This window comes from Providencia sp. PROV073 (assembly GCF_033688125.1).
In the GTDB taxonomy this organism is placed as follows: Bacteria; Pseudomonadota; Gammaproteobacteria; order Enterobacterales; family Enterobacteriaceae; genus Providencia; species Providencia hangzhouensis.
In genome coordinates, this window is record NZ_CP096353.1 from 1211101 (window position 1) to 1441786 (window position 230686).

The 230686-nt window shown below is 39.9% G+C and carries 199 protein-coding genes, 1 tRNA gene and 1 pseudogene (2 of these 201 running past the window's edge); 125 read left to right on the forward strand and 76 right to left on the reverse strand.

Translation table 11 applies throughout. The features are described from left to right. From dgt to M1F17_RS05410, 8 genes are all read left to right on the forward strand, one after another. Nucleotides 1–79 carry the 3' portion of a dGTPase gene (gene dgt, locus M1F17_RS05375; protein WP_094960955.1) on the forward strand. The gene continues 1448 nt to the left of window position 1, outside the view, so 79 of the gene's 1527 nt are visible here — the last part of the coding sequence; its start codon lies beyond the left edge, outside the window; the stop codon is at nt 77–79. A gap of 175 nt (nt 80–254) precedes the next feature. After that, on the forward strand, nt 255–1586 hold the full coding sequence (gene rlmD, locus M1F17_RS05380; protein ID WP_094960956.1) for a 23S rRNA (uracil(1939)-C(5))-methyltransferase RlmD: 1332 nt from the start codon (nt 255–257) through the stop codon (nt 1584–1586). A 16-nt stretch (nt 1587–1602) separates the two neighbouring features. Next, on the forward strand, nt 1603–3834 hold the full coding sequence (gene relA, locus M1F17_RS05385) for a GTP diphosphokinase (protein ID WP_094960957.1): 2232 nt from the start codon (nt 1603–1605) through the stop codon (nt 3832–3834). Nucleotides 3835–4619: 785 nt separating this feature from the next. Beyond that, entirely contained in the window at nt 4620–5414 is a 795-nt protein-coding gene (mazG, locus tag M1F17_RS05390) for a nucleoside triphosphate pyrophosphohydrolase (protein WP_036958289.1), read from the forward strand. A 668-nt stretch (nt 5415–6082) separates the two neighbouring features. After that, on the forward strand, nt 6083–7720 hold the full coding sequence (gene pyrG / locus M1F17_RS05395; protein WP_004260455.1) for a glutamine hydrolyzing CTP synthase: 1638 nt from the start codon (nt 6083–6085) through the stop codon (nt 7718–7720). A 65-nt stretch (nt 7721–7785) separates the two neighbouring features. Beyond that, a complete protein-coding gene (gene eno, locus M1F17_RS05400; RefSeq protein WP_004260453.1) occupies nt 7786–9087 on the forward strand; it encodes a phosphopyruvate hydratase in 1302 nt (433 codons plus the stop codon). Nucleotides 9088–9299: 212 nt separating this feature from the next. Continuing rightward, nucleotides 9300–15188 (forward strand): TcdA/TcdB pore-forming domain-containing protein, encoded by a 5889-nt coding sequence (locus M1F17_RS05405; RefSeq protein WP_318837284.1) that lies wholly within the window; start codon nt 9300–9302, stop codon nt 15186–15188. A 398-nt stretch (nt 15189–15586) separates the two neighbouring features. Beyond that, nucleotides 15587–16972 carry an SLC13 family permease gene (locus M1F17_RS05410; RefSeq protein ID WP_004260445.1) on the forward strand — a complete coding sequence of 462 codons (1386 nt, stop codon included), beginning with the start codon at nt 15587–15589 and terminating at the stop codon, nt 16970–16972. A 73-nt stretch (nt 16973–17045) separates the two neighbouring features. Here the strand turns inward: M1F17_RS05410 and M1F17_RS05415 are convergent, their stop codons facing one another. Then, complete coding sequence (locus M1F17_RS05415; protein ID WP_136133984.1) at nt 17046–17981, reverse strand: filamentous hemagglutinin N-terminal domain-containing protein; 936 nt, start codon at nt 17979–17981, stop codon at nt 17046–17048. Nucleotides 17982–18237: 256 nt separating this feature from the next. On the opposite strand from M1F17_RS05415, the gene M1F17_RS05420 reads away from it, so the two are divergent. Beyond that, nucleotides 18238–24132: a TcdA/TcdB pore-forming domain-containing protein gene (locus M1F17_RS05420; protein WP_318837285.1), complete on the forward strand. Its 5895-nt coding sequence runs from the start codon at nt 18238–18240 to the stop codon at nt 24130–24132. Nucleotides 24133–24192: 60 nt separating this feature from the next. Here the strand turns inward: M1F17_RS05420 and M1F17_RS05425 are convergent, their stop codons facing one another. Further along, nucleotides 24193–27351 carry an efflux RND transporter permease subunit gene (locus M1F17_RS05425; RefSeq protein ID WP_318837286.1) on the reverse strand — a complete coding sequence of 1053 codons (3159 nt, stop codon included), beginning with the start codon at nt 27349–27351 and terminating at the stop codon, nt 24193–24195. 15 nt (nt 27352–27366) lie between these two features. Then, nucleotides 27367–28554: an efflux RND transporter periplasmic adaptor subunit gene (locus tag M1F17_RS05430; protein ID WP_318837287.1), complete on the reverse strand. Its 1188-nt coding sequence runs from the start codon at nt 28552–28554 to the stop codon at nt 27367–27369. Nucleotides 28555–28688: 134 nt separating this feature from the next. On the opposite strand from M1F17_RS05430, the gene acrR reads away from it, so the two are divergent. The 3 genes from acrR (at nt 28689) to mscK (ending at nt 33191) form a co-directional block, all read left to right on the forward strand. Next, nucleotides 28689–29339 (forward strand): multidrug efflux transporter transcriptional repressor AcrR, encoded by a 651-nt coding sequence (gene acrR / locus M1F17_RS05435; RefSeq protein WP_318837288.1) that lies wholly within the window; start codon nt 28689–28691, stop codon nt 29337–29339. Nucleotides 29340–29351: 12 nt separating this feature from the next. Continuing rightward, nucleotides 29352–29705, forward strand: a complete 354-nt coding sequence (locus M1F17_RS05440) for a DsrE/DsrF/TusD sulfur relay family protein (RefSeq protein WP_004913652.1) — start codon at nt 29352–29354, stop codon at nt 29703–29705. 108 nt (nt 29706–29813) lie between these two features. After that, nucleotides 29814–33191 carry a mechanosensitive channel MscK gene (gene mscK, locus M1F17_RS05445; RefSeq protein ID WP_206277545.1) on the forward strand — a complete coding sequence of 1126 codons (3378 nt, stop codon included), beginning with the start codon at nt 29814–29816 and terminating at the stop codon, nt 33189–33191. 5 nt (nt 33192–33196) lie between these two features. Here mscK and M1F17_RS05450 read toward each other — a convergent pair whose 3' ends face one another. Continuing rightward, entirely contained in the window at nt 33197–33373 is a 177-nt protein-coding gene (locus tag M1F17_RS05450) for a DUF2496 domain-containing protein (RefSeq protein WP_004260415.1), read from the reverse strand. Between the two features lie 18 nt (nt 33374–33391). After that, nucleotides 33392–33940 carry a primosomal replication protein PriC gene (priC, locus tag M1F17_RS05455; protein WP_110592248.1) on the reverse strand — a complete coding sequence of 183 codons (549 nt, stop codon included), beginning with the start codon at nt 33938–33940 and terminating at the stop codon, nt 33392–33394. A 142-nt stretch (nt 33941–34082) separates the two neighbouring features. On the opposite strand from priC, the gene apt reads away from it, so the two are divergent. From apt to M1F17_RS05500, 9 genes are all read left to right on the forward strand, one after another. Continuing rightward, nucleotides 34083–34634, forward strand: coding sequence for an adenine phosphoribosyltransferase (gene apt / locus M1F17_RS05460; protein ID WP_036958374.1), 552 nt, complete (start codon nt 34083–34085; stop codon nt 34632–34634). A 112-nt stretch (nt 34635–34746) separates the two neighbouring features. Then, nucleotides 34747–36690 (forward strand): DNA polymerase III subunit gamma/tau, encoded by a 1944-nt coding sequence (dnaX, locus tag M1F17_RS05465; protein ID WP_094960965.1) that lies wholly within the window; start codon nt 34747–34749, stop codon nt 36688–36690. A gap of 48 nt (nt 36691–36738) precedes the next feature. Next, complete coding sequence (locus tag M1F17_RS05470) at nt 36739–37068, forward strand: YbaB/EbfC family nucleoid-associated protein (RefSeq protein ID WP_004260403.1); 330 nt, start codon at nt 36739–36741, stop codon at nt 37066–37068. Beyond that, entirely contained in the window at nt 37068–37667 is a 600-nt protein-coding gene (gene recR, locus M1F17_RS05475) for a recombination mediator RecR (RefSeq protein WP_004260396.1), read from the forward strand. Before M1F17_RS05470 ends, recR begins: the two co-directional genes overlap by 1 nt. Before the next feature lie 362 nt (nt 37668–38029). After that, on the forward strand, nt 38030–39898 hold the full coding sequence (htpG, locus tag M1F17_RS05480) for a molecular chaperone HtpG (RefSeq protein ID WP_206277548.1): 1869 nt from the start codon (nt 38030–38032) through the stop codon (nt 39896–39898). A 192-nt stretch (nt 39899–40090) separates the two neighbouring features. Continuing rightward, the gene (gene adk, locus M1F17_RS05485) at nt 40091–40735 is read left to right on the forward strand and encodes an adenylate kinase (protein WP_004260386.1); all 645 of its coding nucleotides are present in this window, start codon (nt 40091–40093) and stop codon (nt 40733–40735) included. A 181-nt stretch (nt 40736–40916) separates the two neighbouring features. Next, entirely contained in the window at nt 40917–41882 is a 966-nt protein-coding gene (hemH, locus tag M1F17_RS05490) for a ferrochelatase (RefSeq protein ID WP_112307161.1), read from the forward strand. Nucleotides 41883–42005: 123 nt separating this feature from the next. Then, nucleotides 42006–43127: an LPS O-antigen length regulator Wzz(fepE) gene (gene wzz(fepE), locus M1F17_RS05495; protein ID WP_112307160.1), complete on the forward strand. Its 1122-nt coding sequence runs from the start codon at nt 42006–42008 to the stop codon at nt 43125–43127. Nucleotides 43128–43233: 106 nt separating this feature from the next. After that, entirely contained in the window at nt 43234–44547 is a 1314-nt protein-coding gene (locus M1F17_RS05500; protein WP_036958371.1) for an inosine/guanosine kinase, read from the forward strand. Nucleotides 44548–44887: 340 nt separating this feature from the next. Here M1F17_RS05500 and eutH read toward each other — a convergent pair whose 3' ends face one another. Both eutH and M1F17_RS05510 read right to left on the reverse strand, forming a co-directional pair. After that, nucleotides 44888–46138, reverse strand: a complete 1251-nt coding sequence (eutH, locus tag M1F17_RS05505; RefSeq protein ID WP_004260372.1) for an ethanolamine utilization protein EutH — start codon at nt 46136–46138, stop codon at nt 44888–44890. Nucleotides 46139–46160: 22 nt separating this feature from the next. Then, nucleotides 46161–47600, reverse strand: coding sequence for an FGGY family carbohydrate kinase (locus M1F17_RS05510; protein WP_004260369.1), 1440 nt, complete (start codon nt 47598–47600; stop codon nt 46161–46163). 241 nt (nt 47601–47841) lie between these two features. Here M1F17_RS05510 and M1F17_RS05515 point away from each other — a divergent pair, with 241 nt between their 5' ends. The 4 genes from M1F17_RS05515 to M1F17_RS05530 all read left to right on the forward strand — a co-directional run bounded on the left by M1F17_RS05515 (nt 47842) and on the right by M1F17_RS05530 (nt 51741). Then, entirely contained in the window at nt 47842–49242 is a 1401-nt protein-coding gene (locus M1F17_RS05515) for an NAD(P)/FAD-dependent oxidoreductase (RefSeq protein WP_318837289.1), read from the forward strand. Next, complete coding sequence (locus M1F17_RS05520) at nt 49239–50468, forward strand: NAD(P)/FAD-dependent oxidoreductase (protein ID WP_318837290.1); 1230 nt, start codon at nt 49239–49241, stop codon at nt 50466–50468. Before M1F17_RS05515 ends, M1F17_RS05520 begins: the two co-directional genes overlap by 4 nt. 35 nt (nt 50469–50503) lie before the next feature. Then, nucleotides 50504–51280, forward strand: a complete 777-nt coding sequence (locus M1F17_RS05525; protein ID WP_004260363.1) for a DeoR/GlpR family DNA-binding transcription regulator — start codon at nt 50504–50506, stop codon at nt 51278–51280. 110 nt (nt 51281–51390) lie between these two features. Next, nucleotides 51391–51741, forward strand: coding sequence for a DUF1937 family protein (locus M1F17_RS05530; RefSeq protein WP_036958284.1), 351 nt, complete (start codon nt 51391–51393; stop codon nt 51739–51741). Between the two features lie 108 nt (nt 51742–51849). On the opposite strand, the gene ybaL is transcribed toward M1F17_RS05530, so the two are convergent. Further along, complete coding sequence (ybaL, locus tag M1F17_RS05535; protein WP_094960970.1) at nt 51850–53598, reverse strand: YbaL family putative K(+) efflux transporter; 1749 nt, start codon at nt 53596–53598, stop codon at nt 51850–51852. Between the two features lie 286 nt (nt 53599–53884). Next, a complete protein-coding gene (locus M1F17_RS05540) occupies nt 53885–55108 on the reverse strand; it encodes an MFS transporter (RefSeq protein ID WP_004260347.1) in 1224 nt (407 codons plus the stop codon). A 258-nt stretch (nt 55109–55366) separates the two neighbouring features. Here M1F17_RS05540 and ushA point away from each other — a divergent pair, with 258 nt between their 5' ends. After that, a complete protein-coding gene (ushA, locus tag M1F17_RS05545) occupies nt 55367–57031 on the forward strand; it encodes a bifunctional UDP-sugar hydrolase/5'-nucleotidase UshA (RefSeq protein WP_004913593.1) in 1665 nt (554 codons plus the stop codon). Between the two features lie 56 nt (nt 57032–57087). Here ushA and M1F17_RS05550 read toward each other — a convergent pair whose 3' ends face one another. From M1F17_RS05550 to copA, 5 genes are all read right to left on the reverse strand, one after another. Beyond that, nucleotides 57088–57420, reverse strand: a complete 333-nt coding sequence (locus M1F17_RS05550; protein WP_094960972.1) for a hypothetical protein — start codon at nt 57418–57420, stop codon at nt 57088–57090. After that, on the reverse strand, nt 57392–57865 hold the full coding sequence (ybaK, locus tag M1F17_RS05555) for a Cys-tRNA(Pro)/Cys-tRNA(Cys) deacylase YbaK (protein ID WP_004260336.1): 474 nt from the start codon (nt 57863–57865) through the stop codon (nt 57392–57394). Before ybaK ends, M1F17_RS05550 begins: the two co-directional genes overlap by 29 nt. Nucleotides 57866–57886: 21 nt before the next feature. Further along, nucleotides 57887–58687, reverse strand: a complete 801-nt coding sequence (locus M1F17_RS05560; protein WP_144140458.1) for a TraB/GumN family protein — start codon at nt 58685–58687, stop codon at nt 57887–57889. A 147-nt stretch (nt 58688–58834) separates the two neighbouring features. Next, a complete protein-coding gene (locus tag M1F17_RS05565) occupies nt 58835–59416 on the reverse strand; it encodes an HdeD family acid-resistance protein (RefSeq protein WP_004260329.1) in 582 nt (193 codons plus the stop codon). Between the two features lie 184 nt (nt 59417–59600). After that, entirely contained in the window at nt 59601–62534 is a 2934-nt protein-coding gene (gene copA / locus M1F17_RS05570) for a copper-exporting P-type ATPase CopA (protein WP_166185425.1), read from the reverse strand. A gap of 119 nt (nt 62535–62653) precedes the next feature. Between copA and cueR the strand changes: the two genes are divergently transcribed. Continuing rightward, nucleotides 62654–63064 (forward strand): Cu(I)-responsive transcriptional regulator, encoded by a 411-nt coding sequence (gene cueR, locus M1F17_RS05575; protein ID WP_094960975.1) that lies wholly within the window; start codon nt 62654–62656, stop codon nt 63062–63064. Here cueR and M1F17_RS05580 read toward each other — a convergent pair. The 5 genes from M1F17_RS05580 to tesA all read right to left on the reverse strand — a co-directional run bounded on the left by M1F17_RS05580 (nt 63018) and on the right by tesA (nt 66908). Further along, nucleotides 63018–63497 carry an NfeD family protein gene (locus M1F17_RS05580; RefSeq protein ID WP_164455216.1) on the reverse strand — a complete coding sequence of 160 codons (480 nt, stop codon included), beginning with the start codon at nt 63495–63497 and terminating at the stop codon, nt 63018–63020. The genes cueR and M1F17_RS05580 overlap by 47 nt on opposite strands. Beyond that, nucleotides 63494–64438 carry an SPFH domain-containing protein gene (locus tag M1F17_RS05585; RefSeq protein WP_004260315.1) on the reverse strand — a complete coding sequence of 315 codons (945 nt, stop codon included), beginning with the start codon at nt 64436–64438 and terminating at the stop codon, nt 63494–63496. The genes M1F17_RS05580 and M1F17_RS05585 overlap by 4 nt, the downstream gene beginning before the upstream one ends. 13 nt (nt 64439–64451) lie before the next feature. Continuing rightward, nucleotides 64452–65309 carry a co-chaperone YbbN gene (locus M1F17_RS05590; RefSeq protein WP_094960978.1) on the reverse strand — a complete coding sequence of 286 codons (858 nt, stop codon included), beginning with the start codon at nt 65307–65309 and terminating at the stop codon, nt 64452–64454. 75 nt (nt 65310–65384) lie between these two features. Next, entirely contained in the window at nt 65385–66188 is an 804-nt protein-coding gene (locus M1F17_RS05595; protein ID WP_140171205.1) for an SDR family oxidoreductase, read from the reverse strand. A gap of 78 nt (nt 66189–66266) precedes the next feature. Continuing rightward, nucleotides 66267–66908: a multifunctional acyl-CoA thioesterase I/protease I/lysophospholipase L1 gene (tesA, locus tag M1F17_RS05600; protein ID WP_094960980.1), complete on the reverse strand. Its 642-nt coding sequence runs from the start codon at nt 66906–66908 to the stop codon at nt 66267–66269. Between tesA and ybbA the strand changes: the two genes are divergently transcribed. The 3 genes from ybbA to M1F17_RS05615 all read left to right on the forward strand — a co-directional run bounded on the left by ybbA (nt 66876) and on the right by M1F17_RS05615 (nt 71622). After that, nucleotides 66876–67562 carry a putative ABC transporter ATP-binding protein YbbA gene (ybbA, locus tag M1F17_RS05605; RefSeq protein WP_318837291.1) on the forward strand — a complete coding sequence of 229 codons (687 nt, stop codon included), beginning with the start codon at nt 66876–66878 and terminating at the stop codon, nt 67560–67562. The genes tesA and ybbA overlap by 33 nt on opposite strands. Continuing rightward, nucleotides 67559–70006, forward strand: a complete 2448-nt coding sequence (gene ybbP, locus M1F17_RS05610; RefSeq protein ID WP_164455218.1) for a putative ABC transporter permease subunit YbbP — start codon at nt 67559–67561, stop codon at nt 70004–70006. The genes ybbA and ybbP overlap by 4 nt, the downstream gene beginning before the upstream one ends. Before the next feature lie 245 nt (nt 70007–70251). After that, a complete protein-coding gene (locus M1F17_RS05615) occupies nt 70252–71622 on the forward strand; it encodes an esterase-like activity of phytase family protein (protein ID WP_164455221.1) in 1371 nt (456 codons plus the stop codon). Between the two features lie 126 nt (nt 71623–71748). Here the strand turns inward: M1F17_RS05615 and M1F17_RS05620 are convergent, their stop codons facing one another. From M1F17_RS05620 to ppiB, 5 genes are all read right to left on the reverse strand, one after another. Next, on the reverse strand, nt 71749–72987 hold the full coding sequence (locus tag M1F17_RS05620) for a CynX/NimT family MFS transporter (protein ID WP_094960983.1): 1239 nt from the start codon (nt 72985–72987) through the stop codon (nt 71749–71751). 116 nt (nt 72988–73103) lie between these two features. Further along, on the reverse strand, nt 73104–74186 hold the full coding sequence (purK, locus tag M1F17_RS05625; RefSeq protein ID WP_144140468.1) for a 5-(carboxyamino)imidazole ribonucleotide synthase: 1083 nt from the start codon (nt 74184–74186) through the stop codon (nt 73104–73106). Next, nucleotides 74186–74701, reverse strand: a complete 516-nt coding sequence (gene purE / locus M1F17_RS05630; protein ID WP_318837292.1) for a 5-(carboxyamino)imidazole ribonucleotide mutase — start codon at nt 74699–74701, stop codon at nt 74186–74188. Before purE ends, purK begins: the two co-directional genes overlap by 1 nt. 155 nt (nt 74702–74856) lie before the next feature. Next, nucleotides 74857–75582, reverse strand: a complete 726-nt coding sequence (gene lpxH, locus M1F17_RS05635; protein ID WP_164455225.1) for a UDP-2,3-diacylglucosamine diphosphatase — start codon at nt 75580–75582, stop codon at nt 74857–74859. 10 nt (nt 75583–75592) lie between these two features. Then, nucleotides 75593–76087 carry a peptidylprolyl isomerase B gene (ppiB, locus tag M1F17_RS05640; protein WP_004260260.1) on the reverse strand — a complete coding sequence of 165 codons (495 nt, stop codon included), beginning with the start codon at nt 76085–76087 and terminating at the stop codon, nt 75593–75595. A 266-nt stretch (nt 76088–76353) separates the two neighbouring features. Between ppiB and cysS the strand changes: the two genes are divergently transcribed. Further along, complete coding sequence (cysS, locus tag M1F17_RS05645; protein WP_094960986.1) at nt 76354–77742, forward strand: cysteine--tRNA ligase; 1389 nt, start codon at nt 76354–76356, stop codon at nt 77740–77742. A gap of 244 nt (nt 77743–77986) precedes the next feature. On the opposite strand, the gene fruA is transcribed toward cysS, so the two are convergent. The 5 genes from fruA to folD form a co-directional block, all read right to left on the reverse strand. Further along, nucleotides 77987–79681 (reverse strand): PTS fructose transporter subunit IIBC, encoded by a 1695-nt coding sequence (gene fruA / locus M1F17_RS05650; RefSeq protein ID WP_241098180.1) that lies wholly within the window; start codon nt 79679–79681, stop codon nt 77987–77989. A gap of 11 nt (nt 79682–79692) precedes the next feature. Further along, complete coding sequence (gene fruK, locus M1F17_RS05655; RefSeq protein WP_004260245.1) at nt 79693–80637, reverse strand: 1-phosphofructokinase; 945 nt, start codon at nt 80635–80637, stop codon at nt 79693–79695. Then, on the reverse strand, nt 80634–81794 hold the full coding sequence (gene fruB, locus M1F17_RS05660; protein ID WP_206277281.1) for a fused PTS fructose transporter subunit IIA/HPr protein: 1161 nt from the start codon (nt 81792–81794) through the stop codon (nt 80634–80636). Before fruB ends, fruK begins: the two co-directional genes overlap by 4 nt. Nucleotides 81795–82239: 445 nt before the next feature. Next, nucleotides 82240–82452 (reverse strand): ribosome-associated protein YbcJ, encoded by a 213-nt coding sequence (ybcJ, locus tag M1F17_RS05665; protein ID WP_094960990.1) that lies wholly within the window; start codon nt 82450–82452, stop codon nt 82240–82242. An 18-nt stretch (nt 82453–82470) separates the two neighbouring features. Next, complete coding sequence (gene folD, locus M1F17_RS05670; RefSeq protein ID WP_094960991.1) at nt 82471–83328, reverse strand: bifunctional methylenetetrahydrofolate dehydrogenase/methenyltetrahydrofolate cyclohydrolase FolD; 858 nt, start codon at nt 83326–83328, stop codon at nt 82471–82473. Between the two features lie 187 nt (nt 83329–83515). Between folD and M1F17_RS05675 the strand changes: the two genes are divergently transcribed. From M1F17_RS05675 to M1F17_RS05700, 6 genes are all read left to right on the forward strand, one after another. After that, a tRNA-Arg gene (locus M1F17_RS05675) sits at nt 83516–83592 on the forward strand. Between the two features lie 165 nt (nt 83593–83757). Then, on the forward strand, nt 83758–84969 hold the full coding sequence (locus tag M1F17_RS05680) for a tyrosine-type recombinase/integrase (protein ID WP_318837293.1): 1212 nt from the start codon (nt 83758–83760) through the stop codon (nt 84967–84969). A 213-nt stretch (nt 84970–85182) separates the two neighbouring features. After that, entirely contained in the window at nt 85183–86232 is a 1050-nt protein-coding gene (locus M1F17_RS05685) for a DUF6387 family protein (protein ID WP_318837294.1), read from the forward strand. A gap of 157 nt (nt 86233–86389) precedes the next feature. After that, nucleotides 86390–86608 (forward strand): helix-turn-helix transcriptional regulator, encoded by a 219-nt coding sequence (locus M1F17_RS05690; RefSeq protein WP_172767332.1) that lies wholly within the window; start codon nt 86390–86392, stop codon nt 86606–86608. Further along, nucleotides 86608–87003 (forward strand): hypothetical protein, encoded by a 396-nt coding sequence (locus M1F17_RS05695; protein ID WP_181488337.1) that lies wholly within the window; start codon nt 86608–86610, stop codon nt 87001–87003. The genes M1F17_RS05690 and M1F17_RS05695 overlap by 1 nt, the downstream gene beginning before the upstream one ends. A 12-nt stretch (nt 87004–87015) precedes the next feature. Further along, nucleotides 87016–87612, forward strand: coding sequence for a Bro-N domain-containing protein (locus M1F17_RS05700; RefSeq protein ID WP_181488336.1), 597 nt, complete (start codon nt 87016–87018; stop codon nt 87610–87612). 634 nt (nt 87613–88246) lie between these two features. On the opposite strand, the gene M1F17_RS05705 is transcribed toward M1F17_RS05700, so the two are convergent. Then, nucleotides 88247–88429, reverse strand: coding sequence for a YlcI/YnfO family protein (locus M1F17_RS05705; protein WP_071585900.1), 183 nt, complete (start codon nt 88427–88429; stop codon nt 88247–88249). Between the two features lie 142 nt (nt 88430–88571). Between M1F17_RS05705 and M1F17_RS05710 the strand changes: the two genes are divergently transcribed. The 21 genes from M1F17_RS05710 (at nt 88572) to M1F17_RS05810 (ending at nt 100682) form a co-directional block, all read left to right on the forward strand. Further along, nucleotides 88572–88796, forward strand: a complete 225-nt coding sequence (locus M1F17_RS05710; protein ID WP_105881216.1) for a host cell division inhibitor Icd-like protein — start codon at nt 88572–88574, stop codon at nt 88794–88796. Beyond that, nucleotides 88789–88962 carry a DUF4222 domain-containing protein gene (locus tag M1F17_RS05715; protein WP_004265088.1) on the forward strand — a complete coding sequence of 58 codons (174 nt, stop codon included), beginning with the start codon at nt 88789–88791 and terminating at the stop codon, nt 88960–88962. The genes M1F17_RS05710 and M1F17_RS05715 overlap by 8 nt, the downstream gene beginning before the upstream one ends. A 2-nt stretch (nt 88963–88964) precedes the next feature. Further along, nucleotides 88965–89159 (forward strand): hypothetical protein, encoded by a 195-nt coding sequence (locus tag M1F17_RS05720; protein ID WP_318837295.1) that lies wholly within the window; start codon nt 88965–88967, stop codon nt 89157–89159. After that, the gene (locus M1F17_RS05725) at nt 89156–89317 is read left to right on the forward strand and encodes a hypothetical protein (protein WP_004255433.1); all 162 of its coding nucleotides are present in this window, start codon (nt 89156–89158) and stop codon (nt 89315–89317) included. Before M1F17_RS05720 ends, M1F17_RS05725 begins: the two co-directional genes overlap by 4 nt. Continuing rightward, nucleotides 89314–89493: a hypothetical protein gene (locus M1F17_RS05730; RefSeq protein WP_318837296.1), complete on the forward strand. Its 180-nt coding sequence runs from the start codon at nt 89314–89316 to the stop codon at nt 89491–89493. Before M1F17_RS05725 ends, M1F17_RS05730 begins: the two co-directional genes overlap by 4 nt. Then, nucleotides 89490–89699 (forward strand): hypothetical protein, encoded by a 210-nt coding sequence (locus M1F17_RS05735; RefSeq protein WP_105880952.1) that lies wholly within the window; start codon nt 89490–89492, stop codon nt 89697–89699. Before M1F17_RS05730 ends, M1F17_RS05735 begins: the two co-directional genes overlap by 4 nt. Then, nucleotides 89696–90280: an ORF6N domain-containing protein gene (locus M1F17_RS05740; protein WP_181488334.1), complete on the forward strand. Its 585-nt coding sequence runs from the start codon at nt 89696–89698 to the stop codon at nt 90278–90280. Before M1F17_RS05735 ends, M1F17_RS05740 begins: the two co-directional genes overlap by 4 nt. Beyond that, on the forward strand, nt 90277–90450 hold the full coding sequence (locus M1F17_RS05745; RefSeq protein WP_318837297.1) for a hypothetical protein: 174 nt from the start codon (nt 90277–90279) through the stop codon (nt 90448–90450). Before M1F17_RS05740 ends, M1F17_RS05745 begins: the two co-directional genes overlap by 4 nt. Further along, nucleotides 90450–90644, forward strand: coding sequence for a hypothetical protein (locus tag M1F17_RS05750; protein WP_181488332.1), 195 nt, complete (start codon nt 90450–90452; stop codon nt 90642–90644). The genes M1F17_RS05745 and M1F17_RS05750 overlap by 1 nt, the downstream gene beginning before the upstream one ends. Beyond that, complete coding sequence (locus M1F17_RS05755) at nt 90644–91258, forward strand: hypothetical protein (protein WP_181488330.1); 615 nt, start codon at nt 90644–90646, stop codon at nt 91256–91258. The genes M1F17_RS05750 and M1F17_RS05755 overlap by 1 nt, the downstream gene beginning before the upstream one ends. A gap of 58 nt (nt 91259–91316) precedes the next feature. After that, nucleotides 91317–91691, forward strand: coding sequence for a hypothetical protein (locus M1F17_RS05760; RefSeq protein WP_004265397.1), 375 nt, complete (start codon nt 91317–91319; stop codon nt 91689–91691). Next, complete coding sequence (locus M1F17_RS05765) at nt 91678–94425, forward strand: DUF927 domain-containing protein (protein ID WP_209122266.1); 2748 nt, start codon at nt 91678–91680, stop codon at nt 94423–94425. The genes M1F17_RS05760 and M1F17_RS05765 overlap by 14 nt, the downstream gene beginning before the upstream one ends. Before the next feature lie 23 nt (nt 94426–94448). Continuing rightward, a complete protein-coding gene (locus M1F17_RS05770) occupies nt 94449–94586 on the forward strand; it encodes a hypothetical protein (RefSeq protein ID WP_165119736.1) in 138 nt (45 codons plus the stop codon). Between the two features lie 158 nt (nt 94587–94744). Continuing rightward, the gene (locus M1F17_RS05775) at nt 94745–95152 is read left to right on the forward strand and encodes a ProQ/FINO family protein (RefSeq protein ID WP_318837298.1); all 408 of its coding nucleotides are present in this window, start codon (nt 94745–94747) and stop codon (nt 95150–95152) included. Between the two features lie 12 nt (nt 95153–95164). After that, nucleotides 95165–95383, forward strand: a complete 219-nt coding sequence (locus tag M1F17_RS05780; RefSeq protein ID WP_137019060.1) for a tryptophan synthase subunit alpha — start codon at nt 95165–95167, stop codon at nt 95381–95383. A gap of 77 nt (nt 95384–95460) precedes the next feature. After that, nucleotides 95461–95994, forward strand: coding sequence for a hypothetical protein (locus M1F17_RS05785; RefSeq protein WP_004265659.1), 534 nt, complete (start codon nt 95461–95463; stop codon nt 95992–95994). Between the two features lie 183 nt (nt 95995–96177). After that, the gene (locus M1F17_RS05790; RefSeq protein ID WP_004255410.1) at nt 96178–96351 is read left to right on the forward strand and encodes a hypothetical protein; all 174 of its coding nucleotides are present in this window, start codon (nt 96178–96180) and stop codon (nt 96349–96351) included. Beyond that, nucleotides 96351–96689, forward strand: a complete 339-nt coding sequence (locus M1F17_RS05795) for a hypothetical protein (protein WP_004265374.1) — start codon at nt 96351–96353, stop codon at nt 96687–96689. Before M1F17_RS05790 ends, M1F17_RS05795 begins: the two co-directional genes overlap by 1 nt. Before the next feature lie 15 nt (nt 96690–96704). Next, nucleotides 96705–100037 carry a hypothetical protein gene (locus M1F17_RS05800; RefSeq protein WP_318837299.1) on the forward strand — a complete coding sequence of 1111 codons (3333 nt, stop codon included), beginning with the start codon at nt 96705–96707 and terminating at the stop codon, nt 100035–100037. A gap of 48 nt (nt 100038–100085) precedes the next feature. Then, nucleotides 100086–100451: an HK97 gp10 family phage protein gene (locus tag M1F17_RS05805; RefSeq protein WP_318837300.1), complete on the forward strand. Its 366-nt coding sequence runs from the start codon at nt 100086–100088 to the stop codon at nt 100449–100451. A gap of 39 nt (nt 100452–100490) precedes the next feature. Next, entirely contained in the window at nt 100491–100682 is a 192-nt protein-coding gene (locus M1F17_RS05810) for a hypothetical protein (RefSeq protein WP_004255159.1), read from the forward strand. A gap of 800 nt (nt 100683–101482) precedes the next feature. On the opposite strand, the gene M1F17_RS05815 is transcribed toward M1F17_RS05810, so the two are convergent. After that, the gene (locus tag M1F17_RS05815) at nt 101483–101902 is read right to left on the reverse strand and encodes a hypothetical protein (protein WP_226617217.1); all 420 of its coding nucleotides are present in this window, start codon (nt 101900–101902) and stop codon (nt 101483–101485) included. A 1116-nt stretch (nt 101903–103018) separates the two neighbouring features. Here M1F17_RS05815 and M1F17_RS05820 point away from each other — a divergent pair. The 3 genes from M1F17_RS05820 to M1F17_RS05830 all read left to right on the forward strand — a co-directional run bounded on the left by M1F17_RS05820 (nt 103019) and on the right by M1F17_RS05830 (nt 105230). Then, a complete protein-coding gene (locus M1F17_RS05820) occupies nt 103019–103207 on the forward strand; it encodes a hypothetical protein (RefSeq protein WP_181489816.1) in 189 nt (62 codons plus the stop codon). 475 nt (nt 103208–103682) lie between these two features. Next, nucleotides 103683–104255 carry a cytochrome b/b6 domain-containing protein gene (locus tag M1F17_RS05825; protein WP_102139341.1) on the forward strand — a complete coding sequence of 191 codons (573 nt, stop codon included), beginning with the start codon at nt 103683–103685 and terminating at the stop codon, nt 104253–104255. A 687-nt stretch (nt 104256–104942) separates the two neighbouring features. After that, entirely contained in the window at nt 104943–105230 is a 288-nt protein-coding gene (locus M1F17_RS05830) for a hypothetical protein (RefSeq protein WP_102139340.1), read from the forward strand. Nucleotides 105231–105758: 528 nt separating this feature from the next. Here M1F17_RS05830 and M1F17_RS05835 read toward each other — a convergent pair. After that, nucleotides 105759–106115 (reverse strand): annotated as a pseudogene (locus M1F17_RS05835) (tyrosine-type recombinase/integrase); the annotation flags it as partial. Then, complete coding sequence (locus tag M1F17_RS05840; protein ID WP_255456463.1) at nt 106051–106182, reverse strand: hypothetical protein; 132 nt, start codon at nt 106180–106182, stop codon at nt 106051–106053. The gene M1F17_RS05840 and the pseudogene M1F17_RS05835, both read right to left, overlap by 65 nt. On the opposite strand from M1F17_RS05840, the gene M1F17_RS05845 reads away from it, so the two are divergent. Continuing rightward, a complete protein-coding gene (locus tag M1F17_RS05845) occupies nt 106181–106585 on the forward strand; it encodes a hypothetical protein (protein WP_141240665.1) in 405 nt (134 codons plus the stop codon). The two genes, M1F17_RS05840 and M1F17_RS05845, sit on opposite strands and share 2 nt — an antisense overlap. Nucleotides 106586–106629: 44 nt before the next feature. On the opposite strand, the gene M1F17_RS05850 is transcribed toward M1F17_RS05845, so the two are convergent. Beyond that, entirely contained in the window at nt 106630–107010 is a 381-nt protein-coding gene (locus M1F17_RS05850) for a nitrogen fixation protein NifS (RefSeq protein ID WP_226617325.1), read from the reverse strand. Nucleotides 107011–108007: 997 nt separating this feature from the next. Between M1F17_RS05850 and M1F17_RS05855 the strand changes: the two genes are divergently transcribed. From M1F17_RS05855 to M1F17_RS05870, 4 genes are all read left to right on the forward strand, one after another. After that, the gene (locus M1F17_RS05855) at nt 108008–109165 is read left to right on the forward strand and encodes an ATP-grasp domain-containing protein (RefSeq protein ID WP_164455233.1); all 1158 of its coding nucleotides are present in this window, start codon (nt 108008–108010) and stop codon (nt 109163–109165) included. Nucleotides 109166–109183: 18 nt separating this feature from the next. Beyond that, the gene (locus M1F17_RS05860) at nt 109184–110560 is read left to right on the forward strand and encodes an MFS transporter (protein ID WP_094961286.1); all 1377 of its coding nucleotides are present in this window, start codon (nt 109184–109186) and stop codon (nt 110558–110560) included. A 4-nt stretch (nt 110561–110564) separates the two neighbouring features. Further along, nucleotides 110565–111836, forward strand: a complete 1272-nt coding sequence (locus tag M1F17_RS05865) for an ATP-grasp domain-containing protein (RefSeq protein ID WP_094961287.1) — start codon at nt 110565–110567, stop codon at nt 111834–111836. 253 nt (nt 111837–112089) lie between these two features. Beyond that, a complete protein-coding gene (locus tag M1F17_RS05870; protein WP_197701513.1) occupies nt 112090–113133 on the forward strand; it encodes a TauD/TfdA family dioxygenase in 1044 nt (347 codons plus the stop codon). A 512-nt stretch (nt 113134–113645) separates the two neighbouring features. On the opposite strand, the gene M1F17_RS05875 is transcribed toward M1F17_RS05870, so the two are convergent. After that, on the reverse strand, nt 113646–114149 hold the full coding sequence (locus tag M1F17_RS05875) for a fimbrial protein (RefSeq protein WP_094961288.1): 504 nt from the start codon (nt 114147–114149) through the stop codon (nt 113646–113648). A gap of 1292 nt (nt 114150–115441) precedes the next feature. Between M1F17_RS05875 and M1F17_RS05880 the strand changes: the two genes are divergently transcribed. The 3 genes from M1F17_RS05880 (at nt 115442) to arsC (ending at nt 117641) form a co-directional block, all read left to right on the forward strand. Then, the gene (locus tag M1F17_RS05880) at nt 115442–115774 is read left to right on the forward strand and encodes a metalloregulator ArsR/SmtB family transcription factor (RefSeq protein WP_004262433.1); all 333 of its coding nucleotides are present in this window, start codon (nt 115442–115444) and stop codon (nt 115772–115774) included. A 129-nt stretch (nt 115775–115903) separates the two neighbouring features. After that, nucleotides 115904–117193, forward strand: coding sequence for an arsenic transporter (locus tag M1F17_RS05885; RefSeq protein WP_094961289.1), 1290 nt, complete (start codon nt 115904–115906; stop codon nt 117191–117193). A gap of 10 nt (nt 117194–117203) precedes the next feature. Beyond that, entirely contained in the window at nt 117204–117641 is a 438-nt protein-coding gene (gene arsC / locus M1F17_RS05890; RefSeq protein ID WP_094961290.1) for a glutaredoxin-dependent arsenate reductase, read from the forward strand. A gap of 137 nt (nt 117642–117778) precedes the next feature. On the opposite strand, the gene M1F17_RS05895 is transcribed toward arsC, so the two are convergent. Together M1F17_RS05895 and M1F17_RS05900 are read right to left on the reverse strand one after the other, a co-directional pair. Further along, complete coding sequence (locus M1F17_RS05895; RefSeq protein WP_318837301.1) at nt 117779–121396, reverse strand: response regulator; 3618 nt, start codon at nt 121394–121396, stop codon at nt 117779–117781. A 7-nt stretch (nt 121397–121403) separates the two neighbouring features. Further along, the gene (locus M1F17_RS05900; protein ID WP_004262426.1) at nt 121404–122030 is read right to left on the reverse strand and encodes a response regulator; all 627 of its coding nucleotides are present in this window, start codon (nt 122028–122030) and stop codon (nt 121404–121406) included. A gap of 579 nt (nt 122031–122609) precedes the next feature. On the opposite strand from M1F17_RS05900, the gene M1F17_RS05905 reads away from it, so the two are divergent. The 10 genes from M1F17_RS05905 to M1F17_RS05950 all read left to right on the forward strand — a co-directional run bounded on the left by M1F17_RS05905 (nt 122610) and on the right by M1F17_RS05950 (nt 132017). Further along, a complete protein-coding gene (locus M1F17_RS05905) occupies nt 122610–123128 on the forward strand; it encodes a fimbrial protein (RefSeq protein WP_094961292.1) in 519 nt (172 codons plus the stop codon). Between the two features lie 59 nt (nt 123129–123187). Beyond that, a complete protein-coding gene (locus M1F17_RS05910) occupies nt 123188–123892 on the forward strand; it encodes a molecular chaperone (protein ID WP_141240667.1) in 705 nt (234 codons plus the stop codon). A 103-nt stretch (nt 123893–123995) separates the two neighbouring features. Beyond that, on the forward strand, nt 123996–126575 hold the full coding sequence (locus M1F17_RS05915; protein WP_318837302.1) for a fimbria/pilus outer membrane usher protein: 2580 nt from the start codon (nt 123996–123998) through the stop codon (nt 126573–126575). Nucleotides 126576–126588: 13 nt separating this feature from the next. Further along, nucleotides 126589–127698 carry a fimbrial protein gene (locus M1F17_RS05920; protein ID WP_094961295.1) on the forward strand — a complete coding sequence of 370 codons (1110 nt, stop codon included), beginning with the start codon at nt 126589–126591 and terminating at the stop codon, nt 127696–127698. A 20-nt stretch (nt 127699–127718) separates the two neighbouring features. Beyond that, nucleotides 127719–128282, forward strand: a complete 564-nt coding sequence (locus M1F17_RS05925) for a fimbrial protein (protein ID WP_318837303.1) — start codon at nt 127719–127721, stop codon at nt 128280–128282. A 58-nt stretch (nt 128283–128340) separates the two neighbouring features. Further along, nucleotides 128341–128883 (forward strand): fimbrial protein, encoded by a 543-nt coding sequence (locus tag M1F17_RS05930; protein ID WP_094961297.1) that lies wholly within the window; start codon nt 128341–128343, stop codon nt 128881–128883. A gap of 211 nt (nt 128884–129094) precedes the next feature. Beyond that, nucleotides 129095–129625: a fimbrial protein gene (locus tag M1F17_RS05935; protein WP_094961298.1), complete on the forward strand. Its 531-nt coding sequence runs from the start codon at nt 129095–129097 to the stop codon at nt 129623–129625. Nucleotides 129626–129655: 30 nt separating this feature from the next. Next, the gene (locus M1F17_RS05940) at nt 129656–130186 is read left to right on the forward strand and encodes a fimbrial protein (protein WP_004262411.1); all 531 of its coding nucleotides are present in this window, start codon (nt 129656–129658) and stop codon (nt 130184–130186) included. Between the two features lie 214 nt (nt 130187–130400). Further along, nucleotides 130401–130649 (forward strand): helix-turn-helix domain-containing protein, encoded by a 249-nt coding sequence (locus tag M1F17_RS05945; RefSeq protein WP_004262407.1) that lies wholly within the window; start codon nt 130401–130403, stop codon nt 130647–130649. A gap of 390 nt (nt 130650–131039) precedes the next feature. Beyond that, nucleotides 131040–132017 (forward strand): LysR substrate-binding domain-containing protein, encoded by a 978-nt coding sequence (locus tag M1F17_RS05950; protein ID WP_196731629.1) that lies wholly within the window; start codon nt 131040–131042, stop codon nt 132015–132017. Nucleotides 132018–132123: 106 nt separating this feature from the next. Here the strand turns inward: M1F17_RS05950 and M1F17_RS05955 are convergent, their stop codons facing one another. From M1F17_RS05955 to M1F17_RS05970, 4 genes are all read right to left on the reverse strand, one after another. Continuing rightward, nucleotides 132124–133302: a M20 metallopeptidase family protein gene (locus M1F17_RS05955; RefSeq protein ID WP_096863235.1), complete on the reverse strand. Its 1179-nt coding sequence runs from the start codon at nt 133300–133302 to the stop codon at nt 132124–132126. 581 nt (nt 133303–133883) lie between these two features. Further along, the gene (locus M1F17_RS05960) at nt 133884–135209 is read right to left on the reverse strand and encodes an amidohydrolase (protein WP_004262397.1); all 1326 of its coding nucleotides are present in this window, start codon (nt 135207–135209) and stop codon (nt 133884–133886) included. Between the two features lie 18 nt (nt 135210–135227). Beyond that, on the reverse strand, nt 135228–135704 hold the full coding sequence (locus tag M1F17_RS05965) for a hypothetical protein (RefSeq protein ID WP_094961301.1): 477 nt from the start codon (nt 135702–135704) through the stop codon (nt 135228–135230). Nucleotides 135705–135716: 12 nt separating this feature from the next. Next, nucleotides 135717–136505, reverse strand: coding sequence for a DUF3100 domain-containing protein (locus M1F17_RS05970; RefSeq protein WP_036958500.1), 789 nt, complete (start codon nt 136503–136505; stop codon nt 135717–135719). Nucleotides 136506–137315: 810 nt separating this feature from the next. On the opposite strand from M1F17_RS05970, the gene M1F17_RS05975 reads away from it, so the two are divergent. Continuing rightward, nucleotides 137316–137762, forward strand: a complete 447-nt coding sequence (locus tag M1F17_RS05975) for a GNAT family N-acetyltransferase (RefSeq protein ID WP_094961302.1) — start codon at nt 137316–137318, stop codon at nt 137760–137762. A gap of 77 nt (nt 137763–137839) precedes the next feature. On the opposite strand, the gene M1F17_RS05980 is transcribed toward M1F17_RS05975, so the two are convergent. The 3 genes from M1F17_RS05980 to M1F17_RS05990 all read right to left on the reverse strand — a co-directional run bounded on the left by M1F17_RS05980 (nt 137840) and on the right by M1F17_RS05990 (nt 143109). Beyond that, nucleotides 137840–140803: a TonB-dependent receptor plug domain-containing protein gene (locus M1F17_RS05980; protein ID WP_094961303.1), complete on the reverse strand. Its 2964-nt coding sequence runs from the start codon at nt 140801–140803 to the stop codon at nt 137840–137842. Nucleotides 140804–140828: 25 nt separating this feature from the next. Next, nucleotides 140829–142283, reverse strand: a complete 1455-nt coding sequence (locus tag M1F17_RS05985; RefSeq protein WP_318837304.1) for a porin family protein — start codon at nt 142281–142283, stop codon at nt 140829–140831. Nucleotides 142284–142362: 79 nt separating this feature from the next. Continuing rightward, nucleotides 142363–143109: a Slam-dependent surface lipoprotein gene (locus M1F17_RS05990; protein ID WP_094961304.1), complete on the reverse strand. Its 747-nt coding sequence runs from the start codon at nt 143107–143109 to the stop codon at nt 142363–142365. Nucleotides 143110–143591: 482 nt separating this feature from the next. Between M1F17_RS05990 and M1F17_RS05995 the strand changes: the two genes are divergently transcribed. Together M1F17_RS05995 and M1F17_RS06000 are read left to right on the forward strand one after the other, a co-directional pair. After that, entirely contained in the window at nt 143592–144215 is a 624-nt protein-coding gene (locus M1F17_RS05995) for an SDR family oxidoreductase (protein ID WP_036958498.1), read from the forward strand. A 140-nt stretch (nt 144216–144355) separates the two neighbouring features. Next, nucleotides 144356–144538 (forward strand): hypothetical protein, encoded by a 183-nt coding sequence (locus M1F17_RS06000; RefSeq protein WP_226617031.1) that lies wholly within the window; start codon nt 144356–144358, stop codon nt 144536–144538. 98 nt (nt 144539–144636) lie between these two features. Here the strand turns inward: M1F17_RS06000 and torD are convergent, their stop codons facing one another. From torD to torC, 3 genes are read right to left on the reverse strand one after another with little or no spacing between them, the layout of a single operon-like run. Continuing rightward, nucleotides 144637–145251, reverse strand: a complete 615-nt coding sequence (gene torD, locus M1F17_RS06005; protein WP_164455239.1) for a molecular chaperone TorD — start codon at nt 145249–145251, stop codon at nt 144637–144639. Next, a complete protein-coding gene (gene torA / locus M1F17_RS06010) occupies nt 145248–147794 on the reverse strand; it encodes a trimethylamine-N-oxide reductase TorA (protein ID WP_318837305.1) in 2547 nt (848 codons plus the stop codon). The genes torD and torA overlap by 4 nt, the downstream gene beginning before the upstream one ends. Next, complete coding sequence (gene torC / locus M1F17_RS06015) at nt 147784–148962, reverse strand: pentaheme c-type cytochrome TorC (protein WP_102140009.1); 1179 nt, start codon at nt 148960–148962, stop codon at nt 147784–147786. The genes torA and torC overlap by 11 nt, the downstream gene beginning before the upstream one ends. Before the next feature lie 136 nt (nt 148963–149098). Between torC and torR the strand changes: the two genes are divergently transcribed. Further along, on the forward strand, nt 149099–149800 hold the full coding sequence (gene torR, locus M1F17_RS06020) for a two-component system response regulator TorR (protein WP_004262356.1): 702 nt from the start codon (nt 149099–149101) through the stop codon (nt 149798–149800). On the opposite strand, the gene torT is transcribed toward torR, so the two are convergent. Further along, nucleotides 149773–150804 carry a TMAO reductase system periplasmic protein TorT gene (gene torT, locus M1F17_RS06025; RefSeq protein ID WP_318837306.1) on the reverse strand — a complete coding sequence of 344 codons (1032 nt, stop codon included), beginning with the start codon at nt 150802–150804 and terminating at the stop codon, nt 149773–149775. The genes torR and torT overlap by 28 nt on opposite strands. An 84-nt stretch (nt 150805–150888) precedes the next feature. On the opposite strand from torT, the gene torS reads away from it, so the two are divergent. Continuing rightward, on the forward strand, nt 150889–153642 hold the full coding sequence (torS, locus tag M1F17_RS06030) for a TMAO reductase system sensor histidine kinase/response regulator TorS (RefSeq protein WP_272674069.1): 2754 nt from the start codon (nt 150889–150891) through the stop codon (nt 153640–153642). A gap of 51 nt (nt 153643–153693) precedes the next feature. On the opposite strand, the gene cfa is transcribed toward torS, so the two are convergent. From cfa to M1F17_RS06050, 4 genes are all read right to left on the reverse strand, one after another. Beyond that, nucleotides 153694–154857: a cyclopropane fatty acyl phospholipid synthase gene (cfa, locus tag M1F17_RS06035; RefSeq protein WP_318837307.1), complete on the reverse strand. Its 1164-nt coding sequence runs from the start codon at nt 154855–154857 to the stop codon at nt 153694–153696. 471 nt (nt 154858–155328) lie between these two features. After that, nucleotides 155329–156621, reverse strand: coding sequence for a cytosine deaminase (locus M1F17_RS06040; protein WP_144140653.1), 1293 nt, complete (start codon nt 156619–156621; stop codon nt 155329–155331). Continuing rightward, complete coding sequence (gene codB, locus M1F17_RS06045; protein WP_004262339.1) at nt 156614–157861, reverse strand: cytosine permease; 1248 nt, start codon at nt 157859–157861, stop codon at nt 156614–156616. Before codB ends, M1F17_RS06040 begins: the two co-directional genes overlap by 8 nt. A gap of 161 nt (nt 157862–158022) precedes the next feature. Further along, nucleotides 158023–158907 carry a LysR family transcriptional regulator gene (locus M1F17_RS06050; protein ID WP_112307331.1) on the reverse strand — a complete coding sequence of 295 codons (885 nt, stop codon included), beginning with the start codon at nt 158905–158907 and terminating at the stop codon, nt 158023–158025. Between the two features lie 101 nt (nt 158908–159008). On the opposite strand from M1F17_RS06050, the gene M1F17_RS06055 reads away from it, so the two are divergent. Further along, complete coding sequence (locus M1F17_RS06055) at nt 159009–159452, forward strand: PACE efflux transporter (RefSeq protein WP_004262335.1); 444 nt, start codon at nt 159009–159011, stop codon at nt 159450–159452. Nucleotides 159453–159521: 69 nt separating this feature from the next. On the opposite strand, the gene dbpA is transcribed toward M1F17_RS06055, so the two are convergent. Next, the gene (gene dbpA / locus M1F17_RS06060; protein WP_144140651.1) at nt 159522–160895 is read right to left on the reverse strand and encodes an ATP-dependent RNA helicase DbpA; all 1374 of its coding nucleotides are present in this window, start codon (nt 160893–160895) and stop codon (nt 159522–159524) included. Between the two features lie 143 nt (nt 160896–161038). Between dbpA and M1F17_RS06065 the strand changes: the two genes are divergently transcribed. Next, nucleotides 161039–161527: a DUF7000 family protein gene (locus tag M1F17_RS06065; protein ID WP_094961316.1), complete on the forward strand. Its 489-nt coding sequence runs from the start codon at nt 161039–161041 to the stop codon at nt 161525–161527. Between the two features lie 77 nt (nt 161528–161604). On the opposite strand, the gene M1F17_RS06070 is transcribed toward M1F17_RS06065, so the two are convergent. Both M1F17_RS06070 and M1F17_RS06075 read right to left on the reverse strand, forming a co-directional pair. Continuing rightward, complete coding sequence (locus M1F17_RS06070) at nt 161605–163047, reverse strand: YfcC family protein (protein WP_226617030.1); 1443 nt, start codon at nt 163045–163047, stop codon at nt 161605–161607. Between the two features lie 23 nt (nt 163048–163070). Next, nucleotides 163071–164201, reverse strand: a complete 1131-nt coding sequence (locus tag M1F17_RS06075) for a M20 family metallopeptidase (protein WP_144140649.1) — start codon at nt 164199–164201, stop codon at nt 163071–163073. A gap of 1227 nt (nt 164202–165428) precedes the next feature. On the opposite strand from M1F17_RS06075, the gene M1F17_RS06080 reads away from it, so the two are divergent. The 3 genes from M1F17_RS06080 (at nt 165429) to M1F17_RS06090 (ending at nt 169392) form a co-directional block, all read left to right on the forward strand. Then, on the forward strand, nt 165429–166574 hold the full coding sequence (locus M1F17_RS06080) for a PLP-dependent aspartate aminotransferase family protein (protein ID WP_318837308.1): 1146 nt from the start codon (nt 165429–165431) through the stop codon (nt 166572–166574). A gap of 40 nt (nt 166575–166614) precedes the next feature. Further along, nucleotides 166615–168039, forward strand: a complete 1425-nt coding sequence (locus M1F17_RS06085) for a Na+/H+ antiporter NhaC family protein (RefSeq protein WP_094961319.1) — start codon at nt 166615–166617, stop codon at nt 168037–168039. A 246-nt stretch (nt 168040–168285) separates the two neighbouring features. Beyond that, nucleotides 168286–169392, forward strand: coding sequence for a trans-sulfuration enzyme family protein (locus M1F17_RS06090; protein ID WP_197739529.1), 1107 nt, complete (start codon nt 168286–168288; stop codon nt 169390–169392). A 144-nt stretch (nt 169393–169536) separates the two neighbouring features. On the opposite strand, the gene dmsD is transcribed toward M1F17_RS06090, so the two are convergent. The 6 genes from dmsD to M1F17_RS06120 all read right to left on the reverse strand — a co-directional run bounded on the left by dmsD (nt 169537) and on the right by M1F17_RS06120 (nt 176285). Continuing rightward, on the reverse strand, nt 169537–170154 hold the full coding sequence (gene dmsD, locus M1F17_RS06095) for a Tat proofreading chaperone DmsD (RefSeq protein ID WP_164455248.1): 618 nt from the start codon (nt 170152–170154) through the stop codon (nt 169537–169539). 123 nt (nt 170155–170277) lie between these two features. After that, a complete protein-coding gene (locus tag M1F17_RS06100; protein ID WP_094961322.1) occupies nt 170278–171135 on the reverse strand; it encodes a DmsC/YnfH family molybdoenzyme membrane anchor subunit in 858 nt (285 codons plus the stop codon). Between the two features lies 1 nt (nt 171136). Then, complete coding sequence (locus M1F17_RS06105; RefSeq protein WP_096863216.1) at nt 171137–171754, reverse strand: DMSO/selenate family reductase complex B subunit; 618 nt, start codon at nt 171752–171754, stop codon at nt 171137–171139. A gap of 10 nt (nt 171755–171764) precedes the next feature. Beyond that, the gene (gene ynfF / locus M1F17_RS06110) at nt 171765–174191 is read right to left on the reverse strand and encodes a selenate/tellurate reductase subunit YnfF (protein WP_180312498.1); all 2427 of its coding nucleotides are present in this window, start codon (nt 174189–174191) and stop codon (nt 171765–171767) included. 476 nt (nt 174192–174667) lie between these two features. Continuing rightward, on the reverse strand, nt 174668–175411 hold the full coding sequence (locus tag M1F17_RS06115; RefSeq protein WP_161595394.1) for an energy transducer TonB: 744 nt from the start codon (nt 175409–175411) through the stop codon (nt 174668–174670). A 403-nt stretch (nt 175412–175814) separates the two neighbouring features. Beyond that, on the reverse strand, nt 175815–176285 hold the full coding sequence (locus M1F17_RS06120; protein ID WP_004262274.1) for a multidrug/biocide efflux PACE transporter: 471 nt from the start codon (nt 176283–176285) through the stop codon (nt 175815–175817). A gap of 109 nt (nt 176286–176394) precedes the next feature. Between M1F17_RS06120 and M1F17_RS06125 the strand changes: the two genes are divergently transcribed. From M1F17_RS06125 to M1F17_RS06135, 3 genes are all read left to right on the forward strand, one after another. Beyond that, nucleotides 176395–177249, forward strand: a complete 855-nt coding sequence (locus M1F17_RS06125) for a LysR family transcriptional regulator (protein WP_004262273.1) — start codon at nt 176395–176397, stop codon at nt 177247–177249. A gap of 185 nt (nt 177250–177434) precedes the next feature. Continuing rightward, the gene (locus M1F17_RS06130) at nt 177435–177626 is read left to right on the forward strand and encodes a hypothetical protein (RefSeq protein WP_318837309.1); all 192 of its coding nucleotides are present in this window, start codon (nt 177435–177437) and stop codon (nt 177624–177626) included. Between the two features lie 253 nt (nt 177627–177879). Beyond that, nucleotides 177880–178359, forward strand: a complete 480-nt coding sequence (locus M1F17_RS06135) for a DUF4822 domain-containing protein (protein WP_004262272.1) — start codon at nt 177880–177882, stop codon at nt 178357–178359. 68 nt (nt 178360–178427) lie between these two features. On the opposite strand, the gene yegD is transcribed toward M1F17_RS06135, so the two are convergent. From yegD to nrfA, 8 genes are all read right to left on the reverse strand, one after another. After that, nucleotides 178428–179780 carry a molecular chaperone gene (yegD, locus tag M1F17_RS06140; RefSeq protein ID WP_004262271.1) on the reverse strand — a complete coding sequence of 451 codons (1353 nt, stop codon included), beginning with the start codon at nt 179778–179780 and terminating at the stop codon, nt 178428–178430. 322 nt (nt 179781–180102) lie between these two features. Further along, nucleotides 180103–180501: a hypothetical protein gene (locus tag M1F17_RS06145; protein ID WP_004262270.1), complete on the reverse strand. Its 399-nt coding sequence runs from the start codon at nt 180499–180501 to the stop codon at nt 180103–180105. 329 nt (nt 180502–180830) lie between these two features. Next, entirely contained in the window at nt 180831–181877 is a 1047-nt protein-coding gene (nrfF, locus tag M1F17_RS06150; protein ID WP_181488286.1) for a heme lyase NrfEFG subunit NrfF, read from the reverse strand. Then, nucleotides 181870–183744, reverse strand: coding sequence for a heme lyase CcmF/NrfE family subunit (locus tag M1F17_RS06155; protein ID WP_318837310.1), 1875 nt, complete (start codon nt 183742–183744; stop codon nt 181870–181872). The genes nrfF and M1F17_RS06155 overlap by 8 nt, the downstream gene beginning before the upstream one ends. A gap of 24 nt (nt 183745–183768) precedes the next feature. Continuing rightward, nucleotides 183769–184725 (reverse strand): cytochrome c nitrite reductase subunit NrfD, encoded by a 957-nt coding sequence (gene nrfD, locus M1F17_RS06160; protein WP_318837311.1) that lies wholly within the window; start codon nt 184723–184725, stop codon nt 183769–183771. Beyond that, the gene (gene nrfC, locus M1F17_RS06165; RefSeq protein WP_094961333.1) at nt 184722–185393 is read right to left on the reverse strand and encodes a cytochrome c nitrite reductase Fe-S protein; all 672 of its coding nucleotides are present in this window, start codon (nt 185391–185393) and stop codon (nt 184722–184724) included. The genes nrfD and nrfC overlap by 4 nt, the downstream gene beginning before the upstream one ends. After that, complete coding sequence (gene nrfB / locus M1F17_RS06170) at nt 185390–185959, reverse strand: cytochrome c nitrite reductase pentaheme subunit (protein WP_004262246.1); 570 nt, start codon at nt 185957–185959, stop codon at nt 185390–185392. The genes nrfC and nrfB overlap by 4 nt, the downstream gene beginning before the upstream one ends. Before the next feature lie 47 nt (nt 185960–186006). After that, nucleotides 186007–187440: an ammonia-forming nitrite reductase cytochrome c552 subunit gene (gene nrfA, locus M1F17_RS06175; protein WP_004262239.1), complete on the reverse strand. Its 1434-nt coding sequence runs from the start codon at nt 187438–187440 to the stop codon at nt 186007–186009. Nucleotides 187441–188246: 806 nt separating this feature from the next. On the opposite strand from nrfA, the gene napF reads away from it, so the two are divergent. From napF to M1F17_RS06255, 16 genes are all read left to right on the forward strand, one after another. Continuing rightward, on the forward strand, nt 188247–188738 hold the full coding sequence (gene napF, locus M1F17_RS06180) for a ferredoxin-type protein NapF (protein WP_004262238.1): 492 nt from the start codon (nt 188247–188249) through the stop codon (nt 188736–188738). After that, complete coding sequence (gene napD / locus M1F17_RS06185) at nt 188728–189006, forward strand: chaperone NapD (RefSeq protein WP_036958482.1); 279 nt, start codon at nt 188728–188730, stop codon at nt 189004–189006. Before napF ends, napD begins: the two co-directional genes overlap by 11 nt. Next, nucleotides 188987–191473, forward strand: a complete 2487-nt coding sequence (gene napA / locus M1F17_RS06190; RefSeq protein ID WP_318837312.1) for a nitrate reductase catalytic subunit NapA — start codon at nt 188987–188989, stop codon at nt 191471–191473. The genes napD and napA overlap by 20 nt, the downstream gene beginning before the upstream one ends. Nucleotides 191474–191479: 6 nt before the next feature. Beyond that, on the forward strand, nt 191480–192190 hold the full coding sequence (gene napG / locus M1F17_RS06195) for a ferredoxin-type protein NapG (protein WP_318837313.1): 711 nt from the start codon (nt 191480–191482) through the stop codon (nt 192188–192190). Continuing rightward, nucleotides 192177–193040 (forward strand): quinol dehydrogenase ferredoxin subunit NapH, encoded by an 864-nt coding sequence (napH, locus tag M1F17_RS06200; protein ID WP_094961334.1) that lies wholly within the window; start codon nt 192177–192179, stop codon nt 193038–193040. The genes napG and napH overlap by 14 nt, the downstream gene beginning before the upstream one ends. Continuing rightward, complete coding sequence (gene napB, locus M1F17_RS06205; RefSeq protein WP_094961335.1) at nt 193037–193486, forward strand: nitrate reductase cytochrome c-type subunit; 450 nt, start codon at nt 193037–193039, stop codon at nt 193484–193486. The genes napH and napB overlap by 4 nt, the downstream gene beginning before the upstream one ends. A gap of 9 nt (nt 193487–193495) precedes the next feature. Then, nucleotides 193496–194134: a cytochrome c-type protein NapC gene (napC, locus tag M1F17_RS06210; protein WP_094961336.1), complete on the forward strand. Its 639-nt coding sequence runs from the start codon at nt 193496–193498 to the stop codon at nt 194132–194134. A 197-nt stretch (nt 194135–194331) separates the two neighbouring features. Beyond that, nucleotides 194332–195072, forward strand: a complete 741-nt coding sequence (locus M1F17_RS06215; RefSeq protein ID WP_004262222.1) for a heme ABC transporter permease — start codon at nt 194332–194334, stop codon at nt 195070–195072. Then, complete coding sequence (gene ccmD, locus M1F17_RS06220; protein WP_004262214.1) at nt 195069–195281, forward strand: heme exporter protein CcmD; 213 nt, start codon at nt 195069–195071, stop codon at nt 195279–195281. Before M1F17_RS06215 ends, ccmD begins: the two co-directional genes overlap by 4 nt. After that, nucleotides 195278–195769 carry a cytochrome c maturation protein CcmE gene (ccmE, locus tag M1F17_RS06225; RefSeq protein WP_004913345.1) on the forward strand — a complete coding sequence of 164 codons (492 nt, stop codon included), beginning with the start codon at nt 195278–195280 and terminating at the stop codon, nt 195767–195769. Before ccmD ends, ccmE begins: the two co-directional genes overlap by 4 nt. Further along, a complete protein-coding gene (locus M1F17_RS06230) occupies nt 195766–197697 on the forward strand; it encodes a heme lyase CcmF/NrfE family subunit (protein ID WP_094961337.1) in 1932 nt (643 codons plus the stop codon). The genes ccmE and M1F17_RS06230 overlap by 4 nt, the downstream gene beginning before the upstream one ends. Next, nucleotides 197694–198251, forward strand: a complete 558-nt coding sequence (gene dsbE / locus M1F17_RS06235) for a thiol:disulfide interchange protein DsbE (protein ID WP_004262204.1) — start codon at nt 197694–197696, stop codon at nt 198249–198251. The genes M1F17_RS06230 and dsbE overlap by 4 nt, the downstream gene beginning before the upstream one ends. Beyond that, a complete protein-coding gene (locus tag M1F17_RS06240; RefSeq protein WP_144140951.1) occupies nt 198248–199318 on the forward strand; it encodes a cytochrome c-type biogenesis protein CcmH in 1071 nt (356 codons plus the stop codon). Before dsbE ends, M1F17_RS06240 begins: the two co-directional genes overlap by 4 nt. Nucleotides 199319–199473: 155 nt before the next feature. Then, nucleotides 199474–200217: a hypothetical protein gene (locus M1F17_RS06245; RefSeq protein WP_318837314.1), complete on the forward strand. Its 744-nt coding sequence runs from the start codon at nt 199474–199476 to the stop codon at nt 200215–200217. 237 nt (nt 200218–200454) lie between these two features. Next, nucleotides 200455–200880 (forward strand): DUF2946 domain-containing protein, encoded by a 426-nt coding sequence (locus M1F17_RS06250; RefSeq protein WP_112307320.1) that lies wholly within the window; start codon nt 200455–200457, stop codon nt 200878–200880. Nucleotides 200881–201062: 182 nt separating this feature from the next. Further along, complete coding sequence (locus M1F17_RS06255) at nt 201063–203096, forward strand: TonB-dependent copper receptor (RefSeq protein WP_144140955.1); 2034 nt, start codon at nt 201063–201065, stop codon at nt 203094–203096. Nucleotides 203097–203145: 49 nt separating this feature from the next. Here M1F17_RS06255 and M1F17_RS06260 read toward each other — a convergent pair whose 3' ends face one another. After that, nucleotides 203146–204030, reverse strand: coding sequence for a helix-turn-helix domain-containing protein (locus M1F17_RS06260; RefSeq protein WP_004262166.1), 885 nt, complete (start codon nt 204028–204030; stop codon nt 203146–203148). 899 nt (nt 204031–204929) lie between these two features. Here M1F17_RS06260 and M1F17_RS06265 point away from each other — a divergent pair. After that, nucleotides 204930–205088 carry a helix-turn-helix transcriptional regulator gene (locus tag M1F17_RS06265; RefSeq protein ID WP_318837315.1) on the forward strand — a complete coding sequence of 53 codons (159 nt, stop codon included), beginning with the start codon at nt 204930–204932 and terminating at the stop codon, nt 205086–205088. A gap of 206 nt (nt 205089–205294) precedes the next feature. On the opposite strand, the gene M1F17_RS06270 is transcribed toward M1F17_RS06265, so the two are convergent. Then, the gene (locus M1F17_RS06270) at nt 205295–206290 is read right to left on the reverse strand and encodes a hypothetical protein (protein ID WP_318837316.1); all 996 of its coding nucleotides are present in this window, start codon (nt 206288–206290) and stop codon (nt 205295–205297) included. A gap of 234 nt (nt 206291–206524) precedes the next feature. Further along, complete coding sequence (locus tag M1F17_RS06275; RefSeq protein WP_036958475.1) at nt 206525–207361, reverse strand: MurR/RpiR family transcriptional regulator; 837 nt, start codon at nt 207359–207361, stop codon at nt 206525–206527. 393 nt (nt 207362–207754) lie between these two features. Here M1F17_RS06275 and M1F17_RS06280 point away from each other — a divergent pair, with 393 nt between their 5' ends. From M1F17_RS06280 to iolB, 9 genes are all read left to right on the forward strand, one after another. Further along, on the forward strand, nt 207755–209266 hold the full coding sequence (locus tag M1F17_RS06280) for a CoA-acylating methylmalonate-semialdehyde dehydrogenase (protein ID WP_318837317.1): 1512 nt from the start codon (nt 207755–207757) through the stop codon (nt 209264–209266). Between the two features lie 12 nt (nt 209267–209278). Continuing rightward, nucleotides 209279–211216: a 3D-(3,5/4)-trihydroxycyclohexane-1,2-dione acylhydrolase (decyclizing) gene (gene iolD, locus M1F17_RS06285; RefSeq protein WP_318837318.1), complete on the forward strand. Its 1938-nt coding sequence runs from the start codon at nt 209279–209281 to the stop codon at nt 211214–211216. Nucleotides 211217–211796: 580 nt separating this feature from the next. Then, nucleotides 211797–212783, forward strand: coding sequence for an inositol 2-dehydrogenase (gene iolG / locus M1F17_RS06290; protein WP_144140963.1), 987 nt, complete (start codon nt 211797–211799; stop codon nt 212781–212783). 400 nt (nt 212784–213183) lie between these two features. Next, entirely contained in the window at nt 213184–214590 is a 1407-nt protein-coding gene (locus M1F17_RS06295; RefSeq protein WP_318837319.1) for a sugar porter family MFS transporter, read from the forward strand. 54 nt (nt 214591–214644) lie between these two features. Further along, nucleotides 214645–215073: a PTS sugar transporter subunit IIA gene (locus M1F17_RS06300; protein WP_004262128.1), complete on the forward strand. Its 429-nt coding sequence runs from the start codon at nt 214645–214647 to the stop codon at nt 215071–215073. A 315-nt stretch (nt 215074–215388) separates the two neighbouring features. After that, nucleotides 215389–216522 (forward strand): Gfo/Idh/MocA family protein, encoded by a 1134-nt coding sequence (locus M1F17_RS06305; RefSeq protein ID WP_094961343.1) that lies wholly within the window; start codon nt 215389–215391, stop codon nt 216520–216522. A gap of 25 nt (nt 216523–216547) precedes the next feature. Next, entirely contained in the window at nt 216548–218452 is a 1905-nt protein-coding gene (locus tag M1F17_RS06310) for a bifunctional 5-dehydro-2-deoxygluconokinase/5-dehydro-2-deoxyphosphogluconate aldolase (protein WP_110592175.1), read from the forward strand. 30 nt (nt 218453–218482) lie between these two features. Beyond that, nucleotides 218483–219376 (forward strand): myo-inosose-2 dehydratase, encoded by an 894-nt coding sequence (iolE, locus tag M1F17_RS06315; RefSeq protein ID WP_144140965.1) that lies wholly within the window; start codon nt 218483–218485, stop codon nt 219374–219376. A gap of 143 nt (nt 219377–219519) precedes the next feature. After that, complete coding sequence (gene iolB / locus M1F17_RS06320) at nt 219520–220350, forward strand: 5-deoxy-glucuronate isomerase (protein ID WP_004262120.1); 831 nt, start codon at nt 219520–219522, stop codon at nt 220348–220350. 78 nt (nt 220351–220428) lie between these two features. Here iolB and M1F17_RS06325 read toward each other — a convergent pair whose 3' ends face one another. Both M1F17_RS06325 and M1F17_RS06330 read right to left on the reverse strand, forming a co-directional pair. Then, nucleotides 220429–221070: an NAD(P)-dependent oxidoreductase gene (locus tag M1F17_RS06325; protein WP_004262119.1), complete on the reverse strand. Its 642-nt coding sequence runs from the start codon at nt 221068–221070 to the stop codon at nt 220429–220431. Nucleotides 221071–221209: 139 nt separating this feature from the next. After that, nucleotides 221210–222178, reverse strand: a complete 969-nt coding sequence (locus tag M1F17_RS06330; protein WP_004262118.1) for an FUSC family protein — start codon at nt 222176–222178, stop codon at nt 221210–221212. A 210-nt stretch (nt 222179–222388) separates the two neighbouring features. Here M1F17_RS06330 and M1F17_RS06335 point away from each other — a divergent pair, with 210 nt between their 5' ends. Next, entirely contained in the window at nt 222389–223009 is a 621-nt protein-coding gene (locus M1F17_RS06335; protein ID WP_004262117.1) for a malonate decarboxylase holo-ACP synthase, read from the forward strand. 142 nt (nt 223010–223151) lie between these two features. On the opposite strand, the gene M1F17_RS06340 is transcribed toward M1F17_RS06335, so the two are convergent. Beyond that, a complete protein-coding gene (locus M1F17_RS06340; RefSeq protein ID WP_004262116.1) occupies nt 223152–223781 on the reverse strand; it encodes a glutathione S-transferase family protein in 630 nt (209 codons plus the stop codon). Nucleotides 223782–224162: 381 nt separating this feature from the next. Between M1F17_RS06340 and M1F17_RS06345 the strand changes: the two genes are divergently transcribed. From M1F17_RS06345 to tehB, 5 genes are all read left to right on the forward strand, one after another. Beyond that, the gene (locus M1F17_RS06345; protein ID WP_164455272.1) at nt 224163–224720 is read left to right on the forward strand and encodes a cytochrome b; all 558 of its coding nucleotides are present in this window, start codon (nt 224163–224165) and stop codon (nt 224718–224720) included. A 13-nt stretch (nt 224721–224733) separates the two neighbouring features. Further along, on the forward strand, nt 224734–225312 hold the full coding sequence (locus tag M1F17_RS06350; protein WP_004262112.1) for a YceI family protein: 579 nt from the start codon (nt 224734–224736) through the stop codon (nt 225310–225312). Nucleotides 225313–225630: 318 nt separating this feature from the next. Further along, nucleotides 225631–226404: a hypothetical protein gene (locus M1F17_RS06355; protein WP_036958473.1), complete on the forward strand. Its 774-nt coding sequence runs from the start codon at nt 225631–225633 to the stop codon at nt 226402–226404. Nucleotides 226405–226578: 174 nt separating this feature from the next. Next, complete coding sequence (locus M1F17_RS06360) at nt 226579–227658, forward strand: linear amide C-N hydrolase (RefSeq protein WP_004262105.1); 1080 nt, start codon at nt 226579–226581, stop codon at nt 227656–227658. A gap of 121 nt (nt 227659–227779) precedes the next feature. Next, nucleotides 227780–228667 carry an SAM-dependent methyltransferase TehB gene (gene tehB, locus M1F17_RS06365; RefSeq protein WP_164455274.1) on the forward strand — a complete coding sequence of 296 codons (888 nt, stop codon included), beginning with the start codon at nt 227780–227782 and terminating at the stop codon, nt 228665–228667. Nucleotides 228668–228898: 231 nt separating this feature from the next. On the opposite strand, the gene clcA is transcribed toward tehB, so the two are convergent. Beyond that, nucleotides 228899–230296, reverse strand: a complete 1398-nt coding sequence (clcA, locus tag M1F17_RS06370) for a H(+)/Cl(-) exchange transporter ClcA (RefSeq protein WP_112307312.1) — start codon at nt 230294–230296, stop codon at nt 228899–228901. Between the two features lie 303 nt (nt 230297–230599). Here clcA and hcp point away from each other — a divergent pair, with 303 nt between their 5' ends. Beyond that, on the forward strand, nt 230600–230686 hold the 5' end (the start) of the coding sequence (gene hcp, locus M1F17_RS06375) for a hydroxylamine reductase (RefSeq protein ID WP_094961350.1). Its footprint extends 1566 nt past the window's final position; only the first 87 of its 1653 coding nucleotides appear in the window; the start codon lies at nt 230600–230602; its stop codon lies beyond the right edge, outside the window.

A 230686-nucleotide genomic window follows, 5' to 3' on the forward strand; every position in this document is an offset into this window, starting at 1 on the left:
TTTGATTCAAGACTATATTAGCGGTATGACAGACCACTATGCCTATGAAGAATATCGTAAATTTATGGTTAGTAACTAATATAATAATTGAATGGCATAATAAAAATGGAAAAGTAGTCAATCAAATGATAGGAAAAACAGGTATAATGGGACTGACCGTTTTTCTGGATTAATTAGCGAAAAAAACAACGCATTAAAATTGAAAACTCGGCAATCATGATTTTTATAACTTAATACTCTGTAGTGACTACTTTATGGCTCAATTTTACTCTCCTAATCGCCGTACCACTTCACGCCGTCAAATCACGGTTGTAGCTGATAGCCTCGATGCTGCAGGGCAAGGTGTTGCCCGTATCGAAGGAAAAACCATTTTTGTAACAGGTTTATTGCCTGGAGAAGAAGCACAAATTGAATTGACGGAAGAGAAGCGGCATTTTGCTAAAGGGAAGGTGACTAAACGCTTGAGCACGAGCCCACAAAGAGTAAAGCCTCGGTGCCGTTATTTTAATCAATGTGGGGGGTGCCAACAGCAACATGTTGACATTGCACTGCAAAGAGAAAGCAAAGCTCATGCTTTAGCTTACTTGATGCAGCGCGAAACATCGCTAGATATATCCGTTCCCACGGTGATTAGTGGTGAGCCATATGGTTACCGCCGTCGAGCTCGATTAGGTCTACAGTATCAGCCTAAAAGTAAAAATGTCGTTATGGGGTTTCGTCAATCTCAATCTAACACATTGGTTGATATAAAAAATTGTCCTATCTTGTCCCCTGATTTGGATATCTTACTAAAACCACTTTCTGAATGTATTAACCAGCTCAGTAATAAATCGAAACTGGGCCATGTAGAACTTATTCGTGCAGACAATTGTAAAATTGTATTGATTCGTTACTTAACCCCTTTTTCGTTATCAGATACCCAAAAGTTAAGCGATTTTGAAAATCAGCACGGAGTGTCTATCTGGTTAGCGGGTAATGATGAAAACTTACAGGCTCTGTCACCAAATTCGCCACAACCTGAATATCAAGTTGCAGGGGAAATACTAAAATTTAATCCGTTAAATTTTATTCAAGTGAATGGGCAAGTTAACCAGCAGATGGTAGAACAAGCTTTAGCATGGTTAGATCTAAACAGTGAAGATAGGGTATTAGATCTTTTTTGTGGAATGGGTAACTTTACATTGCCAATTGCACGGTTAGTGACATCTGTTGTGGGTGTTGAGGGTGTGGAAAATTTAGTCGAACAGGCACGAAACAATGCACAGCTCAATACTATTTGTAATGCGACATTCTATAATGAAAACTTAGAAGCCCAGATACACACACAACCTTGGGCAGTTCATGGCTTTAATAAAGTGTTATTAGACCCAGCTAGGGCTGGAGCTGCTGGTGTTATGGAACATTTAATTAAACTGATGCCAGAAAAAATTGTCTATGTTTCATGTAACCCCACAACATTGGCAAGAGATAGCAAAGCTTTACTCGATGGGGGCTATCAATTATTACAGTTGCGGATGCTAGATATGTTTCCGCAAACTAGCCATTTAGAGTCAATGGCGTTATTTATCCGTCGCCCAGAGGTTTAATAGGTAGGGAGAACATATGGTTGCAGTAAGAAGTGCGCATCTTACCCCAGCAGGTGAGTTTGCCCCAGAAAAGTGGGTTAACGGCCTGGGATTGAGCAATAAACAATCAGAAGAAAAGCTCATCCATACCTGGCAATATTGTCACGATAAATTAGCCGGACAAGAAATCGCCCCTCTGTTGCTGTGGCGCGGTATTGAAATGACCGAGATCCTATCGACATTAAGTATGGATATCGGCAGCTTACAAGCGGCTTTGCTTTTCCCCTTAGTGGAAGAAGGGAAGTTAGAAGAACAAGAAGTTATTGAGGAATTTGGCAAATCCATTCACGAACTTGTTAAAGGCGTGCTGGAAATGGATGCGATCCGCCAACTCAAAGCAACACAATCAAGCGAAACCAGCTCGACACAAGTCGATAATATTCGTCGTATGCTACTGTCAATGGTAGAGGATTTCCGCTGCGTTGTTATTAAGTTAGCGGAACGAATTGCTCATTTACGTGAAGTCAAAGATGCAACGGAAGATGAGCGCGTCTTAGCTGCAAAAGAGTGTTCAAATATTTATGCTCCTTTAGCAAATCGCCTAGGAATTGGGCAGTTAAAATGGGAGTTAGAAGACTTTTGTTTTCGTTATTTGCATCCCGATGAATATAAGAAAATTGCAAAGCTCCTCCATGAACGTCGTATTGACCGTGAAGAGTACATAGATACTTTCGTAACAACCTTACGTAAGTACATGTTAAAAGAGAATATTCAAGCAGATATCTATGGCCGACCTAAGCATATTTACAGTATTTGGCGTAAAATGCAGAAAAAATCATTGGCATTTGATGAACTGTTTGATGTGCGAGCGGTGCGTATTGTCGTTGAACGCTTGCAGGATTGTTATGCTGCATTAGGAATTGTTCATACCCATTTTCGCCACCTTCCTGATGAGTTTGATGACTATGTGGCGAATCCAAAGCCTAATGGTTATCAATCGATTCATACAGTAGTATTAGGGCCAAACGGCAAAACACTTGAAATTCAAATTCGTACCCGTCAAATGCATGAAGATGCAGAGCTGGGGGTTGCGGCGCATTGGAAATACAAAGAAGGCGCGACTGGTATTGGCAAAGGAAGTAGCTACGAAAACCGTATTGCGTGGTTACGTAAGCTGATTGCATGGCAAGAAGAAATGGCAGATTCTGGCGAAATGCTAGATGAAGTTCGTAGCCAAGTGTTTGATGACAGAGTGTATGTTTTTACCCCAAAAGGGGATGTGGTAGATTTGCCAGCAGGCTCGACGCCGCTTGATTTCGCTTATCACATTCACAGTGATGTCGGCCATCGTTGTATTGGTGCAAAAATAGGTGGGCGTATTGTTCCATTTAGCTATCAATTACAAATGGGTGACCAAATTGAAATTATCACTCAAAAGCACCCAAACCCAAGCCGTGACTGGTTAAATCCTAACTTAGGGTATGTAACAACCAGCCGTGGGCGAGCCAAAATCCAAAATTGGTTCCGTAAACAAGATAGAGACAAAAACATCCTCGCAGGGCGCCAAATTCTAGATAGCGAATTATCGCAGCTTGATATCAGCCTCCGAGAGGCCGAAAAACTGCTAATCGCGCGCTATAATGTTCACTCATTGGATGAAGTTTTAGCAGGAATTGGTGGTGGTGATATTCGTATCAACCAATTAGTGAATTTCCTGCAAAGCAAATTTAACAAAGCCACCGCAGAAGAAGAAGACCGCGCGGCAATGAAGACATTAGAAAGTAAGTCTTCACTCCCAAGAGCACCATCCCATGGTAGTGGTCGAGTGGTGGTTGAAGGGGTTGGTAACCTAATGCACCATATTGCACGTTGTTGCCAGCCAATTCCAGGGGATGAAATTGTCGGTTTTATCACGAAAGGACGAGGTATTTCTATTCACAGTGCGGATTGCGAACAATTAGCTGAGCTGCAAAGTCATGCGCCAGAACGTGTGATAGATGCAGTTTGGGGAGAAAACTATTCCAGTGGTTATTCTCTCGTGGTTAGAGTTGTCGCCAATGACCGTAGTGGTCTACTACGTGATATCACGACAATATTAGCTAATGAGAAGGTTAATGTGCTTGGCGTCAGTAGCCGCAGCGATGTGAAGCAGCAATTAGCAACGATAGATATGACAATTGAGCTGTATAATATTGAGGTGCTGAGCCGGGTGTTAGCAAAATTAAATCAGTTGCCGGATGTTATTGAGGCAAAACGCCATTCCCAGTGATTTTCTTCATATTTTGAGTTGTAGGGGTGTTGGCTACACTTAGCTACTCGGGTCACATACTTATGTATGCTCCCCGAGATATCTTCGCTTGCCGCCTACCTACATCTCAAACTATTTTGAAAATCAGTACTGTTATATTGTCAGTGGTTTTCTTCATATTTTGAACCGCAGCGTTGTTGGCTGCGCGCTCTCATCTTAGTCACATACCGATGTATGCTCCTACATTTTCTTCATATTTTGAGCCGCAGCGTTGTTGGCTGCGTGCTCTCACCTTAGTCACATACTGATGTATGCTCCTACATTTTCTTCATATTTTGAGTTGTAGGGGTGTTGGCTACACTTAGCTACTCGGGTCACATACTTATGTATGCTCCCCGAGATATCTTCGCTTGCCGCCTACCTACATCTCAAACTATTTTGAAAATCAGTACTGTCATATTGTCAGTGGTTTTCTTCATATTTTGAGTTGTAGCGTTGTTGGCTGCGCGCGCTCATCTTAGTCACATACTGATGTATGCTCCTACATTTTCTTCATATTTTGAGCCGCAGCGTTGTTGGCTGCGTGCTCTCACCTTAGTCACATACTGATGTATGCTCCTAGGGGCTCGTTTACTTGCCGCCTAGCTGCAATTCAAACTATTTTGAAAATAATTTTTTGCAAATGTTCAATAATCTTTTCTTTGTTTTTTCTTTTGTTGGGAAAAATTTGTTGAACAGGTGTCATTTCTGATAAGTTTGAGATAAAGATGACAATTAGAAACAAAAGAAAATCAAAGGTTAATACAATGAGTCAGGAAAAACCCGAAATCGAACGCTTATTATCCATTATGGCACAGCTGCGTGACCCACAAACAGGTTGCCCATGGGATAAAGTACAGACATTTAAAACTATTGCACCTTATACACTTGAGGAAACCTATGAAGTGCTTGATGCGATAGAACGTGAAGATTTTAACGACTTAAAAGGTGAGCTGGGCGACTTATTGTTCCAAGTGGTTTTCTATGCGCAAATGGCGAATGAAAAATCATTGTTTGATTTTAATGATATTTGCCAAGCAGTGAGCGATAAGCTTGAACATCGTCACCCACATATTTTTGATACAAATAACACATTGAGCAGCTCGGAAGTGATTGAGGGATGGGAAAAACGAAAAGCAAAAGAGCGAGCTGAAAAATCGCAGTTTTCTGTGCTAGATGATATCCCGAATTCGCTCCCAGCACTAATGAAAGCCTATAAAATTCAAAAGCGTTGTGCTTCGGTCGGTTTTGACTGGGATACGTTAGGCCCTGTTGTGGGTAAGGTTCATGAAGAACTTGAAGAGGTGATGGAAGAAGCCACACAGGTGGTTGTTGACCAAACTCACCTAGAAGAAGAAATCGGCGATTTATTGTTTGCCGTAGTGAATTTATCTCGCCATTTAGGTCATAAACCTGAAATAGCGTTGCAAAAAGCTTGCAACAAATTTGAAGGCCGTTTTCGTCAAATCGAAAAAAGCCTAGCGGAAAGTGGCAAAACGACAGAAAGTGCTACACTTGATGAGATGGAAGGGCTTTGGCAGCAGGTTAAGAGTCAAGAATAAAATGGTTCGTCATATTTCGCACTACAGCGTTGTTGGCTGCGTTCGGCTACTCAGGTCACATAACTGGTGTATGCTCCCTGAGATATCTTCTCTTGCCGTCTAGCTTTGCTCGTCATATTTCGCACTACAGCGTTGTTGGCTACGTTCGGCTACTCAGGTCACATACTTGTGTATGCTCCCTGAGATATCCTCTCTTGCCGCCTAGCTGTAGCACGAACTATCTAGAGCATTAATTATATATAGAACGAAGCATCTACAGAAAAATTCGATATGGTTGGTTTGTTCTAAAATCACCTCATGCAATGGCTCCAAACAAAGCTTCAAAAACAATATGTAGGTTGAAGTTTTCGAAGGTTAAATGTGGAGAGTTAGAGTAAATAGTTATTCAAAATCAAAGTTAGTGCAGAATCGCATTTTTTACACCATACAATGAGCTGAAAGGATTTAGCTTTTGTGTTTGAACTGTGTTAATCTATAAAAATAGATAAAGATGACTAATTTTGAAGCGATAAATATTTTTCGCTTTTAACTTGCTGATAATATTAGAGTATTGATGAAATTTAGCCTTATTATGCTTAGAACATTTGTAGCGAAATTAAGGTTCGGGTATACTGTTTTCCCGTCCTGTTATATCCATCATCTTTTAAACCTAAACTTTCAGGTTCAGCATGAAAACTAATTATATTTTTGTGACCGGCGGGGTCGTATCCTCACTGGGTAAAGGCATTGCCGCAGCCTCTTTGGCGGCTATACTCGAAGCCCGTGGACTCAATGTGACTATTATGAAACTGGATCCCTACATTAACGTAGATCCAGGCACTATGAGCCCAACCCAACACGGGGAAGTTTTCGTTACAGAAGACGGCGCTGAAACTGACTTAGATTTAGGTCACTATGAGCGTTTCATCCGTACTAAAATGACACGTCGTAATAACTTTACGACTGGGCGTGTTTACTCTGAAGTTCTGCGCAAAGAGCGCCGTGGCGACTATTTAGGCGCTACAATTCAAGTTATCCCTCATATCACTAATGAAATTAAAGACCGCATCATCCGTGGTGGTGAAGGCCATGACGTTGTTTTGGTTGAAGTTGGTGGTACAGTTGGTGATATCGAATCATTGCCATTCCTTGAAGCGATTCGTCAAATGGCAGCTGAAGTTGGCCGTGAACGCACATTATATTTGCACTTAACATTAGTGCCATACCTTGCAGCGGCTGGTGAAGTAAAAACTAAGCCAACTCAACATTCTGTGAAAGAATTACTGTCAATTGGTATTCAACCAGATGTGCTGATTTGTCGTTCAGACAGAGTGATCCCAGCAAATGAACGTGCAAAAATCGCATTGTTCTGTAATGTGCCAGAGAAAGCGGTTATTTCTCTCAAAGACGTTGATTCAATTTATAAAATCCCAGCCTTATTGAAATCACAAGGTTTGGATGAATACATCTGTAACCGTTTCCGCATTGATGCGCCAGAAGCTAATTTAGCTGAGTGGGAACAAGTTATTTACGAAGAAGCCAATCCCGCTGGTGAAGTCACTATTGGGATGGTGGGTAAATATGTTGAGTTACCAGATGCGTATAAATCTGTAATTGAAGCATTAAAACACGGTGGCTTGAAAAACCGTTTAACTGTGAACATCAAATTAATTGATTCACAAGATATTGAAACTCGAGGTGTTGAGTTACTAAAAGGTTTAGATGCTATTTTAGTACCAGGCGGCTTTGGCGAGCGTGGTGTTGAAGGGAAAATTCTGACCGCTCAATATGCACGTGAAAACAAGATCCCTTACTTAGGAATTTGTTTGGGTATGCAAGTCGCATTGATTGAATTTGCACGTAATGTTGCCAATATGGCAGATGCAAACTCAACAGAATTTAAAGCGGATTGTAAATTCCCTGTTGTTGCGCTGATTACTGAATGGCGCGACGAAGAGGGTAACCTTGAAGTACGTTCAGAAGAGAGCGATCTTGGTGGAACAATGCGTGTTGGTGGCCAACCATGTCATTTAGTGAATGGTAGCCTTGTACGTGAAATGTATGGTTCAGAAACTATCATTGAACGTCACCGCCACCGTTATGAGGTGAATAATTTACTACTGAAACGTATTGAAGATGCGGGCCTAAAAATTGCAGGTCGTTCAGTGGATAATAAGCTGGTGGAAATTATTGAAAACCCTAATCATCCATGGTTTGTGGCTTGTCAGTTCCACCCAGAGTTCACCTCTACACCAAGAGATGGTCATCCGTTGTTTGCAGGTTTTGTTAAAGCCGCTGGTAAGTACCAGAAAGGTGAGTTGAAATAAGATATGGGGAAGTCGGCGCAGGTGCACCAACTTCCCAAAATTTAACTTGTACTGAGGAAAACCTAATGTCCAAAATTGTTAAAGTGATCGGTCGTGAAATCATTGACTCTCGTGGTAACCCAACTGTAGAAGCTGAAGTTCATTTAGAAGGTGGCTTTGTTGGTTTAGCTGCAGCACCATCAGGTGCGTCAACAGGTTCTCGTGAAGCTCTGGAACTGCGTGACGGTGATAAAGCACGTTTCCTGGGTAAAGGTGTTCTGAAAGCAGTTGCTGCTGTTAATGGTCCAATCGCAGAAGCGCTGATCGGTAAAGATGCTAAAGACCAAGCTAACATCGATAAAATCATGATTGATCTCGATGGCACTGAGAACAAATCTAAATTTGGTGCAAACGCAATTCTCGCTGTATCTTTAGCAAATGCTAAAGCAGCAGCAGCGGCGAAAGGTATGCCTCTGTATGAGCACATTTCTGACTTGAATGGTACTCACGGTCAATACTCTATGCCTCTGCCGATGATGAATATCATCAATGGTGGTGAGCATGCTGATAACAACGTTGATATCCAAGAATTCATGATCCAGCCTGTTGGCGCACCAACGCTGAAAGAAGCTGTTCGTATGGGTTCTGAAATCTTCCATCACTTAGCAAAAGTACTGAAATCTAAAGGTATGAATACAGCTGTAGGTGATGAAGGTGGTTATGCGCCTAACTTAGAATCAAACGCAGCAGCATTAGCAGCAATTAAAGAAGCGGTTGAGCAAGCTGGTTATGTGTTAGGTAAAGACGTAACACTGGCGATGGACTGTGCAGCATCTGAGTTCTATAACGCAGAAACCGGTAATTATGAGCTGAAAGGTGAAGGAAAAACCTTCACTTCACAAGAGTTCACTCATTATTTAGAAGAACTGACTAAACAGTACCCAATCGTCTCTATCGAAGATGGTCTAAACGAGTCTGACTGGGATGGTTTCGCATACCAAACTAAAGTTCTTGGTGACAAAATCCAACTGGTTGGTGATGACCTGTTTGTAACTAATACTAAGATCCTAAAAGAAGGTATCGATAAAGGTATCGCTAACTCTATCCTGATCAAATTCAACCAAATCGGTTCTTTAACTGAAACTTTGGCTGCAATTAAAATGGCGAAAGATGCAGGCTATACAGCTGTTATCTCTCACCGCTCAGGTGAAACTGAAGATGCAACTATTGCAGATTTAGCAGTTGGTACAGCAGCAGGCCAAATCAAAACAGGTTCTATGAGCCGTTCTGACCGTGTTGCTAAATATAACCAATTGATTCGCATTGAAGAAGCATTAGGTAAAAATGCACCATTCAATGGCTTAAAAGAAGTTAAAGGCCAAGCATAATTATTTATTGCTTAGCAAGTTAATGAATAGGGAAGCTTAGGCTTCCCTTTTTTTTGGTTATTTATTGTATTAATACAATAAATATAATTGAATTCTTTTTATAAAATTCAATCCGAATTTGTTTTTTGATTATGGAAGTAAAGGAGATATTAATTTACAGTCATTATTCATTTTAAATAAATAATTAATTTTTATTAAAAGGAATGAATGCAATGACAATAAAAAAACATACAGAAGTAATTGAAAATATAAATGAAATTATCAATAAATATACGTTAGATACAAGCGGGTTAATTAACATTGGTTCAACGGCAGAAAAAGGAGATTTGACACTAACTAAATATGATAATTCACGATATAATATTAGTTATTATGATAGCGATCAGCCTGACCAGTTTCTAATTAAAAGCTATTTACTCAATAATAATAATTATGATGCAACGCATTTATATCCCTCCTATGTAGATATTCCTAAAAAACCATCAGATACGTTTCTCTTATTTACAGGTACTTTAAATAAAAATTCTATTATAGTTACCAATCATGATAAAGATCATTATCGAGTTTATAATGATTGCAGAATGAATAGTTCAATTTTATATGATGATGTTGTTATGTCTGCTGATTATCAAGATTATAAAATAAAAAATGGTACAAATGGTAATGCGACAGCATATATGCAGTTTGTAAATAATGATTGGCAATTAATCTTACAAAAACAAGAGGTTAAAGATTTTAAGGGTGAAAGGAAATCATTTGCAATAGAAGGGGAAAATAGAATATTAAAATATATTCCTAATAATAAAATGGATAGTATAAATAAAAATAAATTTGAAAACACTCGGAAAAATACACATGTCAAAATATTTTCTATAGCAAAGAAATTCAATTTCTTATATGTGGATGAGAAAGGTAATAATATATTTGAAACGGAACGAAAACTAGATAGCGCTAAAGCATGGCTTGAGTTTATTACATCTATAAGTATAAAAATAAATAATCATGTAAAAATGTTAAAAAGTTTCCAAGAGGTATGGCAGAAACAACTTCAGGAACTAAATGGGAAGATAAATAAAACAATAGATGATAAAGTTAAAATAAAATCTTTAACACGAAAATTAGCACAAAGTGATATTCAAATTAGTCTTTATCATAATCATTATAATAGAATACTATTTGAAGGGAACCAAATAGAAAGAAGTAAATTATGGTGGGAAATAAAAAAAAGTAAAGGCATGAACGCTGTTGTTAAAAATGAAGAACAATCAATATATGGTGGTATTAATGAATATAAACAGACAATCAATGAGCGATATGAAAATTTAGTTTTTGTTCATAAAAATTCGAATAAACCTTCATTTAGAAATAGTTTTAGTGAGGGAATGGACGGTTTTTCAGAAGTTAATATATCAGGATTAAAGAAGAATATGACGTCAATAGAACTGAAAAAATTATATTTGACTCAAGACCTTAGTCCTATAGAACGAGGGGCTTTATATCAAAGAATTAATAATGTAGGTCATGCCGAATATATAAAATATATTTTGAATGAAACAGGAAAAGTTAGTGAATTATTTTATTCATTAAACAGTCAAATTAATCGATTAATGCCACAAGATTTTTATTTAACCTTGATAGGGGATGATTCTCGAGGGCGTTGTTACCCTTTGGTTAGAGCTATGTCAGTTGCATTAGCAAAAGATGATCAAAAAGGCGCGGATACTTTATTTAATAAACTTTATATAGCATCAGCGAATCCTAAAGATAATGATTCAATATTAATAAAAACGGCATTGGAGCGATTACATTCGAATGTGGAAGCAATAGAGGCATCATTTTCTCATGGTAGAATTAATATCAAAGAGACACAGAGTTTATTAGAGGCGAAGCAAAAAACAATGATGTTTGCTATTAATAGCCAAAATCACTCGATGCTTATTGGTAAAACTATAAATGATAAAAAATCACACTACTATTTTTATGACCCTAACTTCGGTTTGTTTTCGTTTAATAATAGTAAAGAACTATTTTCAGCATTTAAAAAATTTATGGTAGATAACAAAATGGCTGATTTTTACTCAGCCTTTGGGAGCAATAAAGATCCGGTTTTTGAAGTGATTTCAATTATTACAGATGATATGTCGAGTGTTCCGGTGGGTAATGGGTTAAGTGTAACTCATTTAAGTGAGCCTATTTCATTGAGTTTAATTACTAAACGTGAAAGCAAAACTAGTAGTATCGTTAATAAACAACTTGCGATTCAAAGAGACATTCAATTGAAAGGAACATTGGCTATGTTAGAAGCCCAACAATGGGGATACCGTTTAGAAACTTCTTTAACTAATTTATCAATGAAGTACCAATTTAATAGAAAATGGGTGCCTATATTTTCCACACTGAAAGAGAATGAAAAAGGTAAATATAAACTTCAATTTATAGATTATGATGATCCTGAAAAAAGCCATTGGATTGAAATGGATGACCCGACAATTAAAGAGTTTAATCATTATTATGAAAAGCAAGTAGCATTATTTGGAGAAAGTTATTTTTTTGATGGGGAAAAATTAATTCCCCAAAAGAATATAGATAATAATAGTGAATATAATATCAATGAGCCATCGTTCGATGGATTAAATGCAGGAATAGCTATTCAGTCTTTGATGCTATGGTATTCAGATAAAAACCATAATAGAAACGGAATGAATAATGATAATTTTAACTTAGCATTAGCATTGAAAATACATAGTTATATTAATTATGGAATGATATTTCATGGAGCTCTGAATGATTTAGCTAAAATTGTAGGTATAATTCGTAGTGGGTTAAATGAAAATATTAGCTATGAAGCTAAAAATATTAGTCTGTTTTCTACTTCATTAGCTCAAACAGTAAATGAAGGTGTTACTGTTTTATTTAATGGTACCTTAGTCGGCTTTGATATATATGAATTGACCTATGCAAAAGATGAACCTCATAAGATTATATTTAGTACACAACTTGCTTTTGACTCTGCGAGTTTTGTCACAGGAGGACTCAGTTTAGGAACCGGTGCTTTAGGAGTAACGGAAGCTTCAGTATTTATGGGGGGAGCTGGGGTTATTTTTGCAGGGTTAAGTATTGGTTTCACTGGTTTGGCGCGTAATTATGCAGTGATAGGAGAAGATGCTAAATCGGTAGGTAGATATTTCTATCAGTTAGACCAAGCATATAAAAATAACGGATATGATTACTTACCTGATAAAAGTATTGTTCTTCCGCGCGCTGGTGCAGTTTTTAAAACAATAGATCTTAGAAATAACCAAATTGAATTTGATAGCCAGTATATCTATAGGACTAGCGCACATTCTGCAGGAGGCGGACGGAAAAATTATATTTTTTGGGCGGGTAATTTCCCTACAATGGTACATGACCGTCAACAGGCAATTAATATTCGTAAAGGTATCGGATATAACATGAGTAGCCGACAGTATGGCTATTTAGATGCACAAATAATTGCCTTACCTATCACGCCAAAATCGTATATTAAATATGATTACAATTTATGGCCAGGAGCAACAACACGTCATGATAGTGGGTTTGATGTTATTCGTCGTTTAGAAAACACAGATAAATTTGATTATGACTTTTATATATTTCCAAGTGAAAATACTATCACTCAGATATTCCATGAATATGTAGATACAGAAATAGAAATAAAATTAAATAATCAATATAGACATTTAGTTATTCCAAAAATACCCAGTGAGTGGCATGGGAAAATTAAATATTCGATAAAGGGTGATGGTGGAGTATATAAAATTAGTCCACAAATAGGTGCAGAAATAGAATTGATTGATGACTCAAATAAGTTATCGACTTCTCACTGGATAATTAGTGGAGGGTTATTAGGTAAAAATGACATTATTGTTAGTTCTGACCGTATAGATGTAGGTGGAGTAAAAATAAAAATAGACCAATCAGTATCAAAAAAAGATTTTTTATACATTAATAATAATAATGAAGTTTATAAAGTGGATTTTTTAAACTTAGATGTAAATTTAATTGGCGAAGATGGAAATAAGTGGGTCGGACATAATGAAGAGTTATCTAATCATTTAAATAAATTAAATGAACAACATAAAATTATGGGGCAGTACGTATTAATTGAAAATTATCAGTTTGGGAATGTTAATGTAGGCCGAGCATTTTATCAGGTTTCTACAGGGAGATATATTTTCACTGACTCATCGGAACAATATACTAAAAATGCTGATCTATTTTCTCCATTAGGGACGGGGGCATGTTTTTACTCAAAAGATAATAATATATTGTGGTTAGTTGATCAGGATAATAAAGTTCAATATACGTATATTATTAATAATAATGCTCAGCGGAATTTTGAATTAACTAAGTTATGGGTTAGTAATGAAAATATTTATTTCTCATGTCGTTATCCTAGTGAAGGAGTTCATGAAGTCGCAAATTATATGATAAATGGAAATGAAATTATATTAGTTAGTGTTTCTATTGATGAGCTGACTCATTATCAGTTATTTGAAGAAAAATCGGTCATACCTAAGGATATTTCAGATATGATTTTTGGTAAGTATTTATTGTTAATTGATAAAGTAAAAGATAAAAAAACAATATATAGTAAAAGTGTGAAGCTGGCTGATGTCATCCAAATATCAGGAATTGATAAAAATAATAATATATATCATTATTGGTTAAGAGAAAGAGACGGTGTTATCATAAGGCCAAATGTTACTTCATATAATCTTGCTCTCGATAACAAAGAATTATTTGAGCCTAAAGATTTAATGTTTGTTGGGTTTTTATTAAACAATGATGGGAAAGAAGTATTCTTTTTTTATAGTCATAAGGAAAAATCAATATATCGACAAGTTGGAGAAAACCCAAATTTCTTTCAAATAGAAAAGCAAGAAATCAAAAGGATAGAAACCGAAAATATTGAGAGTGTTATATTCAGTCAAAGTAAAATTTTAATTATTAGTAATAATGGCATTGTGAGTCAAATTAACGCTCAAGGTAATATTCAACCTGTGGCACTAAATCAAAAGTGGTTTGATTCACATTCAACAAGATGGTGGGAAGATTTTGGTCAATTAGAGTCAAATCAAGGAGTATATGCTTTACTTGGATTAAAAATGAGTGATAATCAAGCTATTATTCCTGCTTGGTATGAAAATAAAAGTATTGTTATTGCATATCAATTATCATCAAAGAATACATTGCAATATTTAGGAATAGACGAGTACCGTTCAGCAGCAATTATTTTTGATATGGAAAATAAAAAACTTTATTGGCAACCAATTGTAAATGAAGCTGCTTTAGTTAAAGCTTTTGATAAAAATAATTTAAAAAATACTTTATCACTACCTTCAATGTATGAGATATACCCAAATATTAAATTTGATATAGTTAAAAAATTAAAAAATGGATTGTTAATGTATACAACTAATGATGAGATTTTATATTACAGTAAGGGAGAGAATAATTCAGATAGTAATAAAGAGGAATTCTCATCATCTTTATTAATTAACGGTGGAAATTCAAGGGATATAATCAACCCACCAGTTATCAATAATGTAAAAAATATTATATTAAGTGCGGGAGACAAAGAAGATAGCTATGTTATTTCTAGAGCGGCGTGGCTACATTATCAAGCAATTATCATTGATAATAATGCGAGCGATCGTTTGACAGATACACTTGTTTTACCTGTTGACGATATGAACTCTCTAGCTGTGAATCGCCTAGGGGATGACCTTATTCTAACGGATATAAATACAAATAGCATACTTATTATTAGGCGGATATTTGCTACTAATGCTCAAGGATATGAACACCTTAAACTGCGATTTTTAAATTCTAACGGAGATATTAGGGTAAAAACTATTGTAGATAGTTATTTATTGACTGATGGGCTGATGGTTACTAATACACCGAATGAGTCTGATGAAGAAATACTGCTGTCTCATGACAATCAGTTAGCACAGCTTGCATCAATGACATCATCATTAAACCATCGTGAAAGCATGTCTAGACATCAGGATATAATACAGCCTTCGTTGGTTACTGCGCCTGTTTTAGTGGGATAAAGCAGGTATGAATTAGTTAAGCTAAGCTAGCCGGAGTTTAACTGGCTAGCTTAATTAGTTGTCTAGTTTCATTGGTTGATATTTTAATTTAAGTTTGTTTTTTATTCATCGATATCATTTATTTTGCTTTGGGTGGAATTAACTGCTGACTGGTGCGTTGGCGTATTAGCGCAATTGTTCTGTCAATTGAAACTGTTAATTTATGCGGTTATTTGCTTACAAAATAGAACATTTCTCGGTAGAGATATTAAAAATACAAAAAATTGCGCGGGGTAGATCGCACTTTTAGCTTATCCACATTTTCATCTCAATAAATTAACTCTATATTTCACAGCTTATAAATAATTATTAACAATATGCGCTAAAAATAAACTTGCTTCCAAAGCTATGGAGTAAACATGGACGCTTCAGAATCTTTAACACCATCAGTGAGCCCAACCCCCTCGAATAAACGGGGATGGATAATCTTAGCTGTTGATATCGTACTCTTAATTTTATTACTAAAATATTTACCATTTGATGATAAAGCAAATGCAGGTCTTGCAATGATGGTTTTCATCGGTGTGCTTTGGTTAACTGAAGCTATCCATGTCACCATTACTGCACTGTGTATTCCGATCTTGGCAGTAGGCTTAGGGCTGATGAATACAGGGGATGCATTGAAATCATTTGCAAATCCGATTATTTTCTTATTCTTCGGTGGCTTTGCATTAGCGACGGCTTTACATATCCAAGGCCTTGATAGGCTAATTGCAAATCGCTTACTAATGGCAGCTCGAGGGCGCTTATCAGTCGCGGTATTATTGCTGTTTGGTGTAACAGCGTTACTTTCTATGTGGATTAGTAACACAGCAACAGCTGCAATGATGCTACCACTAGTATTAGGTATACTGTCTAATCTCGATGTACGTCATGAACGTAATACTTTCGTGTTTGTACTATTAGGTGTTGCTTATAGTGCAAGTATCGGTGGTTTAGGCACGATTGTAGGTAGCCCTCCAAATGCGATTGCGGCTGCGGCTTTAGGTTTAGATTTCTTATCATGGATGAAATATGGTATTCCAATCATGGTGGTGTTACTACCAATGATGTTTGTATTGATGTACATGATGTTACGTCCAAACCTGAAACATCGTTTTCAAATTGAGTTAGAACATGTTGAGTGGAATGGCAAGCGTATTACAGCAATGACGATTTTCCTTTTAGCCGTAGTTTGTTGGATCACGAGTACGTTTATTAGTGATGCATTAGGTGGTGTAAAAGATTTAGATACAATCATTGCGATGAGTGCTGCGATTTTAATTGGTGTAACAGGTGTTGCTAGCTGGTCTCAAATTCAGAAAAATACCGAGTGGGGCGTATTGATGCTGTTTGGTGGTGGTTTAACACTCAGCGCAATTTTAAGTTCTTCTGGGGCAAGTAAGATCATGGCAGACTGGATGCAAATGACATTCGGTGAAAGCCACTGGTTTGTTATTATTCTAGCTGTTACTACCTTTATTATCATTTTGACTGAGTTTACCAGTAATACGGCGAGTGCAGCTTTATTAGTACCAATCTTTGCAACAGTTGCTGAAGCATTAGGTATGCCAGTCATTGTATTAACTATGATTATTGGGATTGGTGCATCCTGTGCGTTTATGTTGCCGGTTGCTACACCGCCAAATGCGATTGTGTTCGGTTCCGGTTATATTAGGCAAATTGAAATGGTACGTGTTGGTGCGGTATTAAACGTGGCTTGTATCCTTGTGATTTCATTGTTTGCTTGGTTTATCTGGATGTAACTTAGTATCAATTCATCTTAACTTAACGGCCTCTTTTTGAGGCCGTTATTTGTTGTTGTACGCTAAATTGAGATTATTGCGTTGTTTTAGCAATAAGAGCCTGTTGGTTTTTCCCTATTTTTATCACACCTGTATCAGAAAAAATAATGTCTGCATCTCCGCGCACAGAGAAACTCATCGTGTTTATAACTCCTTGAATATCTATCTTATTCTGTGGGCAAAGGAAATTATCTTTACAGTGATATTGGTGACTCTCAAGTACAATGTTACGACCTGTCAATTTAGTTTGCTCATCCATCTCTAAATGATTTCCTTGAATATAAGGAATGTCAGTTTTGAACTTTGTGCTGTACTTGACAATGCCTTCACTAGGAGAAAGGGTGCTATTACCAGATGCGCTGATATAATTTTGTATGGCAGAGTGGATATTAAGTGTATTTTGCAGCTTTATTTGGTCTGCAACGATATTTAATTTTGATAGTTGAATTGGAGTTCCTTGTTGCTGACTAATACTGATTTGGCTAGCAGGTTGAGTTGAAAACTTCAGTTGGTTATAGTCCTCCAATTTTTGGAGTTCAAGCTGGTTATCTTTCTCTTTGTTTTTAATGTATTTTTTTTCAAATTTACCGGCAATTAAGGAGAGGCTATTAATATTATCAACGGCACCGTCTTTCCATGAAATACCATTAGGATTTGCGATAACAAGGTTAGCGCGTTGCCCTTTTATTCCTAATATCCCTTGTAAGTTGCTTGTTTCAGTCCCTGTTACTTCTGCAAAAATAAGCTTTGCTGCCTTATTATTAAGCTTGGTATTACTGTTAATATCATTATTAAAAATTAAACCATCGTCATTAGATGAGAGACTTTCGAAGGTATTAAACGAGATGTTATTTTTGAGAGGGGCTTCTATATTAATGACTTTTGCTTTTGTGATATCAGGGGCCTCGGCTAATGATGTGGTATGAAATAAAGTACAACTTAGTAGAGTGAATGATATGGTTTTCTTCATTGGTATTAGCTCCTTGCTGTAAAAATCCTTTAATGATTAAAAGCATAATGTATTTAGTCGTTTTTTATAATAATCAAAAATTAGTTTGGCTTAATAAAATATGATACGTTAGCACTCAGGTAAAATCGGAAAATCGGAAAAATATGATGTAAATAATTGTTACACTATGTTTTTGGCCGTTTATAAGTTCCATTTTCCTTGCTAATAAATTACTACTTGTTATGTTTTAAAATTAAATATAAAGGGATTTAATAATATGTCTGGTGATAGCTATAGCTCTCTATTGAATCATGCCATTTATGTAATGGATAAAATAAATCTTGATAAAAATATTATGATGCTAGTTGAGGCGATTAAATATGAATATCGCCATGAAGGAAAATGGTCTCCAGATTTATTGAAAAAACATGATAAATTAAAGAAAGAAATAGAAAGAAAATCTTATTTTTTATATAACAATGATGTTCCTATTGGTATTGAAAAACTCAGTAATCAAGAAGAGTTGGAGTTTATTGGTTATATAAGAGATTTATCAACAGGAAATCATGATGTCGATATAAGAGTTCAAGGTAAAGAGGATATTGAATTATCTAACCTTGTTGATTCCGATTTATTAAGTTCACAAGCACTGCGTATTCTCCCTAAAAATTTAAAAAAAAGAATGAAACTTCGCTCTAGTATAAATGCTAGGTTAACTATAAATATACATAAAAAATATATTAATCGGCTGGCAAAATCTTTGGTGAAGTTATTTCATGAGCCGTCACCTCAGTGTATAGAACAAGCCAAAATTATGGGGCCTAGAAAATTTGGTATACAAACGGACCAAGCAGTTATTTACTTATCTGAATCGGGGCTTGAGCATGCAAAGGAAATTACCCAGCGACTTAATACATTAATTCCTTCTGATGCATTTATTGAACATACACCAGTTGGTATGCAAAAAATGGATACTGGTATTTCTTATTCGGAAACACCAAAAGGTCAGTCAACAAGCCATGGGCAAGCCAGGTCACAGGTCATTGCAGACACTATTACAGAAGCTTTATTAACAGATCGCCCAGTAAAACAAATCTTACCTAAAGTATTAAAAAAAGTAGGCTACGATACGAATAATCCTAGTTTAGTTGCGCAAGTTCAGCGTGATGGTCATTTAAAAAATAGTCTTTTTGACAGTATGATGCTTAAAAAGCATAGAATAAGCCAAGATATTCAGCGATTTGTTACGGATCCACTGTTATTTCCATGTATGTATGTTATTGATAAATTTAATAATAATATATTATCAGTAAAGGCGGAAATATTTAACTTTGAGAATGAGTTTACCGCCATTGAGTGCGGAGTATTAGCTCAGTATATAACCTCGAGAGAAAATTCAGGTTTTATTTATGATGTTTTAGATTTTACTTATAAATTTAATTCAATCTTTAGAGATAGCGGTTATATTGAAAAACGCCTCGCACCACAAGATTTTTATTTATATTTAATGGATGATAATTCAGGGGGGCGTTGTTACTCTTTAGTTAGGACAATGGCTGTTGCATTAGCCTTAGAGGGCAGTGAGGGTGCAAATAAATTGCTTAATAAGATGTTTTTAGCTGGGGCATCACCAACGGAGCCGAATTCAACTTTGTTACAAGCTGCGTTAAAAGAACTTCATGTAAATATAGAGGCGGCACACGCATCAACTATAATTGGCCAATTTGAGTTAAATGAAATAAAAGAAATTCTGATTAATGCTGAACAAGGAAATATTTATGCGCTAAATAGCAAAACACACTCGATGTTGTTAGGTAAAGTCAAAAATGGTAATGAAATTAATTATTATTTTTATGATCCAAACTTTGGTATTTATGCCTTTAATGATTCTGATAAGTTATTTTCAACTTTAAATAAGTTTTTATTTAAAAACAAGATGGCAGAGCAGTATGCGGTTTTAAATAGTAGTTTTGAATTGGTCTCTATTAATACGGGAAAAATGTCTGAAGTACAAATTGGTAGTGGTTTAACTGTTTCCGATTTGGTTTATTCAGATAATTTAATGGAATCTATTTCTCTACATAAGAAAATGGAGAGTATTCTAGAACATCAGTCTTTAATAGAAAAAGATAAGAAAATACAAACATCCTTAATTATTTTGGAGTCAGAAAAATGGGGGGAACGTCTTGAATACTCAATTAATGAAGTGTGCAAAAGTCATCAACTAGATGAAAAATGGTTACCTGTTTTTGAAAATGTTGAGAATTTGGAAGATGGCCGATATCGTATTCAATTTATACATCAAGGGATAGAGGAAAAGATATATTGGGCCGAAACGAAAGACACAACATTTATTGAGTTTAAAGAATATTTTCACAAGCAAATGGCTATGTTAAAGAGTCATTATTCTTTTAGTGATGGGGAGTTGCAATGTGAAAGAGATATTGAGGGTACAGAACATGTGGATGGCCTCAATATAGCGATGGGAATACAAGCAATCATTCAATGGTCGGAGAATAGAAATCGACAGTCAGTGGTTTCTTCTAGGCCAACATCTAATTTAGCAACAGCACTGCGTATTCATAGTTATATTAGCTATTCTATGATGGCCCATGGTGCTATCAATGATGCCGTGAAAACTGGAAAAATTGCATATTCATTATGGTGTGAAGGGAATGGAGTGGCGAAATCAGTAATGAATCGCTTTTCTTCGTCTCTAGTACGTACAGCGAATGAAGGGTTAGGGGTTATTTTCCAAGGAGCTATGGTTGGTTTCGATATTTATGAGTTAGCGAATGCACAAAATGAAACTCAGCGAGCTGTATTTGGTACTCAACTAGCTTTTGATTCATCATCATTAGGGTTAGGTATTGTAAGTACGGGAGCATCTCTACTTGGTGCGGAAACGGTGGCAGGTGTTGCAGGGCCATTAGCTGTACCACTTATGGGAATAGGTATTGGTATCACCGAACTGGTTAATATTAATGAAAGACACGCACAAAAAGCTGTTGCTGTAGGGGAAGAATTCGCGATTTATCAACGAGACTATCAAAATGCAGCGATAAGTTATGATGTAAAAAAAGGATTTTTGATACCAACACCCAATATTGTCATCGAGAAATTAGATTTCAAAAATGGCTATTTTGACCTTGGTAGCCAATATATATATCGAGGTGTGAAAAAAAAGTGGTATATAGAGCATTGCTGGTTGAATGATTTTCAATCAGGGCCAAGTGCTGAGATCGATAAATCACATGCAATTAATATTAGAGAAGCTGTTGGTGTTACTGAGTCAAGAGTATTCTTTAATGGAAATCAAACTGGGGTAGTTATATTACCAGTTGTACCTAGATCGTTCATTCGTTACAGATATAGCTCTCTTTTTGGTGGAACTTCTCGAGGGGATAATGGTTTTTCTATTTTGAGAGGAATGGAAGAACGCTATCAATTCTATTTTGATTTTTTTTATTGTGGCCTAGAGTATGTTATCACCACTTTAGAGCATGAATATGAAAATACTACCATTCATGTCAATCTAGATAGCCAAAATAGGCAAATAGCCGTTCCTAAAATGCCTATTCCATGGCAAGGGTATATTACGCACGCTGTCACTGGTAATGGTGGGGAATATCAAATTACAGTTAATTATGGTGCATCTCTTACGTTAATTGAGGGGGCTATGTATGGAAAACAATCTAGCTGGATAATTGATACGAGTTTAATAGAAAGTGATGGAAAAGAGCATGTTATTCAAATCATGGATGATCACATTAAAATTAGCGGCATTACTATCCATGTTGATACATCGGTGGCGGATAATTCGATTTTGCTGGTCAATGCTCAACATGAAGTATGTGAAATAGATTTTATTAATAAGACTGCAAAGGTTATTAATGTAGATGGTAGTCAATGGGTAAACAAAAGCCAGACAATTAAACAGCATCTTCATGATTTATCAATTAAAAATAAGCTTAACGGCCAGTATGTTGCCATCGATAATTATCAATATAACGGTTTAAACGTGGGACGTGCATTTTATGATGTTCAATATGATCGGATCATTTTTACTCACTCAAAAAATAAAGAAAATCATTCGGCACAACTAATAAAAATTAATGGGGATACAGCCTATTTTTATTCATCAGTGGAATCAGTAATTTGGCAGGTTGATATAAATACAGGTTCTTTACTGACTCAACTTAAAGCGAATATGGTTTTAGGTTTAGATGCAGAAATTATTAAAGTCACATTGGTTGATGACCAACTATATATAACATTAACAGAAAGAAGTACTGGTAGTACGGTTGAAAATACCTATAGGCTAATACAGGGTGATAAATTAGAGCTTGTGAGCGTTGTGAATAACAGATTATTACTCGATAACTTACATGACACACAAACATTATTATCACTTGAACAACGTAAGCAATTTAGTGGCCATGACTATTTAGCTCGTCGAAATATGAGTCCTGAATATCAAAAGACAATTACCATCAAACCCAGTATCGCGAATACAGTGATGATAGCGGGTGCTGATGAAAATGGTTTTTGGCATCATTACTGGCTACGCAATGAGAGTGGAACATTGGTTAAAGCCAATTTAGAAAGAAAAAATGTGAATGAACAGCTATTCTTGAATGAGTTTATTTCGATAAGTGAAGAAGATTTAAAATATATTGATCGTGAGCTCGCAAAAAATACTCCATTAGAGAAAGTTTGGCGAGAGAGGTTTCCTCTGTCTATTAACGATGGTAAAGAGGCGGTGTTTCAATTAAAGCGTTATAGAATTAAACCTACACTTGCAAAAATATTTGCAACAAGCCTGGGACGTTATAATCCGAGGTATGATTTATGGTATTGGTTTCCTCCTAAGGACTTGGAATTAATAGGAAGTTTATTAAAGGAAAATGGAAAGGAAGCCTTTTTCTTTTATAGCCGAAAAGAAGATACCATTTTTTATCAAAAAGGGTTAGGGCAAGATAATATTAATCCAAATAAGCCAAGTGCCGCCTTTCGTTTAAATTTGAGTGGAATAGAAAATGTCACGCACTGGCAAGGGGAGCTCCTTGTTATCCAAAAAGAAGGCTTTGTTAGGCAGCTGGGTGCGAATGGTAGTACACAATTAGTTGCCCTCAATAAAGACTGGTTTGCGAGAGAGCCTTTGAAATGGGAGCGTTTTGCTCAATTTTCCAATGAAAAGGACCCCATTGCATTGTTTGGATTAAAAGATACTAATGGGGAACGCATATTACCAGCATGGTATTTTAACGAGATGGTTGTTGTTGCGCCTTCATTTTCGTTAGAAAGTGAGTTACAAATTATCGATTTTGATCACGATAAACAATATGGCGTTATTTTTGATTCAAAATCAAAGAAGCTATATCGAATAAACGCGATTGGAGAGATGAAGTTTAACAATATTTTCGATAGTCAGGGTGTTCTTCGATTTCCCAATAAATTACCTAAGCATGTTGATTTATACCCTGAGCTTACTTTTAAGTCAGTGCAAAAAATAGCGGATGGCTTAATGCTGTTAACAGAAGAAAATGCAATTATTTATCATCCAACATCATCTCATGAACAATTAGGCTTATCATTAATTATTAAAGGAACACCGGAGGATGATGTCGTTATTCCTGCAGCATTAGGCGATGTTTCTGTTTTAATTCTTAATGGTGGTGAGGGCTCCGATACTTATCAGTTTAAAAAAGTAGATTGGCAGCGTTATCAAACGATTATTATTGATAATTATTCGGTAGACCGAATTGTTGATTTGCTTATCCTACCCATAAAAAACCAATTGAAGGAGATTTTTATTAATCGCCAAGGAGATGACTTGGTTATTACAGATTCAATAAATAATACATCTCTTTATATCCGTGGAATTTATGGTTTACAGGCTCACTCTTATCGTCATCTACAACTTAGAATTGATGGAACAGATCAACACATTGATGTGAGTTTATTAGCTGAACAAGCTTTGGCGAGTCACGGTTTAATGTCTTTATCAATGCATTTCAGAAGCTATTTTAATATCAATGATAAGATAGCTTTATTAGGGGAGTTGTTGAATCGAATAGATTTTACTCAGGAAGACTTTGAAATTCAAACTGCATCCAAAGAGCAGGATAAACCTCATTTCGCCATGTTATCTACAACAAGTCAGTATTAAATTAATATATAAAAAAAGAGCCACAACATGAGTGGCTCTTTTCGATTTATCGATCAGCAATTATTGTGCTGTTGGTGGATGGCTGTGTTCAACATCTTCTGATTTCTTCGAGAAACGGCGACGGATCACCACGAAGAATACAGGAACGAAGAAGATAGCCAATGAGGTTGCGGCAAACATTCCCCCAAGAACACCAGTACCTACTGAGTTCTGGGATGCAGAACCTGCACCGTTACTAAACACCAGTGGGATAACACCTAACATAAATGCTAAAGATGTCATCAGAATTGGTCGTAAACGCATTTTAACTGCATTAAGTGTTGCTTCGACTAACCCTTTACCTTCTTTTTCCATCAAGTCTTTGGCGAATTCAACAATCAAGATTGCGTTTTTCGCCGAGAGTCCAATGGTTGTTAAGAGGCCCACTTTAAAGTAAACGTCGTTGTCTAGACCACGAACACTGGTAAACAGTAACGCACCAATAATACCTAATGGAACGACTAACATAACTGAGAATGGAACTGACCAGCTTTCATAGAGAGCCGCCAAACACAGGAAGACCACTATCAAGGAGATTGCGTACAGAGCAGGGGCTTGGTTACCTGCTAAGCGTTCTTGATATGACATACCTGTCCACTCGTAACCAATTCCTTCAGGCAGGTTTTCAGTGGTGAGTTTTTCCATTAACAGCATCGCATCACCAGTACTTTTCCCTGGAGCTGCCTGACCTTGAATGTTCATCGCAGGGACACCGTTATAACGCTCTAAACGCGGTGAACCATACTTCCAAGGATCTTTGGATTCGTCCATAAAGGCAGAGAACGGAACCATTTTACCTTGGTTATTGCGAACATACAGGTTACTGATGTCAGAAGGTAACATACGGCTTTCTGCGTCACCTTGTACGTAAACTTTCTTCACACGACCACGGTCGATAAAGTCATTCACGTAGCTTCCACCAAACATAGAACTCAATGTTGCATTGATATCACTGATAGCGACACCTTGAGCCTGTGCTTTTTGTTGGTCAATATAAATACGGTATTGCGAGGTATCATCCTGACCATTTGGACGAACACCTTGAAGCATTTCTGGGTTCTGAGCAGCTAATCCAAGTAACTGGTTGCGGGCTTGCATCAGTTTATCATGCCCCAAGTTACCTTTATCGACTAACTCAAAGTCAAACCCGTCTGCGGTACCTAACTCAACAATCGCTGGTAGGTTAAAGGCGTAAATCAGTGCCTCTTGTTTTTGTGACAGTGCGATATTTGCACGTTGTACAATCGCATCAACGTGGTTTTCATCGCCTTTACGTTCGCTCCAATTTTTCAGAACGACGAAAGCGAGACCCATATTTTGACCTTGACCTGCGAAGCTAAAGCCCCCAACGGTAAAGACCGACTCAACGTTTTTGGCTTCTTCGGTATGGTAGTAGTTATTCACTTCATCCAATACCGCTTGGGTTTGTTCTTGCGTTGATCCTGGTGGTAATTGGATCATTGACAAGAATACCCCTTGGTCTTCCGCTGGTAAGAAAGAAGACGGTAAGCGGACGAACATGAACGCCATACCAACCACTAACAGCAGGTAAATCACTAAATAACGGCCCGTGCCGTTAAGCATACGGCTTACACTGTCGGTGTAGTGGTGTGCTTGTTTTTCAAATGTGCGGTTAAACCACCCAAAGAATCCTTTTTGGCTACCATGGCTGCCTTTTTCAATTGGCTTCAACATGGTGGCACACAGTGCTGGTGTTAAGATCATCGCAACCAGTACTGATAAGATCATGGAGGATACAATGGTAATTGAGAACTGACGGTAAATTGCCCCTGTAGAACCTCCAAAGAAGGCCATAGGAATAAATACCGCAGACAGCACCATTGCAATACCGACTAACGCACCTTGGATTTGACCCATTGATTTTTTGGTCGCTTCTTTTGGTGACAAGCCTTCTTCTTGCATAACACGCTCAACGTTCTCAACAACGACGATGGCGTCATCGACGAGAAGCCCGATGGCGAGTACCATCGCGAACATGGTCAAGGTGTTTATGGAATAACCAAATGCCGACAAGATAGCAAAGGTACCTAACAATACGACAGGTACTGCAATCGTTGGTATCAGTGTTGCACGGATGTTTTGTAGGAACAAATACATAACGACAACAACCAGCATGATTGCTTCTACTAACGTTTTAACCACTTCGTTAATTGAAATTTTAACGAATGGGGTCGTATCGTATGGATAAACAATCTCTAATCCTTGAGGGAAGAAAGGCTTCATTTCCTCAAGCGCAGCGCGGACGTTATTAGACGTATCTAATGCGTTCGCTCCGGTTGCCAGTTTAATACCGATACCTGCTGCAGGCTTACCATTAAAGCGGGCAATCGTACTATAGTTTTCAGCACCTAATTGGACATCAGCAACATCTTTAATACGCACTTGTGAACCATCCTGGTTTACACGTAATAGAATATTGCTAAATTCTTCAGGGCTATTTAAACGTGTCTGCGCAATGATAGAAACGTTTAAACGCTGGTTTGCTACAGACGGTGAACCACCGAGTTGCCCTGCTGCGACTTGGTTATTTTGTACCTTGATCGCATTAATGACATCCGTTGTGGTCATGTTGTACTTAACGAGTTGCTCTGGTTTTAACCAAATACGCATTGCATATTGGGTACCGAACAGTTGAGTTTCACCTACACCGTTAACTCGGCTAAGTGGGTCTTTAATATTTGACCCTACGTAGTCGGCAATATCGTATTGCCCCATTGAGCCATCGCTAGAAACGAAACCCGCAACCATTAAGAATGAACTAGTTGATTTATCGACACTAATACCTTGCTGCTGAACTTCTTGTGGCAACAATGGCATCGCCAGTTGCAATTTGTTTTGCACCTGTACTTGCGCGATATCACCATCAGTTCCTGCTTCAAATGTCAGCGTAATGCTAGCAGAACCTGATGAATCACTGCTCGATGACATATATACCAAGTTATCGATACCGTTCATGTTCTGTTCGATAACCTGCGTTACTGTATTTTGTACCGTCTCAGCATCCGCTCCCGGATAGTTAGCTGAAATAGAAACAGCCGGTGGCGCGATGGTCGGGTACTGCGAAACAGGTAACTGGATAATTGCCAACAGACCAGCAAGCATGGTGATAATTGCAATTACCCACGCAAAAATTGGTCTTTCTATAAAAAACTTAGGCATTAATCAGCCGCTCCCTTATTTAGACTTTTCTTCAGGTTTTGCCTGATTGTCTATGGATTGCGTTTCTAAGTTTGCTTCCTTAGGATTCACAACAATTCCTGGTTTGATTTTTTGTAAGCCGATGACAATGACACGATCACCTGCTTGTAGACCTTCAGTTACCAGCCATTTGTTGCCAACTGCTTGTCCTACTTTAACTTTTCTGACTTCAACTTTATTCTCTGCGCCAACAACCATGACTTGAGAAGTTCCTTGAGCCGTACGAGTCAAGCCTTGTTGTGGAACTAGAATCGCCTTTTCAATAACACCGTCTTCTAATACAGCACGAACAAACATACCTGGAAGTAACTCTTTGTTCGGGTTAGGGAACATGGCTCTCATGGTGATAGACCCTGTTGTTTCATCAACAGTGACATCAGAGAATTCCAGAACACCCTTTTGTGCGTATTCTTGACCGTTGTTGTTGATCAAACTGACAGGTGCTTTCCCTGATTCTCGCTGTACAGCGCCTTTCGCTATCTCATTTTTGAGACGTAAAAAATCGTCACTCGATTGTGTTACGTCAACATAGATAGGATCAAGTTGCTGAACACGCATTAATTCAGTGGCTTGTCCTGTAGATACTAAAGCCCCTTCAGTCACATTCGATTTACCGGTACGGCCGCTGATCGGTGCAGTTACTTTGGTATAATTCAGGTTGATACGTGCCGTTTCAACCGCAGCTTCAGCCGCTTTGACGGCAGCAAGTGCTTGTGCATAGGTTGAGGTTGCTTCGTCGTATTCCTGACGACTAATGTAATTAGTACCTAACAATGGTTTATAACGCTTCACCGTTAATGCAGCCAGATTCGCATTGGCTTGTGCTTTTGCAAGTTCCGCTTTTGCGCTGTCATAGGTTGCTTGGAATGGTGCTGGGTCAATTTGGTATAAAGATGTCCCTGCTTCTACGTCGCTACCTTCTTTATAGTTGCGTTTCAATATGATGCCACTAACCTGAGGGCGAACCTCGGCAACACGAAATGCGGATGTACGGCCTGGTAACTCGGTTTTGAGAGTCAGAGGTTCGGCTTTAAGCGTAACAATTCCTACTTCAGGCGCCGGGCGTTCTCCGCCACCTTGTTGTTCATCGTTACAACCAGATAAAGCCAAGCCACCTGAAAGAACTAACAGAGCCAGAGGTAACACCCCTCTGTTTTTTCGCATAAGTTAACCTCAATTAATCAATATGAGTTCAAAACAAAAATAAGAAAAATGGTAAACAATATGATTTATCACTATGCTATAGTACAAACATACACGAATGTATGTAAATCAGCTTTCGATAGAAACGGGTCACAATGGCACGAAAAACTAAACAACAGGCTGAAGAAACCCGTCAGGAAATATTAGATGCTGCCATCAAAACATTCTCTGAACGAGGAGTTTCTGCCACATCATTAGCCGATATTGCAAAAGCAGCGGGGGTTAACCGAGGTGCAATATATTGGCATTTCAAAAACAAAGTTGATCTTTTTTATCAAGCTTGTGAATTTGGTGATAACCAAATAGTACAAGCTGAAGAATATTATCGTTCTAAATATACCAATGATCCACTTTCAATACTAAGAGAATTATTAGTTTATATTTTGACTGATTTTATTGAAAGCCCTAAAAACCGCGCTTTGATGGAAATTTTCTTTTTGAAGTGTGAATTAGTTGGCGAAATGGCAGAGTTAGTTGATTTTAAACGCGCTAATTATGTCGCAAGTCAATGTCGAATAGTTGATAACTTGACTGCCTGTATTGATGCAGGTCAACTTCCTGCTGATCTTGATGTGGAATGTGCTGCGATTATGATCCGTTCATTAATGTCTGGTTTGTTAGAAAACTGGCTACTCCAATCAGAAAATTTTAATACTAATCAACATACAATTACATTGGTTGATACACTATTAGAAACACTAAAATGTAATACCGCAATCCGGTTAAAACCCATTCAAACTGAATAAGTGGAGTACAATATGACCTCTATTTTGATTATTGCTAATGGCGCACCTTACGGCAGTGAAACATTGTTCAACTCATTGCGATTAGCGATAACGTTAAAAGAGCAAGAGCCGCAGTTAGATTTAAAAATATTTCTGATGTCAGATGCTGTGACCGCAGGTTTGGCAGCTCAAAAGCCGAAAGAAGGCTATAATCTTCAACAAATGTTAGAGATTTTAACGGCACAAAATGTCCCCGTTAAATTATGTAAAACTTGTACAGATGCCCGAGGTGTAAGTGAGTTAACCCTTGCTGATGGTGTTGAGGTAGGCACGTTAGTCGAGCTTGCAAGCTGGACATTAACGGCAGATAAAGTATTAACTTTCTAACATTTTACGTAAAATGTGTTTAATTAGGTGAAAGTAAGTGTTGATAGGTGACTATCGGCACTTTGGTTTAATTAAACAATATTATTATTTGTATAAAGGAATGCCATTATGATGAAACAACAATGGAAGTGGCGGCAGTTAGTATCAATAACACTGTTTTTTTTCATCATATCTTTTTCTAGTTCAATTACGGCATTAACATCAAATAACTTACCTGATAAGAATGAAATAAAAAGTGCGCTCAACGCATTGAATAAAAAAAGTTCACTCAGTGAGGAAGATAAACTTGCTCTCGCTGATCTGGAAAAAACCTTAGATTTTTATAACGAGCTGGATAAACTCGAACAGCGAACGGCTGAACTGCAAAAAAAACTGAATAGCGCGAGTGAAGAATCGAAACAAGCAGCACAAGGTTTGTTGCAAATAAAAAATGAAAATGAGCAACGCACCGAAAATTTCCTACGAAAAATACAAGATAGTTCTCTTTCACAATTAGAAGCATTACAAGCCTCTTATTTAGAAAATCTGCAAACAGAACAAAATGACCTTGCAACCTATAGTAGTCAATTAATTGGCTTACAAACGCAGCCTGAAAGGGCGCAAGCGATGATGTTGGAAAATGCGAGGCGCTTACAAGAAATTCGCAATGAGCTAAATAGTTCATTGAATGAACCTGTGAATTTAAGACCTACTCAAATTACCATGCTGCAAGTTGAACAGTATTTATTGCAGCAACAAAATGAATATCAAAAACGTATTCTACAGGCTAACACTCAATTACAAGATGTGCTGCAAAAACAACGTGATTATACCGCAGCATATATTGAGCAATTGGAACACCATATTCAGCAAGTACAAAATGCGATTAGCCATCGCCGACTAAATGACTCCCAATCAACGGTACGCGAGGCGCTGAGTACTTCTGAAACCGATATTGAAGCGCAACAGAATCCCATTATTCAAAAAGAAATTGCGATTAATAATGCGCTCAGTGACCGTTTAATCGCAGTGACCGAAAATAGCAATAAACTGGTGCAAAATGGTATTCGAGTTAAAACATGGCTTGAAAGAGCGACGCAGTCCGAACGAAATTTAAAAGAGCAAATTAATGTATTACGCGGTAGTTTATTGCTCTCACGAATTTTATTTCAACAACAAATTGACTTGCCGCCAGACATTTTAACTAAAAATTTACCCACAACGATTGCTGATTTGCGGCTTGAGCAATTTGATATTAACCAACAGCGTGATGAGCTTTATCAACCTAATGATTATATTACTAAGTTGGAACAGCAATTTGAGGTAAAAACAGGGGATGAGCTGGCAAATAGCGCATTATTATCCGCTGAGGATAAATCTACGTTATTGAAACTATTGGAAGTACGTCGTGGGTTATTAGATGAACTCAACCAGCAGCTTGGCGGGCAAATTTCCCAAGCAATCAACTTGCAACTTGATCAAAACCAATTATTGAGTGTAGTGGGGTCTCTTGAAAATACCTTGGCGCAGCAAATATTTTGGGTGAATAGTAATAAACCGATGGATTTGGAATGGGTTAAAGGTTTTCCAGAAGCTGCGGCAGCACAGATTCATAATTTTGATTTTAGTTTATCGAATCGTAGTATTAAGCGTGGAGTGACGGCTTCATTATTGGTCGTTGTTCCACTGGTTTTAGTCGCATTGCTGTTTATTTGGTTTAATCGCAAAATTAGTAACCGACTGCAGGATATTGACCAACGGCTTTCCAGCTTACGTAATGACAGTGTATTAAGTACCCCGTTGGCACTGTTGTTAACATTAATGCAAACATTACCTATTTCACTGTTTTTACTGGCATTTGGCTATTGGTTTTTGAAAACAGGGAATGTACAAGGGCCATTCTTTTGGCAATTTTGCCAACAATTGGCGATATTTTGGGCATTATTTGAGCTGACTTTCCGAGTATTAAAACCACAAGGTATTGCACAAAAACACTTTGGTATCGAAAAAGAAAAAATATCCCAGACTCGACGCAGGATGATCAGGCTATCTATTCCTCTATTGCCACTCATTTTCTTTTCTACTTATGGTGTTAGCAACCCACTGAAAGTGTCTGAGGACGTGATTGGCCAGTTGATCGTGCTGGTTTCTCTTATTCTACTGTGCATCTTTACTATTCCATTTTGCAAACAAGTTTGGCAAGAGAAAGGGAGTCACTTAACGCGTAGTATCGTTGTGACATTGTTGACATTTTCGCCATTAATTTTAGTGGGCTTAATGATGGCGGGGTATTATTACACCACATTGCGCTTGGCAAACCGTTGGATAGACAGTTTATACCTATTACTCCTATGGTATATCACTTATAGCGCGTGTTTGAGAGGTTTAACACTGGTTGCTCGTAAATTAGCATATCAACGTGCTATAGAACGCCGTGCGATGTCGAAGCAAGAAGATGCAGAAAACGAGCCAATTAAAGAGCCACCAATGACTATTGAGCTGATTAGCCAGCAATCATTACGTCTCACAACAATGGTGTTGTTTATTATTTTCGCTTTGGCGTTTTATACGATTTGGTCTGATTTTATAACCATTTTCTCTTTCTTAGATAGCGTGAACTTATGGAGCTATACTGCCACATCGGCAGAAGGGGGAAATATCTTACAATTCGTGACGTTAGCGAATTTAATTTTAGCTCTTGTGATTATCATTGTGTCTTGGGTAATGACGCGAAACCTCCCTGGACTACTGGAAGTGTTGGTATTATCACGGTTAAAACTCCGTCAGGGCTCTACTTATGCGATCACGACAATATTAACTTATATTATTGTCGGGATTGGGGCGATCGCCTCATTAGGTATGATTGGCGTGACATGGAACAAATTGCAATGGTTGGCAGCAGCTTTAACCGTCGGGTTAGGGTTTGGTTTACAAGAAATTTTTGCTAACTTTGTTTCAGGGATCATTTTACTGTTTGAACGGCCGATCCGTATTGGCGACACCGTCACTATTGGGACCTATTCAGGAACAGTCAGTAAAATTCGCATTCGTGCGACAACCATCGTTGATTTTGATCGCAAAGAAGTGATCATTCCTAATAAGGCTTTTGTGACTGAACGGTTGATCAACTGGTCGCTATCGGACACCGTCACACGTATCACCATAGCGATCGGTGTGGCATATGGCTCTGATCTTGATAAAGTGAAACGCGTTTTATTGTCTGCGGCAACCAATAATAGCAAGGTAATGACTGAACCCGCTCCTAATGTCTATTTCACCAGTTTTGGTGCAAGCACGTTAGATCACGAATTACGTTTTTATGTACGGCAGATTGGTGACCGTGGCGTAACCAGCGATGAAGTGAACCGTGCGATAGACAAACTATGTCGAGAAAACGATATTGATATTGCATTCAATCAGTTAGAAGTGCATTTACACAATAGTAAAGGTGATGAAGTGCAAGAAGTGAAGCGAACACCTAAAGATAGTGATGATAAAACGCACTAAACTTATTAAGTTTCTTTGGTGCAGGCAGTTTTTGCTGCTTGCACTTGTTTTGCAATATAATCATTTTTCACGATTTCAAGTGCTTTGAGAACCACATCAGCTTCTATCTCAGACGTCTCTAATAAGTAGATTAAATCAACAGCAAGTTGGATTTCTTGTGGAGCATCCTTGAGTGAACTCATACTGATTCCTTCTAAGATTTAATCAAAATATTGATTTTCTTGATGTTCAATGGCTTTTTCAATACGCAAAAGTGCTTGGCGGCAACGGTACAAACGGCCTGCGAGTACAGCGAGTTCTTTTTGGCACTGGTGCTGCAAACGGTGGTCGGTTAGCTCACTTAAATGAAGTTCTTTTTCACTCACCATGGCCTGCAAGCGTCGTTCATAGTCTTGGTGTTGTGATAAACGTTCATATAAATCAACTTGTTCCTTTTTCTTAGTAAAATTTGATTCTTTTTCACGTAAAGCTTGTGTAGAGATCTCTCGTGAAATTGCCTGCATTTGATGGACGATTTTTTCAGTAAGAAAATTAACTTGCTCAGTGTGGTTTAACGTTACGCTATGGCACAATTGCTGGTACAAGGTCTGTAATTCATTTTGGCAATCCCCTAAACGGGTTGATTTGCGGCTAAACAATTGCATATCGAAACGTGAATGTGAAAACTCAAGGTCTTTTATGGGCTCCACTCGTGTTTTCAATTCATCAATTTGCTTTTTTAACGCATCCAAAAGAGCGGGAATTTTCATTTTTTGTTCTCATTAAATGTGAAAAATAGCGGAAAATTGATATTCAGCAACAAAACTGATGCCAAATTGACGGCTTCTTATTGCATTTTTATGGTACTTTACATAGATTCTACACTTTCGTGTTTACTACATGGCTTTTATTATGACCGCTAAAGAGCAACAACTGCAATTGATTAAAGAAAGTATCGCATCTATCCAAGATTATCCAATCGAAGGTGTGATCTTTCGTGACATTACGACTTTATTAAATAACCCTGCTGCATACCAAGCAACGATTGATATGTTAGTGGAACATTATCAAAATAAAGGCGTCACTAAAATTGTAGGAACTGAAGCGCGTGGTTTTCTATTCGGCGCTCCAGTTGCATTACGTTTAGGCGTAGGTTTTGTCCCTGTACGTAAAAAAGGGAAATTACCACGTGAAGTATTGAGCATGACTTACGACCTTGAATATGGCACGGATACACTTGAAATCCATAAAGATAGCATCAGCCCTGAAGATAATGTCTTAGTGGTTGATGACTTACTTGCCACAGGTGGTACAGTGGAAGCGACAGTTAAAATGATCAAACAACTCGGTGCTAATGTTGTTGATGCCGCATTTATCATCTGTTTACCTGACCTTGGCGGCGTTGAGCGCCTGCAAAAAGAAGGTGTTTCTTCTTATAGCCTTGTTGAATTCCCAGGCCACTAATCTTTATTTTCCCTCTATTTTTATCACAGTCTCGCTGTATAGGTTGAGGCTGTGGTAGCATGGTACTATGATTATATATATTCACGTACCATGTTAAATGACAGTGGAATCCATGAGCTATCAGGTACTTGCCCGTAAGTGGCGCCCCCAAAAATTTTCAGACGTTGTTGGCCAACAGCACGTTTTGACTGCACTCGCTAATGGGCTAACGCATCAGCGGCTTCATCACGCCTATCTTTTCTCCGGTACACGTGGTGTAGGAAAAACGACGATTGCTCGCCTATTTGCCAAAGGCCTTAATTGCGAAACAGGGATCACTGCATCACCTTGTGGTAAATGTGCCAACTGCCTTGAAATAGAACAAGGGCGATTTGTTGACTTAATTGAAATTGACGCGGCTTCCCGAACCAAAGTCGAAGATACTCGTGAATTATTAGACAACGTCCAATACGCGCCGGCACGTGGGCGCTTCAAAGTTTATTTAATTGACGAAGTACACATGTTGTCTCGTCATAGTTTCAATGCGTTATTAAAAACCCTTGAAGAACCGCCTGAACATGTGAAGTTTTTGTTGGCGACGACGGACCCGCAAAAACTCCCCGTGACCATTTTGTCTCGCTGTTTGCAATTCCACCTAAAAGCATTAGATGTCACGCAAATCAGTGAACAGCTTGAACTTATTCTGAATGCAGAAAATATTGAACATGACCAACGAGCTCGCCAGCTTATTGCAAGAGCGGCGGATGGCAGTTTACGTGATGCATTAAGCTTAACTGACCAAGCCATTGCGATGGGGCAAGGGAAAGTAACGGCTGATATAGTTAGCCAAATGCTAGGAACCCTTGATGATGAACAGCCATTAGCGATTATTGAAGCGTTAGTACGTGCCGATAGCATGGCGGTGATGGAGCAGGTGGAGCAAGCTGCCAGTCGCGGAGCGGATTGGGAGAACTTGCTGGTGGAAATTTTGTCGCAATTACACCGTATCGCGATGATCCAACTGCTTCCTGCTGAACAAGAAACAGACCCATCATCGACAGAAGGGCGGTTACGGCAGGTCGCAAGGGTAATTTCTCCTGCAGATCTCCAACTGTTTTACCAAACGTTATTAGTTGGAAGAAAAGAACTCCCCTATGCCCCTGAGCGGCGTATGGGGGTTGAAATGGCATTGTTACGTGCATTAGCTTTTCATCCGAAAAATGTGATTGCTGAAATTGAAGCTCCACCAAAAGTTATTACGCAGGCGGCTGTTCAATCGGCATCGCCTGCTGCACCAAATATGGTGCAAAGGGTGCCTCCTGTTCAAGCGCGAGCAGAAAATCTGCCAGACAATAGCCCAACGTTACAGTTATTGAAGGCTAGGCAGGCGCTACAATCTCCACAAAGTGAGGATCCTAGCCCAAAAAAGGCTAAACCGGTGATGCCTGAAAGGGCTAAGCCGGCGGCATCAGCACTGGAAAGGCTGGCCGCCGTGACCAGCAAACATCAACAAAATGTGGTAAATAAAGCGGCTCAGGCAGCAAAACCACAAAAACCAAAGCAGTACCAATGGAAGCCTCAAAATGAAGAGGCGATGGCACCAAAAGAGGCAATAACAACGCCAAGTGAAATCAAAGAGGCGTTGGAATATGAAAAAACGCCTGAATTAGCCGCTAAAATTATTGAGGAAGGGCGAATTCGTGATAGCTGGTCTGGGAAAATCGCAAAATTAAATATTCCCAAGCTGGTTGAACAATTAGCTTTGAATTCATATATAGAAGAATTAAGTGAGTCGCAAATTGTTTTACATTTGCGCTCGGCTCAGAAGCACCTCGATAAACCATCGGCACATAAAGCATTGGAAGAAGCTCTGAGCGAACTATATGGTCGTACTGTTGAACTGAAAATCGTTCATGATGATAATAGCGAGGTGAAAACCCCGCTAGAATGGCGACAGGCGATTTATGAAGAAAAACTGGCACAAGCGCGCCAGTCTATTATTGCGGATAAAACGATTCAAAAACTGCGCTCAATGTTTGATGCGCAATTAGATGAAGAGAGTATTCGCCCCGTTTAACGCTACAGTCTCATTGTTAAGCTGTAGCCTCAGTTGTGAGAGATAACTATGTTTGGTAAAGGTGGATTGGGTAACCTGATGAAACAGGCCCAGCAAATGCAAGATAAAATGCAAAAAGTTCAGGAAGAAATCGCTCAACTAGAAGCTACAGGCGAATCTGGTGCTGGCTTAGTTAAAGTGACGATTAACGGCTCACACAACTGCCGCCGTGTTGAAATTGACCCTAGCTTACTCGAAGACGACAAAGAAATGTTAGAAGACTTGATTGCTGCGGCATTTAATGATGCTGCACGTCGTATCGAAGAAACGCAGAAAGAAAAAATGGCAAGTGTTTCCAGTGGTATGCAATTACCACCAGGCTTTAAGATGCCATTCTAATGCAAACAAGTCCGCTTCTTGAATCTTTGATGGAAGCTCTGCGCTGTCTCCCAGGGGTTGGCCCCAAGTCAGCGCAGCGAATGGCTTTTCATCTTTTACAGCGTGACCGCAGTGGGGGAATGCGTTTAGCGCAATCGCTCACTCGTGCCATGTCTGAAATAGGTCACTGCCGTGATTGCAGAACATTTACAGAACAAGAGGTCTGTAATATCTGCGATAACCCTCGCCGCCAACAAAATGGTTTGATTTGTATTGTTGAAAGCCCAGCAGATATCTATGCAATAGAACAAACCGGGCAATTTTCCGGGCGTTATTTTGTGCTGATGGGGCATTTGTCACCACTTGATGGTATTGGCCCAATGGATATCGGTCTTGATAGACTAGAAGAGCGTTTGGCATCAGAGACTATCAATGAAGTGATTTTAGCAACCAACCCAACGGTTGAAGGTGAAGCAACAGCAAACTATATTGGCCAAATGTGCGCGCAATATGGGGTGGCTGCGAGCCGAATTGCACACGGGGTGCCTGTGGGGGGGGAGTTGGAAATGGTTGATGGAACCACACTTTCTCACTCGTTGGCGGGGCGCCAACGGCTCTAAAGTCCTCGTCATTCTTTGCGCCGTAGCGTTGTTGTCTTCATGCATCAACCCTAGTCACATACTTGTGTATGCTCCCAGGGATTAATGCATTCGACGCCTAGCTACGGCACAAATTATTTAGAGGATGATGGTGAGGTGCTGTTTTTAAAATTTAAAGGCAAACCCCTCAAAGCAAAACCCTTAATTCAAAAATATCCTTCAAGCAAAAGCATCGTAGTCTTCGGTCATTTCCTTTCATTCATATTAATTTAGCTTCTAATTTGTGGTTAGTGGTTGAATTCTATTTTTTCGCCCCCAATTAATCTGCATCGATAAGTCAAACCTATCCAATTAGATTGATGAAATAGAGGCGATTAATGAGTATGAAAGGACAGGAAACTCGTGGTTTCCAATCAGAAGTTAAACAACTCCTCCAATTAATGATCCACTCTCTTTATTCAAATAAAGAGATTTTCTTACGTGAATTGATCTCCAACGCATCAGATGCGGCGGATAAACTGCGTTTTCGTGCATTATCTAAACCAGAACTGTATGAAAACGATGGTGACCTGCACGTGCGTATTAGTGCCGATAAAGAAAAAGGTACATTGACCATCAGTGATAACGGTATCGGTATGAGCCGCGAAGAGGTGATTGAAAACCTCGGCACTATCGCGAAGTCAGGCACAAAAGCATTCTTAGAGTCATTAGGTAGTGACCAAGTTAAAGATAGCCAAATGATTGGTCAATTTGGTGTGGGCTTCTATTCTGCATTTATTGTGGCTGATAAAGTGACTGTACGTAGCCGCGCAGCTGGTGCCCCTGCCGATGAAGGTGTGTTCTGGGAATCTGCTGGTGAAGGTGAATACACCATCGCTGATATTGAAAAAGCGGAGCGCGGCACCGAAATCACTTTGCATTTGCGCGATGATGAAAAGGAATATCTGGATAACTGGCGCTTACGTTCAGTGATTAGCAAATATTCTGACCATATTGCTTTACCAGTTGAAATCGAAGAAAAAAATGAAGAAGACGGTACGGTAACTTGGGAAAAAATTAACCAAGCGAAAGCATTGTGGACTCGTAGCAAATCTGAAATTTCAGACGAAGAATACGCTGAATTCTATAAACATATTTCCCATGACTACGCAGACCCACTAACATGGTCACATAACCGTGTAGAAGGTAAGCAAGAGTATACGAGCTTGCTGTATGTGCCGTCTAAAGCGCCATTTGACCTATGGAATCGTGACCAACAGCACGGCTTGAAACTCTATGTTCAACGCGTATTTATTATGGATGACGCAGAACAGTTTATGCCTAATTACCTGCGTTTTATTCGTGGGGTGTTGGATTCCAATGATTTACCACTGAACGTGTCTCGTGAAATACTGCAAGACAGCGCATTAACTCGTAGTTTACGCAGCGCATTAACGAAACGTGTTCTGCAAATGCTTGAGAAACTGGCTAAATCTGACACAGAAAAATACCAAACCTTCTGGCAACAATTTGGCTTGGTGATGAAAGAAGGCCCTGCGGAAGATATGGCAAATAGTGAAACTATTGCTAAACTTCTGCGTTTTGCAACAACTCATACCGATAGCAGCGTACAGAATGTTTCTTTAGAAGATTATGTAAGCCGCATGGTTGAAGGCCAAGATAAAATTTATTACATCACTGCAGATAGCTATGCGGCGGCGAAAGGCAGCCCACACCTTGAGCTATTCCGTAAAAAAGGTATTGAAGTCCTACTGTTATCTGACCGTATTGACGAATGGATGATGAACTATCTGTCTGAATTCGACGGTAAACAGTTCCAATCCGTGAGCAAAGCAGACGAGTCATTAGATAAGCTAGCGGATGAAAACAAAGCGGAACAAGAGGAAGCGGATAAACAATTAGAGCCATTTGTTGAACGCGTTAAATCATTCCTTGGTGAGCGTGTTAAAGAAGTTAAACTCACACATCGCTTAACGGATACGCCTGCCATTGTTACGACAGATGCGGATGAAATGAGTACACAAATGGCAAAACTGTTTGCAGCAGCAGGGCAAGCCGCGCCAGAAGTAAAATATAACTTCGAATTGAACCCAACACATCCATTGGTGAAAAAAGCCGCAGAAGTGTCAGATGAATCTGTGTTTGCTGATTGGGTAGATGTATTGTTGGATCAAGCATTATTAGCAGAACGTGGTACATTGGAAGATCCAAACCTATTTATTCGTAAAATCAATGAATTACTTCTAAAGTAATTTAATTTGATATTTTCGATATTGAGCATAAACCGCGCTTTTGCTTGTGCTTTAGCGTGGTTTTTTTCTTTTGCGAAAAAAGATAAATGCGAAATCGTTTACGTGTGTTCTTGAGTAAAGCCGTATGCTAATGGTATGGTAGCTTGTTTTCTTTTCAAATTATAAAAATCTAAATAGCAAGGGGTTTACGCAATGCGTATCATTCTGCTTGGCGCTCCAGGCGCTGGTAAGGGCACTCAAGCTCAATTTATTATGGAAAAGTTTGGGATCCCTCAAATTTCAACAGGTGACATGTTACGTGCAGCTGTTAAATCAGGGAGCGAACTCGGCTTACAAGCTAAAGAGCTGATGGATAACGGTAAATTAGTTACTGATGAATTAGTTATCGCATTAGTTAAAGAGCGCATCAAACAAGATGACTGCCGCAATGGCTTCTTGTTGGATGGGTTCCCTCGTACAATCCCACAAGCGGACGCGATGAAAGAAGCGGGTATCACGGTTGATAACGTACTGGAATTTGATGTACCAGACGATATCATTGTTGAGCGTATCATTGGTCGTCGTGTACATGCGCCATCAGGCCGTGTTTACCACATCAACTTCAACCCACCAAAGGTTGAAGGCAAAGACGATGTAACAGGTGAAGAATTAACCATCCGTAAAGATGACCAAGAAGACACCGTGCGTAAGCGTCTGGTTGAATATCATGCATTAACTGCACCTTTAATTGCGTACTACCAAAATGAAGCTAAACAAGGTAATACCAAGTACTTCAAATTAGACGGTACTCGTAAAGTGGCAGAAGTTAGTGAAGAACTAGCAAAAATTTTAGGTTAATATTTGTACTTGCCATGCTTTGTGTTGCAGTAATCGTAACTGCAATTCGAATTATTTTAAGTATAAGGTATTATATGGAGGCAGCGATGATCGCTGCCTTTGTTTTTTATACCACTTGGTGACAAAAATCGTTAATTAACTGTGCTAAAGTTGGGAATAATTATCAATTAGGAGTTGTTTCATGTCAGAAAAAAAATACGGCATTTTGTTAGCTAACCTAGGAACCCCTGATGCCCCAACGACCTCAGCAGTGAAACGCTATTTAGCCGAATTTCTTAGCGATAAACGCGTTATAGATGTCCCCCGCTTGATTTGGAAGCCGATTTTACATGGGGCGATTTTACCTCTTCGTTCTTCTAAAGTAGCGAAGTTATACCAATCTATTTGGTTAGACGGGGGATCGCCATTACTGGTTTATTCTTTACGTCAAAAACAAAAATTAGCTGAGCTATTGCCTAATATTGCCGTAGAGATAGGTATGAGCTATGGTTCGCCTTCAATCAAAAGTGCGGTGGATAGCTTGCTAGACCAAGGCGTGACCGATTTAGTGGTTCTTCCACTGTATCCACAGTATTCTTGCACAACAACGGCTGCGGTTTATGATGCATTAACCAGAGCGTTTGAAAGTAGACGTACCATTCCAAGCGTGCAATTCATTCGTAGTTATGCGACACACCCTGCTTATATTCAAGCTTTAGTGGCTTCGATAGAAGAAAGCTTTGCTCTGCATGGTGAACCCGATAGGCTTATATTGTCGTTCCACGGTATTCCACAGCGTTATTGTGATACAGGTGATATCTACCAGCAGGAATGTGAAAAAACGGCAGAGGCGCTCCGTGAAGCGTTAAATTACCCAAGTGATAAAGTCATGCTGACCTATCAGTCACGCTTTGGACGTGAGCCTTGGTTGATGCCATATATGGATAAAACGATGCATGAATTACCCGCGCAAGGCGTAAAGTCAGTTCAGGTCATTTGTCCTGGTTTTTCAGTTGATTGCTTAGAAACATTAGAAGAAATTAGCGAGCAAAATAAAGAGTTTTTTATGAGTAGTGGTGGTAATAAATATAATTATATACCGGCATTAAATGATAATCCGAATAGCATTCATATGATTAATTCAATAATTCAAGATGTTCTAAAGTAATCAATTCAGTAAATTAATGCAGAAAAGTTTGTTTATCGATATATCAATAAGCTGATTATAGACTATAATCACTTATCTGAAATTATAAATGATTGAATAAATGTTATGTCTTTTGGAATTAATATGAGCAATAAGCAGCAGCCACCACAAGGTAATATAGAGCAGAAGTCACCTTCTGCTCATCAATTTCAAATACAGCAAAACGATGAAATTGATTTAATGGCCTTGTTTTCCATTTTGTTAAAACATAAATTTTTGATTCTTATATTTACGGTTGTTTGTATTGTGGTGAGTGTTGGTGTTGTAAAACTATTACCTCAAAAATGGAGCAGTACTGCTATTGTTATTCCTCCTGCATCTGAAGAGCTCAAAGAAGTTAACGCATTTAAAGCTCAACTGGATGTATTAGATATTCCTATTGATTTAAGTGCTCAACGTATTTTTAATGCATTTGTTGACCAGTATCGTTCGAAAGTTAATCAAGAAAGTTATATAAGAAGTACTGATTATTACCATAATCTGGCAGAGAAAATTGACCCGAAAGATGATGTTATTGCTCAACAAAGGCTAGTAAATTCAATCATTTCTAATGATATTAAAATTCAAGATCTCTCAAAAGAGAAAAACAGTACTTCAAATGATATTGTTTTGAGCTTTACTGCACCTTTGCCAACGGAAGCCCAAGATTTACTTGAAGGTTATATTCGCTATAGCGCATCGAAAGTAAGGCAACAGTTAAAAGTTGAAATCGACAATATGATTTCAGAGAAACTTATTTATGCCAGTGAATCACTAAAACGCGAAGTTAGCAAAATTCAAACTGAATACGATGTTAAGGTTGAAAGGCTTAAACGAGCCGTTGATATTGCAAAAGCAGCTGGAATTGAAAAGCCGATAGCCAGCGATTCTGTTGCTATCAATGATGACCCTGATTACCCTATTGCGTTAGGAACTGAAGCGTTAGAGAAAAAATTACTGATTGAAACCCAAAATCGTGATTTGGCATTGATGAGCGAAAATTTACAGAACCGTAAAATTTACCTTGATAATTTACAAGAAGTAACCGCTAAAGAATTAGATTTTACACCCGTTAAGTTTATTTTAACGCCAGACTTACCGTTGCATAAAGATTCACCAAAATCATCGTTAATTGTTGCATTAAGCGCAATACTCGGTTTAATTTTGAGCTGTGCATTTGTGTTAAGTCGGGAGCTTTATCGCGATTATAAATATCAAAATCAATAAAATAACTTCCAAATGACAAACAATGGGGCCAGTGCCTTCTTTGCAGGTGCTGGCTTTATTTTATCGTGCTAGAATAGGGCGATGTTCCATTGTTAATCTTCTAATTATGAAATTCCCCGGTCAACGCAAGTCAAAACACTATTTTCCTGTTAGTCTCAGAGATCCTTTATTACAGCCTTTAAAAGAAACATTGGCGGATGATGAGAATTGTAAGTCCTATATTGTTGGTATCGACCAAACATTAGTCGATATTGAAGCGAAAGTGGATGACGACTTCATTCAGCGCTATCAATTGAGTAAGGGGCATTCGCTGGTTATTGAAGACGATGTCGCCGAAGCTTTGTATAAAGAACTTACAGATAATGCCTTGATTACTCATGAGTTTGCAGGTGGAACGATTGGCAATACGCTGCACAACTATTCGGTTTTAGCCGATGACAGGTCAGTTTTATTGGGCACAATGTGCAATAGCATTCAAATTGGTAGCTATGCGTATCGCTATTTGTGTCACACCTCAAGTCGCATGGATTTGAATTTTCTACAAGGTGTGGATGGCCCTATCGGGCGCTGCTTTACCTTGATCACTGAAAATGGCGAGCGAACGTTTGCTATCAGCCCTGGCCATATGAATCGCTTGCACCCAAATAGCATTCCCGAGGACATTATTGCTGGGGCTTCTGCGTTGGTATTAACGGCTTATTTAGTCCGCTGTAAACCCGGAGAAACCATGCCTGATGCGACTATGCAGGCTATTGCATATGCGAAAAAGCACAATGTCCCCGTCGTGTTAACGCTCGGAACTAAATTTGTTATTGCTCAAGACCCTCAGTTTTGGCGTGATTTTTTAGCGGAACATATTTCAGTAGTTGCAATGAATGAAGACGAAGCGCAGGAACTGACAGGGCTGAGTGACCCATTACTTGCCTCTAATATGGCATTAGACTGGGTAGATTTAGTTTTATGTACGGCGGGCCCATCAGGCCTGTATATGGCAGGCTACACCGAAGACGCCTATAAACGTACGACGCAACATCCACTATTACCGGGGGCAATTGCAGAATTTAACTTGTACGAGTTTAGCCGAGCAATGCGCCAGCAAGATTGCCAAGTTCCATTACGAATTTTCTCTCATATCGAGCCTTATATGGGGGGACCTGAGAAAATAATGAACACAAATGGGGCGGGAGACGGGGCTTTATCGGCATTACTTCACGATATTACCGCCAATTCTTACCACCGTTCTAATGTGCCTAATTCCAGTAAACATGAGCGCCAATACTTAACGTATTCTTCTTTAGCTCAAGTATGTAAATATGCTAATCGTGTAAGTTATCAAGTATTAACTCAGCATTCGCCTCGTTTGACTCGTGGCTTACCTGAAAAAGAAGATAGCTTAGAAGAGTCTTATTGGGAACGTTAAAGCGAAATAATTCTCATTTTAATTAATGATATCGATTTTAAGGCACTTCAATATAATTGTTATTGAGGTGCCTTTCTTTTTGAACAATTATTTTGATGAATTGTTGTCACTAAATTTTATTAATTGAAGTAATTATTTACATTCAAATTATGTATCTATAAATAATGTAATGGTTAATGATGACTAATATAGATAACCATATAGTGAGTACAATATTAATAATTGATGAGAGTTTGAGTTAATTTCAGACTAATAAATAAAAGCCGTATGCTACTTTATGAGTATTCATATTTGGCATACAGCTAATTATCTTTAAATATATAAGTATGGTTAATGCTAATTAATGTTGTTTAGCAACAGCGAGTTCACTTTCTTCTTTAACTATTTCGGCTGCTTTTGCATCTTCAGCTTCATAACGCATCGCCTGCGGTACTGAGATTTTAATTGCAATAAATACCGCTAAGAAGCCACCTACCAACTTACCAAGTAAAATAGGTAAAACGAGAGTGGGTTGGAAGTTAGCGGTGAAAGCAAGATGGTCACCGATGGTTGCCTGTGCACAAACACCGAATGCGACACATAATACTTTATCCCTCGCACGCATTTCTTTGAATAAGTGATAAGTAGCAATAATGTTTGCCATAACCATAATAAATCCTAAAGAACCCGTATCGCTCAGCTTTAAACGGTTACTTAATGCACGTACTAAAGGCTTACAGTAGCGTTGGAACAGATAGCAAATTGGGAATGTCCCCGCTAACATAATACCGATATAGCCTGCAATTTCGATGGCGCGGAATAGCTCATTTTGGTCAGCAAATAGCGGGTCAAAGCCCCATGCGCCGAAAACTTTAGTGAATACACCAGTAAAGTGTTCAACAATGGAAAACGCTAAGACTAATTTGACGAATGCATCCATGATTTTACCGAAAATCAGGAAGCCGGTTACCATTAACATCGGGCGATATTTTAGCCCAGCAGCCAATAAGAAACAGAATACAAACAGCGGCATCAAGTATTGCAACATGGTAAAGAAATCTAAGGTTAATTGATGTGCTGCCGGTGAGTTCGTGGAAATAATATCCCTGACAGGAATATTATTGAATGTAATCAACAGAAGCGAAGCGAGTACGCCAAATGGTATTGAGATCAACCCAGCCATTGCACCAAGCGCAAGATACTTATGATCTTTGCGATTTAACATTGTTAACCCTACAGGGATCAGGTAAACAATGGTGGCACCCGAGGTATAACCGATCAGCATTGCCGTGATCCACATATCTCGATTAGTTGTCAAAGCATCAGCTAGCTGGTAACCGCCCATATCAACCGCAATAATCGATAAAGCTGCAATGGAGACGTCTGATCCGACTGAAGAAAAGACGGGACCAAGAATGTAAGAGATTAACTGTGAGAGCAGCGGCACTGCGGCCATGATCCCCGCTTGAGCAAGAAATACAGGGCCGATAGAAAAGATCCCGTTAACAAACTCTTTCCCAAGTTCACTGGTTGGTTTCACTATGGATGCGACTGCGCCAATGATGGCTCCGCACATGATCAAATAAATAATATAATTTCCGAATTCAGCCATGGTAGGGTTTCCTTTTATTATTTTAGTGTCTTAATTGGCGAGAACGGGCAATGATGTCGCGATATTGTTCCATCACACCTTGCATATTCGTTCCATCAGGATGTGTCACAGTAGCGTTGCGTCTTACCGCCATTTCGTGAGTGATCCCTATGCCTTTGCGAGCCAATAAGGCAGCGCCTAGTGCGGTTACTTCACGGTTTGCTGGTGCTTCAATGTCTTTTTGTAATAAATTAGCTAAAAATTGCTTAAAATATTGATTTGAAGAAAGCCCTCCATCGACTGAGATTGATTGGCCTAGCGGTGAAATTTTTTCCATTGCAAAAATAACTTCAGCGGAGCGTGCTGCTATACCTTCCAAGACAGACTGCATCATGTCTTTTTTGTCAGTATCCAATGAAAGCCCAGCCCAGAGACCTGCGGCACTGCGATCCCAGTATGGGCACCCTAAACCAGATAACGCTGGGACAAAGGCAAGACCACGCTTAATGGCGGATTCAGCCCTGAAATCACCCAGTTCATCGAATGAGTCAAACAAACCGATTTTGCGAGCCCAATTAATGGCAGATGCTGCGTTGTATACGCCACCATCTAAGCCAAAGACAGGGGGTTGGTTGGGAAACTTCCAACAGAGTGTCGGTAATAAACCACTGTTATGAGTTTGTGGAATATCGGTGCCAGTAAGTGCTTGCAAGAACGCGCCTGTACCGAAGGTGATTTTGGCATCGCCTTTTTCACGACAACCATGGCCGAATGTGCCAGCAAATTGGTCAACAATAATGGCGGTGACTGGGGTGAGGTGCCCATCAAGATTTATTGCGCCAAAGTCACCAATGTTGTCCTTAATTGGCGGTAAACAGTGGATGGGAACACCAAAAATGTCACATAGCTCTTGGTCCCACTCCAAGGTATGAATATTGAGTAATGAAGTTCGGGACGCTGAGTTATAGTCGGTGACAAATACGCCACATAAGCGGTCGAGGAAGAATGCATCCATCGTACCAATACGTAATTTATTTTTATCCGCTAATGTTTTCGCACCGACGACATTTTCAATAATCCAACCCATTTTGCTGGCGGAAAAATAAGGGTCTAGCGGTAAGCCTGACTTAGACTGTACCAGCGGCTCTAACCCTGCTTCCTTGAGCATTGAGATAGTTTTTTCTGTCCGTAAGTCTTGCCAAACAATAGCATTGTATAAAGGGCGCTTGCTGTCCGCATCCCACGCCACAATACTTTCGCCTTGATGGCAAAGTCCAATAGCATCAACCACCTCACAGCTATGTAAGCATTTAATGATATTGGCCAGTATTTCCTCTGGGTCATGTTCAACCCAACCACTATTCAATGTGATTTGTTTATGAGGAATGCTCATAGGGGAGTGATAATGGCCGCCTTCTTCAAAGACAACGACCCGGGTTCCCGTTGTTCCCTGATCGATAGCCGCATAACGTTGATTGAGCATCACAGTATTCCCAGTGTTATAAATGTTGTAAATAGGTCTGTTTTTTTGCTTACTATCGTTTAATCGGAAATAAAATCCACAAAAAACTCACAGTAAGTTTCACTAATGTGACAAAAATCACAATAAAGTAACAATGTGAGTAATTTTTTGGTTGTTGTTGTGCTTTGTGTTGTTTTAATTATTGTGATTGTGGGAATTATGTGGTTTTATGTGTGCAAGTTTTAAGTTAAGGATCTCAGCCATGGATATTAATAATAAAAAAATTTGGGATGTCATTGTCATCGGCGGTGGTGTCATTGGCTGTGCTGTGACACGTAAATTCACTCTGATGGGTGCCAACACGTTGTTACTTGAACGTGGAGGTGACATCCTTTCGGGAGCAAGCAAGGCAAATAGTGCGCTATTACATACAGGTTTTGACGCCACACCAGGGAGTCTAGAACTTGAGTGCATGCAAGAGGGGTATCGTGAATTCATTGAAATCAGAGAAAAAATGAATTTACCTCTTCTTGAAACAGGGGCATTAGTGGTTGCATGGAATGATGAGCAGCTTAGTAAATTGCCTGCGATAGTAGAGCAAGCACACACTAACAATGTATTAGATGTGGCAATTATTGATAAAGAAGAACTCTATCGCAGAGAACCTCATCTAGCACCGGGAGCACTCGCGGCTGTTTCTGTGCCAGGTGAAGCGGTTATTGACCCATGGAGTACACCACTTTCGTATTTAACCCAAGCGGTGAAACATGGGGCTGAATACCGTTTTCATTGTGAGGTAAGCGGTGGAGCACTCAATGATGGAATATGGCGATTAACCACATCAAAAGGTGAGTTTTCTGCCCGTTTAGTCATTAATTGTGCGGGAATTAATGGCGACATTGTTGAATTAATTTGCCACCCATCACCGTTCCAAATAAAGCCACGTAAAGGGCAGTTTCTCGTCTATGATAAAGCCGCAGCGGCGGATATCAATGCAATTATCCTACCTGTACCGACCGCTATCACAAAAGGCGTATTGTTATCAAAAACTATCTTCGGCAACCTTTTGCTTGGTCCAACAGCGGAAGAACAAGATGACCGCTGGAAAGCTGAGGTAAAACAGGAAGTCCTTGAGGACTTAATTGCCCAAGGTTCACGTATGCTACCTTCATTGCATAATTACAGTGTGACCGCAACCTATGCGGGGTTACGTCCTGCTACAGAAGAAAAATATTACCGCATTAATGATTACCCTGAAAAGCAGTGGATATGTGCGGGGGGAATTCGTTCAACAGGCTTAACTTCAGCTTTAGGGGTGGCTAGCTATCTTGGTAAATTGTATCAAGAAAACTTCACACCACTTTTTGAATTGTCACCGCCAGAAGCGCTAATTTGGCCAACCATGCCAATGATTTCTGAATATCACCAACGGGATTACCAATGCAAAAGCAATGGCGGTATTGTTTGCCATTGTGAATTAGTAACTCAGCGGGAGATTGAAGCCGCATTTGATTCGGATATTCCTCCTGAGTGTTTAGGCGCTTTACGCCGCAGAACACGAGTGATGATGGGGCGCTGTAATGGGTTTTATTGTAGTAGTCAGGTGGCTGAAATCATTAATGGTCGCTTTGACCACACACTGGCAGTGGAGGCCGTAAAATGAGTTTAAATTATGATGTGATCATCATTGGCTCTGGCCCTACTGGTGTTGCGGCAGCGCAGGCGTTACGCCGTCGTGGTGTTCAAAATATCGCTATTATTGAACGTGAAGCACAGACGGGAGGCGTTCCGCGTCACTGCCAGCACCCTACATTTGGCATATTAGCCTTTAAACGGCCGATGAAAGGCAATCAATTTGCAGAAAAAATTGTCAATCAACTGGGAAACACGCCAATTTTCACCCGTAGTACCGTGACTGCGTTACAACCTAATGGAAAATTAACCGTTTCAACGCCAGAAGGCCTTGTTGAAATGCAAGCTAAACGAGTATTGATAGCGACGGGGGTAAGAGAGACACCTCGACACCCGCGCTTAGTTTCAGGTTTGCGCCCTCAAGGGGTATTAACAGCCGGGGCATTACAGCAATTTGTTTATTTAAACGGTAAGAAGCCTTGCCGTAATCCAGTGATTGTAGGCAGTGAATTAGTGAGTTTTTCTGCACTATGGACACTAAAAAACGCCGGTGTTAAAGCCCAAGCGATGATTGAAAGTGGCGAGCGGATTTTAGCGTTTAAACCCGCGACTTTATTTGCCAAAGTGATGGGAACCCCCATTCATCTAAACAGTAAAATTACTGAAATTGGTGGCTTAGATCGTGTGGAATATGTGGTTGTTGAAACTAACGGTAAAAGCCACAAAATTATGTGTGATTCGGTCATTTTTACGGGGCAATTTGTCGGTGAAAATACGTTAATCCGTAAAAGCCATTTGGAGTTTGATGCGGCGACAGGAAAACCGGTAACAGACCAATATGGGCGTTGTTCAGATGCCAGTTACTATGCTGCTGGTAATATGTTGCATCCAGCCGATATGGGCGACCAATGCTATCAAGAAGGATTGGTGACAGGAGAGCGGATTGCTGACGATTTATTAGCGAATCATCATCAGCAGCAATTAAAAGTGGCCCAATGTATTCCTGTGCAGTATGACCCGAAAATTTGTTTTACTGTTCCAGCATGTATAGATATTGATGATTTATCGGTGCGACAGATTGATTTTAATATCAAAGTTACACAACCAGTAAGCGGAACCATCCGTGTTATGGCAGGGAATACTCTGTTATATGAAAAACGGCATCGCTGCTTACCAACCCGACGTATTTTACTGAAAAACATTGATTTAACAAAAATACAACGGGGAGCTACTGAAATTAGCATCACTGTTGTATAGTGCTGGAAAGTTAAATGGTTAAGAAGGATTAAACTATGTGTGAGGGACGTTCCTCAAAAGTACGTCATCAAACCATCATTGAGTTACTTTCTACTCAAGGGCAGGTTTACGTACAGGAGCTTGCTAAACATTTTAATGTCGCGCAAGAAACTATCCGTCGTGACCTTAGTAAACTTGAAACACAAAAGTTACTAAAAAAAGTCCATGGTGGAGCCGTAAACATTCAGTCAAAATTTGAACGTAATTTTACGGAAAGAGCCCAAGCCGCGGTTGATGAGAAAAAAGCGATTGCAGCGAAAGCCGCGGAACTGATTAAACCCGGAGACACATTGTTTATCGATTTTGGCACAACGACCTTTGAATTTAGCCAAAGAATCAAATTGATTGATAATTTAACGGTTATTACGAATTCGCCTTTATTGGCAAATACGTTACAAGAAAACGTAACTATCGAAACAATTTTGATTGGTGGGCAATTTAACGCCGCACAAAACGCATGTTTAGGCGCCATTGCGCTAAAAAATATTGCTGAGTTTTTTGCAGATTACGCAGTGATTGGGGCAGGGGCGATACATGCATTGCATGGTGTGATGGATCAGCACGTCGATGAAGCTGCAATCGCGCAAAAGATGATGGAAAACAGCGATAAATTAATGGTGTTAGCGGATGGAACAAAGGCTAATAAGCATGCGATTAATTTTGTGACGAGTTGGGACAATATTGATTATTTGGTGACAACCAGCAAAGAATTTAAATTACCTGAGAATAAAAAACATCCTAAAACGAAAATTATTGTTGCGGATGTTGAATAAGCTTTAATTTTTATCATTTAATTATAAACACTCCCTATGAAATATATTTAATTATTTTTCATAGGGTTACTTTACCCAAAATTTGATTAACGCCAATACTAGGAATGATTATGAGCCTCTATTTTATTGCTTGCCCTTATTCAGACCCCGATAGCAGTGTCGTAGAAATGCGCTTTGCTGAATGTACTAAATTTGCGGCAGAACTTGCGCTTAAAGGTATCGCTACTTATAGCCAAATCACGATGACCCATCCAATTAACCAATACTTGGCCTCACAGGGGCAAAAAGTCGCATGGTCTTCTATTGATATGGAATTTCTAAAGCGCTGTGATGGTTTAATTGTGCTGACATTGCCAGGCTGGGAAAAGAGCGGTGGTGTTGCAGCGGAAATTCAGTTTTTTAAAGACCAAGGGTTGCCGGTTTGGACAGGGGATGAGTTCAAAGTACAAATGGCAGAATAACGCTTATTTATAGTTATCTTGATGATCCATGACGTTTTATCGTCATGGATTTTTTGTGCACAAAAAAGCCGTAACCCAAAGGCTACGGCTTTAAAGATAGGGCGGTGTTTAGTGGCTAGGTTTTAGATATTCATCTAAGTTTTTGCCTTCAACTTTTTTATTGTCATTATCAATAAAATCATCGATTGAACAACCGAACTCTTCAACATCATTGCACATGAGAGTCGCCATGGATTTAGCAATCTCATGTTCACCAATAATGATATGGTCTGCTCCACGCTCTTTGATAAAGCTGACTTCATCATCATAATGGGCACGAACAATCACAGTGACATCTGGGTTCATTTCTTTTGCGGTTGCGACAATTTCACCGGCTTCATAACCATTAGGGATTGTTAAAAGCAATGTTTTGGCACATTCAATACGCGCAAGGCTAATGATATCTTTATTTGCACCATTGCCTAAAATTGCACTAAAGCCATTTTCAGCAAGTTCTTCAAACCGAGCGCGGGTATCTTCAACAACAACAACCGGAATTTCCCTTCTACGCAGTTTGTCTGCAAGCATACCACCTACTCGACCATAACCGACGATGATTGCGTGGCCGCAGATATCGACAGGAACTTGGGTTTCTTCTTCCAGAGTCTCTTCCAGCAGTTGTTCTTCGATTGTCTCGGTTTTCTCAAGGTACTTATCTAATAAGCTAAATAACACAGGATTTAGCATAATCGAGACAATTGCGCCTGCTAATACTAAGTTTTGTGCATCTTTATCCATGACGCCTAGGGTTAAACCCATACCGGCTAAGATAAAGGCAAACTCACCAATTTGTGCAAGACTAACAGAAATGGTTAATGCAGTTCGTCGTGAATGACCAAACATCCTAACAAGTACTAAGGCGGCTGCGGATTTACCAATAATGATAATGGCAAGAACGGCTAAAATCCCTAGCGGTTGCTCAATTAATACCACTGGGTCGAATAGCATCCCAACTGAGACAAAGAACAGGACGGCAAAGGCATCGCGTAATGGCAGCGTGTCTTGTGCAGCACGGTGGCTGAGCTCAGACTCATTTAATACCATCCCTGCGAAGAACGCACCGAGGGCAAATGAGGCATCGAAAATAGCCACAGCGGCATAGGCAATACCCAATGCAAGTGCTAGTACGGCAAGAGTAAACAGTTCACGAGAACCTGTTGATGCGGTACGTGATAAAATCCATGGGATAACTTTACGCCCCACGACAATCATAATAAATATGAATAGAACAACTTTACCTATTGTCCATGCAAGGCCTAACGTGAGTTCACTGAAGCTAGCGTCATCGGTGTTCATGATAGCCGCAGCAGCAGGCAGAAGAACAAGTGTTAAGACCATGGCGAGGTCTTCAACAATCAGCCAGCCTATAGCAATTTGCCCACGCTGACTTTCAATCAGTTGGCGTTCTTCTAAAGCACGTAGTAATACGACGGTACTGGCGGTTGATAAACACAGGCCGAATACAACACCTGTAAATATTCCCCAGCCAAATAACATGGACAGGCCAAGACCCAGTAAGGTTGCTACTGCGATTTGTGCAATGGCTCCAGGAATGGCGATAGCTTTAACAGCAAGTAAATCTTTTAATGAAAAATGTAGGCCTACCCCAAACATCAGTAAGATAACACCGATTTCAGCAAGTTCAGGCGCCAGTGCTGCATCAGCAACAAAGCCGGGGGTAAATGGGCCTGCGAGAACACCGGCCGCAAGATAGCCAACTAAAGGGGAAATTTTTAATCGCTGCGCGATCATACCTAACAAATATGCAAGGGCGAGACCACCAACAATGGTTGTGATTAAGGGCGTTGAATGCTCCATTTAGTCTCCTCTGGTGAATATAAAAATAGAAAGGTGGGTACATGCCGTTGACTTTTAAAATGAGGCCTTCATTTTAAAATGCAAATTGCATGTTTTTATATTCTAACTTTTTTTGAGATAAATTTCCTTAAAAAAATGAAATGTTTTTAAAAAAAAGACAGGTTAAAGGAGCTAAATCGTTACAAGCTGTGTGTTTGTGAGATTTTTATCTGAAATTAATCTGAATTATGGAAGGAAAGACCCATACTTATTTTTAGGTAAGTATGGGTAAAATAAGAAAATAAATCTATTTTTTGCCAATATTTGGCAGCAATACTGTAAAAATCCCAAGTAAGGGTAAGAAAGCACAATAATGATAAACTTGTTCAATACTGGTCTGGTCTGCGATATGGCCTAAAACGGCAGCGCCAACGCCCCCCATGCCGAATGCTAACCCAAAGAACAACCCTGATACCATGCCGGTTTTACCAGGGATCAGCTCTTGTGCGTAGACTAAAATAGCCGAAAATGCAGAGGCTAAAATCATACCAATAATTACGGTAAGCACCCCAGTCCAATAAAGAGATGCATAGGGTAAAATTAAGGTAAATGGCGCAACTCCAAGGATTGAGAACCAAATAACGTATTTACGTCCTATTTTGTCACCTATTGGCCCACCAATCATAGTACCTGCGGCAACGGCAAATAAGAAAACAAACAAATGAATCTGAGCATTTTGTACAGAAACACCGAACTTATCGATCAAATAAAAGGTGTAATAGCTACTGATACTTGCCAAATAGAAATATTTTGAAAAAATCAGAATTAACAGTACTGCCAAAGAGCCAATAATTGTTTTTCGTGGTAGGACTTTAACATTCCCTGCACTGATCGGCTTTTTACTTGCTGCGCGGTGTTGTTGTTTGTACCAGCTACTGACTTGCAACAAGATAACAATTGCAAGCAGAGCAGCGAGCGAGAACCAGCCAATATTGCCTTTTCCGTAGGGTTCAATAATTAGTGCTGCAAGTAGTGGCCCAAGGGAGGCGCCCAAGTTGCCTCCGACTTGGAAAAATGATTGTGCCAGACCATGACGCCCCCCTGAAGCCATACGAGCAACACGAGAAGATTCAGGATGGAAGACAGAAGAACCAGTTCCAACCAATGCGGCTGCAAGTAATATGGTCGGGAAGGTTTCTGCCATCGCTAACAAGATTAGCCCCGTTAGCGTGAAGCTCATTCCTATTGGCAAGGAATAAGGTTGTGGATGTTTGTCCGTATAGTAGCCAATAATCGGTTGCAACAGTGATGCGGTAATCTGATAAGTAAGGGTAATCATCCCGATTTGGGCAAAACTCAATGAGAAATCAGATTGTAATAAAGGATAAATGGCTAAGATCAGTGACTGGATCATGTCATTGAGTAAATGAGAAACACTGATCGCAGTTAGGATACTAAAGACCGTTTTCCCCGTTTTGTTTAATGGCTTTGACGGGCTTGGGTTGTTGGGGGTTGTGGTTTGCTCACTCATGTCATTATCAACTTTTTGTGTTACATAATTGTTATTAATATAACTGAAATACAATTTATTTAAATGAATAAATAAATTACGTGAATAACTAGTGCTCGTTAATTATTTGATGGCGATCTCATTTTTATGAAACGAATTTCTTATTCTGCAATAGGTATCAAATCCTGCTCATATTTTTATGCTATAAGACAGCAGGTAGTGACAAACTATAATCTAATATGACTGTATAAAAATTCCTATACCAGCAGGGAGAAATGTATGAAGTTTGCATTTAAGGCATGCGCATTAACGGTATCGTTAGCGTTAATACCCGCAACTATGGCAAATGCGTGGGAAAAAGACAAAACATACAATATTACCATTTTGCATACCAATGACCATCATGGCCACTTTTGGCACAACGACCACGGTGAATATGGTTTAGCAGCGCAAAAAACGGTAGTTGATGAAATTCGTGACGAAGTTGCTAAGCAAGGTGGCAGTGTTTTACTGCTCTCTGGTGGCGATATTAATACCGGTGTACCAGAGTCTGATTTACAAGATGCAGAACCTGATTTTAAAGGAATGAACTTAGTCGGTTATGATGCTATGGCATTAGGAAACCACGAGTTTGATAACCCACTTGAGACGCTGCGTCAGCAAGAAAAATGGGCAACCTTTCCGTTTTTATCCGCCAATATTTATCAAAGCAGTACAGGTAAACGCCTTTTCAAACCTTACCAAATCTTTGATAAACAAGGTGTAAAAATTGCGGTTATGGGTTTAACCACTGACGACACCGTGCGTATTGGTAACCCTGCCAACTTCCCTGATGTCGAATTCCGTGTGCCTGCGGACGAAGCCAAAAAAGTGGTTGAAGAGCTCCGTGCGACAGAAAAACCAGACATTATCATCGCCGCAACCCATATGGGGCATTATGATGATGGCAACCATGGTTCGAATGCCCCAGGCGATGTAGAAATGGCACGCAGCTTACCCGCTGGTTATTTAGATATGATAGTGGGTGGTCACTCACAAGACCCTGTTTGTATGTCTCAAGAAAAGAAAAACTACAAACAGGAAGACTATGTACCCGGTACACCGTGTGCGCCAGATAACCAAAATGGAACTTGGATTGTGCAAGCCCATGAATGGGGTAAATATGTTGGCCGTGCGGATTTTGAATTTAAAAACGGTAAGTTTACCCTGAAGCACTACCAGTTAATCCCAATTAACTTGAAGAAAAAAGTCACAAAAGAAGATGGGACTAGCGAGCGAGTTTACTATACGCAAGAAATTGCTCATAACCCTGACATGATGAAATTACTGACACCTTATCAAGAAAAAGGTGACAAGCAATTGAGTGTTAAAGTGGGCTCTGTTGAAGGTAAACTTGAAGGTGATCGCAGTAAAGTGCGTTTTGTGCAAACCAATATGGGGCATCTTCTGTTAGCTGCACAAAAAGAACGCGCAGGGGCTGATTTCGCGATTATGAGCGGTGGCGGTGTTCGTGATTCCATTGAAAGTGGCGATATCACTTATAAAGATGTGCTTAAGGTTCAACCGTTTGCCAATGAGTTAGTTTATGTGGACTTCAAAGGTGATGAAGTTATCCCATATCTGACTGCGGTTGCGAATATGAAACCAGATGCAGGCGCGTATGGTCAGTTCTACAATGTGAATTTAACCCTGAATAAAGATGGCACGATTAGTGATGTCAAAATTGATGGGAAGCCTGTTGACCCGGCCAAAACGTATCGTATGGCAACGTTGAATTTCAATGCAATTGGTGGGGACGGTTACCCGAAAATTGACAACCACCCTAATTACGTTAATACCGGCTTTGTCGATGCGGAAGTGCTCAAAGGGTATATTGAAAAACACTCCCCGCTGAAAGCGGCAGACTATGAGCCAAAAGGTGAAATTATTTATAATAATAAATAATTAAATCATTATTACCTTGAAAGCCTCACCGCTCGCGGTGGGGCTTTTTATCGTCATTATTTAGAGCAAAAAACATGAGCGACTAAATGAGGGCCTTCATAAATATCAAATGAATGATAATTTAATAAATATTCATGAGGCGCATGTTCAACAAGAAAGCGCACAGTTCCTCGGCTTATTTGTCGATTATGGCTATTGCGTAAATGAAACGCTAGCTGGAATATCACACTCCAAGATTCATCGGGTTTGAGGCTGAAACGAGCAACAGCACAGTAAGACCCAATTGCTGGCGGCTGTTGCCTACCACCTTCTTGAGCGGATAACCATTCAATCGTCGCTGTGATTGTCACGGGTTTAATATCATTTCCGTATTTCAGCAAAGGTTGCATTTAGCACTTTGGCGAGATCGGTAGGAGCAAGTTCAATATCTAGCCCACGTTTCCCACCTGAAACAAACATAGTGGCATATTGCTGAGCTTGGTCGTCAATTACTGTTGGTAAGCGCTTTTTTTGACCTAATGGGCTAATTCCCCCAAGCAAATATCCCGTTGTTTTTTGAGCGATTTGTGGGTCCGCCATTTCAACTTTTTTGACCTTAAACACTTTGGCAACCTGTTTTAAATCTAATTGCCCTGAAACAGGTGTTACGGCCACGGCTAACGTTTTTTGATCGCCATTGAGTGCGACTAACAAGGTTTTAAACACTTGCTTGGCATCTAACCCAAGTTTTTGTACTGCTTCATCACCAAAGTTACTTTCATTTGGGTCGTGGTCATAAGGATGTAAAGTGAAGGAAATTTTTTGTTTTTCGAGTAATTTAACGGCTGGGGTCATTTTGAGCCTTCTATTTATGACTTAGTTTCGCAAATATTCTACCAGACTATTTTCACCAAACAGGTGTAACGCACCAACAGCAACCACATAGTTACCATCAGGAAGTGACCTAAGTTGTTCGCTCCAATTCGCGTTTCGTTGCTTCATCAATACTTGGTAAATATCTTCGCTAAAGGTATTGGGTAAAGCGGTACGATTATTGGGTTGGTAGTCTAGCCACCAGCCTATCATCGTTTGTAGCGAGCGCGCGTTTTCACGCCAGTGTTTCAATGAGTCTTGTAATAACGCTAACCCATTATTAGGCAAAGAAAGCAGCAATTCAACTTGAGAGGCGGTTCCTTCTAGTTCAATAATTGGTTTGAGTTGTGATTGCGCATTACGGATAAGTTGGTAGTCAATACCGTAGTGGCCTCTAAGCCCGAGTTCTTGGGCTTGGGTTGCTTGCAAAATCAGGGCGATTTGCCATGAGGGTAAGGCATCAAAGCGTTCGGGGGATTGGTGGAGCTCTAAGCAATATTGTTGAAAAAGGTGATATTCATCAAGAGTGAGTCGTTGTTCGACAGGGAGAAGTTCGGTGGTATCGCTAGGAAATGGGGAGTGAGTTTCAGTGATATCCGCCTCAACGATCAAGGCATCTGCGAGATTAAGTTTATCTAATAATGTGGCAGACAAAGGAAACATATTTTCTGTTCCCATATGGATGCTACCCACAACGTGCAATTTAAGATTTTTTGATAGCCGAATATCAATGGCAGGGTAAGGGTAAGCCGGAGCGGTTTGCGTATGAAGCCAATTTTTTAAATTTTCGAACAGTTTACCCACGATTTCGTCCCTGTGTTATCTCTCATTTTATTAGGTTAAACAATCTAGCCGCAATTTGCGAATACTCATCGCTAATTGCGCATTTTTTAGCAGATTGATGACATCGTGGAGGCGAAAAAATGCCCCTGTCAAAGGGGCATGGTAGGGTTAATTATTTTTACTGATACCTTTAAATACACTGAGTAACGTGAACAAACTAAAGGAACTAAACACCATTTCGATACCAATTAGGGTTGTCAGTAAGGTAATTGATGTAATTGGGCCATTACCGATAAGTAAATAGGCAATAAAGAAATCTAACAGCCCAATGATGATTTGTAACCAGCCACCCGCTGAGCTAATTTGTTGGAAGCCGACGTACAGCCGAATGACCCCACCCACGATAAATAAAGCCGCCACTAAAATAGCCAAAGCTACCAAACTTTGTAACGGGTCTTTAATAAACGAGTAGCCGACAATGATATAGATAAGGCCAATAACAAAACCAAATAACCGAGACCAACCGGTATAGATCACGGTACTTAGAATGCTTACAATCGCGCCAACGCCCCCAATAATCAGGAGCACCCCAAGTACGGTACTAACGGCAATGCCTGAAATCATTGGGTTGATAATGCAAAAAATTCCACCAGCCAACAGTAAAATGGATAAGATCACCAAAAAGGTACGTTGCTTTTTAAACTCTTCGCCTGCAAGTTTGGCGAGTTTTTCACGATCAATATTAAGCATTTTGTACTCCAAATATTAAGTAACTAACTATTTATAAGTATAGGCTTAGCTTGATATTAATGACATAAAAAATAATGCGATTTTTACTTAGTAAGAAAATGAAGTGTTGTGGTGACAAGGTTTCGATATGAACAGCATTCATCATTAAAAAGGGAGGAACTCATGTTCCTCCCACTTTTGGGTATTATTTTTCAGGTTTAAAGCGTAATAAGCGGTTTGCGTTACTGACCACGGTAATGGATGATAAAGCCATTGCTGCGCCTGCAACGACAGGGTTAAGTAAAGTCCCGGTAATTGGGTATAAAATACCCGCGGCAATTGGGATACCTAAGGTATTGTAAACAAAGGCCCCAAATAAGTTTTGCTTCATATTACGCAGTGTTCCTTTCGAAATAGACACTGCATCGGCTACACCATGTAAGCTTTGGCGCATCAGGGTAATCGATGCAGTTTCAATAGCGATATCACTGCCGCCGCCCATCGCAATACCTACGTCAGCTCGGGCTAGAGCAGGGGCATCATTGATACCATCACCCACCATCGCAACTTTGTGGCCTTTAGCTTGTAAGGCTTCAATCGCGGCGGATTTACCGTCTGGCATGACGCCTGCTATTACCTCATCAATACCCGCTTCTTTGGCTATCGCATTGGCAGTTACTGGGTTATCCCCGGTTAACATGACTAATCGGAAACCTTGTTTATGTAACCGCGCCAGTGCGCTTATGCTATCTCCACGCAATGGGTCACGGATAGATAACAGTGCGGCAACTTTACCATCAACAGCCAGCAAAACAGGCGTTACGCCTTGAGTGGCTTGTTGGTGTAATGTTTCTTCAACGTCACGGGTATCAACATTATTTTGCGCTAACAGTTTTTGGTTACCTAACAAAATAGTTTGGCCGTTAATTATTGCACTAATACCTAACCCAGCTAAGGTTCTAAACTGCTCATTAGCGGGTAGTGTTAAGCCTTTTGCGCGATTTAAAACAGCGCGGGCAAGTGGGTGATTAGAGCCATTTTCTAATGAAGCGGCAAACTGTAAGGCGGTATCTTGTTCGAACCCATTAAACACGTGGATATCCGTAACTTGAGGCATGCCTTCAGTCAATGTACCTGTTTTATCAAATACTATGGTATCTAATTCACTGGCTTGCTGTAATGCATCTGCATCGCGTACTAACACGCCAAACTCAGCCGCTCGGCCCACGCCAGAAATAATCGACATTGGTGTTGCAAGGCCAAGCGCACAAGGGCACGCAATAATTAACACGGTTGTGGTGATAACGAGTGCGTAAGTAATCTGTGGTGCAGGCCCAACAAAGTACCAAATTGCACCTGAAATTAAGGCGATAGCTACTACAATCGGCACAAAGACGGCAGAAATACGGTCAGCAAGCTGGCCAATTTGTGGTTTACTACTTTGTGCTTGGCGAACAAGGTGAATAATTCGAGCTAAAGTCGTTTGGCTACCGACAGCCGCGGCACGAAATAGCACGGTACCATCTTGTACCACAGTACCTGCATGGACTTGATCTCCTTTGCTTTTTTGCTGTGGGATCGGCTCACCCGTGAGCATGGCTTCGTCTAACCAAACCTCGCCTTCGATAATTTCACCATCAACAGGGACACGGTCACCAGTTGCTAAGCGTAAAACCATCCCTTTTTTGACTTGCTCCAGTGGCATATCCACTTCGCCTTGCTCTGTGACAACACGGGCAGTTGGCGGTGTCAGGTCTAGCAAGCGTTCAAGGGCTTTTGATGAACGTTGGCGAGCTCGCTGTTCTAGGGCATGACCAAGGTTAATAAGACCGATGATCATGGCACTGGCTTCATAATAAAGGTGGCGAGCTTGGTCTGGGAATAACTCAGGCCAAATATTCACCACAATCGAATAAAGCCAAGCCGCTCCTGTTCCTAACGCAACTAAGGTATCCATAGTGGCGCTGCCATTTTTCAGGCTTTGCCATGCATTACGATAAAAGTGCCCCCCTGCAAATACCATTACCGCAAGGGTTAATGCACCTATGGTGAGCCAAATGGTATGGTTTTGCTCAGTCAGCACCATGTTATCGCCCATCATCCCCCATACCATCACAGGGATACCAAGGGCAAGAGCTAATGCCGATTGCCAGCGGAAGCGGCGCATATTGGCTTGCGCGACTTCTTGTTGGCGCTCACGGCGTTTGGCTTCATCTTGAATGATCTCCGCGCCATAGCCTGCTTTGACAACCGCGTCGATTAAATCATTTGGTTCAGCAGTTCCGGTGACTAAAGCACTGCGCTCTGCTAAGTTGACACGTGCATTTTCAACGCCCGGTACGCTATTTAAGGCTTTCTGGACTTTGTTGACACAACTGGCACAGGTCATGCCATCGAGCAGTAACTGTATGCTGTCATCCATTGGGCTAATTTCAGGCTGTTCACCTAAATCAGACTCTTGTGCCGGGATCTCACAGATTGCCGCTGAATCAGCTTCCGGCTGTTCAGTTGTGGTACTCAGCGGCTCAGTTTTTGGGTGAGATTCATTCTCAGTGGCTTGGTAGCCAGCGGCTTGAACCGCAGCAATTAAGGCGTCTACGGAGGCCGTACCACGAACAACAGCGGTTTGGGTATCGACAGTTGCGCTTTCAACACCATCAACCGCTTCTAGCGCCTGCTGTGTTTTAGCGGCACATTTCATGCAAGTTAGACCCGAAAGGGCTAAAGTGATCGCTTTTGTTTGAGCCAGTTCTGCATTGTAGCCAGCTTGTTGAACGGCAGCGATTAACGTTTGCGCATCCGCAGTGCCATATACCTTGGCGCTAGTCGTATCGACAACAGCAGTGGCGACACCGTCAACCTCTTCGAGTGCTTTTTGTGTTTTACCCGCACATTTCATACAATTGAGGCCAGAAAGTTGTAATTCGATATCTGGGGCTGTAGCCACTTCAGCTTCATAACCTGCGTCAACGATGGTTTTAATTAAATCAGCCACATTGGCATCACTTTCCATCACGGCATAATCGATAGTGACTTTTAAGTTAGTGACATCACCGCGCCCTTCGAGCGCTTTAGTGACTGAGCCGACACAGTGCATGCAGCTTAGCCCCTGTAATTTTAAAATAATCATGTTACTCATTTTGCAGCCTCCAAAACCCGTTTGATGTATTGGGTCTATAACTTTATCTACAATTAGGTCTATAATTCGACAATGAACAAAGGTTACACCTTCCAGCAAGGTTAAGGTCAAGAGGAATTATGAATATTAGTGAAATTGCCAAAAAAACGGGCCTAACTGCAAAAGCTATTCGTTTTTATGAAGACAAAGGGCTAATTACACCGCCTGAAAGAGGGGAAAATAGCTACCGTTATTATCAGGAGCGTCATTTAAACGAACTCGTATTGCTCAAACAGGCAAAAGATGTGGGTTTTACCTTGGATGAATGTGGCGAACTGTTAGGTTTATTTCGTAATCCAACCAGACATAGTGCGGATGTAAAAACGACAACGATAGCGAAGATAAATGAAATAGAGCAGACAATCGTTAAATTGTCTGCTATTCGAGATACATTACAAGAGCTCGTGGACGTATGCCCTGGGGATGATGGTGCGGATTGCCCAATTATTGACCACTTGGCGCGTGGGTGCTGTCATCATGCGAAGGCTTAACCTGCAAGGTGATGCCGTCTACTGCGATGACCACCACTTCTGTATTGGCACTTAATGGCGTGTCGCTATAGACACGCCAACTGCCATCCGCAAGGCGTACACGGCTAAAACCTTCTTCAGTATCTGACAACAAACGGCTTTTAACACCGATGAGTTGATGGCTAATTTGGTTGACGTTATCTGCCTTATTTTTTTGCCTATTCCTCAACCAGTTGCGCCATAACACAGCAGAGACAACGGTAAAAATGGCAAATAAAATCCCTTGCCACTCCCAACCGATAAATGGCAGTGCCCAAGCGATAACCCCAACAAGCACCGCAGCAATACCCGACCATAAAAGATAGCCTGCGGTACCAAGAAGTTCACCAATCAGCAATAGCCCACCAAGGCACAGCCAAAACCATGCGGGTTGAGCACTGATAAGCTCTATCATTCTTTTACCTGCTTTTTCATGGCACTGGTTTTCTTGCTTTCTCCGATTAGCTCAGTAATCCCACCAATTGCGCCCATTAAATTACTGGCTTCTAATGGCATCATGATGACTTTGCTGTTTTCGGCAGAACCAATACTGGTCAGTGCATCGGTGTATTTTTGCGCCACAAAGTAATTAATAGCCTGCATATCACCAGCGGCAATAGCTTCAGATACCATTTGTGTCGCTTTTGCTTCCGCTTCCGCGGCTCTTTCACGCGCTTCGGCTTGTAAAAATGCCGACTGGCGTTCCCCTTCGGCTTTGAGAATTTGTGACTGTTTTTCACCTTCAGCTTTTAAAATTGCCGCTTGTCGGATCCCCTCGGCCTCAAGAATATCGGCACGTTTAGTACGTTCAGCCTTCATCTGCGCATTCATCGCACTAATCAATTCTTTTGGTGGCTTCACGTCACGAATTTCGATACGGGTAATTTTGACACCCCAAGGGTTGGTTGCTTCATCCACCACGTGCAGCAAGCGGCTATTAATGGAATCACGTTGTGACAACATTTCGTCTAGTTCCATGGAGCCTAATACGGTACGAATATTCGTCATGGTTAAATTCAGTACCGAAAGCTCAAGGTTGCTAACCTCATAGGCTGCACGTACTGGGTCAACGACTTGGATAAAGCAGACGGCATCAATAGTGACGTTGGCATTATCGCGAGAAATAACTTCTTGAGATGGGATATCAAGGACTTGTTCCATCATATTGATGCGACGGCCAATTTTGTCCATAAATGGTACAATAATATGCAAGCCCGGTTGTAGCGTACGGGTATAGCGGCCGAAGCGCTCAACCGTCCATTGGAAGCCTTGCGGTACTGTTTTAACACAGGTAAAAACAATAACGACAGCGACAAAAATGATAATCGGTATTGCACCAAAGGCGAACAAGTCCATATTTAACCCTTAATTAGTAAAGTAATGAATATACTTGGCGACGGTATTTACTGGCAATTGCATCACCGGTTCCCATTGCCGACATAATATCCATCATGGTTTTTCTTACTGCGCCGTCACCCGCACCCAAGTCGGTACGTAAAAAGCCGAATAACATTTCCAGCGCTTCTTCGTTGCGGTTCACTTCATGAAGTTTTAGGGCTAATTGAACCGCTAACGTTGTATTTTGTGGATCTTGATTGAATTCATCTTGTAATTGCTGAATTTCAGGGGTGTCCGCAGCTTGCTTCAATAATTCAATTTGTGCGATTAAACCTTGGTAACGACTGTCTTTATCCTGTAATGGGACAGCTTCTAAAGTAGCTTGTGCGTCATCAACGAGATTTAAACCGATTTGTGTTTCTGCCAATAATAACGTGATGTCGCTATTTTTGGGGTTCAACTGATGCGCTTCTTTTAACAATGGCAGCGCTTCTTGTGTTTTACCTTCTGCAATTAATTCAGCAGCTTGTGCTGCTTTCATTTCTTCTGGGCTTGGCAGCACACGAGATAAAATTTCCAACACCACCTCTTCTGGTTGTGGTCCTTCAAAGCCATCAACAGGGCGGCCATTTTGTAATACATACACAGTAGGGATCGCTTTTAAGCCAAACTGGCTTGCGATCATTTGTTCTTCATCACAATTAACTTTAGCTAAAATAAATGACCCTGCGTAGTCGTTGGCAATTTTTTCCAACATGGTACCGAAATCTTGGCAATGAGGGCTACGCGGTGACCAAAAGTAAAACATGACAGGTAAGTTCATTGATTGTTCAATGACTTGGTGTAGGTTGGTTTCGTTAATATCAATTATCTGAGCGTTAGCAAACATAAGAAGTCTCTTTTGAATTTGTTATCAATAGAATTTGTGAGCAATAGTAATAAAGTGGGGCTGATTTTGCTTTTTTCAAGCTTTTTTCCCCTGATTTGCCAGTATTTTATCCATTATTTTGTCAGGTAAAATACGTTTTAAGATACGCACTGCGACGGTTAATAACGTGACAGAATAGCGAACTTTAGGGCGCGGGCTTTCTAACGCATGGATCAGTTTTTCTACCACATGTTCTGGTGTTAAGGTGAAACGTGAAGCAATACCTGGGTTTTTAACGGGTTTATCTTTTTGTGTTTGTTCAACATTTTGAGTAAAAGCCGTATGAATCGGGCCCGGTTCAATCAAACTCACTTTCACCCCTGTTCCTGCCAATTCTAAGCGTAGTGCATCGGACCAGGCTTCCAATGCGTATTTGCTGGCAGCATAAGCGCCACGTCCGGGAGTTGAAATAACGCCCATCACTGAACTAGTCTGGATAATTCGCCCTTCATGGTGCGCTAGCATTGCAGGTAATAGCAAAAAAGTTAACTGATGAACACCAAAAAAGTTAGTGGAAAACTGGGCTTCAAGTTGTTCGCGGCTGACGCTATTTAATGGGCCATACACCCCAAAACCAGCGTTGTTGAATAATCCGAAAAGGCGGTGATTACAGAGTGTTAACACCGTTTGAGCCGCGGTTTCTATGCTATCCTTATTATCGAGGTCAAGGGAGACAGTGTCATAACCTAGCTCTTTTAGGCGTAAAATATCGCTTTCTTTACGGCAGGCAACAATAACATGGTAGCCACGCTGCCGAAGTGTCTGTGCAGCACAAAAGCCAATACCGCTTGATGCTCCTGTGACCAGGACTGATTTTTTGTTTCGTGCCGATGTTTGCATAACTTTACCTTGGTTTCATGCAACTGAATCTATTTCGGGTATAAAAGAGCGTTTTAGTACCCTTGTTTAACGTCTGTTTTATTTGCTAGACGGTAAAATATGTTCGAAAAGCTGTTTTTCCATAAAATCAGCAATGGATGGCTGGGCTTCAACGGTAGGGTGAATACCATCTTGTTGTATCCATTCAGGCTTAGTTATCACGGTTTCCATATAAAACGGCAGTAATGGGATTTGATTACTTTGCGCCAATTTCGGATAGACTTTTTCGAAACTTGTCGTATAACGTTTTCCATAGTTAGGTGGAATGCGAATTTGCATTAAGAGCGGTTTCGCACCGGATTGCACGATTTGCTCGATAATCTGTTGTAAATTAGCTTCGAGCTGCTCAACTGGGAGACCTTGTAAGCCATCATTTGCACCTAATTCGATCAATACCCAGTTAGGTTTGTTTTGTTCGAGTAAAACGGAAAGGCGTTCTAACCCCTGTGCAGAGGTATTCCCACTAATACTACCGTTAACAATAGCAACGGGTGGGGAAAGTTTCTGCCAACGTTCGGCAAGCAAGGAGGCCCAAGCCTGCTCAGCCGGTAAACGGTAGCCTGCACTTAGGCTATCACCTAAGATTAATAGCTTAGTTGACGCAAGTGCGTGCCCACTTGCAGTCAGTAACAGGAGAAATACCAATATATGTCGGCGAATAATATTCTTGAAGTTCATCATCTCATTAAACGTGTTGGTCAAGGTGAACATGAACTGACTATATTGCAAGGTGTTGAGCTAATTGTCGAGTCCGGGCAAACAATTGCTTTAATTGGGGAGTCAGGTTCGGGGAAATCAACCTTGCTAGGGATTATTGCGGGGTTGGATGACGGTTCCAGTGGAACGGTTAATTTATTAGGTCAAGACCTCACTAAAATGGACGAAGAGCAGCGGGCACGCTTACGGGCACAAAGTGTCGGTTTTGTGTTCCAATCCTTTATGTTGATCCCAACCTTAAATGCCATTGAAAATGTACAACTTCCTTCTTTGTTACGTGGCGAATCTGAGTCTGAAAGTTATCAACACGCGGCGAGTTTACTGACGGATTTAGGCTTAAAAGATCGCCTAAAACATATGCCACCACAGTTGTCAGGGGGTGAGCAACAGCGTGTTGCACTTGCTCGTGCCTTTAATGGCCGCCCACAGATTTTATTTGCTGATGAACCAACGGGAAATCTCGATCGCCACACAGGGGATAAAATTGCAGATTTACTGTTTGATATGAATAAACAGCACGGGACGACCCTTATTTTAGTGACTCACGATAACGAGCTGGCTGCGCACTGCCAACGCCGTTTGCGCTTGGTCGATGGGCAGTTGAGGGAAGAAGCATGATTTGGCGTTGGTTTTGGCGTGAATGGAAAACCCCCTCGTTACTGATTGTTTGGCTTGCACTCACCCTTGCTGTTGCTTGTGTACTGGCTTTAGGGCGAATTAGCGATCGCATTGAAAATAGCATGAGTTACCAAAGCCGTGAGCTATTAGCGGGTGACTTAGTTTTACGATCTTCTCATCCAAGCGACCCAGCATGGTTACAAGAGGCCCAAAAAGAGGGTTTAACGTTAAGCCAACAAATATCATTTTCTACTATGGCTTATGCGACAGAAGATGAAGACGCTCGGCCACAACTGGTGTTAGTGAAAGCAGCGGATAAGGCATATCCATTATATGGCGAGCTCATCACAGAACCGGCTGGGTTAATCCCGACAAAAGGGGAGATACTAGTCGCACCACGGTTATTAGAATTATTGAACCTCAATGTAGGGGATAACATTGATATCGGAGATGCGACGCTAAAAGTTTCGGGTAAACTAATTCAAGAGCCTGACAGCGGTTTTAACCCGTTCCAGATTGCCCCAAGAGTATTGATAGCAATTGAAGATGCACCATTAACGGGAGCAATTCAATTAGGTAGCCGGTTAACTTATCGCGACATGTTTGCCGGCGATCGCCAGCTTATTGATGCATTTCAACAAAAATATGAGCAAGATCTGCGAAATGATCAACGTTGGTATACATTAAGCGAAGATAACGGCGCAGTAGGGAAAACGTTTCAACGTGCTCAACAATTTTTATTGTTGTCAGTTTTATTAACCCTGCTGCTAGCCATTGCTGCGGTCGTGGTTTCAATGACGCATTATTGCCGCAGCCGTCATCAACTAATCGCAGTATTAAAAACTCTAGGCGCAGGGCGTAGCGCATTACGTCAGTGGATTATTGGGCAGTGGTTAGTGATTTTAACCGCTGCGGCTTTACTCGGCTCATTATTAGGTTTGGCTTTTGAAGGCATTTTAATGCAAATCTTAGGGGCTATGTTGCCGAAGGAATTGCCGCCTGCGAGTTTGATGCCTTGGGTTTGGGCGATTGGTACATTATTTATTATTGCGATTATTGTTGGCAGCCGTCCCTATTACCAGCTGATGGCAACTCAGCCTTCTAGAGTATTACGTGAAGATGCCAAATCACCCGTTTGGCCGCTATATTACTATCTGCCGATTGTTATTTTAATTGTGGTTGGCGGCTTATTTGTGTTTGCTGGCGTTAACCCTCTGCTGTGGTCAATTTTGGCGGGTATTGTCGTGGTTGCCGTTCTACTTGCGCTGATTGGTTGGGTAGGCTTATGGGGGCTACGCCATATTAAGTTCCGTCAATTAAGCTTGCGTTTATCTGTTAGCCGTCTATTGCGCCAGCCGTTGCAAACCATCACACAAATGAGTGCTTTTTCGTTGTCATTTATGTTATTGGCGCTGCTGATTTTAGTGCGTGGTGATTTGCTTGACCGTTGGCAGCAGCAATTACCCGCAGATAGCCCGAATTATTTCTTGATTAATATGAACCAGTCACAGCTTGAGCCTGTTACCAAGCTATTAGCTGAGTTTGACGTGAAACCCACAGAGTTCAACCCTGTGGTGTTAGCGCGTTTAACCGATATTAATGACCAGTCAGCGATTGAGTGGGCGGATCAACGTGATCCAAATAATAATACGGTACGACGTGAATTGAGCTTAACTTGGCAATCTGATTTAGCGCCAGCCAATGTGGTTGATGAAGGGACATGGCCACCGAAAGCGGGAGAAGTCTCAATTGAACAAACGGTCGTTAAAGAACTCGGGTTGAAATTAGGCGATAAACTTACATTTAACGCAGGGGCTCAGGTCTTTAGTGCAACAGTCAGTAGTATTCGTACGGTTGATTGGGAAAGCCTGCGACCGAACTTCTATTTTATTTTCTCTGAAGAAAGTCTGTCTCAAATGCCGGCTACTTGGCTGAGCAGCTTCCACTATGAAGGTGATGGGCAGCTATTAACGCAACTTAGCCGCCATTATCCAACCATTAATGTGCTCGATACTGGTGCAATTATCACCCAAATTCAGCAAATTCTTCAGCAAGTGAGCCAAGCCTTAGAAGTGATGGTGGTATTGGTTATTTTCTGTGGCTTGTTACTGCTGTTGGCACAAATTCAAGTGGGAATGAGCCAGCGAGAGCGGGAGCTTGTGGTATACCGAACGTTAGGCGCCAGCAAAAAGTTAATGCGTAGAACATTATGGAGCGAATTTGCATTACTTGGCTTAATGGCAGGGCTTGCGGCGGCATTTGGGGCAGAAATTGCATTATGGTTGTTGCAAAGTAAAGTGTTTGACTTCCCTTGGCAGCCAGAATGGCGTATGTGGGTATTATTGCCTTTGTGCGCGGCAATTCTATTGTCTATTTGTGGTAGTTGGTTAGGACTGCGTTTATTAGGGACGGGGAGTCAGCACCGTCGTTTACCTAATAGTTAAATGCTCGTCATACTTCGAGTTGCATGGTCATTGACTGCGCTTAGATAGGTTGATCTACATGCAACTCGAGTTATTTAGAATATGGTGGTATTAGGGAAATACCTTAATACCACTATTTATTGAATATTCTAAAAACAACCTGTTTTTCAGTAAAATAACTGTCTCCAATCCTTCATAAAAGCTTCATTCATCGACGTTATGATTCCGCCATCAATTATTGATAGCCTTAAAATGGAAACATAACAATGCAGAATAACCATTCGATTAAACGTAAACTGGGCTCGTTATCTTTATTGGCTGGTTTAATTTCATTTAGCATCACCGGGTTTGCACAACAAGAAGTGCCAGCAACGTTAGCGGGTCACTCCATTCTTCCTGTTAATTCAACGGTTTCTTCCCCCGAAGGTGCACCTTCAGACATGCAAGTGAGCGGTAAATTTACCACTGGCGTTCGTGTTGATAGTTTGGGGAAAGTGGAAGGTAAATCCGCAGATCGCCCAACAGGAATGCATATTCCAATCAAAGGCCAGCCACGTCAAGGGCACTCGGGTATTAAACGTATGGCGGATGGCACTTACTGGGTTTTAACTGATAATGGATTCGGCAACAAAGCCAATTCTCCTGATTCGATGTTGTATGTCACTCAATATGATATTGATTTTCAATCAGGTAATACAACGCCATTAAAAACGGTTTTCTTCCATGACCCCGATAAAATTATCCCTTTTCATATTACGAATGAGAGCACAAAAGAACGCTATTTAACAGGCAGTGATTTTGACCCTGAAAGTTTTCAATTTGCGGGTGGTGCTCTATGGGTTGGCGATGAGTTCGGCCCTTACCTAATCAAAATGGATTTGGATGGCAAAGTATTAGCTTTATTTGAGACACAAGTAGATGGAAAGAAAGTCGTTTCTCCTGATCACTACCAAATCACAACACCGGGTAAACCCGCAGATAAAGTGAATTTCCAAGTCAACCGTTCAAAAGGTTTTGAGGGTATGGCGTCATCGCCAGACGGTTCTAAGCTCTACCCAATGCTAGAAGGGGCGATTTGGCTTGATGACAAACAAGATTATGAACATGTTGATGGCAAACGCGCAGCACGTATTCTTGAGTTTGATGTGAAAAAACAAAATTGGACAGGCAGAAGCTGGTTGTATGTCTTTGAAGACAATCAGAATGCCATTGGTGACTTTAACTTAATTGATGATACCCACGGCCTAATCATTGAGCGTGATAATGGTGAAGGTACCGCAGATAAAGCCTGCACGGCGGGAAGCAGTAATACTGAAAATTGCTTTAGTAATTTAGCTAAATTCAAGCGTGTTTATCGTATTGAATTTTCAGATAACAATATAGGCAAACCAGTAGATAAGCAGGCTTATATTGATTTAATGAATATCAAAGACCCGAACAATATGGCAAGAAAACCGCTTAATGACGGAGTGTTTACTTTCCCATTCTTCACTATTGAAAACGTGGATGTGGTTGATAGTGAACACATTATTGTTGGTAATGACAATAACTATCCGTTTTCATCTAGCCGTGAGCCAAATAAAGCGGATGATAATGAGTTTATCTTATTAAACGTCCCTGAGTTGTTAAAACCGTAATTGATTTTGCGCCACCATTTAATTTTTTCGGTGGCGCAAATAAGCAGTATGTTTTGATCTAATATCTGGTCTTAAGCTTGTTTTCCCTTTGGTTTTAATTTTCCCGAGCTAATCACTCGGGATTTTTTATTTGTGATTGAGGGCTGGGGGCTTCATCATCAAAGTAAGGAATAAAATAACCACAACGGGAGCCGCGATAACCAAAAAAGCAGGGGTGAAACTTCCTGTGAAATCTTTTATTGCACCCGCAATAAAAGGTGCTAAGCAGGCAACCGTTGAAATTAAATTTACGACAGAGAATAGTTCTAAGTATGGGCCTCGGCCGAAATAATTTGACAGTAAAACACTTGATGCCAAAAAGGTCATGCCGTAGCCAATACCAACGCATAACACAAATAAAATAAGCCAAAGCCATGAGGTGGCAATACTGAGGAAAATGACACCTAATACCATGATAATTAGGCTACCGATTAATAGTTTCTTCGGTTCTAACCATTCGCCTGCGGCTCCACCAATAAACCTTGAGAATGCATTCACAAATGCCATTGTGCTTAATAATGAAACCGCCACTGTCATGCCAAAGCCGCGCTCTTCAATATGGGCGACAGCAAAACTGTTAACGGTGATACCACACCATAAAAACGAGGTATAAGTCGCAGCAATCAAGTAGAACTGCCATGTACGTAGTGCTCTGCCGACCGTCCATACTTCTGCAGTGCGATAAATAGGTTTACTTGCGTCACTAACTTGTTTTTGCATTACCTTTTTTGCGTGCTCTTGCTCTTTTTTACCTTCTCGCAGCATAAAAATCGTGATTAACGTGACAATGCTAAGATAAACGGCACATAGAACCCAATGCATACGCCATGAGCCTAATTGGTTTGATGCGTAAAAGTAAATCCAAGGGCCTGCAACACCCCCCAAGCCCCCGATGGTGAAATATAACCCAAAGGCAAGGGATTGTTTTTCAAATAGCCGCGAAAGTACATAAGTCCCCGGAACCGTGGCGAGTAAGGTGAAACCAATACCAATCAATGCAGTACCTAAAAAATAGGTGCTGATGGCTTGTGTGGAATAAAGGCTATAAAAGCCAGCAACAAAGACACTGGTGCCTAGCAATAAAGTGGCTCGTACACCCACTTTGCGGATTAACAGAGACGGGAGAAAACTCGCTAGCCCGCAAGTTAAACCCAGTAGCGTAAAACCAAAACCAGCCTCACTCCAGCTCCATTTGAGCTCACTAATCATCTCAGGTAAAACCACGCCAAGAGAGGTAAAGGTTGTCGCGGTGGCTAAAAAATAAACCAGCCCTAACAGAATAAGAATGCACCACTGATAAAACGGACTAAAAGTCTGCGAGGACATATTGACTCCAGTAATGCCGCACACCTTAAATCAGGATATTTGTTTTCTGGATGACGGCGAAAATAGCATAATGCCCGAAAATAGTTTCGGGCATCGAATCGGGCTATTTTCCCTATTTATTGATGAGAGTACCAGTCTAATTTTGCATTTGCCCACTCAATGCCACTTTTGTACTCATTTGGCAAAAGTGGGATCAAAGCCGCCAGTGTGGCAGATAATTGGTGGCAGTCACGATGGGAAAGGTTTAAATGACCCACTTTTCGGGCAGGGCGTACCTCTTTTTCATACCAGTGAAGGTGAACGAGGGGTAAGCTCAGCCAGTCTATATTTACATCAGTGCCGATTAAATTGACCATCACGGCAGAGCTATATACCTCTGGAGATGGCATTGGCAGGTTTAAAATAGCACGTAGATGTAACTCAAACTGGCTAATGGATGCGCCATTTTGTGTCCAATGGCCGCTATTATGTACTCGAGGCGCAATTTCGTTAATCAGCAAGTTATTGCCCACGACAAAGCATTCCATTGCCATCACACCGATATAACCAAGTTCATCCATCACTGCGCTGAGCATGGCTTGAGCTTGTTCTTGCTGCGGATTAGTTGACTTAGGGAAGGCCACACTGGTACGCAAAATGCCTTCTTGGTGTAAATTATGGGTGATCGGGTAAAAAACGGATTCCCCCGCTGCATTTCGGGCACCAATGACAGACACTTCCGCGTCAAAAGGGATACCTTGTTCAACGATGCATTCACCATAAATTTCAGCAGGCAGGTCTTTTTCATCACCAGGGCGAACACGCCATTGACCTCGCCCGTCATAGCCACCAGTTCTGCGTTTTACAATGAGAAACTCACCGAGTGTGGCAAACAGCTCAGGCCATTGTTCAGGGGATTCTAATAATGCCCAAGGTGCAGTAGAAAGTTGTAAGCTATCAAATAAGCTTTTTTGTGGAAACCTATCGGCTAAACGTGGAAAAATATCACGGTTAATAAATGCATTATGGCGAGCTAATTCTTTTGTTAGCGGGGTTTCTGGCCAACGTTCAATTTCAGCGGTGATGACGCTTTGCTGATAAGGAACCGCTTCAGGTTCTGCATCAAGCCCTACAGGAAAAACAGCAATGCCTAATGGCTCACCCGCTTGACGCAGCATGCGGCCGAGTTGGCCATTACCAAGCACACAAACGGGTTTCATTATGCTTCCCTCGGGTCTGGGTTGTTTAGCACATCATTGGTTTGGGATTCTCGCCACGCTGAGAGGCGGTTGAAAATAGCAGTATCACTTATTGCTAATACTTGAGCGGCTAAAAGTGCTGCATTTGCGGCACCTGCTTTGCCGATGGCTAGTGTGCCTACAGGGATACCTTTAGGCATTTGCACGATAGAATATAAGCTGTCAACACCACTTAATGCAGCGCTTTGTACAGGAACACCAAAAACAGGGACTAATGTTTTAGCGGCGATCATTCCTGGTAAGTGAGCAGCACCACCAGCACCTGCAATAATCACATCAAACCCATTTTTTTTCGCATTTTCAGCAAAGGAAAATAATTTATCCGGGGTGCGATGTGCAGAGACGATTTCGACGTGAAAAGGGACTTGGAGTTCTGTTAATACATCAGCTGCGTGCTGCATTGTCGTCCAATCACTTTTCGAACCCATAACAATGGCGATTTTTGCCGCAGATTGAGCAGGAACTTGGGCAGTCATTTGGTGCTTTCCTGTATTGAAAAAAACATCACCCTGAGGTGGGAAATTGAATTGTCTCGATCATATCATGGTAAAGCAGCAAGGAAAACGTTTGCGTGATTAATAAGTGAGCAAACAGTTGTGGCGATATATTAAAAATGGTTCGTTAGGCAAAATTACTCGAAAGGAAAGAAAATCAGTTCAATACCTTGCTCGTTTATTACAAAGGCGGAACCTTCATAGTGCCAAGCACCTAATACACCCCGATAATGCAACTTGCCTCCAATATTTACTTCATGAATAGCAGGGCGGTGAGTATGACCATGGATCATCCATTGCGCTTGGTGCCTTTGTAATGCATCAATAACGGCTTGTGAATTGACGTCCATAATCGACTCGGCTTTCATGCTGCTTGCATACTGGCTATTTTGGCGCATTTTTTGCGCGATACGGCGACGCACAAAAAGAGGGAGTAACAAAAACAGCCGTTGAACCCAAGGGGTATGAACTTTTTTACGGTAATTTTGATAGGCAGCATCGTCAATGCATAATGTATCACCATGCAGAATTAAAATGCGCTTGCCGTAAAGTTCGAGCAATGTTTCCTGTGGGAGTATGGTCATGCCACACTGTTTCGCATAGCGTTGACCAATTAAAAAATCCCGATTTCCATGAATGAAATAGCAGGGAATTCCACGGTCAGTGAGTTGTTTGAGTTCGTTGGCAACTTGTTGATGTAGCGGATTGTCATCATCATCGCCCACCCAATAATTAAAAAAATCACCGAGAATATATAGGCTTTCGGCATGGATGGCTTGCTGTTGAATAAAATTAATAAAACCGGCGGTGATCGCCGGTTCATCTTCACTCAAATGCAAATCTGCAATGATGTAAGTGGACATGCGTTCAGGTTTACTCGCTGACAGTCACTTTTTCAATGATGACGTCTTCGCGTGGAACGTCTTGGTGGAACCCGCTGCGGCCAGTTGAAACACCTTTGATTTTGTCAACAACATCCATGCCTTCAACGACTTCAGCAAATACACAGTAGCCCCAGCCATCTGGACGCTCTGAACGGAAGTTCAAGAAGTCGTTGTCAACAACGTTGATAAAGAATTGTGCTGTTGCTGAATGAGGGTCGTTAGTACGAGCCATTGCCAAAGTACCACGGGTATTTTTTAAACCGTTGTTTGCTTCGTTTTTAATAGGCGCTTTAGTGTTTTTTTGTTCCATTCCTGGCTCAAAACCACCGCCTTGGATCATGAAACCATTAATAACACGATGGAAAATGGTATTATTGTAAAAACCTTCACGGCAGTAAGTTAAAAAGTTTTCGACTGTAACGGGTGCTTTATCGTCAAACGTTTTGATAACAATGTCACCGTGATTGGTATGAAATGTAACCATAATAGCTATCCTGAATAATTGTTTTTTGTGCGCTAACTTGCGAAAGCGTTGAGATCAGCACGTTTATATCACAGATAAAACCTGACTTGAAGCGGAAGGAAGCTTAGTCGGCCGTTTATAGCATAATAGATGTGTATTAAACCTAATCAATAAACTGAAAAGGAAGCGGGTAAACCCTTGCATTCTTAAGGTGATCGGGGTTCAATAACATGATATTTTATCGGTAGAAATCGATAATCATTTTTCAAATAAATGGAAAAGTTCAGATGCTACAAATTTTTAATACACTAAGTCGTCAAAAAGAAGAGTTTAAGCCCATCCACGCAGGGAAGATTGGGATGTATGTGTGTGGCATCACTATCTACGACTTGTGTCATATCGGCCACGGCCGTACATTTGTGGCATTTGATGCAATTAGCCGCTATTTACGTTATTTGGGTTACGACTTAAATTATGTACGCAACGTCACCGATATTGACGATAAAATCATCAAACGTGCAGCAGAAAATAATGAAAGCGTCGAAGCGCTAACAACGCGTATGTTGGCTGAAATGCACAAAGATTTCGATGCCTTAAATATTTTACGCCCTGATAGCGAACCACGAGCAACGCGTCATATTGGTGAAATTATTGAATTAACCCAAAGCTTGATAGAGCGTGGTCATGCTTATGTCGCTGCGAATGGCGATGTGATGTTTGAAGTCAAAACCGACCCGAATTATGGTCTGTTATCTCGCCAAGATTTAGAGCAGTTGCAAGCAGGTGCTCGCGTCGAGGTCGCTGATGTAAAACGTAATCCAATGGATTTCGTCTTGTGGAAAATGTCTAAAGAAGGCGAACCAAGTTGGGAATCCCCATGGGGTTTAGGTCGCCCAGGCTGGCACATTGAATGTTCGGCAATGAACAGTAAAACGTTAGGCAACCATTTTGATATTCACGGTGGCGGCTCTGATTTAATGTTCCCACACCATGAAAATGAAATTGCTCAATCTACCTGTGCTCATGATGGCCCTTACGTGAACTACTGGATGCACTCCGGTATGGTCATGGTAGACAGAGAGAAAATGTCTAAATCTCTCAATAACTTCTTTACTATTCGTGACGTACTTGAGTATTACGACGCAGAAACAGTGCGTTATTTTCTGTTATCAGGCCATTACCGCAGCCAATTAAACTACACAGAAGAAAATTTGAAGCAGGCACGTTCAGCACTTGAGCGTATGTACACTGCATTACGTGGTACAGATAAGTCAGCCGTACCTGCTGGTGGTGATGAATTTAAAGCACGTTTCATTGAAGCGATGAATGATGACTTTAATACACCTGAAGCCTATTCGGTATTATTTGATATGGTTCGTGAAGTTAACCGCCTGAAATCAGAAGATATGTCAGCAGCAAATGGTATGGCTGCACAATTGCGTGAGTTAGCAAGCGTACTGGGTTTATTAGAACAAGACCCTGAAGTCTTTTTAAAAGGCGGCGCACAAACTGAAGATGATGCGGAAGTGGCAAAAATCGAGGCATTAATTCAACAACGTCTAGATGCACGTAAGAATAAAGATTGGGCGCAAGCGGATGCGGCTCGTGATGAACTTACTGCCATGGGGATAGTGCTTGAAGATGGTGCATCTGGCACTACGTGGCGTCGCAAATAATACGCGTCATATTTCGCGCTGTGGCGGTGTTGCCATCACTTGGCTACTTGGGTCACATACTTTTGTATGCTCCCCAAGTTATCATTTTGAGTACTGATTGATTTAAAAATAAATTTTCATGTGTTCAAGCGGTTAGATATTGATATCTAACCGTTTTTGTTTTGGGGAGAGATAAAAGCCCCCCAGTTAAGGGGGGAAGTAAGACTACCAACAGGGACTAGGAATGGAACTTAAAGTTGTGTGATTAAGCGATACTCGCCATTTCTTGTTGAGCCTCTTTGGGCGTTGTTTTTTTGACAATGGCATAAAGCACACCTGAAACCACCGTACCAGCCACTATCGCGAATAAATACATCAATACATGATTAATAGCTCCGGGTATTAACAGCACAAATAAACCACCGTGAGGTGCCATTAGCTGAATACCAAAGTACATGGATAGCGCCCCTGTTATTGCGCCACCAATAATGCAAGTAGGAAGAACACGAATCGGGTCTTTGGCGGCAAATGGGATTGCACCTTCTGAAATAAAACATAAACCGAGAACAAAAGAGGCTTTACCTGCTTCGCGTTCAGCAGGTACAAATTTATGTCGTGCTAATAGTGTTGCAACACCCATTGCCAGCGGTGGCACCATCCCCGCTGCCATAATTGCCGCCATTGGTGCATAGGTTTGTGAACTTAATAGACCGACACCAAAGGCATATGCCGCTTTATTGACAGGGCCTCCCATATCCGTACACATCATCGCTCCTAAAATTGCGCCTAAGATCACCGCATTAGTCGTCCCCATGGTATTTAGCCAGTTAGTTAGCCAATCCATTAACCACGCTACAGGGTGACCAATAACATAGATCATGGCTAAACCCGTAAATAAAGTGGAAATGAGTGGCACGATTAAAATTGGTTTTAACGCTTCCATAGTTTGTGGCAATTTTAATCGGGTGCTAATAAAGTGAGCACTATAACCCGCAAGGAAACCGGAAATGATCCCGCCTAAGAAACCGGCGCCTAAAGTGGTTGCAAGTACCCCACCGACTAAACCTGGGGTTAAACCCGTTCTGTCGGCAATGGAATAGGCGATATAACCGGATAACACGGGGACCATTAAGGCAAGGGCAGTTTGCCCGCCAATGAGGCTAAGCGCCCAAGCCAGTGATCCTTCTACATTGGATGCATCTAAGCCAAATGCAAATGAAAGCGCAGTACATAATCCCCCAGCGACAACCATGGGGAGCATATATGATACCCCGGTAAGTAAGTGTTTATATACTCCGCGTTTTTCGTTGGATTGGCTTGATTGTGATGAATTTTTTCCATTTTGTGGTGTGAATATATTCGCTTCTTTTACTGCTCTATCCATTTCTTGTGCTGTTTTCTTCAATGCGGCACTGGTGGAGGTGCGGTACATGGGTTTCCCCGTAAACTTATCCACATTGACTTCGATATCAGCTGCGACAATGACTAAGTCAGCTTGTGCAATTTCTTCTGGCGTAATTTCATTCCCAACCCCGACAGAACCACGGGTTTCAACTTTGATATTCCAGCCGCGTTTTTTTGCTTCAGCTTCAAGTGCTTCTGCAGACATATAGGTGTGCGCAACCCCTGTAGGGCACGCTGTAACGGCTAATACAGAGTACGATTTCGTGTGCTGTGGCTCACTGATGTGTTGCTCACAAAGTGTGGCTTCGTTAATTGTTGATGTTAGGAATTCAGCAGGTTGCCTAACAGCGATATCGGGGTGACCGAAATAGATTTTTTTATCTGCACAATTAAAATTTTCAGGTAACTCGGTATCAAAACAAATCACAATATCTGCATCAGTAAGTTGTTCAGTGAAAGTGATATTTTGTAAGGTAGATACATTCTTTAAAGCATCGATGGCTAGCCAGCAAATAGCAGGGCCTTGCTGGTGGCTTGGAGCGATTAATATTTTCATGTTTTTCATCCTCATTCAGCCGTAAACGGTTGTAAGTCAACCTTTGTCATCATATGTGCAAGTTGCGCTCGGTCAGTGATACCGACATTGGGTTGAGAGACTGCAAGCGCGGAGATAGCGGTAGCTAAGCGTAGTGTGTGCTCACTTGTTTGCCTCATCATTAACCCATAAATTAATCCACCAACCATTGAATCCCCTGCGCCAACGGTACTAATAACGTCACATTCAGGTGGTTTAGCAAACCAAGCGCCTGATGAATTGACCCACATAGCGCCTTTTTCGCCTAAAGAAACTACTACATGCGCAATACCTTGTTGGCGAAGTTGATTCGCGGCATCAACGATATCTTGATGAGTTGGGAGCGGTTTGCCTGCCCAAATTTCAAGTTCACGATGATTAGGTTTTACTAACCAAGGAGAAGCTTTGAGCCCAGCGACAAAGGCTTCGCGGCTACTATCAAAAATGACACACATGCACTGTTCTCTAAGGCGTAACATCCATTGAGTAAAGTCTTTTAAATCAACTCCTTGAGGCAAGCTCCCACTGACGCAAATCATATCAAACTGACCTGCCCAGCTAAGTGAGTCGGTGACGAAACGTTGCCAGTCCGCTTTAGTGACACTGAAGCCTGAGAAGTTAAAATCGGTAACTTCGCCGGTGTGCTCTGTCAGTTTCACATTGATACGGGTGCGGCCTTCAACAACTTGAAAGCGGTTAGCAATTCCTGTTTCGCTGAAAGCTTTTTGGAAACCATCTTGGTTTTCTTTGCCCAAAAAACCACCAACAGTGACATCAATCCCTAAATTTTTAAGTACTTTGGCCACATTTATGCCTTTTCCAGCGGCATGAAGCCCAGCCGTTTTGACTAAATTCACATCACCTCGATGAATATCAGGTAATAGCCCAACCAAATCATAGGCGGGGTTCAAAGTGATAGTGGCGACTCTTCTGCTCATGCGATTTCTTCTCCAAGACCTGAATTAATTGCCTCACCGATGGTAACGATGGCTTTTTGTGCATCTGTGCCTTCTGCGTGAATTCGTAAACGGTGCCCACATTTAGCGCCCAAACTAACAATTTTCATTAAGCTACGGCCATTTACGGGAGTTGCAGTACCATCAAGATTACTGACGGTAATTGTGCTTTCGAATTGCTTAATGGTGGTAACTAACTGGGTGCTAGGGCGCGTATGTAACCCATGTGGATTAAGAATGGTGAAGTCCTGAGTGATTCCAGATGTACTCGTATCCGATGATCCGTTTTCTTCGTGTGAGTTTTCACTGCGCAATAAACCAATTAGGCTGTTAACGTTACCATCATCGGAAATTAGATTTACTTCTTTATTTTTCAATAAGTCATTAATTTTTAGTAAAAAAGACTCTATTTGATAGTTGGCATAAGAAAGGGTGATTAGGGCGTTGACCGGGTTATCTTGAAAGTTAAATGGATTTTTTACGGTCGCTATTGCAATTGCATTCTGAATATTTCCAATAGGGCTATCACTTAACCAAATACCTTGACCTAAATATGAAGGTGTTTGAGTGAGAACTTGGGTAATGAAGTCGGTGCTAACAGCTTGGGCGTTTTGTAGGTTAATAATATTCTGTATTTTTAATGTGTTTATATTATCAACACTGGCATTAACCGTGACCATAGAGTCATCAAGTTTCACCGGTTGAGTTTGGCGTTCACCCATTAGAAGTTGTTTTAAGGCTTCGGGGGTGTTTGCTTTGGCCATTGCATCCGCTGTGTGTTCATCACTGATTATATGGGTTAATTGACGAAGTAATTCGAGATGTTCGTTTGATTGAGCGGCAATGCCAATAACAATATAAGCAGTTTGGTTATCCCCCCAATCAATACCATCAGGGAATTGGAAAACAGCAAAACCTGTTTTCAACACTTGGTCTCGTGTCTCTGTTGTCCCGTGTGGGATAGCGATGCCATTTCCTAAAAAGGTAGGAGCTTGGGTTTCTCGGTTAAGCATCCCTTGCGCATAACCGCTTTTTGCATAGCCAGCATTTTCTAATGCTTTAGCGACTTGTTCTATTGCATTTTTTTTATCAGATGCAGCAGCTGCAAGGTGGATATCACTTATTGGTAAGTTAAACATAATTTCTCCTGATTATTATTTATAGACGGATCAGCCAGAAGACTTGCAAGCGGACCTGATTATTTGTTAATCATGTTATCGTTAACAAGATTAGCTGAATCGTTTAGTCTTGTCTATGCAGTTAAGGTGTGAAATACAAAAAATGAGATCTAAGTTAAATTTTTTAAGGGGTGATTTTCGCATTTTTTATCTGTTTTAAGTTAAAGCTGAAGTGGTTGCTGAAGATTTTTATTTATATAAAACAATAAATTAGATTTTCAATATATTTGATTGCTTAAATGCTTAATACAGTAAAAATGATTTAAAGAAAAAATTCTTCTAGAACTTCAAAATGGCTTTGTCAGTCTTGTAATAAATCAGAATATTTTGAATAAAAGGGAGGGGGAGTGCATTGTTGATTCTAGAAAGGAGGTAAGCTGAAGTTTTTCAGCTTACCTAATTGCATCTATTCTACAACTTTGATTTTTTCGCTGCCCATTGAAACGATTTTACCCGCTACAATTTTACAGCGCTTGCGTGTTTCGACCACGCCATCAACTTCAACTAAGCCATCTGCAATCATGGCTTTTGCCATTGCTCCGCTTTCAGCCCAGCCTTCAATTTTTAGCAAATCACACAGTTCGACGTGTGGGTGGCCATCTAAATTGAATATATCCATGATAACTCCAAAATTACATTAAATATCGTGGTACTCTTCACATGCCTGAAGGGTATTTTGAATTAAAGTTGCAACAGTCATTGGGCCAACACCACCAGGAACTGGGGTTATCCAAGCGGCGTTTTTCGCGGCTTCGTCAAAATCGACATCCCCCGTGACTTTGCCGCTCTCTAAACGATTAATACCGACATCGACCACAATCGCTCCAGGTTTAATCCATTCACCAGGAATAAAATTGGGTTTCCCCACAGCGACGATAACTAAATCAGCATGGCGAACATGGTGTTCTAAATCTTTGGTAAAGCGATGCGTTACTGTTGTGGTGCAACCTGCTAGCAGAAGCTCTAGGCTCATTGGACGACCAACAATGTTGGATGCGCCAATAATGACGGCGTTTAAACCATAAGTATTGATACCGCAACGCTCAAGTAGAGTAACAATCCCTTTGGGAGTACATGGACGAAGGCGTGGTGCACGTTGGCACAAGCGACCAACATTATAGGGATGAAAACCATCAACGTCTTTGTCTGGATGAATGCGCTCAATGACTTTGACGTTATCAATACCAGCAGGTAATGGTAATTGAACTAAAATTCCATCAATTTCAGGATCTTGGTTTAAATCATCAATTAGCTTGAGTAATTCAGCTTCTGTCGTTGTATCTGGTAAATCATAAGAACGTGAAATAAAACCGACTTCTTCACAAGCACGGCGTTTGCTGCCGACATAGATTTGTGAAGCTGGGTTAGCGCCGACTAAAATAACGGCAAGACCGGGAGCACGTTTTCCCTGTTCTAAACGTAATTGTACTTTTTGGGCAACTTCCTGCCTAATTGTCTGCGCAATCGTTTTCCCATCAATAATTTTTGCTAACATCTGTAACTTAATCCATATATGAGACACGGTAATGGCTCTATTTTGTCAGAAGTTAGCGCCCTTGTCAGTTCAAACTATTACATAAAATGAGCATATAGTTATTTTAGTAGCGAAAAGCCATTGACTCAGCGCTCAGCAACCGTATAATTCAACGCCATCAGCCAGATAGGCTGCCCGCATTATCAATGCGCCCTTAGCTCAGTTGGATAGAGCAACGGCCTTCTAAGCCGTAGGTCACAGGTTCGAATCCTGTAGGGCGTACCATTCTCAAGTATTTCAAAGTCTACAACAGTCCATAAAACCCTTATAAAATCAGCATTCGCAACAATCCACAGTATTCTAAGGTCTACTCTCGTCTATTGAAATCTACAACTATGTGGGGGCATAATTGGGGGCATTACCCCGTTCAATGAAAATCGGTGCCCCCAGATGAAGCTAACAGCCAGACAAGTAGACACTTCCAAGCCAAAAGAGAAAGCTTATAAACTTTCTGACGGTGGGGGCATGTATTTAGAGGTTGCTCCGAATGGCTCTAAGTATTGGCGTATGAAATATAGATATGCTGGTAAAGAGAAAAGGCTGGCTTTAGGTGTATATCCTTCAATATCACTCGCACAAGCTAGGGCTAAAAGAGAAGAAGCCAAGCGCATATTAGCGTTAGGTGATGATCCATCGTTGGTAAAGAAAGCCGAAAAGCGAGAAAAAGAGTCTCAGGTCAATAATAGCTTTGAGAAAATCACGCTTGAATGGCATGACTATAAAAAGCCGAATTGGTCGCAAGGTTATGCTGATGACTTATTAGAAGCCTTCCAGAAAGATATCTTCCCTTACATTGGTAAAGCTAGCATTACGGAAATTAAGCCGCTAGATATGCTAGAGGTGCTTAGAAAATTAGAAAAGCGTGGTGTGTTGGATAAGCTAAAGAAGATAAGACAGGCGTGTAACCAAGTATTCCGCTATGCAATTGTGACGGGGCGGGCAGAGTATAACCCTGCATCGGAATTAGCTGGCGCACTATCTACACCAAAAGCAAAACACTTCCCCCATTTAAACGTTAATGAGTTACCTGAGTTTTTACAGGCACTATCTGTATGTAGTGGGAGTAAGATCACTCAGATTGCGACAAAGCTATTAATGATAACAGGTGTTCGTACTATTGAGCTTAGGGCTGCTGAATGGACAGAAATTGATTTTGATAAAGCTATTTGGGAAATCCCAAAAGAGCGTATGAAAATGCGTCGCCCTCATATGGTCCCACTCTCTACGCAGGCGTTAGAGCTATTCAGAGAAATACAAACCTTGACAGGGCGGTTTAAGTATATCTTTCATGGCAGGAATGATGCTTCTAAGCCGATGAGTGAAGCGGCAATAAATCAGGTCATAAAGCGTATTGGCTATGATGGCAGAGCCACAGGCCACGGATTTAGGCATACAATGAGTACCATCCTACACGAACAAGGCTATAACACTGCATGGATTGAGACACAGCTAGCGCACGTTGATAAAAACTCTATTCGCGGAACGTATAATCATGCTCAATATATCGATGGCCGTAGAGAAATGCTTCAATGGTACGCTGATTACATGGGGGCATTAGAGAACGGGGATAATGTTGTCCACGGCAATTTTAAACGTGCTTAACCCACCAGCAACCACATACAGAACCAGACAGTAAAAGGTCTGGTTTTTTTGTGCCTAAAATAGTCATAACTGGACAAATAGACAGTAATTATAGACTGTAGTAGACTTGCATGTACTATAAAGAATAAAGCTATGTCTAGGCTGATCCCCGAAAACTAGTACACCTCTACTAGCTGGCATAGCTCCTACAGAATGAGGGCGTGAGGTGGCTGCATGCATTTACCACGAAGTAAAAAAGAATTTGAAGAACAAATGGAGGAAATAAGACTGAAATTATTAGAAAGTGATTCAGTCTTAAATAAGTTAAGAGAGTTATCATTTGGAATTAAAGATATCGAAAATGTCCTTGATATCAGAAAATATGATGAAATTACTAAGGATTTTCACCCAATTCAATTTTATTTAGCTTTTAAGAAAAGGTTGGATGTTTTTGATATGTTTTTTTCTGTTGAAATGATAAGAGAAGAAACATATGAGGAATACATTAGTGAGTATGTAGTTGACGAAGAAATTGAAGGGGATGCTCCTAGTTCGCGGCTAGCCTATGAAATAGAAAAAAATAATAGGATTAACATTGAATTACATGGTGCCTCAAAATTTTTACATGACTTAATTTATGGTGACGCAATATCAATAAGATCGGAAGATATAAAATATGGCTTTGGTTGGGAGAGTAAGTTACCTATAAGAATATTTGATATGAGTAACGTTGCCTTTATTAACCGTTATTGTGGATTTCTGGGTGGGATGACAAACCCAGAATATAACCAAATTATTTTCAAGGCGATAGAGAAAGATTCCTCTATGGAGGATGTTCATGCGCTTAGTTCGATTCCAAAGGGGTATGGGTGGCCTAATGAGATGTATTCATCAGAGAAAAAGATATGGGCTGAAATAGACCTAAATACCCCTGATGAAATATTAATCGATACATTTAAAAATTGGATATTTGAAGCAAGAAAAGTTTATGGTTCACTTGTTAACGTGGAAGTAGAAGAAAAAATAAAAAGCAGTATTAAAACATCCACTTTAAAAAAATGGTTATCAATGAGGGTTCTTGCGTATTTTGATTTTAAAATTTTATGTTTATTTTTTGATATTGTACCTACATTCAAAAACATTGGAGATGTCATTTTTTTTGATGAGTACAATGTAGACACGACCGAAAAAGCAAGAAAAACATTAGTTCCAATGGCAGAGGAAATACTAACGGACAAATATTTAGATAATTTAATACAGAAAATTACAGCGGAAACTATTTGAAATATTTTCTTACCGGAAAGTTTTATTATGCATTTTATACCGGTAAGAAATTGTTTTTTTCTCATCCCTTTTTAGTAAGTCAGATTAAATAGAAAATCCTTCTGAGATCTACGAGCGTCTACCAAGGCGTATAATTAACTAGATAACAGGAGGCATCATGCCAACAGTAACAACCTTAAAAGAAAACCTCATTCGCTTACCAGAAGTTATGCGTCGTACAGGCTATGGTAAAGCGTGGATTTATCGCCTCATTGAAGCAGGTCAATTCCCTAAATCAGTAAAAATCGGCACTCGTTCTATTGCTTTTGTTGAGTCAGAGGTCGATGAGTGGGTAGCAAATAAGATTGCTGAATCACGTACAGGCGAGGTGGCATAATGGAAAAGAAAAACCACCCGCTACAGGTGGCTTCTCAGGATAACGCGACAGCATCTATTCTATCAAAGAACCCACCCAAAAAACACCGTGCCCGTTTATATATGTTAGGTACTGGCATTAATGGATTTACAGAGAATGAAATATTAATTCATTGTCGCTTATCGTCAGCAAGGAACTACGCCTCGGAGTTAGAGCGCAAGTTGGATATTACACTGGATCGCATTGATGAGCCTAATCCTGATGGTATCGGGTCACACTACCGTTACCGCTTTAAGACGGCTCAGGATGCGCAGAAGGTTATCAATTTAATTAATGAACGCGCTGAACAAGGTAATTACCAGACGCTAGATAAAGTACACGTAAATAATATTTTAAGCCTCTACCCGACAAAATAACGGAATAAGAAAATGAAACTAAAAAATAACAGCTTAAATGCTGGTGGATTCGCTCACCCTAAATTCAGTGAAGAGCCTATTTTAAATATTAACTCAGATGATATTTCCGTTATTCGATTTGAGGGGGTAGAGGTACGGATAGTTAAAATTAATAATGATCCGTGGTTCGTTGCTAAAGATGTTTGTGACGCATTGGAAATATTAAACTCAAGTGATGCTTTAAAATCATTAGACTTGGACGAAAAAAATACTATAGCTTTAAACTATGGTATTCAGGGAAACCCTAACAGACAGGTTATAGCGGAGTCTGGTTTCTATAAACTAATTGCCCGTAGCCGCAAGGCAACCACTAAAGGCACATTCGCACATCGTTTTACTAATTGGGTATTCCGTGACGTTATCCCATCTATTCGTAAAACTGGCGCGTATGGTGTGCCATTCTCAGCGTTAAATGACTTCACTAAGCGTCAGCAACAATACCAAATCACAGCCTCAAAACATGGACGTGACCTGCAATCCTGTAAGCAAAAGAAAGCTGATTTACAGCGTGAAGAACGTGAATTATGGAAGAAGTACCAGCCTGATTTTCTTGATGGAGAAATCCACTAATGACGGCTATTAACTTACAAATGGTTAGTACACCCAAAGCGGTGTATCAAAGTTCAAATATTAATCAATTATCCCCAGAGTTGGGGAATATTGCCTACCAAGTGAATGATTCCCTACTGGCAGGTAAGGGGGTAAGTTTAATTTACTCCCTTAATAATACTGTAGCTTTAAACTACGGTATTACTGGCAATCAATCAGACAAACTTTCGTCTGGTTACTCGGCCAATATTTTGGCTCAGCAATCAGCTAAAACTTTAGCCGATGTATTAGCGAAAATTTATGCCAATCAATCACCCAAATTTACGGGAAATCAATCTGGGGAATATTTCTCAGGTCAATCAGCAAAACATTTTGCCAATCAATTAATCCTAACCACCGTTGGAGGATGGGATAACAGCGAGAACCTAAAACGTGGAGAATTTACACCATTTGCTAAAGGTGATTTTTCTCACCTTTCTAAAGAGGCGAATTATCCTCATTGGCAAGGTTTATCTGGGGGCACTACACAAGGCAGAATTGAGTTTTTGGAGTCCATAAAAAAGGGCAGCCAATCGGCTACCCTTGGAAACGTCGATATTAAATACCGAGCAAGTGAGAATATTAATATTAGCTTACTTCTCTGGTATGGCAAATATCAGTTTTTAGGCTTAACACCTAATCTTTCCAGCTCGTTACGACAGGCTGTCTTAACCCATGAACTAAATGGCTCATTACCAATAACTGAGTCTATTTGTTTGAGCAAATCATCATCAAATCGGATTGTTCTTCTTGTGCTGTTTGCACGGTCGTATGGTTTTTTGTCTTTTTCATCTTGCATTGGTTCGAACCACTATGATAGTTTATATGTATATGGTGCGAACCAGTATAAAGGTAAGTGCTATATAAAAACAATGCCCCGCAGTGGTGGAACACTAACGGGGCATCTAATCACCACCGATAACGAAGCTATCGAGGTAACTATGAGTAAGCATAACACACCCGTCACAGGGCGGACTAGTCTCACCCCTAACCAATCGTACAGATGGTTATTCCTCGCGTTAAACCGTAGCGATTACACCGCTAAACCTTGCCGTATTGTTGTTACAGCATCGAACGAGAACAGTGCAAGACTGATGCTTGTACGTGATTACATGCTGATATTCGCTGGTCGCTTACCTGCTATTGGAGGTAAACATCATGCGTAACCCTCAACCTAATGATTTCTACACTCACAAAAATAATGGCGAAACCGTCAAAGTTCTATCGGTTCAATTCAACCGTGTGACCTTTCAGAGAGACGGCTTTGATAGTCCTGTCATTGTTCCATTAAGCCAGTTCAGCAACGAATACACCTATGCAGGGAGGGCTTAATCATGGCAGATATCAATATTCATCAAGCCGCTGAAAAGGCGCGTCAGATTGAGTTAATTAACCTGCTCATTGAATCACACCCGCACCAGTTACAAGACAGTGAAATATCCACTTTGGCTTCTCTTATGGCGAAGTTATCAGGTGATGTTTGTGTATTTCTTCAAGAGGAAATTGTGGCACAGGAGGTGAAAGCATGAGTATTTCACGCCTATCTGACGCATTGAACAAAATCCAACGCCTAGCAGAAGCCGCTTTGTCTTTATCGAACCAACGTGATGAAGCAGAACTCAAAATTCAGCTAATTGAAATTATCAGCAAGACAGCAGAAGAAGCCGTATCTGAGGGGGAAGCATGAGCAAGCCTATTCCATTAGACAGAGCCGCATACAAAGCGCAGCAAAATAATTCATTGCTTGCCGTTATCTTGGAGCAAGTGAGTAGCGATTGTTCGCGTGAGTTAATCGACCTCGTTTCTATTGCGTATGACTTCAACACAGAAATATGCGAATCCCTCGAGGAGGCGACCAAATGAAAACAGTTAAATTAAAAGTTGGTCACTTATCTACCTTAGAAGAAGTCGAACATATTAACGAAGAACTCCAAGCGTTACTAATCCCACTGTTAACCGCTGTAGAGAATGAAGCTGATACCGATACGCATTTTCTTCTGAGAGCAGTTAACCGCCTTGTGTGTGCTCAGCAGAAAGAAATCACTAGGTTAGCGGAGGTGATGAAATGAGACAGGTCACTATCAATGCCACCAGCTTAAGCCCATTTATGTATCAAGGTAAGCGAGTTGTGACCTTTGCCATGATTGACGAGGTACACCAACGCCCGAAAGGTACAGCAAAGCGCACATTTAACACGCATAAAAAACACTTCATTGATGGGGTAGATTACTTTTTGCTCACTAAGTACGTAATACGTACCGAGTTGCCCGAACTAGAAATAGGCGGAAAAGCAAAAGAGCTAATGCTTATCACTGAATCAGGTTATTTGATGGTTGCCAAGCCATTTACTGATGATTTGTCGTGGCAGGTCCAACGCTCAATGGTTAACAGCTACTTTCGTTTGTCTGAGTTTCCCGAAATTAAACACATTCAAATACCCACGCTGGCGGAACTTGAAGCCATGCCAATTGGTGAGGCTCAGAACTTGATTAGCCGCTTAGAGGCTGACTCTTATCAAGGTCACGGTAGGCGCGGAAGTTATGCCATGAACCTACGTCGCAAGGAGAAGAAAGCACTTAAACCAATGGTAATGGCCATTGAACAAGCCTCACAGCTACACATTCAGGATATGGGGGATTATCGCTCATGAGAACGTTTCAAATCGCAGGATATGGCACAACACCAAAAGGCTTAACGCTAGGTATTAGCAAATGTGTGATATCAGCCACCCAGAAAGACGCTCAATCGCAAGTGATGCGAGAAGCGCAACGAGACGGTTTAACCAGTATTCGAATTAACTATGTGCGTGAGGTGAAGTAATGAATCAGGAACAGAAACGCGAAGTGGAAATGTTACTAGAGCCGCACAAAGCAAAAGTATTAATGCTAATTACTTTACTTTCTACGTGGCTGGAAGCTGAAGAGTGTGGCGAAACCAGAAACATGATCTGGGCGGTGTTGATTGTTGTTTATTCGATTAGGGATGAAATGAACGAAGCGGCAGGGAGCAAATAATGAGCTTATTTATCAAACGTAACGTTGCCAGTTTTGGCTATGGTGCCACAGGTGTATTGGTCGTTTATCGTGAGAATGATCAGCTTAACGAGGTGATTAGTTACGACGATGCGCTTAAATCCCTTGATGCTGGTGATTTTGACACGGATTTGCTCATGGGGTTTGAGCTTGTATTGGCAATCTCAAAAGGTGAACGAGAACGCTTGTTTAACCCAACATTAGAGCAAACGTTGATTTTATGCCGTTGGGTAGTGGCTGCGTCATTTGTTCAAGAGTTAAGAGATCAACATGGCGTTATTGAACTCGACAATGAGCGAGGCGGCAAAGATATTGCCACGCTGTATTACAGCGATAACGGTTCGGGGATATCGGTTTATCCATCGGGCGAACGTGCGTTGTTAACTACGCATATGGAGGACTTTGTTTGTGAGCAATACGGGCAGGAAATGGGGCGGCAGTTAGTTATCAGGGCTTACATGGACTTTATCAATATGCAGCCAGAAGTGGGAAATCGCCTCTCTGAAAAAGGGCGAAAGGGGCTAACTATCTTGCATGATGGCCTTATGAAAATCGCTCGTTCTAGTGAAGTTGGCACTATGCCAGTGTTTCACTGATAGGGGGGATCATGATTAATAATTTAACCCATTTACTGGCGAACAAAGGAGCATTTCAATGAGTAACATTATCCCATTTAAAACCAAAGCGAACTCGCTTGATGATGCGCTGAAAGCCTTTGCCTTTGCTGTATTTAAAAGCCGCCCGAATGACTTTGAGGAATGTTACACCTACACGGAAACATGCCAAGGCCGTACTAACAAACAACAAATTTCACCGATTGAGTACCTTTGTTTCTTAACTGAGGTTTGCTTTATTGAGCCGCTAATAGACCAGTTTGAGGAATACGAAACGGCCGCATTAGAAGCATTAACTAAAGCGGTAGATTGTGGGCGTCTTACTCTGGAAGGCGAGGCGTTATATCAATCTGTTTTAAGTGTGTCTCATGAAATGGCTGAACCAGCTGGAGGCGCAGAGAATGAAGCCGATTGATGTTATCCGTGATGTAAAGCTGAAAGCTAACGGCCAATGGCAAAACATATTATCTAACCTCGGGGCAGAAGTGCCCCTAAACACGCACACGGCTTGCCCTCACTGTGGCGGTAAAGACCGTTTTAGATTTGACGACAAAGACGGCAACGGCACATTTATTTGTAGTCAGTGCGGCTCGGGTGATGGGTTGGACTTAGTTCAGCGTGTTCTGGGTAGTAGCGTGACAGAAGCCGCGTATGAAGTGGCTGGCATGATTGGAATTGATACCCGTTCAGATAATCCACCAGCCTACCGTAGCCATGAGGTAAAAGCGCAACAGGACGCATTGAAAGCGCAGCAAGCCCAGAGCCAAGCTAACGAGCAGATAGAGAAGCATAAACGTTTTACAGCGCGATACAACCGCACTATTGCCAAAGCTAAACAGGGCGAGTCTGAGTATCTCAAGGCGAAAGGGTTTGATAGTACCACCGTGACTCTATTGTCTGATGGTTCGCTAATTATTCCATTGATAGACACTGACGGCACAATTACAGCCGCACAGACCATTAAACCCAATGGCGATAAACGGCTATTACTCGATAGTACGAAGAATGGCAGCTATTACCCTATCAATGAGCCTGTAAATGTTTCTACGGTGATTATCGCTGAAGGATTGGCAACCGCCATGACGTGCCAGTTAATTCAACCAGAAGCGCACACAGTAGCGGCAATTGATGCGGGTAACTTAATTCATGTGGCTAAGGTGATGCGGGCGAAGTACCCAGAGAGCAAGATTATCATTGCAGGTGACAACGATATTAAGCCAGACCAAGACAATACAGGGAAATTGGCTGCAGAAAGGGCAGCTAAGGCAGTCAATGGCATTACGGTTTTACCGCCTACCGATGATAAAGCCGATTGGGATGATTATCGCTTATCACACGGTATTGAGGCAGCAAGACAGGCATTTAATGCTCAAGTGGGTCAGCAGGAAGGTGAGGAAGTGAAAGAGGATAACGTGATCCAAATTGACGCGAAAAAGAAAGTTAGAACACACGATGATTTAGCCCCATTTTTTGATAAGCGTCACGGTGGTTTGTATTACATCGAACGCAAACAAAACAACACGACGGGCGAAATTGACGAAAAAGAAACATGGTTTTCGGATGAAATGGCAACGGTAGGCATTGGCTCTGATGGCAAAGACAGTTATTTAGTTATCCAAATGAAGCAAGAGGGCAGCAACCGCATAATTTATGAAGCCATTCCGAGGCGTGAATTAGGCTCACCTCAAGGATGGGGAAGATTGCGCTCCCGTGGCGTAAATATCACAACTAAGCGCGGTCAATTGGATTTACTGGCTAACTATCTTCAGCGAAAAGGAACGCGCGACGAATGGACGATCACACATACCGCTGGTTGGCATGATGGGGCATACGTGATGCCTGATGGTCATATTATTGGCACACCTAGCCGCCCTGTTGCTTTTTGTGGCGGAACGTCTGCCGTTGCGGGTTATATCGTCAGGGGAACCGCGGAAAGCTGGCGGAAGAATGTCGGTAATTTAATGAAAGGCAACCAATCCATGATTTTAGGTGGTTTAGTCGCGTTAGCTGCCCCTCTGAACTCATTATCGGGCGGTAGCTCGTTTGGCATTCACTTATTTGCTCAATCCTCAGCAGGGAAAACCACCACTGTAGAAGCTGCCTCAAGTATCTACGGTGTACCCGATGAACTGAAATTAACATGGGATGCGACGAAGTACGGGCTAACGATTGAAGCCGCTTCACGAAATGATGGGTTTATGCCGATTGATGAAATTGGACAGGGTAACGATGTGCGGCATGTCGCAGGAAGTGCCTACAGCCTATTCAATGGTACGGGGCGCATACAAGGCAATAAAGACGGTGGAAACAAAGCCGTTTTACGTTGGGCGATTGTGGCGTTATCAACGGGTGAGGAAGATTTTGAAACTTACCTCATTCGTAATGGCGTTACCCCCAAAGCAGGGCAATTAGTGCGGTTGGTTAGCGTGCCATTTACCGATACTGTTGAGTTTCACAGCCTTGATGATGGTGATTTGCATTCACGAGCAATAAAACGCGCATCAACGCAGCATTGCGGGGCAGTCGGTAGGGCATGGATTGAATATTTAGCCAACAATCAGGACATGGCCAACCAGAAAGTAACCTTCAAAGAAAACGAATGGTTATCGAGTTTACCCGAAGAAGCATCACCGCAGGTTAAACGAGTCGCTACCCGTTTTGCCATGTTGGACGCTACCGCAGAGCTAGCAACATCAATAACGGGTTGGGATATTGCCGAATGTAGCCGTTTTATTCGTAATAGCTTCAATGAGTGGCTGGAGAACTACGGCACAGGGAACCGCGAAAAATACCAAGTTGTTAAACGGGCAAGGGATTTCATTCAACGCTATGGATTGAATCGCTTTCAGCCATACACCTATGGCAAGCGTAACGGAGACCTAGACCGAACTTACGCAGGCAGGATAACAAACCTTGCGGGCTATTTGGTTTCTGGGCGCAGAGAGGACGGCAAGGACGAATATCACATTATCCCGTCAGTGTTCGAAGATGAAATACTCTCAGGCATCCAAAAGAAACTAGGGGCTGAAGCACTCGACGAGGCAGGTGTTTTAGTCAGACCAGAATCAGGGCGCGTAGACGGTAAAACTATCAGCATCAACGGTAGCCAGCAGCGATTTGTTGTCTTAATTGATAGTGAGGAAGAATAGCCAGCCAGAACAGAATCCTTGTGATGAATCAAAAACGCTGGGATAAGTGGGATAACGGGATAAGAACTAAAAAAGATAACAGTATTATTAAGTTAGGTTACTTCTATTTATCCCATGTTATCCCAAGCTATCCCAAAGGTAATGATAATAAATTGTTATAAATGTTAATTAAAAACCAAAGTTATCCCAAAAATAAAAAGTCTGGGATAAGAAAATAGGGTGTTTGGGATAAGTTAACCTGATGATATTAAATGTAAATAATCAACTTATCCCGTTATCCCAAAGAAAAATCGATTTTCGCCTATAGAGAGATATTTAAATGAGCACTCAAACACTGACACTAAAACGGAAAAATCCACCAGCGACGAACGCCCAAAAAAGCATACAGGCTAAAACGCCACAGGAAGCCCCACAGCAACCGAAGAAGAAACAACACCGTATCGACCGTATAGCGAAGCACTGGACGCTATTCAGTGAGCCAGAAGCAAAACCGCTAATGATTGGTATCAAGGAAGCCATGATTGCTGAGGTTAAAGAGAAAGGGCTGGATATCCCAGAGAGCCACATTAAACAGGGATTACGCTCATACATCAGCCGCAAGGCATATTTGAAAGCCCTTACTCTGGGCGGCAATCGGTTTGATACGCACGGACAACCTAACGGAGAGGTTACGCCAGAACAACAAAGCATAGCGGAGAAAAAACTGATAGAGTGGCTAAAGAAATGATACAGGAGCCTTATGAAAATTATTTACAGAAGCAAAGGTAATCAAGATGTAATTGAATTGGCTTATACAATTTTTGAGCTTGATAAAATTAAATATGCCATGCAAGCCGTCAGGCGTATCGCTGACGTTAATGTCAAAACTTCAGGATTTATTTTTAGACGCATGGTTATTACAGGTACGCCAGATCAAATCAAAATTGCTAGAAAGGCTCTGATTAGGCGTTACAGATAGTTATTAGTTGAACACCGCCAACGCATAAGCCGAGGCGGTTATGTATAATTGGCCTTATCAACTAAAAGGATCACCAAATGAAAAAAATCATGATAACGGCTTTATTGGCTTTGTTTCTATCGGGATGTGATAACAGTCCACCAGCACCCTACGGCTTTAAGTGGGGGCAGACTAAAGAAAGTGTTAAAGCATTAAATTTAAAAGATACAAACTGTAATTTTGAACACTCCTGTACTTTTCAAGAAACACCTGACGGACACGACGCAGCTATTTTGTTTACAACATTTCACGATAAGTTAGGGCTGTTCTATATATTTTATACTGAGAACTTCGATCAGAAAGCAACTACCAAAGATGAAGCATTTGAACTATATGAGCAAGCGGGAAATAAACTGGAAAAAGTATATGGCGAACCTGTAAATAAAACCCATATCATTAAAGATGAAAGTGATTTTTTTAATTGCTTAGCAAGCCAAGATTGTGGCGACGTTAATATGGATTTTGATAAAGATGGATACAAAGCAAACTTAAGAATGAGCGTATCAAATCAAGGGAAAACGCATCTAATTTATACTTTTAAAAGTCCTGTCTATAACTCACCGTTGAAATAGCAAGCATATAAATAGAACAGAAGCCGACCTTGAGTCGGTTTTTTTGTTGTCTTAATTTCAAGTAAATCAAGTTTAGTAGAAAATATTTCTACACTTATACTCTTTTGTAGCAATGTATTGTTGTTTGTTTTTTACTCTGGATTATAATTGTAGTGTATATAACTACAGGGTGGGTAAATAATCATGGATAAGCAAAAAAGAACCTTCAAGGCAGTGTCAATTGAAAGCGACATAGTAGATCGCGTTAAAAAATTTAAAGAAAAACAGGGTGAAAAAGATGTTTTCATTCAACGAGCGCCTATTAGCCAATTAATTCAAGGGCTATTAAGTGATGCCTTACAGCGTGAGGGGTTCTAATGGAAAAGTTACAACAGTTAGCGAGCACTATAGCCCAGATTTATGTTGATGGGCTAAAAGCGGAAACAGGAACAACATTAGTGACTTATAACGGCATTACAGGCGAAGTGATCCCTGAATTGCTGGCGGCAGGACTATTTGACAATGCGGTATCGAGTGTTAAGTCTCGCGGTGAGTCGTTCGACGTAGAAAGTAAAGCGTGTGATTTATTGCTTCCTTACCTAAACGTATTTACCAAGCCATATTCCATAACAGAACGATGTATTTGTGACATTGGTAAAATGGTGGGCTTTGCGCTGCGTGATGGTGATATTCGTGAGTTATCGACAACACATTAACTAGATGAGGTCATTATGTTTGAGATTGATGGGGTTGAAATCATCATTAAAGCCGACACTGAAGAAGTGCTTAAAGCAGGTAAAGAAGTTAGAGAAGCAAAGCGGAAAATGGCAGAAATGGGTAAACAGGCCGATGATACGTCGAAAGCCTTTTACCGTTTCGATAAAACAGCTATGGCCGTTTCCAGTGCGTTAAAAATGCCTGAAATTAACCGATTATCACGTCAAATGAGCGAGTTAACGGGGCAAATTGGCGCAGCGTCAGCCGCAACAGATAGAGCAACTAACGCGAATGCGCGTTTTACAGGGATAATTAGTAATGTCTCTGGGTTATTAGGTGCGGGGTATATTTCTAATATTGGCAGCGCGACCTCTTCACTCTTACAGCATACTCAAGGGGCAATTAATGCTACACAAGCCGAGGTTACACACACTCGCGCTATTCAAATGAAAGCACAGGCATTACAGGCCGCAGCCTCCCAAGAAGTGATTAACGCTAGAAATCTGACAATATCCGCACAAGCCGAGTTAAAAGCGGCTCAGGCAGCGTTAGAGCACGTTTATTCACTAGAAGCGGCTAATGATGCCAAGCAACGTGATTTAGAGTCACTGAGAGCACGACAGGCGGTACAGCTCAAGGATGCCGAAATAACCTATCAAATGGCAGCGAGTGAAGAAAATCTACAACGCGTCACCAAAGCCAGTAACGCCCTACATGCCACAGAAACCAAAATCAAAACGCATTTAGCCACAACAGGGAAAGAAATTGCGCGTGTTGAGGCTCAAGTTGCTAAAGCGAAAGAAGTTGAAGCCAACGCAACCCATAAATTAAATGCGGCATTAGCATTGGAGCAAAAAGCGAAAGCCACACTAGCGACCACAACGGACGCAGTGACCGCAGCCAATAACCGCGCAGCCCAAGCAGCTAAAACTCAGTCTATGGCTATGCAAGGGTTACGGGGCGCAGTTGGGTTATTAGGTGGCCCTACTGGTGTATTCTTTTTAGCTGCCGCAGGTGTTTACGCGCTGTATAACGCCATGAACGATGACACCGCAACTAAAGAGTTTAACGACAGGGTAGATCAGTGGATTGATAAAATTGACGAGCTGTCAGCAAAACAGGCGCGTGTTGTGGCTAACCGCTTAGGCGAGAAGATAGCGGAAACAACCACAGAACTAGACGGACAGAAAAAAAACCTATTAGACGTAAATGAGCAGTTACGCTACTACAGAGAAGAACTTGGTAGAATTGAGCAAGCGATTAAATCCCAAAAAGCTCAAGGTATGGAAGTTGGCACTCCATATGTGCGTGATGACTTTGTGAAGTTGATTGATGATCTTACTAAAAAACAGCAACAGTATGAGTTAGTTATATCAGAAGGTGAGCAAAATATTCGTCGCTGGACGGTATCACAAGGTAAAGCCGCTGATATTGCTAAGGTTAGAGCACAACAAACGGATGAGCTGGCCAGAGCCGATTTAATTTACCAACGCCAAGCTAAAGGCGTGATTGATGCTAACCAACAAGTAGCCCGATCACTGGAGTTAGGCAGCGAGGCAGCGGTTAAGAAAGAGCAGGCTATCAAAGAGCTAGAAAAGGCATTGATTGCTGACGGCTTTGTTAAAGACTCTGAAATATTTAAACAGAAAATCCAAGAGTTAACGGATGAGTTTGATAAAACGGTCAGTTTGAACCTTGCTAACTCTCTCACTGAGATTGAACAGCGTACCCAAGCCCTCACTATTGGCATGAAAGACGGTAAGCCGGCACTGGATGAATACAACGCCTCGTTGCTCCTTATGCAAATGGGATTACAACAAGGTTCAGCGGCCTACAATACCGAACTCCCGAAAGCTATTGAAGCCATACGTAAGTTACGTGAAGCCCAAGAAGCCGCGCTAAGCAGTAAATCAAAAGGCAATAAATCTGCTAAGGCTGCCAACCAAGCAAATGAAGCGATAAAACGTCAGAGTGAGCAATTGGCCACACTGAAAAAACGCTATGGATTACTGGAAAGTGGCGCAGCCGACGTTAACCGCGAAATGGCAATCTATGAAGCTGTTCAGCGACTCGGAGCACAGGCAACGGAGAAACAAAAAGCGGCTATCTCAAAAGAAGCAGCGGAACTGTTTGACCTCAATCAGCGCGTGAATGATTTTATTGCGGCTCAGGAAATAACCCCAGAATTAAAACTGGCGCATACCTTTGGTGAGGAAGTGAAAACCCTCAAGCGTTTGTTAGATGCGGGATTCATCAACAAGGAAGATTTTGAGCGCATGGGACGTGAGGCGATGGTGTCATTTAATCAGGGAATGACTGATATCAAAATCAATGCCTCAGTCAATTACATTGAGGAGAACCGCGCTAAATTTGACCCGATTCAGGCATTGGCTAATGAGCATACTCAGAAGTTGGCCATGATGAAAGAATACAAGGCGCAAGAGTTACAAATACTCAATGAAGCCTATGCAAAACAACAGATTAGCCATGACCAGTTCACCGCGTCTAAGGCGGCAACTGACGCACAATATCAGCTACTCAGAACCGCAGCAGAGAAAGAGTATCAACAGCAGCAGTTAGCGGCACAATGGGAGCTAATGAGGCAGCAGAACCTAGGCTATGAAATGTTGGCTTCAGCGGTTGATTCTCTGGCGGGTAATGTTTCAAACGTCATGACAGGGTTAATCACTGGCTCAATGGATGCGTCCGAGGCGTTGCGTTCGTTAGGTAATACGATGCTAAACAGTGTTGTAAATTCCATTGCTCAGGTTGGTGTGGAGATGCTTAAAAACTTCATACTTACTCAAACGATTGGTAAATCTGCGCAAGTCGCAAATGTACTGGCGGCTAAGGTGGGAGGCGCGGCAGCGTTGGCAGCTTGGACACCAGCGGCAATAGCGGCATCTATCGCAACGGGCGGAGCCGCATCAGGGACAGGATTATCAGCCTATCAAGGGGCGCAAGCATCAGGAATGGCTATGTCTGCGCTTAGTTTTGGTGGTGGGCGTGAGCATGGTGGGGTAGTTGATGCGAGTAAATACTATCGTGTCGGTGAAAATGGTAAGCCTGAGATATTCCAAGCGAGTACGGGCAAGCAATACATGATCCCTGGTGACAATGGGCGAGTTATATCAAACAAAGATTTACAGGGCGGCAGTCGATTACCTCCGATCATCAACGTATACCAGCAAGCCTCAGGCGCAACAGTTGATGTAACCGCAGAACGAGGATTAAACGAGCGTGACGTGGTTAATATCGTTGTCCGTAACATTATCGATGGACGCGAGATAAGCGGAGCAATGGCAACGCACCATAATGCCCCAAGGAAGGCGACAGGCTCTTTGTAATTATGTATAGGGCAGCAATCTGCCCTTTGGTTTTATTGGAGTACAGCAATGATAAAAGTAAAAGTTGTCAGTAAAAAAGGAAACGGTAGCTTTGACCGCTATGTTAGCCATGTTCAGCAAAGAGTGTCTTTAGCTATGCAACGGTTTCTTATCGATGCTGGAGCACAAGCCGCAGTCTATACGCCTATAGATACTTCAACATTGATTAATAGCCAATTTCGCACAGTTACCGTTAACGGCACACGAGTAACGGGGCGTATTGGTTATTCCGCCAGCTATGCCGCGTATGTGCATGACCCGAAAGTTAAGCAGAAGTTTAAACGCCCAACGGCTAAAAAAGAGTTCCTGAAAAAAGGTGTAGAGGAAACATTACCCAATTTAACTAAGTATATTCAGGAAGAATTGAAGCGTTAACTTTGATGATTTAGATACCAGTACGCGCGAGGGGAAAATATGCAGAAAACAATCAAAAAGAAAACTAACCGTTATTTTAATGATGTGCCTACAACGCGCCTAATCGTGACGTGTGAGCAGTCAGTCATTGATATGGTAGATATTCACATTAGAGCCGATAGAGTGACTAGGGGCAATCGTGCGGAGTTTGTGAGGCAAGCAATCATTGAGAAGCTACAGCGCGAACTTTGATGATTAACGGAGCAGTACGCGCACGCGTGAGACTGTAAATCTTTGACGATTTAGTGACACGTTAAGAATGATGATTTTCGGGCACGTTAGCAAAGGTAGTTAGATAGTTTTTACACATCGTAGAACGGGAGTTTTCGGACACGTTAGCGGTTAGTTTTCGGACATCGTAGCAAGAGTATTCGGAGTCCATAAATAAAGGGTTGAATTAGCGGCAAATATAGATATTAAATCTTAACAATTCTTAACGTTTTTCTAATGCCAAAATCTTAAGAAATCCTAAGATTATTACTGGTTGGATGCTAACATTTGATAACGTATTTCGGTCAATACCACCTCACGAAACCTCACGCATTAATCCTAACAAATCCTAACGTTTTAGACTGATTGAGATGGTAGCTAACATGCCGAGAAATAGATAATATTTAGTGAAATATCACACTGCGCATTAATGCCAAAATTGCGCACTAAAACTGCGCACAGAATTGCGAATTCGCAGTTTGAAAATTGCGAACAAAAGTGCGAATTTCGCAGTTGGCCATGAAGTGGGAATGTAGTATTAAAGCCGCTTTCTGTCTGGTTTTGTTCAATGATGACCTGTTATCAATTGTTATGGTTCATTGTTGAGAAATGTTAAGGTTGTTCGCAGTTTACTACTACATAAAACTACACGTTGAACTTAGTAAAACTTAGTAATCATTCGCAGTTTGATATGTATCGGAATGTATCGGTAAATTGCGCACTAGCTGCTAAGAAATGCTAAGGTTTAATGCGCAGTTGAATACCAAGTTTTACAGAGGTAATTAGCCGCTCAGTTTGCCAGTAATATCCTTGTGACGCTTCCACGCTGAATAAATATCCTTATCCCACGCTTTACCACCTTTAGTTTGATAACCAGCCTCATTAATTCGTTCTGCGATAATGCGCCCGTTATCTATACCCTCTGATAGCACCAAATTAACCACAGAAACGACAGCAGACTCATTATAGGTATACGGTGGGATATCTGCCTTACCAGCAATTAAAGATGCCACAGACGATTCTAGGCGTTCCACTAGCGATAACATACGAGCATCAGGATTACTGTCTGGGCGGTTTAACTTCTCTTTGATAGCAGAGACTATCCACGCTGTTTTATCACTGCCAGAGTTCGCTACAGCATCATTAAACAGGGCTTGTAGTTCAGCAGGTAGACGAAAGGCAATAAGATTAGATTTACTCATGATAATAGTCCGTTATTAATTCAGTGAGTGCTTATTATATCAGCGTATAACACTGTTATACAGATTAGAAAATGTAAAATTGCTGGTGGATTTAACGGATAAATCCATAACTTAAAGTTAGGGTAACTTACTGTAAAACAAGCAAAGCGTATTATTGTGCCTTGTAACTGACTGAATACATGGCAAAGCTCAAATTTGAGCACAGTCTAATTTTACCAATAGAATCAATCGGCTCATTTTTGAGCCTGCATTTATCAATAGAAACAGTGCTCTCAAAATAGAGGAGGGTTAACGATTGTGATTATGACCATAGTCGGAAAGGGTGACAGTTGAAATGCTACCCTTGATACTGAGGACGGCTTGAAATGAAGCTCTCATATCAAAACCACAAATTAGTGCCTTTAGCCAAAGTAGCTAAGTATTAGCCAGTACAGCTAACCACCCAAAAAAACACGGTGTAGTTATTTTGTTATCAAAAAGACTCACATTAATAACGTACCAAAATGGTACTGATATAAACCACGGTGGTACTATCGTGTTGCTATAGTGATTGCAAAGTATCCGTTTTGGTATCCACCGAAAAGGCTATATTTTACTGGATACTCTATCCGCTGTATGTTGACAATTGTTGACATCAGAACCAGACAAAACCTGACATGAGAACAAAGTAAATGTTGTTAATTGTTGTGGTCGAAAACTTGTCAAAACTTGTCATCACGCCAAACAAATTTATAAGCCCGTCCAAAATTAAATAGGTACGCAGTAGGTATGTGTTTAATTCTCGCGTTTCGCTATAATTAAATGAAATCATGATGTTGTGTAAAAGTACGCAGAATGGTACGCAGCAAAACAAGGGTAATAAGTTTGGACTAGTCTTGACGGATTTAACTTGGCCGCCACCATGAAACATAACCTATTGATTTTCCCGATACCGTCACTTTGGGTTTGCCATGAGATAGCGTATTTTAACCTGTGAGAGTGGTTGCCAGCTTGACTGTTGCCACTTTGGTTGCCAGCAAAACAGTAGTTTTATGCTAGTGGATTGATGGGCTTTGATTGTTCCAATTCAGCACAATCAAGGTATAGCGATAATCACAACACCTTTGAGGTATAGCCATGTTACAACGTGAAGCAATAGAAGCCGTTATGATGGAGTTAGCCCACCAGCAAGGACAATCACTCAACGGACGCGATAGGTTAGCGATTAGAACAGGTGTAGCGCAGACGATACAGGCTAAAGAGCGGCACAGGCGTAGAATGGCAGCACCTACCTACCAATGGACGAAGCCAGCACCAAAACGGTGATGCGAAGATAATCGCAATGGTCAAATATTAAGCGATGCAAGAAAAAGTGCGACGGTATACAGGCTATAGGTTGCCTTGAAATCAAGGGCACTTAAGGCGACTGAATAGGACTCCTTGATATTAAGGAGACATGAGGCTCTGAAATTGGAGGCTCGTCACTGGCTGGCAATATTCTAATAATGGCCGTGAGATAAAAGTAACCACTTTGGTAACCACCAAAAGTAACCACAATGCAAATAAGCATTGCGATACCCACAGGACAATTTTGTCCTCTGAATATTAATTTCATACTGATAATAAAAACATCTCATAACGATAAATGTAATCATCTTAAAAGGATGGTCGTAATTAATTGGTAGATGTGAACTATATTTCATATAAAATATTCTACGCTTAGGACTTAAAGCCATAAACAAGAGTGTTATAAGCTATTAAATTGTGTCTGTGAGAAATATTATAAAAAAGGTGAAGCATTGTGAGCATATTAAAATCGATTTGGGATTTTTTTGGGCTTTATCAGACTAAAAAAATAAGAATTTTACATGCGTTAATTCTACTTTTGGTAATATCACAAATCATTGTGAGTAATTGGATGACGGGAACTAAGTCAGTAGTTGTTCCGTTTTTTGACGAGACTTATTTATTCACTTGGATTCATATCGTTTCAGGTTTTGTGCTTTTTTTCTTAACGTTCTTTTTAGTCGTGTTATGTTTTAACCAGCGAGGGTTTAGATATTTTTATCCCTATCTCTGGGGGGACTTTAAGCAAATCAAAGAAGATATAAACTCTCTTTTAGCTAAAAAGCTACCAGACAGCTCACCTAAAGGGCTTGCCGCGACAGTTCAAGGGTTAGGGTTAGGTGCTTTATCAATTGTTATTTTGTCTGGTATTGCATGGTTTATTCTATGGTTACAGCAGTCACCACTTGCTTTAGAGGCTAGAAGTATTCATAAATCACTCACAATTTTAATTGAGATTTATATTTATGGTCACGGTGGTTTAGGGATTATTCATTTTATAATTTGGAAAAAAAGTAAAAATAAATAGGTTTGCTTGATACCTCATTGGCAATATGGGTGATTAGTCGCCCATATTCATTAAATGATATTTTGTTGCAATCTGTAGATGCTAATAAGTTACCGTGACGCAAATATGCGTTACCGAGTAAATCAATAGTTTATCTACTCTGAACATGAATAACCAAAGCTAAAATAACGGTCCTATTGCGGTCCGTATAATGTGATTGAACGGCAAGATTACGGCAAGGTTAGACGGGGATGTTGCGGGGAGGGTTAAGCCGATAACGGTAAGGTTACGGTAAGGAATCAGGGCGAGATTAGGGCGAGGTTTCCATAATGGTTTCCAGTGAAAACACACTTTAGGAAATGGAAACTAACACTAAGGTTACGCTAAGGTTTCAGGCGGTCAATTTGACCGTTAGTAATATAAACAATGTATTGTCACCCCTTACCATTGGTCACTGAAACGATGACCAATGAGCGTTAATCTGGTTTTGTGACAGAATTAAACGTTATCAATTAGTTATATTTTGATTCCGTCGATTTACGGAATTAAGCATAATCAATAGCTTATAGATACATACGGGATTATCCCGTATCATCATGGATAAATTAACGTTTAGATCACCCCTAGAAATTGGAATTATTACCCGACCTTCCAGAGTCCCAATAGCATTATATTTTAACCAATTGCTTATATTGTGATGGTATTAAGATGAATAAACCAGAAATGAGAAGCGTAAAATCAATAAGGATCACCACGTCAGGAACGGTAATAAAAGCCCCTGAGCGAGTTAAAACAGCGTCAGGTAAAGTTATGGCCACAATGACTATTCAGGCTGAGAGTGACAAGCGTAGCCCGTACCCATTAAAGATAGTGGCATTCGATATTAACGCGCTGGAGCTAATGACCTGTCAGAAAGGAAACAAAGTAACTGCTACAGGTCGTTATGAATGGTTTAATGGTTATCAGCTAACAGGGGCGCAGATAGTTACCTGTTAGTAAATGTTAGTATCAATAAGCCGATTTGAAATCGGGAAATCCAAAGAGGTTATTTCTCCTCTTTAAGCTAACCCAATATTATTAGACTAGCTAACAACTAAAACTCTTAAAGATATGTGGTTCAGCTAACCCGAAAATATCGGGGCAGTTCGAATAAGTCCACCAGCCTACCTATTCTATTTTGTACACCTCATATTGAGGTGCGCAAATAATCATTGCCGTCACTTGAAATCGCATTAGTGATAATCACTCATCCCGTTTGAAACAGAGGCAGTGAAAAACACGGGGAGGGTTATTTCTGGTTGGTGTTTCATTATCTGCAATAAAATTGCCATTGATGATATTTATGCAATGCTGGTGGCATTGGGAATACTGAAGCCTGAACCTCTTAATTTTTGAGTCACAAAATAAAAAGGGGGCATAATTGGGGGCATGACACGAAATTGAATGAATTTAATGCGTTTATAATCAGTGTATTATGTGTTTATATTGAATCCTGTAGGGCCATTAATTTTCAATCACTTACCATCATTTAAAATTCTCCACTTTTCCTAACTGGGATGTATTTGGGACGCAAGTACCGAAAATAGTGTCTATTGGCTTCGTGCGTTCAGTTAAATGATTAGGTGCTAAGTGGGCATATCTTCTCACCATGTCAACCGATTTCCAGCCGCCCATCTTTTGTAGAACTGAAAGCGGGACGCCAGACTGAATCAATCAATTCGCCCATGTATGCCGCAGATCATGAAAGCGGAAATTTTCTATTCCTGCTCTTTTGAGTGCGGATCTCCATGCTGTGTTAGAATCAACTCGCATTTTTCTAACGCTTGGCGTTAATGTTCCGTCTGGCCTCTTTTTGGATTTGGTGTGAACAAATAATCGCTTGCGGCTTGCTTGGCTTAACCATGAATCCATCTCGCATTGCACGGTTATATTTCTGATTTGTACGCATGATTAATCCTCACGTATCTTGCGATAGCGATTGTTATTTAGGTTCTGGTGTTGGTGCGACGAGTGAAACTAGAAGTTCTTGTTATAGTACACGCTCTAATTTCTGGGAACATGTGGCGTTTTACAACTACATACAAAGCATTGTTGAGGAGTCAGGACGAATTAGGCCAACGAATGAAATGTGGGAGGAGGCAGAAAAACCGTTTTTAGTCGTTGTAGAATCATTGAAGCCCGATGTAGTTATAGTGTTAGGCTCTATGTTAGGTGAATGGGTCCCTGCATTAAATGATAATGTTAAAGTGGCCTATTTGTATCACCCATCAAGTGGTTATTTTAATTATGAAGGCGTAATACCAGCCATTAAGAAAGCAATGAATGATGCTAAACGAGAAAGTAATTCTTAGTGCTTTTTGACACCAAAATCCTAAGAAATTCTATGCAAACTATCTCATTGTGTTTTATCTATTTCATTAATTCTCTTTAAAATACGAGTGATTACGTTATTGGCGTATTCCATTGAGCTAAGGTAGATAATATTATTTTTATCAAATCCCGTTCTGTTAAATTGAAACCTTAGACCAGGAGTGCAAATGAGCAGTTTTGCATTTTGAGAAATTAATTTTACTATGTTTGATTCTGTATTATCAGGGTAAACTTCCCAGTCTAAGTTAATTTTGTTTATCTTATTTTGTAGGGCTGAAACATAGTTATCAACTGTATTTCCATCGAGAAAGCGAGTAATAAAGCTAGAGCCACTAACCCATGGGAACGCTGTTCTTCCAAGTGTAGGGCTTCGGCTATAAATTAAATAAATTTTATTCTTTTCCATTTCGCTCCCTAAGATAAATTCATGTATGCAAATGATTATCATACTCATTAGTGTGGGTGTCAATTTTATTGTTACCGTCACTTGTTTAGTTTTAGTTACTTAGATATAGCTACGAGCTTATGACCTACCAGAAAGAAAACAATATAATCGCTACAGGTACTATGGATGGTTTAATGGTTATCACTTAACAGGAGTGCGGATAGTTACCTACTTTTAACTGACTCTCTTTAAGATGATCAGTTTAATTACTTCGAAATTACCGAGGCAATCTCAAATCTACCTATAAAATCATAGTTACTTGTACACTCAATTAAAGGGAAGTGGGCAGTGGCTTAACACCCAATGAATCAGAACGATTACATTGGGAAAACTCTAAAACGGTGACCAATTTTTGTTGATCACTACAGTATAAGTTGTGTAATTTGATTTGAATAGACCAATAATTGTCTACCTACATTATTGGCGATTAAGCACTTTCTCTGTCGCTCAAACAAAAGAATACCAAGAGACTCTTTTAGCTGTCTGACGCGAACTGTAATATTCGATTGAGCACACTCTATAATTTTAGTTACTCAAAGTGCGCTACCTTTACTAATAACCAGTTCAAATGTTTTAAGTAAAATAGAATTCATTAATATCAACACGCTTCATCAATATATTTGTTATGGATTTTGTATTCAATCAAATGATTATGTGTTAAAACACTTCATATCATAATAACGCTTTATTAAAGCAAATAACCCAACGCATTAAATGGTTAAATTACAATTAACTAGAAATTTAACTCCACTTACAATAACAAAATATAATAAAATATAACAAAATAAATTAATTATAAGTAAAATAATATTTGTTCATTCATGTTTTTTTAAATAATGTAAATGGCAAGAAGATAACAAACTAAAAAATTTCAAAAAATAAATCAAAAAATAAATCAAAAAATAAATCAAAAAATAAATCAAAAAATCATTCAATACCTATGAGCGAGAACACTATCATGACTATGAAGCAGCTTATTGTAATAGGTGCAAGAGATACAGGAACAAGTCTTACCTTAGTTAACCAAGCATTAATAAACCAATATTCAGTCGTAATTATTATCTCTGATAAAGAACTATTAAAAAATGTCTTTTCTCCGGAAGTAACCGTTGTATATTTAGAGAAAACACAAAAGACGTTTCTTAATTGGATAAACTCACACTGTGACTTAAGTAGCATCATGGTGACATGTGCCCACGAAAATTATGCGGTCATAGCAGCAAATATTTGTGCAGAACTTAACTTAAATGGTCCTAGTCCTGAAAAGATAAAATTAGCAACTTCTAAAGTTTTTCAGAAAAAAATCTTTAATCAACAACATAATAATGGGTTTACTGTTTCTATTGAAGAACCCGTTAATGAAGTGAAACTTTCAGGAAGTCTCAATACACTAAACTATCCATTGGTTATTAAGCCATGTAAGGGATCTGCAAGTTTAGGGGTGAAAAAATGCCATAGTAAATATGATGCCATTAAACATTTAAATGATTTATATGAAGATTATCATCAAGACCAAAAGATGATATTAACTCATGAAGTTATTATTGAACCTTATGTACAAGGTAGAGAATATTGTATTGAGTTTTTTGACGGTATTTGTGTTGGTGTTCTACAAAAGTTCAAACAAGATGGAGACGAATTTTTTGAGCGTGGCTATACATCAGAACTCAATCTAGAGCCTATCTATATCAAACCAGTCATTCAAAAGGTATCGGATATCATTAATAAATTAGGCCTTGATTGGGGGCCCGTGCATGTGGACAGTATCATTAATGAGCATGGTTATCATATTATAGAGATTAACCCTCGTATTGCAGGAAGTTTTATTTGCCAACTAGTTCATGATGCTTATCAATTCGATATTGTCACTGCATTACTGAATAAATTAAGTGATAAACCTTACTGCATCCCTGCAAAAATGCAGTTAAGTGCACTAGCTTATGTCAATTTTATCCTATTGTCTGATCCTATCACTTGGGAAATTACTGAGACAAGCCTATTAGAGAATGAACAAATCAACGTGATATGTGGTCAGCAATATTCACAAGAAAGAAATAGACGAGCATTTATTTATACCCTTTTAAAACATGATGGTAGAGCAAAGGATTTAACGTAAAACGAAGGGGCAATAAAAATGATTAAAAACGCTTTATATAATCCGAGTAGCATTGCAAAAACGTGTTTAACGACGAGTTTTGGATATGTCGTAGTACAGCTAGATATAACGATTGTCAATGTTGCCATGCCTAGTATTGGACAGACATACTCAGCTAACCTACATAGCTTACAATGGATCGCTGATGCTTATGTAGTAGTTTTTGCCGCTTTGCTTATCAGTGCTGGTGTGCTATGTGATAAATATGGTAGTCGAAAAATCTACTTTATTGGTCTTTTGTTATTCTTCATTTCCTCATTAGTTTGCGCATTCTCACCAACTATTCGGACACTTATTATCGCTCGTATTATACAAGGGGTAGCGGCAGCTTTGATTTTACCTGCTTCACTTTCACTTTTAGCATTATCAACATCTGAGAGCGATCACGCCAGAATAAAAGCCATCGGTTGGTGGAGTGCTATTGGCGGCTTTGTAAGTGCCACAGGTCCTTTTATTGGCGGTGTATTAATAGACCTGATTCATTGGCGAGCAATTTTCTTAATTAACATACCCATCTGTTTAGTTGGTTTATTACTAACACCTTATTTATTAGAAGAAAGTCCTCTACAAAAAAATAAAAGCCTCGATGTCAAAGGCCAGTTATATGCAATTGTTAGCGTTTTAAGCATCATTTGGGCAATGATTGAAGCAGGCAAAAGTCAGTGGAGCAATCCTCTTATTTATGTAAGCCTGTTTATTTCTATTTTTACCCTAATGTTGTTTATTCGGCAAGAAAAAAGAGTATCAAACCCTATGTTTCCTCTTGAGCTATTCAAAATTAGTAGATTATTTCCTGCTTTACTTGTCGGATTAGTCATTAATTTTGCTTTTTATGGTGTTATTTTTATTCTCAGCATCTATATGCAATATGTCAGGAAGTACTCTCCGACATTAACGGGACTTGCGTTAATGACCTTTGTGGTGATCATGTTTGCTAATTTGTTTAGTGCTTATTTAGCTAAAAAATTTGGTGAAAAAAATACAGTCATTCTAGGTTTAATAATTACCAGTCTTGCTTATCTATTAATTACATTGGTGATGGTATATGAAGGTTCATATCTTTTATTGGTATTGTCATTAATTTTAATGCCTATTGGTACAGGTATAGCATTACCAACATTACTTGCTCTGTTTATCTCATCAGTAAGTAAACAGATGGTTGGCACGGCTTCAGCCATTATTAATTCATTCAGACAACTTGGTAGTGCTTTGGGGATCGCAATCCTTGGCATGTTTATTGTGGGAAATACATCTACTATTAATCATGGAGCAATCACTGCTTTAGTGATCTCTGCTATTTTGATGTTAATGGTGGGGGTATTTTTTTATTTTTTCGTCCAACAAAGAAACAGGTAGCATAATGAATAACTCGATTATAATTATTATTGATGGGATATCAACTGCCGTAGGATATGCTCCCGCATTTAAATCTTACGGAATTGATTGCATTCATATTTACAGCTCAAAGACATTCAAAGATAAATTTAGTCATTTAATCAAAGCTGAAGACTATACTTTTGTTTTTGAATATGAAAATGATTTGTCTTTTTTACTAACACAATTGAAACAATTTCATATTTTAGCAGTATTATCTGGTGTTGAGTCAGGCTCTGAACTTAAAGATAAGTTAAGTGAAAGATTGGGACTACAATATCGTAACGACGCTAGCACAAGCGAAGCTAGATATCACAAATACATCATGACACAAACAGTCAATGAGCATGAATTGTTAGCACCAGAACAGTTTACCAGTACTAATAAAGATGAATTGTTGTACTGGATTAAAAATAGGAATGTATTTCCTATTATTTTAAAACCAACCAATAGTGCTGGTGTTACAGGTGTTTTTAGATGTAATTCATTGAAAGAAGCTGAACACTATATTGATACTATTAAAGACATGAAATCGTATTTTGGTGTTAGCAATAATATGATTGTTGCGCAGGAATGTTTGCAAGGGCAAGAGTACATTGTCGATGCTGTATCTTTGGATGGTATGCATAGAATTATCAATATTTGGGAAGTTTATAGGGAGGAAGGTTCCTCTCCTCTATTAGATGGCATGATTATTGTTGATCACTCTCAAGATAAATTCCAACCGATTATTAACTATGCAAAACAGGTTTTCGATGCGCTTGGTGTACGTAATGGCCCCAGCCATCTTGAACTCATGCAAACAGCAAAAGGGCCCTGTATTGTGGAGCTTAATGCAAGGTTACATGGGAGTTTAGATTTAAAGTTGTCTACGTTGGTGAATGGGTATGATCAGCTTCACTGCGTTGTTGAATCTATATTATGCCCCTATCATTTCAAGCATAATATCAACCAACCACCTATTTTCCACGGTTTTAGCGTACATCTATTAATAAGGTCGGCAAAGCAGGAATGTTTAACTTCATTAGATATTTGGGAACAATTCGCAAAGTTTAAGACTTATGTGGGCTGCAAAGTTAATTATCAAATTGGACAGCAGGTAAAAGTCACTCGCGATTTAACTACAGCGCTAGGGTCAGTGGCTCTTTATAGTGAAAGTTATGATGAGTTGTTGACTGATTGGAAAAGGATCAGAGTCTTAGAACATTTTACTGTTGAACATAGATCAAATTGGCAACACTCAAATATTTCTATTTAATCATATAGAAGGGAGATAAATATTAAAACACAAAACACGGTCAGAATTTTCATTTAACATTTACACAATTATTTTCAATAAAGAGATATAACTCTATTGACATATAAAATGCATTATTTATAAAAAATAATGTTTATTAATTATATATTAAAATAATATTTGTTATTGCGTTGTATTTTTTTTTCTGTTTTATATCGCAAAGAATATAAAGTAAAGCATCGATAAAATTAATAAAGCAACAAAAGAGGTAATTATGTATCAACAAAATGAAAAAATTATTCTATCTAGTCAAGAATCGGAAATAATCCGTAATGCGTTAAATGAGATTGAATATGACCCCAAAGGAGGCATGAACTATTTAAATAAATTAAAGCAAACTGCTTATAACATATTTCCTGAACGTGTTATTGTTGGTATTGAAAAAATGAAGCTTCTGACTGAAGAGGCTTATGGTTGTATTTCAATTGAAAATTTACCAATCGATAATGAAGTCACAGGAAGCCCTCTCTTCAAAGAAACAGGTAGTAGTTTTAAAGGAGGGACAATAAGTGAAAATGTATTGATTGCATTAAGTCTTATCGCTGGAGAACCTTATTCAATTTCTCATGAAGGTTTAGAGCTAGTCAATAATTTAACACCTCATCCAGATGCAACGAAAGAATATACTGGCTTAGGCTCAGAAGTAGAGCTTGATTTTCATATTGAAAATGCAGCACAAGCACACATGCCAGAGGGAGATACTTCCCCATTATTCTTAATGCTACTGGGTATTAGAACGGATATTGATAATGGCCCTTTCACGCGTATAGCGGATATGCGTAATGCATTGAAATTAATGTCAAAAGAAGATATTAAAGAACTCTATCAAAGCAACTATATCATTAAAGTACCGTATCGTTGGAGAGATGCAACAATTACCCCGAGGAGTAATACGGGATTAGTCCCCGTACTCTCAGGCCCTATCACTTGCCCACAAATAACAGCTGCTTTTTATCCAGATATGATGGTGACAGCGAATATCGCAGCAAAACAGGCCTTAGATAATCTTTATGAAGCTCTAAAAAAAGTATCATTTGGAGTTCAAATTACCCCTGGCCGATTGATTATTTTAAATAACCATTTTGTTTTACATTCAAGAGATCAATTTGAAGCCAAGTATGATAAGAATGGTCGAGCATACAGATGGGTACAGCGAGTTTTTGTAGCTCCAACACTCTGGAACTATAGGAATTATCAGCGTCTCCATGAGCGAGTATTCAATGCTAAAAATTTAATAAACAATGACTCTGCAGCATAAGTTTAAATTATTAATTTAAGCTACCCCTACTGGGGGTAGCTATAAAAAATAGGCCGAGTACTCCATAAAGACCTCTTAAATTATTTTGGCAAAATATGTTTAATGTTTCCAGTTTAAATTCAGATCCACTCACAGGGCATTGAACTCATAGTAAACCTCAATACCTCACTCTGTAGTCATTAGCGACTGTGCCACACTATTTAGCCATTAACTTCATCGACATAGATAGAAGAATCAAACAGTTATATTTGGGACGAGCTTCAAGCCAACTCCACCAAATTATAGTAAGAGCATCATAAACCCGTATTTTAATTGCCTAGCCCTAACAATAAGATCAACTCTCAACCTAAATTTTAGTGATCAACTAAAACGTGCAACAGAGGAAGCAGAAAGGGCAGAGCAGATAGATGAAAAATAATTATTAAAAAATATCCCCCTTAACTAAACACCAAGGGGGGTATTTAAAATTGTTTTTAGCACCCAGCTATATTTATTTGTTTATTTTAATAAACTTAAAAATGGGTTACATCTATTACGACAGCGACATTATAACTAAATGAACCAGTCTTCATTTCTTCATTGCCAGTTTTCATTAGTCCTGCTTTGAGTGCAAAAGTCATTGATCCCGGTTGAGGGAGTGCTGCTGCTCTTGGTTTAGTTATTCCGTTTAATTTCTCGCCCAGAGCATCTTCAATAAATACACCAATACTTGGATGAGTCGTCTTAAAGATATTATCAACTCCAGACACATTTTGCCCAGTAGCATAGACGCTCATTTTTGCTGGTGTATGACATTTTAAGACAATATTCAGTGGTTTTTTTTGAGATGTGTATTGAGTTTGTAGCAAGCTGTTGTAATCAAGCTCTCCGAAATGGATGCTTTCGGTGTTATTACTTTCTAATGAGCAGGGGGGAGTATCTATATTAAAGGTTCCATTAACATCGACCTGTAATTGTGTTGGTTTTGCGATTAAGTTACTTGCAAAAAATGCCGTTAGCAAAATAGATAGCTTCATTATGCGTTTCAAAGTGTTACCTCCAGTGTAATTGATAAATCCTAAGTTTAACTCTTGCTAACTGTACAGGGATGTATATGACTCGCATATTGACGGATGTACGTAATTATGAAGTTCTGTGATCTTCAATCTCAAAAGCTAATTTTAAAAAACAGGTTGAAAAGAAATCTGTATGGGAAACCGCAGTATAGACAGATAGAGCAACAATAAAAACTAATGCGCCAACTCAAGTAGTTGGCGCACTTTAAGCGTTAGTCAAACAGCGAGGATAGTTTTTTGTACCAAGAGTCTAGAATTTCGCGTTTTTTTCTTAAGTAATCATATCTATCATAGTATTTTTTAGACACTCCTGGCCTTTTATGGTTTTGTACCATATCCCTCATTTCTGAGCTTATCCCCATTTCCCTGCCAATGTTTTAAATGTCCGTTTTATATCCATTGGTATAAATTTTTTAAACGCATTACGCTTGCAAAACTTATTTAATTGTTTTACGTATTCTGATGTTAATAAATGGCTTTCTTGAGTGTCAGAAGGGAATAGAAAACTGGATGTCGGGTATAACAATTCCTGAATATTTAAAATATCGATATCAGGTTTGGTTAATGGTATTACATAATAGTCCTCTGTTTTTTAAATATGCGGAGGTACAGTCAATGTGTTATTTTTTATCACAATTATCACAATTATCACAATTATCACAATTATCACAATTATCACAATTATCACAATTATCACAATTATCACAATTATCACAATTATCACAATTATTAGCTACTATTTCCAATGGCCTCTTTGTCCAGCAGCGTAAACACAGAATAAAAATAGTCTGGCATAGTCGGGATTAATAGGATATTAATTGCTCGGTTTATTAAATAGTTATGAAAAACATGAGTAGGATTATTTCTGGTCAGTCTTTCATTATCTGCAATAAAAGCTTTAACTGATGATATTTTTGCAATGCTGGAGGCTTTGGGAAAACTGATGCCTAAACCTCTTAATTTTTGAGTCACAAAATAAAAAGGGGACATGGTACGAAATTGAATAAATTTAAGCTGTTTATAATCAATGTTATATGGATTTATATTGAATCCTGTAGGCCTTTAACCCTTCTTCGTTCAACTGACGTCTAGCTATATCAGTTTCTTAAATGTATTGATTATCATGGAAACGCGACTGTTCATCATGCGCCAGTCAGTTAGTGCAAAAAATCAAAATAGTTCATAAATAATATATGCGATTTGACGTATGTATTATTTATGTGTAATTTAAAGAAAAGATTGAAGAGGTACACATGGAACCATTACAACTGTTTAAAATTTTAGGTGACCAAACAAGGCTCGATATCGTGCTGCTTTTGAAAGCAGCTGGTGAACTGTGTGTGTGTGATATTTATACGGCTTTAAATCTATCGCAACCAAAGACATCTCGGCACTTAGCAATGCTAAGAGAGTCAGGTCTTCTGTTAGATTCAAAGCATGGCAAATGGGTTCACTATCGCTTATCTCCGGCATTACTACCATGGGTAAAAAGCATTATTGATGTCACCTATGCTACAGAGAAAAATAGAGTGTCAGGCTTACTTCAAAGTTTGAATGCAAAAGAGATAAATAATCATTGCTCTTAGTGATTTTTTAACTAAACGAATATGAAAATTCGTATATGTTGATTCAATAAGTATTAAATACATATAGTCGATAAGGCTTATTTTAGAGGAGTAAAAGGTGCACGAAAGCACCTTTTAAATGAGGTTGTTATGTTTATTGCCGCATTCAATTTTATTTTAACGATCACCTTTGTTATTTGGCAGCCCAAAGGACTGGGTATTGGCTGGAGTGCTACAGTCGGGGCTGTATTGGCACTGATCTTTGGTGTGATCAGTTTTCAAGATATCCCGATAGTTTGGAATATTGTGTGGAATGCCACTGCGACATTTGTTGCAGTAATTATTATTAGCCTACTTTTAGATGAAAGTGGTTTCTTCGAATGGGCGGCATTACATGTTGCTAAGTGGGGCGGGGGTAAAGGAAGATTACTATTCAGTTATATCGTGCTACTTGGTGCAACGGTGGCGGCTTTATTTGCCAACGATGGTGCAGCATTGATATTAACGCCCATTGTGATTGCGATGTTATTGGCACTTGGTTTCAACAAAGGTACGACATTGGCATTTGTTATGGCTGCTGGGTTTATCGCAGACACAGCGAGCTTGCCGCTGATTGTTTCGAACCTCGTGAATATCGTTTCTGCGGACTTCTTTAATATTGGATTTACGGAATATGCATCAATTATGGTGCCAGTGGATATTGCAGCAATTATCGCAACGCTCGTGACGTTGCATTGGTTTTTCCGTAAAGATATTCCTAAGCAATATGATGCCACTAAATTGAGTGCACCTGCTTTAGCTATTAAAGACATAACGACGTTTAAAGCAGGTTGGCTTGTATTAGTGTTATTACTTGTTGGTTTTTTTGTCTTAGAGCCTTTAGGTATTCCGATTAGTGCGATTGCCGCTATTGGCGCCTTAATTCTTTGGGTGATTGCGGCCAGAGGCCATACGATTAATACCAAAAAAGTATTACGTGGTGCGCCGTGGCAAATCGTCATTTTTTCCCTAGGTATGTATTTGGTTGTTTATGGTTTAAGAAATGCAGGGCTAACCGATTATCTTTCTGAAACGCTCAATTATCTTGCTGATAAAGGACTATGGGTAGCAACGCTAGGCACTGGATTTATTACGGCATTTTTATCATCCATAATGAATAACATGCCCACGGTATTAATTGGGGCTCTATCCATTGAAGGGAGTGAAGCGACAGGGTTAATTCAACAAGCGATGATTTACGCCAATGTGATTGGTGCAGATTTAGGTCCTAAAATTACGCCAATAGGGAGTTTGGCGACATTGTTATGGCTGCATGTTTTATCACAAAAGAACATGACCATTACATGGGGATATTATTTCAAAACAGGGATTATCATGACTATCCCTGTACTCATTATCACACTCGTTGCGTTAGTGCTTCGACTTTCACTGTTAAATTAAAGGTAACCCAATGAATGAGATTACCATCTACCATAACCCCAATTGCGGTACTTCGCGCAATACCCTAGCCATGATCCGTAATGGTGGGGTTGAGCCGACGATTATTTATTATCTAGAAACGCCACCAACTAAAGATGTGTTAATAAAACTTATTGCCGATATGAAAATTACGGTAAGGGCATTATTACGAAAAAATGTTGAGCCGTATGAGCAATTAAATTTAGAACAAGATAGCTATACTGATGACCAAATTATTGATTTTATGTTGCAATACCCAATATTGATTAATAGGCCAATTGTCGTCACGCCGTTAGGCGTAAAGTTGTGTCGGCCTTCTGAAGTTGTGTTAGATATTTTGCCTCAACCTCTTACAAGTGATTTCATCAAGGAAGATGGTCAAATAGTGATTAGTAATCACCATGTAAAACACAAAAAAGGATTAGGTTAATTAGTTTAAAATCTAAGAAAGTTGAGTGTTTTATCTATGTAATTAAATAAAACTTGTTCTAGGGAACACAATACAACTAACTATTATTCACGTTAGCTATCGGTTCCCTATTTTCTTGCTAATCATCTCATGGAAATCTAGCTCTGAAGTGGCATAGTGATATACATTTCAATAGCTTGATTTAAAGTTTTGATTGATCGCATTGTTTGGTTAAATTGTAATATTACTTCATCAGATGTATTACCAGTAAGGAAGTACTCTTCTAGTAATTTACATTCTAATGCGATTTTTTTAGCGCCAATAATTTGGCTAGAACCTTCTAAACGATGACAATAATGCGCTAAATTAAGCCAGTCTTGTTTTTCGAATAAGCGTTCTGCTTGTTGTATATCTTCTATATTTTCTTGAAGACTCGTTTGAAGTAATTTATTTAATAACTGTTGGTCATCCTGAGTCAACTGCATTAATGCATCTAAATTAATTAAACTATTTAACATTGGTGGAATGGGCTCTTCTGTATCTTCTTCTATTTGTTGAAGGGTGCAGCGTAATAGCAGGGCTTCAATCTGAGATAGACGTAAAGGTTTAAATAGGCAGTCATCCATACCCGCCTCTATACAGCGTTGGCGTTCTTCTTGCCTTGCATCTGCAGTTAATCCAATAATAATTAGAGTTTGGGGGGATATTTCCCGTAGTTGCCGAGTTAATTCTAACCCATCAATATCAGGCATATTACAATCGGTAATTACGATGTCTATTGCATTTTTCTTCCATAATTCGAGGGCTTGTTTCCCGCTCTTTGCTTCAGTGACATGATGACCAAATCTTGTTAATTGACGTACTAATAGCAGGCGATTTGCAGGATGGTCATCAACGGCAAGTATTCGTAAGCGTTTATTATTTTTTGTGGTCTTATAAAGTGTCGGAAGCGAAACTCTAGTGTTTTTACGATGCTTGACGGGGATATCTATTAAAAATTGAGTGCCATGCCCTAATTGGCTGTATAAGGTAATAGTCCCATTCATCATGGATATAAGTTGCTTACAAATAGCTAAGCCAAGACCTGTTCCTTTATGTTTACTGCTTGATTCAGCTTGGGTATAGGGGGAAAAAATCAATTCTTGTCTGTTCTCTTCAATTCCCATTCCTGTATCAGAAATAATGATCCTTAAAATATTTTGTTCATGGTTCTGTGGGAGATAATTAATGATAACTTCAATAGTTCCTTCTGAAGTAAACTTAATTGCGTTGTTAAGTAGATTGGAAATAACCTGACGTAGTCGAAAAACGTCAATATATATTTCATCAGGATGGATTGCATTAAGATGATAATGTAGAGAAATACCTTTTTGTTTAGCTAATCCTTCAAACAAACGGACAACGAGAGTTGCTAATTCATTACTTTTTACCCACTCAGGAACGAGTTCCAGTTTTCCTGATTCAATTTTTGCCATATCTAAAATATCGCCTATAAGTCCCATCAATGATAATGCGGACTCATACGGTATTTGAATTGATTCTGTTATATCATCTTGCTGATTTTTATTCGTGGCGGCTAATTCTAATAACCCAATAATTGCGCTGATATGGGTACGAATTTCATGGCTCATGATAGCAAGGAAATTGCTTTTTGTTTGGCTTGCATGTTCTGCGCGTTGGCGAGCACTAGAGAGCTCAATAAGGAGCTGTTCATGTTCAGTTATATCTTGCCAACTACATATAAGGCCAGAGATATTACCTTGATTGTCTCTATATGCGACGGCTTGATGCACTATGACCCTTTCACCCATTCTATTTTTTATTTGATAACGTTTAGGCGGAGAAACTAGACTATTAGGATCATCGAAAAGAGAATGCAATTCTTGATAAATTGTCGATAGCGGGTGTTGTTGCGATGTCAATGAAAGTTGTTTTATGTTTTCATTATCAGGGCTGAAAAAACTCTCCCATGCTGAATTACTATTTATTATCGTTCCGCTTTTATCAATGACATAAATAGGAACAGGAGTACCATTATAAAGAGTTTCTAAGAATATAGCCTGTTCTTGTAAGCGTTTTTGTGTATATTTTCTTAATCGAATTTCACGATGTAAATAATAATTCCATATTAAAGACGTAATAATAAGAATAGTGGCAATACAAGCTAATGTATAGAACTCGGTGCGGTATACTGTCCATGTATCCATTTTAACATCTGGTGAGCCTAGCCATTTATTAGTTAATACTGATATATCTCTCGGCGGAATAGATGCAATCGCTTTATCTAATATGCTATATAACTCAGGCTGGTCACGTCCTACGGCAAACGATATATAAGCTGTATCCTCGTTTAATTGTTCGCTGATTTTTAATCGACTACGAAAATATCGGTCAATCATATAGTGAGCGCTGATAAGATTCTCGATGGTACCATCTACTTTTCCTTCATTGACCATTTGCAAAGCAGTATAGGTATCTTTAGCTTCAACTAATTCCACTTGAGGATAGTTCTTTGTTAGCCAGTCGTGAATTGCATTGTCAGGGGTAATTGCAAGTTTTGCTGTCTGAGCAATTTTTTTGTGGGCTAATGGCGTGTCTCTAACAATTAAAACAAATGGGGGAAGAACATAAGGACGAGTAAATAGTAATTCTTTATCATTTTTTGAATTTTTTGTAATTGAAGCAATGAAATCCCCTTTATTTTTTTTCAATAAAGCAATCTCATCTTTTTCAGAGCTTGCTTCAATGACTTTAAAATTAATATTTGTTTTGAAATGGATGAGATTAAGTATATCTGCAGAAAGGCCATGAAATTGTTTTTGTGAGTCAAAAAATGTGAAGGGGGCATTTAGTGAATTAATGACGACCTTTAACTCGTTGTGTTGTTTTAGCCAATCTATTTCCTTTTGTGTGAATACCACAGATTGTTTTAGCGCCCATAAATCGGGTTTTGAACTCCAATGATGAAAAATAATATCATGCTGAGCTAATGATATTGAGCTTAAAATGATATCCACAGTACGCTTTAATTGCGCATTTTTAGGATGGAAGAGAAAGACTGGGCCAATATTTTCATTAGAGAAAATCTCAGCAGTGGATAATGTTGTTGCATAGTGGCGTTCAAGTAAAAAATTAGCCACGATCATTCTGCCTAGGAAGTAATCATTTTCACCAAATGCGACGGAAGATAACGCATTTTGCGGTAAAGGAAAACGTTCAATTTTAGCATCAGGAAAATATTTTTTGATCCATTCATTGCTTGGATAGCCTTGAACTGTAGCAATACGAGCACCATGAGGTATGGGATGCTTGTTGGACATTGCCGCTTTTCGTGAAATAAGTACAGGATAATCAGGGATATATGGAGCACTTTTGAGAAAACCATAGCTCTCGTTTCTTTGCCTTTTGCCATCATCAGCTAACATATCTATCTCGCCATTGAGCAGACCCTGTAATGCTATATCTCTATCTGGGTAGTAGATAATTTTGAAGCGCAAACCTAAGTTACGCATGATGGTCATGATGCTATCTGCAGAAATTCCTTTATAAATTCCTGGTTCTAATACTAAATCAAAGGGAGGGTTATTAGGAGCGTAGACACCAATCGCTAATTCTTGTTTTTCTCCTAGCCATCTCCAATCATAATCACTTAATTCAAATTTTGATGGGAGAATTTCAATTTGGCTATAAAGTCTGACTTCATAAGGTTGGAATGCAGAAAATGAGCAAGGAAACAGACCAATAAGCAAGCAAACTATTAGGATTAGGTTACGCATCAATATATTAATCCAAATTATTGCGTTGAATAAAGTCGTATAGCTCTGCAATATTATGAAGATCTAATTTAAGCATTAGTCGTCTTTTATAAGTGCTAACAGTTTTATCGCTGATGCGCATTTGTTGTGCAATGTTAATGCTTTTCATCCCTTTAGCCAGTAAATGTAAGACTTGTAGTTCTTTTGTGGAGAGCTCGGCGATTTTTTGTTTGTCATTAAGATGATTACTAGGGGAAGCATCCATTTTATTCAGATTAAGTGGAAAGTAGCCATATCCATTTCTAATCGCATGAATTGCGACATGTAGTTCCGTTAAGTTATTGCGTTTGCTAATAAAACCACTGGCACCGACACTTGCACAGCGACGAATGTAATGGTCATCATCCTTTGCAGATAACACAAGAAGCCCTCCCGTGTAGTTATTTTTACGCAATCGCTGCATGACATCAATCCCATTAAGTGATGGGATATCTATATCTATCATGATTAAGTCGGGAGAGAGAGTTTTAGCAAGTTGGATAGCTTCATGGCCATCAGCGGTTTCCCCTACAATGGTCATGTCATCTTTTTCTAATAGTATTCTTACAGCAAGCCGTGCTACTGGATGGTCATCGACTATCAGTACTGTTTTCATATTTTTCCCTTTCTGGCTAGTAAATTAAAGCGCGATGAACATAGGTGCAGGTGCCAAATGAAAAATTAATTGTTTTTTTTATTAGTTTAATGAGCGTTTGAATTTGCTGCAATGTATATTTTTGTAATATTTATCTGTCATAAATTTAATAATTAACTTACATAAATTGCTTTTTTGTCTTATTACATTTTATGGCTATTCCTCTCAAAATACACCTATGCACTGTGGCTGTGTTCAGATGTCTCTACTGTTTTATGGAAAATACAATAGAGCCTTCAATTCTTAATAATTAGATTAGCCTAAACTAAACCTAGGAGGTGAATGATATTATTTTAATAGATAATGACGATCATGGAAACTAACTTTACGAAACTATGTTTTTCTCTATTTCACTACATAGAGTGTATCTCGCCATTTCTATTTAACAGATTAATGGCATAAGGATTAATAAGTTAATGGATTAAACAGGTACCACAGACATTAATGGGAATTAATGTGGTAGTGATAACCATAATATATTAATAAATTAAATATTTTAACACTGGGTTATATATTGATTCAGTAAAAAAGGAATTAGAAATGAAAAAGATTATTGCTACTGCTATTTTTGCTGCGCTTTGTGTTGGTCAAGTTGCTAATGCTAAAGACGGTACAGTTAAATTCGTAGGTGATATCGTGACTGCACCATGTGAGGTAGCACAGAACTCTTGGGACCAAACTGTTCAAATGGCTCAAGTTAAAACAGCTACATTCGCAGATGCAGGAGCTAAATCAGCGGATAAGAAATTCCAAATCAGCTTGCTGAATTGTGATGTGGCTCAATTCAAGAATGTAGCTGTTTCATTCGCGGGCCAGGCTAACGGAGATGATGCAACACTTTTAGCACTTGATGGCGGCCAAGGTGCAGCTGAAAACGTTGGTGTGGCAATCTATGACGGTAAAGGTAAAAAATTAGCTTTAGGTACAGCGACTGCTGATACTGCATTACAAGTTGGTTCAAATACTCTTTATTTCTCTGCAGCTTATGTTTCTACTAAGAAAGATGTGAAAGCAGGTTCTGCTAATGCAACAGCAGACTTCAACCTGACATATAAATAATAGTGAATTTCCTTCAGGCCACTATGCCGGTGGCCTGCTTTTTGTTCGAAGGGGATGTAATGATTCTTAATAGCCTTTTTATTAATAAGTTAATACTCGTTTTTTTACTCATGTGTTTTAGTTTCTCTATTTATGCTGCTGGTGGTGTCGTTGTCGGTTCCACCCGTGTTGTATTTGATGGCTCAAAGAGAGAAGCTAATCTTAGTTTAAAGAATAATAATGATAAAAGTACTTATTTAATTCAGTCTTGGGTTGAAGATGCCTCAGGGAATAATAAGACTCCATTTATTATAACACCGCCACTTTTTAAATTAGACCCGGTTAAAGAAAATATGTTGCGTATTGTGCGTGCTGGTGGAAATTTACCTGAAGATCGCGAATCGGTTTATTATGTCAATGTAAAAGCTATTCCACCCGCTCCAGCTGAAGAAAGTGCTAATACTTTACAACTAGCAATTAAAACTAGAATGAAATTATTCTATAGACCTGCTGGTTTGAAAGGTAACCCAATGGATTCCTATAAGGCTCTGGTATGGAAAAAAGAGGGTGATAGCTTGCGTATAGTTAATAATACGCCTTTTTCTGTCACATTAAGTGAAGTGAAAGTTAATGGTAGTGAAATAGATAAAGTCGACCTTGTCCTGCCGATGAGCAGCACTATCTATAAACTGCCATCAAAAGTGAATATAGGTGCTCAGGTAGTGTTTACAACTATTAATGATTATGGCGGCACTTCTGAATTGCAAAAAGCAATACTTCAATAAACAAGCAAAATATTAAATAAAATAATAGCGTTTTAAAGCATTTTATTATTAATTTTTTATAGGAAATTTTTTGCGCAATATATTTATTAGAGGGAACGAGGGAATGAACAAAACACGATATAGAAAGAATTTTTTGGCCTTCTCTTGCATTACATTGGGAATATTTAGCGCCTATCCTGTTTTAGCCAAAGAATTGTTTAACTCTCAATTTTTAGAAAATATTAATAGTAATAGCGTTGCGGATTTTTCTTTATTATCAAAAGGTGATGTAGACCAATTACCTGGTGAGTATTTGGTTGATATTTATGTTAATGAACAATCAGTAGCGAAACAGAATATAAAATTCAGTACCAGAGAGAATAAAGCAAGCTATTCCTCTGATAGCGTAGCACTTGAGCCTTGTATTTCATATGAGCAACTACAAGCTTATGGTGTACGTGTTGAAGCTTTTCCACAGTTAGCACAATATGGAAAGGATCCAGTTCAATGCAAGCCATTCTCAGCTTTTGAGAAAATTATCCCTTATGCATCATCTCATTTTGATTTTAATCAGCAGAGATTGTATTTGAGCTTTCCACAAGCATCTTTGACCAATTTAGCAAAGGGAACGATTGACCCGTCAATGTGGGATGAAGGAATCCCTGCACTACTAACAAATTATAGCTTTACAGGGAGTAACTCGACGAACACAGGCAGTCATATTAGTGATAAGTCAAGTGATAGCTATTTTTTGAGTTTACGTTCTGGGCTTAACGTGGGGGCATGGCGCTTACGTAATTATTCAACATGGAACAGTAGCAATGGTAATAATAGCTGGAGAAATATTAATACCTATCTCCAGCGGTATATTGCTCAGTTGAAGTCGCAAATAATTATGGGGGATACCTATACACCTGGCGATATTTTCGACAGTGTACAGATTCGTGGTGCACAAATTGGTACCGATGATGACATGCTAGCAGACAGCCTGAAGGGCTATGCACCTGTGGTACGTGGGATTGCACGTACTAATGCGACGGTGACGATTAAGCAAAACGGATATACCGTTTACCAGAGTTATGTGGCTCCTGGCCCATTTGCTATCACTGATTTGTATCCAACCGCCGCGAGTGGCGACCTTGAAGTAGAAATAAAAGAGTCGGATGGAACAATCCAAAACTTTATTCAACCCTTTGCGAGTGTGCCTGTTTTGCGTCGTCAAGGGCAAATTAAGTACGCATTTTCAGCGGGGCAATATCGTAATGGTCACAGTAGCCAGCGGCCATTTATAACGCAGGGCTCACTTGTTTGGGGGATCCTAAATAGCTTGACCGCTTATGGTGGCCTGCAAGTTGCAGAACGCTACCGTTCTCTGGTGCTAGGGGTTGGTCAGAATATCGGCGATTTTGGTGCATATTCTTTTGATATTACAACAGCTCATAGCGAAGATGTAACACGATATGGTAATGGCTCTACAGGCCAATCTTATCGCTTATTGTATTCTAAATCTTTTGCAAATACGGGAACGGACTTTCGTTTATTAGGGTACCGTTATTCAACAGAAGGGTTTTATACCTTCCAAGAAGCTGTTGAGCGTCGATATCAAGATTGGGATTTTGCAGACGATAGCCGCTATTCTTACCACCGACGCTATCGCCTTGAAGGAACATTAACGCAGCAACTAGGTAAAGATTTAGGGTCTATCTATTTTTCTGCTAACCGACAAGATTTCTGGAAAGGGCAAGGTAAGCAAACTCGATTACAAGTAGGTTATAACAATAACTGGGGCCCTTTAAATTATGGTGTTTCTTATAGTCGAGCGACATATCCAAACCAAAGAGAAACAGACCAAATTTTCAGCTTCAATGGTTCATTTCCACTCTCTGCGTTATTACCTAACACATGGGCGACTTACAATATGGTTAGCCAGCGCCATGGACCCACAACTCACCAAGCGGGGATATCAGGCACATTACTCGATGATAATAACCTCAGTTATAGCGTTCAGGAGAGCTATGGTTCTAAAGGGCAGGGTAACGGTGGTGGAGCCAGTCTTAGCTACCGCGGTGGCTACGGTAATATGAATTTTGGTTATAACTATAGTAAAGATTCTAGGCAGTTAAACTATGGTGTTGAAGGTGGTGTTTTAATTCATGGAGATGGTGTAACACTTTCCCAACCAATTAATGAAACTGCAATATTAGTGAAAGCGGTTGGTGCCAAAAATACCAATATTACAAGTTATACCGGTGTTAAAACAGACTGGCGGGGTTATGCCGTATTACCTTTTGCTCAAGCCTATCGATTTAACCATGTTGAGTTAGATACAAAAACATTGGGTGACAATGTGGAATTACAAGAAAGTGCTAAGAGTGTTGTGCCAAGTAAAGGGGCAATTTCTAAGGTTGAATTTATTACACAAGTTGGCTATCGCGCACTGATTACATTGAAACATAAAAACGGCACGGTGATACCTTTTGGTGCGTCGGCACAATTAGTTCAAAACAATGGAAAAGCAATGAATAGCTCCATAGTAGGAGATGGTGGACAGTTATTTATCAGTGGGTTACCGGAAAGTGGCAAACTGGAAGTTAAATGGGGACGCCAAGCGGCACAAAGTTGCTTTGTTAATTATCAACTGCCAGTGAAATCAGCGAATAAAGATGCCATTGGTATAATTCAGACTCAAGCTGTATGCCAGTGATTGGGAGATTGTAATGAGAAAGCTATTTAATGTTCGCATGTCAAAACTATTATTGGCTCCCAGCTTGTTGGTTGCTTTAGTATTGAATATTTCTGATAGCCGTGCTGCGATTGAAACAGAGATGTATAACATTTGTTATCCTGATGGGCCAGCGACGAGCTATTCACTTAATCTTACTGGTAATATTGGTGCATCATTTAACAAGGCTGGCACTGAGCTCCCATCTAAATTTAGTTGGAATGATGGGAAATCATATAAGATAGTTTGTGCATGCGTACCCGGTGTGGAATGGAATCAGACTTATTATTCAGCATTTTATCAGAGGAATGATATGTCGACTAATGGTCATGCGCCAGGCTGGGAACGCGCTAATGATTATATTGATATCAGGACTTTTGTTGCAATTTGGAACCAAAATACAGGTGCTACCGCTATGTACCGAGTTCCCTTCAGAGATATTTCTAATTATACCTCTGAAGGGAAATGTCCAAATACGGAGCTTAACCAATTTGGTCGAAGTCGAATAAGACAGACTATCACTAGCGGCGGAGTCGGAAGGATGGATCTTTATATAAAGAAACCATTTGTTGGCCGTACTACTTTTAATATTCCGAATTTTTATTTTATGTTTGCTAATAATGATTATCAGCGCAACGGACCTGCTATTGTTTCTGTAGGTATTAATATTGATATAACCGCTCCGCAGTCCTGTGAAATTAATGCGGGACAGAGTATATCAATTCCATTCAATGATGCTGCTCAGCGAAATTTTGTTGCGGCTGGTAAGGGGGGCATGCCAGCGGGGGTAGTTCCACAGTCTAAAACGTTAAGTATTAAATGCTCTAATATGGATGCCTATGCAAATTTAGATATGCGCTTTATTGGTACTGCTGACCCAAACCGAACTAATGATGGTTTTAGTACGACTAATAAAGATATTGCTATTGCAATAGAAGGGCCTAATGGTCGCTTAACACCGACTACAGGGAAACTCCCTTTGCAATTAGATGCTAATCAAAACGGTTCGGTAACTATCAAAACTTACCCTTTCAGTAGTACTGGTCTAGCTCCTGCGGTAGGCAAGTATTCATCAATTGTAACTGTGCGTTTAGACTTTAGATAATAACAATGGAGATAACTATTATGAGTAAGGCAATGGATCGTAGTCATCATTTTCCGTGGTCAACAATGAAAAAAGTGGGTGTTTTATCATTATTGATTGCAGTCAGTGGTGCAGCACATGCAGCGGATATTACTTTGAACTTTAGTGGAAATGTTGTGGTAACAGGGTGTGATATTTCTGCAAGTAGTAAAACAAAAGCGATAGCTTTCGGTACTGTGGATTTAGCGAAAGCGACGGCTGGAGGGACAGGGAGTTCGGCCTTGAAAGATGTGGATTTTTCTTTAGATTTTACCAATTGCGTGAATCTTAAGAATATCAGCTTAGTGATGGATACAACCAAAGCCGTGACGGGATTTGCTGATTACTATTCTATCGATGAGGGGACAGGTAAAGCTGGTGGCTTAGCGGTTGGTATCAAGGGAACAGATACAGCAAAAACTGTTCAATCACCAGGAAAAGAGGTTTTATGGGCAAAAACAGCGGCAACAAATAATATTCTTTTTAAAGCCACATTATATAAAACCGGTGCAGTAACTGCGGGAGCAATTACAGGGCTTGTGAATGTTACTGTGAAATATAATTAGTATTAATTATCTATTTTAAAATATTACTTCTAATAATATAGAACCAAAGGTTACATAAATGAAAAAAACTTTTGTATTAACGCTAATAAGCGCTATGGCAGGTATCGCTTTAATTTCAGGCGCACAAGCGGCTGATGCAACATTAACATTGAAAGCAACAATAAAGTTGGCGGGTTGTGATATTTCAACAGGTACAGGTAAAGACCAATTAGTTGACTTTTCAGATGTTACCGTAGTTAAAAATGCGGTCAAAGGAAGCTCAATAGCTAAAAAGGATTTTAATCTGCAATTTCAAAATTGTGCAGACTTGAAGGGCATTGATGTTTCAATGAAAGGTACTGCTGATACGGATTTCGCCGGTGGAGAACTGTTTGCGATTGATAAAGGTACAAATATGTCCAAAGGCGTTGGTGTCAAAATTATTGCGAAAACAACCGGTGGAGAAAAAGTCCAGAAGCCAGTCGGTGATACGGTTGTTTGGGGAAGTCTTTCAGGGGCTAGCGTGACTTTACCTTATCGTGCTGAACTAGTTAAAACGTTAGATACGATAACCGGGGGAGATGTTCGTTCAGTTGCCGAAGTTAGCGTAGCATATAAATAAAATATTAATAGATTGAATGGTGTTATAGATATTTAAAATAACTGATGGTATTGTCGTTTTATTATCTTAAAACGACATAAAAATTTAATTTATCTACTTTTACTATAGAAGTGATTCAATAATTTATATGCATATTATAAGGCAATGATTAATTCAAGAACTAGCATCTTTATTCGTTAATTTTGATTTGCGATTATTATTTGGACTGATTATGAAATTATATTCGTATAGGTATTGTTATATTTTTGGCATAGTTTTTTCGCTATGCCCTCTATTTTCATCAGCTAGTGATTTATCGTTAAATTTTACTGGAAATGCAATTGTTACAGGGTGTGATGTTGAATTTGGAAATAGTGGTAAGAATCAAGAAATCGATTTTAAAACAGTAACAACGACGAAAAGTGGAACTGGTCTTTCTGGCTTGGTCACTCAACCATTTTCATTAAAATTATCTAGTTGCGTGGGAACAATTAATAAAGTTTCTGTGAGTATGTCTGGTAAGGCTGATACTGGCTTTCCTGAATACTTTGCCATTAATAGTGGCACTGGCAGTGCGCAAGGGTTGGTTTATGGTGTGAACGTAAAAGGAGACAAGAATAAAAAGCAAAAACCCGATGGTACAGTTGTTGAGTGGTCATCGACGGCACAGCCATTAGAATATGAAGCCACTTTGTATAAAACAGGGAATGTTGACGGTGGTCTCGCACAAGCGAGTATTGATATCAGTATTGGGTATCAATAAATAATAGCTATTTAATATAGGAGAGAGAGGATGAACATAAGCCGTTTATTCAGGGGAACTGTTTTAGTCGCAGGTATAAGCTTCGTTTCATCAGGGGCACTGGCTTTGGATGCTTCTGTTCAGATTAAAGGCAAAATAAAATTGATGGGATGCGAGGTTGATACCGGATCAAAAGATCAAACTGTTGATTTTAAAAGGGTCAATGTGCCGGTGAGTTACCCTTCAGGAAGTGTTGTAGCCGAGAAACCATTTACGATTAAACTACAAAATTGTGAATCAACCGCAGTTGCTGATGTTTCGATGAGTGGTACCCCAGATAGTTTTAATGCGGATTATTTTGCATTAGATTCTACGAGCCAAGATTCAGCAAAAGGAATCGCACTGCGTATTAAATCAACAAATGGGGATGTTCAGAACCCTTCAGGTAAAGTAGTGACATGGCGTTTTAATTCATCAAGTAGTGAACAATTATTAACATATAATGGTGCATTAATTAAGACGAGTGATATCACTAACGGTAAAGTGAATGTAAATGCAGAGTTTAGCGTTAATTATCGTTAATTTTAATATAGAAAAATAATAGTGTGTTAATTAATCTAATAATAATGGTTTAATAACTTTTATTATATGAGTTTATGATTATTTTTTATTTGAGAAATATAAGTTTATTGGAAGTTGTAAATCTCGAATACGCTTTTTTATAGCATATCAGGGCGTTAAACTTTAAGGCTACAACACTAAAAATAATAGTGTCGTTATAATTAGGACAGTACGTATGAGCGTATATAACACTGAAATTTCTAATAGTTTTATTGGGCAGCAGGTTCGCAAACGCCGCCTTCTTTTAGGTTGGTCTGCGAGTACATTGGGGAAAAAATCAGGCTTGAGCCAACAACAAATTTCACGCTATGAAAGAGGAACACAGAATTTCACTATTTATCGTTTATGTATATTTGCAAATATACTGGAATGTGACTTAAATTACTTTTTGGGGCATGAAACTGATCTTGGCTACCCATTATAAGTTGAATATTAAATTTAATAGCTTCTTGAGAGAGGAGCTATTAAAAATCAACATATGTAGACATAATCTGTTTATACTTGATGAAAACATCAAAAAAGATGGCAACAAATAAGCTCCTATGCTTATTTATAATATCTGTCTGTTTTATAAAAAAGTATGTTTAGTTTACATATATTGCTATGGTTATAGCAGTATTATGTTTTTTGGGGACGAATAGAAACGGTATTATTTGGGGATCTTGTGAAAAATGTAAATGCTAACTCAGCAATGCTAAAAGGATGCTTCTAGCTGGCTGGTTGCTTATGGTATAATAATCGCACAAAAATATTGTGCTACAGCTATACTTTTTAAATCTTATTTTTAATCCATTTTACATTGGATACCCCAGTAATGAACATTAGTCAGCTTAAAAGCTTTGTTGAAGTAGTGAGGAGTGATTTTAATATCACCAATGCGGCTGAAAAATTGTATACCTCTCAGCCAACTGTCAGTAAACAACTTAAAATATTGGAAGATGAGTTAAACGTTTCATTATTCAATCGAAAAAATAATAACTTATTGTCGCTGAGCCCGATTGGTGAAAAAGTTCATCATGTTGCGTGTGATATTCTTGCGCAGTTCGATAAAATTAAAAGTATCGTGTCTCATGAAGACTCGACGATAAAACAAAACCTGCATATTGCAACAACTCACACACAGATCCGCTATAAATTGCCTCAAGTGATTGAGCGTTTTAACGCACGCTATCCCAATATTTCTTTGCATTTCCATCAAGGTGCGCCTGCTCAGATTGCAGAGATGGTAAACAATGGCGATGTGGACTTTGCCATTGCGACCGAGTCTATGCACCTTTATGATGATTTATTGGTGATGCCTTGTTACCAATGGTCTCGCAGTATTATTGTTCCACATGACCACCCATTGGCTCAATGTGAACAGCTTAAGATTGAAGACCTTGCAGGCTACCCGCTAATTACTTATGTTTTTGGTTTTACAGGGCATTCAAAGCTCGACCAAGTCTTTTATCAACATAAATTAACGCCAAATGTTGTTTTAACTGCCGTAGATACTGAAATAATTAAATACTATGTAAAACGGGGTGCTGGGGTCGGTATTATTTCAACCGTGGCTTTTGACCCAGAGGAAGATAGCGAAGCATTACGTTGTATTGATATCAGCCACTTAGTAAAGCCAAGTTATACACATGTATGTATTAACCGGCACATGCATTTAAAAGATTATATGTATGATTTTATCTCTCATTACGCACCTCACCTTGATTTGAATTATATTCATCAGCCGAATCAATGGGTACCGACAGAACAAAGCGAGCGTGATCAGTTATACCGAGAATTGCCAGAATTGTAACTTATAAGTGAATGACTAAGAAAAAAGCCGAGTAATTGATTGTCCAACTATTGGGGGTCACTTCAATTTACTCGGCTTTAGTATTACTGTGTGTATTATATTTATTCTAACGAGTGGCAATATTAATAAAAATTTGAGCGCCAATCAGTAAACAATCGTCATCAACAAAATAAGGGTTAGCATGTAAGTAATTATTAATCCCTTTTGCTTGATTACCACTTCCTAAGAAGTACATGGCACCGAGTTTATCTTTAGTGGCATTGATCATATAACTGAAGTCTTCACTGCCAGTCATTGGCTTACCATTTGAATCAATCTGCTCAATCGGTAAGAAGGCGGCAGCGGCATCATAAATCACTTTGGCTGCTTGTGGGTGGTTGACAACGGCAGGATATCCGCTGGCTTCCAGTGTTGTTTTAAACCCACCGCCTTCACTACGAGCCACAATTTCATGGAAGCTGGCTTTTAATATTTTGTCCGTTTCTTCATCCATTGAACGGATCGTTCCGCGTGCTTGCACATGATCCGCCAGCGCATTTGGGATGGTTCCGCCGTTAATCATGCCGCAACCAAATACGGCAGGGCTGAAAGGATCAGTTTTTTTGGCAACAATGTAGTCCATATAATCAATGATACGCGTTGCTTCGCGGATAGCATCTAACCCTTTATGAGGGGTTGAGCCGTGGGCAGAAACACCGTGGACATCTAGTGTCCACGCTGAGCCGTATGAGGACATAACCCCAGAATTGAATTTAATATAACCCGTTTCAAATGCAGCATCATTGTGTAGGCCGTAAACTTCGTCTACTCCTTCCATACACCCCATTTCTACCATTTTGTTAGCACCTGGCACACGCATATCTTCTTCTGCCATTTGGAAGATAAAGCGGACGTTATGGGTGAGCTCAGAACGGTTTTCACTGAGGTACTTCGCTGCCGTTAAAGCGATGGTCATGTGGGTATCATGTCCACAGTTATGAGCGCAGCCTTCATGGACAGAACTGTGCTCATTGCACGTTAAATCAGGCATTTCAAGGCCATCAATGTCAGTACGATAGGCAATCAAGCGCTTTGTTGGGTCGACAATCAATTCAGCGGTAAAACCTGTGTAGCCTTCGAATAAACGAATGTTATAGCCAAAGCTTTCCATCAATTCACGGCAATATTGTGAGGTTTTGAATTCTTGCCCAGACAATTCAGGGATCTTATGTAAATCCTGACGTGTTTTTTTGCTAAATGTTTCTAAAGCAAAGAGCTTTTCACTGATATTGTATTTATTGGTCATTACGTTTTATCCCGTATACAAAAGCGTTTTTAATGCTGTTAAAGGGCCCCTGGTGTGAGCATGGAATAATGAACAGCACGCTCATTTAATTTATGTGTATTTTAAAAACTAGATTCAGAAATAGGGTGATTTCTACTTCTACTCGTTATTTTTTATCTATCAATTTATAGGGTCAATTTTAGCGTGGATATTAAAAAAGTGAGCGTGACGGAGATCGTGTTTATATCATATCAGTATTGCATGGCTCATGAATAATAAGGATGGTAATTTATTAAAATAATAATAAAAAATCATCATTTCAATTAAAATCCTTTTATATCAATTTGTTATGATTTTATTTTTCAATTTTAATATTAAGGATATTTATATTTTAAAGCGAGCCTGAATAGGGTTTAAGTTAAATTTTTTATTTAAAGTAGGGCGGTGATTGGCATGATTTTAGAAATTTTTTAAATGAGATGGTGAATGTAAAAAGAAATTAAATTAATGCGAAGAAAAAATTTTAAAGGTGGGATAAAAGCTAAAAAAATCATATTCCCCTTATTATAATTAACATAGCAATAAGGGGAATATTTTAATAATTAGTTCTTAAAAGAGCCGATAAATGAGAGGTATTCCTCTTTGCTCATTAATGGGGTGTAATCAGCTAACATCTCATCAGCTTGGGATGCATCATCAAATAACAGGTCAATAATTGCCATTGCCATCATTTGAGCTGGGCGGATATAGGCCATATCATCATCAAAAACAACGTAATCTTTACCATGCAAACCACCACGAATTGCGCCAATCCATGGGTGACTCACTGGCATGATATGTGATAAGTCACCTGTATCAGTGCTTCCCGTCATGTGCCCAGCAACCCAAACATTTTCTTCACCAATCAAGTCATGGGCATTTTGCTGCAACAAATGGTTCAACGTATCGTTGTTATACAGTGGGAGGTAACCCGGTAAATCTTTGACTTCTACCTCTGCACCGACAGACATTGCACCAGCAACCAATGCGCGAGTAATACGCTCATTCGCATCAATCATTGCAGGGACATTTGACGCTCGGACATAACTTTCCATACGGACATCACTTGGGGTGACATTGACCAAATCGCCGCCTTGCGTGATGATCGGATGAAAACGAATATAATCTTTTTCTTGGAAGGTCTCGCGGATCGCATTCACTCCCATAATCCCCATCATTGCGGCATTGAGGGCATTGACACCTAAGTGAGGGGCAGCCGCAGCATGAGATGCTTTCCCTTTGTAATTAATCAACTTGCCAATAAACCCATTGGTGGTGGTCGACATTTCAATAAAACCGGTATCACGTTCTGGTTTGACACTGGTTAAATGAATTTGCATCGCCATATCGATATCATCAAATTCACCAAGGGATATCAGCTCTGGCTTACCGCCGATATAACTAATTTTTCCTTGTTCAATCAGTTTATTACGATAAGCCAGTTCAACATACTCCTCAGCGGGAACGGCGAAAGGAACGACGTCTCCCGCAAGGTATTGCATAGCACCTGACTTAACCAGACCAATAGTCACAGCCATCATATTAGCGATTTGGGCATTGTGCCCACAGCAATGGGCAGCACCCGTTAAATCATCGGCTTCTGGGTGTTCTGCACAAATAATCGCATCGAGCTCACCAATCACAGCAATACTATGTTTACTCCCTTTTCCACCTTTAAGGCGCGCCTTAACACCTGTTAATGCGAGTTGGTTTCGGTAATTAACGCCTAGCGCAGAAAATGCAGCTTCCACTTTTTTTGCTGTTTTGATTTCTTTGTAGCCTAGCTCAGGCTCTGCCCAAATATCATCTGCTAATTTCTTTATATCCCCTTTATGGGATGCAATTGTCTCGCAGACGATGGCTTTCAATTGGTCTTTGGTCATTGTCATGGTAAATATTTCCTCTTGTTAGATAACGCCGCTCCATGAAAGTGTCACTTGACCAATAAGTGCAGCGAATAAGAATGTTCCCGTAAAGACCGCCAGTGAAACTGGGATGATGCGCCATGAAATAGCTTTAAATTTATCAATATCTTTACCGAGTGAAAGACCGGCAAATGCAAGTACCGTCGTACTAATAACAGCAAGTGATATTTTACCTGTCATTGCGATCATTTCTTTATCGTAAGGGAATAACGGTGAACACAAACCGGCAGCAATTAAAGATACCCAGAAAATTACAGGTAACTTACCTAATGGTGGGATTTGTGCAATTAAGTATGCCACAAATGACATCCCCCCTAATAATGCCATGGCGATAAGTGAGTCACTAAAGACTGTGCCAAAGCTACCGCGGCCATAAATTGAACCGCCGAGTGCATCACCCAGTGAAGTGAAGATGATGACTAACACGATGATTATTGCAATTTCTGCCATCTTTTTCATGATCTTATATCCTTATTCTGTATCTGCTGATGCTGTTGCACGTTTTCTTTTCAACTTGTTGTATAAGAAAGAGGCAAACGGTAAGGAGAAGAAAATATAGATGTACAGACCTAATACTGAAGACATCAAGTTTGCGGAGGATGAAAATGCTTGAATATCCGCAGCGTGTTCAGGATAAAGCTCCAATAATGGTGCGACTGACGCAGCTAGCATCGAGCCACTTCCGACCCCGGCTCCCATTGCTAAAGCGAGAGGGCTCATAATATCGAGTCCAGCGATAACACTGGCGATGATGCCCATCCAAACGGCTCCGTACAATGTTCCGCAAATATACATTGCCATAACACCACGGCCTTCTGGTGAACTTAAACCATATTTGGCTTCAATAATGGCAATATTAGGTTCACGACCGATAGAGTAGGTCGCACCAACAGCTTCACGGCCCATGCCTAACATGATAGCAAGTGGTAAACCAAGTAAAATGGTACCGATAAAGTGACCGATTTCTTGCAATATTAATGCGCCACCGGCTTGAATAATTTTTTCCCAAGATGCACCAACGGAGGTGCTTAATTTTGCAATTAAGATAACTAACGCGACACTCATTATAGAGCTAGCGTGTGCCATGTTTTTTTCGCTGAGAATTTTGAATTTTGGAAAACTGATAATACCACCCATCAACATGGAATAAAGCATTGGAAAAACCATGACTAAACTGATTTTAATTTGCCCTATAGCTTCCGAAAGAAGAATGATAAGTAAGCTAACCAAAAGCAACTTACTATCTTTTAATATACCCATAGTGTTACCTTTCATTGGAAATGTTTTTAAGAGTTATTCGTATATATTTATAATAAAAATGCATCATTTTCGTATTCATACTATCCATGAAACTATTTTCCTGACAATATTCCGAAAGTCTCTTAGCCATGCCGAAAAGGCATGGTTAAAATCAATAAATTAAAATAATTAATAAAAATGGAGTCTTTGAATTGTTTTTCGCATTTCAATATTAAAAATATTTTTATTTTTCAGTGCGATACAAAAATTTATTAAATTTTTAACATATTGTTTCATAAGTGATTTTTATTTTCAGATGCATTAATGCGAAGAGTTATCAAATACCTAATAAATGTGAGGTTGTTCAGGTTTTATGTATTTTTATATGAAAAGGTTTTATTTTTATTGAGTTTGCATAATGGTGAAAATTGAGGAGTTTCTGGGTTTTGTTGTTGTATTTTTGGGTTTTAAGTTCTACTTTAATCTGCTTTAAATTTAATTATTAGTTTAATAAACCAATGCGTTTTTTTGTTTTTCTTTCAAAAAAATTTGATAAATTACAATAATGTTGTATTTGGCAGTGATATTTGACTTGGATCGCAATTCTGAATATTCATTAATTAGAAAGCAATAAATGAGTCGAAATTTTATTTTAGTCTAAATGCTGATATTAATGTTATCCGTAACATATCAACTGCTATTCGTTTATAGCATCTCAAAAAATACAAAGGCACGAATGGCGCGAACAAAAAAGTATTTATTGTTAATTTATGGTGAGTCATCTTTTTATCACAACGGTATTGTAATCGGTAAATCTAAAGTAAGGTGTTTATGGCCATTACCCTAAAAGATATCACCAAAGACAATTGGGTGGATATCATATGTCTCGAAATAACCAAAGAGCAGGAAGACTTTGTCGCTCTTAACTCAGAGTCAATCGCAGCCTCAAAATTTTTTGATTATTATATTAATCGAGGTATCTATGTTGATGATGAGCCTGTTGGCTTTGTTCAATATTATTCAAACCATGAAAATGGTAGGCCTGAAGAGGTGTTTATTGACCAATTGATGATTGATATAAAACATCAAAGAAAAGGTTTTGGTTCTAAGGCTATTCCGCTAGTTCTCGAGGAAATTAAAAATTTAGGCAAATATAAGTCCGTATCAATTTGCTATGTCGAAGGTAATGACATCATGAAACCTTTTTTTGAACAATTTGGCTTTTCTGTTGTTGAGCAAGATGAATTTGATGAAACTATTATGCGGTTATTTTTCTGATACTAAAGTGATAAATATCCACTCCAACTAAAAGTTAGCAGCGGATATTTATAGAGCGGTAAATCGGCAGTATTTATCTAAAATTGCGCATTTAATCCTAAGCGTAGTGTGCGGCCCGGGGCTGGCATCATACTACGTGTCAGTGGGTCGATATAATAACGATCAGTTAAGTTGGTTACTAAGAATTCGACATTAATATTTTTGTCAATTTGGTAACTTGCATAGGCATCCGCTGTAAAGGTGGGTGTCCAGTGCATTGGGCTGTTGTTCGCCATCGAATAACTTCCCGGGAACTGTTGCATCAGTTTGCGTTCATCTTTATTTTGCACACTACTGGTATAACGTAAACGTGTTCCCACTTCGAGATCTTCATCCATAAAGCGCATGCCTAGGTTGGAGTTAATCGCATATTTAGGCTGTAATTGTGTGCGTAAAAAGCCACCGGGGAAACCTGCTGTTGTACATTGGGAGAGATTATAACGGTTAGTTGGGTCTAAATTAGCGGGCGCGGAGTCATCACAAACCTCATTTTTGAGGCGGTAATCAACACCAATATCCATAAATATCCCACCATTATCGTAGCGAGCTAAGGCTTCAATCCCTGCGGTTTTATGTTCTTTTACTTGAACGAAATTAAGACGCCCATCGCGGTCAAATGCATTTTCAATGACCGTATGGTAATAGCCTATTTTAACATCGGCATGGCGTTCTGCTCCGAGTAAACCTTGTAAATTACGTGAATAACCAAATTCAAAGGTTTTTGCACGTTCGGGTTTAAATGCCATTCTCTCTTTACGAGCTTCACTTTCGCCTGCAAATCCAATGCTACTTTCGAAGATACTCGGTAAGCGTACTGTTTCAATGTAACGTGCATAAACACGGTCGTTATCAGACAACCAAATATTGGCACCAAAAGCGGGGGCCCAGCCATGGCTTTTTTGCTTGCCTGAGAATTTCCATTTTTCTTCTTCAGTAAGTTCACGTTTGATGTCATCTGATGGGTGTGAGTAACTTGAACCATACACATAAACTTCTTTACCGGTTACTGGGTCGACTGCGCGAGCTTGAGAGTCAAAAGTTCCGTTATGGAAAGGGTTCGTTTTGGTGGTATAGCGCCCATCATTATCTGATTTCCATTCAGTGCGGAAATTAACGTCTAAAACGCCATTTTCTTCTGGGTGCTGAGAGTTTTTTCTCTTGGTGATGAAAACGGTATAGTTCGTATCATCAAGTCCTATTGTTTTGAGTAAGATTTGTTTGTTTTGATAGGCACCATTGAAGGGTTGGTAACCATTGGCAACAGCCTTATTATATTCTTCTTGAGTTAAAATTCGGTTGTAATTGATCTGTTTAGCAAGTCGTTCATCAGGGTTTTGAAAACCTTTGGTTCGATTGCGCATTTGCTCTTTTAAGTAATCATCCTCTGTCCAGCCATCAATATATTTTGCACCAGCATCCAATTCCAACCAACTCGTTGGACGATAGTTAAAGTTAAAGGCAATACTGGTTTCTTGCCGATGTCCTTTGCGTGGAAGGGCAATAAACGGGCTAGCCGTTTGCGATGGTGGTACGTCGTTAGAGTCTAATTTTTCTTTGAGCATTGAGCCGCGAATGGTTAAATCAAGATCGGGCGTGAGCGCCATGGTATTGCGTAAATTAAATCCAATACGGTCATTTTCAGAATTGGTTGCTGCGGTATTAATTAAAGTTCCATCAATGTTAGGATCTCTTCCATCACCATAACCATATTCAAACCCCCAATCACGTTCTTTAGGCTCTCGTGGGTAACCACCAGAGGTGTTGGTATCTCCTACCGAATGCGTCATCCATACATTTGCATTTAGGTCAATCCATTGATTATCTTCAGGTTTCCATTTGTATTCCGCATTATAGGCATTGACCGTAAAGTGAGCTAATGGCCATTGTGGTAATACTTGTTTTCCTTCCAGCTCAGCAAATCCTAAACGTGAAGGCATAATTTCACCATAGGTACTTTCACTCCGGCGAAAGCCAAGGTGTAATGTTTGGTTTTCAGTGAGATATAAATTGGTTTTGACTAAATAGGATTCCAGCTCATTAGAGGTATTAGTCACTTCTTTTCCGGGGCGAAATACATTCGCGGCAAAAGGTAAATAAGGGTCTGGGCCAAGTTGTTGCTGTACTGTTTGTTGTTCATTTAATTGAACAGATTCTTTATAACGGTGAGCGCCATTTTTCCCCGCAAAGTAGTTACCTTGCCGGCGATAAGCATAGGCGGCCATTAAATCAAATTTTTCTTGTCGGGTCCCAACCGCGATCCTTCCTCCGTTATCTTTAAAATTGAAAAATTGAGCATTTCCACGGGATTTCGGTGTGATGTTAACAACGGGGTCGGAAAGGACAGAGTTCTTATTTTTATAAATCTCAGGGTGATCTCGGTAATCTTCGCCATAACCATAGTGGGGAATACGTTCACGAGTTGAATTACTGCTGGTTTCCAATTTTAAGCTGACACCAAACTTTTCATCCGGTGCAACAACATCATCTATCCCTATGGTTCTGATGGCTATCCCTCCACCCACAGAGGTTTTTATATCGCCAGCGAGAGAACCACTTTTTTCAATCTCAATGCTACTAATGAGGTTTGGGTCCACATAGTTACGGTTATTTGCGCCATTATAACCCCGATAAACGGTGAGTGATTGTTCTGTGCCGTCAACCGTGACAGGAACACGCTCTTGCCCTTGGATCCCTCGAATATTTGGGTCTAACGCACCACTGTTTCTCGCATCACCGCTATAGACACCAACTGCACTATTTAGCACATCTGCAGTACTGGTGCCTTTATAACGTTCAACAAGGTCTTTTCCTAAATAAATTTTAGAACCTTTGGCATCATATTGGTCATCGTAACCTTGTTGATCTCGTTCTTTGATGGTTTTTGCTGAATCTTGAACGGTAATGGTGCCGAGGTGTTCTTCTTTTTCCCCTAAAGCGGTTATTGGAATAAAAAGAGCAGTAATAATTGCAGTAGTAATAGGTGTTAATTTATATTTATACATAGTGTTTTTCTCTGTGCCATAACGCTTAAAAACGGGTTTCTAACCCAATAGAAATTTCGTGCTGGTGGTAGGAGTAAATTCCATCCGCGGAACTGCGATTGTCACGAAAGCGGTAACTGGTATAAGGCGTGAATGTGAGCAATGAATAATTTGGAAAACTGAGTCGCGCAAAATACATGGCTTCTTTATCATGGCGTTTTACATTTAACATTTGGTTGAAGGCCTTGAATTGGCTTTCTCGATAAGTTGCGAGTGCCAGTAAATGAATATCGGGCGTGAGTACGGTATACAAGCCGCCTCGGATACCTAGCTGGTCATAATCATCACTACGAACTTCAGTTGTGAGACGAGTCGCATCAGCCCCTAAAAAGAGGTAAGTATCTGGGGTAATACCATAGATACCCGTTAGATGTAGGCTACTTCGATTGCCATCAGCACTGTCATACGGTTTTTGGTAATGAAGTTGTTGATAGTCAGCGGAGGTACTGAGGATAACCCGAGGTGTAAATTGGTAGTCAGCTTCAATTTTACCGCCCATACCTAAATAGCGGCGCTTTTCATTAACCGTTTTTAATTCAATTAATGGGCCAAAGGCGATAGTCGTATTTGCATCATTAAAACGATATAAAGTTGCTAAAGAAGAAGTGTTTTCACTGAATTCAGCATAGTGAGGATAGCGGTCGCCATAAGATGTTCCCTTGATTTGCAGGGAATGGTTGCTCGATATAGGAATAATTTTACTTAGGCTTGCGTCATAGGTGAGCCCTGGCGATGACTTAGGGTTAGCCATTTTCCAGGTTCCCCCCGGAGTTTCCCAAACTTTATTTTTATCAGGAACTTGATTGATATTACTGTTGTATTTATAGCCAAAAGAGAGGCTTCCTGTCCAAGCAGTACGGTTTTCTATAGCATCAATAAATTGTTGAATGGTTTGCTTTACACTGGCAGGTAATGCGAGTGTTTCATCGTTGATTAAATTTTGGAATAAAGCCAAAGACTCCTTATTTTGATTATCTTCAAAATAAGCTCGTGCAAGTTCCAACTTAATGCGAAGAAACTTTGGTGACAGTGCCAGTATTTGTTGGTAGTGGGCAATTGCTTCAGGGTAATGGTTTTGTGCTTTAGCGGTTTCTGCTTTTGCAAATAAAATAAGCAATGGGTCCGCATCAGTTAGTTGCTGGTAGCGAGGCAATAAGCGTTGTACGTCTTGAAATTGCCGATGGTTGATTGCCAGATAAATTGCCTGTCCTAAGTCTTGAGCGTTATTTTTTAGGGTATAGTTTTCCCCATTTAGTTTTATTGATAGGTCATCAGGGAGTAGCAATTGGTCTTTATTGGGGACAACTGCACTTTTATCACGATAATTTTGTTTATCTTTTTGCCATAACAGTTGTTCTCGGTCAGTATCCAAGCTAGCTGGAAATGCAGAGAACGCAACCATAAGCATCATGATGGCAGGGGGTAATAGCAGATATCGCATAGGATTAGCTTCGGTAATAAAAGGCTGTGGCCAACTACCTGTCACGTTTTATAGTTGGCCACTGAGGTTAATTTACGGATTACTGGGAGATATTCCCACGGCTTCCACCAAAGGCCATGTCTTTGCTGTGGTCGCTAAATTCAGTTACCCCTGCAATATGTTTAGCTTGGTCGCCAAAGAAGTGCCCATTTGTTGAGCCTGATTCACCATTAAGAGTGGCCGCTCCGGCGAAAGTGGCATTGTTATTTATGGTGGCATTAATATTGGTTGCACCAATATTCCCTGCTAAGGATTTAGTTCCAAAGTTGGCTGTCAGAGTACCTGCGGCTAGGGCACCTCCATTATATTGGCTTATTCCTTTAACAGAGTATTCCGCAGTGCCCGCTGTTGGCATATTGGTGGTGACATCTTTACCAGAGTAGTAAGCCGTGTGTGTTGTGTCACTAGCTTGTCCGGTCGATGACCATTCTCCGAAATAGACTTCTGCATCTGCTACTTTTGCAAAGTTAAATACGCCCATTTTGTCATGTGAACCAGAGCTATTAGGCATAGAGATCACATGTGCTTCATTCCCCGGTTGTTTTGGCGCCATTTTTGTTAAGCCAGAAAATGAAATGATTTTTCCACCATAAACAGATTGCACACCAATACCAGGATCACCAGCAGCACCACCATGTCCACCACCGGTTCCTTCTGTCGCTCCAACACGAATGGAAGGTTCATTGGGATCGAAAGGTTGGCTTTGGCCTGAACCGATTGCTGCAGAAGCACCAAAAGTCATTGTGCAGGTTGCGAGTGCTAGAGCGATAATATTTAACTTTTTCATCGAAATACTCCATTTTTATTAAAGATATTAACGATACTATTGATTAAGAAATTATTATTTCGCATATATATGACGAGAGTTATTAAATCAAATAATAATATAAATGCAAATGATAATTCTTCGCATTAACATTAAAATAATTATGGGTATCAATGGGATAGTGGTATTTACTTTATTGTTAGTTGTTGATATTACGATTTATTTTTGTAATTAATTTGTTGGTTTATCAATTTTTATGATAATTATTTTTTAATAAAAAAGTTAAACTAGTCACATTTTAATGTGTTTGATTAAAAGAGTTACATAAAAAACATTAAAGTTAGTGTTGTTTACTGTTTCATCATCGGTGCTAGTCAATGGCGGGCTAAATAAATTAAAATAGTAAATGAAAATAAGGCGCATTATCATTAGTGGTGTGGTAATTTAGCTTTTACCGATCACTATTAGATTAATATTTACTCAAAATGCTAAGGGATAAAGTAATGGCACCATGGTTAATTTTTGGCGCTGGTGGAAAAGGTGTTGGCCATCAGATTGCTCAGTTGGCAATAGCAGAGAAACATCCTGTCATCGCAGTTGTACGTAATAGGCAATCTGCAGCAGCGTTAGAGGCTGTAGGGGTGCAAGTTTTCATCGGCGATGCTTGTGATAGCGAGGTGGTTAAAGCTGCATGCCATGCCGCAGGAACAAATGCCACAGTTATTTCAACCATGGGAGGTACGCAAGATTATTTAGCTCACCGTACGGTGATTGATTGTGCCGAGCAAGCGGGTATATCTCGCATGGTGTTAGTTACGTCATTAGGCTGTGGAGATTCATGGCCTTATTTATCTGCTCGGTCACGCGCTGCGTTTGGTCAGGCAGTGAGAGAAAAATCCCTTGCGGAATCATGGCTACAAACTAGCTCGTTAGATTATGTGATTATTCGCCCTGGTGGGTTATTACATGGTGAACCAACGGGAAAAGCAGTTCTTCAACAAGAGGTTGAAGTTCATGGTTTAGTGATGCGCGCGGATGTTGCTTCACATGTTTACCAGTTGGCTAAGCAAGGGGAATTGAAAAAACAAATTTATAGCGTGGTACAACCCGGTCTGACACCCTCTTAATAAAACCAAGGATTTTTTTGCATAGTGACAACGACATCATAACTATCCTCAATTATTTGTTTATTGCCTTAGACTCGCATAATTTTGAACAAGTTATTCAAGTTTTAGGGGAACAAACAGAAAAGCATAAGGAGACAATCATGAATATTGCGCAACGATTGCAAGATAAAGGACGACAAGAAGGGCTGCAGGAAGGATTTCAAAAAGGCAAAGAAGAGGCAAATATAACAACGGCACGGAATCTTTTGGAACAAGGAGTTAGTATTGAGATTATAATGAAAAGCACTGGGCTGAGCCGTGAAAAACTTATTTCTTTACAGTAACTCAGGTGTTATGACTCAGATTTAAAAGGGATATTATTTATCAATATCCCTTTATTTAATAATAGCTGAATAATATATAATTATTTAAATGGCATCTACTAGGTTTGCTTATCCAGTTGAACTAGCACTAACGACAGTTGACTCAAAGCGGCATAAAAACCAAACTCATCATATCGTTGACAATTTTGGCTAAATACTGGCAGCCATTGCAGTAAAAGTGACAAAGTTTTTAGGCGTAATTGTTTCACTTTTTCTTGGTCCAAATGTGCTTCATTTAATGAAAAATGTAAGTGACTTAATAGCTCCAAAAAAATTGAAATATGGTCAGAAGGCTCGTTAAATGCCTCACTGGTTTCCATTCCTGCCTCGGCTAATAGGTACTTAATCTGTTCATTACCATGTTCATTGTTTGGATAAACTGAGGCGTAAGGTAAGGCTGATTGCTTATCTGACATTAAGAATAAACTACAAAAATCTGCGGCTAATTCGAGCTGAGCATCATTTCGCATCATTAGCGCTTTGATTTTTGTTTTAACCTCTTGAATTAGCGAAGTTAAAACAGGTTCCTGCTCGATAGTCGTAAACCAATCCATCATTTCGCTAGATTGAATCTGTGCTAACGTTGCATTATCTAATTCACGTGAGAACAATTGTGCTAGCCATGCATAAACACATGCTATTTGTTCTGGCGACAAAGTGATTTGTTTTGTCATTTGTTCACCTGTGATGCAGGAACATATTCACATTGAGCAACCATTTCAATTGGCCCATCGAATGCATTGACGTTATCCACTTGTCCTGTGTATTTTTCTATCTCCACTAAGGTGGTATGTGCGCTGGTGGCCTGCGCTAATTGAGAGGTTCCAATATCAAGCGTTAATACGTTTGGGTTTCCGTATTTGCACAGGGAATTGGTTTCTCCACCCTTAGTCGGGTCATACCAAGCTCCTTCATGGATACGAGTAACGCCTTCTGTATATAAGTCAGAAACTACGGCTCCTGCTAACACTTGCCCGCGGTCGTTGAAAACACGAACAATATCACCATTTTGTATGCCTCTAGCTTTCGCATCTTGAGGGCTAATAAAGACCGGCTCTTTGCCACTCACAGAATAATATTGGCGTAATACAGGGGACTCGCACAATTGTGAGTGTAAACGAAAATCGGGATGTGCGGATTGCAAATGTAGTGGCCATTTTTTTGAACCTGGACCACCATGAGAGCGTTCTGCTTTTTCGAACCACATTGGGTGACCTTGGCAATCATCATATTGCATATCAGCAATAGTTTTTGAGTAAATTTCAATTAAACCACTCGGTGTCCCTAAAGGTTCTAAGTCGGGATCTTCCCTAAATGCTTGATGACGAACAAACATTTGTGGATGTTCAAATTCCACATAGCCTTCTTTTTCCCAGAACGTATCGAAGGAGGGTAAATGAATACCACGGCCTTTTCCTTGTTGGCTGCCTTCTTGCCAAATGCGTTTTAGCCAACCCATTTCGTCCAAACCTTCAGTAAAGGCTTCTTCACGACCAAAACGGCGGCATAGGTCGCGTAATATATCGAAGTCATTACGTGACTCAAACTGCGGTTCAACGAGTTGTTTCATCGCAATAATTCCACGATTTGAATGGTTACCGTATTGGTCAAGGTCATTTCGTTCAAATTGTGTGGTTGCCGGTAATACGATATCGGCAAAACGACAGGTGGATGTCCATTGATTATCAATAGAGACAACCGTTTCTAGTTTGCGCCAACCTTCAATAATACGGTTAATTTGTTGGTGGCGGTGGAATGGGTTGGTTCCAGCAAACACACACATTTTTAGTGGAGGTAATTTAACTGCTTTACCGTTCCAGTTGATTGTTTTTCCTGGTTCTAAAATAGCATCAATAAAACGAGCAATAGGAATGGTGCTGCTGTAGCCTTTGTAGTCATTGTTATCATGAATAGGTGGCACTTTGGTTGAGCCGGAAAAACCACTTAAAATAATTCCCTGGCGGCTTGGGGTTCCTGCTCCATTATAGTGCCAACCGAAGCCAAATCCTCCACCCGGTAAGCCAATTTGACCTAACATCGCAGCCAAAACAACAATCATCCACGACCATTGTTCACCATGTTGCATGCGTTGAACGCACCAACCTGCAATGATTTGGGTTCTATCTGCTGCCATTTGGCGGGCTAAGGCTTGGATTGTGCCGGCATCAATACCACAAATTTCAGACGCCCATTGTGCATCTTTGGGTTGTCCATCTGTTTTTCCCATTAAGTAGGGAACAAATTGCTCGAAACCAACACAATATTCTTTTAAGAAGGTTTTATCATGCAAGTTTTCACTGTAAAGCGTGTGGGCGATGGCTAATTGCAGTGGGACATCCGCTTGCGGGTTAATCGCAATATGCTGAACATTAGTACGCCCAAGGTAATCATGAGTAGAGGTGATTATAGGGTCGATACTGATGACTTTTATCTCGCCACTAGCAGCTTTCTCTTTCAGTTGTTCATAATATTCATAAACGTCATGATCAGGACACCACCAGTTAGCTTGTTGGTTTTTAATCAGGTCAGAGCCCCATAATACGATGGTTTTACTATTTTTAAGGACTAGTGGCCAAGAGGTTTGTTGTTCATAAACCTCCATTGACCCGACAACTCGAGGTAAAATCACTTGTGCAGCACCCGTTGAGTAGTCTCCGCCAGTACTGACACTATTACCGTGCAGCGCAATGGCGCGGGCTAACATACCTGATGCATTGTGGAGCATCCCTGTCGATTGCCAGCCATTTGCAGTAAGTAATCCACTTGGTCCATAAGTTGTTTGAATACGTTCTAATTCTTGATAGAACAAATCAAGGGCCTCATCCCAAGAAACACGTACGAAGCGGTTATCACCTCGTTGTGAGGTGTCACTTAAATGGCGTTTACGTAGCCAGTCAACACGCACCATTGGGTAACGGATACGGGCAGTGCCATGCACATGGTCAGGCAATCCTGCAATCATTTTTGATGGAAATTTATCGTGTTCAAAGGGTTTTGCTTCGATAAAACGACCATCAACTACGGTAGCGCGAATTGCGCCCCAGTGTGACCCAGTTAGAATGCCTTCTTGTACCACCGCAGTTTGTTCTCCAGCTGTTGCAGCGTTAGCCTTACGTGGTGTTAATAGGGAAGGGCCTAACATACCCGCAACAGTGAGCCCGCCAAGCTGGAACAAAAAGTGTCGACGAGAAGCTTGAAAAGTTGGATTATTTTTCATTCTGTACTCCGTTATCACCGTGTGAAGATCCTGCGGTATCAGATGCATTCATTTGTAAGTATTTCAATAAGGTACGCTCTTCTCGCTTATCTAAACTGGTAAAGCCAATCATACCGTTTAATGTGCCTATCCAACCGTTAGCATCAAAGTGGGCAATATCTGGCGCACCATGGCATTGATTACAAGAACCGTTATATAAAGAGTCAGCATAAGCCCATATCGGTTTGATATCATTGACCATATCGCCTTGCTGCATCCATGCAGTCGCTTGCAGTTTGCTCCATGACGTATCTGTTGCAGCGACGACGGTGCTTTCTAAATTTTTCACATTTTCTTGAACATCACCACGTATCGAAGCTACGAAAATTCGCTTGCCGGGGAATTCAGATAGAACTCGTTGGCGACCATCGGTTTCTGTCCACCCTGTGATTTCAACTTGTAGCCAATCGCCATCACGTTTTAGGACTTTCACCTCTGAGGCAGGAAGTAACGAGCCAGCGGGGTCTTTATCCCCTTTATTGGCATAAAGAGGTTTAATATCAAGTGAATAAAGAATGTCAGCATCACTATTTGCTTTCGCCCTTAACTCATCAAATTGCTTACGAAAGCCACTGCTCATATCGGGTAATTGGTGGGCAATCCCTTTATGGCAGTCAATACATGACTGATTTTCTTTCGCAGCGATTTGCATTTGGCGAGCTGCTTCTGGATTTTGTTTAGCGTGATCCATTGAGTCATAATCATGGCAAGAGCGGCAAGTAGCAGAATTATTTTCTTTCATGCGAGCCCACTCGCGTTCCGCAAGTTCGGCACGTTTGGCTTCAAATTTTTCTGGGGTATCTATCGAGTGAGCAATAAATGTTTGATAAATATCATTGCTTGCTTCGAGTTTCCGTTTAATCATGCCTGGAAGGTCGGAGGGAATATGGCAGTCATGGCATTCTGCGCGTACGCCAGATGCATTTTGGAAATGTACAGATTGCTTATATTCTTCGTAAACGGGTTCCATGCTATGGCAACTGACACAAAACTCGGTGGTGCTAGTCACTTTCATCCCAACATGGGGAACAACGATTAACGCAACACCCACTGCAATCCCGACAACGATTAACGTTAGCATTGACCAACGAGCACTTGGTTTTCGCAACGCTCTCCAGAGTTTCCGCATAATAGCCCCTGTAATTATATGGTTTAATACAGGCGATCTTATTGAGTTAATATGAATAGCGGTACTAGTCAGAATGAACAGCTTACGGCAAGATATGAGCAAATATGAACAGATATGAACAGAAGAGAGTATATCAATGACATCACATCATATTGTGGTTGTTGAAGATGAACCCGTTACTCAGGCTCGCTTACAGGCTTACTTTGAGCAAGAAGGGTATCGTGTTTCTGTAACGGGGAATGGCGCGGGGCTACGCGAAATTATGGACCAGCAAGCCGTTGACTTGATTCTGTTGGATATTAATTTACCAGATGAAAACGGGTTAATGTTAACAAGGGCACTACGTGAGCGTTTCACGGTAGGAATTATTTTAGTCACAGGCCGCTGTGACCAAATTGACCGTATTGTGGGTTTAGAAATGGGAGCCGATGACTATGTTACTAAGCCCCTGGAACTCAGGGAGTTAGTCGTTCGCGTTAAAAATTTACTCTGGCGAATTGACCTTGCTAAGCCTTCGCAAGCCCAAGTTGTTTCTCAAGATAATTGTTATCAGTTTGCTGGCTATTGCTTAAATGTTTCGATGCATACACTCGAATTTGAGCATCAGGCTATCAAACTCACACGGGCTGAATATGAAATGTTAGTGGCTTTTGTGACGAACCCACGGGAGATTTTAAGCCGAGAACGTCTTTTACGTATGTTATCTGCCCGACGAGTTGATAACCCTGATTTACGTACCATAGATGTACTTATTCGCCGTTTACGCCATAAAATTAAAGCGGATTTATTAGTGACTCAGCATGGTGAAGGCTATTTTTTAGCCGCCGATGTATATTGATATACGGGCCTAAAGCCTCCTGGAGATAATGAGTTGCGTAAGTGTTCACTATCTGCGTTTTGTTGGGTAAGCACTAAAATCGGCGGGCTTATATTGTTTGGAACCGGCTGCTTTTGTAGTACTTTGATGGCTTGTTCAATCACTAGCTCACCTTGCCAAACCATTTGGTCGCTGGCTGCCATAATAATTCGGCCTCTTTTTAACCCGCGGTAGACTTGGTGAGAAAGGTAAAAAGAAACAATATTCAATGGTTTCGTTAAGTTACGGCCTTCACCCATTGCGGCCTCAGCGGCAATAGCTGTGCCAACGACGACATCGGTATCAGGGTTACGCTCTAACATTTCATGTAATAGATTGCGTTGAACCTCAAGGTCGTTATCCCCTTGCGTAACATCCACAATTTGTACTTGGCTACCTGCAATAGCTTCTCGGAATCCTTGCTCCATTTCATGGCTGCCTCCGGCATTTAATGGGCCAGGCATAAGTAAAACTTTCAATGGCTTACCTTGACTCCATTGGACTAAATAGCGCCCCGGTTGATAACCCATTTGAAACCAAGGTACACCAACGCGGGTTTTAATTGTTTTATCGTGTGTAGCATTGATGACTTCAATGACAGGCGTATTTTCTACCAGTTGGCTAAGGTTTGGAAAAGTTGTGGTGCTACTGCCTAGTAAGATGGCATCTGCTCCCCATTGTTGGCACTGTGTAATTTGCTTTTGTTGGGTTGCTAGTTGGTTATATCCACCGGCTTCTAATACGTTTAGGTCAATGCCATAGTGTTTTGCCGCTTTTTGCATTCCATAATTAATTGATAACCAATAAGAATCTTTTAGGCTAGGATAAAGCGCACACAACTTCCATGTTTTTGTGGCGGTAACGGGATCATGCGGTTGCTGATCAAAATGCAGTGTGTCACGCCACTGAATTAGTGAGCTATCGTGCGCCGTTGCTAGGCTCAACAACGAGTGAAATGTGAACAGTAGTAAAATCAATACACGCATGATAGCCTCACAAACCAGAAACCTTTATCCTAAATGCATTCTTGCTGCTAACTCAACTATTTTAATTTTTAGGCTAACCAAACCGTGAATTTATCACTAACTAGACGACTATGGATGGGCTTTGCGTTGATGGCTGCATTGACCTTTATTAGCACCCTTGTGGGGTGGTACAACTTACGTTTTGTTAGCCAAGTTGAACAGGCCAACACCGAGGCTCTGATCCCAACCATGAATATGGCAAGGCAACTGAGTGAAGCGAGCGCTTGGGAGCTATTTTCTGCACAAAATCTCACAAATGCAGATAGCGAAAGTATTTGGTTAGCACAAGGACGAATGTTAACGGCACAAAGCCTTAAAATCACTAATTTACTGAAAATATTAAGAGAGCAAGGCTTTAATACACAAAATATTGAACAACAAGAAAAAGAAATTGCTCAGTCATTAAGCCAACAGGGTGAATTAGTTGGGCAGCGGTTAAAACTGCGCGCAGAGCAGCAACAATTAAGGCAGCAGATAATTACAGCGGCGGGAGATATCGCCCAAAAGGCACATGGTCAGGCAAACAATGCCGCCACCTCAGCGGGAGCAACTCAAGTCAGTATTTACGACCTTATTGAAAGGAAACAAGGGGAACAAGCAAAACAAGCCCTTGATCAACTAATTGATATTGACCTTGAATATGCCAGCCAAATGAATGAGCTTCGATTAAGCGCGATGCGTGTACAGCAAATGGTACTTAATTTAGGTTCAAACCAGCCCCACCGCAATATGGCAGAATTAGAAAAACAGTTGAATTCTGCAGTTAAAATCTTACAACGTCGGCAAAAATATATTGAAGACCCTGCAGTGCGAGGCCAAGTAGAAAACGCGTTAAATAGCGTGAAGCGCTATACCGAGTTAATCGCGTTGTACCGGCAAGATAACGACATCACAACACGTTTACAGATTTTATCACAAAATAATATTGACCAATTTGCACGTTTTAGTAGTGAAGTAGCGCAATTAGTTGACATCATTGAGCTTCGTAACCAAACCGCATTGGGACAACTTAAACAAGCCAGTGAACGAGGGCAGAATTGGTTGTTAGCATTGAGTATTGTCTCATTACTCTCACTTATCTTGATCCTTTGGCGAGTGGTTTATCGTTTAGTGACAAAGCCGCTGGCACAGCAAACCCAAGCCCTTCAACGCTTATTAGAGGGCGATATTGACTCTGCATTTCCTGAAACTGCAGGGGTAAAAGAGCTTGATACGATTGGCCGTTTAATGGATGCATTTCGTGAAAGTGTTCATGCCTTGAATAATCAGCGTGAACAGCTAGCAGACGAAGTCAAAGCGAGGACGGCAGAATTGCGCGTGATGGTTGTTGAGCACCGCAAAGCTCGTTCTGAAGCAGAACAAGCCAATCAGGCTAAATCGGCATTTTTAGCGGCAATGAGCCATGAAATTCGCACTCCTCTTTATGGGATTTTGGGGACAGCGCAGCTGTTATTAGAAAATAAAGCACTTAACCAATATCATGATGATTTATATGCGATTACTGACTCAGGTGAATCTTTATTAGCAATTTTGAATGACATTTTGGACTACTCCGCAATTGAAGCAGGGGGACAAAATGTTTCCATCAATGATGAGCCTTTTGAGCCCAAGCCGTTATTAGAAAGTACTTTGTATTTAATGAATGCCAGTAATAAAAATAGTGCTATTCAGTTAGTTGCAGATATTGCGGATGATTTGCCGATTGCTTTACAAGGGGACCCGCTACGGATCCGACAAATTATCACGAATTTACTCAGTAATGCATTGCGCTTTACTCAAAAGGGGCAAATCACTTTGCGTAGTTGCCGTTATGGTAAATATTGGTTTATTGAAGTGGAAGACACAGGGTGTGGCATTGATAGCTCGCGATTTACTGATATTTTTAAGCCATTTGTGCAAGTAGATAGCCAGCGGGGTGGTACAGGACTTGGGCTGACAATTAGTGCAAGTCTAGCGCAAGCGATGGGAGGTGAATTGACGGTTAGTAGCCAGTTGGGGAGCGGGAGCTGCTTTCGTTTAACATTGCCGCTATGTATCACCTCTCATCCAGTGGGTAAATCGGCTGAGCTGCCATTAGACATGCGAGGTGTGAATTTATTACTCATAGAAGACAACCCATTGACTCAAAAAATCAGTGGAGAAATGTTAACCCGCAGTGGGGCTCAGGTAACCATTGTTGGCTCTGCTGCTGAGGCTTTGGCGACTCTACAAGCTGGTCAACAATTTACGGCGGCATTGGTGGATTTTGGCTTACCTGACATCGATGGTATCACCTTGGCTAAACAAATAGCGAAAACTTACCCTACATTGATTTTGATTGGTTTTAGTGCTCATGTGATTGATGAAACATTGCGCCAACGAACCAGCCAAGTTTTTCGCGGTATCATTCAAAAACCGGTACCAAGAGATATGTTAAATCAATTAATTGTTAAATATATTTCAGGTGGTGAATATACATTGTCTGATTCTGGTGTTCAGGGAGAAGTTATAAATTTACAACAACTTGCCAGTGATGCCGAATTAATGGGATTCCAGAAAATTCGCGAATGGGTGAGTATTTTTAAACAACATTCCTTGCCTTTGCTCGATCAAATTGACATTGCACGAGCAGAAAGTAACGCAGAACAAATAAAGCGCCTTGCTCACCAGTTAAAAAGCAGTTGTGCCAGTTTGGGAATGCAAAATGCAGTACAAAGCTGCGTATTATTAGAACAGCAGCCAATGGCGGATACCCAATTGAAGGATGATATCCAGCAAGGCTTACGGGCTATTGATCAATGGTTGAATAAAATACATTGACTCTTTAACTAGCCCGTAAGGTTAACAAAGATATATATTCAGGACAAAAGCTTAGCGAGCAACCCGTAGGCCCCCGGTCACACCTTGTGGGCTCCAAAGTATTTGCCATAATTGAATATCTCTCGCTCTAAATGCACCTGCACAAGCATTTAAATAATAAGAAAACATGCGTTTGAAGCGAGGCGTATAATTATCTTCGAGCTCTGGCCAAGCCGCTTGAAAACGGGAATACCACGCCATAAGTGTATGGTCATAATCTGCACCAAAATTATGCCAATCCTCCATGACCAGTTTGCCTTCGCTGGTTTCGCCAATATTTTGTACAGACGGTAGGCAGCCGTTTGGGAAAATATACTTGTTAGTCCATGGGTCGACATTGACTTTATTTTGATTAGAGCCAATGGTGTGAAGTAAAAACAAACCATTAGTTTTTAAATTGCGTTGAATAACATCAAAGTAAGTCGCATAGTTTTTAGGCCCGACATGCTCAAACATGCCTACAGAGACAATACGGTCAAATTGGTCGTTGAGATTCCGATAATCGTCTAATTTAATATCGACATCTAAGCCTGCACAGCGAGCTTGAGCATATTTTTGTTGCTCAGCGGAAATAGTGACACCCGTGACAGAAACTCCATAATTTTTTGCTGCATAGGCAGCTAGCCCGCCCCATCCACAGCCGATATCCAGTAATCGCATACCTGGTTTTAATTGCAGTTTTTCGCAGATTAAATTTAATTTTTGTTCTTGAGCAAGAGGGAGGTTTTCAGGAACCGTTTCTAAACCTTTCCAGTAGCCGCAAGAATATTGCATATAAGGGTCGAGCATCAGGGAAAATAAGTCATTCCCGAGGTCGTAATGTTCTTCTCCAACAATGCGAGCACGTTTTAGGGTTTGTAAATTGCGAACGCGTGCGACAGCAATTTTCAATGTATCACTGAAATTATGAGGTATTTTTTTATCGAGCTCATGGCGTAATACATGTTGGAAAAATATGTCTAAACGTTCGCAATCCCACCAACCATCCATATAGCTTTCACCTAATCCTAATGAGCCTTGTTGTAGTACTCGTTTAAAAAATTGGTGGTTGTGAACTTGAATATCGAAAGGGCGGGAGCCATTAATTTTAATACCAGCTTCACTTAATAATTCAGCAGCAATGCGTTGCCAAGAATCGATAGTATTTTTTTGGTTAACGACTTGTTCAGTACTCATCTGATCTCCAATTTTTTTCAAAGTGGGATTCAGAGAACTTTATTTGTGACGTATTCGCGGTACAGCAAAACAGGAATATTGGCCACCGCTGCATGACAGTCAGTGTATTAGCGTTATTGTTGCTATAAATAAAGCTCAAATCCAGTTTCAGATAACTCTCTAAAAAATATAAAACGTTCGCATTGAATTTCAATAGAAATTGCGTTTAATACTTAGAAATGGCACTTATAACCAAAAAAGGAGTTCTTATAAGACGTTTATTTGCTCACCAAAGCTTTTAAGCTCTGCAATAAGTATTGGATTAAGTCTAGTATATAGGAATGAATTTTGTGTAAGAAATACGTTATTAGTTGCTTTTTATCCGATTAAGATTAGTTCTTCGGGCTGATTTTATTTTAATTAATGATGAGCTATAAGACAAATGGCTCACCTACTGTTGTAGAGAGCCATTTTGGAATAAAAAATTAATGGTTAGATTTTTGGAGTATATCCATAACGGATTATTTCCGTTTGTTCTAAATGAATCTGGGTTACCGCAGGTTGGGTATTGGCAATCACCTGACCATCACGAACCGAATAACGTACAGGAACTTGACGGCGCACGGCATCGAAGCCATTTTCTGCTGGTAAAATCAATAAACTAGCTCGCTTCCCTTCACTCACACCATAATCTTGCAAGTTCAACGTACGTGCGCTGTACTCACTAATCAGTTTCAGCCCATCATTGATTTGCTGGTAACCCATTAATTGGCAAACATGTAACCCCATATGCAGGACTTGCAGCATATTAGCTGTACCAAGTGGGTACCAAGGGTCAAAAACATCATCGTGGCCGAAGCAGACATTAATATCTGCGGCTAGCATCTCTTTCACTCGCGTAATCCCACGGCGTTTTGGATAAGTATCAAAGCGGCCTTGTAAGTGAATATTCACTAGCGGGTTAGCCACAAAGTTAATCCCAGACATTTTTAGCAGACGAAATAAACGGGAAGTATAAGCGCCATTGTATGAATGCATCGCAGTAGTATGGCTTGCCGTGACGCGAGAACCCATCCCCTGTGCATGTGCTAGCGCTGCGACAGTTTCCACAAAACGGGATTGCTCATCATCGATTTCATCACAGTGGACATCAATCAAACGGTCATATTTTTGTGCTAAAGCGAACGTTTTATGGAGTGATTCTACACCATACTCACGAGTAAATTCGAAATGTGGAATAGCACCAACGACGTCGGCTCCAAGGCGTAGTGCTTCTTCTAACAAGGCTTCGCCATTTGGATAAGACAAAATACCTTCTTGTGGAAAAGCAACAATTTGCACATCAACCCAAGGCGCGATTTCTTGTTTTACTTCTAACATCGCTTTCAGTGCGGTTAATGTTGGGTCTGACACATCCACATGGGTGCGAACATGTTGAATACCATTGGCAATTTGCCATTTAAGGGTTTGCCACGCGCGGTTTTTAACATCCTCGTGGGTAAGCATCGCTTTGCGCTCCGCCCAACGTTCAATGCCTTCAAAGAGTGTTCCAGACTGGTTCCAGCTTGGTTGCCCAGCGGTTTGAGTAGTATCCAAGTGAATGTGTGGCTCAACGAAGGGCGCGGTCACCAAACCACCTTCACCGTCTAAGCTGTTTGGCAATATTTCGCCTTCATGTTGTGGAAGGATAGCTTGAATTTTTTGGTTTTCGATATCAATACGCCACAGCCCATCACGCTCGGGTAAACGGATATTATGGATATGTTTGATAGTATGATTAAGCACGGGTCATCTCCGAATCAGTAGTATGGCGGCGATTTAATAATGGGTTAAGGATAGCGTAACATAATGCACCACCCAGCACGGCATTGACAGGGACAATACCGGGTAACCAGTTACCTGCGATAACCCCAGCGGCAACAGCGATTAATGCACTGATGTTGACATCACGCATTTTACTGCGGTCAAAGGTTTCATAGCGGTGACGGTACATGAGGTAGTCTGCGATGATAATTCCACCAATAGGAGGAATAGCCGCTGATAAGAAAGTTAGCCAGCCGACAAAATTATTATATAGCCACAGTGCGCATAGCGTTCCTACCAGTCCATTGACAATGGATAAGGTTTTGCTGGATAAGCCGGTGATATTGGCAAACCCCAAGCCTGACGCGTATAGGGCGTTATCATTAGTTGTCCAAATATTTAGACCTAAAACGATAATTGCGGGTAATAGTAAACCTTGAGCAATCATCACATCAGAGATATCTGCCATACCTAATGATGCAGCGCCAGCGGCGCCAAAGATAAACATCAATGAGTTACCAAGGAAAAAGGCAATAATAGCGACAAGTACTGCAATTTTAGGTCTTCGCCCGAAACGCACAAAATCGGCCGTTAATGTTCCTGCACTCACAAAAGAGCCTACCACCATGGCTAAAGCAAGGTTAAAATCGATGGGTTTTGCGGGTACGACAGCCTGCAATGCACTCATTCCACCCATATCAGTGATAGCAAGGTAAACGGAGTAACTACCGAGTATCGCAATGGCAGGAACAGCAACGATTGACAGAACTGTAAGAGCAGAAATACCAAAAAACACAGTAACGGTCATTAAGACCCCGGAAATACCAATTAACCAGTTGATATCCCAGCCTGTTGCTTTACCAACAGGAATGGCAAACATCGCAACACCGACACCAAACCAGCCAACTTGTGTGCCGCCTAATAGGAAAGAGGGGAGCCATGAGCCTTTAATACCAAAAGAATAACGAGCAAGAAGGTGAGTGGTTAAGCCTGTTTTAGAACCAATAAAACCAAGAAATGCGGTGTAGATACCAAGAAGAAGATTACCGATAAGAACTGCGAGGAAGAAATCATGAAAATCAAGACCGGTACCGAGAGCGCCTCCGGTCCACATACTGGCGGAAAAGAACGTTAAACCTAGCATCACAAAGGTTAATGCTAGTCCGCCTTTCCGCGCTGATATGGGCACGGGGCCATGGCTATAATTTTTATCGTCAGGCACGATTGTCTCCAGTTATTTTTTTCAGGCCAAAAAAATCCGACGCATTTTATAGCCATCAAAACAAAAAGCAAACGTTTTCGTCAATGATTTAAAATAATTAATGTATTCAAGAATAATTTTATTTATGGAATTAAAAGTAGAAATAATAGATAACTTAGGGTTTAAATTGCCTTATTTTTCAGTAATTCAATGCATTCTTGAGCACCACGTTTAAGCACATGACCTTGCAAACATACCGCGTGAATAGGCAGTTTGAAGCCATTTGGGGTATTTTTAAACTCAAGGGGTTTTAGTGAGCCATCGTTCAATTTATCTTTAATTAGTGACAAAGGGAAATTTCCCCATCCCATACCACTCTCGACTAAACCGAGAGCCAAAGAAAAACTGTCTGTTTTCCAATAATTACTGGAAACTAGAATGCGTATATCACTCAATTCACGTTGGCGGCTCGCAATAATAATTTGCCGGCTTTCAACAAGGTCTTCGATATAGAGCGATGTTTTATTTTGTAAAGAGGGATGTTTAGCCGAAATGGTGGCAATAATTGATTCTTCGCCAATATAATGAAATTGCTCTTGAGAATTAACATTTAAACCGCCAAAGACAATCGCAAGGTGAATTTGTTGTTCATGTAATAACGGTAGAAGATCATCTTGAGGTGCGGTAATCAGTTCAATATGCAGTAAAGGATAACGCTGGCTTAAAATATGAAGAGCATCAAAGAGTAAATTGGCATTGATACCTGCTGCAATACCAATGGTCAATTTACTTTCGACACCTTGGGTCAACTCTAAAGAAAAAGTATTGAGTTGTGATAAATTAGCCACAATATGCCGTGCATAGGGCGCTAATGAAAGTGCCTTTTCAGTGGGCTTAGGCTCCCGAGTGTGTCTATCAAATAGTTCAAATCCAAGTTCAGCTTCTAGATTCGCCACGGCCATACTGACCGCGGATGGCACGCGTTTCAATGCTCTAGCCGCCGCAGAAAATGAGCCTTTATCTAACACGGTGAGAAAAATCGTTAGGTTGTCACTATTAAATGGCATTATTCACCTTTCAATAAAACTGATAGAAGCTGACTTTTATTATCATTGAATTATATTTATTTTACCACCTTGTTGATAATGATATTTTTGGAGGTGGGAAAATGCAGGGGATTAAACGTAAAATTGTTTTTGTCACAGCTTATGAGGTTATTGGTTGGTTAATTTCAGCGTTGGCATTGGCTTTTCTTTCTGGTAATTCAGCGGAAACAACAGGCCCATTAGCTTTAGTCATAACGACTATTGCAGTGAGCTGGAACTTTATTTTCAATACCGCATTTGAATATTGGGAATCAAAACAAAAATCACGCATTAGAACCTTTAGGCGCCGGTTTGTACACGCCATATTATTTCAATTAACGTTGGTGATTTTTTTAATTCCTTTAATTGCATGGTGGTTATCAATTAGTCTTTTACAGGCGTTAATACTCGACTTCGCCTTAATTATTTTTATCCCAATTTATACTTTCTTTTTTAATTGGGCATTTGATAAGATTTTTGGATTACCTAAATCTGCCTTACCGCAAGAGAATAACGCCACATCATAGAAAAGTAAGAAAATTATCGAGTTTCCTTCCGTACTAACATTGTGCAGAAGGAAACTCGAATCACACATATTATTTTAATAACCTAGCCTTAACGGATTTCCCTTTAATTTTTCCTTGCTGTAAATGCTTCCAAGCTTGTACGGCAACCTCACGTTTGAGTGCGACGTAGGCATGGGTAGGGTGGATCACAATCTTGCCAATATCGGCACCATTGAGGCCAACTTCTCCGGTTAAAGCACCTAAAATATCTCCAGGACGTATTTTGGCTTTTTTACCGCCATCAAGGCATAAGGTCATCATTGTCGCTTCTAACGGAGTGACTCGTAAACCTGTCGGTTCGGTTTGCCAATTAAGCTTCATGTTTAACATTTCTTCTAGAGCATTGGCTCGTTGGGCTTCTTCTGGCGCACATAAACTAATTGCTAAACCGCTTTCACCGGCACGTGCAGTTCGGCCGATGCGGTGAACATGCACTTCAGGGTCCCATGATAATTCATAGTTAATCACCATTTCGAGGGCTTTAATATCTAACCCGCGGGATGCGACATCCGTAGCCACTAATACACGGCTACTTCCGTTAGCAAAACGCACAAGAGTTTGGTCACGCTCACGTTGTTCCATGTCACCATGAAGCACTAAGACACTTTGTTTGCTGGCTGTTAAGGCATCATAAACGGCTTGGCAATCTTTCTTAGTATTACAGAAAACGACACAAGAAGCGGGCTGTTCACGGCTTAAGAGCTTTTGTAATAATTCAATTTTTTCGTGACGAGCGACTTCAAAAAATTGTTGTTCAACTGCGGGGAGTTCATCAACACTATTGATTTCAATGGTTTGTGGGTTATTTTGAATTTGCTGGCTAATTCGTGCAATTTCTTCTGGCCAAGTGGCTGAAAACAATAATGTTTGTCTATTAATTGGTGCGTAATCAATTATGGTCTCAATATCTGGCATAAAGCCCATATCGAGCATTCTGTCTGCTTCGTCTAAAACTAAAGTTTGCAATGCATCAAGTTGTACTGTTTCACGATTTAAATGATCAAGTAAGCGCCCCGGTGTGGCAACAATGATATGTGCTGCATGTGCAAGTGAGTCGCGTTGTACGCTGAAAGGCATACCACCACAGAGTGTCAAAATTTTGATATTAGGGATCGCGCGAGCTAAACGGCGCAATTCATTGGCGACTTGATCTGCCAGTTCACGAGTTGGACATAAAACTAATGACTGAGTTTTAAATAATTTGGCGTCAATATGTTGTAATAAACCCAGACCAAAAGCCGCAGTTTTGCCGCTGCCCGTTTTAGCTTGTGCTCGGACGTCTTTTCCGGCAAGTATAGGGGGAAGAGCGGCAGCTTGGATCTGCGTCATGTTTAGGTAGCCTAACTCTTGCAAGTTAGTGAGTTGTTCCGCAGAAAGCGCATTTAGGTCAGCAAATGAAGTCACAATACAATCTCAAATAGAATAAAAGGCATAATAGCGCTAATAATACTATTCCTACCTTACTCTGTCTGTTTTTAATTCGTCATTAATGTAGAATCCGGCTATCACTGATATAGTTCAAAATTAAATCAACAGGAAGTAATGAAATGGAAAATTTGCAACAGCGGCTAATTAATTATCGGCAGCACTTAGAAAGTGGTGAATTGAAATTTGCTTATGAGTATTTGATTAAAACTATCATGCAAGTAAAACAATATATTGCAAGAAATCCAGATACAGAATTTAAGTGTGGAAATGTATCCCCAGGCTATTTGGATTATACCTATTTTCCATTAGTTAATAGTTTTTTGACGGCAAGAAAACTTCGATTTGGACTCGTGCTAAATCATAACACGCTAAATTTGGAACTGTGGTTAATGGGGCAAAATGCAGCCGTACAAAAAGAATACTGGCAGAGTTTGAAAAATAGCCCTTGGAATCTGGATAAAACTGAAATGCCACAATACAGTGTGTTAGCAATCAATTTACTTGTTGAACCTGATTTTACCGATAAAGATACACTATTTATGGATATTGAAAAGACAATATTTCCAGTTATGGAAGAGGTTATTCAATATCTTGAAAGTAGCAAATGATGTTTTGGAAATGTCGATGGCTTTTAGCACCACTTAAAAGTGGTGCTAAAAAGATGGGGGTATTCAATATTGATGTCTTAGATAGGACCTAAATTTGTCATTACAGCATATATTAGAGCGACAATAGAAATGGCTATCCATGTGAAGACTAACGGCCAAATAAATCTCACCCATTGTGTATAAGGAATTTTTGCCGTTGCAAGTACAGCCATTAAAATTCCAGAAGTTGGGTTAATACAGTTAACAACCCCTTCTCCAAGCAATACAGTTTGCACTGTCGTTTGGCGAGTGATTTCTAATAAATCGCCCATTGGCGTGAAAATAGGTACAAGCACTGCCGCTTCACCAGAACCTGATGAAATAAAGAAGTGCATAATTGCCGCGGTTGCGAACATGGAAAGGGCAGATAAGGTCTTCGGTAAGCCATCCATCATTGAAATAATGGCATTAACGATGGTATCTAAAATCATCCCATCAGATAATACGATAGCAATAGCGCGTGCCATACCAACGATAAACGCGCCACCTACCATTCCCGCACAACCTTTTAAGAAGCCTGTTGCAATGGTATTAGGAGACATGCGGTTTAAAATACCCACGCCAACGCCTAAGATGATAAACATAGCCATCATCTCTTTTTCTCCCCAGCCCCACTCAACAGCACCGAAAATAAATCCGACTAAGCAGAATGCGCTATAGGAAAGAGTAATGACATGCAAAGCTGAAATTTTAGAGGTTTGGTGTTCGTCGGTATTAATTTCAATCTCAGGACGAACCATGCCTTTATTACGACATTTCTTGGTATAAATCGTTAAAAATAGAATACCCGCGATAACAAATGCAATATAAATAGCCATTCTAAAACCGAGGCCGGATAACAACGGGACGTCGGCTAAACCTTGAGATAAACCCACTGTCATTGGTGCCATGATTGAGGCATTAAAGCCCGAATAAGCCGCAACATAGACTAAAGCAGCACCAAATTTGTCGTCCATTCCCACGGATTTAGCGACTAAAAGACCAATAGGAACAAATGCAATAATTGAGTTAACGACAATCCCTGTTGTCCCTAAAATAGAAAAAACGACAAAGAATATACTGATTAGTAAAAAGTCATTAAGTCTTTTACTGCGCGAGATATTATTGAGTACTTTTTTGATGGCCCCAGTTTCCTCAAGAAGATGTAAAGCACCTCCAGTGAAAATAATCAAAAAGATAATAGGAGCAGCTTTGATTAGACCATCAGCAATTGAGGTGAAAATTTGCCCTGGCAAAATACCGTGTTGTTCTGGTAAGCGCTCATAACTACCGGGAATGGTATAAGAACTAGATACTTTTGTTTCTATACCATCTTTTACCATGGTGATGACTTTTGTTTCTGATGCATATTGCCCCGCAGGAACGATCCACGTTGCAATACCTGCCAATACTAAGATGAAAAACAAAAGAACATAAGGGTTTAGACCTTCAGAACGTTTTTTAGGTGGTGGTGTTGTTGTGTTTGTTGACATCGTTGTCATAGAGTTTCCTATTGGATTATTATTTATTGTGTAATGCGTTGTAATACATTGAAAAATAACTGTGCACGTTCTGTGAGTGACGGTATTTCTAAGTATTCTTTATCACTGTGCTGGTATCCACCAATCGGGCCTAACCCATCTACAGTGGCCGTTTCGACACCTGCAGTAAAAGAGGCATCAGAGCCACCACCCGTCGAAACATCAAGTAAATCAATGTTTAGTTGCGCAGCTTCTTCTTTAATGATGTTGATAAGAACGGTGCTTTCATCCGTTTTAGCCATAGGTGGGCGATTAATTCCGCCTGTTAAGGTGAGTTTGATGCCGTCTAATACTGGTGTACTACATACTTCCCTGACTTTTTTATCGATCTCAATACCCTGTTCTTCAGACGAAATACGGACATCGATTTCTGCTCTGGCATTCGGAGCTACAGTATTAACAGAGGTTCCACCAGAAATTAGGCCAACGTTAACGGATAGGCCTTTATCATGAGCAGAGAGTGCGTGTAACATTTGGATTTTATATGATAATTCCTGAATTGCACTAATGCCTGCTTCGGGGGCAATACCTGAATGAGAGGCTTTTCCTTCAATATTTAATACATAAGTTCCAACACCGCGGCGAGCGCTCACTATAGCGCCATTGGCACGAGCAGGCTCCATCACAAGTGCGTAGCGCTTTCCTAATGCACATTGTTCGATGACACCGCGAGATGAAATAGAACCAATTTCTTCATCACAATTGAGGAGGATTTCAATATTTTTGTAGCGAATATCTTGATTATCATAAAGTTGCTTCATGACTTGATATACCATGACATGGCTGCCTTTCATATCAATCACGCCAGGGCCATAAGCTCGATCACCTTCAATGCTAAAAGGACGTTCAGCAACGGTGCCTTTAGGAAACACGGTATCTAAATGCAATAAAATTAATATATCAGCCTTTATTGAAGGGTGATATATTCGATAATTATTGCCGAGTGATTCATTTTCAATGATTTCGACTTCGAACCCCATTTCGCGATATTTTTCACACCAGACAGCAGCGTGGTTATCTACACCTTCTTTGTCATAAGAGCCTGATTCGATATTGACTACTTTTTCAAGTAGCTTAAGCATACTGTCTTCATGCGCTAAAAAACTATTATTCATGGTTGTTTCCTTATATTGTATTTACTACAAAATTAAGTTGTTTTTATTGTGGTAAATTTAATTTTAGGTGATATCAAAACAGGGTGTATATTAAGTTAAATTTATCTAATTCAGATTTTCACTAAATTAAACGCTGCTTTCATTAAAGGTAAAAAAACAAAAGAAAAAGGCAGTGTTAAAATTTGCTAATAATAATTGCGATTTTTTTTGATTCTCACTGTTTGTATTATGGGAAATAAATACCATAAATTTTTATGCTCTAGTGAGTCGTACCACAGTAAAGGATATAAGAAGTACCAATACTTGATAGTTGAATCATAGGCATTTTTTGACTGTATCATAATAAATAATTTGTATACAAGATGATTATTCACTAAAAATACAAACCCATTTAGAGAGTAATTTTATGGGGATATATAAGATGGAATACATTGCTGATATTGTTCGAGCAAGTTTGAGTTTCTAATGAAAAATTCTGTATTAGGCTAAATTGAGATTCTTTAAGAGAGTGTGATTAGAATAATTTATAAAATATATAGTGGTTATGCGTTTTTCTAATAATTTAAATAACGATAGCAATTCATTTTTCATAGTTTGTAATATTTAACTGTGTTTTTTTTAAACAAAAAAGTCAGAGTGATTAAATTAAAAACAACTCAGTCAAATTTAGTCTCTGTGCTTTTCTTATAAATAGCCTTTGAGCATATTATTGCTTGATAGTCACTCTTTGGCGTATTAATTGTATTTTTATTCATCGACTTTTTCTGTCTTCTAAGCGATATAGCTCATTGCAAGAAATAATGTGAAAGAGAATAAGTTTCTCTTATATGGCTGTTATGCAGTATGAAAAGAAGCCAATTAGGCGTAAATACTAAGGTGTATGTTAAATTAACGACAAAATACCTACCAAATAATTACATTACGTGATGAAAAATTTAACTTGCATAGAACATTTATTGTTTTATTTTAGTGGCTTATGTGGTTTTTACTGGGTAATTGATTGTGAAGAATAAACAAAATAATGATATTGTGACGGCTAGCTCATTTATCAAAACTTAACCAACAGCATGAATTTAAAGGCTATTTATTCTTGAATAGAAAAATTTTCTCTTAATTTGAAAAAAGGCACCAATTTTTAGAAAAAATTTTCTATTTCCCTGTGGCATATTTCTTTTAGCAACAAATATAAAGATATCATTTTTACTTTACTATATTGGGTTTTAGATAATGACTAAGAATATTGCTACAATTTTAATTCATGGTGGAAAGCAGCAAGATACTGTTAATCATGCTATTTTTCCTGCTATTACAACAGCCAGTACTTTCGTTCAACAAAGCTTAACAGAGCATGGTGAATATTGTTATTCACGTTGCAGCAACCCAACACGTTATGCATATGAAACCTTATTAGCTGAAATTGAAGGTGGAAGCTATGCAACAGCGACTGCATCCGGTGTGGCTGCTTCAAGTTTAGTTTTAAATTTATTACCAAAAGATTCACATATTATTGCAATGAAGGGTGTTTATGGAGGAACTTTTCGGTTATTTGAACGAGTTTCAACCATTAATAGCGGTCACCAAATAGACTATGTTGATTTGAATAATCTTGATGAAGTTAAAACAAAAATAAAAGATAACACACGCTTAATTTGGATTGAAAGCCCAACTAATCCATTATTAGAATTAGTTGATATTAATGCTATTTGTTCACTTGCCAAAGAGCATAATATTTTAACTTGTGTTGATAATACATTTGCAACAGCTTGGAACCAAAAACCATTAGAATTAGGTGCCGATTTAGTGATGTTATCGGCAAGTAAATATATTGGCGGCCATTCCGATTTAATTGGTGGTGCGGTGATCACCCAAAGAGAAGACTTAGCCAGCCGCCTTGATTTTCTAAAAACCACCCTCGGAGCAATTGCTTCTCCTTTTGACGCCTACCTTGCTTTACGTGGATTAAAAACATTAGCATTACGTATGGCAGCACAATGCAGTAATGCCGCACAAGTTGCGAAATATTTATCAAAACACCCGAAAGTTGAGCAGGTTTATTACCCTGGATTACCTTCGCATCCTCAATATGAATTATGCAAAAAACAAATGCGTACAGGAGGAGCGGTTGTGACGATTAAATTAGCAGGGGATATTGAAGACACCAAAGTCTTTTTATCTAAAGTTAAATATTTTGTTTTAGCGGAATCATTGGGGGGGGGTGAAAGTATGGTGAACCATTCGGCAACCATGTCACATGGGTCGATGACAAAAGAAGAAAGAGAAAGTATCCAAGTATTTGACACCACATTACGTTTATCCGTAGGTATTGAAGATATCACAGACTTATTAAATGATTTAGAAAACGCACTATCTTAATTTATTAAAATCAAAATAAAATATAATAAGAGAGCATCTAATGAATGATTATGGGATTTGGACCATTGTCACGCCAATGGTGACGATACTTTTAGCCATTTTTACACGACAAGTTATATTATCATTATTACTGGGGATATTAGTTGGTTTTACCGTTATATATGATCACAATATATTATTAGGTATAAACGGAACGCTCGATGGCATTATTAATACGTTTGCATCACCGGGAAACACAAAAACAATTCTATTTATGGTAATGATTGGCGGAATTATGCGGCTCGTCGTTGTTACTGGTGGTGTGCGTTCATTGGTTAAATTATTAACAAATAAAACAAAGTTAATTAAAAATAAAAAAGCTGTTCAATTAATGGCGATGATTATTACATCGTTAATTTTTATTGAAAGCTCTATTAACCAATTAATTGCTGGAGCATCAACAAAAACATTAGCGAAGAAATACGGAGTTTCGCCAGAAAAAATGTCTTACATTGTGCAGACTTCCTGTGTATCAGTGTGTTCATCAGCCATGATTAACGGATGGGGAGCGGCAATGATGGGGGTTATTGGCGTACAAATATCTAAAGGTTTAATTACTGGAGAGCCTTTTGAAATTTTAGCTGGCTCAATGGTATTTAATATCATGGCGTGGTTTTCCCTCGCTTCAGTGCTGTTTTATATTTTCTCCAATGTTTCTTGGGGGCCAATGAAAAAGGCGGATTTACGCGCAGAGCAGCAGGCTTTAACTTTATTATCCGCGGAAGAAGCTGAGCAGGATGATGAAGATATTATTGAGCACCCTAATTGCCATACTTCTCTTAATTTCTTTATCCCAATTTTATCAACGGTATTAATGGTACCTGTTGCGCTTTATATCACCGGTAATGGCGATTTTAGTAAAGGTAGCGGTTCAACATCGGTATATTGGGGAGTCATGTTTGGAACTTTAGTCTCTTTTGTGTGGTTCTTAGCACGTCGTGTACTTAATATTGAGACTTTCTTTAAAGAATTATATATCGGCTATGCCAGCATGGTAAAAATTAGCTCGGTGATGATCCTCGCTTTTTTAATGGGAACCGTTTCTTCAGATTTAAATACCGGTGCCTATATAGCAGAAATCACCTCGGGTGTTATTTCGCCAGCTTTCTCAATAGGTTTTATCTTCTCAATTAGTGCGGTGATGTCATTAGCAACAGGAACATCGTGGGGAACATTTGCCATTATGATCCCAATTGGTGTGCAATTAGGACTTTCAGTCGGAATGCCTGTTGAATATATGATTGGTGCAGCCATTGCAGGTTCAATTTACGGAGACATGACATCACCAATTTCCAGTGATGCAATTGTGGCTTCTATGGCAACAGATTGTGACCATATTGAGCATATTCGTACCCAAATGCCTTATGCAACAGTCACGGCCGCGTTTGCGCTGATGGTTTATCTGTATTTAGGTTTCACATATTAATAAAGTGAATAAAATAATAAAGATTAGGCAAAATTAGCTGCAATAAATAAAATAGATTTATTTCAAGGAGTAGCACCACTAGCAAAACTAAATAATCATTCAGAATATTTAGGTCGTGATATTTACACTGATGGTGCTCTTGTTATTTTTGCTTGTTCTGAAATCAATATAGCAACAATTAAAATAGACTTCTGATAATGCGATTTTATTATGAAAATTAATACCAAGGTTATTCATGGATATCCCATGACAGATAAATATACCGGAAGTTCTTCTATTCCGTTATATCAATCATCCACATTTTCACAAGCCAATATTGAGGAAAGTTACGACCATATTTATTCGCGTTTTTCCAATCCAACAAGAGATGCATTAAGTGAGGCAATTTGCGCGATTGAAAACGCGAAATTTGCTGAGATTTTTTCATCAGGAATGGCAGCAATAAGCGCAGTATTACTTAATTTTAGTCAGGGCGACCATATTGTTGCCTGCAAAAATATATATGGTGGCTCTTTCCAATTAATGACTGAATTTTTGCCACGCTACGGTATTTCAGTCACATTTGTTGATGCGACTAATCCAATGAATTATCAGCAAGCAATAATGGAAAACACCAAAGCGTTTTATATTGAAACGCCATCTAATCCAACGTTACAAGTGACGGATTTAAAATCTGTTATTGGGATTGCGCAGCAGCATAATATTATTACTATCTGTGACAATACCTTTATGACGCCGTTGTTATCAGATGTTATTTCTCTTGGAATTGATTTTTCTATTAATAGCGCAACTAAATTTATTAATGGCCATAGTGATGTGATCTTGGGGACGGTAGCAACGAATAACCCTGAATATGCGAGGTGGTTACATAAGTCTGCAGTTGCTATTGGCAGTATTGCTGCACCATTTGATAGCTGGCTGACAATGCGAGGTTTAAAATCAATGGCAATGCGGGTTGAACGAGCAAGTGAAAATGCGCAAAAGCTTGCAGAATATCTGAATGAGCATCCAAAAGTACAACACGTTTTTTATCCTGGGTTAGCTTCGCACCCAAATCATATCATTCATATGCAGCAATCTAAAAATGGCGGAATGGTGGTTTCCTTTGATTTGGGTAGCTATGAAAATGTAAAACGATTTTTAGACGCGGTTCGTATTCCACTCGTTGCAGTCAGTTTAGGGGGAATTGAATCAATTATTTCCTACCCTAAAATGATGTCCCATGCTTGTATCCCTGAAGAAGGGAGATTACTGCAAGGCGTAACGGATGGGTTATTGCGTTTCTCACTGGGCTGTGAAGATATTGATGATTTACTTGCTGACGTCGGTTCTGCTTTATCGCAAATACAGTAATTAGGCGACTATCAACGTATTTTAATTCCTCAGTGGCACTAATCACATGCTAAGAAAGTACCAATAATATATTCAAGCCCTCTAAATAATCAGATTATTTAGAGGGCTTTTACTTCACAAAATAGTTATTTGAACGATATAAAACTAAAGACAAAGCTCTTTATTCGCTGGATTTAATTTAGCGGCTTGTTGGATATGTCTTAAAGTTTCAGTGGCCAATAGTGCGGAAGCTTCATAAAATGCATTTCCGCTTTGCAGTTGCATTTTCTCTAAATAGCGATAGACCCAAGGTAGAAAATGTAATTCTAGCAATTCGCGTAGTAGTTCTGGTTTATTTTCAATCACCCAGGCGGTGAGAAGAAATAATAACCCTACATGATCTTCTGGCTCTTTTTGGTTTAATTCAATATTGATTTGGTTATTACGGAGCCATGCTCTTAACTCAAGTGTCGAAATACCAAAAATAACATTTTCTTTATCAAGATAAACAGAACCCCAAGGTGGTGCTGGTAATGCATAAGGACCTATAAATAAGCGTTGGTAGGCTTCTTGTAATGTTTCTGATTCAGAAAGACTATCTTGAAAGAGTTTATCAATACGTTGGCAATCATAATCCTGAGTAAATGGCCATTCAGTTAACCATTCGCTCGTCGTAAATAAATCAATTAACTTATTTACGCGTGCATCAGAAGGGTCATAATAAAATAATGCCCCTAAAGTTTGCGCGCAAAGCGAAAAATCTGCCAATAATTTTTGTTCCATATTTGTCCACATTGCTATGTTGATGATGACTCTTTGGTGTGATCGTAGCGAAACATGAGATTGTTGTCGATGATAAGAAAGTCATTAACCTTCTTATCATCGTAAAAAACAATGAATTAGTCGTTAGCCTGCAACAGCCATACCCACCGTCATATGCAGCCCGTAGAAAATGCCTCTACCAATCAATTCACCAAAAATCACCAATAATACGGCGACTAGTAGCCCAATAATTGAAGGGTTTTTCATTTTAACATGTGGGTAAATCCAGAAAGCTAGCCCCAATGTTAAGCAAACAGTACGCCATCCCATCAGTGAGGCATAATCAGGAACAAGCTCCGATGCTTTTTGTACCGAACTTTGGATAGATCCTAATTCAAATCCTTGTGCCGTTACCAAAATACTGCTCGCAATAACCGCAACAATACTGATTAATATAAAAAAGCGGATGTTATTGATATCATAACTTGCTATACGCAATAAAAATGCGGCAAGAACAGGCCCTGCAATAAAACTGGTTAGGATAAATTGCAAACTACCATAGTGATTAAACCAAGTTGGGACGGTATCAATTTGGTAAACGCGAGATATGGCATAAATAAATATTGCCGCACAAATGATAGTGACGATTAACCAAATATTGCCGACAGACTTGGGCATCTTCTTTAATAATGACAATAACCAATATATCCCACCTAAGGCAAAGAATATTGAGCCACTGACTATTTCGTTACTGAGCGCTGAATGCCCAACACGTATCATCGAATTAAAGGCACGCATCGGTGAGCCCATATGTAGCATGGAGAGTAAAAAGCCAACTCCCATTAACACCCATAAACCAAACATGCTCATCACTATTTTATGATGCTGTTCTTGCATGGGTTTCATTAACAATACCAGAGCCATGAGAATAAATGCGCCAGCAACACTTTGACCTATAACGGTGAAGAAGATTAACGGATATTCATGTAAGCCTGCGCCCATTTTAAACTTCCTCCGGATTAGCTAAATAACCTGTGGTGTCGCCCACAGGACGGCAATTTGCATTGAGATTTAATACAATATTGGGTTTGGTATAATGTGCTGCAGGTAGCGGTGCTATTTCATTGATTGTTCCGTATTTCTCACGTAACTCTTCAATGGGCCCAAAATCTAATGCACGTAGCGGGCAAGATTCAACACAAATGGGTTTTTTACCTTCAGCCACACGTTCATAGCAGCCATCACATTTAGTCATATGCCCTTTGACTGCATCAAACTGTGGTGCACTATAAGGGCATGCCATATGGCAATAACGGCAACCAATACAGACACTTTCGTCAACAACGACAAAGCCATCTTCACGTTTATGCATTGCGCCACTTGGGCAAACTTTAACGCAAGCAGGGTCTTCACAATGGTTGCATGAAATAGAGAGGTAATAAGAAAATACATTTTGATGCCATGCGCCATCTTGCTCTGTCCAGTCGCCGCCTGCATATTCATAAATACGACGAAAATGAACATCAGCGGATAAGTTTTTAAAATCTTTACAGGCGAGTTCACACGTTTTGCAGCCCGTACAACGTTGTGTATCAATATAAAAACCATATTGTTGTGACATACCGGGCTCCTTATAGTTTTGCAATTTCAACTAAGTTAGTATGCTGAGGGTTTCCCTTAGCAAGCGGTGAAGGGCGTTGAGTTGTGAGGACATTAATACACCCGCCTTGGTCTACTTTTTTGCCAAACATATCGGCATCTAACCAAGCCCCTTGGCCCATAGCCGTCACCCCAGGCATGATCCGCGGAGTCACTTTAGCTGGAATATGAACTTCACCTCGGTCATTGAAAACTTTGACCATATCACCCTGCTTAATACCACGCGCTTTGGCATCTATTGGGTTAATCCATATTTCTTGGCGGCAGGCTTGTTTTAAGATATCAATGTTGCCATAACTTGAGTGTGTTCTGGCTTTATAATGAAACCCTGTCATTTGTAATGGGTATTTTTTATTAAGGCTATCGGTATGGCTTTCAAAGCCTTCTGTGTAAATTGGTAACGGATCAATCACATCATCTGGTGCTAATTGCCATGTTTTCGCTATCTCAGCTAGGCTTTCAGAGTAAATTTCTATTTTTCCTGAAGGTGTTTTCAGTGGATTAGCTTGAGGGTTATCTCGGAAGGCTTTAAATCCAATGACATGCTCATCTGGGCATTTGTGCTTGAAAATACCCACGGTTTTCATTTCTTCATAAGTTGGCATATCAGGGTAGCGTTCGCGACTTTTTTCACATAAATATTTAACCCATTCGTGCTGGCTGCGGCCTTCGGTGAATTTCTGTTCGACATCAGGGCCTAAGCGTTTAGCAATTTCCGACAAAATTTCATAGATGGGTTTACGCTCAAATTTAGCGCTAGTCGCTGGTTGGCCTAAGATCATGTAAGACATGTTTCCTGCGGACTCGCTAGGAATAAGATCTTCTTGCTCGGTAGGCATTAAATCAGGTAATAAAATATCGCAATATTTTGCTGATGCCGTCATGAAATGGTCGATACCAACAATCATTTCGCATTTGCTGTCATCTTGCAAAATTTCATGGGTACGGGCGATATCACTATGCTGATTTATCAATGTGTTACTGGCATAGCACCATAAGAACTTAATGGGAACATCTAATTTATCTTTCCCTTTTATGCCATCGTGAATGGCGGTCATTTCTGTGCCGCGTTCAATCGCATCAGTCCATGTGAAAACGGAAATTTGTGTTTTGACTGGGTTATCGAGCATTGGGAACCATTCAACACCTGAATCATAAGTGCCTTCACGACAGCCTGAATTTCCGCCACTAATACCAACATTACCTGTGATAATGGCTAACATGGCAATTGCTCGAACGGTTTGTTCACCATTTGAATGACGTTGAGGGCCCCAACCTTGAACAATATAAGCGGGTTTCGCTTGGCCTATTTCACGAGCTAACTTAATGATTTTATCTGCTGGAATACCTGTAATTTTAGCGGCCCACTGTGGTGTTTTAGCTATACCATCAGCACCTTGGCCTAAAATATAGGCCTTATAGTGACCGTTTTGAGGAGCAGAAGCCGGTAAGGTTTTTTCGTCATAGCCAATACAGTATTTATCCACAAACTCTTGGTCAACCATATCCTCAGTGATAATCACATAAGCTAATGCAGCTGCAAGTGCGCCATCAGTACCAGGGCGAATAGGTAACCATTCATCTTCTCTACCAGAAGCTGTGTCATTATAACGAGGGTCAATAACTATCATGCGCGCATTCGAACGCTCACGTGCTTGTTCGACATAATAAGTCACACCTCCACCACTCATACGAGTTTCGGCTGGGTTATTACCAAACATCACAACTAGTTTTGTATTTGCGATATCGTCGGGGCTATTGGCTTCTTGAGAACCATACAGATAATTCATACCCGCACGAATTTGCGCAGTGCTATAACTGCCATAGCGGCTCAGGAAACCACCACATGAATTCATTAAACGATAGGGAACATTCGAATTGGTGATATTACCACCATCAACGCCAGTGCCATAGAGAACATGCACTGCTTCATTGCCGTAATTTTGCAAAATATCGCGCAAACTATTACCAACGGTATCTAGGGCCTCTTCCCATGAAATTCGGACAAATTTGCCTTCACCACGTTTACCCACACGTTTCATCGGGTACTTTAATCTATCTGGGTGGTTCATTCTTCTACGGATTGAGCGGCCACGCAGGCAAGCTCTTACTTGATGATTGCCATATTCATCTTTTCCCGTGGTATCAGATTCAACCCAATATACTTCATCGTCACGAACATGGAGACGTAATAGGCAACGGCTACCACAGTTAACGGTACATGAGCTCCAAACGGCTTTTTCTTCAGCGGATGTTGAGTTTTGAGTGTTATCGATTGCTTTTGCATTGAAAGGAAGTGATAAACCGCCTACTGCAGCAAATAAACCGCCTGCAGCGCCAGATTTCACGACATTGCGCCTTGAGATAGGGCTATTTAATAATTTATTTTTTGTATTCATTGATATGAGCCTTTATGACCATATTAAATATAATGTTATTCAAGGGTTATCTTACTCTGACATGTTTAGTTTTTTTTGCGCCATATCAATGAAGTTATATTTGCAAAACTGGTAACTTTTCTATAATAAATAAATTATATTGATAATCAATATCATTTTAATATCATGAATATAAAGAATTTTTTATTTACCTTGCTGGAGGTTGAAAATTTAGAAATGTTAATATTTGGTTCTGTAGAGAAAATATTTCTCTAGGTGAGGAGTTTTCGAAAAATAGGGAGAATATTTCTAGCAGTATAGTTGGAAAATAATAATAAATTTCTCTAGAGTCATTAATTGTTCTAAAAAAATAATAAAGATCATCATTATTTTTCGGAATAAAAAGCAAATACGGAATAACTATCTATTAGATGAATATCTAATACCTAATTAAGACGTAACTTCTTAGTGGGAATAATATTTATTTTCAACTGAGGTTAATTAAATTCAATATTAAGTGTTATAGATTGAGCAAAACCTGCAGGTGGTTTACCTACAGAGCGGCTTTTTTGTACTGCAAGCAAAGCAGCTTGATCTAATGAATCATTTCCTGAGCTACTTGCTAAGCGAATTAAGCTAATTTCTCCGTTTTGGCTTAATTGAAATTGTATTGTTGCAATACCACGGTTTTTCATTTTTTTCGCGCGGCGAGGGTATTGTTTATTTCTCTCAACTTCTTGGCGTAGTTTTTCACGGTAAGCATTAATTAATTGGCTATTAGTATCACTAGTCGCATGTTGGTTTTTGGGGCCTTTTATTCCTGCGGATTGAGACGATACAAGGGCTCCAGCCTTTTGTTGTTGTGCGATTGGCAAATCATTTTTAATTTCTGTATTAGCTGGTTTGTGAGCGTTTTCAGTTCTTTTAGTGAGTTCTTTGGGCTTCACTGGTTCTTTTGGGGTTTTGATCACCTTTTTTTGCTTTTTAGGCGCAACAATGACGGCGTGTTCAACTATTGGGCTGGGAGCAATTTTTACCTCACTAGGTGTGTCTATAGGAAGGGGGAGCTCTTCAGGTTCTGCAACGTTGACAGCTTGAGTCAATGCGATCGATATAATAGGCGCATTCTGTTGTGCTTGGTTTTTTAAGGATAATGATTGAGCCGTAACATAGGTTAAGTACCCAATAACAAGAACATGAAGTGTTATGGATAGCATAAAAGTGATTAATTTTCGACTCATCATAAAACCTCAATATTCTTTCTCGTTGAACCTAAAGAGGGGAGACCAATTCAGGTATTAAGTAGTTATGTTTGAGTTATGACTCATAAGGTAAAATAACGATTCGAATTATATGTTAATAATTATCAATTGCAAATGATAGTTATTATCAACTTTGGTGGGTGCATATTATAATTTGTTAATATTTTGATTTTTAATGAAATATTATTTATAAGTAAAAAGGCTTGGTGAGTAGCCAAGCCTTAATGAGGTTAATTGTGTGATAAATTAGTTAAATATCATTCTCTATTTTATTTTTTGCAAAAAAAAGAGGATTATTTCGGCGTGTTTATAGGGGGTTTAATATACAAAGAACACCGTGAAGATAAGCAACACGGTGTTCGAATATTTATTAATAGTAAAATTAAGAGCGTTTAGCTACCGCTTCAGAGATACTTACAGCGTTCTCTCTATTTGCAAACCAACGGACACGTAAAAGGTCATATCCAAGATTAAACGCATAAGTATAAAATAAGAAAAAGACAAAAAAGCCGATTTCAAGTAAGAATGCATCTAAGAATGACATTTGAAGTAAAAACGCCAGCATTGGGACACCCATGATCACAAAGCTTAATTCAAATCCAACAGCATGAAAAACACGCACTTTGGCTGGGCGAGATCCCTTGGATAAAGGCCAATAACGGTCAAAAGCCATGTTATAAAATAAGTTTAATAGCATTGCCAGCGTCGATAAGACAATAGCCACTGTTCCCATTTGGAAAATTGAGCGTCCTAAAAGCCATGCACTGACCGGTGCAGTTATCGCAATTGCGATGACCTCAAATGAAACTGCATGAAAAATTCGCTCAGTTAATGTTTTTGTATACTTGCTCATAACTACCTCAAAGATATAGAAAATTAATTTTTAGGTAAAAATCGGGTGCAATTATTTGCTATTTTTTATATATATACAAAATGGCAGCCATCGAAAAAAGCGATACCTTATGAACTATTCTATAGAAACATTGCGTACCTTTGTGGAAGCGGCATCCTTAAAGTCATTCTCTGCTGCGGCACGTAAATTAAATAAAAGCCAATCAACTGTCAGTACGACAATCAGTGGTTTTGAAGACGATTTGGGGTTTGCGTTATTTGATAGGCAGGGGCGTGAATCAACATTGACTTTTGCAGGTAGAAAAGTTTTGAGCTTAGTTGAGGATATTTTATCAGCAGATGAGCGTCTTCAAGCGCTTAGAGTTGAGTTGCTCCCTGATATTGAGCCTAGGTTAAGTTGTGCTTTTTCAGATACCTATCAGCCACCTCATGCTGAGCATATTGTAACAACATTAGATAGGCAATTTCCGCATCTTGAGTTTGAGTTTTTAATTGCAGAAAATAATGCTGTTATCGAGATGATCCAGAACCAACAAGCCCATGTTGGTATGATGGAGTCCCGTACAGAATATCCTGCGGATATTTCTTTTTCTCGTTTACCTATTCAAGGTGAATTAGGTTTATATGTATTAGATAGTCATCCATTAGCTAAAGAGAAAAAAATAACTTATCAACATTTAACGATGACTCGTCAATTACGGCTAAGCAGTAGCAGCCAAATTATTATTAATAGTGAAAAGAACTGGTTTGCACCTAATTATTTATTATTATTAGAAATGGCAGAACAAGGGGCTGGATGGGCAATATTACCAACATGGTTAGTTAAGCAATTTGGACATAACCGTTTAGTGAGTATTAATTATGATTTATGGCCACGTAAAATTGATGTGGATTTAGTTTGGTCTAAGAATAATCCACCCGGAAAAGCGGGGTACTGGTTGATTAATAAATTGCTTGATAGCTAAAATTAAGAGTATTAATTTTAAAATTCATGAATTTTCGATATGTTTTTTATTGTAAAATAGTATTTACTAATTGTAATAAGATATTATCTTGTAAATAAACGTAATATAATTTTCAAAATTGGTTTTATATCGCTAATCTTAACTTAATCAAATTGTTGTTTGAGTTAATTTATTAGAGGATAAAAATGAAAAAATTATTAGTACCTACACTCTTTGCTGTTGTATCTACTATGTCATTTGCTGTTCAAGCAGCTACAACTCCAGCAGCAAGCCAATCACAGAATGCGGAACATAAATTAAATGCTTACGAAGAAATTATGGTAGGCAAAGTATGGACAACGACAGAAGCTTTAGATCAAGAATTGATGTGGATTTAGTTTGGTCTAAGAATAATCCACCCGGAAAAGCGGGGTACTGGTTGATTAATAAATTGCTTGATAGCTAAAATTAAGAGTATTAATTTTAAAATTCATGAATTTTCGATATGTTTTTTATTGTAAAATAGTATTTACTAATTGTAATAAGATATTATCTTGTAAATAAACGTAATATAATTTTCAAAATTGGTTTTATATCGCTAATCTTAACTTAATCAAATTGTTGTTTGAGTTAATTTATTAGAGGATAAAAATGAAAAAATTATTAGTACCTACACTCTTTGCTGTTGTATCTACTATGTCATTTGCTGTTCAAGCAGCTACAACTCCAGCAGCAAGCCAATCACAGAATGCGGAACATAAATTAAATGCTTACGAAGAAATTATGGTAGGCAAAGTATGGACAACGACAGAAGCTTTAGATCAAGATAAAAAAGAAGTTAATGCAGATGATAAACAAGTCGCTAACTTTTTTGGTTTAGCTGAGTATTATCCAGACGGTACATTTAATATGACCACGTTTGATGGAAAACCTAAAATGAAAGGTGACTGGTCATTTGATGAAAATGGCAAAACTCGCTCATTAACAGCGAAAGATGACGAGGGTAAAGTCTTGTTTACTCGTGTTGTTGAAAATGTCACAGTAACCCCAGAAGAATACACATATCGTATTTATCCAGAGCAAGATAATAAAGATAAGTACTTTGATATTGTTCATAAAGTTAAGAAATAATATTTTGTACCAATAGCGCAGTCTAAATATGAATCTTATTTATTCTGCGCTATTAGTGTTTCTGTCGCTTATTTAAAACAAGTCTCAGCCCAACGCGTTAACCCTGCAGTAACGGAACCAAAATCATCCCCACGTACTATCGGAATATTAGGTAATTCTTGGCTAATAGCTTGGTGTAATATTGGGGAGCGAGCACTCCCACCTGTAACGTAAATAGCATCAGGTTTGACCCCGCCTTGGTTGACTGCTTCTTTAACCAATTCAATCATTTTACTTTTTGGTGATTCAATTGATTCCACCATTTGTTCATGGGGAATATTCACTTCTAATTTTTCAGAAATTAATTTAATTTGTGCTAAATAGCTTGAGGCGTCTGATAAAGCAATTTTAGCTTCTTCAGCTTTACGTACTAAGCTATAACCTAATGTTTCATTATAAACTTCTAGTAATCGAGATATTATTTGAGGTTCTTTTGCATCTTGTTTTAAGCGTGTTAACGCTGTCAAATTTTGTCTTGAATAAAACTCTTTTTGTGCTTCAACATTATTGATAGCAATAGGGTTCCAAAATTGAAGGAATGGCATTTTAATGCCTGATAAAGATTGGCTTTCCATCCCAAAAAGCGGCATCAATTGTTTTAATGCAAGGTAAATATCAAGGTCATTTCCACCCACCCGTTGTCCACTATGAGCAAGTAAGGATTGTGTTCTGTCTTGTGCATTTCTATAAGTGGGCCCCATTTGGATTAATGAACAATCCGTTGTTCCACCACCAATATCAACGACTAGGATAATCTGGTCTTTATTTAATGTTGATTCATATTCAAGCCCTGCGGCTACGGGTTCGAATTGAAAAGTAATATGATTAAATCCTGCGCGTTTTGCCGCGCGATAGAGTATTGATTCTGCTTGTTGGTTCGAGAGTTCCCCTCCACGACCATGAAAGTTAATAGGGCGTCCAATCACAGTATCATCAATAATCTGTTGTAAATTATTTTCTGCGGTATTCTTTATATTTTTCATCATGGCGCAGACAAGGTCTTCAAAAAAACTAATTTGAGTCTCATGTAAGCCAGATGCTCCCAAAAATGATTTAGGGGACTTCACATAATATACATCTCTAGGATCACTTAAATATAAATCTAAAGCGGCTTGCCCAAATACGATGTCTTCAGGCATTAAATCGATCCCTTCATCACGGTTAAATGCGATAGATCTTTTTAAAATTTGCTGCCCGATTTCATTCGAGGGAGCGATTTTACAATGGCGAAATAAATGCTCAGAGACTGATTCTCTTGTCGGTGCGCATAAGGTTGATGGGATATAAACGTTATCGCCTTCTAATGGTAATAATGTGGGGATCCCGTTCTTCATGACCGCAACAGCGCAGTTAGATGTACCGTAATCAAAACCGATAAACATTTCGCCTCCAAGAGTAACTATTTTGAAAAAAGGCTGAGACTTTATATCAAGCAGGGATGAATTACTATTGAAAAATAATTCTATATGAGGGATAGCTCAAAAGGAGATAGTCTGAATTGATCGCATTTTGCCTAGATGCTCTGTTAGTACAGAGTCTCCACGATAAAATGTAATCATCATTAAAAGATTGATTTACGGAATGACAGATATCTAAAGAGAATATAGTTTTTTATGTAATATTTAATTTGAGCCCTTTGATATATTAATGAAATTTTAAAGGGCTCGGAAATATCTTATTTAAACAGTTGGGTTTTATATCTACTTAATTATTACAATACTTATTCCAAATAACATTAAAGTCATTATCAGGAAATTCTTTATCATCTCTATCGATTAATGGAATGGAAACAACATTACGGCCATCATTATGAAGATAAGTTTTGACCACAAAACGTTTAAATGAATATGAATTTTGGCTAGTAAAAATAAGTACTTCACCGCATACATAGCCTAGCATACCATGGTCTAAGGTTTCTCTTATCTCATGATATTTAACATTTTTATACTCAGCTGTTTTGGGAAATGCTAAAAAATCTTCAACCGCTTTTTGAGATTTTTCTACAATGTCTAAATCAGGTGTATAGTTACTTACAACGCCTCCTATAAAGGACGCGCCTGCAATTAGGCCAATAACTAAAAATGAAAATATTTTATTTTTCATAGTGTTTATTTCTTATGTTATTATTTTTGAACCTCCCAATGAATGCCATAATATAAAAGTAAATAAAATTTATCACCATAAGCTAAATTTTAATTGATAATTTCACTTACGGAGATATACTTGGATTACATTTGGGATAATTTACTGTTGCCAATCTAACATAAGATTATTTGAAGTAATATAGGGGGGACACAATGGTAATCAATAAGAAACGAAAAATTACACATTTAAATAAATAGACATTCATAAAAGAATATTTTATCACTACTGTGATAATTTAGTATGTATTAATCCCTAGCGTAATAAAATTAATAATAAAGATAAGATTATTATTTTTTATTCTTCATTATTTTTGCCATATGAATAGCTTCAATGAGCTGAGAGCGATTAATACGAGAGCTATTACTATCTAATAGCTTTTGCCAAATATCAATCGCTTGCTCATAATTTGCATTCATAAAGGCATCAGAAGCAACTAGCATTAATGCGGTAATTTCTTGATTATCAAGGCTTAATGCTTTGTTGATTACCGCTCTGACATCTTCGGTTAGCTGTTGACCTGCTTGGTAATATAAAACGGTTGCAATAGCAGAGTATATTTGAGCATTTTCCCCGCCATATTTTAGTGCTCTTTGATAAGCAATCAACGCATTATCATAACTGTTTTGATAAAGATAATATTCACCCAGTATAGCCCAAAGCTCACTATTTTTAGGCGATTGACGAATATCATTTTGTAAGCGTAATAAATCCTTTTGTTCTTGCTGCAATGGTGTGAATGAGAGCAGTGGATCGGATATACGTTGATATTCCTGATAAGCTAATTCAAATCGAGGTGAGAAGAAGTAACCAATAACAACCAACACAATTAATATGGCAAGTAATTTATTAAAATGCCATTGCAGGATAGTCGAGGGTGTTGTTATATCTGGGGGTAATAATTGCTCGGATATTTGTCGATGGCTAAAATTGTTCTCTATAAGTTGCTGTTTTTGTGACCGAGTAAATTTGAAAATGAAATAAAAAATGCCAATCAGAGCAATAGCAGGCAATCCCCAAAGCAGGGCAGTTCCAATCGTTAGCGGTGGGTTATACAGCACGAAATCACCATATCGTTCGGTCATATAGTGCATGATTTGCGCTTTATCTTTTCCTTCTGCAACCATTTTAAAAACTTGGTGGCGCATACTTACTGCTGTGGGGGCATTGGATTCGAGTAAATTTTGGTTTTGGCATTGCGGGCAACGTAACTGTGAGGCGATCTGCAAAGAATACTCTTGTTCTTCAATGGAATTAAATTCCCACACATCAACGATTTGAGCATTGGATATAAAAGAGAAAAATAGGAAAAATAGTGCTAATAGGATTCTAAGCATTTTTTATTCTCCCTTTTACCCAGCTTATTAATAGGCCAAAACACATCACAAACGCACCGCCCCAAATCCATTGAATGCCATCTTGCACGTAAAGGCGTATCGCGTAGCTATTTGTTCCTGTTTTCTCACCTAATACCGCATACCAATTGCGTAACCATCCCCAATATATACCAGGTTCAATCATTAATTGCTGGCGAGCGGTATAAAGGCGGCGCTCGGTGATTAACTGGTGTAATGGCTGGCCAGCTTTGCTAATTTGTATAATAGCCTTTTCGGTCGTGTAATTAGATTTAGCTTCAAGTTGCAGTTCGTTGAATTGGAATTGATAACCGGCGAGTGAAATAGATTGCCCAACAGAAAGATTAACACTCGTTTCGTGGTGGCTACCAATTGACAAGGCAATACCAGTAGCAAAAATTACAACTCCTGTATGAGCGATAAGGGAAGGGAAATGTTGCCGAATAGCATCGATAGGACGTAGCCAAAAGATAAGCAAAATTGCAAATAAAAAACCACAAGAAATGGCGATAATAAGCCCTTTAGACCAAAGAGATAAGCTTAATAACACACTGAGAAGTATAATTAAAAGAATACGCCATTGGGGTTTAATGCGAGTTTTGCTAAGAGGATAAATGGCACTCACAGCCATTATGATTAGCATTAAAATACCAAATGGTAATAACGCTTGGTTAAAATAAGGCGCCCCAACCGATATTTTCCCCCAACCAAATAACGTATAAATCATTGGGTAAAGCGTGCCCGTCAGGACAATAAATAATACAGTAGAAAATAGGATTAAAGTGAGTAATAAGTAAAGCTGACGGCGATTAATATTAGTTGGTAAATTATCGATATTTTTAGCTTCCCAACCATATATACATAAAGCCCCGAAACTCAGAAAACTGAACAATAAAAAGAGGGGTGCAGCCCTAACGTTATCCAAAGCAAACGCATGGACAGACATTAAAATCCCTGAGCGTACAATTAATGTGCCTAATAAAGATAAAATAAACGTAAGAATTGCCAGCAATATAGACCAGTGGCGATAGTGCCCAGTTTTGCGTGAGACTGTTAAGCTATGAAATAGGGCAGTTGCACTTAGCCATGGCAATAATGACGCATTTTCAACAGGGTCCCAAAACCACCAACCACCCCAACCAAGTTCACTGTATGCCCACCATGACCCAAGAGTGATACCCAAAGTGAGTATGCACCAACTAGGAACGACAAAGCGCCAACAGAGCCCGGCGATAGTTTGGTTAAATTGCCCGCAAAGTGTAGATGCAAGCGCTAAGGCGGTTACGACCATTAACCCGCTATAGCCTAAATAAAGTAGAGGGGGATGTAATATTAATCCCCAATGTTGCAGCATTGGGTTGAGATCTCTCCCTTCAATAGCGGGAGGAAAAATGCGAACAAAGGGGTCAGAATAAAATACGATAAACAGTAATAATGCCGCACTGATAATGGCAAGAAGCGTTAGTGTGAGAGGAAACACGAGATGAGTTTGCTGGCGATAACGCCATGCAAATAGACAACTCCAAGCTGAGATAAACAGCAGCCAAAGAAATATTGACCCTTCATGGCCTCCCCATACTGCCGCAATTTTAATATATAGCGGCGATAGCCGATGGCTATGTTGCGCCACATATACGACCGAAAAGTCACTTTGAATAAAACTGATAGTTAAACAAATATAAGCAACGAGCAAGAAAAGAAATTGTAAGTAGGTCCAAAGAATATTCCGAGGCATTTGCCTCGGAATATGGCGGAAGAAACCAATAACTCCGAATGATACTTGAAAACAGGCAATACACAGTGCCAATGCAAGGCAGAGAAAGCCAATTTCTGGGAGTATGAGTTCCAATGATTACCCTTATTATTTAGTGAGTTATGCGACGGTCAACTGCCCTGCGTATAACACAAAGAAGCGTAAGCAGAAGACACCCAGTAAGCTTGCACCACTGATAATCAATACTCTTGCTGCGCCTTGTCCTTTATCCATCCATTTCTTGAATAGAAGTGGAATAATAAAACCAAACCCGACAACACCAATCCAAAACCACCAAGTCCAGAAACCACCGCCTAATGCAGCAATTAATGAACGGATCTTCCCATCGTCTCCTAAAGCTAACCCGACAAAAAAGGCCGCTAATAGGAATATCTCCAACCAAATAACAAAGCTTTCGATACGGTGCAAAAATGCGGTTTCGCTGTTATGAATATTTTTGCGGTAGCGCAATGCGATTGCTATGAGTGATACCGCAATACCTGAAGATATTCCTGAAAATAGGAATAAAGCTGGTAATAATGGGCTGTTTAAGAATGGATAAGATTTTAATGCTGAAAGTAAAAAACCGGTATAAGCCCCAAGCAAAACGGCCAATATGAGCATCACAATATCCAGAAAACGCATTGCACGGTTTAGCAGGGTTAATACTCTTGGGATGATGGTAAATTTGGGCAGCCATTTTTGCTGTAAAACAATGAGTTCTTTTTCATAGATTTTAGCTAGCCAAATAACAAGCACTGCCATATACACTTGGAATAACATCACACCCATCGACATAACTGAGGTCGGGCTGTAATGAAACATTAATTTCCAGAACGTCCATGGACGCGTCAAGTGGAGAATTAAGATCAATAACCCAAAGATGATCGTCGTCGGAGCTAAAATCAGTGTTGTGCGCATTAGAGTGCTATCACTGCCAGCCGAAGTGGGATAATACTGGCGCATAAGTACCGCAAGTACCACAAGCCCAGCCGAAATACCAATTAAGAATAAGTAAACCGCAATGGGCCAGTCCCACACTAAGGATTCAAAATGGAAAGCAGAAGCTGTTGTCATTGGCTAACCTCCCCATATTTGAACGGAACCCGATACATTTTGGGGTGAGTACCGAGTGCAATTTTGAATCGATAAGTCGGTTTTTCTTTTAGCATCAACGAAATATCGCTCTTAGGGTCATCTAAATTGCCAAAGGTTAATGCTTTGGTCGGGCAAGATTCGACGCAAGCCGGCTGCTTGCCCTTTTTTAGATTCGTTTTACGGCAGAAATCACATTTATCCGCGGTTTTATTGATGGGGTGAATAAACCTGACGCGATAAGGGCAGGCAGCAATACAGTATTGGCAGCCGACACATAAGTCAGGGTTGACATCAACAATCCCTGTCGTTTTATCAATAAAAGAGGCACCAGTAGGGCAAACATCGACACAAGGTGCACTTTCACAATGTTGACAGGAGTGGCGAAAAAAACGGTATTTAACATCAGGAAACTGGCCAATAGGCTCACTACGGATGATAGTTAACCGCGAAACACCTTCTGGGACTTGGTTAACCTCTCGGCATGCATCCATACACGCCGTACAGCCGATGCACAGATTTTCATCGTGCACCATGCCGTAGCGAACGCCATCTATTTTCATGGTGTTAGCTAGCGTATGGCTAGCAACTCCTCCTACCGCCGCCAGTGCTCCTGAGTAGATAATGAATTGACGACGAGAACAACTCATGGCTGCTCCTTACGCAATTTCACCGCTGCTGGGTTGAAATCAGGGTTATTGCGTTGATCTGAGTGGCAGTCGACACATATTTTTACTTTGCCCTTATCAGTCAGCACCTTCATCGTATCTTGTTTCGGATGAAGGTCATGGCAACTCGCGCAGGCTACTTTAGTGACGTGAACATCATGAGGCCAGAACGCTTTTTGCAGCTGCTCCGGTAAGTGACATGATAGACAGACACTGTTTTGTTGCTCAACGGTATACATTGGGTTGTTAAAGCGCATGACATCTTTGACACCTTCACGGTGATCAGGCCCTGGGTTACCGTGGCAGTTGGTACAAGTCACGGGTAAATTATTGTTAGGGTTAACCACTTCTGCGTGAGTGCCATGCATGCCTTCTTGGTCAGGTTTATGGCAGTCTAAGCAGGCTTTGTCAGCGCTGCGTTGCTGCGTGACAACCCAACGGCCTTCTGCATTTTCTTGGGCCATTTGTGGGGTTGCGGATGCGGCTGTTGCCCATAATAAGCCTGTTGCCAGCACCCCAGCAGTTAATAACGAACGTAGTACGCTCATATTCACTCCATTGGTTGTATTGCCCCATTATTTGGGGCAAATCATGGTTATTTGGCTAATAGGTCATTTTTACGAGCTTGGTCATCCCATTGCGGAACCACAGTTTTTAAGAACTCTTGTTTTTCCGCATTGATTTTTTGCATATCTAAACCAATGGCTTGTTGCGCTTTTTCCTTGGTTGAAATATCTGGAATGGCAATTTCATGGGTGATGCCTTTTGAGCCTAACAGGCGAGCGAGCTTGGTTCGTGCATCTGCCGCTTTATCCATCGAACCACCTAACATACGCAGGCCTTCATCCGGTGCGTGCATATGAATACCGTGGGAGGCGATAGCTAAATCCCAACGCCATTGTGCATGACGAATATCAGTCAAAATTGGCTTCATTTCATCTTCTGTTGCGCCTGCATCCCATGCAGCTTTTGCTTCAAAGTGAGCACGAACTAATTGATCTTCCGCTTTGATTTTCATCTCTTGGATAGCGACTTTACGTTCAGCAACCACATCTTGCAGTTGTTGTTTGCTTTGGGTATGGCAAGTGCTACAAGTTTGTTCGAAATTATCGAATGGATTACCAATTTTATGGCTGGTGTACAGTTCGCCTTTTTCGTTTTGCAGTTTTGGCATATGGCAGTCAATACAGGTCACGTTATTTTTGCCATGAATACCCGCACTCCAAGTTTCATATTCAGGGTGTTGGGCTTTTAGCATAGGCGCTTTCGACAATGAGTTGGTCCAGTCAGAGAAACCAATGTTGTCGTAGTAGACTTCCATATCTTCGACTTTGGTACCGTTATCCCATGGGAATTTCACTGATTTTTTATCGCCAGAGAAATAGTATTCCACGTGACATTGGCCACACACCATGGATTGCTGGTCGAACCGACTGGCTTTATCAAACGGTTTGCCAATCGCTTCCATTGCACGCTCTGCATAAGGGCGTGAAAGCGTTAGCTCTGGTTTACCTTTTGCAAAATCCGCAGAGTCTGTTTTATGACAATCTGCACAGCCTAAGACATTAACCACTTCGGGGCCACCTTTTGCCCACTTACCTTCGAAATAGCCATCTTCGCCATGTTCTTGGATTAGCCTCGCCACATCGGGGCTTTTACAGCTCCAACATGCCATCGGAAGTGGACCATCTTGGGCGTCTTTAGGAGCACCGGTTCGTAAGGTTTCACGGACGTCGATGACCGCATAGGCGTGACCACGAGGTTTGTTGTAGTCGCGTGAGAATGGGTATCCAGCCCACAGTACGACTAAGCGAGGGTCTTCCGCTAATGCATCTTCACGGTTTGATTGCTCGGATGTTGCTCGCCAAGAGTGGTACTGGTCAGGGTGAGCGGCTTCGAAAGTTTCATTTCGAGCATTGATGGTAGATGTACTATCTTTAGTAGGAGTTTGAGCATGAACAGAGGTAAAGAGAAATATTCCTGCAACCAGACTCAATAAGCATAGTGCATTATTTCTTATGTTTGCCATAAAAAGGGCCTCGAGTAATTTTAGCCAGTCATCCCTTCATTTTTCGAGTTGTATTTGTATTGTGACCTATGACTCGAACTATTTTGGGTATCTTTTTGTTATTTAGGTTTGATAGTAAGCGCACAGATACTACCAAGACATTGCCAATTTATATGTGTAACAAAAAACCACACTAAAAATATTGTTTTTGATCAAAAGTTAATTTGTAATAAGGAAATAGAATGTGAAGAAATAATAAAAAATAGGTATTATTGAAATTGATATAGTTATTTTTCAATAGTTTTAAATTGTTAGTTTCAATAATTAATTAATAATGATTCTTATTCTGATGCTTAGCGTTATCCAATTCTATTTTATTGATTTTAAAATAATTTTTTTATGTTTAATATTTAATGGTTGTTTTTAAAATAAAGTTAGAAATGAAATTTGTTTAATATCAAAAAAAACACAGATATTTTTTTTCTAAATGACATTGCGCATACTACTTTAGTGGTAGTTTTTGGTTGGTGTTATAATTTAAAAAATTAAAACTTGAGTTTAAATTAATAATTCATATTAAAAAAATGTTAACAAATAATTAAAAAGGCCTGTTTGTTTATCATTTTGATGCTATTTTTAGCTAATGGCGAGTAAATAACGTAAATGTTGTCATTTCTAGTCGTATACGGGGAATTACCTCTTTTACCCACTTGGTAGTATGTATTTTTATAACCTCTATCGTTAATATTTCTCATAAATACACATATAAAAAATGCGGTTTATCAATACGTTTTAGTTTTTTTGTTGGCAATGTAAAGGAAAAAAACATGGTTGATCTCACCCGTCGGGGAGTATTAACTGGTGCGTGGCGTAGTGCAGCCCCAGTGGTTCGGCCGCCATGGAGTGGTAGTGAAACGCAATTTATTGAATTGTGTACCCGTTGTAATGCCTGCGTTGAGAGTTGCGAAACGGCAATTATCCAACCGGGAGCAGGGGGCTACCCTGTTGTTGATTTTAAGCGTGGTGAATGTACATTTTGCTATGCATGTGCAACAGCATGTCCAGAACCTATTTTCCTTCCAAAACATTCCCAACCTTGGGATATCTCAATTTCGATTGGCCAAAATTGTCTTGCTTATCTTTCGATTGAATGTCGACGTTGCCAAGACAGTTGTGAGCCTGAAGTCATCTCTTTTCGTCCGTCAATGGCCGGTATATACCAGCCAAAAGTAGAAACACCAGGTTGTACAGGCTGTGGTGCTTGTGTCGCAGGTTGCCCAGTTTCAGCCATTACCGTGGAGCATGAACATGCACAGTAACTATCAAGTGTGCAGTTTAATAGTACAAGTAAAAAGTGAACGACTGTCTACTGTGGCCGAAGAAATTAATCAACTTTCTAATTGTGAGGTGGCGTTAAGCGCCCCAGAAAACGGAAAACTGATTGTGGTTGTTGAAGGGCAAGGTAGTAGAACGTTGTTAGATACTATTGATTTAGTACGCGATATTGACGGCGTACTAGATGTTTCGCTGGTTTACCACCAGCAGGAAGAGCAAGGTGAGGAAGATTATGAAACTCAGTCGTCGTAGCTTTATGAAAGCCAATGCGATAGCGGCCGCTGCTGCGGCGGCAGGTATTGGCGCACCAAGCATTGCGAAAGCAGTGGTTGGCCAACAAGAAAGTATTAAATGGGACAAAGCCCCTTGCCGTTTTTGTGGTACAGGCTGTGGGGTATTGGTGGGAACTCAAAATGGTCGCATCGTGGCCAGCCAAGGTGACCCAGAAGCGCCTGTAAACCGTGGTCTAAACTGTATCAAAGGGTATTTCTTACCTAAAATCATGTACGGAAAAGACCGTTTAACGCAGCCAATGTTGCGTATGAAAGACGGTGAATATGACAAAAATGGGGAGTTCACACCGATCACGTGGGAACAAGCCTTTGATGTTATGGAAGAAAAAGTCAAAACCACATTAAAAGAAAAAGGCCCTGAAGGGATCGGTATGTTCGGTTCGGGTCAGTGGACAGTTTGGGAAGGCTATGCAGCATCAAAACTGTTCAAAGGTGGATTCCGTTCTAATAACTTAGACCCTAATGCACGCCACTGTATGGCTTCTGCGGTAGTGGGCTTCATGCGTACTTTCGGTATGGATGAGCCAATGGGTTGTTATGATGACATTGAGCATGCTGACGCGTTTGTCCTTTGGGGCTCAAACATGGCAGAAATGCACCCAATCTTGTGGTCTCGTATCACCAACCGCCGTCTGTCTAACCCTGACGTGCGTGTTGCCGTGTTATCGACTTTTAAACACCGTAGCTTTGAATTAGCGGATAACGGTATCGTTTTTACACCACAATCTGACTTAGTGATTCTGAACTATATTGCGAATTATATTATTCAAAATAATGCAGTTAATCAGGAATTCCTTGATAAACACGTGAATTTACGTCGTGGTGCAACAGATATCGGTTATGGATTACGCCCAACTCATCCACTCGAACAAAAAGCGAAAAATGCAGGTTCTGATGCATCTGAGCCAATGACGTGGGATGAATATAAAGCCTTTGTTGCGGAATATACTTTAGACAAAACTGTAGAAATGACAGGGGTTCCAAAAGATCAGTTAGAAGAACTCGCTAAACTTTACGCAGACCCTAAAACTAAAGTGGTTTCTTATTGGACCATGGGCTTTAACCAGCACACTCGCGGTGTTTGGGCAAATAACTTAGTGTATAACCTGCACTTACTGACAGGGAAAATTTCTCAACCTGGCTGTGGGCCGTTCTCATTAACCGGTCAGCCATCAGCGTGTGGTACCGCTCGTGAAGTTGGTACGTTCTCACACCGTTTACCAGCGGACATGGTGGTTACCAATGAAAAACACCGTGAAAAAGTAGAAGGTGTATGGGGGTTACCTGCTGGGACGATCCCTGAAAAAGTCGGTTTACATGCCGTTGCCCAAGACCGCGCTTTAAAAGACGGTAAATTGAATTTTTACTGGGTAATGTGTAACAACAACATGCAAGCGGGCCCGAATATCAACCAAGAGCGTATGCCAGGTTGGCGTGACCCTCGCAACTTTATTGTGGTTTCTGACCCCTATCCAACAGTAAGTGCGTTAGCTGCTGACTTGATTTTACCAACAGCAATGTGGGTAGAAAAAGAAGGCGCTTACGGTAATGCGGAACGTCGTACTCAGTTTTGGCGTCAGCAAGTTAAAGCACCAGGCGAAGCGAAATCTGACTTAATGCAGATGGTGTTGTTCTCTAAACGCTTTACAACGGATGAAGTGTGGCCTGAAGAGTTATTAGCGAAAAAGCCTGAATTACGTGGTAAAACGCTGTATGACGTGTTATTCGCTAACCAAGCGGTAACGAAGTTCCCTGTGAGTGAGTTAGCCGAAGACCAACTTAACGATGAATCACGTGAATTAGGCTTCTACTTACAAAAAGGGCTGTTCGAAGAATACGCTGGCTTTGGTCGCGGTCATGGCCATGACTTGGCTGATTTTGATGACTACCACAAAGCGTGCGGTATCCGTTGGCCAGTGGTTGATGGCAAAGAAACGCAGTGGCGTTATAGCGAAGGAAATGACCCTTACGTTAAGGCTGGCGCAGGTTATCAATTCTACGGTAAACCTGATGGTAAAGCGGTCATTTTTGCACTGCCATTTGAACCTGCTGCGGAATCGCCAGATAAAGAATATGACTTATGGTTATCAACAGGCCGTGTATTAGAACATTGGCATACCGGTAGTATGACACGCCGTGTTCCTGAACTACACCGTGCTTTCCCTGAATCTCTTGTGTTTATACATCCAATCGATGCGAAAGAGAGAGGTTTACGCCGTGGTGATAAAGTCAAAGTAGTTTCACGCCGTGGTGATGTGACCACGATTGTTGAAACTCGTGGCCGTAATAGACCACCAAAAGGCTTAGTTTACATGGCGTTCTTCGATGCTGCGCAGCTAGTGAATAACTTAACACTGGATGCAACCGATCCGCTTTCAAAAGAAACGGATTACAAAAAATGTGCCGTTAAACTGGAAAAGGTGTAATTGCTCATGCCCCAGAAAGCTAAGTCTCAACAGGCTAAGTCTCAGAACAGTCGTCGTCGCTTTTTACGCGATGTCGCCCGCACTGCGGGTGGGTTGGCGGCTGTTGGTGTGGTGCTGGGGCTTCAGCAACAAACTTCCCGTGCGAGTGGTGTTAAGCTTCGCCCGCCGGGAGCTCTTGATGAAAAAGCATTTGCCAGTGCATGTGTCCGTTGTGGGCAATGCGTTCAAGCCTGTCCGTATGGCATGTTGAAATTAGCGACATTGGCATCAGGCTTGGCTTCAGGAACGCCGTACTTCATCGCTCGAGAAAACCCGTGTGAAATGTGTGAGGATATTCCTTGCGCCAAAGTTTGCCCAAGTGGTGCATTGGATAAAGACATTGAGTCGATTAACGATGCACGCATGGGGTTAGCCGTTTTACTCGATCAGGAAAACTGCCTGAACTTTCAAGGGCTAAGGTGTGATGTATGTTACCGCGTATGTCCACTGATTGATGAAGCCATCACATTGGAACTTGAACAAAACCACCGAACAGGTAAGCACGCGCGCTTCTTACCCACAGTCAATAGCAACTACTGTACGGGATGCGGTAAATGTGAACAGGCTTGTGTATTGGAAGAGGCGGCTATCAAGGTATTACCAAGGTCGTTAGCAAAAGGTGAGTTAGGACACCATTACCGCTTTGGTTGGCTGGAGGGTAACAATGGCGAATCGTAAACGTGATGCCGGACGTGAAGCTCAGGCAAAAAAAGGTTGGTGGCATAGCCACAAGTGGTTGGTATTTAGACGTACAAGCCAATTGCTGGTGTTAGCGATGTTCTTGAGTGGGCCATGGTTTGGGGTGTGGATTTTACATGGTAACTACAGCAGTAGCTTATTGTTAGATACCGTACCTTTGACTGACCCATTAATCACCTTAGAGAGCTTAGCAAGTGGTTACTTACCGGGGATCTCAGCATTAGTTGGGGCTGCTATCGTATTCGGGGTTTATGCACTGTTGGGTAAGCGTATTTTCTGCAGTTGGGTTTGTCCTGTAAACCCAGTGACGGATGCCGCGGCGTGGTTAAGACGTAAGTTTGATTTTAACCAGTCCGCAACGATACCACGCAATATTCGTTATGTATTGCTGGTGGTTATCCTGATCGGTTCTGCTATTACAGGAACCTTACTTTGGGAATGGCTTAATCCAGTTTCATTAATGGGGCGCAGTTTAATTTTTGGTTTTGGCAGCGGTGCATTGGTTTTAGTTGCACTGTTTTTATTCGATTTATTAGTTGTGGAACATGGTTGGTGCGGTCACCTTTGCCCATTAGGTGCGCTATATGGCGTGGCAGGGTGTAAGGGCGCACTAGTTGTTACAGCGGAAAATAAAGAAAACTGTAGCCGTTGTATGGACTGTTTCCACATTTGTCCGGAGCCGCAAGTTCTGCGTGCACCGGTCCTAGATAAACAAGCTCCAGCACAGATATCAGATAAAGATTGTATCACTTGCGGTCGTTGCATTGATGTTTGTTCTGAGGATGTTTTTAAAATAACACTAAGATGGAGTTCGGGAGCAAAATCATGAAAAATCCTGTCCTGAAAAAGACGCTCAGCCGTTGGGTGGCTGGAATGGCCTTTGTTGTAAGCAGTCTTGTTTGGGCTGCTAATGGTGTAGACCTGACCCAATCACCAGAAGTATCCGGTACGTCAGAAGGAAGCATTCATATTCCGAAAGAGCAAGAAAGAATGGCATTAAACTATGTGAATCAACCGCCAATGATCCCACATAGTGTTGAAGGTTATCAAATTACCACTAATACTAATCGTTGTTTGCAATGCCATGGTGTGGAAAATTATCGCACCACAGGGGCACCAAGAGTTAGCCCAACGCACTTTATGGATGCAACAGGCAAAGTTCTTGGCGAAGTCGCACCAAACCGCTACTTCTGTCTACAGTGCCACGTGCCACAATCAGACACGGCACCGATTGTTGATAACACATTTACCCCATCCAAAGGTTTTGGGAAATAAGGGGGAATTATGTCAAATAACAATGATAAGCAAATAAATGATGACAAGCCGAAGAAAAAGGGCTTGTTTGGGTTACTCGGCCGAGTATGGCGGTGGTGGCGTAGGCCAAGCCGTTTAGCATTAGGAACCTTATTGCTGATTGGTTTTGTGAGTGGTGTTATCTTCTGGGGCGGCTTCAATACGGGTATGGAAATGGCCAATACGGAAGAGTTTTGTATTAGCTGCCATGAAATGCGTGAGAATGTCTATGAAGAATATATGGATACTATTCACTATACTAACCGTAGCGGTGTTCGCGCAACTTGCCCAGATTGTCACGTACCGCATGAGTTTGGCCCAAAAATGGTGCGTAAAATTCAAGCGAGTAAGGAGCTATACGGGAAAATTTTTGGCATCATCGACACACCTCAAAAATTTGAAGACCACCGGTTAGCGATGGCGCAAAGTGAGTGGCGACGGATGAAAAATAACGACTCACAAGAGTGTCGTAACTGCCACAATTTTGAGTATATGGATTTCACGGCACAAAAAGGGGTTGCAGCTAAAATGCATGACCAAGCCATCACGGATGGTAAAACTTGCATTGACTGTCACAAAGGAATTGCCCATAAATTGCCGGACATGCGTGAAGTTGAACCTGGCTTTTAATTTAAGGTAATCATTTTATGATTAGTTATACCGATAAATTATAAGTAATGATCAATAAATAGGCTGGTTATGCGTTTGAGTATGATCAGCCTAAGTTATATTTGTGTTAAATCAATATATTTGCTTTTTTAATGTGTATTGTATGATTCTGTCACGCAGCATTTACTAACAATATAATAAATCAGGGTAATTAAACTATGTGGAAAAAGCTTCATCAACTTGCCATCCCAGTTAACCTTTACCGGTTATGTGGGCGTCTAATACCGTGGTTTATTATATTGAGTGTAATTTGTTTAGCGGTGGGGTGGATTTGGGGATTTGGCTTTGCGCCAACCGATAAAGTCCAAAGCCAAAGTTATCGTATTATGTATATCCATGTTCCTGCCGCGATGTGGTCGATGGGCATTTATGCCACAATGGCAATTACTGCTTTTGTTGGTCTTGTCTGGCAAATGAAAGTCTCTGAATTGGCGATAGCGGCAATGGCACCGATAGGGGCGGTATTTACTTTTATTGCCTTGGTGACAGGTGCGACATGGGGTAAACCAATGTGGGGTGCATGGTGGGTATGGGATGCACGTTTAACCTCTGAACTAATTCTATTTTTTCTGTATGTGGGGATTATTGCTTTATGGCATGCTTTTGATGACCGCCGTACAGCAGGAAAGGCCGCTGCGATTTTAGTATTAATTGGTGTGATTAACTTACCTATTATTCATTATTCAGTTGAATGGTGGCAAACTTTGCATCAACCTTCGACGCGTATGCAAGAAAGTATCAACCCAGCTATGCGTACGCCACTACGTTTAGCTATCCTTGGTTACCTATTTCTCTTTATCTCATTAACGTTAATTCGTTTACGTAGTCAATTATTGTTGTTAGAACGTAACCGTCCATGGGTATTAGATATTGTGAATAAAAAAGGACGTCAATCATGACTAGCGCATTTGCATCTTGGAGTGAATTTTGGGCGATGGGCGGCTATGGTTTTTATGTATGGCTGGCGGTTGCGCTGACATTAATACCTATTTTGTTACTCTGTTTGCATACATACATACAAAGAAAAATGATAATAAATGCAATTATTCAACAGCAAGCTCGTGAAGTAAGACAAAAAGCAGCAAGAGCGCGTAGGGAGGGAGTGTGAATATTCGTCGTCGTAACCGACTTTGGTTGATCTGTTCCATATTGGTTGGCGTGGGGTTAACCCTCGCATTGATTCTCTACGCATTGCGCTCAAGTATTGACTTGTTTTATACCCCCGGTGAAATCATCTATGGTAAGCGAGAAACTCAGCAAATCCCTGAAGTTGGGCAACGCTTACGTGTCGGTGGCATGGTCATGCCAGGTAGTGTAGTACGTGATTCTGACCCAGTCTCTAATGCTGTCAATATCACTTTCACTGTTTATGATGCCGAAGGCGAAGTTAACGTAAGTTATCATGGAATTTTGCCTGACTTATTCAAAGAAGGGCAAGGTGTTGTTGTTCAAGGGGAGTTACAGGAGAATAATCATATTTTAGCGAAAGAAGTGCTTGCTAAACATGATGAAAACTATACGCCACCAGAGGTTGAAAAGGCGATGCAAGAAAACCATCGCAGGCCAGCTGCTGCCTATAAGGACAATGCATCATGATCCCTGAAATTGGTAGCGTTTTACTGTGTTTGGCATTAGGTCTTGCCGTTTTGCTGTCTTTTTACCCGCTATGGGGGGTGGCACGCAATGATGCACGCTTGATGGCATCATCACGTCCATTAGCATGGTTACTTTTTCTCTGTGTAACAGGGGCATTCCTAGTATTAGTGAATGCCTTTGTTGTTAATGATTTCTCAGTCACGTATGTTGCCAATAACTCAAATACGCAATTACCTATTTGGTATCGTGTTGCGGCGACATGGGGAGCTCACGAAGGCTCATTATTACTTTGGGTATTATTAATGAGCGGCTGGACATTTGCGGTGGCAATTTGTAGTTACCGTATGCCTCTCGACATTGTTGCCCGTGTTTTAGCTGTTATGGGGATGGTAAGCGTTGGTTTTTTGCTGTTTATCATCTTTACTTCAAACCCATTTTCGCGCACGCTGCCCGCTTTTCCGATTGAAGGGCGTGACCTCAACCCATTACTACAAGACCCAGGGCTGATTTTCCACCCACCATTGTTATACATGGGCTATGTCGGCTTCTCAGTGGCATTTGCCTTTGCGATTGCGGCATTGTTAAGTGGCCGGTTAGACAGCTCTTTCACACGTTTTGCTCGCCCTTGGACGATGGCAGCCTGGTTCTTTTTAACGTTAGGGATCATGTTAGGTTCCGCATGGGCTTATTATGAATTAGGCTGGGGGGGCTGGTGGTTCTGGGACCCGGTAGAGAATGCCTCCTTTATGCCATGGTTAGTGGGAACGGCATTGATCCACTCACTTTCCGTTACTGAACAGCGAGCCACTTTTAAAGCATGGTCACTATTATTGTCGATTTTTGCTTTCTCATTGTGTTTACTCGGGACTTTCTTAGTTCGCTCAGGGGTACTGGTTTCGGTACACGCCTTTGCCTCAGACCCATCTCGAGGGTTATTTATCTTAGCCTTCATGGTGATAGTGATTGGCGGCTCTTTACTGGTGTTTGCACTGCGTGGGCACAAGGTACGCTCAAGGGTTAACAATGCCTTATGGTCGCGTGAATCCATGTTATTGGGTAATAACGTTATCCTAACAGCAGCGATGCTAGTTGTGTTACTCGGTACATTGCTACCGTTAGTCCATAAACAAATTGGCCTGGGTACGATTTCCATTGGTGAACCGTTCTTTAATACCATGTTTATAGCGTTGATGGTGCCATTTGCCTTGTTACTAGGAATTGGGCCACTTGTGCGTTGGGGACGTGACCGCCCTGCGGCTATCAAAAAGTTATTAATCATTGCAACGGTATTAACCGTTATTCTTTCTTTTGCCCTACCATTACTGATGGAAGATAGGGTAGAAGCGTTGACGGTTGTCGGCTTAATGATGGCGTGCTGGATAGCAATTCTTGCCTTCGCAGAAATGCGAGTCCGCATCAGTAAGAAAATCAAGCTCACGCCAAGTTACTGGGGAATGGTACTGGCGCATTTGGGTTTGGCGGTAACCATCGTCGGTATTGCCTTTAGCCAAAATTACAGTATTGAGCGTGATGTGAAAATGAAACCGGGTGATAGCATATCAATTCGTGCTTATACCTTTGTATTCAATGGCGTACGAGAGGCTGATGGCCCTAACTACCAAGGTGTCATTGGCAGTATTTCAGTGAAAGAGAAAGACAAAGTCATCGGTGTTTTAATGCCAGAAAAACGTTTTTATAGCGTTAGCCGAGCTGTTATGACCGAAGCGGCGATTGATGGTGGTTTTACTCGCGATTTATATGCTGCATTGGGTGAGGAAGTCGCTAAAGATACGTGGACTATGCGTTTGTATTATAAACCATTTGTTCGTTGGATCTGGTCTGGTGGCGTATTAATGGCTATTGGTGCGTTATTTTGCTTGTTTGACCCACGTTATCGTCGCCGTAAATTACAAGGGGAAACAGCATGAACCGCAAAGTCTTCTTAATTCCTTTTATTATTTTTGCAGGAATCGCTGCGGTCCTGTTATGGCAATTGATGCGTAATGCGGAAGGGGATGATCCTCGTTTATTAGAATCCGCTTTAATTGGTAAGCCAGTGCCCGTTTTTCGCCTTGAATCACTAGAAAACCCCGGTCAGCACTACGAATCCGATGTATTAACACAAGGGCAACCTATCTTGTTGAATGTTTGGGCAACATGGTGCCCTACATGCCGTGCAGAACATCAATATTTGAATAAGTTGTCTGCACAGGGTGTTCGTGTGGTTGGGTTGAACTATAAAGATAAACGGGATAAAGCCATTGTGTGGTTGCGTGAGTTAGGCAACCCTTATGCCCTAAGCTTATTTGATGGTGAAGGTATGTTAGGCCTTGATTTAGGGGTATATGGTGCACCTGAAACGTTCTTAATTGATGGTAATGGTGTGATCCGTTATCGTCACGCAGGGGCAATGGACGAGCGCGTCTGGGAAAAAGAATTTAAACCCCTTTGGGAGCGCTATAATCAGGAGGCGAACCAATGAGGTATTTATTGGGTTTATTGATGTTAGCGTTAAGTGCAACGGTGACATATGCATCGACAGAAGTCTTTACTTTCGATAATGAACAGCAAGAGCAGCAATTTCGTAAATTAACCGAAGAGCTACGTTGCCCTAAATGCCAGAACAACAGCATTGCGGATTCTAATTCAATGATTGCACTGGACTTGCGCCAAAAAGTGTATGAGTTAATGAAAGAAGGCAAAAACCGTGATGAAATCGTTGATTACATGGTTGCACGTTATGGTTACTTCGTCACTTATAACCCACCACTGACGCCGCTAACGATTGTACTGTGGGGGTTACCGTTTGTTGCGATAGCGGTAGGCGGCTGGATCATCTTTGCCCGTTCTAAAAAACGCGTTAGATTAAAACAGGTTGAGCAGGGCGATGAGGAAGCATTACCTGAGGCCTCTCGCACTAGCAACTGGGTTTATTTACCCGGGGTTATCATTGCATTAGGTGTTGCGGGGGGGGCTTATTATCAGGTAGGTAGCTACGAGAAAGTGGCAGATTGGAATAATGCCTATCAACAAGCTCCCGCTTTGTTAGACAGAGCGCTAGACCCGTCTGAGCCACCACTCAATAATGCGGAAATGGAACACCTCGCTTTAGGTCTACGTACTCGCCTCCAGGAAGACCCGCAAAATGTAGAAGCGTGGGAAATGCTAGGCCGTATTGGTATGGTGTTGGGGAATGCTACCATGGCAACCGATGCCTATGGCCGTGCTTATCGACTAGCCCCTAAAAATGAAAATGTAGTGATGGGGTATGCGGAAGTTTTGACACGCTCTTCTGACCCAGAAGATAACCGTCAAGGTGCAGAGCTACTTAAAAAGCTGATTGCTGAAGACCGTACCAATGTGAAAGCATTAAGCATTTTTGCATTCAATGCATTTGAGCAAGAGCGTTATGCAGAGGCCATCTCGGCTTGGCAAATGATGTTAAAACTACTGCCTGAGAATGACCAACGTCGTCCTATTATCGAGCGTAGTGTTGAACAGGCACTGATGATGGTACACGAAAAGAAAGGGCTGCCAGCGGATAAGTAATTTTTTTCTCTAATCGTGTTATACAGGTGTTCTCCTGTATAACGCGACTCGTCCAAATATAAATCTACAGTTTGAATTGCTTCGGTTTATTAAAGAATATTGATACTAATTCTTTTAACATAGTTTGAGTTTATAACTAGATAAAAGGAAGCAATATGTCAACTCAACGAATGCGTAATTCTCATCTAACGAATATCCCTCGTCTAATCACTTCAAATTTGAATCGATTCATATCAAATAAGGGGGTTGAGGTTAAGTCTTTGAATAATTGGAAAAAATTAAGTCGATTTGTTGATGGTATTAAACAAAATAAACAGATTGACCTGACAGGGTCAAAAATTCCCATTCGGCTACCCACGTTAAGGCATGCCTATTCAGAACCTTCAAAGATTCATCAAAAAAACATATCAGGGGCATTGGCATTAAATCGGTCGGCTTCGGAGCCAAGCAATCTAAATCGCTCCCACAGGACGCCAGTTCAAAAGGGGGCATTAGCGAGAGCGCAACCTAATTATCAGCCAAGTCAGGCTCCAAGAAGCCCACAATATATTCAAAAAGCAAAAGACGACAAGATCACCGCATATCAATCACTCCCTGATGTGGTTAAAAATTTTCTTAACGAAAAGCTCAGCTATAAAATTTTGGTCACTTTCAAAAAAGGGCTAGATGGTAAGGAAACAAAACAATTCATGGTCGCCTATGAAGAGTTCAGACAAGGCGTCAGCGATAAAGAAAAGGAGGAATATCAACAGAACAAATTGAGCGGTTTTACACCGGATAACCGATTTCAATTTACCAAAACGGTTTGGATTGAATTGGATAAACTCATATTAATTCCAACTAAAGAAGAGATAACTAAAATAGTGGCTAACACAAAATGGTCTCATCTAAATCGTTAGGTTTAGATGGTTTATATGTAAATAATTAACTTATTATTTGCTTTAATTTCAGTCTATTGTCATAAGGAGAGAGATTCAATCAATAGATTGATTTTTATTGGTAATTGTTTGTTTTTTAGTTCATTACATGTAGAGGTAGGCCCTGCTTAACATTAATGGTGAAAATTGATAACATCCCTCCTCTAAATAAGATACAATTTCGCGCTATAAAATTCGTACTGAGATAACGGAAAAACGTTGCACCTGCGCCCTTTTATCAAACAGCTATCCGCTTATCTTGCTTTGCTTGCCATTGTTATGCTGTTCATTGCACCACTGGTTTCTAAATCTATGGTGCATATGAACACTTGTGCAGATATACAAAGTGAGATGGCGGACCAATCGATGCATTCGCATCATAGTATGCCAATGCCTGAAAATTGTGACGTTTCTACACCAATGAATCATATGTTAATGACGGGGATGGGGCAGTCTCCGATGGAAGACATTGCATGTGGTTACTGTCAGTTATTGGTCCACTTTCCATTTCTTATCTTATTTATTGCTGCGGTTATTCGACAACTCGCCACGCTGACTCTATTTGTTCCTTTTGAGCGCTACGTTCACATTTGGTTATTTAGACCATGGTCATTACATCTCGCTAGAGCCCCGCCTATTTACTGATGTCTTAGCATTATAAATCTTACAAATTAATTTAATTGCTATTTTTGCCTTTATTGTGCAAAGCGTTTTCGTTCATCTTGAATTTCTTTGATTTTTAAGAGGTTCACCCATGGGTGCTGAAAATGTATTTGCAAGCTAAGAGGCGAAAGCAGCGTACCTATATTCTAAGAAACAGGTAAAAAATGAACACACACGTTTTTAAAGTGGCTCCTATTGCAACGCTGGTTATTAGTGCGATTTTTACAGCACCTACAGTCGCTAAAACTGAAATCAACCAAAGTCTAATCTCAAATAGCTCAGTGATGATTGTTACTGCGCCAGTCGATTCACCATTGACTATTACGACATCCCCTAAAACACCAAGGCAGCCCGTCCCTGCGAGTGATGGTTCTGATTACCTTAAAACGATCCCAGGCTTTTCACAGATACGTAACGGTGGAACTAACGGAGATCCGGTTTTTCGTGGCATGTTTGGGTCTCGTTTGCGTATTTTAACCAATGATAGTGAAATGTTGGGTGCATGCCCTTCTCGTATGGATGCACCGACTTCTTATATTTCACCGGAAAACTTTGATGTATTAAATATGATTAAAGGGCCACAAACTGTTTTATGGGGGCCTGGGAATTCAGCAGGAACAATCCGGTTTGAGCGCGAAAAACCGCTATTTACTGAAGCAGGTATTAAAGGCAACGCAAGTGCCTTAACGGCATCTAATGAGCGCTGGGATGGTAATGCTGATATTAGCTTAGGTAATGAAACGGGTTATGTTCGTGTTATTGGTAATAAATCACGTTCAAATGATTATAAAGATGGCAATGGTGATAAGGTTCCCTCTAAATGGGATAAGTGGAACGCTGATATTGCTATCGGCTGGACGCCAGATGAATATACATTATTAGAATTAACCGCTGGTAAAGGCGACGGCGAAGCTCGTTATGCAGGGAGGGGAATGGATGGCTCTCAGTTTAAACGTGAAAGCTTAGGCTTACGCTTTGAAAAGAGTAATATCGGTGATGTTTTAGATAAAGTTGAAGCAAATGTTTACTACAATTACGCCGATCATATTATGGATAATTACTCGCTTCGTACTCCATCAGGCGGTGGAATGGGGGGCGGGCATATGGGGCATGGAGGCCACGGTATGATGAATATGCCAATGAAAATGCGAGTTGACCGTGAAACCATGGGCGGCCGTACCATGGGAACATGGTTATGGAAAGACTATGAACTGCGTGCAGGGGCTGACATGCAGACCAATAAACATCGTAAAAACAATAATAATAGCTGGAAAAAAGATGCACAATTCCAAGATTATGGTGTCTTTAGTGAGCTAACTTGGCATGCGACTGAGCAAGGTAAAGTTGTTAGCGGGGCTCGTTTAGATCGTGTAATAGTTGAAAATAATACAGGCGTAGGCTCTTCCGGGCGTAATACGGTGATGCCAGCGGGCTTTGCACGTTATGAGCATTCTTTATCTGATACACCTGTTATGGTATATGCTGGTGTCGGCTATACCGAACGTTTTCCTGATTATTGGGAGTTGTTTTCGCCTAAACTCGGACCAGATGGTAGTAACAATGTGTTTGATAAGCTAAAAACAGAAAAAACGACTCAGTTAGATATTGGTGCTAAATATAGCCATGAAGACACCCATGCATGGGTTTCTGCGTATGTGGGACGTGTTGATGATTTTATTCTCTTCCGTTATAGCGCGACAAACCCGCGAATGAGCCAAGTTGAAAATGTTGACGCATTAATTATGGGCGGAGAGCTCGGTATAGCACAGAAACTCAGTGATGAATGGAAAGCCGATGCAAGTCTTGCTTACTCTTGGGGAGAAAATCGTACAGATGGCAAAGCGTTACCGCAAATGCCACCATTGGAAAGCCGATTTGGCTTATCGTGGGAAAAAGGTGATTGGACTACGACAGGTTTAGTACGCGTTGTTAGCCGTCAAAATCGTGTTGCGATTAATGATGGTAATGTGGTGGGGAAAGATTTTAGCAAGAGTGCAGGTTTCACAATATTTTCATTAAATACAGCGTATAAAATTAATGAAAATATGAAATTAAGCGCAGGCGTTGATAACCTTTTTGATAAAACCTATAGCGAGCACCTTAATTTAGCTGGAAATAGCGGTTTTGGTTATTCATCCAATGTACCAGTGAATGAGCCAGGGAGAAATTTCTGGGCAAAAATTAATGTGAGTTTTTAATTGTTAGGCTAGCATCCCATACAGTATTCGTATGGGGTGCTGCTAGTCGTTAAATAATAACAGGAATATAGTAATTTAGCTCTTGGATGAAATTGCGTGAATCATTAATGAATGCTTCATAAGTGGGTTTGGATTTTAGGACATATTGCTCTATATCAGGCCCTTTACCACGGACGATATCCATTTCAGCAAGTACCTTCCCATAAGCAGTATAAATAATATCATTGTAATCTATACCATGAAGGCTACTGGTGATCTTGATTTCTAAATAATTTCCTGCGGGTAACTGTAAGTTGGTTGTTTGCGGAAGTGCAATATCAACATCTTGTTCATCTAGAGCCGTGGTATATAGGAAATGGCCTTCTGCATTAGTACTTTGATCAACACCGTGAATGGCGTATAAATGCTGAGTGACATAATGGTTTTTATTGAAAAAATCCATCCAATAGTGTCGGCGTAGCTCATCCGTTTTTAGGTTCCACTCATTAATATCTTTAGTGTAACGATGTTTAGTTCCGAGTAAATTGATGGCTGGCAATTGAGTCAATTTAACTTGAACACTGAGCTCTTTATTCTCTCGTAGAGGTAAGCAAAACCCTTCAATTTTCCAACCCTGTCGTTTTCTGTATTCAGAAGGGGTCAGATTAAATTGTTTTTTAAACGCACGGCAAAAAGTTTGTTGTGAGTCAAAACGGTACCTCAGAGAAATATCCATTATGCTGTCATTTGTTAGCCGTAGTGCGACAGCAGAACAAGAAAGGCGCCTTGCTCGGATATAGGAACCAAGTGCGAGCCCTGTTTGGTTCTTAAACAGGCGCTGAAAGTGCCATTTGGTGTATCCTGATTTATCGGCAACAGTATCTAGGGATAGGCGAGATTCTAAATTTTGTTCTATCCAGAGAATGATTTCCCTGATAACACTTTCTTGTAGCATGATTATCCTTTCAGGTCTCTTTTACTTACCAACAAAATAACAAGCCATATAATATAGCAAGGTTATGGATTGTAAGTACTCATAGGTGCTCGTAATAGGATAGCATGCTTAACTGACAATTTTATTAAAAAGATGTGAAGTTAAGTAAGTATTGGGCGGTGGAAACGTAGCTAGATTGCTTGAGTACACCTATCTAGCGTTTACATAATTTGTCTAATTTTTACGTATTGTGGTATAGACTGAAGGTAATGAACATGGCATAAATGCAGTGGAGTGAATTTTTTTACCGAAAATAGCCAGGTGTGATAATTAATTTTAGATATTCAGAATAAGAGCAGGTTAATGTAAGGCACTAATATGAAAAGGTGATTTAGCTTTATAGACTAATATGAAAATTTTTATATTTAATACCTAAATTTAATGTTGTTATTCGACTAATAAATAAAAAAAAGCGCCTTTTTTTATGATTGAAAAAAAATTTCTTTATTATAATTATGTTCTGGAAACTTATTGATACGCATGAATACAAATTGTCACGAATTTCTTAAGGTTATAACATTAAATCAGTCAAGATAATTTTATTAAATTGAAAATGTAAGCTAGAATTTTGGTTAAATTGAAAATGTGATTTTGAAGTCGTTGGCTTATTACCGTGTAGTTTTCTATACCTATTAGGTTATAAAAATAACGTGATCAGAATCACAGTTAAAAAGAAAGCGATATGGCCTTACATATCAGTATCTTATATGGTTTTTACTTTTTTAATTCATTAATGGATTGTCTTTAAATGACTTATTTAGTTAGAGTTTTATTATTATAAGTCAATTTATAAATTTATGGTTGGTGATAGTTTACGCACCGGTTAATAATATTCATTTTAATATTTAATAGAGGTTATTATGGGGAAGGAAAACATTGCTAAAATGCTAGGGATAAAAATCCGAAAACAACGAGAAAACCATAAGATATCGATAGAACGGATGGCGAGTTTAATTGGTGTAACAGAAGAAGAAATGAGTCGATTTGAGACAGGAGAAAGCTGTATTGATGTCGATTAACTATTTCAATTTGCTTATCTTTTTAATGTTGATCCCGCTTCTTTTTTATATGGCGTTGTCAATGTGAATAGTGGCACATGTAGTTCAATACACTGATTATAAGTAATTTTAGAATGTAACATTAAGCGGTATAGTATTGTTATACCATTCGTGATTATAATAATATTAACTGTTACTATCAGAATTATCTTTATATTTTGTAATAATCAAATATATCCATAAGTATTTAGCTGTTTTATTACAATATCTGTTAGTTTATTGGCGCGACTCCATTGATTAATTTTGGCTAGTTTTGTGTTGCTACCGAGTCTTAAAACAAATTGGTCGAGTTGCTCTACAATAAAATTATTTTGATTAATCTCTTGATATGTTTCATTAAAAGAGAGTTTTTCCTTTATCTCATATCGGTTATTACATTGTTTTAATGACAGTTTGTCTAAAATCTTCCCCGTATTGAAAAAGATTTCAAATGAAACCAATAAACCGTTTTCTTGGCGTAAATTAATCATCAATACATCGCCATCGGTTCTTTTAGTAAAGGGATGTGAGTATTGAATAGCGGGGGATGAAAGGACAAAATCAGGCATCAAGGATAACAATAATTCTATGTTTTTTGTGATGGTGTTTCGTAGTATATTGAATGGTAATTGATTTTCAGTTTCTATTATTCGGTGCGCTGTGATACGCAATAACCCTGTTTCGGTACCACGTTTAGACATTAAAGACGCTTTTATTTGATTGAACTGGTTATCAAAGCTAAGAGGTTGGTTATAATCAATCAATACATCATGGCGCATTGCTTGCTTTAATACCTCCTTCAATTCGTTTTCACTAAAGTTGGGGATATCATTCAATAGGATATCTTTTCCGGCAGATACCGCAGTCTGAATTACAAATCTTAGTAACTCATCACTGCAAGTGGATGTCATTATAATGCAGTCAACGCCATCATTATTGATCAACTCTTCTATCTTTTTCTTTTGACACATAAAGTAAGTCATAGAAGGTAGATATGGAGACAAATGGCAAATTGACTTTAGCTCACTATGATGAGTGCAGCATTTTATCGCATTTATATAAAGTTGGTTATAAGGTGCAGTGCCGATTAAACCAATACCAGAGCGATTAAGTGACGTGACAGAATGCTGCTCTTCAAGTAAACGAAGGTGGCCGAGTAAATAAAGAAAGTGTGTATTTAACATGCTTAGCCCTTATTCTTGGTTTTATCTAACACGAGATGTAATCCCAACATAGCAGGGTGAAATAATAATTTCATTTCATTGTCTTTTTAGAATTTGTATTTTCTGATGAGACTCACAAATTAAAGAAAAAAATGAAACTTAATTAGTTTTTAATAATGACGTCTACGTTAATTAGAGAAAGGACTGGAAGAGGCTCTGAATTAATGGAGGTGTTTAATTACAGAGCCATATATCTTAGACTAAGCTGCTGCCCTGACGGTAGGCTAATGCAACGGTCAGTGATTGTGCTAAACATAAGGTGGCTGATTGCGAACGAAATGCATCTACTTGGGCTTCTTTGATAACAAAACAAACATCGCTAAAACTTGCCAAAGGGCTAATTTGGCTGTCAGTAATAACGATTTGCTGCGCACCTGCTTGGGCCGCCTTCTCACTTACCATGACAGTTTCCGAAGCGTAAGGCGTGAAACTGATTGAAATAACGACGTCATTTTCACTGATCCTGCTGATCTGTTCCTTGAACATTCCGCCAAGCCCATCAATAAGTACTGGGCGACATTCCAAATGGCTAAGAGCGTAACTTAAATACGTTGCAACGCTGAATGAGCGACGCAAACCGATAATATAGATATTTTGTGCATTTGCTAATAACGATACGGCTTTTTCGATATCTTCAGCAGGGGTTCTGGCTGCCATTTGTTGTAAAGCTTGGGCGTTAGAATGAGCGAACTCCTTCAAAATTTGGGAAGGGTCATCTCCCAGTTCTTGGGAGCCGTCCATTTCACGAAACATGCGGGCTCTATCTGTGTAGCTGGCCGTTTCTTCAACGAGGTTCATACGAAACAATTGTTTCATTTCATTAAACCCACTGAAATTAAACGCATTTGCAAAGCGGATTAGAGTCGAAGGCGGAACCTTAGCCTCTTTCGCAATGACGGCAACTGTATCAAATGCGACACTATTCGTATTATCTAACACATAGCGTGCTACTTGCTGTAGCCGTTTACTTAATTCGTCATACCTTGAGCGAACTTGCTCTTGAAACTCATTTAAATTTGATGCACTTGACATATAACCTCCAGAATTTGGCTCTAATTGTAGTTGTTTTACGGCGTTAGTCGAATCTTTTTGAAACACTTAGTTCATATTTAAAAATTTTCTTTTTTTAGGATCTTAAAATAATTTGAATTTGGGATAATAAATTGAACAGCTTACATCAATTTGTTCTCTTATTTTCTTGATGGAAAGAAAGCCATGTTTAGCCCAATACAAAGGAAAAATAGCCAATAAATAAGTGATGGACATAAGTTTAAAATAGGTGTTTTTTAGCCGCGATTAAAAATTTCATAAAAACTTTGTCTAGATCACATAAATTGAATGTTATTTCAAATTTAGTTGTAAATGAAACAAATATTTCATATACATTGAGTAACAAGGTAACTCTGTCAGCTAAAGAGAGGCAACATGGAACAGATTCATAATTTCATTGGTGGTGAGATAGTATCCAGCAAAAGTGGGCGTTTTGCACCGGTATTCAACCCAGCAACGGGTGAGCAAATTGCTCAGGTTGTACTTAGCAGTGCCGATGAAACAAAAAAAGCAATTGAGATTGCGAATAAAGCATTCCCTATATGGTCAAAACTTTCCCCTTTGAAACGTTCTCGGATCTTATTCAAATTTAAAGCATTGCTGGAAGAGAATATGGATGAACTGGCTCGTTTAATTTCAAGAGAACATGGTAAAGTTTTTTCTGATGCGGTAGGTGAATTAACTCGTGGTTTGGAAGTCGTTGAATTTGCATGTGGTATCCCTCACTTACAAAAAGGTGAGCACTCAGCCAATGTTGCTACCGGTGTTGATAGCCACTCATTAATGCAACCTCTGGGGGTATGTGCGGGAATTACACCATTTAATTTCCCAGCAATGGTACCGATGTGGATGTTCCCAGTGGCTATTGCAACAGGCAATACCTTTGTTTTAAAACCATCAGAAAAAGACCCTTCTTTAGCATTAGGATTAGCTAAATTATTAAAAGAAGCAGGTTTACCTGATGGCGTATTTAACGTTGTTCAAGGGGACAAAGAATCTGTCGATGTGCTCTTAACTGCGCCAGAAGTCCAAGCCGTTAGTTTTGTTGGTTCAACACCTATTGCTGAATATATTTACACGACGGCATCTGCTCATGGCAAACGCTGTCAAGCACTCGGTGGTGCAAAAAACCATTGTATTTTAATGCCGGATGCGGACATGGGGCAGGCGGCTAATGCCATTATGGGCGCGGCATTTGGTGCAGCGGGCGAACGTTGTATGGCATTATCTGTAGTCTTAGCCGTCGGTGATGAAACAGCAGATGCGCTCATTGCTAACCTGAAAGGTCAAATTGCTAAAATGTCCGTCGGGCCAGGTATTACGCAAGGCAAAGAAAATGATATGGGTCCCGTCATTTCAGCACAGCACAAAGCTAAAATCTGTGACTATATTACTAGCGGTGAAAAACAAGGTGCGACGTTATTAGTTGATGGCCGTGATTTTAAAGTGAAAGGCTTCGAAAATGGTTATTTTGTAGGACCAACATTATTTGATAATGTCACTCCTGAGATGGACATTTATAAAGAAGAAATTTTTGGGCCTGTCTTAGCCGTAGTGCGTGTTCCAGACTTCGAAACGGGTTTGAAACTAATTAACCAACATGAATATGGAAATGGAACGGCTATTTTCACCCGTGATGGTGAAACGGCTCGTGAATTCCAAGAAAATGTCCAAGCTGGAATGGTTGGGATCAACATACCGATTCCAGTACCGATGGCATTCCACAGTTTTGGTGGTTGGAAACGTTCTATTTTTGGTCCATTAAATGTACATGGAAATGATGGTGTTCGCTTCTATACTCGCATGAAAACAGTCACTAGTCGTTGGCCTGCAAGTGTTCGCTTAGAACACCATGAAAGTAGTTTCACAATGCCTACCATGGAATAAATGGAGACCCGTATGAATAAGCAGAAAATGACGACAGCTCAAGCGTTGGTTAAATTTCTAAACCAACAATATGTTGATGTTGATGGTGAGCAGTATCCGTTTATTCAGGGAGTATTTACGATTTTTGGCCATGGTAATGTTGTGGGTTTAGGTCAGGCGCTTGAAGAGGCGCCTGGGCATCTACGTGTTTATCAAGGTTGCAACGAGCAAGGCATGGCACATATTGCGACAGGCTTTGCCAAACAAAAAAAACGTAAACAAATTTTTGCGGTTACGTCCTCTGTTGGCCCAGGTGCTGCGAATATGATCACAGCTGCCGCAACAGCTACGGCGAATCGCATCCCACTGTTATTACTACCTGGCGATACTTTTGCAACACGTCAGCCAGATCCCGTTTTGCAGCAAGTTGAACAGTATGGCGACGGAACAATAAGCACGAATGATTGTTTTCGACCTGTCTCACGCTATTGGGATAGGATTTCACGGCCTGAACAGCTAATGGCAGCCATGGTTAATGCAATGCGGGTGTTAACGGATCCTGCGGATACTGGCGCGGTAACCATTTGTCTACCTCAAGATGTTCAAGGCGAGGCGTGGGATTACCCCGATTATTTTTTCCAAAAACGCATCCATCGTATTGAACGTAGACCACCGACAACGGTGAGTATCGAAGAAGCCGTTCATCTGATCCGCAGTAAGAAAAAACCATTGCTCATCTGTGGTGGTGGGGTACGTTATTCCGAAGCTCACGAGGTATTTTTACAGTTTGCTGAAGATTACCGTATTCCATTTGGCGAAACCCAAGCGGGTAAAAGTGTCGTCGTTGCTAGTCATCCCTTGAATATGGGTGGAATTGGCACTACAGGTGGGTTAGCCGCAAACTTGTTGGCTAAAGAAACTGACTTAGTGATTGGGGTGGGGACTCGCTTTACTGATTTTACCACCGCATCTAAATCTTTATTTAGTCATCCAAATGTAACCTTCTTAAATATCAATGTTGCGGAATTCGATGCAAGTAAGTTAGATGCTTTGAAAGTTGTTGCAGATGCCAAAGAAGCACTTCAAGCACTGGATATAAAGCTGAAAGATTCTCACTATGAAGCTCAGTGGGGGGATGAAATTCAGCAGTCTAAACAACAGTGGAAAAATGAGCTGGAGCGCTTGTTTAGTATACAGTATCGGCCATTAGATTTTGTCCCTGAAATTGCAGGCCATCTTGATGATAAACTTGAAGAATACCGTAAAACGCTAGGTACAGAACTGGCACAAACACGGGTGCTAGGCTTGATGCAGCAATACATGGAAGACGATGCCATTATTGTGGGGGCAGCAGGTTCATTACCGGGAGATTTACAACGTATTTGGCTACCAAAACAGCGAGATACCTATCATCTTGAATATGGTTATTCATGCATGGGGTACGAAATTGCCGCCGCTGTTGGTGCTAAAATTGCTGCACCGAAACAACCGGTTTATGCGATGGTCGGAGATGGCTCTTATTTAATGCTACACAGTGAATTACAAACCGCGATTCAGGAGAACATTAAGATCACCATCTTATTGTTTGATAACGCGGGATTTGGTTGTATTAATAACCTGCAGATGAGCCAAGGTATGGGAAGTTTTGGTACAGAGAACCGACATCGAAACCCACAGACGGGGTTGATGGATGGGCCGTTAGTGAAGGTCGATTTTGCTAAAAACGCAGAAAGCTATGGCTGTAAAAGTTATCGGGTACATGATGAGGAACAATTGATTGCCGCACTGGAAGACGCAAAGTCCCATTCGGGCTGTGTATTGATTGATATTAAAGTACTTCCGAAAACAATGACCGATGGTTATGAAGCTTGGTGGCGCACAGGCACGGCACAAGTTTCTAAAAAGCCTCAAATAGTTGCTTCCGCTGAAAAAATTAAACAGATGGTTGAAAATAAAGTTCGTCTTTATTAATCAACGTATTGGGTTAGTGCTTTGTATTATCGTAATAACTCGACGGTGTTTTTACCGTCGAGGAGTGTTCTTCGTTTTCTTAATGAGTCAGATGTAATTAAGTAGGGTAGTTACTGGAAATTTAGCAAGGATTGCTTTGGTGTTAATTTACATAGTGGTTACCACTTGTGGCTCTATATTCGTCATACTTCAAGTTGTATGGGGAATGCTCTGCGCTACCCGCCCACGCAACTCGAATCATTTGGATTATATACCCAGCTTAGGCTGGGGTTTTTTATGGATTTAATAGTTTAAAAATAATTTAATTGAAATATATGTTTTATTTCGAGACGAAGGAAGAGCAAAAAAAGAAGTTATGGAGAACTAATGTGCCAGCAAACACAGACTTTATTGTTAAATGCTGTTCGCTTACATTGTTAATTTGTGATCTGAATAACACTAAAAATACACTTTAATATAACATTTGTTATCTAGAGCCCAAAAATATAATTTTCAAAAAATTATAAATTGAAATGAATGTTTTATTTGGTATATTTCGTAATATCCAAATAGTGGATTTAAGGTATCAAGGAGCATTTGAATGTTCAATATAGCACTATTCGGCGCAGGACGTATCGGACAGGTTCATGCTGTTAATATTGCCGGCCATAAAGAAACCAAACTTTACTCTGTCATCGACCCTTACCAACCCAATGCGGTTGCCTTGGCTGAAAAATACCAAGCCAAAGTTCAGACAACAGAAGAAGCAATGCAAGACCCTAATGTACAGGGTGTTTTAATCGCTTCAGCCACAGATACTCACGCTGATCTAATCGAACTAGCAGCCAAACATAAAAAAGTGATTTTCTGTGAAAAACCTGTTCACCTCGACCTTGAGCGTGTGAAGCAGTGTTTAAAAAGCGTAAAAGAACATAACGTTCCACTGTTTATTGGTTTTAACCGTCGCTATGATCCTCAATTTCGCCACTTGAAAAATTTATTCCAACAAGGCGCGATTGGTAAAGCAGAATCTTTAATTATCACATCTCGTGACCCGTCACCACCACCTGCAGAATATGTTAAAGTCTCCGGTGGTATGTTCAGAGATATGACTATTCATGACTTTGATATGGCGCGCTTTATGATTGGCGAGGAGCCTTGCTCTGTCTACGCACAAGGCAGCAATGTTGTTGACCCTGCGATCGGCCAAGCCGGTGATATTGATACCGCGTTTATTATCTTAAAATTCCCATCAGGCGCAATGGCGACCATCTCTAACAGCCGTCGTTCAGGTTATGGCTATGACCAACGCATTGAATTACATGGTGAAAAAGGATTATTAACGGCTGGTAATATTAAAGAGAATAGTGTTGCGCTGTTAAGTGAAGTTGGGTGCTTATCGGCCAAGCCAGAGTATTTCTTCTTACAACGTTACCATGAAGCATACCAAGCAGAATGGCAGCATTTTGTTGATATCTTAGCAGGCCGTGCGGAATCTGAAACGACAGGGACCGATGGTGAATTGGCTTTATATCTTGCAGACAAAGCACTGGAGTCACTCAAAACAGGTAAAGAAGTTAAATTGTAATTAATGCGGTAATACTATTTAACTTGATTATAGACTTGCGGTTAAAAATTAATTTTTGGCCGCAATAGTAAATATATTCATTTATTAATGAGTATATAAAATACTGATATTACATTTTATTTAATACTCTTTAGGCTTTCAATATTCCGAGATTAATTGAGGCTTTTTATAATCTTACTTTCTTTAATTTAACTGATGTATTTATCGTTTTAAATTTGCGAAAACTATTTTCAAAGAGTTTATCGATCAGGCCTAAAGCTAGCAAAGTAGCGATTCAAACCAGAGTGCCAGAAACTTATTTCATTATTTAATATTTAATATTTAACATTAAACATTTATTTAAATATTGAAAAATTGTTTTTTTGGTAAGACATAATGATTCAAATAATAAGGTAATAATATGTCATTAATCATGAATCTCAATCAACAACAGAGAAAAAGGTTGCACCAAATAACCTTGGTTGCAACCTTTGGTGGATTACTATTTGGTTATGATACTGGTGTCATTAACGGTGCATTTTCATCACTGAAAGAAAACATGGGCTTAACGCCAACCACGGAAGGGCTGGTAATGAGTGTCCTATTAGTGGGCGCAGCATTAGGTAGTGTTTGTGGCGGACGTGTAGCAGACTTTGTCGGGCGCCGTACTTATTTGCTTTACCTCTCATTTCTGTTTTTATTTGGGGCATTTTTATCTGCGGCAGCCCCAAATATTGAAGTTCTTCTTATTGCTCGGTTTATATTGGGCTTTGCGGTGGGTGGTGCCTCTGTGACGGCACCGACATTTATTTCTGAAGTGGCTCCGACTGAAATGCGGGGGAAACTCACTGGGTTAAATGAAGTTGCTATTGTTATCGGGCAGCTAGCAGCATTTGCTATTAATGCGATTATCGGTTCAATTTGGGGCCATCTTCCTGATGTTTGGCGTTATATGCTGTTAGTACAAGCCGTGCCCGCGTTGTGCTTGCTATTTGGTATGTGGAAAGCGCCTGAAAGCCCACGTTGGTTAATGAGTAAAAACCGTCGTGAAGAAGCCTTGAAAATACTGAAGCAAATTCGTCCTGAAAAACGTGCAATTCAAGAATATGAAGATATCGTGACGTTATTAGATGTTGAAGCTGCGGAAGCTAAACGTCATCCGAATGCCAATAAACAAAATTTAGCGTTAATTTTTAATACACCTTGGATTTTTAAATTGGTTTTAATTGGGATGGTGTGGGCGGCATTACAGCAAACAACTGGGGTTAACGTTATTATGTATTATGGCACAGAAATTCTCAAAACAGCGGGTTTTTCTGAGCAAACATCTTTAGTTTTCAACGTATTAAATGGTGTTTTTTCTGTTGGTGGTATGGTGATAGGGGTGTTATTCCTTGTTGACCGATTTAAACGTAAGACACTGATTGTTGGTGGTTTTGCGCTAATGGCATCGTTACACTTATTAATTGCAGCTACAGACTACTTTTTAACCGGGGATGTTAAAGCAACATTAATTTGGTTACTTGGCGCGGTGTTTGTTGGGGTTATGCAAGGAACGATGGGCTTTTTAACGTGGGTGGTACTTGCTGAGCTATTCCCACTTAAAATTCGCGGGTTATCCATGGGGATCTCGGTCTTCTTTATGTGGATTATGAATGCGATTGTGAGTTATTTATTCCCTGTATTACAAGCAGAACTTGGTTTAGGTCCGGTATTCTTAATTTTTGCGGTAATAAACTACTTAGCTATCGTTTTTGTCGTGAAGTTATTGCTAGAAACATCAAACAAATCATTAGAGCAATTAGAAGAAGAGCTCTCATCAATGTAATTATTACTTATTGGTGGTGTGAATATACCTAATTAACTTAATCGAGGGTTGGATATGATAGAACAACTAACCACAAGTAATTTGCATTTAGGTTGTCAGGCAAGAAATAAAGCTGAAGTACTCAAAATGGTTGGTACGGAATTTAAAAATAAAGGTTATGTTGATAGGGATTGTGTACATTTCTTAACGGAAAGGGAGCAACAGATATCAACATTCTTGGGGAATGGCATCACGTTGCCACATCTACCTAAGTCCGCCAATGATATTATCTTGCATACCGGTGTTGAAATTTTTCAATTTCCTGACGGTGTTATTTGGGACAGAACCAATGTGATGTTCATTGCCATAGGCGTGATTGCAAAATCAAGGGAACATATTGATGTACTTAGGGAAATTGCGTTGATTTTTAGTGACGAATTTATTGCCAATGCACTGTCTCTGACCTCAAGTAAAGAAGAGTTTTTAAGTATTCTTCATCGTTAATTTTTAGTTTTGAAGAGAGAATGGGATCTTTGCCAGATCCCATACTCAATAAATTTCATTTTTAGTTATTCTATTTCATTTTATTCCATCTCATCACGACTCTATTATTTTTCCTTTCTTTAAATTTAATATTTATTTTCTTATAAATTAATTAATTACACTAAAAATTAACGTTAGATCACATAATGAAATTAATGTTTCTAATAATATTGAAAATGAAACGAATGTTCCGTATAACATCATTATTGAAATAAAATCTGGAACGAATATTGGGCCAGCTATTGCACTACAAGAAATGAGCGAGAGGTAGAACAGATGAAAGAGATCCGTATCGGGATGATAGGTACTGGCTATATAGGACGAGCTCATGCCATTGCTTATGCACAAGCACCAACCGTTTTTCCATTGCAGGGGAAATTGGTTCGCGAAATGATTGCAGAAATTACCGCTGAGCTAGCACAAACCCGAGCTCAGGAAATGGGTTTTAATCGTGCAACGGATGACTGGCGCAAATTAGTTGCAGATCCAAATATTGATGTAGTGGATATTTGCTCGCCTAATTTCCTGCACAAAGAAATGGCAATGGAGGCAATTAAGCATGGTAAACATGTTTATTGTGAAAAACCATTAGCACTCAATTCTGAAGATGCCAAAGAAATGGTCGAAGCGGCTAAACAAGCCGGCGTCTTAACGTTAGTGGGTTTTAACTATATGAAAAACCCAACTTCGCAGCTAGCCAAAGAAATCATTGCAAATGGCGAAATCGGGGAAGTTATCCATTTTTATGGCACTCATAATGAAGATTATATGGCTGACCCTAGCGCTCCAATTCACTGGCATTGCTTTAAAGAAAAAGCAGGGTTAGGTGCTTTGGGGGACTTGTCTGCACACATTATCAATATGGCGCAATTCCTAGTAGGGGATATTGAAACCGTCTGTGGTGATATGGAAATTGTGATTAAACAGCGCCCTGAAAAAACGGGTTCAACCGTTATGGTTACGGTTGAAAATGAAGACCAAGCGCATGCCATGGTACGTTTTGCTGGTGGCGCAATGGGCGTCATTGAAACTTCACGAATCGCAGCTGGCCGTAAAATGGGGCTAACCTATGTGGTGACCGGCACCAAAGGAACGTTGTCTTTCACTCAAGAAAGAATGGCAGAGCTAAAGCTCTATCGCCATGATGAACCTAGCAACCGCCAAGGTTTTAAAACAATTTTTGTTGGACCAGAACACCCGGATTATGCACCATTTTGTAATGCTGCAGGTCATGGTATTGGCTTCAATGACCAAAAAACAGTTGAAGTGCGTGATTTAATTGATGGCGTTGCAACAGGGCAGCCAATGTGGCCTGATTTTGAAGAAGGCTGGAAAGTATCACGAATATTAGACGCGATAGCACGTTCATATGACGAACAACGTTGGGTTAACGTTAAAGAAATCAATTAATTCTGTTGTAGTTAAGGGGTAATTAATGGATAAGCAGAAGAAGTTAGATGTTATCTGTATGGGCCGTATTGCCGTTGACCTGTACGGACAACAGATAGGTTCTCGTTTAGAAGATGTGAGCTCGTTTGCCAAATATTTAGGCGGCTCTTCAGGAAACGTTGCATTCGGCACTGCAATACAAGGATTGAAATCATCAATGCTTGCCCGTGTGGGGGATGAACACATGGGGCGCTTTTTACGTGAGGAGTTACAGCGTGTAGGCTGTGATACTAGCCATCTTATTACAGACAAAGACAGATTAACGGCATTAGTTATCTTAGGGATTAAAGATCAGGATACTTTCCCATTAATTTTCTATCGTGATAACTGCGCAGATATGGCGATTACGCCAGACGATTTCTCTGAAGAATATATTGCATCTGCACGCTGCTTGGCAATTACAGGAACGCATTTATCTAACCCGAAAACTCGCGCGGCAGTACTAAAAGCGTTGGAATATGCTAAACGTAATAATGTCAAAACAGCCATTGATATTGATTATCGCCCGGTCTTATGGGGACTGACCTCTTTGGGTGATGGTGAAACGCGTTTTATTGCTTCCGATAGTGTCACGCAACAACTGCAAGACGTATTATCGATGTTCGATTTGATTGTCGGTACAGAAGAAGAATTTCATATTGCAGGCGGGACGACGGATACCGTACAAGCACTTAAGAACATTCGCCAATTAACGGATGCGGAACTGGTGTGTAAACGCGGCTCTCTTGGCTGCTCGGTATTTAGTGGTGAGATCCCAGAAACGTTGGACGAAGGGATCACCGTTCATGGTGTGAGAGTTGAAGTTCTCAACGTATTAGGTGCCGGTGATGCATTTATGTCTGGCCTACTTCGCGGTTATCTAAACGGCGATGGTTGGGAAAAAGCCTGCGCTTATGCGAATGCTTGTGGGGCTCTAGTGGTTTCGCGCCATGGCTGTGCGCCTGCAATGCCAACAAAAATCGAGTTGGATAATTACCTTGAGCGTGCAGCTGCAGTTCCACGCCCAGATCTTGACCCGATGCTTAACCATTTGCACCGTGTGACTTCACGTAGCACACAATGGAATGAACTTTGTGTTATGGCATTTGACCACCGCATTCAATTTGTTGATATGGCACGCCTCGCAGGGGTTGATATCTCTTGCATTCCAACCCTGAAAAAATTGATTTACCGCGCTAGTAGTGAAGTGGCCGAAGAGGCAAATCTGCAGGGGAAAGCAGGGTTACTCTGTGATAGTACATTTGGCCAAGACGTATTGAATGATGTAACCGGCCGTGGTTGGTGGATAGGCCGCCCAATTGAGCTACCTGCGTCAAGACCATTATGCTTAGAGCATGGGAATATTGGCTCTCAGCTGATTAGCTGGCCAAAAGAGCATATTGTCAAATGTTTGGTATTTTTTCACCCAGAAGACAACCATCCACTGCGCTTAGAGCAAGAAAAAACGGTTCAAGAAGTGTATAGCGCTTGCTGCCAATCAGGGCATGAATTGTTGCTCGAGGTGATATTGCCCGCAGATATGGAACGCAACGATGAGCTGTATTTACGCGCAATCAAACGCTTCTATAACTTAGGTATAAAACCAGATTGGTGGAAATTGCCACCACTACAAGCGCAAAACTGGGATGCAGTTGATCAATTAATTCAAGAACGTGACCCTTATTGCCGCGGTGTCGTGCTCTTAGGACTTGACGCACCACAAGCTGAGCTACAAGCAGGCTTCAACGCAGCCGCTGGGAAATCAATCGTCAAAGGATTTGCTGTTGGCCGCACTTTATTTGGTAAGCCTTCGTTGGAGTGGATGAAAGGTGAAATCAATGACGATGAGCTGGTGCAGAAAATCAAAACCAATTACTTAAACCTGATAGCCCTATGGCGTCAGCGTAAATAATATTACTTTTACCTACACAGGAGCTTCATCATGGCAATCCAACTTGGTATCAACCCGTTGACATGGACGAATGATGATTTACCCACTTTAGGGGCAGAAACGTCTCTAGAAACATGTTTAACTGAAGGTCGTCAAGCGGGTTTCGCTGGTTTTGAGCTAGGTAATAAATTTCCACGTAAAGCGGAAATCTTAGGGCCGATCTTAAAGCAGCATGATTTACAACTGGTTTCAGGCTGGTATTCGGGAGAATTATTATCTCGCAGTGTGGAAGAAGAAATTGAAGCGGTACAAGAGCACTTAGCATTGCTACGTGATTTAGGCGCTAAAGTGATGGTTTTCGCGGAAGTGACTCACTGTATTCATGGCGACCAAAACAAACCTGTTCATATGCGCCCATTGTTCCCAGCCGATAAATGGGAAGAATACGGTAAAAAATTGACCGAATTCGCAAAATATACTTTATCTCAAGGGGTTAAGATTGCCTATCATCATCATATGGGGACAGTGATCGAGTCCGCAGAAGATGTGGATAATTTAATGAAACATACAGGGGATGAGGTCGGTTTATTACTGGATACAGGGCATTTAACCTTTGCCGGTGCAGACCCGGTTGAAGTGGCAAAACGCTGGGCAAAACGTATCAATCATGTGCATTGCAAAGATGTCCGTGCAGATGTTCTAAAAGATGTTAAAAACCGTAAAACCAGTTTCTTAAATGCAGTATTAGCAGGGGTGTTCACGGTACCCGGTGATGGCTGCGTTAACTATCCAGAAGTGTTTAAAGTATTGAAAAATAGCCAATATGAAAATGGTTGGTTAGTGGTCGAAGCAGAGCAAGACCCTGCGATTGCACATCCATTGACTTATGCCACATTGGGTTACAACAATTTGTCTAAATTTGCTAAGGATGCGGGCTTAATCTAAATCGTCGTCGTCATATTTCAGTCTGTGGCGTTGTTAGCTTTGTTTGCTGACTCTAGCCACAAACTGAACTGTTTAATTGATGAAACGGTTAGTAACTGAAAAGAATTACATATCTAGAACCTAAAAAGTGTCAGAGGAAAGTTATGTCAAAATTATTGTCGAAATACCATGCTCCAGATGCACATAAGCGAACTCAGCATATCACTCCGAAAATCGCTAACTGGGGATATGTTCACTTTGATGTTTATGAATTAAAACAAGGCGAGTCTATCTCCTTGCCTGCCTCTGAAAATGAAATGTGCTTAGTGCTGGTGGCGGGGAAAGCGACAATTAAAACACCGAATCAAGCGTTTGAAAATATTGGTGACCGTATGGATCCTTTCGAGCGTAAAAAGCCGTATGCGGTGTATGTTACAGCGCAAGAGTTTGCTGAGGTCATGGCGGATACCGACCTTGAATTGGCAGTTTGCAGGGCAAAAGGAAAAGGAACTTACCCAACTCGTTTAATTGGCCCTGATGATATTGGTGCGGAACAACGTGGCCATGGTTATAACAAACGCTATGTGCATAATATTTTGCCGGATGATAAAGCCGCTGATAGCTTATTAGTCGTGGAGGTCTTTACAGATGAAGGCTGCACTAGCTCTTATCCAAGCCATAAACATGATACCGATAATGAACCCAATGAAACTTATCTAGAAGAAACCTATTATCATCGTTTAAATCCTTCCCAAGGTTTCTGTATGCAGCGCGTTTACACGGATGATCGCGAGTTAGATGAATGTATGGCGGTGTATAACAAAGATGTTGTTATGGTACCAAAAGGGTATCACCCAATGGCGACAGTGGCTGGTTATGATAACTATTACCTTAATGTGATGGCAGGGCCAACCCGTAAGTGGTTATTTACATGGGAAAAAGACCATAACTGGGTGAATAGTGAAATCTATGCAGCGAAACATAGTGAAAAGTAAGTTAAAGTAGAAATATGTGAATTAAGTTCTGTTATCTATCTTTGCCGGTAAATATTTACCGGCTTTTTTCGGTTAAACTTAATATGCTGCAGTAAATTGTTGGCGAATGAACTGCCTATTATTTACCTCATCAAGTACAGCTACCGCAAAATCTTCAACTGATATTTTCGCAGGAACGTTGCCATTCATCAGCAATTGTTCGCCTCCAAGACGGAAGGTTTCTGTTCTTTCTCCTTCCTCGAGTATTGCGGCTGGGGAAATGTAGGTCCAATCCAATGAATCAATGGATTGTAATTGGTTCTTAAATTCCCTCATTGCTTGAGCGCCTGGTTTTATTTCGGCAGGAAAATCGGGGGAATCAATTAAATCAATACCTGAAGCAATTTTTAGGCTTCCTGCACCACCGACCACAATAAATCGTTTTACCATCGATTTTTGTACTGCTTGTAAAATGGCCTGGTTTCCTGCCACGGTATCTTGATACAAATTCGGATTTTGCCAGCCACCATTAAACGCGCTGATGATGACATCCTGTCCTTTAAGCCGAGAGGTTAACCATGGGATATCTGTAATATCACCAGCGGCGGTGATTAAAAGAGCGTGCTGAAATAATTGATTACTATGACGAGAAATAGCCGTCACTTGGTGGTGCCGAAGCAACGCTTCAGCGACTAATGCTCTGCCGACAAAACCCGTTGCGCCAATAATCGATATTTTCATCTTCAGTTCCTCTTTGCTTGAGTGCCTCACTCAAGAATAATGATACTGATAGGGCTAGGCTTTAGGACTAAGACTTGTTTTCCCAATGTGTTCTTTTTGAGTATAGAACAAACGTTCTTATTGGGGAATATGCTTAATTTTATTTCGTTTCTCTAAATAACTTTAAAATAATACTCGTCATAATGGCGATGGTTCCTCCTAAGGCGGTTTCAAGAACGCGGTCAAACAATAATTCATAGGTTGGGTGACGCCAATATATAACGAGCTCAAGAATGGACAAAATTAAGCTTGTCACGACAAACGTCATAAACGTATATCCGTGATGAAAGCTCATCGGCATTAAAAAGGCGAACACCACGACTGCAATTAAGCCGATATACGGCATAAAGGGTAAATTGAATAAAAAATACAATAATAAGACAGAAATAAGACTGCCTAAGACCCTCTGCAAAGTAATTTTAACGATACTTTGTGATTTTGGATGCAATACAAAAACGAAGGTCAGTAATGTCCAATAAAAGTGCCCTAGATCTATACTGCGAGGAATAGCGAGCGCGAGTAATAGCCCCAAAGCATAAATCATTGAGCGTGGGATAATATTTTTTCTCAACGTAAACAAATTTTGTTCAACTAAAGCGCTCGTTATTACACTATGGCGTGTCATTTTATGGCTAAGGACATAATACGTAATTAACGTTACTCCACTACCAATAATAAACCCTAACGCTAAGCTTTTGGATATATCAGGTAAAATGGTACCAATTGTCGACATGATAATCATAAATTTCATGGTTAAATCCATAGCAGGATCTGTGCCATACAATTGGTAGTAAATGAACGAAAAAATGGCGAGATAAATATAATATGCGGTACCAAGGCGTAACGTATCACCGATAAAAATAGCGACTAAAATCATCAATAAACAACAAGCGGTATAGGCATAATTCTTATATTCTTTTGCTGCATTGAATAAATTAAAGGAATACAGCGTTGAGAATGTTGCCCACATCGCAGCTTGTGCATCTAAGATCACAAAAGCGGTTGCGGCGCTAAAAAACATACAACTGGTAAAAATAATTCCATCGTGGATAGCAGGAAACGTTCTCATAATCCGATGCTCACAAATAGAGGCTTAACCTATTAATTAATAACGTAATTAAATAATATACGGTATAAAATTTCAAGGTGAGAACTCAGTATTTATGACAAGTTACCATTAAATGGCATGTGTTGAATTGTTGGTTGCGATATTCTGTTTTTATGTGACAAAAAAGGCATAATAGGGGAGAGCAGTTGTAGCAATCATAAAGGTAATAAAATGCAAATAATCAATCCTCATGATTTTGTTTGGGTCGGCAGCAATAATGATGTCGCGATAGAATCGCTTCCTGAATGGGTCGGCTCACAGTGGAACAGTAAGTTACCGTTGACGGTATACCGAAATAAAGCGGATGAGAATAAACTGACTGTTGCAATTAGAGGAATTAAGCCACACCAACGCGTCACAACACAAATTGAAAAATCTGCAATTACGCACATTATGAATGTGGAATCCTTGGTGGCGAATTCGGTGGAACTACAACGTTCAATGTTTATCGCTTTACCACCAGTGCAGGTTTTATGGATCATTTCACAGACTAAATGGCCTTGGCAATGGGGAGTAACAGGGAGTTGTGCTTACACTTTAGCGACAGATATCCAAAGTATGTTGTCAGACTGCGACCTTGATGTGGTCATTCGCTGTCCACATCGTCAAGAAAAAGAAGATTTTGCTGAGTTTGCAATTAAGGCGAATACTCCTTATTGCCCAATTGATATTCATATCGAAACCCCTAAAGGTGGGTTTTCATTAGCTGAGTGGTTTAAAAATGAACAGGTTACATTACACACACCACTTGGCGATATTATGACCGCAGACCCGTGGAATGAAAAATTATAGCCCGCTGTTTGTCTGTTAAACAACCTAATGTAGCTTGAATGACCGACAAATTGGTTAAATATTAATTTTGATGTTCGAGCAGGTGATTTTTTACTAATCAAATAAAGCTGGAGGCATATAATGCCTCCCGATTAGCCTATTTTTAGTGTTCAATATAGGGTTCTTGTAAACCTGCTTCATGCCATTCTTTCATTGCGGGTAAAACTAAAATTCGGTCAACCCATTGTTTGGCAGCTGGGTTTACAGGTAAGTGATAACTGCGAATTCGAAAGGCAACTGGTGCAAAAAAAGCATCTACAGCCGTAAATTCACTACCTGCAAGCCAAGGACCACCAAATTGGTTTAACCCATCCTGCCATAATTTCTGCAATCGATTTAAGTCGGTTTGTAATTCAATTGAAATATTGTTAAGTGGCGAATTATGAGTACCGTCCATTGGACATTGCTGGCGTAATGCACTAAAACCCGAGTGCATTTCTGCGCTTGCACTACGAGCCCATGCTCTGGCTTTTCGCTCTTTTGGCCAGACTTGAGGGTAGTCTTCTGCAACATATTCACAGATGGCTAAAGAATCCCATATTGTTTGGTTTTCATCGATTAAACAAGGGACTAAGCCTGTAGGTGAAAAACGACTGAATTTTTCATGGCTGCTTTTGCCGTTTTCAAATAAACACAAATTTTCTTCAAACGGGATCTGTAATACCTTTAGTAAAACCCAGGGACGTAGTGACCATGAAGAGTAGTTTTTATTTGCTATCCAAAGTTTATACATAGTATTTAACCTATCAATCAGTTTGCAATGTTAAAAGAAAGAATACCAATGTATGGGGAAAAAGGCAGACCTACAAATGTTATTTTATGAATAACAGCTTATATCTATTAGGAATAAGCTAGATTTAATTGAAATTAATAAATAAATGAACTAAGTATTTAGTTACGACCATTTACAAAACTGGAAGAATCTTTATTCAACTTTTATAATTAAAACTAGACAAAATCAAATAGTAATCTATTTTTCATTATGTTGATCGTATTTGAATGTCTTCAACAAAATATTTGTTTAACTTTGGGATAGGAATAAAATTAATTTCACCTTATGATTATTACGGCTTAGTTAATAAAATATTACCTTCTTCTCTAAATGGTTTTTATCATGCAATGGAAAAATAATGCAAGTCGTTATGGGCATATCTCTTTGCTCATACATTGGCTAGTCGCAATTGTCGTATATGGAATGTTCGCTTTAGGTTTATGGATGGTGACACTAGGCTATTATGATAGTTGGTATCATCAAGCTCCTGAGATACATAAAAGTATAGGAATATTATTATTTATTGTTATGGCATTTCGTGTGATTTGGCGATTTATTTCACCGTCACCGAAGCCATTAGCAAGCTACAGTAAATTAACGAAAGCTAGCTCTATTATTGTTCAAATTCTGATTTATATTATTTTGTTCAGTATTTTGATCAGTGGTTATTTAATCTCAACCGCTGATGGACAGCCTATCAGTGTATTTGATTGGTTTGAGGTTCCTGCACTATTTACGGGTGCTGCAACACAAGCAGATACAGCAGGTGAAGTTCATTTATATTTAGCTTGGGCAGTGGTTCTATTATCAGTGTTGCATGCTTTTGCAGCTTTTAAACATCACTTTTTTGATCGTGATATTACATTAAAAAGAATGTTGGGTTTTAACCCCGATAAGTAACGTGGAGATAATTATGTTGAAGAAAACGGTTCTTGGTCTGGCTACTGGCGCACTTTTTTTAACGGCAGGTTCAGCATTAGCAGAAACTTACCAATTTGATAAGCAAGGCCAACACGCGTTTATTGAATTTCGTATTCAGCATTTAGGTTATAGCTGGGTATATGGTAGTTTTAAAGACTTTGATGGGTCTTTCACTTATGATGCAAAAGACCCATCAAAAGATAAAGTCGAAGTAACTATTAAGACAGGCAGCATTGACACTAACCACGCAGAGCGTGATAAACATTTACGCAGTGGTGATTTCTTAAATGCAGCAAAATTCCCTGAAGCAAAATTCGTTTCAACAGAAGTGAAGAAAGACGGTGAAACATACAAAATCACAGGTGATTTCACTTTAAATGGTGTTACTAAGCCGATTACATTAGATGCTAAATTAATGGGCGAAGGTAAAGATCCTTGGGGTGGATACCGTGCAGGTTTTGAAGCTGAAGGTAATATTAAGCTGAAAGAATTTAACATCAAATCTGATTTGGGCCCTAAATCTCAAGAAGCACAACTGTTGATTTCAGTTGAAGGTGTTCAAGTTAAATAAGATTTTTATCATAATAAACCTTCAAGCTTTCAAGTCTTGAAGGTTTTTTTATATCTAGCGTTTTCTAAATTGTTTATTTATGGCAAATTCTCCCGTCTTAGCCTCGCATTTTCCCTTATTCCTATAGCTTGACGACTTTGATACAAGCTAAAATAAACATTATCACTTTTTATAGGTCAATTCGTGGCATTAATAATCTAGGTCCGTGATGACTATTGTTTTTAGATGCCATGACATTATATGCGATGGGTTCTACAGTATATAAGTAGCTTGAAAGTGTTTGTGGGAACCGTTTTACCAAGAAAAGGCAGGGTAACTTTGAATACAAATAACTCACGTAAAACCGCATTAATTGTTAGCATTATTTTTATTGCATTCGCATTCGGTTTTTATTGGTTAAGTAAAGATAATAATGTGTTATCTACAGAAAATAATAGTGCAATTCATTCAGAGGCACTTGCCCAAGTTGAAAAAGAACTGCCGATTATCGCGACGGTGAAGAAAATAAGCCCTGAAACCTATCAAAGTTTTGAGCATCTAATCACGCAATACGACCCAGCTAATGAAGATTTACGTCGTCAACTGTTTGATCAGGTTGTTGGCAATGTCATGAAGCTGGTGCTAGAACGTATGGAATATGCTTCTGATGATTCCGTAATTAATTTTACTAGCAGAGTGAATGATTACCTGAAAATCTTATTAGAAGAAGACCCAACAGGAAAAACGTGTTTTTATTCATTGTTTCCGCACTTAAGAGAAACAGCGGAAATTATTCCACCACAAAAAAGCCAAGCTGTTTTGTTGAAACAAATCCAAGCGACCAATGAGCTCTTAATTTCAAGTGAAGCTGGTGTAAAACAGGCGTTGATGTCCCCAAAAGAGTATTCTGAGGAATTAACACAGCTTGCTAGTGGGCTTTCTGCAAAGTATGGTGAAGATACCGCAATCCTTGGAAATTTAGAAGCAGGGAAGAAATCACCTGCATTAGCGTGCCGTATCTCTATTAGTTTCTATAATGAAATATTATCTATGCCTGATAATCAGAAAAAAGCTGCATTACTACGTTCTTTATTTTCATCAGTAAATAATTAATTCTTTCCAGCAAAATGGCACTGGTTAATATGGGTGCCATTTTGTGTCATTATTTATTATATTTCATTGTGTTAATCGCACTTTTTTTAATACATTATTCTTTGAGCATAAATAGTTCGTATTTATGTAGTATGCTTATTATGTAAATTTATTTTTAACTATTTTGGAGATGGCATGCAATTTATTAAGAAAAGTATCGTAGCACTTGCCGCAACTGCTGCGATATCAATGCCGATTACAGTTAGCCAAGCTTGTACTCGAGTTGTTTATTTAGGTGAAAATGAACAAATAATGACCGGAAGAACAATGGATTGGAAATACGATATTGGTACCAATCTATGGATCTTTCCTCGAGGGATGGAGCGTGATGGCATTGCAGGGCCTAACTCTTTAAAATGGAAATCAAAATACGGCAGCGTGATAGCCTCGGGTTATGATATTTCAACAACGGACGGAGTGAACGAGGAAGGTCTGGTTGCCAATTTACTGTGGCTCGCGGAATCAAAATATCCTCAAATAGATAATAAGCAACCTGCGTTGTCGATATCTTTATGGGCGCAATATGTTCTAGATAACTATGCGACAGTGGAAGAAGCTGTTGCTGAGCTAGAAAAGAATCCACTCGTAGTCGCAACAGATAATGTGCCAGGACAAGATAGGTTAGCGACTTTACATTTATCATTATCAGATGCGAGTGGTGATAGCGCGATTATTGAATATATTGATGGCAAGCAGGTAATTCATCACAGTCGCAAGTATCAAGTTATGACTAACTCGCCGACTTATGAGAAGCAATTAGCAATGCAGGAATATTGGCAAGGAATTGGCGGCACTGTAATGTTACCGGGGACTAACCGCTCCGCTGATAGATTTGCTCGCGCGCAGTTTTATATTAATGCAATTCCTCAGAAAACAACGCCTAATAAAGCGGTCGCCAGTGTTTTCAGTGTCGTACGTAATGTGTCTGTCCCTTACGGATTGACGTCTGAAAATTCGCCTGAAATATCGTCAACACGTTGGCGGACATTAGTTGACCATAAACGTCAGCTCTACTTTTTCGAGTCAGCATTAACTCCAAATATTTTTTGGACTGATTTGGCAAAAATTGACTTTTCAGCGGAAACTGGAAAAGTGAAAAAGTTGGACCTCGGTGAAGAGCAGAGCCATATCTATTCAGGGGATGCGACCAACAGTTATGTAGTTACAAAACCTTTTGAATTCTTAGGGTTAAGTGCGGAACAGTTAGGTTATTAACTGAGCCCATGAAGCATTTCAGCCCTCTTGGTCTATAGGGGGTTGATATGAATCAAGCCCGCGATAATTAATTTATGAATGTTTTGCAGATAGCAAACGAACGGTATAAGATGTATTTAAAATGCAACTTATTGGTGATGATATGAATGATCTCGTGTGTTACAAAACTATGCCAGTTTGGAATAAAGCTTCTTTGCCGTTAATGTTCCAAGAGCGCCATAATACAAAAGAGGATACATACGCACAGTTGAAAGTGCTAAAAGGCTCTTTAGATTTTATCATTTTTAATGAAGACGGCAGCGAGCAACACTTTACTTTTGATATTCATAACCAGCCGCCTATTATTGAATCTCAAGTTTGGCATCGTATTTCTGCTTGTAGTGATGACATGGAATGCCAACTGGCATTTTTATGCAAACCAGAACTGAAATTTTATAAAGAGCATGGGTTAACGACTCCACATTCAGAAGTGCGCTATCTGTGTGAAAATCATCTCAGTAAGCCATGTAAAACATTAGATTTAGGTTCGGGAAGGGGGCGTAATAGTTTTTATCTTGCCTTGCAGGGTTATGATGTGACCTCGGTAGATATCAACCCTCAACATATTCAAGCAATTGACTTCGTTAAAAAACAAGCTGGGGTAGAGAATATTCATACGGCTGTTTATGATATTAATAGTCACCAAATACAAGAGAACTACGAACTTATTATTTCCACTGTCGTGCTAATGTTTTTGCAGCGAGAAAAAATCGCCAATGTTATTACTAATATGCAAGAACATACCCTGCCAGGGGGAGTTAACGTTATTGTGTGTGCCGTTGAAACGCCAGATGCACCGCTGGATTTAGTGCCATTTAAATGCTTCTTAAAACCAGGGGAGCTAGAAGGGTATTATAAAGATTGGGATATTTTAAAATATAACGAAAACCCTGGTCATTTACACCGCACTGATTCACAAGGTAATCGTATTAAATTAAATTTTGCAACACTCATTGCAAGGAAGAAGTAAGTAAGAAATTAGCATAGGTTATCTTAATAAAAGAGTTGCCGCTGTCGGCAACTGAGGTTGTTGACAAAGCGGGATAAAAGCGTGGTTTTTCCCGCTTTGTGTTATCAGCCGAAAATCAATAAATTGATTTTCCTAGTTTATTTTCAAAACCTATTCGACTTGCCGCCAAACATAATATGTTTGTCAGCAGTCTGAGTTGCCGCTGTCGGCAACTCTTTTTGCTTCTACTATTTAAGGTTTGTCAGTGACAGGCGGAGCGGTTTCTTTTTCGCTACGGGCTAAAGTTTTTTCCAGCAATACAGAATATAGCGGTTTGCCACCTAAAAATTGAGCCATCATTGTGGCGCCAATGCAGGTAATAATCATCGGTAAGATTAACTGGTAGTTATTTGTCATTTCTAAAACTAAGACTATCCCAGTTAATGGGGCTCTGACGGTTGCGGCAAATAAAGCTCCCATGCCTGCAATAGCGAAAGTCCCCACTTCAATTTGGTAATTAGGGAATATTTCGAGGACGGCGTAGCCGAAAACACCACCAAATAATGTCCCAAGGGCGAGTAAAGGAGAGAAAATACCACCTGGAGCCCCAGAGCTAAAGCTAATCGTCGAAGTTAAAAACCGCAAAGCAAAGAATATGAATAACAAAGTGATGGTAAATTGGCCTGCTACCATCTGGTGGATCACGGAATATCCACCACCTACAATTTCAGGCAGGTAAACGCCAATTGCACCACAAGCACCACCAATTAACCCGCCCATCAATACAAAGCGAGAAATTTTATTTTGGTAAAATGCTAAAAATTTACTTTGTAGGTACAATAAAAAACCATTAAAACAGATACCGATAACACCAAACATTAATCCTAAAATTAAATAAAGCCATAAAGTATTCATAGGTGCAGAAGAAAATTGGCCGATATTTAATACAATAGCTTCTCCATTGATTAGCCGATAGACAATGGTGGAGGTAACAACACCGATAAATACCGCTTTAATTGAAATTAAACTGTATTTAAATTGCGGACGCATTTCTTCAATAATAAACAAGATGCCAGCTAAAGGGGCATTAAATGCTGTAGATAAACCTGCCGCCGCACCAGAGGCAAGCAAGGTGTGGCGTGACTCATTATCTTTTAAACGAAATAAATCATAAAACATTTGGCTAAGGTTCGCACCAAGTTGCACGGTTGGTCCTTCACGGCCTAATACCATACCTGAGCCCAATGTTCCTAATCCACCAATAAACTTAACTGGAATGACTCTCCACCATCTTACGGGGCGTAAATCCTGTAATGCACCTTCAATTTCTGGGATCCCAGACCCACCAGATTCAGGAGAGAACCGTTTAACAAGGTAATAGCCTAACATGGCAAGAAGTGCCGAGATAAAAAACATCCCAACAACCATCAGCCATTTTGGGGCAACCCATTCACTCACCGATTGCACGCGATAGTTGCTAATCCAAGTTGTTCCTAATTCAAATAGTGAACCGATAAGACCGACCGCCGCACCAATGAGTGCCGCAAGTAGTAAGATTTTTACAGGTGTTTTATCTGATTCTTTTAGCCGTTTAAAAATCCGCAATCGGGTTTTTATCATAGATTTACTAGCTGAATTTACCTGGCTCATCTTTATTGGATTCTCTTTATACGATGGAATAACAAACACTTATAGGTAAGTATAACAAGAGTTATCGTAAGAGCGTTATCAGGATATAAATAAAATGCAAAATAGTGCATTTAAGCAAGAAAAGTGAAAACAAAACCAACAGCACGAATAGCATACTTTCATTACTGTGAATAGTTCTCATTTGCAATGAATATTAATATAGATCAATAAACCATTAGATAATGAATAATTCCACTTTTTTATTCTAATAAAGAGCGTAGTCTTAATGTTGTATTTGAAATGCAACTTTAAGAGGCGAACAACATGTACTGTGTGCAATGTGAACAAACAATTAGAACTCCAGCTGGTAATGGCTGTGCATACGCGCAGGGTATGTGCGGTAAAACAGCA

Coding starts and splice junctions, on each gene's coding strand:
- rlmD (WP_094960956.1), top strand. CDS start 255: ATGGCTCAATTTTACTCTCCTAATCGCCGTACCACTTCACGCCGTCAA.
- relA (WP_094960957.1), top strand. CDS start 1,603: ATGGTTGCAGTAAGAAGTGCGCATCTTACCCCAGCAGGTGAGTTTGCC.
- mazG (WP_036958289.1), top strand. CDS start 4,620: ATGAGTCAGGAAAAACCCGAAATCGAACGCTTATTATCCATTATGGCA.
- pyrG (WP_004260455.1), top strand. CDS start 6,083: ATGAAAACTAATTATATTTTTGTGACCGGCGGGGTCGTATCCTCACTG.
- eno (WP_004260453.1), top strand. CDS start 7,786: ATGTCCAAAATTGTTAAAGTGATCGGTCGTGAAATCATTGACTCTCGT.
- M1F17_RS05405 (WP_318837284.1), top strand. CDS start 9,300: ATGACAATAAAAAAACATACAGAAGTAATTGAAAATATAAATGAAATT.
- M1F17_RS05410 (WP_004260445.1), top strand. CDS start 15,587: ATGGACGCTTCAGAATCTTTAACACCATCAGTGAGCCCAACCCCCTCG.
- M1F17_RS05415 (WP_136133984.1), bottom strand. CDS start 17,981: ATGAAGAAAACCATATCATTCACTCTACTAAGTTGTACTTTATTTCAT.
- M1F17_RS05420 (WP_318837285.1), top strand. CDS start 18,238: ATGTCTGGTGATAGCTATAGCTCTCTATTGAATCATGCCATTTATGTA.
- M1F17_RS05425 (WP_318837286.1), bottom strand. CDS start 27,351: ATGCCTAAGTTTTTTATAGAAAGACCAATTTTTGCGTGGGTAATTGCA.
- M1F17_RS05430 (WP_318837287.1), bottom strand. CDS start 28,554: ATGCGAAAAAACAGAGGGGTGTTACCTCTGGCTCTGTTAGTTCTTTCA.
- acrR (WP_318837288.1), top strand. CDS start 28,689: ATGGCACGAAAAACTAAACAACAGGCTGAAGAAACCCGTCAGGAAATA.
- M1F17_RS05440 (WP_004913652.1), top strand. CDS start 29,352: ATGACCTCTATTTTGATTATTGCTAATGGCGCACCTTACGGCAGTGAA.
- mscK (WP_206277545.1), top strand. CDS start 29,814: ATGATGAAACAACAATGGAAGTGGCGGCAGTTAGTATCAATAACACTG.
- M1F17_RS05450 (WP_004260415.1), bottom strand. CDS start 33,373: ATGAGTTCACTCAAGGATGCTCCACAAGAAATCCAACTTGCTGTTGAT.
- priC (WP_110592248.1), bottom strand. CDS start 33,940: ATGAAAATTCCCGCTCTTTTGGATGCGTTAAAAAAGCAAATTGATGAA.
- apt (WP_036958374.1), top strand. CDS start 34,083: ATGACCGCTAAAGAGCAACAACTGCAATTGATTAAAGAAAGTATCGCA.
- dnaX (WP_094960965.1), top strand. CDS start 34,747: ATGAGCTATCAGGTACTTGCCCGTAAGTGGCGCCCCCAAAAATTTTCA.
- M1F17_RS05470 (WP_004260403.1), top strand. CDS start 36,739: ATGTTTGGTAAAGGTGGATTGGGTAACCTGATGAAACAGGCCCAGCAA.
- recR (WP_004260396.1), top strand. CDS start 37,068: ATGCAAACAAGTCCGCTTCTTGAATCTTTGATGGAAGCTCTGCGCTGT.
- htpG (WP_206277548.1), top strand. CDS start 38,030: ATGAAAGGACAGGAAACTCGTGGTTTCCAATCAGAAGTTAAACAACTC.
- adk (WP_004260386.1), top strand. CDS start 40,091: ATGCGTATCATTCTGCTTGGCGCTCCAGGCGCTGGTAAGGGCACTCAA.
- hemH (WP_112307161.1), top strand. CDS start 40,917: ATGTCAGAAAAAAAATACGGCATTTTGTTAGCTAACCTAGGAACCCCT.
- M1F17_RS05500 (WP_036958371.1), top strand. CDS start 43,234: ATGAAATTCCCCGGTCAACGCAAGTCAAAACACTATTTTCCTGTTAGT.
- eutH (WP_004260372.1), bottom strand. CDS start 46,138: ATGGCTGAATTCGGAAATTATATTATTTATTTGATCATGTGCGGAGCC.
- M1F17_RS05510 (WP_004260369.1), bottom strand. CDS start 47,600: ATGCTCAATCAACGTTATGCGGCTATCGATCAGGGAACAACGGGAACC.
- M1F17_RS05515 (WP_318837289.1), top strand. CDS start 47,842: ATGGATATTAATAATAAAAAAATTTGGGATGTCATTGTCATCGGCGGT.
- M1F17_RS05520 (WP_318837290.1), top strand. CDS start 49,239: ATGAGTTTAAATTATGATGTGATCATCATTGGCTCTGGCCCTACTGGT.
- M1F17_RS05525 (WP_004260363.1), top strand. CDS start 50,504: ATGTGTGAGGGACGTTCCTCAAAAGTACGTCATCAAACCATCATTGAG.
- M1F17_RS05530 (WP_036958284.1), top strand. CDS start 51,391: ATGAGCCTCTATTTTATTGCTTGCCCTTATTCAGACCCCGATAGCAGT.
- ybaL (WP_094960970.1), bottom strand. CDS start 53,598: ATGGAGCATTCAACGCCCTTAATCACAACCATTGTTGGTGGTCTCGCC.
- M1F17_RS05540 (WP_004260347.1), bottom strand. CDS start 55,108: ATGAGTGAGCAAACCACAACCCCCAACAACCCAAGCCCGTCAAAGCCA.
- ushA (WP_004913593.1), top strand. CDS start 55,367: ATGAAGTTTGCATTTAAGGCATGCGCATTAACGGTATCGTTAGCGTTA.
- M1F17_RS05550 (WP_094960972.1), bottom strand. CDS start 57,420: ATGCAACCTTTGCTGAAATACGGAAATGATATTAAACCCGTGACAATC.
- ybaK (WP_004260336.1), bottom strand. CDS start 57,865: ATGACCCCAGCCGTTAAATTACTCGAAAAACAAAAAATTTCCTTCACT.
- M1F17_RS05565 (WP_004260329.1), bottom strand. CDS start 59,416: ATGCTTAATATTGATCGTGAAAAACTCGCCAAACTTGCAGGCGAAGAG.
- copA (WP_166185425.1), bottom strand. CDS start 62,534: ATGAGTAACATGATTATTTTAAAATTACAGGGGCTAAGCTGCATGCAC.
- cueR (WP_094960975.1), top strand. CDS start 62,654: ATGAATATTAGTGAAATTGCCAAAAAAACGGGCCTAACTGCAAAAGCT.
- M1F17_RS05580 (WP_164455216.1), bottom strand. CDS start 63,497: ATGATAGAGCTTATCAGTGCTCAACCCGCATGGTTTTGGCTGTGCCTT.
- M1F17_RS05585 (WP_004260315.1), bottom strand. CDS start 64,438: ATGGACTTGTTCGCCTTTGGTGCAATACCGATTATCATTTTTGTCGCT.
- M1F17_RS05590 (WP_094960978.1), bottom strand. CDS start 65,309: ATGTTTGCTAACGCTCAGATAATTGATATTAACGAAACCAACCTACAC.
- M1F17_RS05595 (WP_140171205.1), bottom strand. CDS start 66,188: ATGCAAACATCGGCACGAAACAAAAAATCAGTCCTGGTCACAGGAGCA.
- ybbA (WP_318837291.1), top strand. CDS start 66,876: ATGTCGGCGAATAATATTCTTGAAGTTCATCATCTCATTAAACGTGTT.
- tesA (WP_094960980.1), bottom strand. CDS start 66,908: ATGATGAACTTCAAGAATATTATTCGCCGACATATATTGGTATTTCTC.
- ybbP (WP_164455218.1), top strand. CDS start 67,559: ATGATTTGGCGTTGGTTTTGGCGTGAATGGAAAACCCCCTCGTTACTG.
- M1F17_RS05615 (WP_164455221.1), top strand. CDS start 70,252: ATGCAGAATAACCATTCGATTAAACGTAAACTGGGCTCGTTATCTTTA.
- M1F17_RS05620 (WP_094960983.1), bottom strand. CDS start 72,987: ATGTCCTCGCAGACTTTTAGTCCGTTTTATCAGTGGTGCATTCTTATT.
- purK (WP_144140468.1), bottom strand. CDS start 74,186: ATGAAACCCGTTTGTGTGCTTGGTAATGGCCAACTCGGCCGCATGCTG.
- purE (WP_318837292.1), bottom strand. CDS start 74,701: ATGACTGCCCAAGTTCCTGCTCAATCTGCGGCAAAAATCGCCATTGTT.
- lpxH (WP_164455225.1), bottom strand. CDS start 75,582: ATGTCCACTTACATCATTGCAGATTTGCATTTGAGTGAAGATGAACCG.
- ppiB (WP_004260260.1), bottom strand. CDS start 76,087: ATGGTTACATTTCATACCAATCACGGTGACATTGTTATCAAAACGTTT.
- cysS (WP_094960986.1), top strand. CDS start 76,354: ATGCTACAAATTTTTAATACACTAAGTCGTCAAAAAGAAGAGTTTAAG.
- fruA (WP_241098180.1), bottom strand. CDS start 79,681: ATGAAAATATTAATCGCTCCAAGCCACCAGCAAGGCCCTGCTATTTGC.
- fruK (WP_004260245.1), bottom strand. CDS start 80,637: ATGAGCAGAAGAGTCGCCACTATCACTTTGAACCCCGCCTATGATTTG.
- fruB (WP_206277281.1), bottom strand. CDS start 81,794: ATGTTTAACTTACCAATAAGTGATATCCACCTTGCAGCTGCTGCATCT.
- ybcJ (WP_094960990.1), bottom strand. CDS start 82,452: ATGGATATATTCAATTTAGATGGCCACCCACACGTCGAACTGTGTGAT.
- folD (WP_094960991.1), bottom strand. CDS start 83,328: ATGTTAGCAAAAATTATTGATGGGAAAACGATTGCGCAGACAATTAGG.
- M1F17_RS05680 (WP_318837293.1), top strand. CDS start 83,758: ATGAAGCTAACAGCCAGACAAGTAGACACTTCCAAGCCAAAAGAGAAA.
- M1F17_RS05685 (WP_318837294.1), top strand. CDS start 85,183: ATGCATTTACCACGAAGTAAAAAAGAATTTGAAGAACAAATGGAGGAA.
- M1F17_RS05690 (WP_172767332.1), top strand. CDS start 86,390: ATGCCAACAGTAACAACCTTAAAAGAAAACCTCATTCGCTTACCAGAA.
- M1F17_RS05695 (WP_181488337.1), top strand. CDS start 86,608: ATGGAAAAGAAAAACCACCCGCTACAGGTGGCTTCTCAGGATAACGCG.
- M1F17_RS05700 (WP_181488336.1), top strand. CDS start 87,016: ATGAAACTAAAAAATAACAGCTTAAATGCTGGTGGATTCGCTCACCCT.
- M1F17_RS05705 (WP_071585900.1), bottom strand. CDS start 88,429: ATGCAAGATGAAAAAGACAAAAAACCATACGACCGTGCAAACAGCACA.
- M1F17_RS05710 (WP_105881216.1), top strand. CDS start 88,572: ATGAGTAAGCATAACACACCCGTCACAGGGCGGACTAGTCTCACCCCT.
- M1F17_RS05715 (WP_004265088.1), top strand. CDS start 88,789: ATGCGTAACCCTCAACCTAATGATTTCTACACTCACAAAAATAATGGC.
- M1F17_RS05720 (WP_318837295.1), top strand. CDS start 88,965: ATGGCAGATATCAATATTCATCAAGCCGCTGAAAAGGCGCGTCAGATT.
- M1F17_RS05725 (WP_004255433.1), top strand. CDS start 89,156: ATGAGTATTTCACGCCTATCTGACGCATTGAACAAAATCCAACGCCTA.
- M1F17_RS05730 (WP_318837296.1), top strand. CDS start 89,314: ATGAGCAAGCCTATTCCATTAGACAGAGCCGCATACAAAGCGCAGCAA.
- M1F17_RS05735 (WP_105880952.1), top strand. CDS start 89,490: ATGAAAACAGTTAAATTAAAAGTTGGTCACTTATCTACCTTAGAAGAA.
- M1F17_RS05740 (WP_181488334.1), top strand. CDS start 89,696: ATGAGACAGGTCACTATCAATGCCACCAGCTTAAGCCCATTTATGTAT.
- M1F17_RS05745 (WP_318837297.1), top strand. CDS start 90,277: ATGAGAACGTTTCAAATCGCAGGATATGGCACAACACCAAAAGGCTTA.
- M1F17_RS05750 (WP_181488332.1), top strand. CDS start 90,450: ATGAATCAGGAACAGAAACGCGAAGTGGAAATGTTACTAGAGCCGCAC.
- M1F17_RS05755 (WP_181488330.1), top strand. CDS start 90,644: ATGAGCTTATTTATCAAACGTAACGTTGCCAGTTTTGGCTATGGTGCC.
- M1F17_RS05760 (WP_004265397.1), top strand. CDS start 91,317: ATGAGTAACATTATCCCATTTAAAACCAAAGCGAACTCGCTTGATGAT.
- M1F17_RS05765 (WP_209122266.1), top strand. CDS start 91,678: ATGAAGCCGATTGATGTTATCCGTGATGTAAAGCTGAAAGCTAACGGC.
- M1F17_RS05770 (WP_165119736.1), top strand. CDS start 94,449: ATGAATCAAAAACGCTGGGATAAGTGGGATAACGGGATAAGAACTAAA.
- M1F17_RS05775 (WP_318837298.1), top strand. CDS start 94,745: ATGAGCACTCAAACACTGACACTAAAACGGAAAAATCCACCAGCGACG.
- M1F17_RS05780 (WP_137019060.1), top strand. CDS start 95,165: ATGAAAATTATTTACAGAAGCAAAGGTAATCAAGATGTAATTGAATTG.
- M1F17_RS05785 (WP_004265659.1), top strand. CDS start 95,461: ATGAAAAAAATCATGATAACGGCTTTATTGGCTTTGTTTCTATCGGGA.
- M1F17_RS05790 (WP_004255410.1), top strand. CDS start 96,178: ATGGATAAGCAAAAAAGAACCTTCAAGGCAGTGTCAATTGAAAGCGAC.
- M1F17_RS05795 (WP_004265374.1), top strand. CDS start 96,351: ATGGAAAAGTTACAACAGTTAGCGAGCACTATAGCCCAGATTTATGTT.
- M1F17_RS05800 (WP_318837299.1), top strand. CDS start 96,705: ATGTTTGAGATTGATGGGGTTGAAATCATCATTAAAGCCGACACTGAA.
- M1F17_RS05805 (WP_318837300.1), top strand. CDS start 100,086: ATGATAAAAGTAAAAGTTGTCAGTAAAAAAGGAAACGGTAGCTTTGAC.
- M1F17_RS05810 (WP_004255159.1), top strand. CDS start 100,491: ATGCAGAAAACAATCAAAAAGAAAACTAACCGTTATTTTAATGATGTG.
- M1F17_RS05815 (WP_226617217.1), bottom strand. CDS start 101,902: ATGAGTAAATCTAATCTTATTGCCTTTCGTCTACCTGCTGAACTACAA.
- M1F17_RS05820 (WP_181489816.1), top strand. CDS start 103,019: ATGTTACAACGTGAAGCAATAGAAGCCGTTATGATGGAGTTAGCCCAC.
- M1F17_RS05830 (WP_102139340.1), top strand. CDS start 104,943: ATGAATAAACCAGAAATGAGAAGCGTAAAATCAATAAGGATCACCACG.
- M1F17_RS05845 (WP_141240665.1), top strand. CDS start 106,181: ATGATTAATCCTCACGTATCTTGCGATAGCGATTGTTATTTAGGTTCT.
- M1F17_RS05840 (WP_255456463.1), bottom strand. CDS start 106,182: ATGCGTACAAATCAGAAATATAACCGTGCAATGCGAGATGGATTCATG.
- M1F17_RS05850 (WP_226617325.1), bottom strand. CDS start 107,010: ATGGAAAAGAATAAAATTTATTTAATTTATAGCCGAAGCCCTACACTT.
- M1F17_RS05855 (WP_164455233.1), top strand. CDS start 108,008: ATGACTATGAAGCAGCTTATTGTAATAGGTGCAAGAGATACAGGAACA.
- M1F17_RS05860 (WP_094961286.1), top strand. CDS start 109,184: ATGATTAAAAACGCTTTATATAATCCGAGTAGCATTGCAAAAACGTGT.
- M1F17_RS05865 (WP_094961287.1), top strand. CDS start 110,565: ATGAATAACTCGATTATAATTATTATTGATGGGATATCAACTGCCGTA.
- M1F17_RS05870 (WP_197701513.1), top strand. CDS start 112,090: ATGTATCAACAAAATGAAAAAATTATTCTATCTAGTCAAGAATCGGAA.
- M1F17_RS05875 (WP_094961288.1), bottom strand. CDS start 114,149: ATGAAGCTATCTATTTTGCTAACGGCATTTTTTGCAAGTAACTTAATC.
- M1F17_RS05880 (WP_004262433.1), top strand. CDS start 115,442: ATGGAACCATTACAACTGTTTAAAATTTTAGGTGACCAAACAAGGCTC.
- M1F17_RS05885 (WP_094961289.1), top strand. CDS start 115,904: ATGTTTATTGCCGCATTCAATTTTATTTTAACGATCACCTTTGTTATT.
- arsC (WP_094961290.1), top strand. CDS start 117,204: ATGAATGAGATTACCATCTACCATAACCCCAATTGCGGTACTTCGCGC.
- M1F17_RS05895 (WP_318837301.1), bottom strand. CDS start 121,396: ATGCGTAACCTAATCCTAATAGTTTGCTTGCTTATTGGTCTGTTTCCT.
- M1F17_RS05900 (WP_004262426.1), bottom strand. CDS start 122,030: ATGAAAACAGTACTGATAGTCGATGACCATCCAGTAGCACGGCTTGCT.
- M1F17_RS05905 (WP_094961292.1), top strand. CDS start 122,610: ATGAAAAAGATTATTGCTACTGCTATTTTTGCTGCGCTTTGTGTTGGT.
- M1F17_RS05910 (WP_141240667.1), top strand. CDS start 123,188: ATGATTCTTAATAGCCTTTTTATTAATAAGTTAATACTCGTTTTTTTA.
- M1F17_RS05915 (WP_318837302.1), top strand. CDS start 123,996: ATGAACAAAACACGATATAGAAAGAATTTTTTGGCCTTCTCTTGCATT.
- M1F17_RS05920 (WP_094961295.1), top strand. CDS start 126,589: ATGAGAAAGCTATTTAATGTTCGCATGTCAAAACTATTATTGGCTCCC.
- M1F17_RS05925 (WP_318837303.1), top strand. CDS start 127,719: ATGAGTAAGGCAATGGATCGTAGTCATCATTTTCCGTGGTCAACAATG.
- M1F17_RS05930 (WP_094961297.1), top strand. CDS start 128,341: ATGAAAAAAACTTTTGTATTAACGCTAATAAGCGCTATGGCAGGTATC.
- M1F17_RS05935 (WP_094961298.1), top strand. CDS start 129,095: ATGAAATTATATTCGTATAGGTATTGTTATATTTTTGGCATAGTTTTT.
- M1F17_RS05940 (WP_004262411.1), top strand. CDS start 129,656: ATGAACATAAGCCGTTTATTCAGGGGAACTGTTTTAGTCGCAGGTATA.
- M1F17_RS05945 (WP_004262407.1), top strand. CDS start 130,401: ATGAGCGTATATAACACTGAAATTTCTAATAGTTTTATTGGGCAGCAG.
- M1F17_RS05950 (WP_196731629.1), top strand. CDS start 131,040: ATGAACATTAGTCAGCTTAAAAGCTTTGTTGAAGTAGTGAGGAGTGAT.
- M1F17_RS05955 (WP_096863235.1), bottom strand. CDS start 133,302: ATGACCAATAAATACAATATCAGTGAAAAGCTCTTTGCTTTAGAAACA.
- M1F17_RS05960 (WP_004262397.1), bottom strand. CDS start 135,209: ATGACAATGACCAAAGACCAATTGAAAGCCATCGTCTGCGAGACAATT.
- M1F17_RS05965 (WP_094961301.1), bottom strand. CDS start 135,704: ATGAAAAAGATGGCAGAAATTGCAATAATCATCGTGTTAGTCATCATC.
- M1F17_RS05970 (WP_036958500.1), bottom strand. CDS start 136,505: ATGGGTATATTAAAAGATAGTAAGTTGCTTTTGGTTAGCTTACTTATC.
- M1F17_RS05975 (WP_094961302.1), top strand. CDS start 137,316: ATGGCCATTACCCTAAAAGATATCACCAAAGACAATTGGGTGGATATC.
- M1F17_RS05980 (WP_094961303.1), bottom strand. CDS start 140,803: ATGTATAAATATAAATTAACACCTATTACTACTGCAATTATTACTGCT.
- M1F17_RS05985 (WP_318837304.1), bottom strand. CDS start 142,283: ATGCGATATCTGCTATTACCCCCTGCCATCATGATGCTTATGGTTGCG.
- M1F17_RS05990 (WP_094961304.1), bottom strand. CDS start 143,109: ATGAAAAAGTTAAATATTATCGCTCTAGCACTCGCAACCTGCACAATG.
- M1F17_RS05995 (WP_036958498.1), top strand. CDS start 143,592: ATGGCACCATGGTTAATTTTTGGCGCTGGTGGAAAAGGTGTTGGCCAT.
- M1F17_RS06000 (WP_226617031.1), top strand. CDS start 144,356: ATGAATATTGCGCAACGATTGCAAGATAAAGGACGACAAGAAGGGCTG.
- torD (WP_164455239.1), bottom strand. CDS start 145,251: ATGACAAAACAAATCACTTTGTCGCCAGAACAAATAGCATGTGTTTAT.
- torA (WP_318837305.1), bottom strand. CDS start 147,794: ATGAAAAATAATCCAACTTTTCAAGCTTCTCGTCGACACTTTTTGTTC.
- torC (WP_102140009.1), bottom strand. CDS start 148,962: ATGCGGAAACTCTGGAGAGCGTTGCGAAAACCAAGTGCTCGTTGGTCA.
- torR (WP_004262356.1), top strand. CDS start 149,099: ATGACATCACATCATATTGTGGTTGTTGAAGATGAACCCGTTACTCAG.
- torT (WP_318837306.1), bottom strand. CDS start 150,804: ATGCGTGTATTGATTTTACTACTGTTCACATTTCACTCGTTGTTGAGC.
- cfa (WP_318837307.1), bottom strand. CDS start 154,857: ATGAGTACTGAACAAGTCGTTAACCAAAAAAATACTATCGATTCTTGG.
- M1F17_RS06050 (WP_112307331.1), bottom strand. CDS start 158,907: ATGCCATTTAATAGTGACAACCTAACGATTTTTCTCACCGTGTTAGAT.
- M1F17_RS06055 (WP_004262335.1), top strand. CDS start 159,009: ATGCAGGGGATTAAACGTAAAATTGTTTTTGTCACAGCTTATGAGGTT.
- M1F17_RS06065 (WP_094961316.1), top strand. CDS start 161,039: ATGGAAAATTTGCAACAGCGGCTAATTAATTATCGGCAGCACTTAGAA.
- M1F17_RS06070 (WP_226617030.1), bottom strand. CDS start 163,047: ATGACAACGATGTCAACAAACACAACAACACCACCACCTAAAAAACGT.
- M1F17_RS06075 (WP_144140649.1), bottom strand. CDS start 164,201: ATGAATAATAGTTTTTTAGCGCATGAAGACAGTATGCTTAAGCTACTT.
- M1F17_RS06080 (WP_318837308.1), top strand. CDS start 165,429: ATGACTAAGAATATTGCTACAATTTTAATTCATGGTGGAAAGCAGCAA.
- M1F17_RS06085 (WP_094961319.1), top strand. CDS start 166,615: ATGAATGATTATGGGATTTGGACCATTGTCACGCCAATGGTGACGATA.
- M1F17_RS06090 (WP_197739529.1), top strand. CDS start 168,286: ATGACAGATAAATATACCGGAAGTTCTTCTATTCCGTTATATCAATCA.
- dmsD (WP_164455248.1), bottom strand. CDS start 170,154: ATGGAACAAAAATTATTGGCAGATTTTTCGCTTTGCGCGCAAACTTTA.
- M1F17_RS06100 (WP_094961322.1), bottom strand. CDS start 171,135: ATGGGCGCAGGCTTACATGAATATCCGTTAATCTTCTTCACCGTTATA.
- M1F17_RS06105 (WP_096863216.1), bottom strand. CDS start 171,754: ATGTCACAACAATATGGTTTTTATATTGATACACAACGTTGTACGGGC.
- ynfF (WP_180312498.1), bottom strand. CDS start 174,191: ATGAATACAAAAAATAAATTATTAAATAGCCCTATCTCAAGGCGCAAT.
- M1F17_RS06115 (WP_161595394.1), bottom strand. CDS start 175,411: ATGAGTCGAAAATTAATCACTTTTATGCTATCCATAACACTTCATGTT.
- M1F17_RS06120 (WP_004262274.1), bottom strand. CDS start 176,285: ATGAGCAAGTATACAAAAACATTAACTGAGCGAATTTTTCATGCAGTT.
- M1F17_RS06125 (WP_004262273.1), top strand. CDS start 176,395: ATGAACTATTCTATAGAAACATTGCGTACCTTTGTGGAAGCGGCATCC.
- M1F17_RS06130 (WP_318837309.1), top strand. CDS start 177,435: ATGAAAAAATTATTAGTACCTACACTCTTTGCTGTTGTATCTACTATG.
- M1F17_RS06135 (WP_004262272.1), top strand. CDS start 177,880: ATGAAAAAATTATTAGTACCTACACTCTTTGCTGTTGTATCTACTATG.
- yegD (WP_004262271.1), bottom strand. CDS start 179,780: ATGTTTATCGGTTTTGATTACGGTACATCTAACTGCGCTGTTGCGGTC.
- M1F17_RS06145 (WP_004262270.1), bottom strand. CDS start 180,501: ATGAAAAATAAAATATTTTCATTTTTAGTTATTGGCCTAATTGCAGGC.
- nrfF (WP_181488286.1), bottom strand. CDS start 181,877: ATGCTTAGAATCCTATTAGCACTATTTTTCCTATTTTTCTCTTTTATA.
- nrfD (WP_318837311.1), bottom strand. CDS start 184,725: ATGACAACAGCTTCTGCTTTCCATTTTGAATCCTTAGTGTGGGACTGG.
- nrfC (WP_094961333.1), bottom strand. CDS start 185,393: ATGAGTTGTTCTCGTCGTCAATTCATTATCTACTCAGGAGCACTGGCG.
- nrfB (WP_004262246.1), bottom strand. CDS start 185,959: ATGAGCGTACTACGTTCGTTATTAACTGCTGGGGTGCTGGCAACAGGC.
- nrfA (WP_004262239.1), bottom strand. CDS start 187,440: ATGGCAAACATAAGAAATAATGCACTATGCTTATTGAGTCTGGTTGCA.
- napF (WP_004262238.1), top strand. CDS start 188,247: ATGGTTGATCTCACCCGTCGGGGAGTATTAACTGGTGCGTGGCGTAGT.
- napD (WP_036958482.1), top strand. CDS start 188,728: ATGCACAGTAACTATCAAGTGTGCAGTTTAATAGTACAAGTAAAAAGT.
- napA (WP_318837312.1), top strand. CDS start 188,987: ATGAAACTCAGTCGTCGTAGCTTTATGAAAGCCAATGCGATAGCGGCC.
- napG (WP_318837313.1), top strand. CDS start 191,480: ATGCCCCAGAAAGCTAAGTCTCAACAGGCTAAGTCTCAGAACAGTCGT.
- napH (WP_094961334.1), top strand. CDS start 192,177: ATGGCGAATCGTAAACGTGATGCCGGACGTGAAGCTCAGGCAAAAAAA.
- napB (WP_094961335.1), top strand. CDS start 193,037: ATGAAAAATCCTGTCCTGAAAAAGACGCTCAGCCGTTGGGTGGCTGGA.
- napC (WP_094961336.1), top strand. CDS start 193,496: ATGTCAAATAACAATGATAAGCAAATAAATGATGACAAGCCGAAGAAA.
- M1F17_RS06215 (WP_004262222.1), top strand. CDS start 194,332: ATGTGGAAAAAGCTTCATCAACTTGCCATCCCAGTTAACCTTTACCGG.
- ccmD (WP_004262214.1), top strand. CDS start 195,069: ATGACTAGCGCATTTGCATCTTGGAGTGAATTTTGGGCGATGGGCGGC.
- M1F17_RS06230 (WP_094961337.1), top strand. CDS start 195,766: ATGATCCCTGAAATTGGTAGCGTTTTACTGTGTTTGGCATTAGGTCTT.
- dsbE (WP_004262204.1), top strand. CDS start 197,694: ATGAACCGCAAAGTCTTCTTAATTCCTTTTATTATTTTTGCAGGAATC.
- M1F17_RS06240 (WP_144140951.1), top strand. CDS start 198,248: ATGAGGTATTTATTGGGTTTATTGATGTTAGCGTTAAGTGCAACGGTG.
- M1F17_RS06245 (WP_318837314.1), top strand. CDS start 199,474: ATGTCAACTCAACGAATGCGTAATTCTCATCTAACGAATATCCCTCGT.
- M1F17_RS06255 (WP_144140955.1), top strand. CDS start 201,063: ATGAACACACACGTTTTTAAAGTGGCTCCTATTGCAACGCTGGTTATT.
- M1F17_RS06260 (WP_004262166.1), bottom strand. CDS start 204,030: ATGCTACAAGAAAGTGTTATCAGGGAAATCATTCTCTGGATAGAACAA.
- M1F17_RS06265 (WP_318837315.1), top strand. CDS start 204,930: ATGGGGAAGGAAAACATTGCTAAAATGCTAGGGATAAAAATCCGAAAA.
- M1F17_RS06270 (WP_318837316.1), bottom strand. CDS start 206,290: ATGTTAAATACACACTTTCTTTATTTACTCGGCCACCTTCGTTTACTT.
- M1F17_RS06275 (WP_036958475.1), bottom strand. CDS start 207,361: ATGTCAAGTGCATCAAATTTAAATGAGTTTCAAGAGCAAGTTCGCTCA.
- M1F17_RS06280 (WP_318837317.1), top strand. CDS start 207,755: ATGGAACAGATTCATAATTTCATTGGTGGTGAGATAGTATCCAGCAAA.
- iolD (WP_318837318.1), top strand. CDS start 209,279: ATGAATAAGCAGAAAATGACGACAGCTCAAGCGTTGGTTAAATTTCTA.
- iolG (WP_144140963.1), top strand. CDS start 211,797: ATGTTCAATATAGCACTATTCGGCGCAGGACGTATCGGACAGGTTCAT.
- M1F17_RS06295 (WP_318837319.1), top strand. CDS start 213,184: ATGTCATTAATCATGAATCTCAATCAACAACAGAGAAAAAGGTTGCAC.
- M1F17_RS06300 (WP_004262128.1), top strand. CDS start 214,645: ATGATAGAACAACTAACCACAAGTAATTTGCATTTAGGTTGTCAGGCA.
- M1F17_RS06305 (WP_094961343.1), top strand. CDS start 215,389: ATGAAAGAGATCCGTATCGGGATGATAGGTACTGGCTATATAGGACGA.
- M1F17_RS06310 (WP_110592175.1), top strand. CDS start 216,548: ATGGATAAGCAGAAGAAGTTAGATGTTATCTGTATGGGCCGTATTGCC.
- iolE (WP_144140965.1), top strand. CDS start 218,483: ATGGCAATCCAACTTGGTATCAACCCGTTGACATGGACGAATGATGAT.
- iolB (WP_004262120.1), top strand. CDS start 219,520: ATGTCAAAATTATTGTCGAAATACCATGCTCCAGATGCACATAAGCGA.
- M1F17_RS06325 (WP_004262119.1), bottom strand. CDS start 221,070: ATGAAAATATCGATTATTGGCGCAACGGGTTTTGTCGGCAGAGCATTA.
- M1F17_RS06330 (WP_004262118.1), bottom strand. CDS start 222,178: ATGAGAACGTTTCCTGCTATCCACGATGGAATTATTTTTACCAGTTGT.
- M1F17_RS06335 (WP_004262117.1), top strand. CDS start 222,389: ATGCAAATAATCAATCCTCATGATTTTGTTTGGGTCGGCAGCAATAAT.
- M1F17_RS06340 (WP_004262116.1), bottom strand. CDS start 223,781: ATGTATAAACTTTGGATAGCAAATAAAAACTACTCTTCATGGTCACTA.
- M1F17_RS06345 (WP_164455272.1), top strand. CDS start 224,163: ATGCAATGGAAAAATAATGCAAGTCGTTATGGGCATATCTCTTTGCTC.
- M1F17_RS06350 (WP_004262112.1), top strand. CDS start 224,734: ATGTTGAAGAAAACGGTTCTTGGTCTGGCTACTGGCGCACTTTTTTTA.
- M1F17_RS06360 (WP_004262105.1), top strand. CDS start 226,579: ATGCAATTTATTAAGAAAAGTATCGTAGCACTTGCCGCAACTGCTGCG.
- tehB (WP_164455274.1), top strand. CDS start 227,780: ATGCAACTTATTGGTGATGATATGAATGATCTCGTGTGTTACAAAACT.
- clcA (WP_112307312.1), bottom strand. CDS start 230,296: ATGAGCCAGGTAAATTCAGCTAGTAAATCTATGATAAAAACCCGATTG.